At 65.7% G+C, this 224,047-nt stretch carries 211 protein-coding genes, 4 tRNA genes and 6 pseudogenes (2 of these 221 only partly in view); 102 read left to right on the plus strand and 119 right to left on the minus strand.

Features of this window, described 5'->3' with window-relative positions; all coding sequences use genetic code 11:
- The 5 genes from lon to FBZ88_RS10520 all read right to left on the minus strand — a co-directional run.
- Window positions 1-2,046, minus strand: partial view of an endopeptidase La gene (lon, locus tag FBZ88_RS10500; protein ID WP_145608538.1) — the 5' portion only. Its footprint begins 363 nt before the window's first position; 2,046 of the gene's 2,409 nt are visible here — the first part of the coding sequence; the start codon lies at window positions 2,044-2,046; its stop codon lies off the left edge, out of view.
- A 360-nt stretch (window positions 2,047-2,406) separates the two neighbouring features.
- Complete coding sequence (gene clpX, locus FBZ88_RS10505; RefSeq protein WP_040849805.1) at window positions 2,407-3,672, minus strand: ATP-dependent Clp protease ATP-binding subunit ClpX; 1,266 nt, start codon at window positions 3,670-3,672, stop codon at window positions 2,407-2,409.
- 265 nt (window positions 3,673-3,937) lie between these two features.
- Window positions 3,938-4,573 (minus strand): ATP-dependent Clp endopeptidase proteolytic subunit ClpP, encoded by a 636-nt coding sequence (gene clpP / locus FBZ88_RS10510; protein ID WP_145616757.1) that lies wholly within the window; start codon window positions 4,571-4,573, stop codon window positions 3,938-3,940.
- 131 nt (window positions 4,574-4,704) lie between these two features.
- Complete coding sequence (gene tig / locus FBZ88_RS10515; RefSeq protein ID WP_040849802.1) at window positions 4,705-6,042, minus strand: trigger factor; 1,338 nt, start codon at window positions 6,040-6,042, stop codon at window positions 4,705-4,707.
- 108 nt (window positions 6,043-6,150) lie between these two features.
- Window positions 6,151-6,235: transfer RNA gene (locus tag FBZ88_RS10520), tRNA-Leu, on the minus strand.
- 362 nt (window positions 6,236-6,597) lie between these two features.
- On the opposite strand from FBZ88_RS10520, the gene FBZ88_RS10525 reads away from it, so the two are divergent.
- A complete protein-coding gene (locus tag FBZ88_RS10525; RefSeq protein ID WP_186464320.1) occupies window positions 6,598-7,302 on the plus strand; it encodes a GNAT family N-acetyltransferase in 705 nt (234 codons plus the stop codon).
- Window positions 7,303-7,378: 76 nt separating this feature from the next.
- On the opposite strand, the gene FBZ88_RS10530 is transcribed toward FBZ88_RS10525, so the two are convergent.
- The 4 genes from FBZ88_RS10530 to FBZ88_RS10545 all read right to left on the minus strand — a co-directional run bounded on the left by FBZ88_RS10530 (window position 7,379) and on the right by FBZ88_RS10545 (window position 14,440).
- Window positions 7,379-9,739 carry a transketolase gene (locus FBZ88_RS10530; RefSeq protein WP_145616759.1) on the minus strand — a complete coding sequence of 787 codons (2,361 nt, stop codon included), beginning with the start codon at window positions 9,737-9,739 and terminating at the stop codon, window positions 7,379-7,381.
- A gap of 161 nt (window positions 9,740-9,900) precedes the next feature.
- The gene (locus FBZ88_RS10535; RefSeq protein ID WP_211102605.1) at window positions 9,901-11,697 is read right to left on the minus strand and encodes a hybrid sensor histidine kinase/response regulator; all 1,797 of its coding nucleotides are present in this window, start codon (window positions 11,695-11,697) and stop codon (window positions 9,901-9,903) included.
- A gap of 419 nt (window positions 11,698-12,116) precedes the next feature.
- The gene (locus FBZ88_RS10540; protein WP_138918590.1) at window positions 12,117-12,368 is read right to left on the minus strand and encodes a hypothetical protein; all 252 of its coding nucleotides are present in this window, start codon (window positions 12,366-12,368) and stop codon (window positions 12,117-12,119) included.
- Window positions 12,369-12,853: 485 nt separating this feature from the next.
- The gene (locus FBZ88_RS10545) at window positions 12,854-14,440 is read right to left on the minus strand and encodes an NAD(P)H-hydrate dehydratase (RefSeq protein ID WP_145616761.1); all 1,587 of its coding nucleotides are present in this window, start codon (window positions 14,438-14,440) and stop codon (window positions 12,854-12,856) included.
- Between the two features lie 125 nt (window positions 14,441-14,565).
- Here FBZ88_RS10545 and FBZ88_RS30160 point away from each other — a divergent pair, with 125 nt between their 5' ends.
- Window positions 14,566-15,222 carry a glycine-rich domain-containing protein gene (locus FBZ88_RS30160; protein WP_186464321.1) on the plus strand — a complete coding sequence of 219 codons (657 nt, stop codon included), beginning with the start codon at window positions 14,566-14,568 and terminating at the stop codon, window positions 15,220-15,222.
- An 18-nt stretch (window positions 15,223-15,240) separates the two neighbouring features.
- On the opposite strand, the gene FBZ88_RS10555 is transcribed toward FBZ88_RS30160, so the two are convergent.
- Both FBZ88_RS10555 and FBZ88_RS10560 read right to left on the minus strand, forming a co-directional pair.
- Window positions 15,241-15,606 carry an MmcQ/YjbR family DNA-binding protein gene (locus FBZ88_RS10555; protein WP_145616762.1) on the minus strand — a complete coding sequence of 122 codons (366 nt, stop codon included), beginning with the start codon at window positions 15,604-15,606 and terminating at the stop codon, window positions 15,241-15,243.
- A gap of 126 nt (window positions 15,607-15,732) precedes the next feature.
- Window positions 15,733-15,808: transfer RNA gene (locus FBZ88_RS10560), tRNA-His, on the minus strand.
- A 485-nt stretch (window positions 15,809-16,293) separates the two neighbouring features.
- On the opposite strand from FBZ88_RS10560, the gene FBZ88_RS10565 reads away from it, so the two are divergent.
- The 4 genes from FBZ88_RS10565 to FBZ88_RS10580 all read left to right on the plus strand — a co-directional run bounded on the left by FBZ88_RS10565 (window position 16,294) and on the right by FBZ88_RS10580 (window position 22,633).
- The gene (locus tag FBZ88_RS10565; RefSeq protein ID WP_004274165.1) at window positions 16,294-16,632 is read left to right on the plus strand and encodes a P-II family nitrogen regulator; all 339 of its coding nucleotides are present in this window, start codon (window positions 16,294-16,296) and stop codon (window positions 16,630-16,632) included.
- 241 nt (window positions 16,633-16,873) lie between these two features.
- Window positions 16,874-18,283: a type I glutamate--ammonia ligase gene (gene glnA / locus FBZ88_RS10570; RefSeq protein WP_004274166.1), complete on the plus strand. Its 1,410-nt coding sequence runs from the start codon at window positions 16,874-16,876 to the stop codon at window positions 18,281-18,283.
- A gap of 295 nt (window positions 18,284-18,578) precedes the next feature.
- Window positions 18,579-20,387 (plus strand): ATP-binding protein, encoded by a 1,809-nt coding sequence (locus FBZ88_RS10575; protein WP_145616763.1) that lies wholly within the window; start codon window positions 18,579-18,581, stop codon window positions 20,385-20,387.
- Window positions 20,387-22,633 carry an EAL domain-containing response regulator gene (locus tag FBZ88_RS10580; protein WP_145616764.1) on the plus strand — a complete coding sequence of 749 codons (2,247 nt, stop codon included), beginning with the start codon at window positions 20,387-20,389 and terminating at the stop codon, window positions 22,631-22,633. The genes FBZ88_RS10575 and FBZ88_RS10580 overlap by 1 nt, the downstream gene beginning before the upstream one ends.
- Before the next feature lie 61 nt (window positions 22,634-22,694).
- Here the strand turns inward: FBZ88_RS10580 and FBZ88_RS10585 are convergent, their stop codons facing one another.
- A complete protein-coding gene (locus tag FBZ88_RS10585) occupies window positions 22,695-23,048 on the minus strand; it encodes an MmcQ/YjbR family DNA-binding protein (RefSeq protein ID WP_145616765.1) in 354 nt (117 codons plus the stop codon).
- A gap of 91 nt (window positions 23,049-23,139) precedes the next feature.
- On the opposite strand from FBZ88_RS10585, the gene FBZ88_RS10590 reads away from it, so the two are divergent.
- Entirely contained in the window at window positions 23,140-23,682 is a 543-nt protein-coding gene (locus FBZ88_RS10590; protein WP_088873711.1) for a GNAT family N-acetyltransferase, read from the plus strand.
- Window positions 23,683-23,778: 96 nt separating this feature from the next.
- Here FBZ88_RS10590 and pdxR read toward each other — a convergent pair whose 3' ends face one another.
- Window positions 23,779-25,203: a MocR-like pyridoxine biosynthesis transcription factor PdxR gene (gene pdxR / locus FBZ88_RS10595; protein ID WP_145616766.1), complete on the minus strand. Its 1,425-nt coding sequence runs from the start codon at window positions 25,201-25,203 to the stop codon at window positions 23,779-23,781.
- A gap of 125 nt (window positions 25,204-25,328) precedes the next feature.
- Here pdxR and FBZ88_RS10600 point away from each other — a divergent pair, with 125 nt between their 5' ends.
- Entirely contained in the window at window positions 25,329-25,967 is a 639-nt protein-coding gene (locus tag FBZ88_RS10600) for an FMN-binding negative transcriptional regulator (protein WP_145616767.1), read from the plus strand.
- On the opposite strand, the gene FBZ88_RS10605 is transcribed toward FBZ88_RS10600, so the two are convergent.
- From FBZ88_RS10605 to FBZ88_RS10615, 3 genes are all read right to left on the minus strand, one after another.
- Window positions 25,968-26,369, minus strand: coding sequence for a DUF1398 family protein (locus FBZ88_RS10605; RefSeq protein ID WP_088873714.1), 402 nt, complete (start codon window positions 26,367-26,369; stop codon window positions 25,968-25,970). It lies immediately after the preceding gene.
- A gap of 46 nt (window positions 26,370-26,415) precedes the next feature.
- Window positions 26,416-26,820, minus strand: a complete 405-nt coding sequence (locus FBZ88_RS10610) for a MarR family winged helix-turn-helix transcriptional regulator (protein WP_246138608.1) — start codon at window positions 26,818-26,820, stop codon at window positions 26,416-26,418.
- A 165-nt stretch (window positions 26,821-26,985) separates the two neighbouring features.
- Window positions 26,986-27,900, minus strand: coding sequence for a protein phosphatase CheZ (locus FBZ88_RS10615; protein ID WP_145608567.1), 915 nt, complete (start codon window positions 27,898-27,900; stop codon window positions 26,986-26,988).
- A gap of 397 nt (window positions 27,901-28,297) precedes the next feature.
- Between FBZ88_RS10615 and FBZ88_RS10620 the strand changes: the two genes are divergently transcribed.
- Window positions 28,298-28,573 carry a hypothetical protein gene (locus tag FBZ88_RS10620; protein ID WP_145616769.1) on the plus strand — a complete coding sequence of 92 codons (276 nt, stop codon included), beginning with the start codon at window positions 28,298-28,300 and terminating at the stop codon, window positions 28,571-28,573.
- Between the two features lie 17 nt (window positions 28,574-28,590).
- Complete coding sequence (locus tag FBZ88_RS10625; RefSeq protein WP_211102606.1) at window positions 28,591-29,541, plus strand: DUF1028 domain-containing protein; 951 nt, start codon at window positions 28,591-28,593, stop codon at window positions 29,539-29,541.
- On the opposite strand, the gene FBZ88_RS10630 is transcribed toward FBZ88_RS10625, so the two are convergent.
- Window positions 29,516-30,322, minus strand: coding sequence for an enoyl-CoA hydratase-related protein (locus FBZ88_RS10630; protein WP_145616771.1), 807 nt, complete (start codon window positions 30,320-30,322; stop codon window positions 29,516-29,518). The two genes, FBZ88_RS10625 and FBZ88_RS10630, sit on opposite strands and share 26 nt — an antisense overlap.
- A 67-nt stretch (window positions 30,323-30,389) precedes the next feature.
- Window positions 30,390-31,238, minus strand: coding sequence for a hypothetical protein (locus FBZ88_RS10635; protein WP_145616772.1), 849 nt, complete (start codon window positions 31,236-31,238; stop codon window positions 30,390-30,392).
- A 485-nt stretch (window positions 31,239-31,723) separates the two neighbouring features.
- On the opposite strand from FBZ88_RS10635, the gene FBZ88_RS10640 reads away from it, so the two are divergent.
- From FBZ88_RS10640 to FBZ88_RS10655, 4 genes are all read left to right on the plus strand, one after another.
- Window positions 31,724-32,374: an RNA polymerase sigma factor gene (locus FBZ88_RS10640; RefSeq protein WP_145616773.1), complete on the plus strand. Its 651-nt coding sequence runs from the start codon at window positions 31,724-31,726 to the stop codon at window positions 32,372-32,374.
- Window positions 32,371-32,892 carry a hypothetical protein gene (locus tag FBZ88_RS10645; RefSeq protein WP_145616774.1) on the plus strand — a complete coding sequence of 174 codons (522 nt, stop codon included), beginning with the start codon at window positions 32,371-32,373 and terminating at the stop codon, window positions 32,890-32,892. Before FBZ88_RS10640 ends, FBZ88_RS10645 begins: the two co-directional genes overlap by 4 nt.
- Before the next feature lie 50 nt (window positions 32,893-32,942).
- Window positions 32,943-33,401 carry a periplasmic heavy metal sensor gene (locus FBZ88_RS10650; protein ID WP_145616775.1) on the plus strand — a complete coding sequence of 153 codons (459 nt, stop codon included), beginning with the start codon at window positions 32,943-32,945 and terminating at the stop codon, window positions 33,399-33,401.
- Window positions 33,402-33,506: 105 nt separating this feature from the next.
- The gene (locus FBZ88_RS10655; RefSeq protein ID WP_145616776.1) at window positions 33,507-34,697 is read left to right on the plus strand and encodes a beta/alpha barrel domain-containing protein; all 1,191 of its coding nucleotides are present in this window, start codon (window positions 33,507-33,509) and stop codon (window positions 34,695-34,697) included.
- 333 nt (window positions 34,698-35,030) lie between these two features.
- Here FBZ88_RS10655 and FBZ88_RS10660 read toward each other — a convergent pair whose 3' ends face one another.
- Genes FBZ88_RS10660 through FBZ88_RS10675 form a run of 4 tightly spaced genes read right to left on the minus strand, consistent with a single transcriptional unit; the run spans window position 35,031 to window position 40,546 of the window.
- Entirely contained in the window at window positions 35,031-36,890 is a 1,860-nt protein-coding gene (locus tag FBZ88_RS10660; protein ID WP_145616777.1) for a TniQ family protein, read from the minus strand.
- 2 nt (window positions 36,891-36,892) lie between these two features.
- Complete coding sequence (locus FBZ88_RS10665; protein WP_186464322.1) at window positions 36,893-37,876, minus strand: TniB family NTP-binding protein; 984 nt, start codon at window positions 37,874-37,876, stop codon at window positions 36,893-36,895.
- Between the two features lies 1 nt (window position 37,877).
- On the minus strand, window positions 37,878-40,028 hold the full coding sequence (locus FBZ88_RS10670; protein ID WP_145616779.1) for a Mu transposase C-terminal domain-containing protein: 2,151 nt from the start codon (window positions 40,026-40,028) through the stop codon (window positions 37,878-37,880).
- Window positions 40,025-40,546: a hypothetical protein gene (locus tag FBZ88_RS10675; protein ID WP_145616780.1), complete on the minus strand. Its 522-nt coding sequence runs from the start codon at window positions 40,544-40,546 to the stop codon at window positions 40,025-40,027. The genes FBZ88_RS10670 and FBZ88_RS10675 overlap by 4 nt, the downstream gene beginning before the upstream one ends.
- A 1,142-nt stretch (window positions 40,547-41,688) precedes the next feature.
- Here FBZ88_RS10675 and FBZ88_RS10680 point away from each other — a divergent pair.
- Complete coding sequence (locus FBZ88_RS10680) at window positions 41,689-41,973, plus strand: hypothetical protein (RefSeq protein ID WP_145616781.1); 285 nt, start codon at window positions 41,689-41,691, stop codon at window positions 41,971-41,973.
- On the opposite strand, the gene FBZ88_RS10685 is transcribed toward FBZ88_RS10680, so the two are convergent.
- Both FBZ88_RS10685 and FBZ88_RS10690 read right to left on the minus strand, forming a co-directional pair.
- Window positions 41,948-42,409: a PIN domain-containing protein gene (locus tag FBZ88_RS10685; protein WP_145616782.1), complete on the minus strand. Its 462-nt coding sequence runs from the start codon at window positions 42,407-42,409 to the stop codon at window positions 41,948-41,950. The genes FBZ88_RS10680 and FBZ88_RS10685 overlap by 26 nt on opposite strands.
- 3 nt (window positions 42,410-42,412) lie before the next feature.
- Window positions 42,413-42,691 (minus strand): type II toxin-antitoxin system Phd/YefM family antitoxin, encoded by a 279-nt coding sequence (locus tag FBZ88_RS10690; protein ID WP_145616783.1) that lies wholly within the window; start codon window positions 42,689-42,691, stop codon window positions 42,413-42,415.
- A gap of 472 nt (window positions 42,692-43,163) precedes the next feature.
- Here FBZ88_RS10690 and FBZ88_RS10695 point away from each other — a divergent pair.
- The 3 genes from FBZ88_RS10695 to FBZ88_RS10710 all read left to right on the plus strand — a co-directional run bounded on the left by FBZ88_RS10695 (window position 43,164) and on the right by FBZ88_RS10710 (window position 45,692).
- A protein-coding gene (locus tag FBZ88_RS10695; RefSeq protein WP_145616784.1) for an IS630 family transposase occupies window positions 43,164-44,121 on the plus strand; the annotation gives its coding sequence in 2 pieces (ribosomal slippage) (window positions 43,164-43,486 and window positions 43,485-44,121; 960 coding nt in all).
- Window positions 44,122-44,895: 774 nt separating this feature from the next.
- Entirely contained in the window at window positions 44,896-45,231 is a 336-nt protein-coding gene (locus FBZ88_RS31530) for a restriction endonuclease (protein ID WP_425465784.1), read from the plus strand.
- Window positions 45,228-45,692: a hypothetical protein gene (locus tag FBZ88_RS10710; RefSeq protein ID WP_145616786.1), complete on the plus strand. Its 465-nt coding sequence runs from the start codon at window positions 45,228-45,230 to the stop codon at window positions 45,690-45,692. The genes FBZ88_RS31530 and FBZ88_RS10710 overlap by 4 nt, the downstream gene beginning before the upstream one ends.
- A gap of 191 nt (window positions 45,693-45,883) precedes the next feature.
- Here the strand turns inward: FBZ88_RS10710 and FBZ88_RS10715 are convergent, their stop codons facing one another.
- The 6 genes and pseudogenes from FBZ88_RS10715 to FBZ88_RS10740 form a co-directional block, all read right to left on the minus strand.
- Window positions 45,884-46,072 (minus strand): hypothetical protein, encoded by a 189-nt coding sequence (locus tag FBZ88_RS10715; protein WP_145616787.1) that lies wholly within the window; start codon window positions 46,070-46,072, stop codon window positions 45,884-45,886.
- Between the two features lie 421 nt (window positions 46,073-46,493).
- Complete coding sequence (locus tag FBZ88_RS10720) at window positions 46,494-47,093, minus strand: helix-turn-helix domain-containing protein (RefSeq protein WP_145616788.1); 600 nt, start codon at window positions 47,091-47,093, stop codon at window positions 46,494-46,496.
- 463 nt (window positions 47,094-47,556) lie between these two features.
- On the minus strand, window positions 47,557-47,817 hold the full coding sequence (locus FBZ88_RS10725) for a hypothetical protein (RefSeq protein ID WP_186464323.1): 261 nt from the start codon (window positions 47,815-47,817) through the stop codon (window positions 47,557-47,559).
- Window positions 47,817-48,518, minus strand: a complete 702-nt coding sequence (locus FBZ88_RS10730) for a hypothetical protein (protein WP_145616790.1) — start codon at window positions 48,516-48,518, stop codon at window positions 47,817-47,819. The genes FBZ88_RS10725 and FBZ88_RS10730 overlap by 1 nt, the downstream gene beginning before the upstream one ends.
- A gap of 208 nt (window positions 48,519-48,726) precedes the next feature.
- A pseudogene (locus FBZ88_RS30800) lies at window positions 48,727-48,795 on the minus strand (ATP-binding protein); the annotation flags it as partial.
- A 77-nt stretch (window positions 48,796-48,872) separates the two neighbouring features.
- Window positions 48,873-49,074, minus strand: a pseudogene (locus FBZ88_RS10740) (IS3 family transposase); the annotation flags it as partial.
- Between the two features lie 8 nt (window positions 49,075-49,082).
- On the opposite strand from FBZ88_RS10740, the gene FBZ88_RS10745 reads away from it, so the two are divergent.
- Window positions 49,083-49,310, plus strand: a complete 228-nt coding sequence (locus FBZ88_RS10745) for a hypothetical protein (RefSeq protein ID WP_145616791.1) — start codon at window positions 49,083-49,085, stop codon at window positions 49,308-49,310.
- Here FBZ88_RS10745 and FBZ88_RS30165 read toward each other — a convergent pair.
- Window positions 49,301-49,474, minus strand: coding sequence for a hypothetical protein (locus FBZ88_RS30165; protein ID WP_186464324.1), 174 nt, complete (start codon window positions 49,472-49,474; stop codon window positions 49,301-49,303). The two genes, FBZ88_RS10745 and FBZ88_RS30165, sit on opposite strands and share 10 nt — an antisense overlap.
- 74 nt (window positions 49,475-49,548) lie before the next feature.
- Between FBZ88_RS30165 and FBZ88_RS10750 the strand changes: the two genes are divergently transcribed.
- The gene (locus FBZ88_RS10750) at window positions 49,549-50,295 is read left to right on the plus strand and encodes a hypothetical protein (protein ID WP_145616792.1); all 747 of its coding nucleotides are present in this window, start codon (window positions 49,549-49,551) and stop codon (window positions 50,293-50,295) included.
- A gap of 122 nt (window positions 50,296-50,417) precedes the next feature.
- On the opposite strand, the pseudogene FBZ88_RS10755 reads toward FBZ88_RS10750, so the two are convergent.
- Window positions 50,418-51,064, minus strand: a pseudogene (locus FBZ88_RS10755) (transposase family protein); the annotation flags it as partial.
- Between the two features lie 54 nt (window positions 51,065-51,118).
- Between FBZ88_RS10755 and FBZ88_RS10760 the strand changes: the two are divergent.
- A pseudogene (locus FBZ88_RS10760) lies at window positions 51,119-51,403 on the plus strand (transposase domain-containing protein); the annotation flags it as partial.
- A gap of 83 nt (window positions 51,404-51,486) precedes the next feature.
- Here FBZ88_RS10760 and FBZ88_RS10765 read toward each other — a convergent pair.
- Entirely contained in the window at window positions 51,487-52,128 is a 642-nt protein-coding gene (locus tag FBZ88_RS10765; RefSeq protein WP_145616793.1) for a DNA/RNA non-specific endonuclease, read from the minus strand.
- A 53-nt stretch (window positions 52,129-52,181) separates the two neighbouring features.
- On the opposite strand from FBZ88_RS10765, the gene FBZ88_RS31305 reads away from it, so the two are divergent.
- Window positions 52,182-52,400: an SEC-C metal-binding domain-containing protein gene (locus tag FBZ88_RS31305; protein ID WP_211102607.1), complete on the plus strand. Its 219-nt coding sequence runs from the start codon at window positions 52,182-52,184 to the stop codon at window positions 52,398-52,400.
- Between the two features lie 56 nt (window positions 52,401-52,456).
- Here FBZ88_RS31305 and FBZ88_RS10775 read toward each other — a convergent pair whose 3' ends face one another.
- The 3 genes from FBZ88_RS10775 to FBZ88_RS10780 all read right to left on the minus strand — a co-directional run bounded on the left by FBZ88_RS10775 (window position 52,457) and on the right by FBZ88_RS10780 (window position 53,888).
- A complete protein-coding gene (locus FBZ88_RS10775) occupies window positions 52,457-52,711 on the minus strand; it encodes a hypothetical protein (protein WP_145616794.1) in 255 nt (84 codons plus the stop codon).
- A gap of 122 nt (window positions 52,712-52,833) precedes the next feature.
- Window positions 52,834-53,250 carry a DUF6088 family protein gene (locus FBZ88_RS31535; protein WP_425465783.1) on the minus strand — a complete coding sequence of 139 codons (417 nt, stop codon included), beginning with the start codon at window positions 53,248-53,250 and terminating at the stop codon, window positions 52,834-52,836.
- Between the two features lie 212 nt (window positions 53,251-53,462).
- Window positions 53,463-53,888 (minus strand): Ros/MucR family transcriptional regulator, encoded by a 426-nt coding sequence (locus tag FBZ88_RS10780; protein ID WP_246138609.1) that lies wholly within the window; start codon window positions 53,886-53,888, stop codon window positions 53,463-53,465.
- A gap of 943 nt (window positions 53,889-54,831) precedes the next feature.
- Here FBZ88_RS10780 and FBZ88_RS10785 point away from each other — a divergent pair.
- Window positions 54,832-55,671 (plus strand): S1/P1 nuclease, encoded by an 840-nt coding sequence (locus tag FBZ88_RS10785; RefSeq protein ID WP_145616796.1) that lies wholly within the window; start codon window positions 54,832-54,834, stop codon window positions 55,669-55,671.
- Between the two features lie 29 nt (window positions 55,672-55,700).
- On the opposite strand, the gene FBZ88_RS10790 is transcribed toward FBZ88_RS10785, so the two are convergent.
- From FBZ88_RS10790 to FBZ88_RS31540, 3 genes are all read right to left on the minus strand, one after another.
- Window positions 55,701-56,225, minus strand: a complete 525-nt coding sequence (locus FBZ88_RS10790) for an MbcA/ParS/Xre antitoxin family protein (protein WP_211102608.1) — start codon at window positions 56,223-56,225, stop codon at window positions 55,701-55,703.
- Between the two features lie 78 nt (window positions 56,226-56,303).
- On the minus strand, window positions 56,304-57,452 hold the full coding sequence (locus FBZ88_RS10795; protein ID WP_145616797.1) for a hypothetical protein: 1,149 nt from the start codon (window positions 57,450-57,452) through the stop codon (window positions 56,304-56,306).
- A gap of 308 nt (window positions 57,453-57,760) precedes the next feature.
- Complete coding sequence (locus FBZ88_RS31540; protein WP_145616799.1) at window positions 57,761-58,102, minus strand: helix-turn-helix domain-containing protein; 342 nt, start codon at window positions 58,100-58,102, stop codon at window positions 57,761-57,763.
- A gap of 106 nt (window positions 58,103-58,208) precedes the next feature.
- On the opposite strand from FBZ88_RS31540, the gene FBZ88_RS31545 reads away from it, so the two are divergent.
- The 8 genes from FBZ88_RS31545 to FBZ88_RS10835 all read left to right on the plus strand — a co-directional run bounded on the left by FBZ88_RS31545 (window position 58,209) and on the right by FBZ88_RS10835 (window position 63,080).
- Window positions 58,209-58,430 (plus strand): response regulator transcription factor, encoded by a 222-nt coding sequence (locus FBZ88_RS31545; protein WP_186291374.1) that lies wholly within the window; start codon window positions 58,209-58,211, stop codon window positions 58,428-58,430.
- Window positions 58,431-58,526: 96 nt separating this feature from the next.
- Window positions 58,527-58,721, plus strand: a complete 195-nt coding sequence (locus FBZ88_RS31550; protein WP_425465785.1) for a response regulator transcription factor — start codon at window positions 58,527-58,529, stop codon at window positions 58,719-58,721.
- 208 nt (window positions 58,722-58,929) lie between these two features.
- Complete coding sequence (locus tag FBZ88_RS31555; protein WP_425465786.1) at window positions 58,930-59,223, plus strand: DUF6634 family protein; 294 nt, start codon at window positions 58,930-58,932, stop codon at window positions 59,221-59,223.
- Between the two features lie 101 nt (window positions 59,224-59,324).
- Window positions 59,325-59,921, plus strand: a complete 597-nt coding sequence (locus tag FBZ88_RS10815; RefSeq protein ID WP_186464326.1) for a metallophosphoesterase — start codon at window positions 59,325-59,327, stop codon at window positions 59,919-59,921.
- Window positions 59,922-60,230 (plus strand): metallophosphoesterase family protein, encoded by a 309-nt coding sequence (locus FBZ88_RS10820; RefSeq protein ID WP_186464327.1) that lies wholly within the window; start codon window positions 59,922-59,924, stop codon window positions 60,228-60,230.
- A 17-nt stretch (window positions 60,231-60,247) separates the two neighbouring features.
- A complete protein-coding gene (locus FBZ88_RS10825) occupies window positions 60,248-60,955 on the plus strand; it encodes a metallophosphoesterase family protein (protein WP_145616805.1) in 708 nt (235 codons plus the stop codon).
- Between the two features lie 507 nt (window positions 60,956-61,462).
- Window positions 61,463-62,302 (plus strand): hypothetical protein, encoded by an 840-nt coding sequence (locus FBZ88_RS10830; protein ID WP_145616806.1) that lies wholly within the window; start codon window positions 61,463-61,465, stop codon window positions 62,300-62,302.
- Window positions 62,295-63,080, plus strand: coding sequence for a phosphodiester glycosidase family protein (locus FBZ88_RS10835; RefSeq protein WP_145616807.1), 786 nt, complete (start codon window positions 62,295-62,297; stop codon window positions 63,078-63,080). Before FBZ88_RS10830 ends, FBZ88_RS10835 begins: the two co-directional genes overlap by 8 nt.
- A gap of 334 nt (window positions 63,081-63,414) precedes the next feature.
- Here the strand turns inward: FBZ88_RS10835 and FBZ88_RS30170 are convergent, their stop codons facing one another.
- Both FBZ88_RS30170 and FBZ88_RS10845 read right to left on the minus strand, forming a co-directional pair.
- Window positions 63,415-63,597, minus strand: coding sequence for a hypothetical protein (locus FBZ88_RS30170; protein WP_186464328.1), 183 nt, complete (start codon window positions 63,595-63,597; stop codon window positions 63,415-63,417).
- A 109-nt stretch (window positions 63,598-63,706) separates the two neighbouring features.
- Window positions 63,707-63,919: a hypothetical protein gene (locus tag FBZ88_RS10845; RefSeq protein WP_145616808.1), complete on the minus strand. Its 213-nt coding sequence runs from the start codon at window positions 63,917-63,919 to the stop codon at window positions 63,707-63,709.
- A gap of 77 nt (window positions 63,920-63,996) precedes the next feature.
- On the opposite strand from FBZ88_RS10845, the gene FBZ88_RS10850 reads away from it, so the two are divergent.
- Window positions 63,997-66,369 (plus strand): hypothetical protein, encoded by a 2,373-nt coding sequence (locus tag FBZ88_RS10850; protein ID WP_246138610.1) that lies wholly within the window; start codon window positions 63,997-63,999, stop codon window positions 66,367-66,369.
- A 236-nt stretch (window positions 66,370-66,605) separates the two neighbouring features.
- Here FBZ88_RS10850 and FBZ88_RS10855 read toward each other — a convergent pair whose 3' ends face one another.
- Entirely contained in the window at window positions 66,606-67,310 is a 705-nt protein-coding gene (locus tag FBZ88_RS10855) for a hypothetical protein (RefSeq protein WP_145616811.1), read from the minus strand.
- Between the two features lie 211 nt (window positions 67,311-67,521).
- Complete coding sequence (locus FBZ88_RS10860; protein ID WP_145616812.1) at window positions 67,522-67,791, minus strand: DUF1883 domain-containing protein; 270 nt, start codon at window positions 67,789-67,791, stop codon at window positions 67,522-67,524.
- A gap of 195 nt (window positions 67,792-67,986) precedes the next feature.
- Here FBZ88_RS10860 and FBZ88_RS10865 point away from each other — a divergent pair, with 195 nt between their 5' ends.
- Window positions 67,987-68,979, plus strand: coding sequence for a helix-turn-helix transcriptional regulator (locus FBZ88_RS10865; protein ID WP_145616813.1), 993 nt, complete (start codon window positions 67,987-67,989; stop codon window positions 68,977-68,979).
- 54 nt (window positions 68,980-69,033) lie between these two features.
- Here the strand turns inward: FBZ88_RS10865 and FBZ88_RS10870 are convergent, their stop codons facing one another.
- Window positions 69,034-72,771 (minus strand): AAA family ATPase, encoded by a 3,738-nt coding sequence (locus FBZ88_RS10870; RefSeq protein WP_145616814.1) that lies wholly within the window; start codon window positions 72,769-72,771, stop codon window positions 69,034-69,036.
- A gap of 3 nt (window positions 72,772-72,774) precedes the next feature.
- Complete coding sequence (locus tag FBZ88_RS10875) at window positions 72,775-73,998, minus strand: exonuclease SbcCD subunit D (protein ID WP_145616815.1); 1,224 nt, start codon at window positions 73,996-73,998, stop codon at window positions 72,775-72,777.
- A 357-nt stretch (window positions 73,999-74,355) separates the two neighbouring features.
- Between FBZ88_RS10875 and FBZ88_RS10880 the strand changes: the two genes are divergently transcribed.
- The 5 genes from FBZ88_RS10880 to FBZ88_RS10900 are packed head-to-tail and all read left to right on the plus strand — an operon-like array spanning window position 74,356 to window position 78,674.
- Entirely contained in the window at window positions 74,356-75,582 is a 1,227-nt protein-coding gene (locus FBZ88_RS10880) for an SIR2 family protein (RefSeq protein WP_211102609.1), read from the plus strand.
- The gene (locus tag FBZ88_RS10885) at window positions 75,579-77,420 is read left to right on the plus strand and encodes an ATP-binding protein (protein WP_145616816.1); all 1,842 of its coding nucleotides are present in this window, start codon (window positions 75,579-75,581) and stop codon (window positions 77,418-77,420) included. The genes FBZ88_RS10880 and FBZ88_RS10885 overlap by 4 nt, the downstream gene beginning before the upstream one ends.
- Before the next feature lie 2 nt (window positions 77,421-77,422).
- Entirely contained in the window at window positions 77,423-77,635 is a 213-nt protein-coding gene (locus tag FBZ88_RS10890; protein ID WP_145616818.1) for a KTSC domain-containing protein, read from the plus strand.
- Between the two features lie 42 nt (window positions 77,636-77,677).
- Complete coding sequence (locus tag FBZ88_RS10895) at window positions 77,678-77,932, plus strand: hypothetical protein (RefSeq protein WP_145616819.1); 255 nt, start codon at window positions 77,678-77,680, stop codon at window positions 77,930-77,932.
- A 37-nt stretch (window positions 77,933-77,969) separates the two neighbouring features.
- Window positions 77,970-78,674, plus strand: coding sequence for a hypothetical protein (locus FBZ88_RS10900; RefSeq protein ID WP_145616820.1), 705 nt, complete (start codon window positions 77,970-77,972; stop codon window positions 78,672-78,674).
- 32 nt (window positions 78,675-78,706) lie between these two features.
- On the opposite strand, the gene FBZ88_RS10905 is transcribed toward FBZ88_RS10900, so the two are convergent.
- Window positions 78,707-79,339 (minus strand): hypothetical protein, encoded by a 633-nt coding sequence (locus tag FBZ88_RS10905; protein ID WP_145616821.1) that lies wholly within the window; start codon window positions 79,337-79,339, stop codon window positions 78,707-78,709.
- A gap of 441 nt (window positions 79,340-79,780) precedes the next feature.
- Window positions 79,781-80,509 (minus strand): hypothetical protein, encoded by a 729-nt coding sequence (locus tag FBZ88_RS10910; RefSeq protein ID WP_145616823.1) that lies wholly within the window; start codon window positions 80,507-80,509, stop codon window positions 79,781-79,783.
- 564 nt (window positions 80,510-81,073) lie between these two features.
- Here FBZ88_RS10910 and FBZ88_RS10915 point away from each other — a divergent pair.
- From FBZ88_RS10915 to FBZ88_RS31560, 3 genes and pseudogenes are all read left to right on the plus strand, one after another.
- Window positions 81,074-81,328, plus strand: a complete 255-nt coding sequence (locus FBZ88_RS10915) for a hypothetical protein (RefSeq protein WP_088873764.1) — start codon at window positions 81,074-81,076, stop codon at window positions 81,326-81,328.
- A gap of 22 nt (window positions 81,329-81,350) precedes the next feature.
- Window positions 81,351-82,037: a hypothetical protein gene (locus FBZ88_RS10920; protein ID WP_145616824.1), complete on the plus strand. Its 687-nt coding sequence runs from the start codon at window positions 81,351-81,353 to the stop codon at window positions 82,035-82,037.
- 210 nt (window positions 82,038-82,247) lie between these two features.
- Window positions 82,248-82,531: pseudogene (locus tag FBZ88_RS31560) on the plus strand (helix-turn-helix domain-containing protein); the annotation flags it as partial.
- Between the two features lie 326 nt (window positions 82,532-82,857).
- On the opposite strand, the gene FBZ88_RS10930 reads toward FBZ88_RS31560, so the two are convergent.
- A complete protein-coding gene (locus FBZ88_RS10930) occupies window positions 82,858-83,340 on the minus strand; it encodes a hypothetical protein (protein WP_145616825.1) in 483 nt (160 codons plus the stop codon).
- A 590-nt stretch (window positions 83,341-83,930) separates the two neighbouring features.
- Between FBZ88_RS10930 and FBZ88_RS10935 the strand changes: the two genes are divergently transcribed.
- A complete protein-coding gene (locus FBZ88_RS10935) occupies window positions 83,931-84,404 on the plus strand; it encodes a helix-turn-helix domain-containing protein (protein ID WP_145616826.1) in 474 nt (157 codons plus the stop codon).
- A gap of 32 nt (window positions 84,405-84,436) precedes the next feature.
- Here FBZ88_RS10935 and FBZ88_RS10940 read toward each other — a convergent pair whose 3' ends face one another.
- Window positions 84,437-84,841 carry a hypothetical protein gene (locus FBZ88_RS10940; protein ID WP_145616827.1) on the minus strand — a complete coding sequence of 135 codons (405 nt, stop codon included), beginning with the start codon at window positions 84,839-84,841 and terminating at the stop codon, window positions 84,437-84,439.
- Window positions 84,842-85,343: 502 nt separating this feature from the next.
- Here FBZ88_RS10940 and FBZ88_RS10945 point away from each other — a divergent pair.
- A complete protein-coding gene (locus tag FBZ88_RS10945) occupies window positions 85,344-85,883 on the plus strand; it encodes a hypothetical protein (RefSeq protein ID WP_145616828.1) in 540 nt (179 codons plus the stop codon).
- A 17-nt stretch (window positions 85,884-85,900) separates the two neighbouring features.
- Here FBZ88_RS10945 and FBZ88_RS10950 read toward each other — a convergent pair whose 3' ends face one another.
- The 3 genes from FBZ88_RS10950 to FBZ88_RS10960 all read right to left on the minus strand — a co-directional run bounded on the left by FBZ88_RS10950 (window position 85,901) and on the right by FBZ88_RS10960 (window position 88,039).
- The gene (locus tag FBZ88_RS10950) at window positions 85,901-86,251 is read right to left on the minus strand and encodes a hypothetical protein (RefSeq protein WP_211102611.1); all 351 of its coding nucleotides are present in this window, start codon (window positions 86,249-86,251) and stop codon (window positions 85,901-85,903) included.
- 113 nt (window positions 86,252-86,364) lie between these two features.
- Window positions 86,365-87,309 carry an NIPSNAP family protein gene (locus tag FBZ88_RS10955; RefSeq protein ID WP_145616830.1) on the minus strand — a complete coding sequence of 315 codons (945 nt, stop codon included), beginning with the start codon at window positions 87,307-87,309 and terminating at the stop codon, window positions 86,365-86,367.
- Between the two features lie 88 nt (window positions 87,310-87,397).
- Window positions 87,398-88,039, minus strand: coding sequence for a hypothetical protein (locus tag FBZ88_RS10960; RefSeq protein WP_145616831.1), 642 nt, complete (start codon window positions 88,037-88,039; stop codon window positions 87,398-87,400).
- Window positions 88,040-88,148: 109 nt separating this feature from the next.
- Between FBZ88_RS10960 and FBZ88_RS10965 the strand changes: the two genes are divergently transcribed.
- A complete protein-coding gene (locus FBZ88_RS10965) occupies window positions 88,149-89,153 on the plus strand; it encodes a helix-turn-helix transcriptional regulator (protein WP_145616832.1) in 1,005 nt (334 codons plus the stop codon).
- 57 nt (window positions 89,154-89,210) lie between these two features.
- Here the strand turns inward: FBZ88_RS10965 and FBZ88_RS10970 are convergent, their stop codons facing one another.
- From FBZ88_RS10970 to FBZ88_RS10980, 3 genes are all read right to left on the minus strand, one after another.
- Window positions 89,211-91,619, minus strand: coding sequence for a TonB-dependent receptor (locus FBZ88_RS10970; protein ID WP_145616833.1), 2,409 nt, complete (start codon window positions 91,617-91,619; stop codon window positions 89,211-89,213).
- A gap of 310 nt (window positions 91,620-91,929) precedes the next feature.
- Window positions 91,930-93,339, minus strand: coding sequence for a DUF2252 domain-containing protein (locus FBZ88_RS10975; RefSeq protein ID WP_145616834.1), 1,410 nt, complete (start codon window positions 93,337-93,339; stop codon window positions 91,930-91,932).
- A 248-nt stretch (window positions 93,340-93,587) separates the two neighbouring features.
- Window positions 93,588-93,662 (minus strand) — tRNA-Thr (locus FBZ88_RS10980).
- Window positions 93,663-93,885: 223 nt separating this feature from the next.
- Between FBZ88_RS10980 and FBZ88_RS30175 the strand changes: the two genes are divergently transcribed.
- The 4 genes from FBZ88_RS30175 (at window position 93,886) to gcvA (ending at window position 97,177) form a co-directional block, all read left to right on the plus strand.
- The gene (locus FBZ88_RS30175) at window positions 93,886-94,041 is read left to right on the plus strand and encodes a hypothetical protein (protein ID WP_186464329.1); all 156 of its coding nucleotides are present in this window, start codon (window positions 93,886-93,888) and stop codon (window positions 94,039-94,041) included.
- A gap of 168 nt (window positions 94,042-94,209) precedes the next feature.
- Window positions 94,210-94,764, plus strand: a complete 555-nt coding sequence (gene dcd / locus FBZ88_RS10985; RefSeq protein WP_088873773.1) for a dCTP deaminase — start codon at window positions 94,210-94,212, stop codon at window positions 94,762-94,764.
- A gap of 142 nt (window positions 94,765-94,906) precedes the next feature.
- A complete protein-coding gene (murA, locus tag FBZ88_RS10990; RefSeq protein ID WP_145616835.1) occupies window positions 94,907-96,190 on the plus strand; it encodes a UDP-N-acetylglucosamine 1-carboxyvinyltransferase in 1,284 nt (427 codons plus the stop codon).
- An 81-nt stretch (window positions 96,191-96,271) separates the two neighbouring features.
- Window positions 96,272-97,177: a transcriptional regulator GcvA gene (gcvA, locus tag FBZ88_RS10995; RefSeq protein ID WP_145616836.1), complete on the plus strand. Its 906-nt coding sequence runs from the start codon at window positions 96,272-96,274 to the stop codon at window positions 97,175-97,177.
- Here gcvA and FBZ88_RS11000 read toward each other — a convergent pair whose 3' ends face one another.
- From FBZ88_RS11000 to FBZ88_RS11020, 5 genes are all read right to left on the minus strand, one after another.
- On the minus strand, window positions 97,178-97,975 hold the full coding sequence (locus tag FBZ88_RS11000) for a crotonase/enoyl-CoA hydratase family protein (protein WP_145616838.1): 798 nt from the start codon (window positions 97,973-97,975) through the stop codon (window positions 97,178-97,180).
- A 105-nt stretch (window positions 97,976-98,080) separates the two neighbouring features.
- Window positions 98,081-98,965: a substrate-binding periplasmic protein gene (locus FBZ88_RS11005; RefSeq protein WP_145616839.1), complete on the minus strand. Its 885-nt coding sequence runs from the start codon at window positions 98,963-98,965 to the stop codon at window positions 98,081-98,083.
- A gap of 44 nt (window positions 98,966-99,009) precedes the next feature.
- The gene (locus tag FBZ88_RS11010; protein ID WP_186464330.1) at window positions 99,010-102,132 is read right to left on the minus strand and encodes a ligand-binding sensor domain-containing diguanylate cyclase; all 3,123 of its coding nucleotides are present in this window, start codon (window positions 102,130-102,132) and stop codon (window positions 99,010-99,012) included.
- Between the two features lie 201 nt (window positions 102,133-102,333).
- Entirely contained in the window at window positions 102,334-102,891 is a 558-nt protein-coding gene (locus tag FBZ88_RS11015; RefSeq protein WP_186464331.1) for an FKBP-type peptidyl-prolyl cis-trans isomerase, read from the minus strand.
- A gap of 145 nt (window positions 102,892-103,036) precedes the next feature.
- Window positions 103,037-103,720: a hypothetical protein gene (locus tag FBZ88_RS11020; RefSeq protein ID WP_145616842.1), complete on the minus strand. Its 684-nt coding sequence runs from the start codon at window positions 103,718-103,720 to the stop codon at window positions 103,037-103,039.
- A 164-nt stretch (window positions 103,721-103,884) separates the two neighbouring features.
- Between FBZ88_RS11020 and FBZ88_RS31310 the strand changes: the two genes are divergently transcribed.
- The 6 genes from FBZ88_RS31310 to FBZ88_RS11050 all read left to right on the plus strand — a co-directional run bounded on the left by FBZ88_RS31310 (window position 103,885) and on the right by FBZ88_RS11050 (window position 108,424).
- Window positions 103,885-105,153, plus strand: coding sequence for a glycosyltransferase (locus tag FBZ88_RS31310; RefSeq protein WP_186464332.1), 1,269 nt, complete (start codon window positions 103,885-103,887; stop codon window positions 105,151-105,153).
- 283 nt (window positions 105,154-105,436) lie between these two features.
- Window positions 105,437-105,820 carry a response regulator gene (locus tag FBZ88_RS11030; protein WP_004271341.1) on the plus strand — a complete coding sequence of 128 codons (384 nt, stop codon included), beginning with the start codon at window positions 105,437-105,439 and terminating at the stop codon, window positions 105,818-105,820.
- Window positions 105,820-106,698 carry a protein phosphatase CheZ gene (locus FBZ88_RS11035; protein ID WP_088873782.1) on the plus strand — a complete coding sequence of 293 codons (879 nt, stop codon included), beginning with the start codon at window positions 105,820-105,822 and terminating at the stop codon, window positions 106,696-106,698. The genes FBZ88_RS11030 and FBZ88_RS11035 overlap by 1 nt, the downstream gene beginning before the upstream one ends.
- Before the next feature lie 214 nt (window positions 106,699-106,912).
- A complete protein-coding gene (locus FBZ88_RS11040; RefSeq protein ID WP_186464333.1) occupies window positions 106,913-107,662 on the plus strand; it encodes a substrate-binding periplasmic protein in 750 nt (249 codons plus the stop codon).
- Between the two features lie 108 nt (window positions 107,663-107,770).
- The gene (locus tag FBZ88_RS11045; RefSeq protein WP_186291382.1) at window positions 107,771-108,175 is read left to right on the plus strand and encodes a hypothetical protein; all 405 of its coding nucleotides are present in this window, start codon (window positions 107,771-107,773) and stop codon (window positions 108,173-108,175) included.
- Window positions 108,176-108,223: 48 nt separating this feature from the next.
- Window positions 108,224-108,424, plus strand: coding sequence for a helix-turn-helix transcriptional regulator (locus FBZ88_RS11050; protein ID WP_145616846.1), 201 nt, complete (start codon window positions 108,224-108,226; stop codon window positions 108,422-108,424).
- Between the two features lie 33 nt (window positions 108,425-108,457).
- Here the strand turns inward: FBZ88_RS11050 and FBZ88_RS11055 are convergent, their stop codons facing one another.
- On the minus strand, window positions 108,458-109,102 hold the full coding sequence (locus FBZ88_RS11055) for a lipase family protein (protein ID WP_145616847.1): 645 nt from the start codon (window positions 109,100-109,102) through the stop codon (window positions 108,458-108,460).
- Between the two features lie 166 nt (window positions 109,103-109,268).
- The gene (locus tag FBZ88_RS11060; protein WP_145616848.1) at window positions 109,269-111,518 is read right to left on the minus strand and encodes a tetratricopeptide repeat protein; all 2,250 of its coding nucleotides are present in this window, start codon (window positions 111,516-111,518) and stop codon (window positions 109,269-109,271) included.
- A 178-nt stretch (window positions 111,519-111,696) separates the two neighbouring features.
- Here FBZ88_RS11060 and FBZ88_RS11065 point away from each other — a divergent pair, with 178 nt between their 5' ends.
- Window positions 111,697-112,038, plus strand: a complete 342-nt coding sequence (locus FBZ88_RS11065) for a BufA1 family periplasmic bufferin-type metallophore (protein ID WP_145616849.1) — start codon at window positions 111,697-111,699, stop codon at window positions 112,036-112,038.
- A gap of 40 nt (window positions 112,039-112,078) precedes the next feature.
- Here FBZ88_RS11065 and FBZ88_RS31565 read toward each other — a convergent pair whose 3' ends face one another.
- The gene (locus FBZ88_RS31565; protein WP_145616851.1) at window positions 112,079-113,905 is read right to left on the minus strand and encodes a tetratricopeptide repeat protein; all 1,827 of its coding nucleotides are present in this window, start codon (window positions 113,903-113,905) and stop codon (window positions 112,079-112,081) included.
- 255 nt (window positions 113,906-114,160) lie between these two features.
- Here FBZ88_RS31565 and FBZ88_RS11075 point away from each other — a divergent pair, with 255 nt between their 5' ends.
- The 4 genes from FBZ88_RS11075 to FBZ88_RS11095 all read left to right on the plus strand — a co-directional run bounded on the left by FBZ88_RS11075 (window position 114,161) and on the right by FBZ88_RS11095 (window position 117,457).
- Complete coding sequence (locus FBZ88_RS11075; RefSeq protein ID WP_145616852.1) at window positions 114,161-115,522, plus strand: chloride channel protein; 1,362 nt, start codon at window positions 114,161-114,163, stop codon at window positions 115,520-115,522.
- Window positions 115,523-115,651: 129 nt separating this feature from the next.
- Entirely contained in the window at window positions 115,652-116,053 is a 402-nt protein-coding gene (locus FBZ88_RS11085; protein ID WP_186464334.1) for a hypothetical protein, read from the plus strand.
- 4 nt (window positions 116,054-116,057) lie between these two features.
- Complete coding sequence (locus tag FBZ88_RS11090; RefSeq protein WP_145616855.1) at window positions 116,058-116,282, plus strand: helix-turn-helix transcriptional regulator; 225 nt, start codon at window positions 116,058-116,060, stop codon at window positions 116,280-116,282.
- Window positions 116,283-116,359: 77 nt separating this feature from the next.
- Window positions 116,360-117,457 (plus strand): alpha/beta fold hydrolase, encoded by a 1,098-nt coding sequence (locus tag FBZ88_RS11095; protein ID WP_145616857.1) that lies wholly within the window; start codon window positions 116,360-116,362, stop codon window positions 117,455-117,457.
- Between the two features lie 25 nt (window positions 117,458-117,482).
- On the opposite strand, the gene FBZ88_RS11100 is transcribed toward FBZ88_RS11095, so the two are convergent.
- A complete protein-coding gene (locus FBZ88_RS11100; protein ID WP_145616858.1) occupies window positions 117,483-118,346 on the minus strand; it encodes an MBL fold metallo-hydrolase in 864 nt (287 codons plus the stop codon).
- Window positions 118,347-118,460: 114 nt separating this feature from the next.
- Here FBZ88_RS11100 and FBZ88_RS11105 point away from each other — a divergent pair, with 114 nt between their 5' ends.
- The 4 genes from FBZ88_RS11105 to FBZ88_RS11120 all read left to right on the plus strand — a co-directional run bounded on the left by FBZ88_RS11105 (window position 118,461) and on the right by FBZ88_RS11120 (window position 122,222).
- A complete protein-coding gene (locus tag FBZ88_RS11105; protein WP_246138611.1) occupies window positions 118,461-118,772 on the plus strand; it encodes an ArsR/SmtB family transcription factor in 312 nt (103 codons plus the stop codon).
- Entirely contained in the window at window positions 118,769-119,194 is a 426-nt protein-coding gene (locus FBZ88_RS11110; protein ID WP_145616860.1) for a YeeE/YedE family protein, read from the plus strand. Before FBZ88_RS11105 ends, FBZ88_RS11110 begins: the two co-directional genes overlap by 4 nt.
- Before the next feature lie 4 nt (window positions 119,195-119,198).
- On the plus strand, window positions 119,199-119,645 hold the full coding sequence (locus tag FBZ88_RS11115; protein WP_145616861.1) for a DUF6691 family protein: 447 nt from the start codon (window positions 119,199-119,201) through the stop codon (window positions 119,643-119,645).
- 135 nt (window positions 119,646-119,780) lie between these two features.
- On the plus strand, window positions 119,781-122,222 hold the full coding sequence (locus FBZ88_RS11120; protein WP_145616863.1) for a methyl-accepting chemotaxis protein: 2,442 nt from the start codon (window positions 119,781-119,783) through the stop codon (window positions 122,220-122,222).
- Here FBZ88_RS11120 and FBZ88_RS30180 read toward each other — a convergent pair.
- The 4 genes from FBZ88_RS30180 to FBZ88_RS11135 form a co-directional block, all read right to left on the minus strand.
- Complete coding sequence (locus tag FBZ88_RS30180) at window positions 122,219-122,371, minus strand: hypothetical protein (RefSeq protein ID WP_186464335.1); 153 nt, start codon at window positions 122,369-122,371, stop codon at window positions 122,219-122,221. The two genes, FBZ88_RS11120 and FBZ88_RS30180, sit on opposite strands and share 4 nt — an antisense overlap.
- A 94-nt stretch (window positions 122,372-122,465) precedes the next feature.
- A complete protein-coding gene (locus FBZ88_RS11125; RefSeq protein ID WP_145616864.1) occupies window positions 122,466-123,062 on the minus strand; it encodes a hypothetical protein in 597 nt (198 codons plus the stop codon).
- A gap of 304 nt (window positions 123,063-123,366) precedes the next feature.
- A complete protein-coding gene (locus FBZ88_RS11130) occupies window positions 123,367-123,609 on the minus strand; it encodes a hypothetical protein (RefSeq protein WP_145616865.1) in 243 nt (80 codons plus the stop codon).
- A 119-nt stretch (window positions 123,610-123,728) separates the two neighbouring features.
- Window positions 123,729-124,265 carry a DUF3291 domain-containing protein gene (locus FBZ88_RS11135; RefSeq protein WP_145616866.1) on the minus strand — a complete coding sequence of 179 codons (537 nt, stop codon included), beginning with the start codon at window positions 124,263-124,265 and terminating at the stop codon, window positions 123,729-123,731.
- Window positions 124,266-124,432: 167 nt separating this feature from the next.
- On the opposite strand from FBZ88_RS11135, the gene FBZ88_RS11140 reads away from it, so the two are divergent.
- Window positions 124,433-124,750 (plus strand): chorismate mutase, encoded by a 318-nt coding sequence (locus FBZ88_RS11140; RefSeq protein WP_145608675.1) that lies wholly within the window; start codon window positions 124,433-124,435, stop codon window positions 124,748-124,750.
- Between the two features lie 12 nt (window positions 124,751-124,762).
- Here the strand turns inward: FBZ88_RS11140 and FBZ88_RS11145 are convergent, their stop codons facing one another.
- Complete coding sequence (locus tag FBZ88_RS11145) at window positions 124,763-127,147, minus strand: FecR family protein (protein ID WP_145616867.1); 2,385 nt, start codon at window positions 127,145-127,147, stop codon at window positions 124,763-124,765.
- A gap of 183 nt (window positions 127,148-127,330) precedes the next feature.
- On the opposite strand from FBZ88_RS11145, the gene FBZ88_RS11150 reads away from it, so the two are divergent.
- On the plus strand, window positions 127,331-128,002 hold the full coding sequence (locus FBZ88_RS11150) for a hypothetical protein (RefSeq protein ID WP_145616869.1): 672 nt from the start codon (window positions 127,331-127,333) through the stop codon (window positions 128,000-128,002).
- On the opposite strand, the gene FBZ88_RS11155 is transcribed toward FBZ88_RS11150, so the two are convergent.
- Complete coding sequence (locus tag FBZ88_RS11155; RefSeq protein ID WP_145616870.1) at window positions 127,999-128,868, minus strand: alpha/beta hydrolase family protein; 870 nt, start codon at window positions 128,866-128,868, stop codon at window positions 127,999-128,001. The two genes, FBZ88_RS11150 and FBZ88_RS11155, sit on opposite strands and share 4 nt — an antisense overlap.
- 94 nt (window positions 128,869-128,962) lie before the next feature.
- Here FBZ88_RS11155 and FBZ88_RS11160 point away from each other — a divergent pair, with 94 nt between their 5' ends.
- From FBZ88_RS11160 to FBZ88_RS11170, 3 genes are all read left to right on the plus strand, one after another.
- Window positions 128,963-129,511 carry a TetR/AcrR family transcriptional regulator gene (locus FBZ88_RS11160; RefSeq protein WP_186291383.1) on the plus strand — a complete coding sequence of 183 codons (549 nt, stop codon included), beginning with the start codon at window positions 128,963-128,965 and terminating at the stop codon, window positions 129,509-129,511.
- Between the two features lie 38 nt (window positions 129,512-129,549).
- The gene (locus FBZ88_RS11165; protein WP_145616872.1) at window positions 129,550-130,245 is read left to right on the plus strand and encodes an aspartate/glutamate racemase family protein; all 696 of its coding nucleotides are present in this window, start codon (window positions 129,550-129,552) and stop codon (window positions 130,243-130,245) included.
- An 86-nt stretch (window positions 130,246-130,331) separates the two neighbouring features.
- Window positions 130,332-130,859, plus strand: coding sequence for a hypothetical protein (locus FBZ88_RS11170; RefSeq protein ID WP_145616873.1), 528 nt, complete (start codon window positions 130,332-130,334; stop codon window positions 130,857-130,859).
- Between the two features lie 6 nt (window positions 130,860-130,865).
- Here FBZ88_RS11170 and FBZ88_RS11175 read toward each other — a convergent pair whose 3' ends face one another.
- Window positions 130,866-131,708, minus strand: a complete 843-nt coding sequence (locus FBZ88_RS11175; protein WP_145616875.1) for a hypothetical protein — start codon at window positions 131,706-131,708, stop codon at window positions 130,866-130,868.
- A 189-nt stretch (window positions 131,709-131,897) separates the two neighbouring features.
- Here FBZ88_RS11175 and FBZ88_RS11180 point away from each other — a divergent pair, with 189 nt between their 5' ends.
- Entirely contained in the window at window positions 131,898-132,329 is a 432-nt protein-coding gene (locus FBZ88_RS11180) for an OsmC family protein (protein WP_145616876.1), read from the plus strand.
- A gap of 81 nt (window positions 132,330-132,410) precedes the next feature.
- On the opposite strand, the gene FBZ88_RS11185 is transcribed toward FBZ88_RS11180, so the two are convergent.
- Window positions 132,411-133,805, minus strand: coding sequence for a class II 3-deoxy-7-phosphoheptulonate synthase (locus tag FBZ88_RS11185; RefSeq protein ID WP_145616877.1), 1,395 nt, complete (start codon window positions 133,803-133,805; stop codon window positions 132,411-132,413).
- A 342-nt stretch (window positions 133,806-134,147) separates the two neighbouring features.
- Here FBZ88_RS11185 and FBZ88_RS11190 point away from each other — a divergent pair, with 342 nt between their 5' ends.
- From FBZ88_RS11190 to FBZ88_RS11200, 3 genes are all read left to right on the plus strand, one after another.
- Window positions 134,148-136,517, plus strand: coding sequence for a S8 family serine peptidase (locus FBZ88_RS11190; protein WP_145616878.1), 2,370 nt, complete (start codon window positions 134,148-134,150; stop codon window positions 136,515-136,517).
- Between the two features lie 115 nt (window positions 136,518-136,632).
- Window positions 136,633-137,139, plus strand: a complete 507-nt coding sequence (locus tag FBZ88_RS11195; protein WP_145616880.1) for a DUF1993 domain-containing protein — start codon at window positions 136,633-136,635, stop codon at window positions 137,137-137,139.
- Window positions 137,140-137,283: 144 nt separating this feature from the next.
- Complete coding sequence (locus FBZ88_RS11200) at window positions 137,284-137,880, plus strand: glutathione S-transferase family protein (protein WP_145616884.1); 597 nt, start codon at window positions 137,284-137,286, stop codon at window positions 137,878-137,880.
- Here the strand turns inward: FBZ88_RS11200 and FBZ88_RS11205 are convergent, their stop codons facing one another.
- The 3 genes from FBZ88_RS11205 to FBZ88_RS11215 all read right to left on the minus strand — a co-directional run bounded on the left by FBZ88_RS11205 (window position 137,881) and on the right by FBZ88_RS11215 (window position 140,852).
- On the minus strand, window positions 137,881-139,185 hold the full coding sequence (locus tag FBZ88_RS11205; protein WP_145616886.1) for a metal-dependent hydrolase family protein: 1,305 nt from the start codon (window positions 139,183-139,185) through the stop codon (window positions 137,881-137,883).
- A gap of 4 nt (window positions 139,186-139,189) precedes the next feature.
- A complete protein-coding gene (locus FBZ88_RS11210; protein ID WP_145616888.1) occupies window positions 139,190-140,302 on the minus strand; it encodes an isoaspartyl peptidase/L-asparaginase family protein in 1,113 nt (370 codons plus the stop codon).
- Between the two features lie 100 nt (window positions 140,303-140,402).
- Window positions 140,403-140,852: a monooxygenase family protein gene (locus FBZ88_RS11215; RefSeq protein ID WP_145616890.1), complete on the minus strand. Its 450-nt coding sequence runs from the start codon at window positions 140,850-140,852 to the stop codon at window positions 140,403-140,405.
- 62 nt (window positions 140,853-140,914) lie between these two features.
- Between FBZ88_RS11215 and FBZ88_RS11220 the strand changes: the two genes are divergently transcribed.
- Together FBZ88_RS11220 and FBZ88_RS11225 are read left to right on the plus strand one after the other, a co-directional pair.
- Window positions 140,915-141,499 (plus strand): TetR/AcrR family transcriptional regulator, encoded by a 585-nt coding sequence (locus tag FBZ88_RS11220; protein WP_211102612.1) that lies wholly within the window; start codon window positions 140,915-140,917, stop codon window positions 141,497-141,499.
- Window positions 141,500-141,609: 110 nt separating this feature from the next.
- Window positions 141,610-142,953 (plus strand): AmpG family muropeptide MFS transporter, encoded by a 1,344-nt coding sequence (locus FBZ88_RS11225; protein ID WP_145616895.1) that lies wholly within the window; start codon window positions 141,610-141,612, stop codon window positions 142,951-142,953.
- On the opposite strand, the gene FBZ88_RS11230 is transcribed toward FBZ88_RS11225, so the two are convergent.
- A complete protein-coding gene (locus FBZ88_RS11230) occupies window positions 142,923-143,492 on the minus strand; it encodes a hypothetical protein (protein ID WP_145616897.1) in 570 nt (189 codons plus the stop codon). The genes FBZ88_RS11225 and FBZ88_RS11230 overlap by 31 nt on opposite strands.
- A gap of 255 nt (window positions 143,493-143,747) precedes the next feature.
- On the opposite strand from FBZ88_RS11230, the gene FBZ88_RS11235 reads away from it, so the two are divergent.
- Window positions 143,748-143,822, plus strand: a tRNA-Met gene (locus FBZ88_RS11235).
- A gap of 97 nt (window positions 143,823-143,919) precedes the next feature.
- Here the strand turns inward: FBZ88_RS11235 and FBZ88_RS11240 are convergent.
- From FBZ88_RS11240 to FBZ88_RS11270, 7 genes are all read right to left on the minus strand, one after another.
- Window positions 143,920-144,441 carry an META domain-containing protein gene (locus tag FBZ88_RS11240; protein WP_186464336.1) on the minus strand — a complete coding sequence of 174 codons (522 nt, stop codon included), beginning with the start codon at window positions 144,439-144,441 and terminating at the stop codon, window positions 143,920-143,922.
- Window positions 144,442-144,555: 114 nt separating this feature from the next.
- Window positions 144,556-145,590: an alpha/beta hydrolase family protein gene (locus FBZ88_RS11245; protein ID WP_145616901.1), complete on the minus strand. Its 1,035-nt coding sequence runs from the start codon at window positions 145,588-145,590 to the stop codon at window positions 144,556-144,558.
- 50 nt (window positions 145,591-145,640) lie between these two features.
- A complete protein-coding gene (locus FBZ88_RS11250; protein ID WP_145616903.1) occupies window positions 145,641-146,516 on the minus strand; it encodes a class I SAM-dependent methyltransferase in 876 nt (291 codons plus the stop codon).
- Window positions 146,517-146,528: 12 nt separating this feature from the next.
- Window positions 146,529-146,837, minus strand: a complete 309-nt coding sequence (locus FBZ88_RS11255; protein ID WP_145616906.1) for a helix-turn-helix domain-containing protein — start codon at window positions 146,835-146,837, stop codon at window positions 146,529-146,531.
- A gap of 19 nt (window positions 146,838-146,856) precedes the next feature.
- Window positions 146,857-147,204, minus strand: a complete 348-nt coding sequence (locus FBZ88_RS11260; protein WP_145616908.1) for a type II toxin-antitoxin system RelE/ParE family toxin — start codon at window positions 147,202-147,204, stop codon at window positions 146,857-146,859.
- 157 nt (window positions 147,205-147,361) lie between these two features.
- Complete coding sequence (gene mnmA, locus FBZ88_RS11265) at window positions 147,362-148,498, minus strand: tRNA 2-thiouridine(34) synthase MnmA (RefSeq protein WP_145616910.1); 1,137 nt, start codon at window positions 148,496-148,498, stop codon at window positions 147,362-147,364.
- A 205-nt stretch (window positions 148,499-148,703) separates the two neighbouring features.
- Window positions 148,704-149,018, minus strand: coding sequence for a ferredoxin family 2Fe-2S iron-sulfur cluster binding protein (locus FBZ88_RS11270; protein ID WP_040848268.1), 315 nt, complete (start codon window positions 149,016-149,018; stop codon window positions 148,704-148,706).
- 214 nt (window positions 149,019-149,232) lie between these two features.
- On the opposite strand from FBZ88_RS11270, the gene FBZ88_RS11275 reads away from it, so the two are divergent.
- Entirely contained in the window at window positions 149,233-149,931 is a 699-nt protein-coding gene (locus tag FBZ88_RS11275) for a hypothetical protein (RefSeq protein WP_145616912.1), read from the plus strand.
- 109 nt (window positions 149,932-150,040) lie between these two features.
- On the plus strand, window positions 150,041-152,053 hold the full coding sequence (locus FBZ88_RS11280; protein ID WP_246138612.1) for a CocE/NonD family hydrolase: 2,013 nt from the start codon (window positions 150,041-150,043) through the stop codon (window positions 152,051-152,053).
- Between the two features lie 25 nt (window positions 152,054-152,078).
- Here the strand turns inward: FBZ88_RS11280 and FBZ88_RS11285 are convergent.
- The 4 genes and pseudogenes from FBZ88_RS11285 to cysE all read right to left on the minus strand — a co-directional run.
- A pseudogene (locus FBZ88_RS11285) lies at window positions 152,079-152,813 on the minus strand (YoaK family protein); the annotation flags it as partial.
- 182 nt (window positions 152,814-152,995) lie between these two features.
- Entirely contained in the window at window positions 152,996-153,676 is a 681-nt protein-coding gene (locus FBZ88_RS11290) for a hypothetical protein (protein WP_145616916.1), read from the minus strand.
- 80 nt (window positions 153,677-153,756) lie between these two features.
- A complete protein-coding gene (locus FBZ88_RS11295; protein WP_246138613.1) occupies window positions 153,757-154,992 on the minus strand; it encodes a cysteine desulfurase family protein in 1,236 nt (411 codons plus the stop codon).
- Window positions 154,962-155,717, minus strand: a complete 756-nt coding sequence (gene cysE, locus FBZ88_RS11300) for a serine O-acetyltransferase (RefSeq protein WP_145616918.1) — start codon at window positions 155,715-155,717, stop codon at window positions 154,962-154,964. The genes FBZ88_RS11295 and cysE overlap by 31 nt, the downstream gene beginning before the upstream one ends.
- A 260-nt stretch (window positions 155,718-155,977) precedes the next feature.
- Here cysE and FBZ88_RS11305 point away from each other — a divergent pair, with 260 nt between their 5' ends.
- Both FBZ88_RS11305 and FBZ88_RS11310 read left to right on the plus strand, forming a co-directional pair.
- The gene (locus FBZ88_RS11305) at window positions 155,978-156,634 is read left to right on the plus strand and encodes an alpha/beta hydrolase (RefSeq protein WP_145616920.1); all 657 of its coding nucleotides are present in this window, start codon (window positions 155,978-155,980) and stop codon (window positions 156,632-156,634) included.
- A 52-nt stretch (window positions 156,635-156,686) separates the two neighbouring features.
- Window positions 156,687-157,505, plus strand: coding sequence for a substrate-binding periplasmic protein (locus FBZ88_RS11310; protein ID WP_145616922.1), 819 nt, complete (start codon window positions 156,687-156,689; stop codon window positions 157,503-157,505).
- An 11-nt stretch (window positions 157,506-157,516) separates the two neighbouring features.
- Here FBZ88_RS11310 and FBZ88_RS11315 read toward each other — a convergent pair whose 3' ends face one another.
- A complete protein-coding gene (locus FBZ88_RS11315) occupies window positions 157,517-158,275 on the minus strand; it encodes an SDR family NAD(P)-dependent oxidoreductase (protein ID WP_211102613.1) in 759 nt (252 codons plus the stop codon).
- 167 nt (window positions 158,276-158,442) lie between these two features.
- Here FBZ88_RS11315 and FBZ88_RS11320 point away from each other — a divergent pair, with 167 nt between their 5' ends.
- From FBZ88_RS11320 to ybaL, 7 genes are all read left to right on the plus strand, one after another.
- Entirely contained in the window at window positions 158,443-159,345 is a 903-nt protein-coding gene (locus FBZ88_RS11320) for an AraC family transcriptional regulator (protein ID WP_145616923.1), read from the plus strand.
- A gap of 152 nt (window positions 159,346-159,497) precedes the next feature.
- Window positions 159,498-160,769 carry a tyrosine--tRNA ligase gene (gene tyrS / locus FBZ88_RS11325; RefSeq protein WP_145616925.1) on the plus strand — a complete coding sequence of 424 codons (1,272 nt, stop codon included), beginning with the start codon at window positions 159,498-159,500 and terminating at the stop codon, window positions 160,767-160,769.
- 29 nt (window positions 160,770-160,798) lie between these two features.
- Entirely contained in the window at window positions 160,799-161,089 is a 291-nt protein-coding gene (locus FBZ88_RS31315; protein WP_145608709.1) for a hypothetical protein, read from the plus strand.
- Window positions 161,090-161,347: 258 nt separating this feature from the next.
- Window positions 161,348-162,550 carry a hypothetical protein gene (locus FBZ88_RS11335; RefSeq protein ID WP_145616928.1) on the plus strand — a complete coding sequence of 401 codons (1,203 nt, stop codon included), beginning with the start codon at window positions 161,348-161,350 and terminating at the stop codon, window positions 162,548-162,550.
- Between the two features lie 138 nt (window positions 162,551-162,688).
- A complete protein-coding gene (locus FBZ88_RS11340) occupies window positions 162,689-163,579 on the plus strand; it encodes an ABC transporter ATP-binding protein (RefSeq protein ID WP_145616930.1) in 891 nt (296 codons plus the stop codon).
- A gap of 52 nt (window positions 163,580-163,631) precedes the next feature.
- Entirely contained in the window at window positions 163,632-167,246 is a 3,615-nt protein-coding gene (locus FBZ88_RS11345) for a M1 family aminopeptidase (RefSeq protein ID WP_246138614.1), read from the plus strand.
- Window positions 167,247-167,450: 204 nt separating this feature from the next.
- A complete protein-coding gene (gene ybaL / locus FBZ88_RS11350; protein WP_145616933.1) occupies window positions 167,451-169,196 on the plus strand; it encodes a YbaL family putative K(+) efflux transporter in 1,746 nt (581 codons plus the stop codon).
- On the opposite strand, the gene FBZ88_RS11355 is transcribed toward ybaL, so the two are convergent.
- From FBZ88_RS11355 to FBZ88_RS11365, 3 genes are all read right to left on the minus strand, one after another.
- On the minus strand, window positions 169,197-169,649 hold the full coding sequence (locus FBZ88_RS11355) for a PIN domain-containing protein (RefSeq protein WP_145616935.1): 453 nt from the start codon (window positions 169,647-169,649) through the stop codon (window positions 169,197-169,199).
- 8 nt (window positions 169,650-169,657) lie between these two features.
- Complete coding sequence (locus FBZ88_RS11360) at window positions 169,658-169,894, minus strand: type II toxin-antitoxin system Phd/YefM family antitoxin (RefSeq protein WP_145616936.1); 237 nt, start codon at window positions 169,892-169,894, stop codon at window positions 169,658-169,660.
- 106 nt (window positions 169,895-170,000) lie between these two features.
- Window positions 170,001-173,387 carry a S41 family peptidase gene (locus FBZ88_RS11365; RefSeq protein ID WP_246138615.1) on the minus strand — a complete coding sequence of 1,129 codons (3,387 nt, stop codon included), beginning with the start codon at window positions 173,385-173,387 and terminating at the stop codon, window positions 170,001-170,003.
- Between the two features lie 232 nt (window positions 173,388-173,619).
- On the opposite strand from FBZ88_RS11365, the gene FBZ88_RS11370 reads away from it, so the two are divergent.
- A complete protein-coding gene (locus FBZ88_RS11370) occupies window positions 173,620-174,543 on the plus strand; it encodes a transporter substrate-binding domain-containing protein (protein WP_246138616.1) in 924 nt (307 codons plus the stop codon).
- A gap of 12 nt (window positions 174,544-174,555) precedes the next feature.
- Here the strand turns inward: FBZ88_RS11370 and FBZ88_RS11375 are convergent, their stop codons facing one another.
- The 6 genes from FBZ88_RS11375 to FBZ88_RS11400 form a co-directional block, all read right to left on the minus strand.
- Complete coding sequence (locus tag FBZ88_RS11375; protein WP_145616940.1) at window positions 174,556-174,948, minus strand: hypothetical protein; 393 nt, start codon at window positions 174,946-174,948, stop codon at window positions 174,556-174,558.
- 27 nt (window positions 174,949-174,975) lie between these two features.
- A complete protein-coding gene (locus tag FBZ88_RS11380; RefSeq protein WP_004272607.1) occupies window positions 174,976-175,464 on the minus strand; it encodes an arsenate-mycothiol transferase ArsC in 489 nt (162 codons plus the stop codon).
- 8 nt (window positions 175,465-175,472) lie between these two features.
- Window positions 175,473-175,973, minus strand: coding sequence for a UPF0262 family protein (locus FBZ88_RS11385; protein WP_004272608.1), 501 nt, complete (start codon window positions 175,971-175,973; stop codon window positions 175,473-175,475).
- Between the two features lie 12 nt (window positions 175,974-175,985).
- Window positions 175,986-177,278 (minus strand): histidinol dehydrogenase, encoded by a 1,293-nt coding sequence (gene hisD, locus FBZ88_RS11390; RefSeq protein ID WP_145616942.1) that lies wholly within the window; start codon window positions 177,276-177,278, stop codon window positions 175,986-175,988.
- Window positions 177,268-178,026, minus strand: coding sequence for an ATP phosphoribosyltransferase (hisG, locus tag FBZ88_RS11395; RefSeq protein ID WP_145608718.1), 759 nt, complete (start codon window positions 178,024-178,026; stop codon window positions 177,268-177,270). Before hisG ends, hisD begins: the two co-directional genes overlap by 11 nt.
- Before the next feature lie 153 nt (window positions 178,027-178,179).
- Window positions 178,180-178,461, minus strand: coding sequence for a cysteine rich repeat-containing protein (locus tag FBZ88_RS11400; protein ID WP_145616944.1), 282 nt, complete (start codon window positions 178,459-178,461; stop codon window positions 178,180-178,182).
- Between the two features lie 180 nt (window positions 178,462-178,641).
- Between FBZ88_RS11400 and FBZ88_RS11405 the strand changes: the two genes are divergently transcribed.
- The 4 genes from FBZ88_RS11405 to FBZ88_RS11420 are packed head-to-tail and all read left to right on the plus strand — an operon-like array spanning window position 178,642 to window position 181,062.
- Window positions 178,642-179,514, plus strand: coding sequence for a sterol desaturase family protein (locus tag FBZ88_RS11405; protein ID WP_145616945.1), 873 nt, complete (start codon window positions 178,642-178,644; stop codon window positions 179,512-179,514).
- Window positions 179,511-180,125, plus strand: coding sequence for a sigma-70 family RNA polymerase sigma factor (locus FBZ88_RS11410; RefSeq protein WP_145616946.1), 615 nt, complete (start codon window positions 179,511-179,513; stop codon window positions 180,123-180,125). The genes FBZ88_RS11405 and FBZ88_RS11410 overlap by 4 nt, the downstream gene beginning before the upstream one ends.
- Entirely contained in the window at window positions 180,122-180,556 is a 435-nt protein-coding gene (locus FBZ88_RS11415; protein ID WP_145616947.1) for a hypothetical protein, read from the plus strand. The genes FBZ88_RS11410 and FBZ88_RS11415 overlap by 4 nt, the downstream gene beginning before the upstream one ends.
- A 47-nt stretch (window positions 180,557-180,603) precedes the next feature.
- Window positions 180,604-181,062 (plus strand): periplasmic heavy metal sensor, encoded by a 459-nt coding sequence (locus FBZ88_RS11420; RefSeq protein WP_145616949.1) that lies wholly within the window; start codon window positions 180,604-180,606, stop codon window positions 181,060-181,062.
- An 8-nt stretch (window positions 181,063-181,070) separates the two neighbouring features.
- Here FBZ88_RS11420 and FBZ88_RS11425 read toward each other — a convergent pair whose 3' ends face one another.
- The gene (locus tag FBZ88_RS11425; RefSeq protein ID WP_211102614.1) at window positions 181,071-181,778 is read right to left on the minus strand and encodes a LysE family translocator; all 708 of its coding nucleotides are present in this window, start codon (window positions 181,776-181,778) and stop codon (window positions 181,071-181,073) included.
- Window positions 181,779-182,260: 482 nt separating this feature from the next.
- On the minus strand, window positions 182,261-183,742 hold the full coding sequence (locus FBZ88_RS11430; protein ID WP_145616950.1) for a catalase: 1,482 nt from the start codon (window positions 183,740-183,742) through the stop codon (window positions 182,261-182,263).
- A gap of 154 nt (window positions 183,743-183,896) precedes the next feature.
- Here FBZ88_RS11430 and FBZ88_RS11435 point away from each other — a divergent pair, with 154 nt between their 5' ends.
- Entirely contained in the window at window positions 183,897-184,805 is a 909-nt protein-coding gene (locus FBZ88_RS11435) for a hydrogen peroxide-inducible genes activator (RefSeq protein ID WP_145616951.1), read from the plus strand.
- On the opposite strand, the gene FBZ88_RS11440 is transcribed toward FBZ88_RS11435, so the two are convergent.
- The 4 genes from FBZ88_RS11440 to FBZ88_RS11455 form a co-directional block, all read right to left on the minus strand.
- Window positions 184,795-188,058: a tetratricopeptide repeat protein gene (locus FBZ88_RS11440; protein ID WP_186464338.1), complete on the minus strand. Its 3,264-nt coding sequence runs from the start codon at window positions 188,056-188,058 to the stop codon at window positions 184,795-184,797. The two genes, FBZ88_RS11435 and FBZ88_RS11440, sit on opposite strands and share 11 nt — an antisense overlap.
- A gap of 129 nt (window positions 188,059-188,187) precedes the next feature.
- The gene (locus tag FBZ88_RS11445) at window positions 188,188-190,722 is read right to left on the minus strand and encodes a DUF3141 domain-containing protein (RefSeq protein ID WP_145616953.1); all 2,535 of its coding nucleotides are present in this window, start codon (window positions 190,720-190,722) and stop codon (window positions 188,188-188,190) included.
- A 447-nt stretch (window positions 190,723-191,169) separates the two neighbouring features.
- A complete protein-coding gene (locus tag FBZ88_RS11450; RefSeq protein WP_145616955.1) occupies window positions 191,170-191,583 on the minus strand; it encodes a hypothetical protein in 414 nt (137 codons plus the stop codon).
- A 157-nt stretch (window positions 191,584-191,740) separates the two neighbouring features.
- Window positions 191,741-193,441, minus strand: coding sequence for a methyl-accepting chemotaxis protein (locus FBZ88_RS11455; RefSeq protein ID WP_145616956.1), 1,701 nt, complete (start codon window positions 193,439-193,441; stop codon window positions 191,741-191,743).
- Window positions 193,442-193,911: 470 nt separating this feature from the next.
- On the opposite strand from FBZ88_RS11455, the gene FBZ88_RS11460 reads away from it, so the two are divergent.
- Window positions 193,912-194,874: a hypothetical protein gene (locus tag FBZ88_RS11460; protein ID WP_145616957.1), complete on the plus strand. Its 963-nt coding sequence runs from the start codon at window positions 193,912-193,914 to the stop codon at window positions 194,872-194,874.
- A gap of 7 nt (window positions 194,875-194,881) precedes the next feature.
- Here FBZ88_RS11460 and FBZ88_RS11465 read toward each other — a convergent pair whose 3' ends face one another.
- The 3 genes from FBZ88_RS11465 to FBZ88_RS11475 form a co-directional block, all read right to left on the minus strand.
- On the minus strand, window positions 194,882-196,243 hold the full coding sequence (locus FBZ88_RS11465) for a DUF3667 domain-containing protein (protein ID WP_145616958.1): 1,362 nt from the start codon (window positions 196,241-196,243) through the stop codon (window positions 194,882-194,884).
- A gap of 124 nt (window positions 196,244-196,367) precedes the next feature.
- Window positions 196,368-197,063, minus strand: coding sequence for an HAD family acid phosphatase (locus tag FBZ88_RS11470; protein WP_145616959.1), 696 nt, complete (start codon window positions 197,061-197,063; stop codon window positions 196,368-196,370).
- A gap of 10 nt (window positions 197,064-197,073) precedes the next feature.
- Window positions 197,074-198,561 (minus strand): metallophosphoesterase, encoded by a 1,488-nt coding sequence (locus FBZ88_RS11475; protein WP_186464339.1) that lies wholly within the window; start codon window positions 198,559-198,561, stop codon window positions 197,074-197,076.
- 248 nt (window positions 198,562-198,809) lie between these two features.
- On the opposite strand from FBZ88_RS11475, the gene FBZ88_RS11480 reads away from it, so the two are divergent.
- From FBZ88_RS11480 to FBZ88_RS11490, 3 genes are all read left to right on the plus strand, one after another.
- The gene (locus FBZ88_RS11480) at window positions 198,810-199,694 is read left to right on the plus strand and encodes a DUF4349 domain-containing protein (RefSeq protein ID WP_145616962.1); all 885 of its coding nucleotides are present in this window, start codon (window positions 198,810-198,812) and stop codon (window positions 199,692-199,694) included.
- Window positions 199,695-199,741: 47 nt separating this feature from the next.
- Entirely contained in the window at window positions 199,742-200,692 is a 951-nt protein-coding gene (locus FBZ88_RS11485) for a beta-galactosidase (RefSeq protein WP_145616963.1), read from the plus strand.
- Between the two features lie 96 nt (window positions 200,693-200,788).
- The gene (locus FBZ88_RS11490) at window positions 200,789-201,673 is read left to right on the plus strand and encodes a DUF4349 domain-containing protein (protein ID WP_145616964.1); all 885 of its coding nucleotides are present in this window, start codon (window positions 200,789-200,791) and stop codon (window positions 201,671-201,673) included.
- On the opposite strand, the gene FBZ88_RS11495 is transcribed toward FBZ88_RS11490, so the two are convergent.
- From FBZ88_RS11495 to FBZ88_RS11515, 5 genes are all read right to left on the minus strand, one after another.
- Window positions 201,670-202,419: an SDR family oxidoreductase gene (locus tag FBZ88_RS11495; protein WP_145616965.1), complete on the minus strand. Its 750-nt coding sequence runs from the start codon at window positions 202,417-202,419 to the stop codon at window positions 201,670-201,672. The two genes, FBZ88_RS11490 and FBZ88_RS11495, sit on opposite strands and share 4 nt — an antisense overlap.
- A 9-nt stretch (window positions 202,420-202,428) precedes the next feature.
- Window positions 202,429-203,148, minus strand: coding sequence for a histidine phosphatase family protein (locus tag FBZ88_RS11500; RefSeq protein WP_145616966.1), 720 nt, complete (start codon window positions 203,146-203,148; stop codon window positions 202,429-202,431).
- A gap of 4 nt (window positions 203,149-203,152) precedes the next feature.
- The gene (locus FBZ88_RS11505; protein ID WP_145616968.1) at window positions 203,153-204,280 is read right to left on the minus strand and encodes a phosphotransferase family protein; all 1,128 of its coding nucleotides are present in this window, start codon (window positions 204,278-204,280) and stop codon (window positions 203,153-203,155) included.
- Entirely contained in the window at window positions 204,277-205,167 is an 891-nt protein-coding gene (locus tag FBZ88_RS11510) for an SDR family oxidoreductase (protein ID WP_145616969.1), read from the minus strand. Before FBZ88_RS11510 ends, FBZ88_RS11505 begins: the two co-directional genes overlap by 4 nt.
- Before the next feature lie 158 nt (window positions 205,168-205,325).
- Window positions 205,326-206,564, minus strand: a complete 1,239-nt coding sequence (locus tag FBZ88_RS11515) for an acyl-CoA dehydrogenase family protein (protein ID WP_145616970.1) — start codon at window positions 206,562-206,564, stop codon at window positions 205,326-205,328.
- Between the two features lie 79 nt (window positions 206,565-206,643).
- Between FBZ88_RS11515 and FBZ88_RS31320 the strand changes: the two genes are divergently transcribed.
- Window positions 206,644-207,597 (plus strand): LysR family transcriptional regulator, encoded by a 954-nt coding sequence (locus FBZ88_RS31320; protein WP_145616971.1) that lies wholly within the window; start codon window positions 206,644-206,646, stop codon window positions 207,595-207,597.
- 31 nt (window positions 207,598-207,628) lie between these two features.
- Window positions 207,629-208,615 (plus strand): tetratricopeptide repeat protein, encoded by a 987-nt coding sequence (locus tag FBZ88_RS11525; protein ID WP_186464340.1) that lies wholly within the window; start codon window positions 207,629-207,631, stop codon window positions 208,613-208,615.
- Window positions 208,616-208,644: 29 nt separating this feature from the next.
- Here FBZ88_RS11525 and FBZ88_RS11530 read toward each other — a convergent pair whose 3' ends face one another.
- The 5 genes from FBZ88_RS11530 to FBZ88_RS11550 all read right to left on the minus strand — a co-directional run bounded on the left by FBZ88_RS11530 (window position 208,645) and on the right by FBZ88_RS11550 (window position 217,122).
- On the minus strand, window positions 208,645-210,225 hold the full coding sequence (locus tag FBZ88_RS11530; protein ID WP_145616973.1) for a hypothetical protein: 1,581 nt from the start codon (window positions 210,223-210,225) through the stop codon (window positions 208,645-208,647).
- A gap of 105 nt (window positions 210,226-210,330) precedes the next feature.
- On the minus strand, window positions 210,331-211,875 hold the full coding sequence (locus tag FBZ88_RS11535; protein ID WP_211102615.1) for an MFS transporter: 1,545 nt from the start codon (window positions 211,873-211,875) through the stop codon (window positions 210,331-210,333).
- Window positions 211,876-212,018: 143 nt separating this feature from the next.
- Window positions 212,019-213,473, minus strand: coding sequence for a D-xylose transporter XylE (gene xylE / locus FBZ88_RS11540; protein WP_145616975.1), 1,455 nt, complete (start codon window positions 213,471-213,473; stop codon window positions 212,019-212,021).
- Between the two features lie 53 nt (window positions 213,474-213,526).
- On the minus strand, window positions 213,527-214,594 hold the full coding sequence (locus FBZ88_RS11545) for a LacI family DNA-binding transcriptional regulator (protein ID WP_004274204.1): 1,068 nt from the start codon (window positions 214,592-214,594) through the stop codon (window positions 213,527-213,529).
- 224 nt (window positions 214,595-214,818) lie between these two features.
- Entirely contained in the window at window positions 214,819-217,122 is a 2,304-nt protein-coding gene (locus tag FBZ88_RS11550) for a TonB-dependent receptor (RefSeq protein WP_246134189.1), read from the minus strand.
- Window positions 217,123-217,478: 356 nt separating this feature from the next.
- On the opposite strand from FBZ88_RS11550, the gene FBZ88_RS11555 reads away from it, so the two are divergent.
- Window positions 217,479-219,131, plus strand: coding sequence for a tryptophan halogenase family protein (locus tag FBZ88_RS11555; RefSeq protein WP_145616976.1), 1,653 nt, complete (start codon window positions 217,479-217,481; stop codon window positions 219,129-219,131).
- 19 nt (window positions 219,132-219,150) lie between these two features.
- On the opposite strand, the gene FBZ88_RS11560 is transcribed toward FBZ88_RS11555, so the two are convergent.
- Window positions 219,151-220,200: a LacI family DNA-binding transcriptional regulator gene (locus tag FBZ88_RS11560; protein ID WP_004274201.1), complete on the minus strand. Its 1,050-nt coding sequence runs from the start codon at window positions 220,198-220,200 to the stop codon at window positions 219,151-219,153.
- Between the two features lie 277 nt (window positions 220,201-220,477).
- Here FBZ88_RS11560 and FBZ88_RS11565 point away from each other — a divergent pair, with 277 nt between their 5' ends.
- Window positions 220,478-221,953 carry an MFS transporter gene (locus tag FBZ88_RS11565; protein ID WP_186464342.1) on the plus strand — a complete coding sequence of 492 codons (1,476 nt, stop codon included), beginning with the start codon at window positions 220,478-220,480 and terminating at the stop codon, window positions 221,951-221,953.
- A 39-nt stretch (window positions 221,954-221,992) separates the two neighbouring features.
- Entirely contained in the window at window positions 221,993-222,436 is a 444-nt protein-coding gene (locus tag FBZ88_RS11570; protein WP_145616978.1) for a CocE/NonD family hydrolase C-terminal non-catalytic domain-containing protein, read from the plus strand.
- 105 nt (window positions 222,437-222,541) lie between these two features.
- On the opposite strand, the gene FBZ88_RS11575 is transcribed toward FBZ88_RS11570, so the two are convergent.
- Entirely contained in the window at window positions 222,542-222,943 is a 402-nt protein-coding gene (locus FBZ88_RS11575) for a hypothetical protein (RefSeq protein ID WP_145616979.1), read from the minus strand.
- A 46-nt stretch (window positions 222,944-222,989) separates the two neighbouring features.
- Window positions 222,990-223,493, minus strand: coding sequence for a PaaI family thioesterase (locus FBZ88_RS11580; protein ID WP_145616981.1), 504 nt, complete (start codon window positions 223,491-223,493; stop codon window positions 222,990-222,992).
- Window positions 223,494-223,677: 184 nt separating this feature from the next.
- On the opposite strand from FBZ88_RS11580, the gene ppk2 reads away from it, so the two are divergent.
- On the plus strand, window positions 223,678-224,047 hold the 5' portion of the coding sequence (gene ppk2, locus FBZ88_RS11585) for a polyphosphate kinase 2 (RefSeq protein WP_246138617.1). The gene runs 614 nt beyond the window's last position; only the first 370 of its 984 coding nucleotides appear in the window; the start codon lies at window positions 223,678-223,680; its stop codon lies off the right edge, out of view.

The raw sequence follows: 224,047 nt of genomic DNA on the forward strand, positions 1-224,047 counted from the left end.
CATCGCGACGCCGGCGGACGGACCGTCCTTAGGCGTAGCTCCTTCGGGCACGTGGACGTGGATGTCCTTGCGCTCGAAAAGCGTCGGTTTGATGCCGAATTGGGCGGAGCGGGACTTCACGAAACTCTCGGCGGCCTGCACCGATTCCTTCATGACGTCGCCCAGCTTGCCCGTGGTGGTGACGCGGCCCTTGCCGCGCAGCATCACCGCCTCGATGGTCAGCAACTCGCCGCCCACCTCGGTCCAGGCAAGACCGGTGGTGCAGCCCACCAGATCCTCCTTCTCCGCCTCGCCATAGTGGAACCGGCGCACGCCGGCATACTTGTCGAGGTTGCGACGGGTGATCGACACCTTGTCGACCCCCTTCATCAGGATCTCCTTGATGGCCTTGCGGGCCAGGTTGGCGATCTCACGCTCCAGGCTGCGCACGCCGGCTTCCCGGGTGTAGTAGCGGATGAGGTCGCGCAACGCGTCGTCGGAGATGGTGAACTCGCCCGCCTTCAGGCCGTGCGACTTCAGTTCCTTGTCGATCAGGTGGCCGCGGGTGATCTCGATCTTCTCGTCCTCGGTGTAGCCCGACAGCCGGATCACCTCCATGCGGTCCAGCAGCGGCTGGGGCATGCGCAGGGTGTTGGCCGTGCAGACGAACATCACGTCGGAGAGGTCGTAGTCCACCTCGAGGTAGTGATCGTTGAAGGTGCCGTTCTGCTCGGGATCCAGAACCTCCAGCAGGGCGGAGGACGGGTCGCCCCGCCAATCGGCGCCCAGCTTGTCGATCTCGTCCAGCAGGAACAACGGATTCGACGACTTCGCCTTCTTCATGCCCTGGATGACCTTGCCGGGCATGGAGCCGATGTAGGTGCGGCGGTGGCCGCGCACCTCGGCCTCATCCCGCACGCCGCCCAGCGACACGCGGACGAAGTTGCGGCCCGTGGCCTTGGCGATGGACTTGCCGAGCGAGGTCTTGCCGACGCCGGGCGGGCCGACGAGGCACAGGATGGGACCCTTCACCTTGTCCATGCGCTGCTGCACGGCCAAGTACTCCAGGATGCGCTCCTTGACCTTCTCCAGACCATAGTGATCGGCATCCAGGATGGCCTCGGCCCCCTTGATGTCCTTCTTCACCTTGGTGCGCTTCTTCCACGGAATGGACAGCATCCAATCCAGGTAGTTGCGCACGACGGTCGCCTCGGCGGACATGGGGCTCATGGTCCGCAGCTTCTTGACCTCGGCCAGCGCCTTTTCCCGGGCTTCCTTGCTGAAGCGGGTCTTGGCGATGCGTTCCTCGAGCTCGGCGACCTCGTCCTTGCCATCCTCGGACTCGCCGAGTTCCTTCTGGATGGCCTTCATCTGCTCGTTCAGATAGTACTCGCGCTGGGTCTTCTCCATCTGCCGCTTGACGCGATTGCGGATGCGCTTTTCCACCTGCAGCACGCCGATCTCGCCTTCCATGAAGGCGTAGACCTTCTCCAGCCGCTCACCCACCGTCGCCGCTTCCAGAAGCTGCTGCTTCTCCGGAATCTTCAGCGCCAGGTGCGAAGCGATGGTGTCGGCCAGCTTGCCCGGTTCCTCGATCTGGTTGACCGAGACCAGGACCTCCGGCGGGATCTTCTTGTTCAGCTTGATGTACTGTTCGAACTGGGCCACCGCGGCGCGGGCCAGGGCCTCCGCCTCCTGCGCTTCGCCCGTCTTTTCCTCGATGGGCTCGGCATAGGCCTGGAAGAAGTCCTCGTTGCGCTCGAAACTGACGATGCGCGCGCGCTGCCCGCCTTCGACCAGCACCTTCACCGTTCCGTCGGGCAGCTTCAGCAGCTGCAGCACGGTGCCGATGGTGCCGACGGAATAGATGTCGTCGGGCGTGGGATCGTCCTGGGCGGCGTTCTTCTGGGTGACCAGCAGGATCTGCTTGTCATCCTTCATCACGTCTTCCAGCGCGCGCACCGACTTTTCGCGCCCCACGAACAGGGGCACGATCATGTGCGGGAACACCACGATGTCGCGCAGGGGGAGGACCGGGTAAAGGGTTCCTCGGGTGGCTTCCAACATAGATCTGACCTTCCACTCAGAATCTCAGCGGCCAGCCCGTAATGGGCCTGGCCCGCCATCCACCAGCCGCCCCGTCATGGGCACGGCGTCGGGAGGTCGCCCTGGTAACGTGGCACACCGATCCCCCCCCTTCAAGGGCTTGAACCCGACGAAATCTGCGCTACGGAAGGGCTGGGCGACGGGAAAATCGCGCTTTTGCAAGCATGTGTCCCGGCATTTGGGCCTCGAGCGTTCCCAAGTGCCTGGATTCCGGACCAATTATACGGCGAAGGCAAAATAAAACCCGGGAAACCCCCACGATCAGGGTTTTCCCGGGTCTCAAGACTATCCGAACTGGCTATCGCGGATGCACGGGGCCCGTCAGGCGACGGGGGCGGCCTCCGCCTTGCGGTCGGCATAGATGTACAGCGGCTGGGCGCGGCCCTCGACCACCTCGCCATTGATGACGATCTCATCCACGCCCTGCAGGCCCGGCAGATCGAACATCGACTCCAGCAGGATGGATTCCATGATGGAGCGCAGGCCACGGGCGCCGGTCTTGCGCTGAATGGCCTTGTTGGCGATGGACTTCAGGGCCTCCTCGGCGAAGGACAGCTTCACGTCCTCCATCTCGAACAGGCGCTGATACTGCTTCACCAGCGCATTCTTGGGCTTGGTCAGGATCTCGATCAGCGCTTCCTCGTCCAGGTCGTTCAGCGTCGCCACCACGGGCAGACGGCCGACGAATTCCGGGATGAGGCCGAACTTCAGCAGATCCTCAGGCTCCACCTCGCGCAGCACGTCGCCGGTGCGGCGGTCGTCCGGCCCCTTCACATCGGCGCCGAAGCCGATGGACGTCCCCTTGCCGCGGGCGGCGATGATCTTCTCCAGGCCGGCGAAGGCGCCGCCGCAGATGAACAGGATGTTGGTCGTGTCCACCTGCAGGAATTCCTGCTGCGGATGCTTGCGCCCGCCCTGCGGCGGCACGGAGGCGACGGTGCCTTCCATGATCTTCAGCAAGGCCTGCTGCACGCCCTCGCCCGACACGTCGCGGGTGATGGACGGGTTGTCGGACTTGCGGCTGATCTTGTCGACCTCGTCGATGTAGACGATGCCGCGCTGCGCCCGCTCGACATTGTAGTCGGCGGCCTGCAGCAGCTTGAGGATGATGTTCTCCACGTCCTCGCCCACGTAACCGGCTTCGGTCAGCGTGGTGGCGTCGGCCATGGTGAAGGGGACGTCGATGATGCGGGCCAGCGTCTGGGCCAACAGGGTCTTGCCGCAGCCCGTGGGGCCGATCAGCAGGATGTTGGACTTCGCCAGTTCGACGTCGCTGTGCTTGGTGCCGTGTGCCAGCCGCTTGTAGTGGTTGTGCACGGCGACCGAGAGCACGCGCTTGGCGTGGCTCTGCCCGATAACGTAGTCATCCAGCACCGCGCAGATGTCGCGCGGGGTGGGAACGCCGTCGCGGGACTTCACCAGCGTCGTCTTGTTCTCTTCGCGGATGATGTCCATGCACAATTCCACGCATTCATCGCAGATGAACACCGTGGGGCCGGCAATGAGCTTCCGCACCTCGTGCTGGCTCTTCCCGCAGAAGGAGCAGTAGAGGGTATTCTTCGAATCGCTGCCGGTCGACTTGGTCATAAAAGCTCCGTACATCACCGGGACAGTCACCCGGAGCCATCACGATGACGGAACCGGGGCCCGATCCTCCCGGGATCGGCCGGCGGACAAGGGGATGAAACACCGCTCACCCGCCACTGCCTGCCCATTCAACACCACGGAACGCTGGGCTTTCAACCCCCCGTGTGTCTCTTCGTGTCCGAACACCCATACCGGGGTATCCCGGTGGGGGCGTTCCGGCGGAAGGTTAATCCCGCCGGAGCCCGGACGCTAAACCGTTGGCACCTCAGGCCGCCTGGGCGGTCCCACCGGCGCCGGGACGGGTGGCGATGACGTCGTCGATCAGACCGAACGCCTTGGCCTCGTCCGCGGTCATGAAGTTGTCACGCTCCATCGCCCGCTCGATCTTGTCGATCGGCTGGCCGGTGTGGCGCACGTAGATCTCGTTGAGGCGATGCCGGATCTTCAGGATCTCGCGCGCCTGGATTTCGATGTCCGCCGCCTGGCCCTGGGCGCCGCCCGAGGGCTGGTGGATCATGATGCGGCTGTTGGGCAGCGAGAAGCGCCGCCCGTCGGAACCGCCGGCCAGCAGCAGAGAGCCCATGGAGGCCGCCTGGCCGATGCACAGGGTCGCCACCGGGCAGCGGATGTACTGCATGGTGTCGTAGATCGCCAAGCCCGAGGTGACGATGCCGCCCGGCGAATTGATGTAGAAGGAGATTTCCTTCGTGGGGTTTTCCGCTTCCAGGAACAGAAGCTGGGCGCAGATCAGGCTGGACACCGCGTCGTTCACGCCACCGACGAGGAAGATGATCCGTTCCTTCAACAGGCGCGAATAGATGTCGTAGGCGCGCTCACCCCGGTTGGTCTGCTCGACCACCATGGGGACCAGCGTGTTCATCTGCGGCTCAAAGTCGATCATGCCTGCTCCAGCGCTGCGTCCGACCCGGGGGCCATCCCCGGGCCCGTTGCCGGTCCGGGGGAGGGACGATCCCTCCCCCATTCCGTTTGAATACCGAGGCCCGTCAGAAACCGAAGACGGGAGACGCGACCTTAGGCCGCCTCTTCCTCATCGGGGTCCTGCATCAGCTCTTCAGCCGACACGGGCTTCTCCGTCACCTTAACCTGTCCCAGGATGAAGTCGACAACCTTGTCTTCAAAAACCGGGGCCCGCAGGCTTTCCACCGCCTGGGGGTTGTTCTTGAAGAAGTCGAAAACCTCACGCTCCTGGCCCGGGTAGCGCCGCACCTCGGCCAGCACGGCCTGGTTCAGCTCTTCCCTCGCCACCGTTATATTGTTCTTCTGACCGATCTCGGAAAGGACCAGGCCCAAACGAACACGCCGGACGGCGATGTCGCGGTACTCCTTCCGGAGTTCCTCCTCGTCCTTGCCGGCGTCTTCACCGGCGTCGCCGGCCTTCAGCTCGTCCTGCAGGCGCTTCCAGATCTGGTCGAACTCGATGTCCACCATGCCCTGCGGCACCTCGAAGCTGTGCAGCTCGGCCAGCTGGTCCAGCAGGGCGCGCTTGGCGCGCAGGCGGCTCATGACGGTGTAGTCGCCACCCAGGCGGTCCCGGATCACGGTCTTCAGCGCAGCCAGGTCGTCGAAGCCCAGGCCCTTGGCGAACTCGTCGTCGATAGTCGCCTCGACCGCCTGCTTCACTTCCTTCACGTCCACCTCGAACACGGCGGCCTTACCGGCCAGCTCGGCGGCGTGGTAGCCCTCGGGGAAGGTGACGTTGACGGTGCGGTGGTCACCGGCGCGGGTGCCCTCCAGCTGCTCCTCGAAGGTGTCGATGAAGCTGCCGGAGCCCAGCTCCAGCTCATGGCCCTCGCCCTTCATGCCCGGACGCTTCTCACCGTCGACCGAACCGTCGAAGTCGATGACGACGATGTCGCCCTTGGCGGCCGGACGGTCCTCGGTCAGCGGCGCGGAGGTCTTGCGGCCGGCGGCGATGCGACCCACGGCCTCATCCACCTGCTCGTCGGTGATCTCGACCACCGGCTTCTCGATGGCGACGCCGCCGAGGTCGGCGGGCTCGAATTCCGGCAGCACTTCGTAGGCCAGCTTGAACTCCAGGTCGCTGGCGCTCTCGACCTCGAACTTCACGATCTCGACCTTGGGCTGCAGGGCGGGACGCAGGCTGTGCTGCTCGACCACCTTGGCGGCGCTGTCGGACATGGCCTTGTCCAGCACTTCACCCATCACCGACTGCCCATAGCGCTGCTTCAGCACCGACATCGGCACCTTGCCCGGGCGGAAGCCCGGCATGCGCACGGTCTTGCCAATTTCCTTCAGCTGGGCGTCCACGCGGCCGGCCACGTCGGCGGCGGGGATGACGACCGTGTATTCGCGGCGCAGGCCTTCGGTGCTGGTCTCGGTGATGTTCATGGGACTATTCGAACCTGTCTCTTTGATCGGCCCCGGATGCCGGCATTCCCGGCCCCTGGGTGCCCGGGGCCGGACGGACCACGGGCGGTTGGGTTGATATCTCGTGCTTGGTGCGGGCGAAGGGACTCGAACCCCCACGACTTTCGTCACCGGAACCTAAATCCGGCGCGTCTACCAGTTCCGCCACGCCCGCGGCCAAACCCGGTTCTAGGATCGCTTGGACGCCCCGTTCCCAGAAGCCCGCCCCCGCCGACGCCGGCGGCGCCAATGGGGAATAGGCATGGAAATAGCGCCCGGACCCTTCCAGGCGCCGTCCGATCTATAGCACCCGCGCACCCGCGTAAATAGGAATCTAGGCCAGGGGTGGGCCCTATCAAAGGGCCGAGCGCCGCCGGCCCCGCCCACCGGTCAGCCCCGCCGGCCAGACCGAAAGCAGCGGTCATTCCGGAGTTCATGGACGAATCACCCCATGAAGCCGGCTATCGGCGGCAACGAAGTGCTTGTTATGCTGTACTTCCCCAAGGACAACCCGCGCCAACCGAGGTTCCCCGCCGCATGACCGCCGCCGCCATGACCACCCCATCGCCGCCGTCCCTCACCCCCAACCTGCCCCGCCCCGCCCTGACCGCCGACCGGCTGGCCGGCCGCACGGTGGATTTGGAGCGGATCGACCTGGACCGTCACGCGCAGGGGCTTTGGCTGGCGATCGGCCAGCACGCCGGCCTGTGGGACCACATTCCCGGCGGCCCCTTCGCGGACCAGGCGGCCTTCACCCAATGGCTGCGCGACCGCCTGCCCCGGCCGGGGCAGACCATGTACGCGGTGATGGACAAGACGGGCGGCGCGCCGGCGGCCGCCGGCCTGCTGCTGCTGCTGAACGCCAACCCCGACATGGGCACTGTGGAGATGGGCCTGGTCTACGGCCCCCTCCTCAGCCGCAAGGTGACCGGGACGGAGGGCGTGTTCCTGCTGATCGACTATGCGCTGGGCCAAGGGGCCGGCCAGGGGGGCTATCGCCGCCTGGAATGGCGCTGCGGCCCGCCCAACGTCGCCTCCATCAAGGCGGCGCTGCGCTACGGCTTCACCCATGAAGGGTTGCTGCGACAGACGCTGTGGCTGAAGGGTCGCAACTGGGACAGCAATGTCTTTTCCATTCTGGACGCGGAATGGCCCGCGCGCCGCCAGCGCCTGGCGGCTTGGCTGGCGCCGGAGAACTTCACGGAAGACGGGACCCAGATCAGGGCACTGGGGGAGTTCTGAGGGCTTAGCCGCCGTCAAGCGTCGACCGCGGGCCACCACCGGCATGAAGGTTCATGCCGGTGGCTGGGTCGCGGGATCAGCCCAAAAGCACCTTGGCGCACGCGTCCACGATGGCGTCGGCGTCCAGGCCCTGGACCCTGTAGAGGTCGGGGATGTCGGCGGACTGGCCGAACGTCTCCACCCCCAGGGCCGCCACGGTCTGGCCGCGCACGGAGCCCAGCCAGGACAGGGTGGCGGGGTGGCCGTCAATGACGGTCACCAGCTTGGCACCAGCCGGCAGGGCCGACAGCAGGCGGTGGACATGGGCGTCCCCACCCCGGCCCTCCCGTTGCGCCGCCGTCCAGCCGGCGTGCAGCCGGTCCGGCGAGGTCACCGCCAGCAGGCCGGCACCGGGGCAATCCTCCAGCACCTGGGCATGGGCCTCCAGCGCCTCGGGCGCCAGGGCGCCGCAATAGACAATGGCGAACTCCGCGTCCGGCGCCGGCGGGCGCAGCCAGTACCCGCCCGCGATGACGGCGTCGCGGTCCAGTCCCTGCTCGCGCCCCTGGCCCCGCTTCGGCTGGTCCACCTGGCGGGTGGTCAGGCGTAGGTAGAGGGAGCCGCCGTCCGGCCGCTGCATATGGTCGAAGCCCCAGGCCATGATGGCCGCCAGTTCATCGACATAGGCGGGCTCATAGCTGGAGACGTTGGGCAGGCCCATGCCGATCAGCGGCGTGGCGATGGACTGGTGCGCCCCACCCTCCGGCGCCAGGGTGACGCCCGACGGGGTGGCGACCACCATGAAGCGGGCGTCCTGGTAGGCCGCGTAGTTCATGGCGTCCAGGCCGCGCTTGATGAAGGGGTCGTAGAGCGTGCCGATGGGCAGCAGCCGGGCGCCGAACAGGTCATGGCTGAGGCCCAGGGCCGCCAGCATGAGGAACAGGTTGTGCTCGGCGATGCCCAGCTCGATGTGCTGGCCGCTGGGCGCGCCCTGCCAGCGCTGGGCGGAGACCACCTTCTGTTCGCGGAAGATGTCCTGCGTCTCATGCCTCGCGAACAGGCCGCGCCGATTCACCCAGGGGCCAAGGTTGGTGGACACGGTGACGTCGGGGGAGGTGGTGACGATGCGGGCCGCCAGGTCATCATCGCCCTTGGCGATCTCACCCAAAATCTTGCCGAAACCCTCCTGCGTCGACATGCGGGCGCCCAGGTCCACCGCCAGGGCGGACGGCACCGGGATGGCGGCCCCCTTCAGGCGGCGGCTCGCCTTACCCGGACCGGTACCCTGGGCGAAGGGCACACTGTCCAGGAAGGCGTCCAGCGCCGCCGGATCAATGTCCAGGCCGGCGTGGCGGTCCCATTCCTGGCCGTCCTTCAGCCCGCAGGCGGCCTTGAAGGCGGCCATCTGGTCCGGGTTCATCAGGCCGGAATGGTTGTCCTTGTGCCCCTGGAAGGGCAAGCCCCGGCCCTTGACCGTGTAGGCGATGAAACAGGCCGGGCGGTCGTCGGTGGTGCCGTGGAAGGTTTCCAGCAGGGTGGGCAGGTCATGGCCCGCCAGATTGGTCATAAGGGTGCCCAGGGCCGCGTCGTCATGGGCGTCCAGGATGTGACGGATGCCGCGGGTGTCTCCCAAATCGTGGGTCAGCGCCTCACGCCAGGCGGCCCCGCCCTTGAAAGTCAGGGCGGAGTAGAGCTGGTTGGGGCAGGTGTCGATCCACTGGCGCAGGGCGTCGCCGCCCTCCTGCGCGAACGCGGCCTCCAGCTTCTTGCCGTACTTCAGGATCTGCACGTTCCAGTCCAGGGAGCGGAACATGCCCTCGATGGGCACCCACAGCCGGTCCGACACCACGCTGTCCAGGCTCTGGCGGTTATAATCGATGATCCACCAGGTGTTGCGCAGATCGTGCTTCCAGCCCTCCAGCATGGCTTCGAAGACGTTGCCCTCGTCCATCTCGGCATCGCCCACCAGGGCGACCATGCGCCCTTCCGGCTGGTCCGACAGGCCCTTCAGGCGCACATAGTCCTGCACCAGCGAGGCGAAGGCGGTGACCGCCACGCCCAGGCCGACGGAACCGGTGGAGAAGTCCACGTCGTCGGTGTCCTTGGTGCGCGAGGGGTAGCTCTGGGCGCCGCCCAGGGCGCGGAAGCGCTCCAGCTTGTCCCGCGTCTGGCGGCCCAGCATGTACTGGATGGCGTGGAAAACGGGACTGGCGTGCGGCTTCACCGCCACCCGGTCCTGCGGCCGCAGCACGTCGAAGTACAGCGCCGTCATGATGCTGGCCAACGAGGCGCTGGAGGCCTGGTGGCCGCCCACCTTCAACCCGTCGCGCGAGGGGCGGACGTGATTGGCGTTGTGGATGGTCCAGGCCGACAGCCAGAGCACCTTGCGCTCCAGCGCCTCCAGCAGGCGGATCTTGTCGGCGGAGGCGGCCATAACGGTCGAGGCGGCGTCGGGCATACCGTGGTTCTTCCCTAAGGTGGGGCGCGCGCCACCGCGAGGGGGAAGCGGCGCCCGATCGTTGCCCAGGGTTATAGACCCGGCCGCGCCGGGCCTGAAGTCTGGTATTTAAAAATTTGCCCCTTGAAAGTTTTGACGCCGTTTCGCCGCAAGCGAGACCCTCAGGCGTCCAGCGCCCCCACCTGGCCATCACTCCGGGCCCCGCCCTCGTCCCCCCCGCGCATCGCCTCCTCGATGGCGGCGCGCAGGACCTCGGGCAAGTAGGGCTTGTGAATCAGGACGCAGCCGGTGGCCGACGCCTCCTGGATGCGGGCGGGATCGGTGTCGCCGGTGACGATGATGCCGGGCAGATGGCGCCGTACCTCGTTGCCCAAACGGGCCACCAGCTGCACACCGTTGAGGGGACCGGGCAGGCGGAAGTCGCTGATCACCAGGCCCGGTAGGCGCACGGCGTCGCGCACGGCCGCCATGGCGTCGTCGGACCCGGCAGCGGTGATGACGCGATAGCCCCAGCTCTCGATGATGGCGCCCAACGCCATGCGCTGCAGGGCATCGTCCTCCACCGCCAGGATGGTCCTCGGGTCGCGCTCGCGCTGGGCCGGGCGCTGGCCGTCGCGGGGAAAGGCCACCAGGCTGTCCGGGGTGGCCGTGGCCGGGGCCCCCACAGCCGGCGCCGTGGGCACACAAGGCACCAGGACGGAGAAGACCGAGCCGCGGCCGGGAACGGAGCGCACGGTGACGGTGGTGCCCAGCAAGCGGGCCATGCGGCGGACGATGCCCAGCCCCAGTCCCAGGCCCTTGGTCCGGTCCCGCTCGGGATTCCCCAGTTGGACGAAATCTTCGAACACCGTGTCCAACTGATCGGCGGAAATGCCCACGCCCGTGTCCCACACCTGGACCAGCATGGATCTGCCTCGGCGGCGGGTGGAAACCAGGACGCGCCCGCCCCGGCCGGTGTAGCGGATGGCGTTGGTCAGCAGGTTGCGCAGGATACATTTCAGCAGGACGGGGTCGGTGTCCGCCTCCTCCAGCGCCGCCTGCGGGCCGGTCTTCGCAGCGTTGCGCAGGCGGATCTCAACCCCCGCCTTCTCGGCATCGCCCCGGACGGCGCTGACCAGGCCGGCCAGCGTCGCCTCCAGACCGAAGCGCTGCGGGTTCGCCGCCACCGTGCCGGCGTCCAGCACCGACACGTCCAGCAGGGCGCGCAGCAGCTCCTCCCCCGCCGACAACGCCTCGCCCATACCGCCGATGAGCTTGCGGTCCAGCGCGTTGGCCAGACCGTTGGCGGGCGCGGGGCTGGAACCGCCGCCACCGCCGGCCGCCGTGGCGGTGGTGGCGCGGCCGTTGGCCGCCCGCTCGTTCAGCATGTTGTGATAAAGCCGCATGGTCTGCAGCGGTTGGCGCAGATCATGGCTGATCGCGGCCAGGAAGACGGACTTGGCGCGATTGGCCCTTTCCGCCTCCTCCGCCCGCGCCTGGCTTTCGGCCACGGCGGCGCGCAGCGACTCATAAAGCTGGACATTGGTCAGGGCCACGGCGGTGGAATGGGCAACCGCCTGCAGCAACGCCACCTCTTCCGCCTTCGGCATGCGCACCGTCGCCCAATAGGCGCCGATGGCGGCCACCGGCTCATCTGTGCGCACCGGCACCATCACCAGGCTTTTCACAAAGGTGGGGCGATAGGCGTCATGGGGGATGCGATCATCCCGGTAGATGTCGGGAATGACCGCCGGCTGGCGGTTCAGCATGACCCAGCCGGAAATGCAGGTGGACAGGGGGAAGCGCCGGCCCTTCCACAGCGGGCCGATGGCATCCTCATCCGCGTAGTGGCACAGCTCGCCATCCCGCAGGACGAAGGTGACGCCGTCGGCGCCGCTCAGCGCCCTGGCCGCCATGCGCACCACGGCCATGACGCTGGGCACGTCGCGGCAAAAGGACAAGGCCTGGACCAGATCCACCAGGTCACCCACGGGCCCGGTGAAGGTGACGGGGGGGAATGGAACGGGGGCGGGGGGCGCTGCCGGAATGGGTGCCGGCCGCGCCGGAGCCGCCTTAGAGGGTATCGCGTCTTTCCATCCCATACCGACCGTCCCTGACACGCCTTCGGAGGCATACCGGTATGGCGAAATACCAGCCGGCCTGGCCATCTACGAGAGTGGCCCAGAGGGACGATATGGGGGATTCCACCAACTATTCCAGGCCGTTCCCGGGGACTACCACCTCCGGTCAGGGACACACGGCGGTTCGGCGGGGCGGTCCCGCCACCGTCCACCGCCGGCCTGGGGATGACCTGGCGGGTGCCGGCCCTGGGTGGGGCCGGGTTGTAAAGCATCCTGTCGCAGGAAGGGGCGTGAGCCCACCGGGCAGGGGATGACCGTCAGCTGGCGACCCGCTCGTTGAACAGGCGGCTGAAGCTTTCGGCCGACAGGGTGCGCTGGTCCGGGGCGCAGCTGCCCTCGGGCAGGTTGTTGCGCACCATGAAACGCACGTGCGGAATGTGGAAACTGTCTGTGGTGATGGTCAAAACCTCCGCCGTTTCCGTCACGCTGCCGGAAACGACCCGACGATACTGCGCGCCAACCTGCAACGGGTCGTCCAGGCGCGACCGGCGGAACAGAGAGAAGCCCACACTCGCCCCCCTAATAAAGCAGGCCCGGCACTCCGCCCAATGAACAGGGCGTTTATTGGCGCCGACGCCAGACGTTCGGGATAAAGGCCCCGTCGCCTTGCCCCGCCCGCGATATCTCGACATGGGCCCGCGCCATTCCCCCAGTTCCCAATACTTCGGGAAGCTGACCCTTCCCAGGCCGGACCAGATACGAGTGCCGGAAGCCCAGTGGGGGTGGAAATGGTTATTGCGCCGGCCAGTCACGCCCCTGATCGGGGGCAAATGCCGCGAAGCAGTTTCAATCTATATCAAGAGTATCCCATTGTTTTAGTGCGGGCAATGCTTTTGCCATATGGCAAATATGGCATTTTAAATATTCCGGCCGTGGCAGGCTGCGGCGGTTGGTCTGCGCGAAAGGGGAGAGCGTAGTCGGCGACGTGAATGCCCGCAGGCTTATCTGCAATTTTATAGTATTTTTATTTGGTATCTCATCGCCCGCCTCGCCGTCACGCCACCGCCAAGTCCGCCAACAGGGCTGGCACCTGTTCTGGCAAGTCCTCGGCCACCAGGCCGGGACCGAAGCGCAGGGCGGCCTGGGCATGCAGCCAGGCGGCGGCCGAAGCGGCATGCCAGGCGTCCATGCCGCCGGCCAGCAGGCCCAGGCACAGGCCCGCCAGGACGTCGCCCGACCCGGCGGTGGCCAGGGTGGGCGGGCCGCCGGCCTCGATGGCGGCGCGGCCATCGGGGTGGGCGATGACCGTGTCCGGCCCTTTCAGCAAGATGACCGCGCCCAGGTGGCGGGCGGCGAGCCGGGCGCGCGTCAGCTTATCCCCCGCCAGTGCGGCATGCCCGGCCCCGAACAGGCGGGCGAATTCGCCCTCGTGCGGGGTCAGCACCACCCGGCCCGCCAGATGAGCCCCCAGCGCGTCCGCTTGACCGGCGAAGGCTGTGAAGATGTCGGCGTCCAGGACGAGGCCGAAGCCGGCGCCCCCTGAGCCGGTATCCACTGGGCCGGCGCCCACCGAATCGCCCTGGCGCCGACCGGCGGCGGCGACCAGGGCCCGCAGCAGCGCCTGGCCATCGTCGTCCGTGCCGGCGCCCGGACCCAGCACGGCGGCCGTGATACGCGGATCGGCCAGGATCGCCTTGGCGGCGTGCAGGTCCGCTATGGGGCGCACGATCTGGCTGGGGCTGGAGAGACGATAGATCAGCTCCGCCGCGGGCGGGCTGGCCACCGTCACCAGGCCGGCGCCGGCCCGCTGCGCGGCGCGTGCCGCCAGACGCGCCGCCCCGGTCATGACCGCCCCGCCCAGCACCAGCGCGTGGCCCCGCCTATACTTATGATCATCGATGCGGGGGTGCGGCAGGTGGCCGGCGAACAAGGCCGGCCCGTTCTCCCACGCGTCCGTGGCCACCGCCGGGTCCGCCAGCACGGCATCGGGAATGCCGATGTCGGCCACGATGGTGGCGCCGCAGGCCACGCGGCCGGGCAACAGCAGATGCCCCGGCTTTTTGCGGAAAAAGGTGACGGTGACGTCAGCCCGGACCATCACGTCGCCCACCGGCGCGCCGGTATCGGCGTCCAGGCCGCTGGGCACGTCCACCGCCAGCACGACGGCCCCGCCCCGGCGCGCATCCGCCATGGCGGCCACCAGTTCCGCCGCCCTGCCGCCCAGGGGGCGCGACAACCCCACGCCGAACAGGGCGTCGATCACCACCGTCGCCCCGGCCAGCACGGCGGGTACGGCCTCCAGCACCGAGTCCCGCCCCCAGATCTCCACCCAATCGGCCGCCGCCAGGGCCGCATCACCCGTCAGCCGATCCAGATCACCCAGCAGCGCCAAGCGCACGGGCCAGCCAGCGGCGGCCAGATGGCGGGCCGCCACGAATCCGTCGCCGCCATTGTTGCCCGGCCCGCACAGCACCGTTACCGGACCCAGGCCGAAGCGCGCCATCACCACGCCGGCCACCGCGCGGCCCGCATGCTCCATCAAGGTGATGCCCGGCACACCTCCCGCGATGGCGGCGGCATCGGCGGCACGCATGTGGGCCACGGACAGCAGGGCGCGGGCGGAAGCGGCGGTCGGAACCATGGGCGGACACTCGGGCGATTGAACGACCAGGGGTTGATGCCGGCGGCGGCAAGACAACGCCTCGCTGGCGGCAACGGGATTTCCCAAGTACAATGGCGCCGTCCGCAACCACCCGTCGAGGGCTTATGTCCGCCATTTGGGGACCGGGTACGCTGATCCTGGCCAGTTGGGCCACCATCGCCGCCTGGGGCGGCCACCTTCTCAATAAACGACAAAAACGCCTGCGGGCCGTGTTCGTCCACGACCTCTCCCTGGCGACGGAGCGCTTCCGCAAACGCCACGATCTGGACGCCGCCGGCGCCGCTTTCTGGGAAATGGAGTTCCGGCGATATTTCGGCCTGATGGCCGCTCCGCCGGGATGGGCGGCGCAGCAGCCCTTGGGCGCGCCCGACAGCCTGGTCGATGACTATTGGCATGAGCTGGTGTTGTGCACCGCCCTTTATGCCGCCTACTGCCAGGCCTCCGCCGGCCGCTTCATCCATCATCATGTCGGCGCCGGTAGCGCGGAGGCTTATGCCCGCACCTGGATCGCCTACAAGGAATGCTACGGGGCACCCGATCCGTCAGCATGGCCGGCACCCAGCCCCCTGGCTGTGGCCTGGGTGAGCAAGACGCGGAGTGACGGCGGCGGCGCGACCGACCCGTCCTCCACCGGCGGGGACGGTGGCGGCAGCCAAGGCCATCATCATGGCGGCGGGGACGGGCATGGCCATTGCGGCGGCGGGCACGGCGGATGTGGCGGCCATGGCGGGTGTGGGGGTGGCAGCTGCGGCGGGCACTGACCTCGTCCGCGGATCCGGCTATGCCGAACCGGCCGCGTCGAACCGCCGCACCAGGGTCTTGGGCGCCACCGCGCGCCATTGGCGGTGCAGCAGGCCCATCACCTTGTCCAAAGAGCCCTGGTCGGGGATGGCGGACAAGCGCGCCAGCACGATGGGCCAGCCCACATAATGGTTGGTCAGATGATAGACGGCCGGCTCGATAGCCATCAGCAGGGCGCGCTCGTCCGTGTCCACGCCGGTGACGACCAGGGTGTCGCCATCCTCGCGCAGGCGGGCCAGGAGCTTGCCGCGCACCTTCAGCGCTGGCGTGCCATAGGAGGTGCCATCCTCCACGCCGGGCCAAGCCAGGGCCTGGGCGCGGACGTCGTCGAAGCTGAAGGTCATGGCGCGCCGCCCGGATTGCCTGTCGTGCGGGCAGTCTAGCGCCGCCGCATGGTGAAAGGATCCGGAAAAGCAGAAAGGCGCCCGGTGAGGGCGCCTTTGCTATCCTTATACATAGTATAAGGAGGATGGGGCGATGGATGGGACTCGAACCCACGACCGCTCGGACCACAACCGAGAGCTCTACCAGCTGAGCTACCACCGCCGCCGTGAGGCGGGTTTCTGCACCACCTGCCCCCACCCCGTCAAGCACTCTGATAAAATAATCTTCACATGCCGGGGTCGCGTCCCGCGATAGGCTGCAATCGAGGCAGTGGCACCCCCCCAAATCGACCAGCTCGGCAGCCAAAAGGACAAAATGCGGGCTGTTGGCTAAATTTTGTGCTGTTGTTTGCACAAGAAGCGCGCATACGTTGGGGCCGCCGGGGCTGGAGGGCCGGGCGCGCCCCATCCGCCGGGTTGGCATGGGGCGTGCTATCCTGTTGCCCCGGTCTGGCCGGGCCACATGGGGGCGGCGACGCCTGTTGCGGGTTGTGCCCCACCCGTGTTGTCTATGGGCCAAACACCGAATTGAAAATCGTGGGGGGTTTCCGGCATCAGTTTCCAGGCATGCAGCCCCGTTGGGCCCCGCAGTCCCGGCACCGACGCCGACCATCCCCCGCCCTTGAAGCGAAGGCGTGGCCGTAAGCGATGAAAAAGATCGAAGCCATCATCAAACCGTTCAAGCTGGACGAGGTGAAGGAAGCGCTGCACGAAGTCGGCATCAAGGGCATCACCGTGACCGAGGCGAAGGGCTTCGGCCGGCAGAAGGGCCATACCGAGCTGTATCGCGGCGCGGAGTATGTCGTGGACTTCCTGCCCAAGGTGAAGATCGAGATCGTGATGGACGATCAGCTGGTCGATCGTGCCATTGAGGCCATCCAGCAGGCGGCGCATACCGGCCGCATCGGCGACGGCAAGATTTTCGTGACCCCCGTGGAGGATGTCATCCGCATCCGCACCGGCGAACGGGGGCCGGACGCGGTCTGACGCCGGTTCGCCGGATGCCGCCCCGCACCGGGTGGCATGGACGGAAACGGCGGGGCGCGTTGCCGTCCGGGATATCAATGGTCATCGATCATTGATCATACGTTTGGGGCTGGCGGCCCGGGATGGGAGTAACCCAAGGCGCCGGAACATTATGGGATGGGGGGCGCAGCGATGTTCCCGCCCATGCACGCGAAGTCAGTAGTCACCCAACATCTCCCAGAACTTTAGGGAACCCATCAAGATGTCCGATATCGCGAAGTTCTTCGACCTGGTTAAGGAGCACGACGTCAAGTACGTCGATTTCCGTTTCACCGATCCGCGCGGCAAGCTGCAGCACACCGCCCAGCACATCAGCACCGTGAACGAGGAGATGTTCACCGACGGCGTGATGTTCGACGGGTCGTCGATCGCCGGTTGGAAGGCCATCAACGAGTCGGACATGATCCTGATGCCCGACCCCGCCACCGCCGTCCTGGATCCGTTCGCCGCCCAGCCGCTGCTGACCGTGTTCTGCGACGTGCTGGAGCCCTCCACCGGCCAGCCCTACAAGCGTGACCCGCGCTCCATCGCCAAGGCCGCTGAGAACTACATGGCCAGCGCCGGCATCGGCGACACCGCCTATTTCGGCCCCGAGGCCGAGTTCTTCGTGTTCGACGACGTGAAGTTCGAAGTCTCGATGAACCGCGTCATGTACGAGTTCGACAGCGAGGAAGGCCCCTACACCTCCGGCAAGGCTTATCCGGAAGGCAACCTGGGCCACCGGCCGGCCGTCAAGGGCGGCTACTTCCCGGTCGCCCCGATCGACGCCGGCCAGGACCTGCGCGCCGAGATGGTGACCGTGATGGCCGACATGGGCGTCGAGGTCGAGAAGCACCACCACGAGGTGGCCGCCTCGCAGCACGAACTGGGCATCAAGTTCGGCACCCTGGTCAGCATGGCCGACACCATGCAGATCTTTAAGTACGTGGTGCACAACGTCGCCCACGCCTACGGCAAGACCGCCACGTTCATGCCGAAGCCGGTGTTCGGCGACAACGGTTCGGGCATGCACTGCCACCAGTCCATCTGGAAGGACGGCAAGCCCCTGTTCGCGGGTTCCGGCTATGCCGACCTGTCCGAGACCGCCCTGTACTATATCGGCGGCATCATCAAGCACGCCCGCGCCCTGAACGCCTTCACCAACCCGCTGACCAACAGCTACAAGCGCCTGGTCCCGGGCTACGAGGCGCCGGTGCTGCTGGCCTACTCCTCGCGCAACCGGTCGGCCTCCTGCCGCATCCCGTTCGTGAACAGCCCGAAGGGCAAGCGCGTCGAAGTCCGCTTCCCGGACCCGGGTGCGAACCCCTACCTGGCGTTCGCCGCCATGCTGATGGCCGGCCTGGATGGCATCCAGAACAAGATCCACCCCGGCGACGCGATGGACAAGAACCTGTACGACCTGCCGCCGGAAGAGCTGAAGGAAGTGCCGACCGTCTGCCGTTCGCTGCGTGAGGCCCTGGAGTCCCTGGCCGCCGACAACGCCTTCCTGAAGAAGGGCGATGTCTTCACCGAGGACTTCATCAACAGCTACATCGACCTGAAGATGGAAGAAGTGCTGGCGTTCGAAACCTCGCCGCACCCCATCGAATACAAGATGTACTACTCCGTCTGATTGGATCAGCTGCCCCCGGGAAGCCTCCTATCGGGAAAGGGCCGTCCAGCCGGGCGGCCCTTTTCTTTTGCGCGGATCGCGCCACCGCCCCCTCTTTCGCACTCTTGCCCGCCGCCGTCCTGTACCGGAGGATAGAGCCAGGCCCCTGTCCACCGCCAATGGCAGACGTTAAGCTAAGGGGATAACGTGTCTTTTCCCAGCCGGGGCGCCGCCTGGGCAGCGGTTGCCGCCCGGACATGCAAGGCCCAGATGCCGGGATTGGCCCGACGGCGAATCGCAAGCGGAAGCATGGCTCATGGCACAGTCCTCCGGCCCCCGGTCGCTTGAAATGGGAACGGCGGACATGGTCGCCACCGCCCCGCTCCTGCCCCCGGCCGACTTGTCCAACCGGATCGCGCGCACCGCCGGCGGGTTGACCGTGCGGCTGCGCCTTCTGCTGGCTTTTGGCCTGCTAACCCTGGGCGTGGCGCTGGTGGGCGGGCTGGCCATGGACCGGCTGGGCGCGCTCAACGACAAGGCGGCCGTCATCCGGGACAACTGGCTGCCCAGCACGGCCGTGAACGGGCAGATGATCTCGGCCATCAAAAGCCATCGCCTGGCGGAAGCACGGCTGCTGTTCGCCCCCGAGGCCGACCTGGAACGCAGCCTGCAGGCGCTGGACCAGCGCAACCAGGATGTGGAGATCGCGCGCCGCGACTATCAGCAATATATCGTGATGAACACGGAGGACGAACAGCGCCTGCACGCCTTCGACCAAGCCTGGGCCGCCGGACAGCAGTACCAGATGCGCCTGCGCGACCTGGTGCTGGAGCATAACCGGGACGAGGCCATCGCCCTTTACAACGGGCCGCTGCGGGATGCCGATACCCAGGCGACCGACGCCATCCTGCGCGACCTGGCCTTCAACGTGAACCAGGGTCGGGCCACGGCCCGCGAAGGCAACGCCATCTATGCCGCTACGCGCGCGCTGCTGTGGTCCGCCATCGGCCTGGCGGTGGTGGCGGGCGCCGCCCTGGCCTGGCTGGCCATCCGTACCATCGCGGCCCCCATCCAGGCCATGACCCTGGCCACCGAGGCCTTCGCCCAAGGCCGTTACGACCATCCCCTGCCCTGCACCGACCGGCGGGACGAGATCGCCGGCCTGGCGGCGGCCCTGGCCGTGCTGCGTGACAAGAGCGCGGAGCGCGACCGGTTGATCGCCGCCCGCACCAATGAGGCGCAGTCCCTGTCCGCCGCCAAGACCGAGGCGGAGACCAACCTGGCCACGCTGCGCCAGCTGCAGGACCAGTTGGTGGAATCGGAGAAGCTGGCCGCCCTGGGGTCCCTGGTCGCCGGGGTGGCGCACGAGGTGAACTCCCCCTTAGGCGTGGCCGTCAGCGCCAGCAGCACCCTGGCGCTGGAGACCAAGCGCTTTCTGGCGGCCATCGAGGCCGGGCAACTGCGGCAGAGCACGGTGGACCGCTTCGCCCGTGTGGCGCGTGACAGCACCGACCTGCTGGAGCGCAACCTGGACCGCGCAACCACCCTGGTGCAGCACTTCAAGCAGGTGGCGGTGGACCGCGCCAGTTCCCAGCGCCGCCGCTTCAACCTGGGCGAGATGGTTTCCGACACCCTGACCACACTGGGCCCCATGCTGCGGCGCGCCTCTTTCAGGGTAGAGACCACCATCCCGGATGGCATCGACCTGGACAGCTACCCCGGTCCCCTGGGCCAGGTGTTGACCAACCTGATCCAAAACGCGGAACTCCACGCCTTCGACGCGGCACTGCCAGCGCGGGAACGCCAGACCACGGGGCAGCTGCTGCGCATAGAGGCCAGCCGCAACGCGCGGGATGTAACCCTGCGCGTGCAGGACAACGGCGGCGGGATGGGCGAGGATGTACGGCGACGCTTGTTCGAACCGTTTTTCACCACCAAGATGGGCCAAGGGGGATCGGGCCTGGGCATGCATATCGTCTACAACATCGTCACGGGCATCCTGGGCGGGGCCATCGCCGTGGCCTCCAAGCCCGGTGAGGGGACGACCGTGACGCTGACGGTACCCCTGATGGCGCCGCACACCGCCGACGACACGCCGCCGGCCTCACCGGGAGAACCCGGCTGATGGCGAACCCGGCTGAAGCCCTGATCCATATCGAGGATGACCGGGGGACTGCCCGGCAAAGCGGGCCGGGCTGGCGCATCCTGGTTGTCGACGATGACGAGCAGGTGCACCTGGCCACCCGCCTGGCGCTGGAGGGCATGGATTTTCGCGGCCGGCCGCTGACGCTGGACAGCTGCTACACCGCCTGGGAGGCGTTCGAGTATCTGGCCGGCACGCCCGACATCGCCGTCGTGTTGCTGGACGTGGTGATGGAGGATGAACGCGCCGGCCTGGATCTGGTCCGCCGCATCCGGGAGGAATTGCGCAACGACCAGGTGCGCATCGTGCTGCGCACGGGCCAGCCGGGCTATGCCCCCGAGCTGGAGGTCATCCGCCAATACGACATCAACGATTACAAGGCCAAGACCGAGCTGACGGTCACCCGCCTGGCCTCCAGCATCATCACCGCCCTCAGGTCTTATGAGCAGATCGTGGCCTTGGACCGGCACCGCCGGGGGCTGGAGCAGGTGATCAAGGCCTCCGCCGACCTGTTCAGCGAGCGCAGCCTGAACGAGTTCAGCGCCGGTGTCCTGATCCAGCTGGCCGCCCAGATGGGCATGGAGCCTGAGGGCCTGTTGTGCGCCCAGGGCACGGTGGACGGCCCCGTCATCGTGGCCGCCGCCGGCCGTTTCGCCGGCCACATCCGCAAGCCCCTGGCCAGCCTGGGCAATGTGGAGATCGAGGCCGCCTTGCTGGAGGCGTTCTCCCGCCGCGAGGGGTTCAAGAGCCGGGGCGGCGACATCCTGTACCTGCAATCGGGCAGTGCCCACCCGGCGGCCATCTACATGTCCACCCCCACGCCGGTGGACGAGCAGAAGCGCGACCTGGTGCGCCTGTTCACCATCAACGTGGCGCTGGGCTTCGAAACGGCGACCCTGTTCGAGCACCTGCGGTCCGTCGCCTTCACCGATCCCCTGACCGCCCTGCCCAACCGCGCCGGCTTCATCGCGGCGTTGGACCGGGCGGCGTCCGGCCAGAACCTGGTGGTCATCCTGCTGGACCTGGACCAGTTCCACTTCATCAACGCGCGCCTGGGCTTCCAGGTGGCGGACGCCCTGCTGCGTGCCGTTGGGCACCGTTTGGTGGCCAATTTCCCCGAAGCCGTGGCCGTCAGCCGCTTCGGCGGCGATCGCTTCGCCCTGGCCCTGCCCGCCCCGGCGCAGGCGGACCTGTCGCTGGCCCTGCTGGAAAGCCGGCTGGAGGTGGCGTTCGAGACGGGATTCGATGTCGCCGGCCGCCACGCCAGCCTGTCCGCCACCAGCGGCTGCACGTTCACCGTCACCGGCGCGACCGGTGCCGATGACAGCCAGCCGGCCGGCGACCTGCTGGTGCAGCAGGCGTCCCTGGCGTTGAAGGATGCGAAGTTGCGCGCCCGTGGCCGGCTGATTGCCTTCAATCTGGAGCTGGAGCGGCGCAACCACGCCGGCCTGGCCCTGCTGGCCGAATTCCGTGCCGCCCTGCGCAACCGCGAACTGGTGCTGCACTACCAGCCCAAGCTTGACCTGATAAGCGGCCGGCCGGTGGGGGTGGAGGCGCTGGTGCGCTGGCAGTCCCCCCGGCATGGCCTGCTGATGCCGGCCCAGTTCCTGGATCTGGCGGAGGCCAGCGGCTTGGTGCTGCCCATGGGCCTGCAGGTGCTGGAGATGGCCATACGCCAGCGTCGCGCCTGGCGGACGGAGGGGTTGGACATCCCGGTCGCCGTCAACGTCTGCGCCTTGCAGGTGCAGCAGGCGGATTTCTTGCAAGGCATCGACGGCGTGCTGTTGGCGCAGGAGGCCACGGCCGAGGGCATCGAGATGGAGATCACCGAGTCCGTCTTCGTCGGCGATGACGCGCGCACGTTCGACCATATCCAGGGCCTGCGGGACCGGGGCTTCGGCGTGGCTCTGGACGATTTCGGCACGGGATACTCATCGCTGAGCTACCTCAACCGCCTACCGGCCACGACGGTGAAGATAGACCGACGCTTCGTCCAAGACATGAACCGGGACGCCAAGTCGGACATGCTGGTGCGCGCCATCATCCAGGTGGCGGCCGTCATGGACGCCAAGGTGGTGGCCGAGGGTGTGGAGACGGAGGATCAGGCCGAGCGGCTGCGCGCCCTGGGCGTGCCCGTGGCTCAAGGCTTCCTCTACAGCCCCGGCCTGCCAGCCGAGGAACTGGCCATCTGGTGGCTGAAGCAGGATGCGCCGGGGGTCAAGGACTAAGCCGTCTTCCTGCGCGGCTGCATCAGCCAGTTATTCCCTTTTCCGGGGCCGCGTCGGCCAATTATTTCCTTTTTTGGGGCCGCGTCGGCCCCTGGGCCATCGCCAGACGCCAGGCAGCCGTCAAAGCGCCGGTCAGCGTGGCCTCATCCGCTGCCGCCAAGGCCACATGGGTGGCGCCACCCCGTCCCCAGCCGCCCGGAACCGGTTGGAAGACGGACGGAGCCGCCGCCACCCTCATCTCTTGTTCCTCCACCGCCAGCTTGACCATGCCGCGCCCGAGATCAGGGTTCCCCACGTTTTGATCAAGCGTGGCGAAGATGCGGTTACCCACGCGAAAATCGGCATGACCCATGTGCGCGCCTTCCTCCACCCCGGCCAGCGAGCGCGCGATGCGGCGGAAATCGTCTGGCGTCATGGCGGCAATTCCCCAAAGCGACGGGACAGGCGGTGATGCCAGTGTATCATCAACAGCTTAAGGCGTGGATCGAAGATGGGAGAGGGACACCGTGGCCTACACCTTGCGCAAGGCGACATTGGCGGACAAGCCGGCGTTGCAGGCCTTGATCCAAGCCTCTGCCCGGGGCCTGAGCGGGGACCACTACACGCCCGAGATGGTGGAGGGCGCGCTTGCCGGCGCCTTCGGCGTGGACAGCGACCTGATCCATGACCAGACCTATTTCGTGGCGGAGGAGGCGGACGGCCTGTTCGTCGGCTGCGGCGGGTGGAGCCGGCGCATGACCCTGTTCGGCGGGGATGCCCGCCCGGATCGTAGCCCGCAGATGCTGGACCCGGCCCGCGACCCCGCCCGCATCCGCGCCTTTTTCGTCCATCCCCAGCGCGCGCGCCAGGGCATTGGGCGCGCCCTGCTGGAAGCCTGCGAGGCGGAAGCGCGGGCGGCGGGCTTTCAGGCGCTGGAACTGATGGGCACCCTGCCTGGCGTCCCGCTCTACCGCGCCCTGGGCTTCCACCCCACGGGCGAGGTGCTCCACCCCTTGCCCAACGGGCAGACCATCGCGTTCGTGCCCATGCGCAAGGAGTTGGGGGCTTAGATCAGATCGTCCAAAGGTGGAATCACCTTTGGACGTGAAGCTGCTCGCAGACAGACTCAGCGAGAGCCGGCTGCGTCTGGTTGTACGCAGGCAGCCCTAGCCCTGGCGGATCGCCGCCGCCAAGATGCGCACGGCGGGAGCCATCGCCGCCCCCACCGTGCCGGCGAAGCCGAGGACGAAGCCGCTGGCGGGTGCGGAACCGAGGTAATAGGAGGAAAGGGCCGCCGCCTTGACACCCCGCGCCAGGACGGCCTTCGCGATGGCCGCGTCGTCGCCCGGCTCCCGCAGACGCGCCACCAGATGCAGGCCGGCCTCGGGATTGCCAGCGGTATCCAGCACATCGGCGGCATGCTCGGCCAGGGCGGCGATCAGGGCCTGGCACCGGGCGCGATAGAGGGGGCGCATGCGCCGCACGTGGGCGGCAAGGCGACCCTGAGTGATGAAGCGCGCCAAGGTCTGTTGCGTCAGGCCTGGTGCCCCCCGGTCCTGCATCCACTTCGCATCGGCGAACCGGTCCGCCAGGGCCGATGGCACGATGAGGTAACCCAGGCGCAGGCCCGGGGCCAAAACCTTGCTGAAGGTCCCCAGGTAGAGGACCCGCCGGCCGCCGTCCAGTGTGTGCAGCGGCGTCAGCGGCCGGCCGCCATAGCGATATTCCCCATCGTAATCGTCCTCCAGCACCCAAGCATCGGCCCCCTCGGCCCAATCAAGCAGCGCCAGGCGGCGCCCCAGGCTGAGCGTCACGCCCAAGGGATATTGATGGGTTGGGGCGACCAGGGCCAGGCGGGCGCCGGGCCGGGCGACCAGGCCAGTGGCCACGTCCATGCCGTCGCCATCCACCGGCACGGGCACGATCTCCAGCCCCGCCGCCGCCAGGGCGCACCGGCCGGCGACATAGCCCGGCTCCTCGAACCAGACGGCGTCGCCGGGGGACAGCAGGGTGCGGGCCACGAGGTCGATGCCCTGCTGGGCGCCGCTGACGATGATGACCTGGCCGGGGGTGCAGGCGATGCCGCGGGCCACGGCAACATAGTCCGCGATGGCGGCACGCAGCTCCGCCGTGCCGCAGGGGTCGCCATAGGCCAGCAGGTGCGCCGGACGTCCGCGCTGGGCGGCCATCCCCGCCTTGGCCCAATCGGCCCAGGGGAACTGGTCCAGCGCGGGGATGCCGACGGCCAAGGGCAGGGGGGGCGCCGTCGGCGCTGTGAGATTGGTGGATGCCGGGGCGCTGGGCACGGCGCGGGGTGCGATCGTGGCCACCCCCTCGGCCACGTACATCCCGGCCCCGACACGGCCCAGCACATAGCCCTCGGCCACCAGCCGATCATACGCCTGGACGACGGTGATGCGGGCCAGCCCCTGGTCGCGCGCCAGTTCCCGGCTGGACGGCAGCCGCGTGCCGGCAGGCAGGCGGCCGGACAGGGCGGCATCGCGGAAATAGGCGACGATCTGGTCCTGCAACGACGTGGACGCCTGCCGGTCCAGCATCAGGCTGTTCCAGAGGGGCGCGATGGCGGACATGGACGGAGCGGTCCCTCATACCAAACAGGCCTACCGGACTTATCAGAACGTGATAATTGGCGCTATGGGACAATCCAGTTTGGCAGGAAACTACGCGCATCCCGCAGCATGGAAGGCCAGCCGTCATGTACCGCCCGACGCATTTCAAGGAAGACCGCTTGCCCGTGCTGCACCAGGCCATGGCGGCCATCGGCCTGGCCAATCTGGTGACGGTGGGGGCGGATGGCGCACCCCAGGCCAGCCCCCTGCCCCTGCTGCTGCGCGCGGATGAGGGGCCCTACGGTACGCTCTATGGACATGTCGCCAGGGCCAATCCGCAATGGCGGGAGACACCGGCAGGCAGTCCGGCACTGGCCATCTTCATGGGACCCGACGCCTATATTAGCCCGTCCTGGTACGCCACCAAGGCGGAAACCGGCAAGGTGGTGCCCACCTGGAACTACGCCACCATCCACGCCCGGGGGCCCATCACCTTCTTCGAGGACGCAGACGCCCTGCTGGACCTGGTGGGCGGCCTGACCGACCGGCATGAGGGGGCCCGCACCGCGCCCTGGACGGTCGCTGACGCGCCCGCCGATTTCATCCAGGCGCAACTGCGCGGCATCATCGGCTTCCGCCTGATGCTCACCAGCGTGGAAGGCAAGTGGAAGATGAGCCAGAACCGCCCCGTCGCCGACCGCGACGGCATCGCGAACGGACTGGCCCGGGATGGGGCCGCCGGCGTTGCCGCCTTGGTGCGGGCGGGTGGTGCAGCGGTGCCCTGACTATTGGGGAAAATGCTCCACATGGGTTTCCGCGGTGCGCCCGAAGTACAGCACGCGCCGACCGGAGAAGGAGACGATGTAGCCGGCGCACCCGGCGGCCTTCGCCCTCCTGCAGAAGGCCGTATAGGAATAATCGGACGGACAGGCTTGCGCCCATTTGATCAGTGACGCCACAGCGGCCGCGTCAAAGCGGGCTGCGACCTGATCGTCCGTGGGGTGGCCTTCCAGCGCCACGCTATCGCCGTCCGGCAGGAAATAGGTGGCTGTGTTGCGGCGGTAATCGACAGTATATCCCTCAAAGCCGGACTGGATCAGCAATGCCACGATATCCGGGAAATCCATCGACTTGTCATAGGCTGCGGCGAAGCATCTTTGAGCAATGGCGATCCGTTGCGCATTCATGGGCGCCGTCCTTTCGCTGGAGTGAAGGTTGGAATCCGCCCGGCGGTCAGTCGATGGGCGCTGTGTTCAACTTATGCTTAGAGGCGATTTTGTGGAGCAGCCCTTTGAGCTGTGCCCGTTCACTGGGCGAAAGCCCGTTGAAGAAGGCGGCATCGTTCCGGTCCGCCAGTTCGGCCAGCAGGGGCACCAGCGATCGGGCCGCCGGTTCGAGGGCCAGAGTCTGGCCGCGCCTGTCCTCCAGATTGGCCTCACGCCGGACGAGGCCCTTTTCAACCAGACGGTCAGCCAGTTTGGAGATGGCCCCCTTGGTCATGCCCATCCGTTCCGCCAACGCGGATGGCGCCAGCCTCTCCACGTCATATAGCACCCGCAAGAGGACCCATTCGGCCACCGTCACCCCCCGGGCCTCCACCGCGCGAGCGAAACTTTGGGAAACGGCGTTGGACACCATCCTCAGCCAATAGCCTAGGTGGGCGTGGAGGTCCGATGGGGTATCACCTGAGGGCATGCTGACCGGCTCAAATTGTTGACTAGGAAACTAAATGGATGGCATTTGCTTGTCAACGCCTTCCCGGTCAGTGCGCTCCCCCGCGAACCGAGGCGGGCCTTTCTGGCTTTAGTGCGCCGCCTCGAACAACGCGTCGATTTCCTGCTGGGTGCGCAGGGCATCGGCCGACAGGCCGGTGGTGCTGGGGATGACCATGTCCTTCACCGGCGCGGCTGGCTTTGCCGCCACCGGTTGCGCGGGCGAAACGGCACTGAACAGGGCATCGATGGTGGTCTGCGACGGCGCCTGCAGGGCGGGCCCATGCAGCAGATGGGCATCGGGCCGGGCGTCGTCATGCTTGTACGGCAGCAGCACCTCCCGCGGGGCATCCGCCGGCGGCATGGCGGGGGCGGTCGAGGCCTGCGGCAGGGTGCGCCAGAGGCCGGTGATCACGCCCACCCGTTCCTCGATATAGCTCAAGGTGTTCACCACCTTGGCGGTGCGTTGGCCGCAGATGTCCTGGAAGGAGCAGGCCATCATCACGTCCATGCAGGCGTTCTCCAGCGCCGTCAGCAGCTGACCATCGACCATGCGGCCCGGGCGCAGACGACGCAGGGCGCCGGTCATGCGTTCCACCGTGGTCAGGATGCGGTTGGTCGCCTCCTCTGTCGCGGTGACGATGGCGTCCAGCTCCGAGGTGGCGGCGCTGATGCGGTCGGCCTTGGGATCGCTGGGCTTGATGGCCGCGATTTCACGTTTCACCAGGCGGATGGTGTTGGCCATGGCCTCCACCTCCGCCTTGAGGAAGGCGATTTCGGGGTTGCCCAGCTGACCACCGGCCGGGGCCGGCGCAGGGTCATTGCGGGAGGCCGCGATCAATCGCTGGATACTGGCGATGGTGCGCCGAAGCTCATCGGTTTCCACCGACCGTGCGCGCCGCTGAACCTCATAGAAAAAGTCCCGGCCCTTGGCCGTGGCCAGCAGGGATTCCTCCATCTGCCTATATTCGTCCAGCGTCAGGCCGGAGCTCCGGGTCGTCTGCATGCCCATAACGCCCTCTCACAAATACGCCACGCGGCCGGCCTGCCCCGGCTTACGGTGCTCAAGCTTAAGTTCCTCATGAGCATGAGTTTTCCGTCAATATAGGCTTCCTCCGTAGACGTATGTATTTCAGATGAGTTTTACCTTACGCAATGTGGGTAGTTCTCGTCACATTTGTGATAAAAGCCGGCACGTCTGTCTCCATACCCACCTCCAAATAAATAAAGAAACCGCTCCCTTTCTACGTAGGCACAATCAAAGCTGGTACCGCGCCGCGCCGCCTACCCTCGTGACCGGGCCCAGCCGCCAATGATACCATTGCCCCCGTTACAGGACGCCCAATCCCAGAACGGGTCAGTTCTAGGACACCCATTTTTAAGACGAGTGATGGATGCCGACCTTGCGCCACACATTTCCCCGATATACGACGCGACTGGTCGTCCTGTTGCTGGCCAGCGTGGTGATGGGGACCGCCGATGGCGCGGTGGCGGCGGAAGCGGAGGCGGAAGCCAAATCTGTAGCGCTGGAGGCCAGTTGCAAGCCCAACAAAGTGGAGGCGGTGCAGCGCTTCGTCGGCAACAATCCCGACATCGTCTACAAGATCACCTGTCAGAACGGGAAGGACTTGGCGGTTTATGTCCGCTGCCAGGGCCGCACCTGCTTCCTGGTGCACTGACGCCCATGCGATGGTGGTTGGCCCCCCTCGCCCTGGCCGGCCTGCTGGCCGCGACGGCACCGGCGGGTGCCACCTTCTCCATTATCGCCTGCGACCAAGACCGCTGCGGCGTGGCCGTCGCCACCAACAACCTGGCGGTGGGGGCCAGCGTGGACTACGCCCAGGCCGGCGTCGGCGCCGTCGTCACGCAGTTCGAGACCAACCCGGCCATGGGCCCCAAGGGCCTGGCCCTGATGGCCGCCGGCCATGCCCCGGCCGATGCGCTGTCCATCCTGCTGCGGGAAGATGGTGATTTCGATGGTGAGGGGGTGGAAGCGCGCCAGGTGGCCTTGGTCGATGCCAAAGGACGCACCGCCGTCTTCACCGGACGCGACGCGATGGCGTCCGCTTACGCTGGTGACAGGCATGGGCCAGGTTATGCCGTGCAGGGCAACGGTTTGGCGGGCCCCGCCGTGCTGACGGCCATGGAGGACGCCTACAAGGCCACGCGGGGCAGGTTGGAGGATAGGCTGCTGGCGGCGCTGGAGGCTGGCCAGGCGGCGGGTGGCCAGAGCATCGGCAAGCTTTCCGCCGCCTTGGTGGTGCGTACGCCCGACGGCTTCCCCCTGGATCTGGATTACCGCGTGGATGCCAGCACCCAGCCCTTGTCTGACCTGCGAGCCCTGGTGGAACGCCACCATGCCTGGCAGGCGGTGATCCGCGCCGACAGGGCGGCCCGCAAGGGCGACACCGCCGGGGCGCGGACGGCCCTCGCCGAAGCGGCGCAATTGGCCCATGGCTGGGATCGGGTGTGGCGCCGCGCCGCCCGGGTGGCACTGCTGCTGGGCGATGCCGCCGCCGTGCGCGATTATCTAGCGCGCATGGCCGCGGCCAATCCGGTTTGGGGCCGGCAGGAGGCCGCTGATCCCGCATACCGCGACCTGGTGTCTCCGGCTGACGCGGCTAGCGCCCCCAACCCCGCCAGGTGAAGGTGGGCCGGCGCTTGGCCAGGAAGGCTTGGCGCCCCTCCTCGAAATCCACGTTGCGGGCGGCCTCTCCCAGGAAAGTGGCGGCACCGGCATCGGTGACGGCCGTGGCACCATCCTGGACGGCCTGAATGATGCGCTTGGCCGCCTGTATGGAGAATTGCGATAGGCCGCACAGGGTCGCCGCATACTCGCGCACCGCATCCGCCAGCGCGGCGTCCTCCACCACCCGGTCCACCAGGCCGATGGCCAGCGCCTCCTCCGCCCGGATCAGCCGACCACTGAACAACAGATCCTTGGCGCGGGCAGGCCCGACATGGTCGACCAGGCGCCTCGTGTCCTCGAACGGGTAGACGAACCCCAGCTTGGCAGGGGTGATGCCGAAGCGGGCGCCGGCCCCGGCGAAGCGCAGATCACAATGCAACGCCAAGCCGCAGCCGCCACCCACGCATAACCCCTGCACCATGGCGATGGTGGGCTTCGGGCAGCGCTCCAGCGCCAGGTTGGCGGCTCTCACCGCGGCGTTGAAACGGGCAGCGCCCTCCGCCGTGGCGAAAAGCTCGGCGAATTCGGAAATGTCGGCCCCGGCGGAAAACGCGGTGCCACCAGCACCGGTCAGTATCACCACCCGGACCTCGGAATTGACCCCCAGCCCGTGCATGAGGCCGGGCAGGGCCAGCCACATCTCCAGCGACAGCGCATTGTGCTTGTCCGGGCGGTCCACCGTCAGGGTGGCCACCCCCTCCTGTACCGACAGGCTAAAGCCCGGAAACGCCCCATCCATCCCGTCCACCGGTGTTGCATCAACCGCCGTGGCATAGTGGCCGGGTTCGACCGGCCCCGGCAATGCCTTAGCCCCTTAAAGGACGGAAATAGCGCAGGACGGACTGCAGCTCCGTACGTAGGCCGGAATCCTCGCGCAACCGCGCCTGCAGGGCATTGTCGCGCTTGGCCAGGTAGACCACGTGATCCTTGGGTGGCAGGGAGCGGTAGGATGGCTTGGCGGCCAGTGTGCCATCATCCTGCACTGTCGATAGAAAAAAAGAAGACCTCATGAATTTGGAGAACAGCTTGTTCGCCCCCTCCGCCGGCTCTCGTGAAATGATCGAACATATATAAAATAGACGGAAGTAATAGTAATTGTTGTAAATGCGTTGGACGATGAAAAACTGTTCGCTTGGCGCAGAAACCTTTGAGATCATCTGCTGGTCTTTGAACCCCGCATAGAAGTAGTTTGACGCCTCGCGAGCGAACAGTAGGGGTTTTTCCCGTTCCTGGCTGATACGCTTGCGATAATCGATCAGCGCACGACCCACCAGGGTCTGGATCATACGCCGCTCCACATCCAGATCCGGCGGCAAGCCCATCAGGAATTCCATCGCGGGCAGCAACTGCACGGGGTGCGTGATGGCGACGCGCTTGGCCCGCCCCTTGCCGAGCAGAGAGGCCTGGAGCCACTCGATGGTGTCATGCGCCTGCCAGCGCAGGCGGGTCATCATGGGGATGGTGGACAGGCCGCTGGCCTGCAGAAACAGACGTACCTGATCCCGCCAGGACTTCTGCGGCAGAGTGAAATATTCCACGTCGGTCAGGCGCAGTGGCGAGGCGACACTTTCCCCCGCCACCGGTTCCGGCCGGTGGTTGAGGCTGCGTCCGAAGATGACGCCCTTGGTCTTCCGTTCCCGCTCCGCCAAGCTCATGACAGCAGTCCGTCCGCCCGCACCGCCCCGTCCCTGTCCGTTCTCCGCCTCACCCGTCCGCGACGCTTCGCGCGGTAATCTTCATGCGCGGGAAAGGTATCATATTTGATCACATTGATTAACTAATAGCGCACACCACTTTCGCGAGCAGACATACAAAATGATATTGACCGCCGCCTGTCCGTTCTGCCGCACCCCTAGATAGCGCAGGGTTGTCCGCTGGACTTACGTACCATAGCCAAGTTTGTGTCACGGACGTAGGCGGCTTTTCAGGTGGCGCCAACACCTGACCTTCCTCCTACCGCTCGCGCGCGCACAACCTAAACAGGCAAAATCCGCAAGGGATGCCGTCGCCCATGTCCCCATTTTTCCCTTCCCGCAGTTCGACCGTCACAGCTGTGCCCTCACCCGGCGGGCAGGGCTACGCCTATGGCCTCTCTGGCGCAAAGGCCGCGATTGGTCTAACTACGCGGGTGGATGGCCTCATGGGGCTGCCCTTCACCCGGGACGGCAAAGGCGACCCAGTGCAGCGGAGCGATGGCCAGAACCTGGCCACCAGCAGTGATGAATACCTGGTCGGCCGCGTTGCCCAGGGCGACGCGCAGGCCTTCCGGGTGCTGACGGATCGGCATTTGGACCGGACGGTCACATTGGCGCGCCGCGTCCTGGGGGGGGCGGCCGAGGCGGAGGATGTGGCGCAGGAAGCCTTCCTGCGCTTGTGGCAACATGCTGAGCGTTTCCGCCCGGCCGAGGCCCGTTTTTCCACGTGGTTCTACCGAATCACCGTGAACCTGTGCCTGGACCGCAAACGCCGGCCGGTGCACGACACGCTCGAAAACGTGCCCGAACCGGTGGACCCATCCCTTGACGCCGTCGCCCTGGTGGAACGCTCGGAACTCGGACGGTTGGTGGCGCGGGCAGTTGATGATCTGCCCGAACGGCAACGGGCCGCCATTTCCTTGTGCTATGATGCGGGCCTGAGCAACGCCGAGGCCGCAGCCGCCATGGAAGTAAGCGTTGGCGCGCTGGAAACCCTGTTGGTGCGGGCCCGCCGCGCCTTGCGGGCAACGTTGGCGCCCCTGGCGCCGTCCGATGCCCAGGACGGTCGACGCTCACGGACGGGAGGGCCGCGATGATGGACGGGATGATGACGGTCGCGGAATTCGAGGATCTCGTGGACCTGCACGGCCCGGACCCGGAGTTGTGGCCGGTGGCGGACCGCCCCCGGGCAGCTGGTCTGCTGGCCCAGTCGGATGCGGCGCGGGTCGTGCTGACCCAGGCTGGCCTGGCCGAACAGGCGCTGACAGCCATGCCCCTTGACCGGGCCAGCGCCGAACTGCGCCGCGCCATTCTGGCCATTCCCACAACTGCGACCGGGGGGCGGGCCGCCACCCGCATGACAGACCGCAGGTTGGCCGCCCCACAAGCGGGACTGCCCGGTCGAACCCCAGCCTTCGCCGGCGGAAGCCGCGCGGTCTGGGCGGGCGGCATTCCCGCCGCCCTGGTATCCGGACTGGCCGCAGCCGTGGTCGGCATCGTGTTGGGGGTACATGGCGTTTCCCCCCTGGCTCTGCCATTCAGCGACTCGCGGACCTCGGCCACGACCGAATACATGAAGGCCATGACTGAAATCGACACGGAGATTGGACAGTGACCGAGGGGCGTGCGCATTCCGACCCGGGCACTTCCCCTGGAAGCCCCACCTTGTCCAAGCTGGTGATCGTCCTGCTGGCCATTTCCGTTTCGATCAATCTGCTCGTCGCGGGCATGGTCGTGGGTCAGCGCCTGGATGGCGTCCGCCCGCTGGGCCGGGTGAATGTTACCCGTGGTGACGCCAACCCCAATAATAACAGCCGCCCGGGCCCCTATGACCTGTTCGTGAAGAACGCGCCGGAGCAAGTGCTGCCCTTCCTTAAGGATGCCATCACGGCTCACCAGGATCTGTCACAGATCCAACTGCAACAACTGCGGGATGCCCGCCGCGAGGCGGTGCAGCAGTTGAAAGCGCAACCCTTCGATGCCGCGGCCGCCAATGCGGCCTTCGCCCGTGTGCGCGGCTTGATTGCAGAAATTCAGCAGAATGTGCACGAGACCGCACTGGGCGCTTATGCCCGCGCCTACGGCCAAACGCCACCTTCCGCCAACCCCGACAAGCCGCAGTAAGGGCGCGCGATTCCACGTACACCTACAACGCGGCTTGCCCAGGCCCGCCGGCCATCGTCTATGATCCTCCAGCGCATGTCCTGAGGACGACGGAAGGATGGCCACATGGCCGAGGATAAAAAGCAAGTGATGGCGCCCAGCGCCGGCATCGCAACTCCCCCCACAGAGACCGCTCAGGCTTGGCCCCCGGCGGACGCCATCGGTCGATGGACCGACGTCTATTTCAAGCGCACCCGTACCATCGTGGAGCGGAACGGCGACGTTCCCGTGACCTACGCCGTTTTCATGCGGCGGCCCGTGGTGTTCGCCCCACGGCTGGCGCTGGACTGGCTTAAATCGGTGGCGGCGGCCCGGGGCTTCACGCCGGAAATCGAAGTCCGCTATCACGAAGGACAGTGGGTGGGTGCTGGCGAACCCATGATGTGGATCACGGGGCCCTTCTCACAGCTCGCGGAGTTGGAGACCCTATTCCTGATGAAGCTGGGTCCCGCTTGTGTGGCCGCTCATAACGCCTTCGTAATGAGCGCGGGCCTGCCCAAATCCGCCTTCTTGGCCATGGATGCCCGCCATTGCGCCGGTACCGAAATGGCCGACCTGATGGCCTATGCCGCCAGCGTCGGCTCTGAACGGGCCAAGCGCAAGGTCGGCGCCATCGGCTTCATCGGCAACGCCACCGATGCGACCGCCCATTATTTCGGTCAAACCCACGGCTTCGGCACCATGCCGCACGCCCTGATCGGCTACGCCGGTTCCACCGTCAAGGCAGCCGAGCTTTACCACAATACCTTCCCCGGCGAAGCAATGACGGTGCTTGTGGATTATTTCGGCCGTGAAGTCAGCGACACACTCGCAGTATGCAGGCGTTTCCCTGAGCTGGCCGCCGCGGGCGGGCTGTCGGTACGACTGGACACACCCGGCGGACGCTTCGTCGAGGGCTTGGATCCTCCGCAAAGCTATGCAGTGCTGGAGCGCCGCGCACCGGACAGCATCCGGGGATACCGGGATGAAACCGAGCTGCGCTACCTGATCGGTGCCGGCGTTTCCGCCGCCGGTCTGCACTGGGTACGCGAGAACCTGGACCAAGCGGGTTTCACCAAGGTGCGAATCGTCGCCTCAAGCGGTTTCAGCCCCGCCAAGTGCCGGGTCATGGCCGATGCCCAGGCGCCCATCGACGTGGTGGGCACCGGCAGCTTCCTGCCCGAACATTGGGGTGAAACCTATGCCACGGCCGACATTGTCGCCTATGATGGCGTGGCCCGCGTGAAGATGGGACGCGAGTTCTTACTGAAACGCTAATGTCCCAAGCAAGAAAAGCCCCGGGCGGCCTTTCCCGAGTGATCGGAAAGGCCGCCCGGGGGCTTTGTCGACAGTGCGCGGGGAACGTCACTTGACGCCTTTGACCTTCATCCCTTTTCATGGAAATCCGGATCTTGGGCGTCTGAGAGCCTCAGGAAATCTGGGGGGCTTTTCATAGAATTCCAGATTCCTTTTCATGGAATGCCGGATTCAGGCAGGTCTTTGTCATAGAACGCCGGATTCGTGTCGGCTGTGTCGTTGGCCCGGCCCCTTATTGGAGTGGCCGAGGGACTTGATTCGGAGAGATATGTCGCGCACCTCGCGCCGATTTATCTATCCGATGATCCGGTCGATATCACTGCGCTCATAAAGATACATCTCGCCGCCATCGACGGAGGGACCGGAAACCGGTCGTGCTCCGCTGTACAGAAGCGTCGAGTTGACTGATTTGACATCTAAACCGCGCTGGGCCGCAACGTCTCTGGCGAGCATGTACCTTCCAGAAAAGTCGCGGAAATCCTTGTTCAAGACCTTGGCACGGCGGGTGACGCGTCCGACCTTGTCCCTGGATTTCAGGATGTCGTTTTGCACCCAAAGTCGAACCGACTTGGTCTGAACGTTCAGCTTGGCCGCAATGTCGGAAACGGCCAGAACGTCCTGGCGAAGCTTCACCGCCAACTTCTTCACCGCGTCGATGGTGAAAACCAGATTGGTAAATCCCCGGGATCCCGCCAGCCTCCCGGCTGGAAGCAAGGTTCCCTCGATGACAGCGCGATATACCGTCGCGGCGTTCCGGTCGTCATAACTCATCGGCATGCGTCTGATGAGGTTGGCCGTCGTGATCATGTCTTTGCCCAGCGGCAACGGCAGCTCCGTCAGTTCCAGGCGGTTGACGGCGTCCAGGAGATCCTGGACTTCTGCCCTGAGAAGCGGGTGCTTAAAGAATGTGGTGGCGATGGGCTCGGATGCCACGGTGAGAAGACCGGCGTCCTCCATCTGCCCAAGGGTCCGATCATTGACCCCCAGCATGGCCCTGGCGGCCTTGCCATCAATGTACCGCTCGACCTCGGCTTGGAGGTCCAAAACCTTCTGGGGGTCGAGCCGAGAACCGAAGCCTTTGCCCGTTCCCTTGACCAAGAACATGTCGCGTTCCTCGGCCAGACGCATGAGTCGAGGCATTGAGGTCCCCAGGAGGCGAATAGCCTCCTGGGGAAGAAAGAAGGACCGCGATGGATTGGCACGGCGCGCGCGGACGACGGCCCTGGCTTTGGTTACCAGCGTGACATCACCGGCGACATACTGGCTGAAGGTGCCGGTAATGGGCCTGAAGGCAGGATCCTTATCCTGTTTCAGGATCCATTTAGCGGTAACGCCGATGTCGCGGTACATCCGCTCGTGCTGGTCCTGACGATCCGCCGCTGACTGCCGCAGCCAGTCGATATGGCGGTAGAAGGAATGGGGCCAGTCCGCGCAGGCCTGCCAGCCGATGTTCAGGTAGGCAAGGACTCGTTCGGGATGATGCCGACCGATTTTGACCGCCGCGACATTCAACAAGGTGTCGTGGACGCATTGGCCCAGCATGTAGATGGTCTTCAGCAGGCAGCCGACATCCATGCCTGCCAGCCCTTCCGGCGGGGGCTTACCTTCGAGGAGTGAGACAACAGCCCTCAAGCCTTCAATCTCGTCAGGGGCAGGCTCGGGGTCGATGACGCGGTAGTCGGCACCGCAATGCACACAGTGGGTCAACTTGCTGGTCAGCCAGTTGAGTGGCCCCCTGCACTCGGCACACCGGTCGACCAGCATGACGTTGTGATGGGGGCAGGCCACCATGAACACGAAGTCCCAGACAGCGCGATGATAAGGGGCTTCAGCCAGGCACAACGGGCAGCATTTCCGCCAGATGAGGGAGACGAGTTCCTTCGGCAGCGTGTGCCCGAGGAGGCGCACGTGTCGGGTATCGGCTGCGCGGTAGGACATGCGCTCCAGCTCGTCAGGCGTCATCGACAGGAGGTGGCGAAGGGGCTCCATGTCGGTATCCGACAGCATGAAGGCGCGGGCCGCCATGAGGCGCGGAGCTACATATGTCAGCACAGCCCAAGGGGTGGGCCTGAAGTTCTCTTCAGCAGACCTGGCGACGAAACCAAGGAACCCTTCATCAACGTAGGGCACCAGCGGGAAAATCAATTTGAACATGGCTACAGCAGTTCCTTCAGCGCCTGATCGGTTTTACGCGGCCGGGGGAGGCTGAGTTTCTCCGTGGTGGGCGCGGGCAGCACCTTCAGGGAATGCTTATCGGACCGGAACGGATTGGGCTGTCGGCGCTCTGCCCTGACCTGTCCCCTTTCGAAGGCTTCAGCGAGGAGTTCCTGGCTTAGGCAGGGCAATGGAGAGCTGCGTTCAACCAGCGCCATTTCCGCCGCCATTTGGAGCCATTTGGTGGTTTTTCCAATTAAGCCGCCAGAAGCGATCCAAAGGCGAAATGCCATGTCATCGTCGAACAGGTTCGACGGCGCTGGGAGGCCCATGCGTTCTTCATACATGTAGAGGAAAGATTGGTAGATATCCCGGTCCGCCTGTTTGAACCAATCGAAGGGCTCCAGAACTTCAGACCATCCATTCCGACGCTCCGACTGGGAATTTGTATCGATGACCTCGGCTCCCTCGGGCTGACCCGCGAGAATCACCGGACAGACAGCGGCGTTCAGGATGGATTTGATGAGGTCGCCTGAAGCATACGCGTTGGCTCGCTTGTTACCCGCGCTGACGATGTGCTGGATCTCGTCGAGGATGAGGAGTTTAGGCGCCGCTCTGGCCAGCGTCCGGGTAACAATATGGGTGTACTCGGACACGCTGCGATTCGAGGGAACATCGCCCAGCGCTTTTAAGATCGCGATGGCCAAGGCCTTCAGCGTCGATTGAGGAGGAATCTCAACATATAGGACCGGGTGATAGAGATAGCGATCCCGCTGTTCAGCCGGGTACTCGTCGACAATCTCCTTGAGGAGGGTAGACTTGCCGGTACCCGTAGGCCCCAGCAAAGTCATCGACCGGGCTTCCTTACCGCAACAACCAATGTCTATTGCGTTGCGAATCCACTGCTTGATTTGAGCCTGTTTAGGCAGGTCGATAGCGATTTTTACAATGTTTCTGAAGCGTTCAAGTCGCTCTTCACGATCCATGTTAGACATCCTTGTTTCCACCCCGACCGGTGACCCCCATACGGCGAGCCATCTCTGCAAACCTTGCTGCGCTGGAAGCTGACGAGTTGGTCCCCGAGGCCGATAAATCCGATGCGACGGGTTCGGTCGGGGACGGGAGTAGTTCCAAGACTTCCGGTGTTGGCGCGGAAGCAGTGAAGTCCTGGCCGATGTTGTCGTCCTCGTCCGGAATGGTGAATTCCCCAGCAAGAACCGAGTCCGGCAGGTGCTCCAATGCGTCCGAAATGGAAAGGTCGCTTAGCGCCGGATTGATGGGACTGGGGATCTGGTGCTTAGGGACGCCATAAGCAGCTTTCAGCCGTCGAACCTTTCGGTCTTTGGGGACATGCTTGTCTTGGATGTACCGCTGTAGGTCGGCGTGGGCTGCCGCGACGTTGTCCTCGCTATATTTTTCTGGCCGGGCCTTGATGAGTTTCAGGGCCAGGGTCTGCTGCACGAGCGTCACACCGCGCGCGTCGAACATCCGCCGCGAACCGGGTGATTGTTGGACGGTAACGAAGCGCTCTCGCCCGGGGTCGTAGACCTGGATGGCTCCCAGGTCTTTAGGGTCGATCTTGCACATCACCGTGCCGCCGGGGTTGTAGGCGGGGCTGGTGCGAATGGCCGCGATTTCAGGCCCGTTGTAGATCAGGTTATTGACCCTGACCCCGTAATCGAACAGCCGCCGATGCGTTGTCAGACAGAACGCCGCTTTCAACACCTCCGGTTCGGGCAGCGGAATGATGTGGTGCCGCGCCACGCTTTCCAGCCACCGGCGATGAGGCACGTCGTTGATTCCGGTGTGGAACTGTTGGGAATAGACCTCGATAATCCAACGATGGACCAGGTAGTCCAGCTCCTCCAGGGTAACGACAGGCTGCATTTCGACGGCTTCTTCGTTCCGCCGCCGATAAAAGTCTTCGAAGGTTCGACCCGGGATGTAGCGGACCAGGCTGCGGGTGAAGGTGCCGAAGAATCGTTCGATTGCCGCCTTGTCGTTGGGCGTCTCGCGGGCCGCGAAGGTGATGTTGCAACCAAGCAGCTTGAGCATCGCCGAGAAGTCATTGGCGACGAACTGGCTCCCCAGGTCCGCGAAGTAATTTTCGGACAGCCCCCAGCACGGCCACGCCCCTTTGATGTCAGGGTACTTTTCCTTCACATACGTTTTTGGGTAGGTCGCGTGATGGATGCATTCGATGGCAGCGGCGACAGATTGCTCGAAGCCGATGTAGCGGCCAACCGGCATCCTGCTGAAGTGGTCGTAAGCGATAATGACGACGGGACGGTCGATGGGATTTCCATCCTTGTCGACCACGATTAAGTCGGTCTTGAGCAGATCCAGTTCAGTGCGCTCGTGGTGGCGCTCAGTCGAGACATGTCCGGTCTTCGGCCGATAAATCCGGTCTGCCACGGCGACACCTTTCCGGTTCGCGGTGGCCACGTATCGGTCGTAGGTTTTGATTTTCCGGTAGACGGTGGAGTAGCTCGGCACCCACGTGTCGCCGGTCAGCCGATTGCGACGCGTGAACACGTCGCGGACCTGTCTGTAGACGTTGCTCACGTCGTACTGCATTGAATTCAGGAAGAGGCCCTCGACCGTTTCGTCAAACAGGTTCTGCGCATCGAGCTTCTGCTGTGAGCCGCGGCGCCCGCGCTGTGCAATGCGGTCCATCAAGGCCTGGAAGTCGCGTCCGCTTTTCTCCCATTCGGTGATCCAACTCTGGAGGGTGCCCGGTTGAGGAGGGTGACGGTCGTTCAGCACGGCGGCCGTGGCTTCGATGACAGGGACGAGTTCCTGCCGCTTCCGGGTTTTCAGCCCACTCCTTTCCCAAGCCTGGACGTAGGTCACTCGGCGCAGAGTCCGGGCCTTCAGGTCTTCATCGACTTGGAGCTGGGCCAGCGATGTCAGGTCGCTCTTGCGGCCTTCCTTGAAGGCGCGTTCTTCAGCACCGCCGACGCGATACGCTTGTCCCCTCGCCATCAGGTCCAGCAGCTCGTCTTCGCGAACCACGAAAGGGGAGCTGTTGGCGACATCAAGGAACACCAGGTTGCGGCATGCGTCACGGCGCTCGAAAGCAACCATTCGCCCTTCGATGCGCAGGTACTGGTCGCGGAAGAGGGCAATGCTGGTCATAGCGTCTTCCTCCCCGTGACGAGGCAAACTGATGTATTGGCGGATAAGGGCTGACTCATGCTGAGCCGCAGCTTGCCTTTGAGAGCCAGTCCGTAGACGTGGGCCAGGCCTGTGACCTCGGTGCCGCCTATTGCCTGGATGACCTTGCCCACGGTGTCAGCACCGTTGGAGATCGCCTCGATGACGGAAAGCTCGCTGGCCCGGTTTAGGGGCGCGCTCTTCCATCGGTTCAGTTCGACTGCGTTTTTGAACCTGGGTTCGAGGTGGACGAACCGGTCATCGAGGCAGCGATAGTCAATCCCCCACCGGCCATATGCCGTGGTCAGGAGGTCGGCGTCGCAATATCGAGCCTTCGGCTTCTGCCTCGTGTCGATGATGTCGACAGCGTAGGTGGCGGCCTCTGCCTGCACGATGAATGCGACGACGTGGGAGGTCGGCTTGCCGTTGAGGATATAGTGAGCGACGTGTGGCCTTGACTGGAACCCGATGACGGAGGGGTCTGCCTGGAGCAGGTACATGAAGTCGCGGTCAATGTCGCGGTACCAGCGAGCTTGTCCTTCGACAACTTTCCTGGTCGCGAAAATGCCACTCTGCCGAGCCCGATAGCCTTTAGGCGGAGTACCATCAGCTTGTGAAAGTTGAATAGCTCCAGGCCCGAGACCTCGATCAGGTCCCGAAAACGAAATTCTCGAAGGCATAATACCCCCGCTTATTCGGTGGATTCCAATAATAGGACCAACTGACGTGACGACGCCGGTTTCAGGTCATATTATTTGGAGTATGTCTGCTGAAATCGCCGCAACAACTAGCCAATATTCCGTCGAACACGTGGCGTCATTCGTGCTGGCCATGATTTTGTACTCCGGCCCGAGGTAGCGACGCAACTTGCATACACGCAGATGTGTGTCGGCAACAATTGCGCGCGATCTCAAGGTGGTGTATAAAGTTAGTTAGATATGGCTAGTATTCGCCATAAAACCCTGACCCAGCTGGTATGATCGAATCCGGGCTTGTGTATTTTCAGGGTTCAGACTTGAGCCGCCTAATGGGCAGAGGCTCAATAAATACCTATTCGCCGTATGCTGGCGAAGGCTATATCACCGCTTATAAAGCCCCCTTGGCGCGTCGCGTGTCCGAATTCGGACCGCAGATGTAGGCCATGTACTTGGCGGAGCATTAAGTGGTCGATCATAGCGCGTCACCGGATGTGAGGAGCTTTCCGACCATTAGGCCTACTCTGGATATTCCCATCAAGAAGCAAAATGAACTTTTCCGATATAGTCTTGGCGTAAAGTCTTTATCTTAAGAACAGCCAAGTCACTGGTTGTCGGGACATTCTATATCCTGTCGAATTCGGACGCGAGTTGAGCAGCTGGTGGGGTTTCGCTTTATCCCGCGTTTTCCCGAAATTACCCATTTGCGGGATAAACCCTTCAATTCCAGCGCTCAAGCGTCCGCGGGTGAGTCCCAGCCCTCCGTCGCGCCTGCAACGGCAGTTCGGGTTACCGGCCATGAGGTTTCGGGAAGCATGCTCCCCGAAGCCTGACTGATCAGCGAAACTGGGGAAAATTCAGGCGCCACTTCTGGGGAGCATTCGTCCGCCGCCGATAGTTTCCGAATCGAGTCCCCTCGTCGGGCAAAGAGGCGTAGGCTAACCAATATGGCCACCCTGAAGGGATGGCGGGCCCAGCCAGATATGGAGGACGCGATGTCCGAGAAGGCGCCCGGCTTTTGGCACGACTTGCTGATCGAGGAAATTGTTGAGGGTCTTGAATGGGCCCGATCCCCGCTGCCGGTGCTGATCCCGCCAGTAGAGCAGTTGGCTGACGTCGCGGAGGGGATGGTCCCAACCAGCCTGAAGCGGCGCCCCAACGTCCATGTGGACTTGTCGGCGCTGGCGGGCTTGCAGACGGCGACGGCTAACCCGACTGCGCCTCGACATTGATCAGGCTGTCGTAGGGGTTCAGCAGCTCAAGACCCGTGCTGGCGGCGATGAGGGAAAAGTGGCGTATGTTGCGGGTCGCTATTATCGCGCCCGTGTCCAGGGCTGTTGCCGCGATCATGAGGTCCCGCTCGAAGCTTGGGGTCCCGTCATGGGGAACGGAGATGGAGAGCGCCCCATGGAGCCTGGCGATCTGGCCGTCGTAGGGAATGATCGGCAGCGCCAATGTCAGGGCGCGGAACCAGAGGTCGTTGTCGTTGGCCTCGGCTATTCGGCCCTGGATACGCAGGCGGGTTATCCCGCGTTCTATCTCCGAGATCACCACGGCAGGGACCAAGAGCTGGTCGGGGGACGTGTCAGTCCACCATCTCAGCAGTTCCGGGTGTTTAGTGCCGCGCCGAAGATCGGACAGGACACAGGTGTCGATTACGTATGTCACCGGTCATTTCCCATCCTCCCCGGCCTGCCTGCCGACTATTCTGGGGATCCAGGTGAACGGGGTGTCACCGGCCCGGCCACCAGGGTAGGCGGCTGCCGATCCGGCGGCCAAGTGATCTTTCAGTAGAGATCGAATGGCCAGCCAGTCGGCTTGGGAGATCACGACGGCAATGTTGGCGCCGCTGCTGGCGATGGGTTGGGGGCCGTCCTGTTGGCACGCGGTGACGACCTCGGCAACACCATCGCCGAGAGGCCCCAGTTCCCAGGAGTCCTTGTTCGCCATACTGACTTAGCCTCGGCACTTCACCAGGGCGCACACAAGCGTATCGGGACATGCAGGGTCCGCCGGTATCTACCGGGCCTACACGCCCTAGAAAATCGCGCCCTCAGGAATTCCTCAAAAAGCCTATGCCGGACATTTCGGCCGGGCAAGGTCTCTTCGGACAGACTAACGGCGGTGATTCCCGAATTCAGCGGAGCCAAGAATTGGCCCCGCATTCTGGAAATCCTTCGCGATCTTCGGCTCTAGATAATTCATTGGAAAATATAGGACTTCCCACCACAAACGAATGATTCATACGCGCGGTCTGTGCCAAATTTCATCGGGGATTTCGCCATGTGGCGAACAGAAATCTTATGCAGAATTCAATTTCCCCAGACCGAGGAGTTCGGTCTCTAGAGCGTTCTGCTTGAAACCGGAATCGATGGATTCCCTTTGAAGGCTGGATGTGATTCATCTTTATCGGAGGTGGATCATGGGCAAGCCGTATTCAGAAGACCTTCGGGAACGTGTTGAGGCACGGATAGCGGCGGGACATTCTCGCCGGGAAGCCGCCCGTCACTTCGGGGTCAGTCCGAGCTTCGCGGTGAAACTAGCGCAACGTGTTGCAGCGACAGGATCAGTGGCGGCTCCTCGCCAGGGTCGTCCGCCTGGCAATGGCAAGCTGGCCGAGCATCTGCCCCGGCTGATCGCGCTGGTGGAAGCGCAGCCGGACATCTCGATGGCGGAACTGGCGAAGAAGCTGGAAGCGGCGACAGGCCTTGTCGCCCATCCGGCCTCGCTGTCGCGGGCGCTGACGAAAGCGGGGTTCAGCTTCAAAAAAAACGCTGCTGGCATCCGAGTGCGAGCGCGCTGACGTCCGGGAAGATCGCCGGGTGTGGCGAGCAAAGCGCCAACCTCGCATGCGTCAGGAGCCCCACCGCCTGGTCTTCATCGATGAAACGGCGACGACCACCAAGATGACCCGGCTACGAGGCCGGGCGCGCCGAGGACAGCGCCTGAAGGCTCGGGCCCCCTTCGGTCATTGGAAGACCCAGACCTTCGTGGCCGCCCTGCGGAGCAATGGCCTGACGGCGCCCTGGATCATCAATGGCCCCATGGATAAAGCCGCCTTCGAGACCTATGTCGAAACCCAGTTGGTCCTGGAACTCAATCCCGGCGATGTCGTCATTCTCGATAACCTGCCCAGTCACAAAAGCGAGAAGGCCAAGGCCGTCCTCAAGAGGGCAGGTGCCTGGTTCCTCTTCCTCCCGCCCTACAGCCCTGACCTCAACCCCATCGAGATGGCCTTCGCCAAACTCAAGGCTCACCTCAGGCGCATCGGCGCCAGGACCATTGACGACCTTTGGAAAGCCGTCGGAAATATCTGTGACCTATATGACCCTGACGAATGCTGGAACTACCTCAAAGCCGCAGGCTATGCGTCCGATTAAAAGCAAAATGCTCTAGCATCCCGTCATCGTTAAGCTCAGCCGATCCTGAACCGGTAACCTCGTCACCCTCGTCGGAACCTCCCCACTGGAAGAAGACGATGGAGCTGCCATATTGCAGGTCCAGGCTGGCTTGCATGGCGCTGAAGGCCATTTCACCCTGGCCATCGGCAACGACGGCCAGGGGGGCGGGCTCGACCAGGTTGAGGTAGCACCAGCAGAAAGATCCTGTCTTTGTCGATGTCCCGGTACTAGCGGGCCAAGGCCATCCGAGTTAACCTTCTGGGTGCTGAGGGTGCCGCTGCGGCGACGATAGCTCTCTGGCGGCGTCGAGTCATATGGCTCGATGTTGATGGCCAGGGGGGCGGGCCGGTTGGCCACACCATGGATCTGAATTTCGGAGGATATTTACGCTACCCGCATTCGCAGAGAATGGGTTGCCGCGGACGGCAACAGGCGGATTTCTACGGAGTTAGCGTATCAATATGAGGTTGACGGCGACCGTTACCGCCGGGAAGCGGTCCGCGTACATCGAAACCAGGATGGTCACGCGTCGGGCATGGAGTAACAGGATCACAAATTGCACCCCGCGTCAATCGATAATCAGGCCCTTACGCTCTCTAGCTATCCCCGGATATTGAAGCGGCATGGTAAATTGCGCTGTCTCTTCAATCAGGATACCTATACGGGCGCATATCGCTTACGCGACTTCCTCGGCCAAGATAAACACGGAGCCACTTTCCGAAAATGCAAGAATATACAAAATATGAGCTTCTTATGCGGAATGAAATATTACAGAAAATCCAAGCGGGATATGCAGGAACAAAATCAAATGTGGAACACAACGTTCTTGTTCCGGGGAAATCTGGATATTTTCATCGGATAGATATTGTTATAAGCTACGAATTTCTGAGATTAAGAAATATACTTGTCGAATGTAAGCAACATACTCGGCCTATAAGCGTTGGGCTTGTTAGGAATTTCTTCGGCTCAACACACGATACCAATTCCAGCGGCATGATGTTCACCACTACTGGTTATCAGCCTGGAGCAAAGACTTTTGCAAACCACTATGGTATAGAGTTAGTATGCCTAAAGGAGATTAAGAAATGACACAGAGTATCTTTGCAGAGCTTTGCTTTTGTTATGAAGGTGGTACAGTTTTCTTTAACTCAATGATAAGCCATAGAACACCGAGAATTATAACGGAGAGTGATCGCACCATCCCCATCCGATTGGGATCTAACGGCGAAATTACGACCATTGGGAAATTAGCTTCCCGGGGACCAGATAGCATATCAATTGAAAATTTAACAGATGACGATATAGAATCTACCGAGATTGTTGTTAAATATGATAATGTTACAGTATATTTTCCAGACGCCGTTTACTCAGATGCTGAAATTTGGATATCTGTATCTTTGCATTTATTCGATCTAGGCGTTTCCAATTTAGCGGATGCGGCTGTAATTTCGTCTATGATAAATAAAATCGCAGAAGAGTTTGGGGAAAATTACCAAATTGATATGGATTACCTCTCAAATAGCCAAAATCCGAAGCCCCGAATTCGATGATGTAAGTTTTATATTAGAGCTCGGCCCATAAATCGGAAGCGCCATCCAGAACGGTATCTCGGCACCACTCTTGAGGTGCTTTTGGTATCGATTTCGGCCTCGAAAGCACCCTGCTGAAGCTGGGGGTGATTTATGGGCCAGGCTCTTAGTGCCACTTGGCCTTCTTAAGGCTCAGCAACCTAAATTCCTCGTCAATGAGGATGGCAGTTTATCTGCTTCTGTTTCTGGAAGGCTCCAGTACCAGCAGGCCAGACCGCACCAACGACAGCCTTATCGATGCCAGCAGGCAGCGGCAACACGAACCCGGCAGCCTGCTCCACCTGGTTCACCGACACGGCATAGGGAGCCAGGTCTCCCTTAGGCGTCGGCTGGTTCTGCATGATAAGGCCGCGACCTGGCCATAGCCGTCGACCACGACCTTCCAATACGCGGCCGGAACACCGACCTCATCGGCGCCGATGGTCTGGACCGGGTCCTTCCAAATTGGACCGTCCATCACCACCAGCGACCCCCGTTCCAGAACCCGGGCGCGCGTCGATTCCCCCAATGCCTCCCATTCCGTGTCAGGTGGCCCTAAGCACTTTGCCGTGCCTTCTTCAGGACGCTTCAACTCCAACGCTAATGCCCTGATCAGCCTACGTTGGGTTAATCGGAGCCGTTTTTACAGAAGAAATGAAGGCGGACGCTTCAGGTGTCAAATCGTCCGTTCCAGCCCAGCTTCACTAGTAAATCTGGGCTGGAAGTGGGCGAGTCTGATCACACCTTCTTCGGCTTCGGCAAACAGCGAGATTGTGCTACCGCTTACTTTCGCTTTGGACGAAAACCCTCAGCGAGACACCGCCGCCCATATTTGTCTACTGCCCATCCTTTGTAATACACGAAGAGGTCGGAGTCTTTTCGAACGCATTCCCATACGAATCCTCGACGCCCGAGAATATTATTGGGACTCGGCGGATCCGTAATCCCAAACTCATTCGCAACATTGAAAAGTACAGAGTGGAACGGATCGATTACCGTATCCGTCTTCTCTTCGCAAACGACTTCCCAAACCCGGCGAGATACGTCTTTTTCACTGACGGCACTTTTCATCATTCTATCGCTCTCCAGCTTCACCTCCAGCGGGGCATTCTCAGAACACGCCGATGGAGATTGTTTCTCAGCCAATTGTCTCAGAATAGAGAGATACAGACCGGTACTAAGAGACGCGCTGCGTTTCCCTTGTTCGAGTTGTTCCAATGCTCTGGGAGGGAGCCCAAGTTGGGCTTCCAATTCCGAGCGGCTTAGTTTGAGTATATTCTCTCTAAATTTAGCAAGTTCCGGACCATCCATCGCCGCACAGAACCCCCAACACGAACTTTCCGCCAATGAGTGGCGCGCCATTTGTACATCAATGGTGTTCATTTTGCTACATCAAAAATGTATCCAAGCCTCCCTTTCTCGCCAATGGGCGCCGTCCTCATCTCGCTCAAAGATGGTTCATGGAGGTCGTGCCCCCGCTTTTCTGCAATCCGGTTACTTGACTGGGCGCTGAAACACTCGCCGTGCCAGTGCTTTAGCGATCATTCACGGACGACGAAATACAAGCGCTGCTGCGGCGCCAACTGAACCGTCAACCGTTGCCTCGATGGGGAGCGCGCACCGCTTACGCTGGATCTCAGCGCTGTACTGGTTAACAAGACAGCGTTGTCGCGGGTGGAGCAGGTGCTGAAGGCAGCACTTTGATCAACCTGGCGCCTGGACCAAGATGTACCCGGCGCGGCTCCCGTTGATTGCACAACGGCTTCGATGGGCTGGCGGACAAGCCACTGCTGAAAGCCCATTAATCTGGGCACGCCGCCTCCAACCGCCTGTCTCGCGCCGCGCGTCATCGTGGCGGGTGGTATGCTCCCGGATATCCAAGCGCGATGGCGGCGGCGAGGAGCGCGGCAACACCAAACAGTGCCCACATAGCCATCCAACGGAACTCGGCACCCATCCTGAGGGCAGCCCAAACCAGGGCAACGACCATGGTCATGAAGTTGCCGGTCAGCCACAGTAAGGCCAGCAGGATGACAAAGACAGCGAACTCGGCCCATACCGGGACCTTGCGCACCAGGCTGAAAATCGGGCGGAACACCTGTTCCATCATCGGGCTCCAGCGGCAGCCACATAGCCGGTGCCAGTCTTCGGGATGTTCAGGTAGTTCCGGCGCCTCGAATCAATCTCGTAGCGCCGACTGAGGTCGGCCTTGGATATCTCCTTGAGTGCCCAATCGACCAATTGCTTGACGCCTTGCCCGATGAGGATGGCCAAGGACAACCGTTCCAAAGTGACCTCGACAGCCCCGATGATCTCGGGGGCGTATTTTTTCAGGAACTGTGTCGCCGCGTACTGGCCGACAGAAAAAGTCCAGTTGGCCACCTCCGCCTGTTCATCCGACATCAGGCTCCTGTCGAATTCAGGGAGCACCGGCTCGGCTCCATCTTTGACGTAGACATAGCACCGCGCGAATTCCGCGTCCGTCAGGCACCACGGCGCCATGACCAGCCGCCTGCTGTCGTTGATGCTGGTGCCATCCAATCCGCCACCGAAGGCAACCAGGCGGGTCTGAAGGAGCGAACTGTAGAACACGCTGGCGCTGCTCCGGAAGGTGGTGGTAGCGCTGCGTTCGGCCGCCGCCCGGCTGACGGCAGTAACCCATGCTTGCCGGGCGGTCAGGCTCAACTGGCGGAAATGAAGCAGCCCCAGGACGGCACCATATGCGTCGTCCTCAAAGCCCTGACACATTACGGCGCTCAGGTTCAGTGAAGCCAGGCTGTACGCCAGATCCTGCTGATCAACGGGCATGAGCCCCCTCCCTCGCGGAACATCGCGGTGAGGGAAATATGGCTTCCATCAGAGGCGACAACTGCCTTTTCCGCAGCAAGTTGCTTTTTTGCGAGAATGGGGTGGCTCATTCACGTTGGCGATGTAGCCACCTGGTTCGGTCTGCTGCTGTCATGGCGGCACCGGCATCCGTTAAATGTCAATCAGCTCCTTATTCCACGTCGATTCACAGGGCGGTGGTCATCTTGGCGTCGCCGAAGACGGACGGCCATTCGCTGAAGGCGAGGTTGGTGGTGATGAAGCGCGCCGAGATTGTCGGAGGCAGTTTAGTTTGAGTCAGGCGGCCATGGCCGGGGCGTCCTTCATGGCGTGGAATCACGCCTCAGCTTCGGCAGCGGGAGGTTGCCGATAGGCCCAGGATCCGTCGGTGGCAGTTGAACCAGTCGACCCATACCAGTGTGACGGACTCCGCAGCTTCGAGGGACCGCCATGCCCCCCCGTGGATGACCTCGACCTTGTAAAGACCGTTGAAAGTTTCCGCCAGGGCAGGGACTGTCCCGACCACCCCGATGCCGGGGGACCGTCATGAACAAGCGGCAGATATCGAAGACCTTGGTTAGCCACAAGATTGCAATCCAGAGCAGCAATCCGCGATTGAAGTTCTCGCCGGGTATCCAACAGCGTCTTGACCAGCTTGTTCAGTTCCAGGCTGGCGGCCGACTCGCCGGAGAGGAGTTCTTCGGCCCGCTTCATGAACCCGCCGACCCGTTTGCTGAACAGGATGCCGAAGGTCTTCAGCAGACTCAGATCTGATTGTCGATGTCGCCGTGCATGCCAACCAGCAGCCCACGCGAGATCAGCAGCGCCCGGGCCACATGGCTGGCGCCAGATTCGACATGCACCTGTCGGAACCAGCCGATGCGAATGATCTGCGCCAAACCGACGGCGTCATTCCGATCCGTCTTGTTGATCATCATCGACAACCTCTCTTTTTAGTTGCTGATATATCTTAATATGATATCGTTAAGAGAGATGACATGTTGACAAGTTTATGAAAAATCGCACACTGCCAGCTCCCTTACTAACTAAGGGCCATGGTCAGTTCTACAATTTGGGGGGAAATTTGCTTAGTGAAATTCTTCATTCTAATTACGCGCCCATCGTACTTGGCGCGGCAATAACCGTCGGGTCTATTATCGCCCTAAAGAAATTTCTCAAAAAAGAAGAACTAATAGTTAAGATGTGGTATGCATTCTCAATTATGCTCTATTCAGTTCTTTTCTTATTATTTGTCGCGAAATGGACCGGAGGCCTTTCGTCAAAAGGAGAGCCTAACAATCAAATTTCCAGAATAGCGATGGAAACAATCGACGTCTTGATGGATTTCAGAACGGAATTATTGATTGTTTTCGGGATTTTTATTATATATTATCTATCGCAGATAACAACAAAGCTGATATCAAAAATATTTGGCGTCGAATTTAACTTGATTGTCAGTAGGCTATTTATTTTTTTCCTGACGTGGATTATTGCAAAAGGATTAGTTTCTTTGTCGGCTGCTGCTGCCGCCGTATACATATTTTTATTTTTTGTAGAGCCTGTCGGTGAAAACATTATTATACTATCCGCTTCATCAATTTCTATCGGCGCGGCGTTTCTTATAATTTGTGCTTATTATGTATTCGAACACTTATTTCTAAAGAACATGAAAGATCCGATAGACGAATTGATGGATAACGCAATTGAGGCAACGGCCCTGAAAATCCTGGAAAAAACAAAGAATCTACCATCCAAATAGTATTCATGAGAGAATAACTACCGTATACGCTTAATGTAAAAGGGTATTGAATGCTGAATTGTATGGAAGCATGATAATTCTAAATATTGATTAGTCTCCTGTGAAGAATGGCCCTGATCAGCTCAAATTGAGCCGATCAGGGCCATTTTGCTTTTGGTTTGGAGGACCAGGAAGAGGGCCAACCAAAGGTCTTTGAACCACCTTATGAGGAGGTGGAAGTTGATGCCAGCGGCGGCGAGGACGGCATTGATACAGTCGCCGTGGCGTCCCTTGAGGTATTGAGGTAGTTGCGTCCCATGCGGTGTTCGGCCTTGAGGTGGCCGATAATGGGCTCGATGGCGGCTCGGCGCTTCATCTCCCGTTTGATGGCGGCGGTGGTCCTTCGGACCTGGCCGGTGATCCAGACCTTGAACTTGTTGGGATGGTTGTGCCCGCGATAGCCCTTGTCGACGTGGACCCGGTCTGGATCGCGCCCGGTGTTGGCCTTGATGTCGGCGGCGGCCTTGGCGAGTGTGTGTCCGTCGAAAGGGTTGCCGTGGATGGCCTGGGCATGGAGGACAAAGAGCCCTCCCTTGGGCTTGGTGATGGGGACGGCGACGCTGACCTTGCAACCGAACTCGTAGGGTGCGCGGGCCTTGCCCTTGCCGATGCATTCGACCTCGGGGGCGTGGAGGGAATAGACCTTCTGCCCGCGCTGGCGCTGGGTCTGTATGCTGACCTTGATGGCCAGGTCACGTAAGGGGCCTCGGCCTCGGCGGGCTGCTCGCCCCGAACTGACGTTGTGCGGGCTAAGCAAGAATAGAACGGCTCAAGGGTGATCGGCTATATCCTGAAGCGATGGGCTGCCTTCACCCTGTTCCTGGACGATGGCCGCGTCTGCCTGTCGAACAATGCGGCCGACCGCGCCTTGCGCGGCATTGCGCTCGGACGGAAGTCATGGATGTTCTGTGGCTCCGACCGCGGCGGCCAGCGTGCCGCCGCCCTGTACAGCCTGATCGTCACCGCCAAGATGAACGGCGTCGATCCACAGGCCTGGCTGGCCGACGTCCTTGCCCGGATCGCGGCATACCAAGCCCACAGGCTCGACGAATTGCTGCCCTGGCGCTGGACACCCAAGGCGGCGGCGACACCGCCGTGGCGGCCTGACCGGGAATTACGGCCCGGGCGACGAGGCCGTCAGCACCCTGCGGCCTACGCCGCATGCTTACGCTTGGTGTTGTAGACGACCAGGCACTGGTCGAGCACGACCTGTTCCTTCCAGATTGGGCCGTCCATCACGATCAGCGGCCCCCGGTCAAGAGCCCAGGCACGCGTCGCTTCCTCCAGTGCTTCCCACTCCCACTGGTTCAGGTGGGACGCCTGCGGACTCATGTTTGATAGATAGAAACTCTCACGCTGAACCTGTGCGTCCCATTCAAAATCGGAGTTGGGTGCAAAGTGGCCGCGGTCATACACACCCGCAGGTCCCTTGTAGTCCGCGAGTTCAGCACGGTGCCCAGGCGGCAGATCTGGGTCGGGCGCAAACGCGTTCTTCCGCGGCAGGCACCCAAGCGCATGTTCCACTGTCAGCCTCCAGGACACGAAGTCGGGGACCAGTTTCACGTCGTCGTGCTGAACGACGTAAGCCCGGCGGCACAGCGGCGTTAGATGGGGCCAGTCCCCGACCATTGCGGAGCACCCCAAGGGGCCTGCGCCTGGCAAGCCACCGGAATCTCTGCCAATTGTCCGCTGGTTACGCTTAGCCACGCCAGGACGACCAAAAACGCCCGCATTATATTCCCCAACAATGGCGACGCTATTAGGCCAAAGCAGGCCAATACGAATTGCGACCATGCCGTCGAAACCAGTGTCCGCTATAGGATTCTATCATTTAAGCTATTGAAAAAATGCGGTTATATCCAAAACCCATTTTTGGATATAACCGCCTCGATGAAGTCGCGGGGCGTATCCCCCGCGCCATCCTGGTCTTGCACAAGATCGCCAAGATCAGGTCGGCTCATCCGCCCGCAAAGCCAGCCCCCGTCCGTCAGACCAAGGTCGGACGCAACAACCCGTGCCCCTGCGGGTCAGGCAAGAAATACAAACGCTGCTGCGGTGCCAACTGAGGCGTCAACCGCCAACCCCGGTGGGGACGCGCACCGCTTACGCCTAACTGGATGCCTCAGTGGCCTTCAGCTTGACGGTTACCGGCGGCTTCAGCGGCCTTCTGGCACATGTAGTACCCGTCCTTGGTCGTGCCGTAGTAGCGGCTGCTGGGCAGGTGATAAATTTGGGAATTGGGGTTCACCCAGACCACCGGGCTCTTGCAGACCTTTGCGGCTGCGGCCGGGTCGGAATAGTGCTTCCCCTCGCCAGCCAAGGCGGCCGGAGAAGCCAAGAGGACGGCGGCAATGAGAGCGGTTGCTAAGCGGCGCATCGGTTTCACCTTTGCATATTGAGCGCGCATGACCCGCACACTACGCGCGCCATGGCTGCAATGTCGGTGCCGTTTCACAGGGTCGTTAGCTGGCCGGTACGGGCCGCCGCCAAACTCGGCTGTCAGCGCTGGCGGACCCGCTCAAAGCGGACATAGGCGCCACCGTATCCAATGCGGCGACGGACAGTTTTGGTGACGCCAACGGTACGCCCTGTAGGCACCTGCTGCGAGCGCCCTTCGTTGTACGCACGCTCAGCTTTTGATGGGGCCGTTTGCACATTGAGGCGATGGAGTGCCGCCCGGGCGAGATCCGGCAGACTCGCCGCCGGAATCACCCTGCCAGAGAGACTCGACCGGCACGTCTTTGCGTAGATGCCGACGCCAATACGTATCAGCACTGCTCGCCCAGTCAGCTTCCGAAGGACACGGCTGATCTGAGATTGGCTTGCGTTAAGCCCGTCAACAAAGTCGGCCCGCAGCAGAACGACTTCCGTGCTCGCCCGAACCAATTCAACAGCTTGCGATTCAAGACCGCTCATCCGACGAGAATGCTCTCCGGGGAATGTTATCTATCGTTGCCGCCATAGCCGGGCCGGGCAAATTGATCTGCTGACTGTCTTCCTTCCAACAGCTAACCGCCTACGCACACCCGAATGCCTGCCAGCGGCAGCAGCGGTTGGGGAGCCGCGTTTTGTGCGAACTGGTGCTCCCACGATATTGCAGCCGAAGGCGCGCGGCGGAATTATCCGCGTCAGGCGGCATTCTTGCCTTTTTTGGGCTTCGCAACACGGGTGCGGCTGCCGAGCCCGATCTCCTTGGCCAAACCCGAACGTTGTTCGGCGTAGCTCGGCGCGACCATGGGGTAGTCCGACGGCAAGCCCCACTTAGCACGGTACTCATCTGGCGTCAGATTGTAGGCCGTGCGCAGGTGGCGCTTCAGCATCTTCAGCTTTTTTCCGTCTTCCAGACAGATGATGTAGTCCGGGGTAACTGATTTCCGAACAGGTACAGCAGGAACCAGCTTAGCTTCAGGAACAGGTTCCGGTGCTGGGCTATCAACGCGAACTAGCCCGCCGTAAACCGACTGAATTAACCCAGGCAACTCGGCAGGAGGTATCTGGTTTCTTGTCACATATGCGGATACGATATCCGTCGCCAGCTTCAGTAAGTCGTCCATGAGGAAATCCATTATTCACAGCTGGCGACATGATACAGTTCCTATAAGTATCGTCCAGGAGGAATATTGGGAAAGTTATTGCCGACTCAGGATTGGGTCGAAGAAATCAACGGGACCTGGGTTCGTATGGACGGAATGAAGGCCCAGTGCGTAGCCCCGGCCACCAGGTTTTCCTGGGCAGTGCAGCGGCCTGACGGCTCTTGGTTATCGACCTCGCCGGTGACCAGCGGTAGCAACCCTAAGACACGGTACTTCGTCAGCGCCAACGCTGCCATGGCGGCCGCAGACCGAACCCGCTAGCTCTCGAAGATGTCCGGCCTGCTAGGCGCCCGTCCACAGCGTCAGCGCCACGGAAGAAAGCCGTCATCCGACGATGCCGTTCGTGAACCTCTGCATCAGGAAGGTCAGTCCTGGGATCGCCAAGCTCCGTCGGTTGAGTTGATCCCGTACTCCAGACCTCGACGGCCAAAAGCCCGTCCTCTGTCTTGGTAGTCGAACGCGCTAGCGAGACGCCTAGCGGCAAACTGTCAGTAACGCGTCCTGAACGCGGTTTATGGAAAGTTTGCCGCAGAAAAAATGTAAGGCCCAAGACGGATTGATGGCTGAGATTGGCTATCACTGATCCCGACATAGTGCATCGGATATGTACTCGACAGCATCGGCGCCGAGGCTCCAGCACGTAAGGTGGAAAAATGGGTTGGGGGCCGCCGCGGCCGCTACACGCGCCCTTCGGGCCCGATCCCAATGCCGCTGACGAAGTTGGCTTGGCCGTAGAGATGCCGGGCAGCGGTCCGTTTCCAGAGCAAGCTGCGACCGTGTCGTTCGATCCAAAACGGGATCAACTTTCCACTTCTGGGCGCTCATGATAGAAATATTACACTCATTGTGTGTATTTCCAGCAAATGCTATAGGCAAATAATCCCATCAGCATGAGGCTTCTGCGATGCGCCACCACCTTTCCGCCGCCCTCATTGCCCTTTCGGTTCTTCCCACGATGGCTCCAACTCAGGCCTTCGCCTGGGGCGGGGACGGGCATCGGACTGTGGCCGCCATCGCCTACCAGCTGCTGACACCGACTGCAAAGGCCCAGGTGAATGGTCTACTGGGCGACGACAGTGGCCAAGCCTTCATTAATGCCGCCACCTGGGCGGACGACATTCGCAAGCCCCAGCCGGACCAACCGTATCCTGGCAGCGGCCCTTGGCATTATGTCTCAATTCCCTTCAATGACGCGATGTACGTCAAAGGCCGGGATTGCAAGACGGATAGCTGCGTGGTGGAGAAGATAACCGCCTTCAATGCGCAGCTGTCCGATAGCCAGCTTCTTGAGGGCGTCCGGCGCGATGCGCTGAAGTTCGTCATCCACTTCGTCGGCGACATCCATCAGCCCCTCCACGCGTGTGAGAACGGAGATCGCGGCGCGAACGAGGTGCAGGTCACGCTGAATGGCCGAAATACCAACCTCCACAGCGTGTGGGACTCGGGCATTATCCGGGGGAGTTGGGGAAACATCGCCGCCCACCAGGCGCTGCTGACGCAACGGGCGGAAGCCGAACATGCCAAATGGGAAAATGGCACGCCCGCCGACTGGGCGACTGAGAGCCATACCATCGCCCGGCAGGTCGTCTACCCGAGCTTGGGCAACGTTCCGGCACCTGGTCCCGTTACCCCGCCGGTCGTGTTGCCCGCCGATTACGCCGCCAAAGAGGCGCCGGTTGTCGATGAGCAGATCGTCAAGGCGGGCGTTCGGCTGGCTTCCCTTCTAAATGGCGATTTCAAATAGACATTTCCCAATGAGCCGGGAAAGCAGCATCATAGGAACAGCAAGTCGTCGCTGGTGATGGGGCTGACCAGGTCGTCGGACCCTGGGTCAGGGGTGGCGAATAGGCCGCCGCGCCAAGCATCGAGGTGCCGCCGAACAACGAGAATGCCGTCCTGGGTGGCATTGGTGACCAAGGCCAGGGGCGCCTGTCCGCCGAAAAGCGGACCGCTGTTGGGACTCTTGAGCCACCGGATGCCGTCATCGTCCCGCGCAAAAATCGTTCGCAGCGCCTGGTGGATTCCGAGCACCGCGGAGATCCTGAGTAACGTATCAATGGGCAGCGCCAGCTCGGCACCGGACAGGGCCCTGGTCGCCCATCTGCGATAGGCGGAGTGCCCAGGCTTGCCAAGGACGTTAAGCTGCTCTCGGGTGGTAAGCCCCCAGCGGTCAGCGATTGCCAGGAATGCCCTCATGCCGGGACCGCTGACCCGGCGGGCATCGGCGATGGCTAAGTCCCTGATGACGACCATCCCAGGACCGCCGGGCGAGCCTTCCTTCCTGGTGTCGTGGATCATCACAGACCTTCCGGTGGGCCATCCAGGACGGGGGCACCCAGTAAATGGCGCCCCAACAAGATTGGGGCGCCATCACCGTCACAGATGCGGTGCGCCGTTCTGCGGCTGCGTCGGCGCAGCCTTAGCCTGGAGCGTCGCTGCATCTGTCAGTGTTACCGAAAGAACCGGGGTGCCCGATTCACCCGCGTCGTATTCCATGCTGGTCTGGACGGCGTCGAGCGCCGCATACAGCTGGAAATCCTGCGGCCGCTTACCGACGCTCTGACCCCAGCCAAAGAACCGCTGGCTGGCCGCGGCGCCGGGCGGACCATATTTCGCGATCAGGCCCTTCCGGACATCGTCGACGACGGTCTTGGTGTACGTCAGCACCTGCCGCACGGTGATGCTGGTGGCCTTGCCGTTGGCAACCTTGTATGTGACGCACACCGTGCCCACCGCTGGCTTCGTCAGCACGGTCATCGTGGAGCCACCCCCGCACGCCTGGTCGGATCCCATGACCAGGTTCTTGTCGGTGAAGGAGGCCTTTGCCGCCGCCGTCAGCTGACTCTCCGTCATTCCGACCTTCAAGCCGCTGACATCGAAATCGGCGGCGGCCTTGGCGGGCACGACCGGCGCCGCCGCCGACGGTGTAAATTCCGTCAACACCTTGCCGTTGTCCGCGATCTTCAGGGTGACCTTGCTGATCGCAACCAGCACCGTATAGCGGCTATCCAGCTTGCCGTTTGGATCGCCCACACCGGCGAAGTGACCTTCGACCTGGGCGATCACACGCTGACGGTCGACCTTCCGCGCCTCGTCCATCGGCAGTGGGAGCGGAACCGGCGCGCCGTTTGAGAAGCCGATTTTATAGGTACGGCCGAAAACGATTTGGCTCAGATAGTGGCCAGGGAGCAGGTCGTTGATGGTGTACTGGCCCGCGCTCCGGTCGTACTCGCCCAGTGTCACGTTCGTCAGGACCACCAGTGGCGTCGAGTCGTCAACCTTGGCTTGGGCGGCCCGGAGCCTGGCTTCTTCAGCTTTTTGGGCTTCTGGGCGGTCAAAATGGCTGGCGGTTGTTACTGGCTTTGCGCCAGCCGCCGCGCCCGCGACGTCGAGCGGGTCGCCGCTTTTCTTGTGATAGTAGAGGGCGGCCAGCTCGCCGGTCAGCTCCTCAGCCGCTTTGGCGCCGACCGCCGCGAATAGAACCCCAGTCGCCACGACAGCGGCGACGGCAATCTTCGAAATCATGACTTCCCCCACGGTGGGCTATGCGCGCCCAACGTGCATCGCCGCGGCCCAGTGGGAAAGGTGCGGAATCTTCTATATTGCGCTCGCGCTTAAAATGTGCCTATCGCTGTGAATCCTTGGCATAATTCATGTCAACACTAAATAAATCCTTGCGGCATCCGCCCAATGACCGTCAATTGGATCTAAATCTACAATCTTACAGCCAGGACAGACGACTCATAGCGCAGAGCGCGGGCGCGCCATACAACAAATCCCAGGGCTCGGTCCATATGGGAAATTCACCATATTGCCGCCGCTGTTCAAAACCTTTAGCTCAAAGCCTTCTTTTGCTTGGTTGCCTGCTTCTGAGCAGTGAGTACCATGCTAACAACTACTTGGCGGAGTTGACTGTCCATGCCCATAAGGGCCACCACAGCACGATCAATATCCGGGTCCGTAACCCGCTTCGGCTCGCCACCCATGAGCAACTCGTTAGGGCTGATGTCGAGCGCGCCACAGATCCGAAGCAGCGTGACGAAGTCGGGTTCCCGGGAATCGGACACGTACCGGGCGTATCGGGGCTGGCTCAAGCCCAGGCGTTCGGCGACCTCGGCGTCGGTTAGACCCAGCGCTTTCGACCGCGCGCGCAATCTTTCCCCAAATCCCTTCATGCTGAGATTAGTGGCGCCCGGGCCGTCGGCGCGCTATTACCGAATTGGTGTTCCTGAAGATGCCAGATCGGTATTTTCCCCATCGTCTCCTTGCGCGTTTGAGCCCATGACCGCCCCTGCGCTGACACATCCGCTGACACCCCGGGAAGCTGAATGCCTGCGCTTGCTCGCCCGAGGCGAAAGCTCCAAGCAGATCGCCCATACGCTGGGGTTGAGTTCCAGGTCTGTAGATGCCTACCTGGGTAGGGCTCGCAAAAAGCTTGGCGCCCGCAATTCCACGCATGCCGCCGTCATCGCCTCGAAAGCGGGCCTGTTGATCGAGCCCTGAAAGGCGGTAACGCCGCCAGGCCTATGATCCCCATTCCAAAATAGCGAAGTCGAGACGACGACCTCAGGCCGCCGTGCGCCGGAGATTGCCATGCCTATGCCGCCCTCTCCACGAGAGTTGAAATGCCTACACCTCCTGGCTCATGGCAGTTCGCCAAAGGAGATCGCATACGACCTGGATCTGAAGGTCGTTTCCGTCAATCTGTACCTGTCCAGAGCCCGCGCGAAGCTTAATGCTAAGTCGCTGCCGCACGCCGTATTTCTCGCCTCTCGGCAGGGTCTTTTGCGGTGACCTGGACTTTGCCCGGTCCCTGCTGGGCGCATTGTCTTAAGCGCCCAAGCCAAAGAATTCGCGGTCCACCATCTGCTATCGGCACGCGCCGGTACGCCGAATGGCCCAGGCGACAGCCAACTCGTGCTGAGCCCCGCCTGAAACGGACATCATTCACTCTGGAAGGAAGACTATGGTTCCCCCCAATATTAGACGCAGTGCAATCGAGATGGCCGGAAAATACAGTCGGATTGCCCGGGATCTTGAGTTGTTCTCGCAAGGAATTTCGCCGTCATCAGCGGAAATTTCTAAAGCTCCGCTAATCAATTTCTACCGAATCACCAGGCGTGAATACGACATATTGGCCGGAAAATCTTATGGCCACCCCCTAATTGAGGACGGCCCTATATTTACCAGCCAGTTGATTATCTTTAACCGCGAGGATGGCTGGGCAAGGACTTTGTCGCGGTACTATCGCCTTGGGGAGCCTGCCGAGCCCAATCAGGCGACCAGCAGCCCTTAAACTGATGCCATCGGACGCAAGGTAAGCCAACCCGGATTTTCGCGGCAGCTATGTACACGCGGAAATCCGGCTCGGCCAGCCATCTGCCTGGAAACCCAATCATGACCGACCGGAAGATCCGTCTGGCAGTGATGTCGGACCTCCACAATGAATTCGAGGCGGCGCAGGGCTTCAGAAGACCGACCGCGGCCTCGCTGGCACTGGATGAGGGCCGCAGGCGCATCCCGGGCCATCCGACGATGGGGCCGCTACTGGATGGCCTAATCGGCGACCAGATCGACCTCGTCATTCTCGCCGGGGACATCAATGTCGGGGTGCGGGGCATCGAATATGCCCGAGAGGTGGCACAGCTTATCGGTGCGAAGACCGTCTACGTGATGGGCAATCATGAAGCTTACAACGGCCGCGACCTGGACCTGCTGGCCGAGGATTTCCGGAACGCCGCGGATGCGACCAAAGGGTCGGTGACTTTTTTGGAGAACGAGGTCGCGGTGTTCGATTTCGACGATCAACGCCTCTATGTCCTTGGCTGCACGCTGTGGACTGACTACGCGATGAACGGCTCCGATTCGGACGAGATCGCGCACTCGATGGAACGTGCCGGGGACAGCTTAAACGACCATGTGCGGATTTCGGTGAATGGGCAGCCGTTCACGCCGTACCTGGCCAGGCAGAGGCACTTGGCAAGCCGGGCCTAGTTGGCGGAGGAAGTGAAACGCATCCGGGCCGAAGACGGCGAAGACGCCAAAATCCTGATCGTCACGCATCACGCTCCAGTCAGGGGCGCAAGCGGACCGCAGTACGTGGGTGATCCGTTGTCACCGGCATTCGCCAGCGACCTGACGGAGGAGATCATTTCCTGGCGACCAGTGGCCTGGATCTTCGGGCACACGCATTTCAACTTGGACACCCAGATCGGCGGCACTCGCGTCGTGGCGGCTCAGCGCGGCTACCTGGGCTACGAGCCTGGATCTGAGGAATTCCGGCCCAAAGTCATTGAGGTCTAGCGACTGAGGAGAAACTGATGCGACGCCCCATCGTGGCGGTGGGTGACCCCCACGGGGATTGGCAGCCGCTGCTCGAAGTGTGCCAGCGTGTGCGCCCCGCCGCCGTTCTGATAGTCGGGGACTGTGACCTGAGCCGCCCACTTCGGGAAACGCTGGCGCCTTTGTGGGAGGCTGGCATTCGGGTTCGTTATGTCGTCGGGAATCATGACGTCGACAGCCCAGCCTGGTTTGCCAACCTGGTCGAGGACCATCCGACCGGGAACCTTCATGGCCGCGCCGAGGAAATTGAAGGCGTGTCGGTTGCCGGGTTGTCGGGAATCTACAGCCCGATGGTCTGGTTCCCGAAATCCTCCCAAGAGCACCTGGGTCCGTTCTTCTGGTCACGGGAGGAGTGGCTGCGGAAGCATCCGCACCTCCAGCGACAGCGGGTCGTGGGTGCTCGGGATGGCCGTGGGTTGCCCATCAAATATCACGGCCTGATTTTTCCGGAAGACCATGATCTGCTGGCGGAAATTGGCCGCGTGGAGAGGGCCGATATCCTCCTCACCCACGAGGCGCCACCAACGCATCGCTACGGCCTCCTGGGAATCCAGCAGGCTGCGGAAGCCTGCGGCGCCAAGCTGATTATCCATGGCCACCATCATCAGAGCTACGAAGGCGTTCTACCCAACGGCTGTAAGGTCCGCGGCTTGGCAAGAGGTGAGCCTTGGGTGGTGCAGCTATGATGTGCGCAGTGCCTTGGTGAAGGCTTACTGACATTCAGGGTGAATTGCTGGCCGATGTCGGATTGGCCTCACGACAGCCTGCTTCCTGGTGACGGGGCGGTCGTCAGGAGCTGGTCCACCGCCGCCAGGATACGCCGTGACAGGCTGTACTGGTCCATGTCTCCTTTGCTGAGCCATTCGTCGGCGCGCATGGCTGCGATTCACCGCCCTGAGCCCATGCAGCGGCGGCCACCGCACCCCGCGAAGAGAAACGATTGGCCCATGGGAGATGGCGCGCATCAGTCAGGAGCAGCGGCCAAGAGCAGCTTTATCCCAACTTCTCGATCAGAGAGAACTCTTAAAGAAAATTGCCTTGAATAGGCATTGACAGGGGATACACACCTAGCATCAACTTAAGGAGGTTTTTCATACCGTCACCATGACCATTTGTGGTGCCCTTTATGCTATCGGACGCCTGTTGCAGATCATATGCCTACGCCGAACAACCCTCCTTAAAGGCATAAAGATATGACCAATACAGACGTCAACGCTAGATCATTTAAAGATAAAATTTTTGAAAAGGCAAAAGATAAGGCTTTTGATATAGCCATATCCACCTTCGTTAGCCTATTTATTGTTGCTGGCGGCGGCATATATCTCTATCTTAGCCATAAAGTTGTTGATCTTATTTCTGAAGATTTAAAAAAAGGAAAGGACTCAAAGATAGCTGATCCTCTGATCAACGTAATTGTTAAAGATTTTAACAACCAAAACCTCTCTATATTAGGCAACAAAATTGTAGAGGCCGCATCCAAAACTGTTGGAGACAAATTCAATTCGATGGTTGGATTTACACTCGGAGAAAGGATTTCGTTAAATGCGGCCAATCCAAGGCAGAGTGTTCCTGTCTTAGTTCCGCCAGATCACAGATTTTGGCTTGTTTATAGAATTTCCACAGAAACTAATTCAGGCACGACGATAGATGGAGTTGCCTCACAGATAAATATTGATATAGACGGACTTAAGATGACAGTTTTCAATAAACTAGAGGGGAGAAATAGGGATAATCTGTTGAAATATGACAATGAGACTCATATTCTCGAATTAACATCTTACCTTGACAAGCGCCGCGCGTCTGGAGAAAGGACCGCTCTATTAAAGCCTGACGGCTCCGAGGTGGATGAAGGAAAAAGCACGCCATCATCAAAAGTCACTAAAAATCTTTTCTTTTTAGGGTTCGGGATTCCGGAATCTGGTAGATTAAGGATTGCTTCCGGAAAAGATAAAGATGGATCAATAACGATAAGTTATGTTGCTCTTATTGGTAAATCCCTCGAATCTGTCATGATGGACGCCAATAATGAATAAGATATTGATTTATATCACTACATTTTTCCTGGTTGTTCTCCCCCCTTCATATTTCAAGCCAAATGCCAATGAGATAGACAAACGAGATGATGATGTTACGCGTCCCGGTTTTTTCTATTATGTCTCTGGGAAGAATACAGATATATTTGCACCCCCTTTATCTACAAACAATAAAAGAATAGATGGGCTGTATCTTTCCGAATTTCAGAGAGAAAATGGGGCAAAATATGTCATATCCGGTGGTCTTCTCAGTTCATACTCTCCAGCAAAACCCCTAGGCTTCTTGAAAGTCAAAGGCGCATTTCTGAGCCCTGGTAATTTTGTCAAAAAAACCCCGCCAGGCCTCTTAGATTCGGCAATTTGCGTCTCCAAAGACGCCAAGCTAAGGATATTAGATGCAACGGGCTGGGCACCAGAAGATTGGCACAGAAATACGGGGCAATATAATTCATGCCTGCAATCGGGGCCAACGTTGATTAGAAATGGAAATCCGATCCCAGCGCCACAGTCTTCCGATCAAAAAGTTAGAATGTTCCTATGGAAAAATAATACATTGAATACATTTATATGCGAATCGAACGATGCCACGACGATTATCGGAATATATTTTGGAACAACAGAAGAAACAATCAATATTCTCAACAAACGCACCAAGAATTTCCCGGGGTGCAAGAATGCCGTAAGATTAACAGGTGGGGGGACTGGCGGAATTATCACAGATAAAGGGGATAAATATGGTTACGATAGCATTCTTCCAGATGCGATTGGATTATGGTAATAAGCATCTTCGTCACCGTCACAGACTTCGACTGGTACCAGTACCTGGCCGCCCAGCCGAACCTGGAGGAGGTCAACTTCTGGCAGCCCGGCGGCAAGACAGCCTTCAAGGCCCTCCAGCCCGGCGAGCTCTTCCTGTTCAAGCTCCACAGTCCGCGCAACTACATCGTGGGCGGAGGCATATTCGGACCCGCGACCTTCCTGCCGGTGTCCATGGCGTGGGAAGCGTTCACCCGGAGTAATGGCGCGACCCCCTGGCGGAAATATGGATTCATCGTTCATCGGCCCACGGCCACGCCACCCGCATCCCCTCCGATGCAGGCCGCCGAGCTGGCTTATGGCGCGTGGGCAGCTTCAGCGCGACGGATTTCCAACGACGCACAGTGGGTGACAGCGTCGCCATCCGTGGGATCGGTGAAGCGTTCGGTCACTTCGATCCGCGTGCCGTACAGATAGATCAGATCGGCCAGCAGCAGAGACACCTGGTCCGGCTCGGACGCGGTGATCAGCAGAGACATCGATGGCGCCATTCTCTCCTCCGGTCCGCATATCAGGAACATCACGGGGATAATGTTCTCTTTTTGTTCTTATGTCAACGCGACGTTCCCCCCGCTGCCGACGCGGCCTTCACATGACTTGGCAGCCTTCCGGTACCTTGGCGAGCAGTAGCTGATCGACGGCATGCAGGATGCGTTTAGACAGCAGGTACTGGTCCATGTCGCCCGCCGCCAGCCATTCATCAGCTCGCGTGGCGGCAAAAATCGGCGCATCACCCCCATGCTGCTTCACCAGCACGTTGGCTGCCAGCCATACGTCGCGTTCACTGATGTCCCTAGCCAATTCAACTGCTCCTGCTGGCGGGTATCAGGAACAGTAAGGCACAACTCCGGGCTTCTTTGTAAATGCCTGGAACCCTAATGAGCACCGTAGTCCTTGCCCGAATGATTTCGGATTTCTGTAAAGCACGCATCACCCGCGTAATCCCGCCTCGCGAGGCCGAACAGCTTCGTGTGCACCTGATCAATCTCATCCGAACCCGGACCACGCCCCCTCGGTCCAGCGCCGCCTTCAACACGGTGCAGTTGGCCATCGACATCGGATTGCCCACCGCAACATTGGAAACAGCCGCCCCCATTCTTCGGCCCGCGCTGGACGCCATAGTGCGCGGCCTGGCCGAGCTGCCACCCTTGAAGCCCCGCCAGAAGGCACCCCCAAGAGTCCCAGCACCGAAACTTGAGTCACCGCGCCAGAAGGCAGCGCCGCCGGTCGCGGTCCCTATGACACCCAGCACGCCTGTCACCGGCCCAGCGCCGGGAGCACGGATCATGCTGATCGGCAACGTGGAACCGCCGCTTCCGAAGGTTCGCAAAAAATCGGGTGTCCCACCCAAGCCGATCGTCGAGTTTCCAGTTGCCCTGGAGGAAGCTCCGGCCGACGAGCCTGCGTCCTTCGCCGAGGCACTCGAACTACACATGGTGCGGCATGGGGACACCACCTGGTCGCTGCACCGAGCCATCTGCTTGGACGAGCCGGACGTAAATTACCGCACCATCACGTCTTGGCTTCGGGGTCGAGCCGTCCCCGGCACGCTGAAGACGCGGCGCGTCCTAAAGCTCATCGAACGCCGGTACCGGCTGCCAGATGGCCACCTCGCCGCCAAGTTGCCCAACCGCAATTCCGCGCCCAAAGGTCATGACATTGCAGGCGTCGGCTCAGCGGAACAACGGCGTCTCGCCTGGCACCTTCCCGATGACTTTGCCAGCCGCCCGCCGGTTGAGCGCGAGCAGATCCTGGATTGGGTGCGGACGCATATCGTCACCGGCGCCACGGACTATCGGCAGTTCCAGGCGGCGGCCATGAAGCAGCGCTACGCCTTGCGCTTCTTCGAAGTTCCTGCCGCTCATCAGCTCAGCTCATCCGCCGATCAGGAGGACTCGCTGGATCATGAGGACACCGATCCTGACCTGGCGTGGGGGACCAGGCTGGCCCCAGCCAGATTGGCGGCCGAGATGAGCGACCTGGTTCGATTCAAGACCTCCACATTGACGGCTATCGGTTACAAGCGGTCGGGGGTATGGGGCAGCGAGACAGCCTCCCAGAAGTTGGAGCACCTGGGCCTTCTGTTCGGCGCCATGTGCTCCGCGCCCGGCAGCGCCATCCGGGGCTTGGGCGTGCCCACGCGAAATCTCTGCCTCGCATTGCTTGCCTTCCCAGCCACATGGGACTGGTACATCCAGTGGCGGGAACGGCGCCGGGGCTTCTATACGGCCTGGGAGGTCGACATGCTCGCCCTCGGAGCGTCCATGGCGCGGGCGGATACCGGCTGGCTACGACAGTCACCGAAGCTGGCGGAGAACCTGAAACCTATACCCGGCTTGGTATCGGCAGCCGAGATCGAGGTAGCTAAGGCCGATTGGGCGGGAACTTGCGAAGCACTCCATCGCCACGTCATCGCGCGGGCGAAAGAGCTTCAGCGAATCATTAGGGTGCACCGGGATCCCTTTGAGCCGATCCTACCAATCTTGGAATCGGACAGCCCGGTGGGCGAATACCGTAAGATCGCTGACGAGATCCTGGCATACATGCCCGATGAGAACCGATACCCGGTCGCGGCGGCAGAAGCCGTGCGGTCGCTCCTGTTGATCCGTCTCGGTTTGCATCTGGGCGTCCGGCAGAAGAACCTCCGGCAGCTTCTGGTCAAGCGGCGCGGTCAGATACCGCTGACTGAGCGGCAACTGGCTGACCGGAAATGCGGGGAATTACGGTGGAGCGCCCGCGATCAGGGATGGGAGGTCGTCATCCCGGCCGAGGCCTTCAAGAACGCCACCTCATCCTATTTCGGCGGCAAACCGTTCCGGCTGCTGCTGCCCGACCTAGGTGGACTATTTGGGTTCATCGATGCCTACCTGGAGCGCCACCGGCAGGCGCTGCTGCGGGGCGCCGCTGACCCCGGGACCTTCTTCGTGAAGACGGTGAAAACCACCTCCATGGACGCGGCCTATAACCAGACCACCTTCTACGAGGCCTGGCGGCTGATCATCCAGCGGTACGGCATCTACAACCCCTACACTGGGCGCGGCGCCATCAAGGGGTTACTGCCTCATGGCCCCCACAGCGTCCGCGACGTGCTGGCGACACACATCCTGAAGAAGACCGGCTCCTTCGAGCAGGCCAGCTACGCCATCCAAGATACCCCGGATACCGTGGCCAACCACTACGCCCGGTTCCTGCCTCAGGATAAGGCTGCCTTGGCGGCACAGGTGTTGAATCAGGTTTGGTCAGCCGCTTAGGTTGAATTTCCAATCGGCAGTCCCAACCGGAGTGCTAAGCTAAATTAAGTGCGCCGCCACAACAGGGTGGCGGCGCATCTAGATGGGCTTTAACTCCTAAATTGAGCTAGACACACGGCCAAAGGAGACGCTGGGGATCTTACCAGTCTCTCAAGTCACGACGCCCACAAGCCCCAGGGCGCCGCCACCTTCAATTGGCTACGCCGTCACGCATATTGAGAGCACCGTCTACAAAATTAGAAGTCTTTGCGGGCGAGTGGCGCGTAGTCAATGCGCCGAAGACCTTCATAGCGACATAGCGACATAGCCCAAGGGGAAACAGATATCACAAGAGATATATAGACAAGATCACCGAAAATAGCCTTTATATCGTATCCATGAACGATAATCCCCAACTTGCTCATTAGTGATTCCGCCCCAGAGAAATAGTCAAATACCATCAATAGAAAGCATGAGAACGACATATTTTGTATGGTATTTTGATCCTCATTCCATTTCCTTTCCTTTTCATCTTCCTCTTTCCAAATATTGTATTTGAATGCGCTCTCTTCCGCCAAAGCAACATTCCTTAATTCCGACAGCAAGATATAATTCTGATGATTCGACCATTTTCCGGTATCCCAATGAAATAGCCTAAACATTACAGGAAATAGCACACCATCACACACCATACGAAGACCTGGAACCATAATGGACGAATATATACAATAAGATATAACAAATATTAACACGACAGAAACAGAAAGAGCTCCATCACCCCATTCCCATTCAAAAGATAGTACTCCTTTTTTAAATATTTGTATAAGCATGATGTCCAAAAATAACGAAACAGTTATTAAAGTTAAGCTAACATTGAACTTTGTCATCCTCTCCAAAGTTTCAAATGTCGGTCCAGATATTTTGTCAATTACTGATACACCTGCCATATTATCCTCCATCATCAAGATTTTCGTGGAATCTCATAAAATAATGAAGATTGTTCTGAATTAATAAAATATGTTAAAAGCAGATATGACCAAACCTGTTGTGAAATAAATCTATTCATTATCAGTATGTGGTCGCCGCCATGTGCCGAAATCGCTCCATAGTTACTTAATATCTTCCAGATATTGCGGCGGCGACCCTTGATCAACACCTCCACACATTCATTGCCTAGCCAGGAATTACGCGAATGGCCGTACGAACCGACCCGCGAAGCCCCTGCATGTCAATGGCCACATGCCAGGTACCCGAGTTAGGAACCGCGAGGCGGACAGGTGAACGGATTGCGCGCCCGCCGATAAAGCTGTGCCGACCGCCCGACTTGTAGCTATTGAAATTGGCGGAATCCATGAGTCGGACATTGGCCGAATTGCCTTGCAAAACAACCTCTACGACGCTGCCGTGATTGAGGTGACCCAGATCATATTGCGTGAACTGCATGAGTACGCTCCTGCATTAGGACGATGGGTAGGACACAGACCACGATTATGGCCTATCAAGGAAATCTACCCTCCTCGTACGTCAAAAGTTGTCACCCCTTTGTTTGGTAGTGCGCAAAGAGCATTAGCTAAGTTTCAGATCGGTAGGCGCGACCTGGTATGACCAGGCGCTAGATATGGTCGTAGGGAGAGATGCATGGCATTCGCGAAAGCCCAGGAATTGCTTCAATTAGCGATGCTGGCAACGAGACGGCGCGGTGTCTCACTTGACGAGATCGTCGAGGAGTTTGGTTGCGCTCATCGAACTGCTCAGCGCATGTCCGCAGCCCTCATGTCCACCTTTCCCCAAACAGAACAAATATATGACGAAGATCGACGCGCACGCTGGGTATTGCCCATCCGTACCCTGACCCCATTCCTCATGCCATCGGCCGACGAACTCGCGGCCTTGGTCACCGCGATAACTGAACTCGGCGCATCAAGGATGCTCAGAGAGGCCGGTGTTTTGCGGCAGCTTGAAAAGAAAGTCCGCGCTTTGATCCCACCAGAAGCTGGCAGGCGGCTTGAAGTAGATGAGGAAGCTCTCTTGGAAGCACTCGGGCACGCAGCGCGGCCTGGACCACGCCCCGTATCAATTAGCGCCGTCGATTCAGCTATCGCAGAAGCACTCAAGGGGCCCTTCCTGCTCAGAATCCTCTACCGCAAACGAGATGAAGAACACCCTAGAGAGAGGGTGGTCGCGCCCCATGGATTGCTACTCGGCGTTCGTCGCTATCTCGTTGCGCGCGACACAGGAAAGCCAGCGGGAGCAAGATTGCAGCATTATTCTGTCGAAGATATTTACGAAGCTGAAGTGCTGGATCAGAGTTTTACGTTAGATAAAGATTTTAATATCCGACACCACGCTGAACGAGGCTTCGGATCTTATGAAAGCGACAAGGAATACGGGGAGGTTATATGGAGATTTAAGCCGGAATCAGCACAACATGCTAGGCGATTCATTTTTCACCCAACTCAGGAAATTACTGAACTTGATGATGGATCGATATTAGTTAAATTCTATGCATCCGGATTCCTAGAGATGTGTTGGCATTTATACTCTTGGGGAAATTCTGTTGAGGTTATTTCCCCTCCACAGCTTCGAGACATGGTGCGGGGCTATCAACGAGACTTCCCAGCATTGCCGTAAAATGGTGGCCAAAGCGTGCGCTCCAGATGCCAACTTGTTGCTCGCCACTAGCGTTCACACGCCTTCAGCCCAGTTCGTCCCTTTGATGGATACGCGGCTCTTGCCGCCACCCGATCGCGTGACGTTCACCTGCACGGGAATTCGGTCCTTCATCATCTCGACGTGGCTGATGACACCCACGGTGCGCCCCTGACTCTGCAACGCCTCCAACGCGTCAATGGCCAAGTCCAGGCTCTCGGCGTCCAGCGAACCGAAGCCCTCGTCGATAAACAGCGTAGCCGCCAGCCCACCATGCCCGCCCATCCGCGAAAGCGCCAAAGCCAAGGCCAGGGAAACCAGGAAGCGCTCGCCGCCGGACAAGCTTCGAACCGACCGAACCTCGTCCCCCATGTCCCGATCCACGACATGCATCGCCAAGTCCTGGCCCGCACGAACCAGACGGTAGCGGGGCTTCAAGTCGGCAAGATGATGGTTCGCCCGGTCGACCAGGAGGTCCAACGTGATCGACTGCGCGTGCTGGACAAACCGGTCACCGTTCTTGGATCCCACGGCGCTGTTGACGGCCTGCCAGACATCGAACGTGGCCCGCGCCTCCGCGATCTCGGCCTCAAGCCCAGCCAGGTTCCGCCTGGCCTGAGCATCGGTCTGCATCCGACCACGAATGGCCCCGACTCGCTCCTGCCGAGTGGACTGCTCATTGTCGATGCTGGAAATTTGCTGCTGCAAATCCTCCAACGGAACCTCTGGAACACCGGCGGCCTCCGCAGCAGCCAAGTCACTCTGACGCTCGCGCAGCGCCGCGTGCGCACTCGTCCGCCGGTCAGCCAGTGCCGCCAAACGGGTCCGCAGCGCCTCCACCTCAGCTCGCGGCCGGGACAGTATTTCGGAAAGCTCATCAGCGGTCAGGCCATGGCTCGCCAGAGTGTCATTCAGGACACCACCGGCCTCTAACTGCTCAGCCTGGCACTCGGCCAAAGCCGTTGCCGCCCCCGACAGCGCCTGCTTGGCCATAGCGACCGCCGACTCCGCAGCTTGGAGCTCCTGCTGCCCCTCATCCCTGGCCGCAATGGCTGCCGTCCGGGCGTCATTGATCCGGGTTCGGTGAACATCGGTGGCCTCGCCGCCGAGAAGCCCCGCCCGCTCACCCCGCAACTGCTTCAGCTCTTCCGCCCGCACGTCGGCCGCCGCCTTCAATTTTTCGGCGCCGATGAGCAGCTCCTCAGCACGCGCTTGTGTCCCGCTGATACGAGGAGCGAGCCCAGCCAAGACAGCGTCCACGGCAAGAACCTCGGCCTCAGCATTTTCTCGTTCGGTCACTAGGTCGGCGAGAACCCGACGTACCTCGTCCGCGTCAATCTCCAGGTCGGCCTGGGTCAAATCCCCAGCCTCCAGTGCCGAGGCGAGGCCCGCATCGATGGTTCCGACGCGTTCCTCGGCCGTGGCAGCAGTTTGCATGAGAAGCGCATGGGCCTGCCCTTTGGCGTTCGCCTCATAAGAAAGGCGTTGCCGCCTTCCCTGCCGCTGTTCCAGCGCGTCCGTCAGCCGGTCTCGCTCGGTGGTTAGGCGGGTGATCGCCTGACGCAATTCTTCCGCCTGCCCAAGTTGGCCCTGTAGGGTTCGCCGCTCCTCTGCAAGCTGGCGGCCCACCTCAAGTATGGCGGTCACAGCACCGGCCGGTCCGGCGGGAAGGTCAGATCGCTCCGCCTTGGGAAGGGTCTCGACGTAAAGGCGTTCGGCCGCTTCAGCCCTGTCCCCGGCCTCTTGAATGTTGGTCCGCAACTGCTTGGCCGCGGCTTCCGCCTGCGCGACCTTCCCCTGGGCCCTCGTAAGGAGATGCCGACCTTTCTCAGCACGTTCCCGAGCCGCATCCAGGTCAGCCTGAAGGCCACGAGCCAACTCGGCCAATACCGCGTCGGCATGAATGGGATGCTCCTTGGCGCCACAAACCGGACAAGGCTGTCCTGGCACCAATCCCTTCCTAAGATGCTGCGCGCTATCCGAGACAGCAGCCAATGCACGGTCAGTCGGCGCCATCAGCGCTTTGACCTCAGCTTCGGCCTCTCCAATGTCCCGCTCTGCGTCCTGGACCTGCTTCGCTGCGGCATCTCTGTCCGCCTCGGCTGCCGCGAGGGATGTCTGAGCCGTTTGGGCCTGCGTTTGAGCCCTGTCGTAGTCTTCTGACGTGCGCTTCAGGTCGCCCAAAACAGTCAGTTGGTCGCCCAAGGCTTCCACCCGGCGCGCAGTGACCTCGGGCGCCAGCCGGACGAGCCGATCCTGATGGTCCAGGATGCCGCGATTCAACTCGGACCGCGCCGCCTGGTCAGCAACATCCTGCTTCTCCAACTCGCCAAGCGCCGCCCGCAGCTCCTGCACCTCGGCATCAACCACACCAGCCTGCTGGCGAGCTTTAAGGGCGCTCCGGCGGGCCGTGTGCCGGTCATCGAAGGCCTGGGTGATCTGGTTCCAATTCCGAACCAGCACAGCCGCCTGGGGCCGCGCCTCCAGGACAGCCTGGGCACCTTGTCGCCGGGCCTGGGCTTGAGCCCTTTCGGTATCCAGCTCGCGTAACTGCACCAGAGCCTGTGAATGCTCGTCCACCGCTGCCGCCGCTGCCATGGCGGCCTGCGAGGCCTCTTGGTCGGCGCGAACGATACGGCTGTCGAGGTCCGCAGCCCTGGACCAGGTGGGACCGAATTCCTTGAAGACCCGCTCGGCCTCGTTCACGGCAGCCTGCGCTAGGTCCTGTTCTTGTCGGCGGGCAACAGCCTCCTGGGTGACATGCTCCAGGGTGACCTGCGCTCGCGAAACCTCTCCCTCCGCCTTGGTCACACTGGCTGATGCCGTCCTGGCGCGGGCCCACGGGAGACGAAGTGGTTCAATCTGGTCAACTCGCTCCAGGTCGGCACGATCTCCCGCTGCCTCCACAAGAGCGGCGTCCGCCGCGCCCGCGACCCGAACGGCCTCCTCATGCCGCCGCTGAGCTTCTGCCGAGGCCTTATGGCGACCGACATCGGCCTCCAGGACCTGGCGTCCGGCTCGTGCTGCCTCGATGGCCGCCAGCAAGGCCTTCTCTTCGTCGTCAAGGGCCGCGCGTTCCTCTTCCGACAAAAGCTGGTGCTCTGCTCGGCGGGCCACCAGCAAGTCGTGATCAGCCTTCGCCTTGCTGTATCGGTCGAAAACGCGAATCGAGATGTCGCGGTAAATCTCTGTGCCCGTCACCTTCTCAAGCAGGGCACCACGGTCTTTGGTGTCGGCACGGAGAAAGGCGTCGAAGTCACCCTGGGCCAGCAGCACCGTACGGCGGAACTCGTCGTATGTGAGCCCCGTCAGCGCGGGAACCTTCGCCTCGACAGCTCTCGTTTGGCTATCGAGCACCTGGCCATCGGACAGGCGCTGAACGCTGCGCTCGATGTTCTGTAGGCGCCCATCCACCCGCCCTCGCGCCCGCCGGGCGGTCCATGTGGCCCGATAGGCTTCACCGTCGAGTCCGACGAAATCCACCATGGCATGGCCTTGTGACGCCCCTCGGCGCAGGACACCACGTGCGTCGCGAGCCTTAATCGATTCGCCACTGGCGTCAGGCACATCTTCGTTACCGCCGGTCTGGCTGAAACGAGGGCACTCCCCATAGAGCGCGAGACAAAGGGCGTCCAGGATGGACGACTTGCCCGCTCCCGTTTCACCCGTGATGGCGAACAGGCCCGCCGATTTCAGTGGCTCAGCGGTGAAATCGATCTCGAACTTGTCGGCCAGGCTGGCGATGTTCTGGCCCCGGATGGCGAGGATCCGCATCGCTTATTCCCCCACCTGGGCGTCGCGAAAAGCTGCGATGTGGCGGGCATCAGGTGGCATCCCGTGCATGTCCTGGAACACGCTCACGAACAGTTCCTCGGGGGAGGTCTCGGCCAAAGACACCGGCGGGGCAGCTTCCGATGCAGCACGGGCTGCCTGCTCAATCCTGACACCTGCCCGCCGAACAGCATGGCGTTCCAGCACCGTCTCGATTTCAGCCAACAGGTTGGGCACGGGACGGTCCGCCAGGAACCTGAGCCAAACGAAGGGGTGACGATCCCGTGGAGCCGATACATCGAGGTTTAGCGCCGTCAGGACCGCATCCAGGTCCCCAACGCTCATTCCACCCCGCTCCGGCAATTGCAGGCATGGGATGGGACGTGGAAGCGGGCGGTGAGTGGCCGTCATCCCATCTTCCCCTATGTCGACCAAGGTGACGCCATGGTCGTAGCCGATCTCCGCCGCCGACAGGGGGAAGGGCGAACCGGAATATCTCACCCGCCCGCCACCAAGGTTCTGCGGTCGGTGAAGGTGGCCGAGGGCCACGTAAGCGAATGCGGGGTCATAGATCTCAGGGGGCACCGCGTGTTCACCGCCGATCAGGATGCGCCGCTCCACACCCTCGGATTCGGTTCCCCCGGCACAGTGGAGGTGGCCAGTGGCAATGATCGGCAGTCCGCCCGCGCGGGCCTGCGCCTGGGCAGCCAATTGCTGATGGAACGCTCGGGTCGCTGCGACGACGGGAGAACCACTGGCGACTTCAGCACCCAACGTCAGGCCGGGCAGATCGGCGGCGCGCAGAAAGGGGATGGCCAACACCATCGCCCGCACCTGCCCATTGGCATCGGCGACCGGGATTAGGTGGCGGTCCAGGTCGACCTGGCCATCCTTCCAGCGCAAGGTGCCCAGGGCATGCACGCCAACCACCTGGAGCACTGCATCGGGCGCTTCCAGGCGGCCAGCGGGGTCGTGGTTCCCGGCGATCATCACCGTCGTCAGGTGCGGGCGCCGCTGCCTGAACTTGGCCAGAGCCGAATACAGCATGCGCTGGGCGTCGCCAGAGGGGTTGATGCCGTCGAACACGTCCCCGGCGATGATCAGCGCATCGACCGCTTCTTCTTCGATGACATCGGCCAGGTGGTCCAGGAACGCCTGGTGCTCGACCTCGCGGGTCCAGCCGTTCAGCATCTGCCCGATATGCCAGTCAGCGGTGTGTAGGATGCGCAATGTCTAGCCCGCCTTCTTCCATTTTATGAACCAGGCCCATTCTACCCGCGCCGAACCGGGAGCCAGACCATAGAGCCAATGACCGGCGATGCAACAGCCATCCACCACGACGTTTGACACTCTGCGTGGTACCCATCACTCCATCGTTTGCATTTGTGATCCCAGGGGATACCATCTTTCGCGTGTACGCCTATAGGCAGGATTCAACGATGCCCCGCTTGATCTCAATCTCTGAAATTCGCCACGGTCGAATTCGATTCGAAAGAAGACAGAAATACACATAACGAAATAATGCGCCATATGAGCGCGACGCCTAAATATAGACGAACGATATTCTGGTTAATAAGGATATAATAATTGGAAACGCAACATAATCCAGATAGATTTATGGCAGATCTTCGTCATCTTCTATCTCAGGGCCGAAAGAGAATAGGATTACTAGTTGGGGCTGGCGCTCCTTTGGCGATTAAAGTCAACGATCAGAATGAAATTGTCACTAACGGGCGACCTATTATACCAGGAGTTGATCAGCTAACGACAACCGTTCTGAGTAAATTGAGCGGACAAGAGTCAATTGCCGCAAACGATATTCGTACATCACTTGGAAGCAATGCAAATATCGAAACAATATTATCAAAAATTCGACTATTAGAGCAAGCAATCGGCTCCATCCAAGTGAATGGCTTGGATAGCGACGGTTACAAAGCACTGGGAGCCTCGATATGCAGCGAAATTGGTAATATTGTTGGCGCCGAGCTACCCTTAGGTCCAAATCCATATACTCATCTGATTAATTGGGTCAGCGGAACACTTAGGTCTGGCGCGGTTGAAATATTCACCACAAACTATGATTTATTATTCGAAGAGGCCTTCGAGAGAGCGAAGGCGCCTTATTTTGATGGATTCTCAGGTGGCAACGCCCCTTTCTTTGATCCAGTCACGGTCGCAGGTGACGATCTTCCGCCACGCTGGTCACGGCTCTGGAAAATCCACGGCTCCCTGGGATGGGCCGTAGAAAAAGGGGCGGTAGTTCGGGGACGAGGAAAATCGGCAGCCAATCTCGTATATCCCGATCATCTAAAATATGATCTTACACAGAAACAGCCATATTCATCTTTATTTGAGAGACTTAAGCGCTTCCTCCTAACGCCAGATACTTTACTGCTCACGATAGGATTCTCTTTTAGAGACGCTCATATATGTGCCGTCCTCGATGAAGCCCTAGCCATGAACGCGAATGCCTCCGTGTTCGCCTTCCAGTACATGAACCTGGAAAAAGAGGAACCTGCGCGTCAGCTAGCATATAGCCGCCCCAACTTGGCGGTATACGCAGCAGATGGCGCTGTCATCAGCGGCGTTCCGGGCCAATGGGCGCCCGGCGAGCTACCCAAGAATTGGGCGGAGATTAGAGCAAGCTTCTGGGGACCACGGTGGGACGGGGATCCCAATATATTCCTGCTGGGCGATTTCGCACAGTTCGCGAAATTTTGCGCACTCACGCAGGCAACAGATTTTTCAACCGCACAGGCGCTTCCTATTTCACCGCCCGTAACTGAAGCCTCTCCTGCGGATGTGATGCCGTGAATAAGAACGACCCCACCTTCTTAGGAACCGTTAGTGCGGTTTCCGGTGCATCTGTAACGGTCAAACTTGCCGAATCTCTGGCTTCTGGCTTGGCGATTATAAATGGACACACTCATCGCGTGGGCCAGGTCGGAAGCTTCGTCAGAGTGCCTCAAGGATATCAGGATCTGTATGGGGTAGTGTGCGAAGTCGGGGCCACTGTTGCTCCCCCCGCAATATCCCCAGACAAGATCGATACCGGCCGCTGGATGCGCGTTGAGCTTGCAGGCGAAGCTGTTGGAAGCCGCTTCGAAAGAGGCCTAAGTCAACATCCGAACATAAATGACACTGTTCATATCGTAACCGACACAGACCTTAGAAAGATCTACGGATACGGAGAGAGTGATCAGGTTTCTATTGGAACACTGTCAAGCTCTGAGAATATTAGCGTTCGACTATCATTGGATAGTTTGGTGACCAGGCATTCGGCAATTCTCGGATCAACAGGCTCTGGTAAATCAACCACCGTTTCGAGCATTTTAAGATCCATCGTCAAACCGATAGGTAAGGATTTTGGAGCGCCGGGCGCCCGAATTATTCTACTCGATATACATGGCGAATATTCATCAGCGCTATCTGATGTCGCTAAAATCTTCCGAGTGGCTCCGCAGCCTGGCGAAAATGCCCTACATGTTCCATATTGGGCTCTGGAAACCAATGAGTTGTTAGAAATACTAGTTGGTAAGCTTACAGAAAATCAAGAAATTGCGTTCGCCGATAAGATATTCGAGTTAAAAAATGCTGCCATACAAGCGCAGAATTTCCCCGGAATTGACCCGCGCTCATTAACGGTAGACAGTCCAATTCCATTTAGCTTGCATCAACTTTGGTACGATTTAATAGACTTTGAGACAATGACGTTTGTCGGACCACAAAGAGATAAACCCGCTCTCAATGCGGAAGGTAATGCAGATACGCTTACGCCACCTCAATATGAGCCCCATGCAATGGGGAATACTGGGCCATTCCTTAACCAAGCAGCAAAAGGAATTAGAAGACAATTAAATCTTCTCCGCTCAAGATTGCTTGATAAGAGGTATGATTTCATACTTCACCCTGGCCAGTGGGAGCCAAGAACTGATGGGAGCATAGAATCAGACCTGGATGTCCTGCTAAGCGGTTGGCTTGGCCACGAAAAACCCATCACTATCCTAGATCTTTCCGGTGTGCCTAGCCCATTTTTAGTCAGGCTTATCGGATCAATTCTTAGAATAATTTATGATGCTCTATTTTGGAGCAGAGAAAAAACCGAAGGCGGGACACTTCGACCGCTACTTATCGTAATGGAAGAGGCACATAGATATCTTAGCCCCGATAGCGGCGACATGGCCTTAAGTATTGTTCAGAGAATAGCAAAAGAAGGACGTAAATATGGCGTGGGCGCAATGATCATATCGCAACGACCAGCAGAGGTTGATGAAACTATACTTTCTCAATGCGGAACCCTGATAGCACTTCGTTTATCGAATCCAGCAGATCGAGGAAGAGTTAAGGGAGCACTTCCCGATAATTTAGCCGGTCTCATGGACCTTCTCCCAGTTTTACGTACCGGTGAAGCCATTATCACTGGTGAAGCCGCGCGCCTTCCTGTGCGCTGTCGAATTACGCTCCCCTCAGAAGAACATCAGCCCAAGAGCACCGACCCCAAAGTTACTGAAGCATGGTCACGCCGTCGAATCGCCGAGGGCTACGATCGTGTAGTTGCCTCGTGGCGCGCGCAAAGTACCACCGCCACCGTGGCCGACAGGAAAATTGTACGGATTCCAGTTCAAGATCAAACATCAACAGGTGAGGAATAACTATGGATAGAACAGCCGTCGCATCAAGTAATGTCTCATCAGTCGGATATGATCCCGCCTCACAGACTCTGGAGATACAGTTTCATAATGGCTCGATATATCAGTACTACAACGTCACGGAAACAGTTTATGAAAATCTAATGCAATCTCCGTCAAAGGGAGGCTATTTAAATACCTATATTAAGAACTCACATCCTTACTCAAGGGTTGGTTGATCGCAACGACACTCATAATACCAAAGCCCTTTAGGATATATTATGCGTCGCATCATTTTATCTTTTTTTGCCAGCATCCTCTTGGCATCTCCAGTCGCCTTGGCTGCCGAGGGCAAGCACTACTCCGACCCAGCTGCCGCTGCCAAGGTCTGCAAAAGTCCAGTGGTCTGGGTGAACCCCGCGTCGGCCATCTACCATCTACAGGGTAGCCGCTATTACGGCACAACCAAGGATGGCTTTTACATGTGCCAGAAGGCCGCCGAATCTGCCGGGAACCGCCAGGCGGAAAGCCGCTAAGACGGCGGCAAAGAAGCTGGGGCTACAGAGGTCCAACATGGAATACGATGGGCTATTCGACTTCTGGGCCAATGTAGGCCCCAGCAACCGCATCCATCCCGCCGATGCTCCCGTTCTGGCCCGCCTTGATGAAGGGAACCAAAACTGGAATCAACAACACCCTGCCCCGGAGGAGTTAGACGGGCTCGACCTCAGGTGTCTGCCACTCCCCTTCATTGGTCCGCTCAGAACCGCTCCGGTGGTCTTCCTTACCCTGTTACCCGGCTTAGAAGAGGACGATGTCGAAGAAGCAGCAACTGAAGCGGGACAACACCGGTACCACCTAATGAGACAGGGCAATCAGCCCCTACCGTTGAACGGCGAAATTGGCGGTGCCTGGAAATGGTGGAAAGCCCGCACAGCCCGCCTTGGCGATCCCATGATGTTACGTCACCATGTGGCGTTCCTTGACATCGGCGCCTACCATTCCAAGAAGGCTCCAGATCGGCAGACGCTCGCGGCCTTGCCATCCAGCCGAATGGCCATCGATTGGGCCCAGCAGGTGCTCTTCCCTCAAGCTGTGAAGGGTGAACGCGTCGTCGTGTGCCTCCGCGCGGCTCGCATGTGGGGACTCAGGAGAAATCGCTGCCAGGGCTCGCTATTTGTCCCCGAGACACCCCGGAGCGGCCATCTCGGTCAGGGGAAGATTGCCAATGCTGCTGTAGCGGCCATCAAGTCAAGACTTGGCCTAACAGGTTTTTAGTCTTGATGGCCAAACATAAACCCCATAATATATTAAATTATCCGCACATTAGGGTGAGGATTGTTAGTATAATGCCGATGCTTCATATTCACGCCAAATTTAATAATTCGGCCCTTTAGTTCCTCCATTTCAAATGTAAATCTGACCATAGAATCAAGATCATAAGTCTCCGATTTTTCATATATAACCAAGTGAGCATCATCCAGTGACAACCCCTTAATTACTGCGTTCTCGTGGCTATAGCATAATGCGGAGTACTTATCCGGATCCAGAAGGAAAATCCTATTAGGCGAATCATCACTCGTGGCTAGGACGCTGTGCGCGAATCTATTACGCTCTCGGCCAATCTCCTCCATTCTCTTTGTGATATATAAAGCCTCATCCAAATCACTGTCCGTGAGAATACTTCTGGAGATATCTTCTATTGCTTTTCTCTTCGCAGAAACATTTGGAAGCTTCTTGTATTTTGAACCTGACACCTCCAAGTCTCCACCACATAAAGCCGTATAAGCAACTACTAAAAATACTTCTATTTCGTTCCATATAGAATATACGGCAGCAATCCTTATGGAAAACTCAGGATGAATTTTCTGCAAACCTCCGCATCCCGCAGATAGGCGTGTGTTCTTAGGAATTTGTCCGAGAGAAAATAATGAACTCGTCATCGTAAAAATCCCTCATTTAGGCCCATACGGTTAGAGCCGATGTCTTAACTTCTTCCGATTTTACGACTACATAATAGGAAAATTAGATGAATTCAGAGTCTACTCGCACTTTTCTGCACATTGAGCTTCCTCATCTAACGATAGGCCTCATACTCCCACTTCATGCGGGCCTCCGCCGCATCGTCCCATCCTCTTAGCCATTCAGATCGGCCGCCGCCACGTTCCAGCGGACAGTCTACTCGCGCAATGCCGTCATGGAACGCTTTGTCCCCCGCAGCACGGGTAGGCGGCATGTCCAACCGCAAAGGCCATCCACTGGCCTTTCGCGCAGCCGCAGCGGTCTGCTGCTCCTCCGCCGTCATATGCTTTCGGCGCCGCACCCGATACCCAGCCTGCTCGTCCATATCGGCCTTCCGCTGAAATTCACCGTCTCGTAGAACCTCAGGCAGCCACCTTCGTCGTATCCCGAAGCTGCTCCCACTTGCCGGACAGCGTGGGCATGGACGGGCAACGCAGGTCTAGCTTAATGAGGCCCTCCCCATTTGCGTACAGGCCAAGTACCCGCCCACCATCAATCTGAACTCGAAGGCGGTGCGGCATGTCCGGATGTCGGGACCAGCGTTGAATCTCCTCAGCGTTCTCCTGGGAGAGAAAATCAGTCGCATTTTTCAGGTCTGCCCAGAACTTCGGGGCCTCCCGGATCAGCTGCGCCGCCTGCCGGGAAAGGTCCATCACTTCCTTTCGGCTCCAAGTGCAAACAATAAGGGGATCGGAATAAATGAGCGACTCTGCGCACTTGAGGAGCTGTTCCCACCGCTGGCGCCAGCCCTTCGTCCCCCGGACGAATTCCTGTCCTCTTAGCTGACCAACAACCACAGTCGTGAAGTTGCTGGTACCGCCCGATCCTGCAAGCCCAAGCCTCGGGACCATTCCACCTGTAGCTTCGACTTCCACCGTCAGCCGACCATTGTTCTGCTCACAGGCCCTCTTCAGCAGCCCCTCAGTCGTCGGCAGCCGATGCAACACCTGCCGCTCCCGTGTGAGGTGCTTTACCGCCGGTTCCAGGGCTTTCAGGTCCGCAACTAGTTCTTCTGCCACCGGCATGACCGCCTCCATCAACCAGAACGCCGCCTGGTCGTAGCGCTGGGCATTGCGGAAGGTGCGCTGCATCTGCCTCATCCGGACACCGCCAAAATGATTGCCAGCGCAACACCACCCCACGCACCGAAGGGAACCGTCATCGACTCCCCATATGTACGCCCCTTCAAGGAACTTGGGCTTATCATCGCAAAGGCAGCAAGGAATGAGCTTCCCTTCAGGACGTACCTCTGCCCTGACCGCAAATTGAAGAACGATCTCCCATCGCAGCGCTAAGTCGGGCTTTCCCTTGGCCAGCTTGGGCCAAGCCTCTGGTTGGCCTGTCTCATCAATGAATCGCTGAATGTCTTCACGCTCGCGGAGCGTGGGGGCTTCTCTATAGGGGCCAACGAACTCTATCGGTTCACCAGGCATGAGCATCCTCCATCAAGAAGTGATCAGAGCCCCCATCTTGTTATTGCAACGGAGCATACCACACCAAATCGTGATGTTCACACTACGTTCTTAGCGGCATTGCTAGGATACCGTTGCCCTGCGACAAAGCCGACATCTTTACCCACATGCCGCAGCAGCTTGCTCGCATAACGCGCAATCTATAAGCTTAGGCGATAGTTTCCAGCTGCAAGGGCTCCCCGAATGCGCCGTCTCGTTGCCGCCATTCTGATGACCACTCTTCTAGTCAGCCCAGCTGCCCTAGCCGCTGAAGGCAAGCACTATTCCGACCCGGCCGCCGCCGCCAAGGTCTGCAAGTCGCCTGTGGTTTGGGTAAACCCCAACTCCGGTGTCTATCACCTCCAGGGCTCACGCTACTACGGCACCACCAAGGACGGCTTCTACATGTGCCAGAAGGCCGCCGAAGCCGCTGGAAACCGCCAGGCTGAAGGGCACTGACGGCTTCGCTCACCTGAAGCCGTTGATCGACAATACCCCACTTGAGGAGGCAGCCTGCTGTATGCCCGGCGGCGCCTATCTCGATTCCGCGATGAAATTCAGGACAACCATGTCAGCTCAGAATGTGCTCCGGATCGGAATCCTTGCCGCAGGCCTGGCGCTTGTCCACGGTGCCCAGGCCAAGACCTTCGAATTCCGAGGCCATACGCTGGGAGAGCCGATTGAGTTGTCATTTCCCGATTGGCGAAACAAAGACCCTTACGGGATCAGAGGCTGCCACGACGAAGTAGTATCCGGCTACCTGGCATGCCCCGAGAAACGGGAAGCCGTAGATCCAAGAAGCTCTCTCGGATCATATAAAATTGGCGACGTTGAAATAGATCGCATTAATTATGATTATTATGACGGTAAATTAGCCTCCATCGATGTCGGATTTAGCATTGTAAAATTTGAAACGATTAGAAACATGATGGAAGGAAAGTATGGCAAGCCAAATCGGGACGAATACGTAAATACGTATGGCGGATACGGTCTAATTTTTAACAATAGGCAGTGTGACTGGAGTTTTCCTCAGGGCACCCTTAGATTGTCGCTCTATTATCTGGATATGCACATGTCGCGGATTGAATTCATCAATCCGACCGTTGAGGCCAAAATCAAGAAGGACAAGGCCGCAATCGACAGGCAGAAGGGCGCGAAAGGATTCTGAGTGAGTTTATTAATGAAATCTCTGGCGATCTCGAACGTGTGCCAGGCGGCACGGCATAAGCGCCGGTGCTGATGATCAGTTTGTGCTGAGAGGGTATTGACCTAACAGTCCCGGCCAAACCGGCCACCGCGGGGGCCGGTGTGGCCATGCTATCTCTGGTGGGGTTTGATGGAGTTACTAGCAACATCAACCCAGAGACCGGAGAGCGACATGACCACGGCACAGAAGGTAGCACGCCGTAAGCTGAGCCTGCTTGAACTTGCGTCCGACCTCGGCAATGTCAGCAAAGCCTGCAAAGTGATGGGCTACAGCCGACAGCAGTTCTACGAGATGCGCGGAACTATCGGACCTTTGGGGCGGACGGCCTGACCGACCGTCTGCCCGGCCCGCGCGGCCCCCATCCCAACCGCGTGTCGGCGGAGGTGGAAACGGCGGTACCAGATCACGCCCTGGCCCATCCCGGCCACGGCTCCCTGCGGCTGGCCCAGGAACTGCGGCATCGTCGAGCGCCTACACCGCACGCTGCTGGGCGAACTCTTCCGCGGTCGAGGCCGCCGCACCTGGTTCGATACCATCGAAGAGATGCAGGGCGTGCTCGACCAATACCTGGTCGTCTACAATACCAAGCGCCCCACCAGGGGCGCGCCATGAAGGGACGCACCCCCTCCAGGCCTTCTGAGACGGTATCCCCAAGCCACAGAAGGAGGCGCCCGAAGCAAACCTCAAACCCGCCGCCTGATAACCTCACCAGACGGGGCGACTGTCAGGGGATAACCGCCCCTGTACAATCTGAAGGCACCGTGGGACAGCGGCTCGCCAATCACGAAATGGCTGACGACAGAGCGACAAATTTGAATTTGAAGGGCGAGTTACCCTCAGCCAGCATTCCACTGGCGACACTCTCAAAATCTTCGTCCGTTCCGTCGGTCTGCTCCATGGCCCGCAGAGAATCGTCAGACAGCGACATGACGTACCCAACTTTGTCGGCCCCAGCAGCGATGGTGTCCAGCTTCTGCTGGGAGTCCGTGGCGAGGTGGACAATCAGCAGGGCGAGCATCTGCTGAATACGTTGGTCCGTGTGCCCATTGGCCAGGACTGCATCCGCGATCGAGAATTGAGCTGCATGGGAACCATTCTTGAAATTCCGATGCTTATACAGCTGGGTGACTAGTCCTTCAGCCTTTTTGCGAGCGTCAGAAAGTCTTGCTCGCTCGATACCAAATTGAACGAGATACGGGGGCTCAACAGCCCTCTCGTCGAAGCCAGCGGCCATCTTGAGGAAAAATTGGATCACGTCAGACATATAGGGCCCTTAATCGTTGGGTAATGGATTGCATTCACCCCGCATTTAAACTTCCTCGTCCTCAGCTTCAACTGGCAAATCGATACGACAGAATTGGGCCTTCTGATACGCTATCATGTTTAAGTTTCGAAACAGGATGGATGACTTCCCGTCCTTCGAGGTCCAAGCATTCTGGTCAGCCTTCCAGGTCCGAAACACGATGTATCGGCCGCCGACCTCGAATTCGGACATAAATTTCTCCGGCACAAAGACCCGAGGTGCGATGATGGACGTCCCCTTCGTCCGGCCGGGCATGCCCTGGCCTTCCCCGGAACCGGCCGGGCAGCTGTCCCTTGCGCAACCCGATGCCGAACTCGGGTCGGAAACCTGGAGATTCTTGATAACTTACTGGAAATAGATCAATATTTTCTCGCACGCGAATTTGTTGACGCAATCTGCAACCAGTCTGCCTTTCCTTGATCAATCTGGATTTCTATGAAAAGGGATGATTAGCCCCTGGTCATAAAGCCAAGGATAGGGTAAATTTCTCCCGTTTTCTAGGGCATAATTCTCCCGCGACGCCGCCTCCGCCTCAGGGTAAATTTCCCCACATGACCACCGCCGCCAAAGTCATCCAGAACGCCTCCGCGCCCAGCCCCCTGGCTGAGCGGCTGGGTCGCCGCCTGTCGGCGCTGAACCTGGGCTATGCGGAGTTCGAACGGGCGGCCGGCCTGAACGAAGGCACCATCAAGGGCATCATGTACGGCAAGTCCGCCTCGCCCCGCGCCGACACCATCTACAAGATCGCGCGCGGCCTGGGCTGCCGAATCGAGGATTTGATCGGCGAGAACCGGTTGGGCAGCGACTCGGGCGACGAGGCTGGTCATCTCGCCACTCCGCCCCCTATCCCCTATGCCGGGCAGGAACCGCCGCCGTTGCCGGAACATGCGGTGCTGGACGCCGTGCTGGACAAGGTGCGGGCGGCCTATCGCCAGGGCGACCTGGACTTGGCCGCCCAGTTGGTGCGCCTGTTCCAGCTGGACCTGGAAAAGCTGAAAATCGAGCGCGAGATCGCCCGGCGCTGAGGCGTCGCCGACACCGGCCCTCTCATCAGCCATCAGCATGACGCCCATCCCAGGCAGGCGGCCAGGTCGCGGTTGAGCAACATGTCGGCGGGGCCGTCTTTCATCTCTGCCATCGCCGCGGGATCGGCCGGCAGGGCATCCACCAGATAGAGGCGCACGCGCAGGCCACTCGGGACTGTGGCTGTCTCCAATGCGACCCAAGCGTCGGCGGCGATGGCCGCGCCTCCGGCCACCTGGTGCAAGGACGGCACCATGTCCACCTGCCGGTGCCGGGTCAGCGACAACAGAGTCCACGGCCAGGCATCGCTGACCAACGCCACGACCGGCACGCCGCCCACGAAGACCCGCAGGCGCCGCCCAAGGGGCGGCGCCTCAGGCGTGCCGGGATAAACCTCCCCAGCCAGGGGCAAACGCCGCTGCGACACGCGACCGGACATTCCACTCCTCTATCCCGCAATGGCCCCGATCCTATTCCGGGATGCCGTTCCCAAGCACCGGCCCGGTCAGGCCTGCCCCAATGGGACGGCCCAAGCACCAAGCCTTGCAGATCCTTATGTCCTCGATAAATCTTCGACCGAAACTCCCGGTTAACGTGCGCCGCAAGGCATGGAACGCCTTCTGGCGTGCCTGCCATATGTTCCCTATACGTTCTCATTTTGATGGGAAGTGGTCAAGCGGCGGCCGATGCGCCACCGATGGAACAGACCGGAGAACATTCTCAGGCCAGGGTATCTTTCTCTTATTTTTGTTGACGGGGCATTTTTCTCCCGGCAGGATAATCCTTACCGGCCGGCGCTTACCCCATCGGCGCCGCCCGGCGATGGCGACCCGCCCCCTGCCCCTCCCCGGGTGGGTCGCCCCCCCCCGGGGAGGGCAGGCGCCGATTGGCTGCCACCGCCCCGGGGTTCCTTCTGACAGTCAAAAACGGAGCCTGCCCCCATGTCGTCCGCGTCACTCGCGTCGCCTGTTCCCATCGCCGCCGCCCTGCCCGCGCGTAGCTCGGCCCTGCCGCCCTTGGCGGCCCAAATTCCGACCCTGGCGCGCCATGTGGCGCATGCGGCGCTCAGCGTCCGCTTGGCCAGCCGGCGGCTGGATCAGGGGCACGGTGTGGCGGCCCGTGACGAGTTGTTGGAAACGGCGGCGCCCGCGCTGGAGCAGGCGCTGGAGGGCATGGGCCGGCTGGAAGTGACGCTGGAGGCCCACAGCCAGGTAAGGGAAGCGGACCTGCGCCCGGCCGCCACCTTGCGCGTGCGCATGGAGGCGGCGGCAAGCCTGCTGAAACAGGCGGACGTGCTGGCCCGGGCTGGCTTGGCCGAGGAAGCGGGCGATAGCCGCGAGGCGGCGCTATGGACGCTGGAACGAGGCCTGGCCCTGGTGCCGCCCTTCAGCCCAGCGCCCTCGCCAGCGGCGGACATTCCCATTCGCGCCCTACCACCCCGCCACCTCGCCACTCCCCCCGTCGGAATGGCGCCGCCCTGAGGCGGCCGGACGGGATCTCAGCGGCGCACCACGGTGGTGCCGCCGCTGCCCCAGGCGCTGACGCCCAGTAGGAAGCCGAAATCGTACCAGCGGCCGGGGTTGGGATAGGCGTAGACCCGCGTATCGGAAATCAAGCTGTAGAGGAAACTGAAAGGCGCGATCAATCCGTGCAGCAAGCCGTAAAGGAAGCCGGGCAATTCACGGCCCGCCATGGGCGGCGGCTGGGTGGCGCACGCGCTGAGCAGCAGCCCCGCGCCCAGGATGCCGGCTCCCACCAACATGGGTTTCAGCCAACGGCGGCGGCGCAGCTCGGTCGTAACGGGCGCGGTCGCGGGGGATGACACGGACTGAACTGTGGACTGTTCCATCTTGGCCTCCCGGCAAGGACTTGGTCCCGCCACTGTCCGAAAGCCGGGGCCCGAGGCCAAGGCCCCTAAAAGGCGGCCCGGGGCCCTAGACATTGGTCAGCCCTAGACATTGGTCAGAAGGGCCCTTGCCACCGGGATCCGGAAGTCGGGGCTAAACGGCGGACCTCCGGCGCGCCTTTCAGCACATGCCCGCGCCACCAGGGCGTCGCGACATGGGCGCGATAGCGGTCGTAGGCCGCCGTGTCAGCGAATGCCTGGAAGGTGACGAAGACCGCTTCCCCCTCCCGCACCGGCAGACGGGGAAAATTGTTAGGTTCAGGATTGGTGACGAAGGCCGCCAGAATGGGACCGCCGGCCGCCGCCAAAGCCGGCGCCCCGTCACGCGCGAAGGCATCGGCCAAATCCAATGCCGCGGCGGCGTCGTGGGCCGGGAAGGGGTAATAGAAGGTGGCGACCAACATGCCGTGCCCTGCGGGCGGCGCGCCGGGAGGCGCCGGCACGGGCGGCAGGGGCGCGGGGCTGGGTGTCACCGGTGGCGGCGCCGGCGCGGCATCGGCGAAGCCTGAAGCCGCGCTTGCCGGCCGCAGCAGCAGGACGTTGTCGGAGTCCAGCATGGTGCCGTTCGCGGCTTCACGGTGCGCCTGCCATACGGGTCCGCCATAGAAGGCCGCCAAGCCGGCGGCACGCGCCGGCATGTCAGGGAAACCCCGCAGCCAGACGAAGCGGTCGGGGTCGTCCAGGTCGCGGAACTGGCCCACCACGCGCACACCCACCGCCTCCTGCCCTGTCAGGAAATAGCGGTCGAACAGGTCGATCAACACGTCCCGCTGGCCGGGCTTCAGGGTGTACTGACGCAGTTCCAGGACAGCGCAGCAGGCGGCAGGGCCTGTCGCCGGCGAAACTTTGGCCTTAGGCGCCGGCGCCTCCGCCCGCAGCGCCACCTTCAGGGGCAAGGCGTCGGCCGGCATCAGGTCGGGCGGCCAGGCCAGCGCCCGGTCGGCCACGCCGGCGCCGACCAATAGGGTCAGGGCCAGCAATACGGCGGTCTGCAGTCTCATGGTGGTTTTCCTTGTTCTTGTCGTTTGAGCTGTTGGTCACGCTAAAACCTCAAGTGAAGTTTAGGTCAAGCCCCTTCAAGCGCGCCCTTCAAGCGCGGGTGAAGGCCAAGGTCCAGTTGGTTTCCCAGCTGCGGCCCTCGTCGGCCGACCACGCCTGCTCCCATAGGGCGGAGGTGGTGGTGATGCGCGACCAGATCACCCGCGCTTGTACCGGCCGACCCAACAGCGGATCGAAATCCTGGCCGCGAAAGTCTCCCCGCCGGCCGGCGAAAAGGCCGCCTGTGAAACGCCCGGTCAGGGGGCCCCGCAAGGTGCCGGTGCGCCCGTCCACCCGGTGGAATGCCCAATGCCGGGCCGCAGGGTCGTACAGGCGGAAGGTGACGGCGGCGCTGGGCTGGTCCGCCAGGGCCGGCAGCTCCAACTCATCCAGGCAAGCCAAGCCGCCCAGCATGACTTGGCCGTGGGCGCTGGCCGGCACCTCGTCCCAGCGGTCATCGCCCATCCAGCGATTCAGCCGCCGGCGGCTCAGCACCGACCAGCGTCCGGCCAGGAAGTCGAAGTCGCCAGCCCCCGGGCCGCCCGTGAGCAGATCGGGCTGGTCCGGATCGGTCGGGCGACGGTCGACAGCGGGCAAGTGCTCCGCCTGAGCCGGGACGGCGGCGAAGGCCATGAGACCGGCGCCCAACAGGGCGGCGCGGCGGGTGGGCGTATGGGTGCTGGTGGCGTGCATGGGAAACGGTCCTCCGCGATGGGAAAACCGGGCGTTTTGTCCGGTGAATGCACTTTACCGGACTAAACCTGACATCCTTTGTCAGGTATAATCTGCTAGTTTGAAATTCATGCGCGCCAGCCGTCTTCTTTCCCTGCTCATGCTGCTTCAGACCCGGGGTCGCCAGACCGCCCAGGCCTTGGCCGATGAGCTTGAAGTCACTGTCCGCACCATCTATCGGGACATCGACGACCTGAGTGCCGCCGGCGTCCCCGTCTACGGCGATCGGGGACGCGCCGGGGGATTCCAGCTGCTGGATGGATATCGCACCCGTCTGACCGGCATGACGGCGCAGGAGGCGGAGAGCCTGTTCCTGGCCGGCCTGCCGGGACCGGCGGCGGAACTGGGCCTGGGCGACACCCTGGCCGCTGCACAGCTGAAGCTGCTGGCGGCCCTGCCCGAACAGGGGCGCCAGACGGCCTCGCGCCTGAACGCCCGCATCCACCTGGACCCGGTGGGCTGGTTCCAGGAACCGGGCAAGGTCGACATCCTGCCCGACATCGCCCGGGCAGTGTGGAACGAGCAGGTCATCCGCATGCGCTATGAACGCTGGGCCGGTATCGTGGAGCGCACGGTGGAACCGCTGGGTCTGGTCCTGAAAGGGGGCGTCTGGTACCTGGTGGCCCAGTCCCACGTGGAGACGGCGCAGGCGGAGGCCGGCAAGCCGGCCAGCGGCCCGCGCACCTACCGCGTTTCCAACATCCTGGCCCACACCGTGCTGGACCGGCGCTTCCCCCGGCCGGCGGATTTCAACCTGCCGGTCCATTGGCAGGAATCGCTGCAAAGCTTCGAGGCCGGTCTTTACACCGGCACCGCCCGGGTGAAGGCCACAGCGGCCGGCCTGAAATCCCTGCGCAATTTGGGTCCGGCCTTCAACGAACGCATCACCGCCACCCTGCGGCCGGTCGACGCCGAGGGCTGGGCCGAGGCCGACATTCCCCTGGAGGCGGTGGAATGGACGGCCCGCCAGTTGCTGGGCCTGGGCCTGACGGTGGAGGTCCTGGGCCCGCCGGCATTGCGCGCCCACATGGGGGAAATGGCGGCGGAGCTGCACCACCGCTATGCCGCGCCCTGAAAGGAAAAGGGCACCGGCGTCGCCACCGGTGCCCCTTCCAGACTTATGCGTCCACGATCAGTAGGTGACCGTCATCTTGGCGGAGATGAAGCGCGGCGGCGCCGGCTGATAGCTGGGCAGGTTGGCCGCGACGCCATTGTAGGGCTGGGCGTTGTTGCCGAAATTGATGCCGCCCAGGTAGCGCTTGTCGAACAGGTTGGTAACCGACAGCACCAGCTTGGTCGCGAACCGGCCGGTCAGCGCTTCCGGCAGGGTGTACCCGGCCGCGACGTCGAAGGTGTAGAAGGACGGCACCTCTTCATCATTGGTCAGGGTGCTGAAGCGGTGGGCCGTGTACTTGCCCTGGATCTGGGCGAAGTAGCTGTCCCGCTCATACCGCAGCAGACCGGAAACCAGCCATTCCGGCGTATCCGTCAGCTGCTTGCCCGCCGTGGGCAAGGGCACCGTCGAGCCGTTGGCCAGACCGACGTACAGGTCGTTCTTCAGGTGGCTCTGGGTATAGGCGGTGGACATATAGGCGGAGAAGCCGTCGATGGGCTTGGTGCCGACCTCGGCCTCCAGGCCTTTGATGATGACGCCGCCGATGTTCTTCGACACCGTGGTGTTGGCCGTGACGTCGAACAGCGACTGCTGGCGGTTGGAGTAGTTGGTGTTGAAGACGGTGACGGAGCTGATGAACCATTCACCGGCGTAGCGGTAGCCCGCCTCCAGATCCACGGTGGTTTCCGGCTGGATGGTGGAGAGGTTCACGCCCGGCGTGTACAGGGCGGAATTGTCGGTGGCGCGGAAGGTCTGCGTGGCCGACGCGAAGATCTGGTTGCTGTCGTCGATATGGTAGACCGCACCCGCGCTGGGCACGAATTTGCCCTGGTCCAGTTCCGGATGGGTCGGCGCGATGGCGTTGGCGTTCGCGGTGCGCAGGCTGAGCGGCAGATAGTTGATGCCGCCGCGGTTGATCTGCGAATGCTGCAGGCCGACGCTGAGCGCCAGCTTGTCATCGAACAGGTTCAGGGTGTCGACCACGAAGGGGCGCACCACTTCCGTCGTCGTCTTCTGGTCCTGGGTACGGACGACGCTGCCGTCGGCGCGGAACACATGCTCGTTGTAGAGGTCGGGCCACAGGCTGACGGGATTGCCATTGGGGTCAACCGACAACAGCGGCTTCCATTCGCGCAGCTTGCCAGTTTCGTACTGGAAGCCCACCACCAGCTCATTGTGGCCATAGGTCCACTTGCCACGGGTGACGAAGCCCGGGCGCATCTGCTGCTGGGCGAAGAGGTTGTAGAACAGCTTGTTGTCCAGCGTGTCGTGGTCGCCGTTCAGGTCGATGCCCTTGAACGCCTGGCCCGGAACGCCGAACTGCGCCGCGTTGGTTTCGGAGAAATAGCCGGCGGTGCCGCCGCCGCCGAAGCCGTACCAGAGATAGGGCTGGACATCGAGGCGCAGGTTGTCGGTCAGGGCGAAGTTGCCCTTCACCGACACCACCAGGTTTTCGAACGGGTTGGTCGCCAGCTTGTAGTAGTTGGAGCGCTGAGTCAGCAGCGGGCCGTTGTTGTCGTTCTGCACCGTGCCGGTCGCCGCCGGGGCGGTGGGGGCGAAGAGGGTGGCGAAGTTGAAGTCATAGCCGTACTGGGCGATCTGCGCCTTGGTCAGCGCCTGGTACGAATAGGTTTCGGCCGTGTTGTAGAAGGCGCTGAGCGCGATGCGGCTGCTGTCGCCGATGTCGTGCGCGATGGAGGCGTCGACATGCTGGCGCTTGGTCGTGCCCTCGCCACGCCACACGTCCACCGCGGCGTTGGAGTAGGAGATGAAGGCCTTGGTGCGGAAGCCGATGTCGCCCGTGTCCACGCGCACGAACTCGCGGCGCAGGCTGTTGTCGCCCAGCGCCTGCTGCAGCGTCACATGGAACTCGTCGGACGGCTTCTGGATGACCATGCCAATGTTGCCGCCCGTCTCACCCACGTTGGGCGTGTCGGCATCGCCGGCACCCTGCATGATGTAGACCTGGGACAGGTTCTCGGCGTCGATGTATTCCTGCGGGTAGACGTTGAAGGTGCCGCTGTCGTTGACCGGCACGCCGTCCAGGATCAGACCGATCTGGTTGGATTGGAAGCCGCGGACGGAGATGGCGCCACGGCCGGTGCCGGTGGCGTCACGGCCGTTGGAGTTCACGCCCGGCGCCAAGTTGATCAGCTGGAAGGGGTTGGCCGCCGCGGGCTGGTCCTGGATGAACTTCTGCGTGACGACCGAGGCGGACTTCGGCGCCTCCTGCATCGTGATCTGGCCGGTGGCGCTCACGGGGCGGCCGCCGGTGATGAGGATGGTTTCCACGTCGCCGGCCGACGAGGCCTCCTGCGCCATGGCGGCCCCGCACACCATCACGTTGAGGGCGGCACCCGCCAGCAGGATGCGGCGCAGGCGCAAGCGTTCGCGGGCGGCGACGCCGCCCGGCGTGAAAGTCGTCATGAGAATCCCCCGATCTTTTCCTACCGGCGCCCTGCTTCCCAAGAGGTCGCCAACCAATGTTTGTGCATCTGCACTAACATCAGAGTGTTGCAGTTTCAAGGCGTTGGGAGAAAAGGTCGGTTGCAGTATGTCCTTTGCGCTTCGCAGCGGCGAATTCGCCCAGAACTTGATCAAATGGTCAGGTTTTGTGACTGTTTTCTGACCGCTCGGTCAGGCAAATTGACGCACCCTCTGCCCAGCTTTGCCGCACGGAAAAGGCGAATCGGGGCAAAAACGCGACGGTTGCCGAATTGGAAGCGACGGGCGCCGGTCATCCCGCCTTTTTCCCCTTGGCCTTGCGCGGCAGATCCGCCACCTCCAGCCGGCCATCGGCCACGGCCTGTTTCAATGCCCCATGGTCGGCGGCGCTGATCTCGGCATAGCCGGCGGCGAAGTCCGCCACCGCGTCGTCGAAGGTCCCAGAGTTGCCGAGATAGCCCGCGATCAACGCCGCGTCACCGGAACGGGCGTGGGCGCGCGCCAGCGTGGCGCCGCACAGGGTGGCGTAGAAATCCAGCCGATCGTCCTCCATCAGCGTGCTGGCCGACGCCAGCCGCCGGTCCTTCAACTGGCGGATATAGAAATGACGTCCGGCCTCATCGGCCGCCCACCCCAGGAAACCGTCGCTGACCGTCTGCAGAGTCCGTTGGCCCACCACCACCCGCTGGCCCTGGTTGGCGTAAGGCGACGCGCCGGCATAAGGCGCCAGCATCGACGTGGTCGCCTCCTTCACCTGCAGGAACAAGGGGTGTCCGTCAGGGTCGACGAACAGCCCGATGGCGCAGAAGGTGCCGACGGAGCCTACGCCTACGACCTTGAAGGCCACGTCAGCCAACTGATAACGATCGATGAGGAAACGGCGTTCCTCGGGCAAGGTGTCCCGGTAACGGGTGAACAACGCGCGGGCGCGCAGGGCCGCTTGGCCCTGGCGGTCCGTCCCTTCGTCAAAATGATAGATCAACGGTGGGGCGTCACGGATGCGGGCCTGGCTTCCGTCGCCCTGGGCCAGGCGGGGAAAGTCGTCGCCGGCGGACGGGGTGGCGGCCGCCTTGGCCAACAGATCCATCTCCTTGGCGCGCGTGGCCTCATCGTTGATGCCCTGGACCATGGCGGTGATATCCACCCGGCTGGACCAAGCCGTCAGGGGATCCAGCCCCGCCAGTTCCCCCATGCGCAGGCGGTAGGCGGTGACGGCGGCGCGCGCCATGTCCTTGGCGGCACCAGGTGTATGCCCCGCGTCCCGCGCCGCCAGGACCAGGGAAGCGGCGAGCCGCTTCACATCCCATTCGAAGGGCGCCGACAGCGTCTCGTCAAAATCGTTGAGGTCGAAGACGGGTCGGCTTTCGGGGCTGGCGTAGATGCCGAAGTTCATCAGATGACAGTCGCCGGAGGCCTGGACGCGAATGCCGCTGACTGGCACCTGGGCCAGGTCGCGGGCCATGACCGCCGCCGCCCCCCGCAGGAAGGTGAAGGGGCTGGCCACCATACGGGCCCAGCGCACGGGCAGCAGCGACTGGATGCGCGTGGCGGAGGTCGCCACCAGCAGCGCGACAGGATCGCCCCGGCCCTTCAGCGGCGGCAGGGCCGCGTTGCCGGAACGGGGGGCGGCGTCGCGCAGGGCCTTGCCAGCCTCCTTACGCTTGTCGGCGGGCAGAGCGCGCAGGGCGGCGAGATCGGGCATGGATGTCTCCGGGCTGATGAAGGCTCGGGAAAGCGGCAGGGACCGCCGGGGAACGTCCGAAGTGTCGGAAGCGATTATGGCACCGATGTGAAGTCTCAGCGCCATGGCCAGGGACTCAACCGGTATAAGGATTTTCCACCAGGATACCGGTACCGTTCCATGATTGTTCATGGGAAACGACGATTGGCCGCACCTTCGCCCCGACGGGCGACGCAGACTTAAGTATCTGATTTTAAGGAGGGTTCGGATGGTGCTGCCAGAGAGGATTGAACTCTCGACCTCTCCCTTACCAAGGGAGTGCTCTACCACTGAGCTACGGCAGCGCCCGTCCGGTGGGCGGGGTAATTGCCACAGGGGCGGAGGGGATGCAAGCCTTTTGAGCGAAGAAAATGAAAGATTTTTGATCGGCAGGTTCCAGGCCCTGACGGTCCACGGGGTCGAAACCCTTGGCGCGCCGCCATTCTGCGCCTATTTTCGGGACCCCGCGATAGGGCAAAGGCCAGGGCATTCACCTCCAGCCCGGCCCCTTAGGAGTAACACCGCCCCATGACCGACAAGCCGCCCGCGAAACCCGGCGCCGACAAGACCATGACCCGGGAGGAACGCCTGGCCGCCGCCCTGCGCGAAAACCTGCGCCGCCGCAAGGTGCAGTCGCGCGAGCGGGAGGACGCCACCGACGTCCCGGTGGCCGAGACCGAGTGACCCCCAAGATGTGGTGGGTACGGCCGCAGCCCCGCGCCCATTCCTGGTGCATATACCCACCAGCCAAGACGTCAGAGTCACCTTGAGCGGCGGACGGGGAGGGTCTAAGAAGGGAAAGCGCACCGTTAGTGCATATCCCATCGACCCCCGACCGCAGGAGCGACGCCCATGGCCATCATGCCCGACACCTGGATCCGCGACATGGCGCAGAACCGGGGCATGATCGAACCGTTCGTTGAGGCGCAGAAGCGCGAGGGCGTCATCTCTTACGGCCTGTCTTCCTACGGCTATGACGCACGGGTGGCGGACGAGTTCAAGATTTTCACCAACGTCGACAGCGCCATCGTCGACCCCAAGCGGTTCGACGACGCCAGCTTCGTGGACCGCAAGACCGACGTCTGCGTCATCCCGCCCAACAGCTTCGCGCTGGCGCGCACGGTGGAATATTTCCGGGTGCCCCGCGACGTGCTGGTGATCTGCCTGGGCAAGAGCACCTACGCCCGCTGCGGCCTGATCGTGAACGTCACGCCGCTGGAGCCGGAGTGGGAGGGCCACGTGACGCTTGAGATCAGCAACACCACGCCGCTGCCCGCCAAGGTCTACGCCAATGAGGGCCTATGTCAGTTCCTGTTCCTGAAGGGCGACACCATCTGCGAGACGTCCTACGCTGATCGCTCGGGCAAATACATGGGCCAGCGCGGCGTGACCCTGCCGCGCCTGTGAGTCGCGACCCACATTGATTTCCAGGCGGCGGACCGCCGCCGCCCCAATTCCGCCATACCCCTCCGCCATCACCCTTTCAGCCGGCACGGCCCCCAAGACAGGGCTCAAGACCGGCACGTTCGAACCGATCGGCCCTTTCCCCATGGACAAGTTACGCATACGCGGCGGCGCGCCGCTGAACGGCAGCATCCGCATCAGCGGCGCCAAGAACGCGGCCCTGCCGCTGATGGCCGCCTGTCTCCTGACCGAGGGGACGCTGACGCTGGACAATCTGCCCCACCTGGCCGACATCACCACCATGGCCAACCTGCTGGCTCAGCACGGTGTGGACATGGTGTACGAGGGGGGCGCCACCTCCTGCGCCCAGCGGGCGGTGAACCTGACCGCGGCCACCATCACCTCGACCGAGGCGCCTTACGACCTGGTGCGCAAGATGCGCGCCAGCGTGCTGGTGCTGGGGCCCCTGGTGGCCCGCTTCGGCCAGGCCAAGGTGTCGCTGCCGGGCGGCTGCGCCATCGGCACCCGCCCCGTCGACCTGCACATCAAGGGGCTGCAGGCCATGGGCGCCAGAATCGAGCTTGAGGCCGGCTATATCCACGCCTCCGCCCCCGAGGGGCTGCGGGGGGCGGAGTTCGTCTTCCCCCAGGTGTCGGTGGGCGCCACCGAGAACCTGCTGATGGCCGCCTGCCTGGCCACGGGCGAGACCGTCCTGATCAACGCCGCGCGTGAGCCGGAGATCACCGACCTGGCCCACTGCCTGGTGGCCATGGGCGCCGAAATCAGCGGCATCGGCACCGACCGCCTGCACATCGTGGGCAAGCCGTCGCTGCACGGCGCCCGCCATCGCATCGTGTCCGACCGCATCGAGACCGGCACCTATGTCATGGCGGCCGCCATCACCGGTGGTGACCTGGAACTGGTGGGGGGCGAGCTGGAGCACATCCAGGCCGTGGCCACGGCCCTGACGGGGGCGGAGGTGGTCTTCACCCCCACCGACACCGGCTTCAGGGTGCGCCGCGCCAATGGCGAGGTGCTGGGCGTGGACGTGATGACGGAACCCTTCCCCGGCTTCCCCACCGACCTGCAGGCGCAGATGATGGCGCTGATGTGCACGGCCAAGGGCGCCTCGATGATCACCGAAACCATCTTCGAGAACCGCTTCATGCATGTGCCGGAACTGGCGCGCATGGGCGCCAACATCACGGTCCATGGCTCGTCCGCCCTGGTGCGCGGCGTGCCGCGCCTGACCGGCGCGCCGGTGATGGCGACGGACCTGCGCGCTTCGGTCTCGCTGGTGCTGGCCGGGCTGGCCGCCCAGGGCGAAACGACGGTCAACCGCATCTATCACCTGGATCGCGGCTATGAGCGCATCGAGGACAAGCTGAACGCCTGCGGCGCCCAGATGGAGCGCCTGAAGGGCGATTAAGCCGGAAGGGAATCCGCGGGGGCGGTGGCGTGCCGCCCCACGGATGAACTATCCTCATCCGAAAATGGATGAGCCGCCGCCATGCCCTACCACCTGCCACCGCTGAGTACCCTGCGCCCTTTCGAGGCGGCGGGCCGCCATCTCAGCTTCAAGCAGGCGGCGGAGGAATTGAACCTGACCCCCAGCGCCGTCAGCCATGCCCTGCAGACGCTGGAGGATTGGCTGGGCACGCCGCTGTTCACACGGGGGCACCGCAGCCTGGCCTTGACACCGGCGGGCGCAGCCTATTTGCCCGAGGTGCGCGGCATGCTGGAACGGCTGGCCGTCGCTACGTCCGCCTTGCCAGGCCGCGCGCGCAGCGGCCGGCTGGCGGTCAGCGTGGCGCCCACCTTCGGCCTGCGCTGGCTGGTGCCACGCCTGCCCCGCTTCCGCGACCAGCACCCGGACATCACCCTGACCCTGGACACGAGCCAGCGCCCGGCGGACCTGCCGCGCGACGGCGTGGACGTGGCCATTCGCATGCGCCAGGACGACTGGCGACCCGACGAGGGTGCAGACTTGTACGCCGCCTGCCTGGTGCGGGAGGCATTGATACCGGTCTGCGCCCCCACCCTGGCGGCACGCGTAACCGCCCCAGCCGACCTTAACTCGGTGCCCCTGCTGCATGTCGACAGCGTGACGGAGGAGTGGGCAGCCTGGGCGGTGCCGACCGGGATGGATATCAGCGCCCTGACCGGCGGCGCGCGGTTCGACACCGTGCACATGGCGCTGGAGGCAGCGGCCAGCGGCCTGGGCGTGGCCATGGGCCGCCTGCCCCTAGTGGACACCGACTTGGCCACCGGCCGCCTGGTGGCCGTGCTGGGCCCGCCCAGGCCCATCCGCACCGGCTACTGGCTCATCACCAGCCGGGCCGGCCGCAACCGGCCGGAGGTGTCGGCCTTCCGCGCCTGGATCAAGGCGGAGCTGGCCGCATCCCCGATCGTGTAATCAGGTGCCGGTGTAAATGGCGGGACGGCGGGAGATCCAGGCGTCCAGCCCTTCCTCCAGATCGTGGCCGGGGACCAGGGCGGCGAAGGCGGCGCTTTCGGCCGCCAGGCCTTCCGCGATGGGCATATTCACACCGCGTGTCACAGCGGCCAGGATAGCGGCAACCGCACCGGGCGCATGACGGATGATGCGGTGGGCGAGGTCCCGGGCGGCGGGCATGAGTTGATCATGCGGCACCACCCGGTTGACCAGCCCCAAGTCCAGCGCCCGTTCAGCGGAGAAGCTGTCGCCGGTCAGCAGCAGGTCCAGCGCCCGCTTGCGCCCCGCCAGACGCGGCAGTCGCTGGGTGCCGCCGAAGGTGGGCGGCATCGCCAGTTTGATCTCCGGCTTGGCGAACAGGGCGCGGTCGCTGGCCACCGCCAGGGGCGCCGCCTCCGTGATCTCGCACCCGCCGCCATAGGCCAGGCCGTTGACGGCGACAATGATGGGTTTGGAGTAGGCCTCTATACGGCTGGTCAGGGCCTGGCCCCGGCGCACGAAGTCACGCACCGCCACCGCCGCGCCCAGGCGCACGCTGCCGGCAAACTCTGGAATGTCCCCGCCGGCGGAGAAGGCGCGATCGCCGGCACCCGTCAGGATGACAGCGCGGACCGCGTCGTCGCCCTCCATCTCCTCCAACGCCTTCAGCAGGGCGTCGACCAGGGCGTAGCTGAGGGCGTTCAGCTTTTCTGGACGATTCAGGGTCAGGGTGGCGATGCCGTCGTCATCGACGGTGCGCAACAGGACGGGGGTAGTCATTGGGACACCTTTGCGAGGGAAGAGGCGCCCACTGTTCCCGTTTCCTTAAAGCCCGGACAAACGCGCCTTTCGCACCTTCACATGAGCAAAACTCACCTGAGTGAATCAGGGCACTGGACCTGCGGGCTGGACGGGCACGCCCAGATACCGTTCCACGATTTGATCGAACACCCCCTCGGCGCGTAACTCGTCCGCCGCCCGCCGCAAATCCCGCGCCGCCTTGGTGGTGGCTGCGTCGCGGGAGCAGCTGAGCCATCCCTCCATGGCGCCCACCCGCAATTTACTGCCCAGCATATCGGCCAGCCCCAGGCGGCTGATCAGCGCGTCCAGCATGACCTCCGCCCCCACCACGCCGTTGACCCGGCCGGCGCGCAGCATACGCAGGGCGCTTTCAAGCGAGGGGGCCGGAACCAGGGGAACGCCTAGCCGGTCCATGAGCCGGGCGACGCTGCCGCCGGTGGTGCGGGTGCTGGCCACGGGGCCCAAGGCCCTCACGTCCTCCGCGCTGGCCAGCCGTGTGCCGGCGCGGGCCACCACCGCCAACGGCATCTGCAGCACCGGCGCCAGGGGGACGAAGGCGATGGCGGGCATCTCCTCGCGGCCCACGCCCGGGGTGCCCGGCAGCTTGGTACCCGGCAATTGGGTTCCTGACAGCCGGCTGTCGGGCGGATGATTGTCGGACAGGGCGAACACCACCGTCCCCGCCCGCATCAGTTCGTCATACAGGCGCAGCTGCGGCATCACTTCCAGGTGGCCGGGCTGGCCGGCGCGGCGCAAGATCGCCCTGGCCATGTCGGGCATGGGGCCGGTCGCGCCATCCCCCTCCCCTTCCGTCCACAGGGGCAGGGCGGACAGCAGGAAGCGCACCGGTCCCGCCTCTGCGCCCGTATCCTCAGGCATGGCCCGCAGGGCGGAGACACGCCCGGCGGCCGCGGCCAGCGCGGCGCCGCCCGACATGGCTCGAATGAACATGCGCCTGTCCAGGCCCATGGCGTGCCCCCCGGCTTTTCCCCGTCCTCACACGCGTGTGGCGGTCACGTTCCGGTCGCGTACTCCACCCTGTTGCGACCTAAATGCTTGGCCCGATACAAGGCCTGATCCGCCCGCTTGATGATTTCCTCCAGCGACGGCACCCCCGTCGGCCCATGGCTGGACGTCGGCCCGACGGAAATGACGCCAAAGCTGCAGGTCACCGTCACACTCACGCCGAAGGCATCGACGTGCACGTCGGGCGCGGCCTCAGGCCGCCCTTCCTCATGGGCCTGAACCATGCCAGCAGGCACGTCGCCCAAGGCGACGGGGGTTAGGGAGATGGCGCCATGCAGGCGGTTCAGCACCTCCCCACAGTCTTCCCGCCCTAGCCCGGGCAACAGGATCAGGAATTCCTCGCCACCGTAGCGGCCAACCGCGTCGTAGCTGCGCACGGCGGCGGACAGCCGGCGCGACACCTCGACCAGCACGGCATCGCCTGCGGGATGGCCATGAGTGTCGTTGATGCGCTTGAAGTGATCGACGTCGGCCAACACCACGGTCAGCGACGCGTCCTCGCGCCGCCGCGCCAGTTCCAACTCCAGCAAATCCAGGATGGCGCGGCGGTTCCACAGATGGGTCAGGCTGTCGTACATGGCCAACTGGCGCAGCTGCTCCCGCGAGGCCTCCAACTCCCGCGTCCGCGCCTCCACCAGGATTTCCAGGGTGCGCCGCCGTTGCATGTCGGCATGGGTGCGCCAGCGGTAGATGGCGACACCGATCGCGACCACGGACAGGGCGCAGCCGGCGAAGAACAACTTGGTCTGCCACCAGGGTGGCCGGATGCTGAAGGGCACCAGGATGGCGGGGGCCATGGCCTGCAACGCCGTGTTGCGGGCCACGAGCTCCAGCTCGTACGTCCCCGACGGCAGCGCGGAGTAGCGGATTTCCTCGGCCGCCGTCACGTTCCAGTCGCTTTCCAGGCCGTTCAGGCGATAGCGGTAGATTTGCCCGCCCCGGCTGCGGAAGCTGGGTGTGGTCAGATGGAAGGTCAGGGGGGCGGTATCCCAGGGCAGTTCGAAATTGCCGTCGGTGGGCAAGGCCATGCCGTTGCGTTCGATGCCCGTCACCCGCGTCACCAGCGCCGGCCGGTTGAACAGCAGATCCGGCCGCGTGATATGGGTCATGCCCTTACTGGTGCCCACCCACAGGGTCCCGTCGTCATCCTCGATCAGGGCGCTCTGGTTGCAGTCGTTCCACACCAGGCCGGTATCATGGCTGTATTGGCGCAGGGCGCCGGCATTCCACACCAGCACACCGCTGTCGGTGGACAGCCACATCCAGCCGCGCCGGTCCTCCAGGAGACCCAGCACCTGGCGGTCGCCCACAAGATCCTCGGTCACGTCGCCCACCGGCTGCAGGACGCCGGTGCCGGCCCCTGGCGCGTTGCCTAGTGGCTCCTGCACATGGGCCAGGCGGACGGTCTCCCCGCCCAGCCACAGGCTGCCGTCGCGGGCGCAGGCGATGACGTTGAAGCGGGTGACCGGGGGCACGCCGGTGATGGTCGGCGCCGTCCATTTACCCTCGCCAAAGCGCAGCACGCCGGTTTCCGTCGCGAACCACAGGGTGCCGGAGGGCGCCTGGCAGGCGCTGGAAACCGAGCTGTCGGGCGGGATGGGCAGGACGGCACCCAGGGGCGCCGCCTGGGGATTCGGACCTTCCGGCTTGTCGATGAGATAGAGGCCCTTCTTGCGGGTCATGACCCATAACCGGCCCTGCGCATCGATGAAGACCTGGAAGATGAGGGGCAGGTGGGCCACGACGACGGCCGGCGGCGGCGGCGCCCCGTCCTTTCCCGGATCCTGGTAGAACAGCAGGCCGGAGAAGGTGCCGCCCCACAAGCGGCCGGACTTGTCCAACGCCAGGCTGCCGACCTGATGGTTCAGAATGGGCTGGCCGCCGGGCGCCGGAATGATGTGCGGGGGAATATCACCCCCCTCTTCCAGCCGGGCCAGGCCACCATCGGTGCCGATGACCAGGCGGCCGGCGCCGTCACGGCGAAAGGACCAGACGGATTCATGGATCAGCCCCTGGCGCGCCGTCCAGTTGGCCCAACTGCGATAACCGACCCAGTGGGTCAGGCCCAAGCCGGCCGAGCCCACCCACAGGTCGCCGTCGTGATCGACCAGCAGGGCGCTGACCTCCCGCGCCGGCAGGCCATTGGCATCGCCCAGCTGCTCCCAGCGGCTCGGCGCTTGCCCCTTGCCTGGATGTGCCAGGCGCAACAGGCCCTGGTCGCCGAAGGTGACGATGTTGCGATCCATATCCTGCAGCAGGGGCAGGAACACCCGGACGTTGGTGCGGGTCGAGGGCAGCGGCAGCTGCGCCGTGAAGCGCCCGCCGTCGCCCTGGGCGGCTGAGGGCGCCAGCGCCAGCACCTGATGTTCACCCCGCGCCCACAACGTGCCATCGACATCGCGCAGCACATTGCCCCACCGATCGGGAGCGACACCCTGGTCGGGCCCCCACAGCTTCAGCCGGCCTTGTCGAACCTCGCACAGCGCCTGGCCGCAGCCCAGCCATATGTCGCCGCCGCCCTGCTCGCCCACACCGAACACCCGCACACTCTGGATTCGGTTGAGCGCCGGTTGGGCGGCCTTCTGCTCCGGCGTGAAATAAGGGCGGGCGACCCAGGCGACGGCGGTGGTGGCACCCGGCGCGGCGTCGGCCCTGTGCGCCTCCACCACCAGCAGGTCCTCGCGGCCCACCACCAGCAGGTGGCCCGCATCCAGCGATGCCAGTTTCTGGCCTTGCCATACGGGCACCGGCCGCCCGTCCTGGGACACGGGGGTGAAGGTGCGGCCGTCCCAGCGGTATAGGCCTCCGGTGGTCCCCACCCAAAGGACGCCCGACGGCGTCACATGGATCGCGCTGATGTAGGGTTCCTTCAACCCCTCTACGGGACCGAAACGCAGGAACTTTCCGCCGTCGAAACGATAAAGCCCGTTCTCGGTCCCCACCCAGAGGAAGCCCATGGCGTCTTGCGCCAGCGCGGTGATGGACAAGTTGGCGAGACCGTCTTCCTGGGTGTAGGAGCGGAAGGCGTATTCCTGCGCCGCCGCAGGCGCCAACAGGGCGCCAAGCCAGCCCAGGACGCAGAGCAGGGCGGCCGCCAGCCGGCGCTGCACTCGCCCCCACCCCTCGGCGGTCGTCCCCACACTTACGACGGCGACTGATCCCAAAACCTTGCCCGTGCCTGTTCCCTCGGTACCGGCGGGTTTCCCCGAACGGCATACATCCCAAGATGTGACGGGGTTGGGCGCAACAACGCAAGAGTCTTTAGGCGGCGACGCCCGGCGAGCAAGCCCCCGGAACGATCGCGCGCCCGATCAGCCGGCACCTTTGCTGCGCAGTTCGCCCGGCATGACCTCGAACAACTCGACCTTGAAGATCAGGGTGGCGCCGGCGGGGATGACACCGTCACCCGAACCCTTTTGGCCGTAGCCCATCTCCGCCGGGATGACCATTTCGATCTTGTCGCCGACATGCATGCGCGGGATCACCTCGACCCAGCCCTTCACCACCTTTTCCAGGGACATGACGGCCGTCTCATCCCGCTGGTATGAGCTGTCGAAGATGGTGCCATCGGTCAGCCTGCCCTCGTAATGCACCCGGATGCGGTTGCTGGGGTTGGGCTGCTGGCCAACGGCCGGCTCCTTCTTGCGGAGGAAACGATAGGCGACGCCGTTGGTGGACATTTCCACGCCGGGCTGCTTGGCATAATCCAGGATGAACTGGTGCTGGGCATCGACCTGGCCGCCGATCGCGGGGCGGGCGTTCAGCGGCACCTGCGCCTGGGCTGTGCCGGCCGCGAACGGAAGGGCCAGCGTCGCCGCCATTAGGGTGGAATAGGTCAGGGTGGAATAGATAAAGCTGTGCCCGCGCATCAAACCGCTCCTGCGAAGCCGGCCGCCCATCCCGCCGCCCTTGAGATCAGGGCCGGACGCCGGACGGTGCCGGTTGTTTTATCCTGGACGGTGGCTTCCCCCACCCGATAGGGCCACCCCAGGGGCCCACCCGCGGGGATAAGGATTACGGCTTGGGCGTATCCCCGCGCAAGCCTTCCGGAATGGGCGCGTCGATTGGGCCGAAGTTCATCATGGTGTAGCCCTTGGGCAACTCGAAGAGGGCCCCGTCCTGCCGGCCGCGCTTCAGGTCGGCCAAGTCCAGGCGAATGGTGACGGGGCCGTTGCCGTCGTTGGCCGTGCCTTCGACCCGCATGTAGATGCCGTCCGCCGTGGACCACACCTGGCCCTCGAACCCGCCCCCCTGGTCATAGGTGCCGATGACGCGGTAGCGGACCACCGCCTCACCCCCCAGCGTATCCCGGCCCAGCGCCTCGGCGTCCAGCTGTGAAAGGCGGGTCAGGTCGGGGGCCGCCTCCGGATCCTGGGGAGAAAGGGGGGCCGCCATGTGCGACTCCGGCTGCAGCACGAAGGCGGTATCGCGATCGGGACGCACGATGAGGATGGTGCTGAGCCCGCCCTCCCTCATATCGCGCCGTTCCCGCCCCTGGTCATGGAAGACGCGCAGGTCCTGGCGTACGCCGTTGACCGTCAGGGCCTCCGCCGCCTGGTAGTCACCGCCCATCTTGGGCAGGCCACCCGCGGGCAAATCCGACACCGCCTTGGACGGGGCGGACTTTGCCGGCGCCGACTGCGCCAGGGCGGCGGGCGACAGCAGCAGCATGGCGGCGAGCAGGATGGAACAGCGCATGGGGCGGGTGGCCCTTTCACAAGGAACTAAAGATGTGGGCTGGGACCCTAGCGCCCGGACGGGGGCCAGGCAACGGCCCGCCGCCCTTACACGATGGCGGGCGAGGAACCCAAGCGCCCTTGCCGCCACGCCAAGGCCAAGGTAAGCCCGGGGCGTCGTCATGGATGAAGGCGCTGGCACCCGTGAAAATCCTGATCGTCGCCGCCGGCTCGCATGGGGACGTCCTGCCCTTCATCGCCCTGGGCGCGGAACTGCGACGGCGCGGGCATGAACCCCACCTGTTCGCCATCGCGGTGTTCGAGCCGCTGGCGCGTCAGGCGGGAGTGCCCTTCACCGCCCTGGGTAGTGCGGAATTCTATGAAGGCCTGCTGCGCCACCCCGACCTGAACCATCCCAGCCGATCGCTGCGCGTCATGGCCCAAGCCATGGAGCATACCGGGGCGACGGCCTGGACCACGCTGGACGCCGCCGTGGTGCCAGGCCAAACCCTTGTGGTGGGCAGCACGCTGGCCTTCGTTACCCGGTCGCTGGCGGAGCGCCACGGCCTGCCCGCCGTCACCGTGCATCTTGCGCCCGGCGTGCTGCGCACCCTGCACGCGCTTCCGCGCCATGGGGGGCCCGTGCCGGGGGCCGGAGCGCCGCGCTGGCTGAAGCGACTGTTCTGGCGCCTGGTCGACAACCTGGTGGTGGCCCCAACCCTGGGCGCGGCGCTGAACCGGCACCGCCGGGCCGTGGGCCTGGCGCCGGTGCGCCGCCCCATGGGCGATTGGCTAAACCAGGCCGATCTGGTCATCGGACTGTTCCCCGACTGGTACGCGCCGCGCCAGCCCGACTGGCCCGCCAGCCTGGTCCTGACCGGCTTCCCCTTGTACGACAGCGCACCCGGCATGGGCCTGCCGCCGGAGCTGGAGAGCTTCCTGGCCGCAGGTCCGCCGCCCGTGGCCTTCACCTCCGGCACGGCCACGGCCCGGGCGCTGGATTTCTTCACCACCTCGGCGGAGGCTTGCCGCCTGTCGGGCCGGCGCGGCGTGCTGCTGACCCGTCATGCCGACCAGGTGCCAGGCCCGCTGCCGCCAGACGTGGTGCGCGTGGACTATGCGCCCTTCAGCCGCCTGCTGCCCCGCTGTGCCGCCTTCGTCCACCACGGTGGCATCGGCACCACCAGCCAGGCGCTGGCCGCCGGCGTGCCGCAACTGATCCGGCCCATGGCCCATGACCAGTTCGACAACGCCGCCCGGACAGTCGCCCTGGGCGTCGGCAGGCAGTTGCCCATGCGCCGCTACCGCCCCGCCGCCGTCGCGGCGGCATTGGAGCGCCTGATCGGCGATCACGCCATGAAACGCCGCTGCGCCGAGGTGGCCGCCGGCCTGGTCGCCGACACCGCGATCACCGAAGCCTGCGACCGCATCCTGGCCTTGGTCCCAGGCCGCTGAGACCGCCCAAGAGTTGCAAGGCGCTCAAGCCCTTGGGGTCGGCTATTGGTGATTCCGTCAAAGAGACAAGCTATCCCGGGGCGATGCTTGACAACCGTTTGGGCGCCTTCCAAAGTGCCGCGCGGCGCCGTTCAGAAGGGACGCGCCGGGAAGTGTTTTCATGTCCCGGAACGGGCAGAACGCCCACCCGGCAGGATTTCCTGACCGGCCACCGGATCGGAGGGGGCACTCTCCCGCGCCCTGTTTCCATCCTCCGCTCAACTTTTGGCACTTGGGGGTTTGCGTGTCCTTGAATATCCAGGTCCTCGTCGTCGACGACTACGCGACGATGCGGCGCATCATCAGGAACCTGCTCACGCAGATCGGCTTCACCAAGATCGACGAGGCCGCCGACGGCGCCGAAGCGTTGGCCAAGCTGCGCGCGTCCACTTTCGGCCTGGTCATTTCGGACTGGAACATGGAGCCGATGACCGGCCTTCAGCTCCTTAAGGAAGTGCGCGCGGATGTCCGCCTGAAGGGTACGCCCTTCATCATGGTGACCGCGGAGTCCAAGACCGAGAACGTCGTTGCCGCCAAGGAAGCCGGCGTCAACAACTACATCGTGAAACCTTTTAACGCCGACACGCTGAAGAAAAAGATCGAGAGCGTCATCGGCGCGCTGGGGTGATGCCTGTGTCGGATTTCTTTTCCGACCTGTCTGACGAGGAATACGCCCGTATCGAGGACGCGCTGCAGTCCACGGCGCGCGGGCGTGCCTTTCTGCGCATGCGGGACCGCCGGGGCCGCGTCGTCGCCATCGACGACGTGCGCCGCCTGTTGAAGGAAGCCAAGACGGGGGGCGAGGTCGATAGCTCCGGCGCCCACATCCGTATCCTGCGGCGTGAGTTGCAGGAAATGGCGTCGCACATCGCCCAGACCCGGCGCGAGATCGCAGCCCTGAAGCCGGACGACCCCTCGGCCAACCGCATCATGCTGGCCACCGAGGAACTGGACGCCATCCTGCAGGCGACCGAGCACGCCACCACCGAGATCCTGAACGGGGCCGAGCGCATCCAGTCGGTGGCCGATCGCCTGCGCGGCGAGTCGCCTGCCGTGGCCAGCGAGCTGGACAACGAGGTCATGGAGATCATGACCGCGTGCAGCTTCCAGGACATCACCGGCCAGCGCATGACCAAGGTCGTGAACACCATGCGCTATATCGAGCGCCGGGTGCACACCATGATCGAAATCTGGGGCCTGGAAACCGAAGCGGCCGAGGCCATCATGGACGACCCGCAGGACGTCCGGCCCGACAGCCACCTGATGCATGGCCCCGCCCTGCGCGGCGGCATCGACCAGAACATGGTCGATGCCCTGATGGATGGCGGTGGTTTCGCCCCGGTGGCCGCCCCCCCGCCCCCTCCACCGCCGCCGCCGCCCGCCCCGGTAGCGGCGCCACCGCCAGTGGCACCACCTCCCCCTCCGCCCAAGCCAGCCAAGGCACCAGAGCCGCCCGCCAGCGACGGCAAGCTGAGCCAGAGCGCCGTGGACGACATGTTCCCGTAAGACCACCAATACCCCCGGATGCCCCCGCATCCGGGGGTTCGCTTTTGCGGCCGGCCACCGGTTCACGTTCGAAACGCCCATGAAAGATTGCTGACGGTGGTAGAACCCCGGCGACAGGCTTGCCATCCTTTGCCATCCTGCAAGCGAACGAATAGCGCCCCCGACGGTGCGGCCGGCGGACGGCCGTCCAGGAGGGCGGGGCCGGATGGGGCAGATGAGGATTACGGCAACCGGTGCGAACGGCACCGCCGCCGGCGTGACCACGCGACGCGGGTTCCTATTGGCCGCCGCCTTATGGGGCGCGGCCGGACGCGGTGCCAGGGCGCAGACGCCTGCCATCCGCATTGGCGGTAACCCTGCCTGGTTCCCCTACAGCTGGGAGGAGGGGGATAGGCTCCGTGGCCTGGGGGCCGAAAAGGCGCAGGCCGCACTGAATCACCTGGGACTGGCGGCCATACCTTTGACGTTCGGCCGCTGGCAAAGGGCACTGGCGGCGCTGGAGCACGGCCGGGTGGACCTGCTGGTCTCCGCCCTGTGGAACGCCGAGCGCACGGACCGCATGCTCTATACCGCCCCTTATGCCAGTGACGACGTGCGCGCCTTCGTGCGCAGTACCGATGTGGGGCGCTACCGCACCGTCGCCGATTTGTTCGGCCGCGCGGGCGTCGCCCCGCTGGGCAGCGCCTATGGCGCAGAGATGGACGCGCTGGAGTCCCGTGGCCTGAACCTGGAACGCAGCGGCACGACGGAGGGCATGCTGCAGCGCGTGCGCTATGGCCGGGCGGATTTTTGCGTCCTGGTTCATCGCAACGGACTGCATCTGCTGGAGACGCTGCATTTGGCGGGCGAGTTGGCGCCCCTGCCCTTCGCGCTGACGCGCGTGCAAATCCGCATGCTGATCCGACGCGATGGCCCCCTGGCCGACCGGCTGGACGCCCTGAACACCCTGATCACCGACGCGTGATGCGCCACCGAGGCAACGACACCGCCATGTCGCGCATACTTGTCTGAGTGAGCGACCTGTCTGTATTCTCCGGGGGATAGCCCCCGCCCGTCCAACGGATCCCCACGCATGCCCGGCAAACGCTATCTCATCGAATTCGTCGTGGCCCTGCTGGCCTACGGCTTGCTGATGACCCTGGCCCTGATGGCCTTGAACAACGGCTGGGTCCAGGGCGGCACCCGTACCGTGGTGGCCTTCGCCCCCATGGTAGCCTGCGTCGGCATCTGGTGGGCCGTGGTGCGCCACCTGCGCCGCAGCGGGCCGGAAGAGGGGCGGGTGCAGCTGATCGCCATCGGCTTCGCCTTCGCCGGCACCGCCCTGCTGACCTTCACCTACGGCTTCCTTGAGGTCGCGGGCTTTCCGCGCCTGTCCATGTTCACGGTGTGGCCGCTGATGGTGCTGCTGCTGGTCGTGGGGCAGTTCCTGGGGCGCTGGCTGCAGGCGCCGGAGGGGGACGAGAATGACGAGGAGTGACGCCCCGCCCCGTAATGGGAAGGGCCGCCATCACGAAGGGCTTCGCGTATGAACAACCGCCTGCGTGAGATGCGCGCCCGCTATGGCTGGACCCAGGCCGACCTGGCCCGCCGGCTGGACGTGTCGCGCCAGACTGTCAACGCGCTGGAGACGGGGCGCTATGACCCCTCGCTGCCCCTGGCCTTCAGGATTGGGCGCCTGTTCGGCCTGCCCATCGAGATGATCTTCCGCGACGACGCGACATCCTGAGGGGGCTGTCAGAATCGGGGCTGCCACACGGGTTCAGGCCAGCGCTTCCGCCACGGCGCGCAGCACGTCCGGATTACGGCACATCGTGACATGGGCGCCCTCCACAGCGACCACCCGGCCCTGAGGTTCGGGCACCCAGCAGCTTTGCCAGGCGACGACGCCGTCGTCGCGGCTGTAGATGGCGGTGGTGGGCATGGGCAGGGGCCGGGACAGCTGCCCAGGCTCCAGATCCTCCGGATAATGGCGGGCGATCAGCCGGATCAGGGGCTCCAGGGGCGTGGCCGTCGGCAGGCGCACCGGGCTGCCGATGGTGACCACGCGACGCACCTGGTCCGGCCTGTGCTGCGCCAGGTCGCGGGCCAACAGGCCGCCCAGGCTGATGCCCACCACATCGATGGTCGTGCCCGTCTCGGCGCAGATCTCATCAAGCCGGCGGCGCAGGCCGGCACGCGCCGATGCAGTTGGCCCCCAGTTGACGCCCTGTCCCCAGGTCTGGGGCGCATGGCCGCACCGGCCCAGGAAAGCGCGCAAAGGCTGGGTGAAGAGATCGGGGGTGAGGAAGGCCGGTATGACCAGGACGGTGCGGTCGCCCGCCGGCAGGGGCGGCGGTGGCGCGGGACGATAGCTGGGCAGCGACCAGATCTCGCCCCACAAGCCACGATACGGCGGGCGGGCCATCGCCCCCGTACGATCAAAAACGCCTGTCAAATCCCGCATCGCCACCTCACCCCTTAAACGATTGGCGGTGAGGTGGGGCGGTTCAAGCGCCGTGATGGCACCCTAACCCAAAAGACTGGCCATCCATTCAAACTGCCCCGAAGTCAAACTGTCCCGAGAATCTTTCCTACAAGGGCCCCCGCACCATGGACGCCCCCACATGGGCGGACAGCGCATCCGCCAGGGCGGCGACCACGCCGGCCCAATCGCCGGGGCGGGCCTGCCGGAACAGGGTGGCGGTGGGGTACCAGGGACTGTCCGTCCGTCGGGTCAGCCAGCGCCATTCCGAGCCCGTGTCCAGCATTAGCCACAGGGGCCGGCCCAAGCCGCCGGCGAGATGAGCCACGGCGGTGTCCAGGGTGATGACCACATCCACCTGGGCCAGGATGGCGGCCGTGTCGGCGAAGCTGCGCAGGCCGTCGCCCATGTCCAGGAAGTCCTCGCGCACCGTCAGGGGCAGGTCCACCGTTTCCAGATCCCGGCGGCCGTCGTCCGTCTGCACCGACACCCAGCCCACGCGGCCGGCCAGGCGCGCGTCGGTCAGCAGCGGCAGCAGGGGCGCCAAGCGGGGCGCCCGGTGGCGGTGGTAGGGAAACAAGGTGGAGCCCGCCCAGCTGAGCGCCACCCGCACCGGCGGCAGGGTGTCCAGCACCCCAGCCCAGCGCGCAACGGCATCGGCCGGCGGGGCCAGGTAGGACACCGTGTCCGCCGCCCAGCCCAGGCCCGTGCCCGCCAGGGAAAGCAAGGCCATGCAGTCCGCCTGCACCCACTGATGCCCTGGCCGGGGCGACGGCAGGGGGTCGCGCAGGGTGCCGACGTCTTCCACCAGGTCGGAGGCCGCCAACAGGTCCAGCAGAATGTCCATGCCCCGGAACACCACCCGCATGCCCGCCGCCCGCAGCGGCCGCGCATAGCGGATGAACTGCATCACGTCGCCATGCCCCCGGGTGGCGGTGATGACCAGATGGGTGCCTGACCTCACCACGCCATCCCAGGCGGGCACATCGGCCAAACCCGGCCCCTGGCCGGGCATGTGCCGGCGCCAAGCGAAATGGGAGGCCCCGTCCGCCACGTCCCCCTGCTGCAGCAGAGCCATGCCCAAGCCCTGGTGGAGCACGGCGATGTTGGCGTCGCGTGTGGGCGGATGATGGTGCAGCGCCGTGCGGAAACAGGACTCCGCCGTCACGGGCTCCCCACGCCGCAGCGCGAGAAAGCCCTGGTTGGCGTGCGCTTCGGCCGAGTGGGGGTCAAGATCCAGGGCCGCGGCCACATGGACGGCCGCCTCGTCCACGCGGTTGGCGTCGATGCAGGCGGCCGCCGCGGTCACGCGCAGATCTGCCCGCTCCGGCGCCGCCTCTACCGCCCGCAGGATGGGTGTCAGCGCGGCGTCCGGGTCGTACGCCGCCAGCAAGGCGATGGCCAGATCGCGCCAGGCATCCACCCCCGGCACCGCCGCCGCGCGCGCCTGCGCCACCGCCACCGCGTCGCGCGCCAGGCCACAGGCGCACAAGGCGCGGGCCAGATTGCCCTGGACGCGGGGGGCGTCGACGCCGGAGGCCACCCCCCTGGCCTGTTCCTGGGCCAGATAATCCAGCGCCAGCCGATAGGCGGCGGCGGCGGCGGCGCTGTCACCCTGGGCGAAGCGGGCATCACCCAACTGGGCCAGCAGGCTGGCACGCGCACCGAAGACCGTCAGGGCGTTGTTGATTACCTCCGCCGCTTCGGCCGGCCGACCCAGCTGATACAGGGCGGCGGCTTGGTTGCTGTGGTGGGCCACATTCTGGGGTGCATGCCGCACCGCCGCCGCGAAGTATTCCACAGCGGCTTCGTCCCGCACCTGCAGCGCCAGCACGCCCAGCATATTCCAGGCGTCGGAATACGTTCCATCGGCGGCCAGGGCTTCGCGGCACAAGGCTTCCGCCGCACCCAGGTCGTCCGTGCGCAGCCGCTGCCGCGCCAGGGCCAGCAGGGCCACAGCATCCCCCTGTGGCGGCGGCGCGGGAACCGCGGGCACGGCGGCCAGTCGCGCCGCAATCTCCGGCACCCAGGGTGTGCCGGGTGCCGCCAGCGCCAAGGCCCGCCGCCAACTGGCCGCCGCGTCCTCCAGCCGTTCTAGGTCCGCCAGCACCAGGCCCAGGCTGGCGTGCAGGTCGGCCATGGCGTCGAAGCGCGTCAGGGCCTGGCGGATATGGGACTCCGCCTCTTTCAGGCGGCCGGTCTGGGCCAGCAGCATACCCAGCAGGTGGGCGGCGTCGCCCCGCCCGGGATCGCGCGTCAGGACTTGGTGATAAATGGTCTCCGCCGCCTCGTGCTTGCCGGCCTTGTGCAGGCCCACGGCGTAACGGACTAGGTCATCGGTTTGGAAGGTGTCGGTCATGGGCGGAGGCTTTCCTTCAGGCTTTCCCGTCTTTCGAGACCTGCACGCACGATACTATCCGTTTTGTCGCACGATCCGCGCTAAAGGCTGTTTTGCAAGTATCGCCGCCTGCCCTTATCTTCCCCCTAGCCGGAGGGGCCGAAACGGCCGTCACCCGGTCCCAACAGGAGGAAGGCCCATGTCTCAATCCCGTGTTTCGTCCGCCATCCGGCAGGCCGCCGACATTCCTGCCACGCCGCAGACGGCCGTGACCGTCGCGGCGGCCCTGGCTGGCGCCCTGGCGCTGGCGGCGTTTGCCGGCCCGGCCCACGCCGCCGACACCACCGAGAAATGCTACGGCATCTCCAAGGCTGGGCAGAACAGCTGCGCCAACGCCTCGGGCAGTCATTCCTGCGCCGGCCAGTCCACCAAGAACTATGACGGCCAGGATTGGAAGGCCGTGAAGGCCGGCACCTGCGCCAGCATGGGCGGCAAGACCGAGGCGTTCAACGGCACCGGCACGCCGAAGGACGGCAAGTAAGTTCCGGCGGCGGGGACAGGCCGTCCGGGCCGCCCCGCCGCTATTCCCCGACCTGGGCGCGCAACGCCGCCGCCATGTCAGCGACCACGCCGGGCCAGTCGCCAGGGCGCCGCTGCCGGAACAGGCGGGCGGTCGGGTACCACGGGCTGTCCTCCCGCCCCGAGAACCAGCGCCATTCGCTGCCCGTATCCAGCATCAGCCAAAGCCGGCGCCCCAGGGCCCCGGCCAGGTGGGCTACGCCCGTATCCAGCGCGATGACCAGGTCCGCCTGCGCCAGGATGGCCGCGGTATCGCCCAGGCTGCGCAGCCTATCGCCCAAATCCCGGAAATCCACCCGGTCGGCCAAGGCGGCACCCACCGTCGCCAGGTCGCGCCGCCCATCGTCGGTCTGGACGCAGACCCAGCCCACCCGGCCCGCCAGCGCCGGATCGTCCAGCAGTGGCAGCAGGGGCGCCAGGCGCGGCGCCCGGTGGCGGTGGTAGGCCAGGCGGGTCGATCCCGCCCACACCAGCGCCACGCGGAACGGCGGCAGGCCATCCAGCACCCCCGCCCAGCGCTGGACGGCGTCCGCCGGCGGCGCCAGATAGGGCACGGTATCAGCGGCGAAACCCAGGGAGGTCGCCGCCAGGGGCAGCAGCGCCAGGCAATCCGCCTGCACCCAACCGGCATCCGGCGGCAACGGCTGGGCCAAAGGCCCCGCCCCCTCCACCAGGGCGGATGCGTTCAGCAGATCCACCAAGGCGCCCATGCCCCGGAAGATGACCCGCATGCCCGCCTGGCGCAGGAACGGGGCATACCGGATGAAGTGCATGACATCGCCCAGTCCTTGGGTTGCCGTCACCACCAGCGCGACACCGGGCCGGACCACGCCATCCCATACCGGTATGCCGGCCAGCGCCGGCCCCAGGCCCGGGGTCCGATAGCGCCAGGCGAAATGGGGGGCGCCACCGGCGATGTCGCCCTGGCGCAGCAGGGCCGTGCCCAGGCCCTCATGCAGGGCGGCCAAGGGAAGGCCGCCGCCGGCCGGCGTGCCATCCAGGGCGGCGCGGAAAGCGGCGGCGGCCCCGGCGGCATCGTCACGGCGCAGTGCGATGAAGCCGCGGTTGGCCCGGGCCTCGGCCATGTCCGGGGCCAAGGCCAGGGCGGCATCCACCTGCGCCGCCGCCTCGTCGATCCGGTTGGCATCGATCAGCACGGCGGAGGCGACGACGCGCAAATCCGCCCGGTCCGGCCCCAGCGCCACGGCGGCCAGCGCCGGTTCCACCGCCGCGTCCACCTGGCCGGCCGCCAACTGGGTATTGGCCAGGTCGCGCCAGGTGAGGGCGCCGGGCGCCGACGCCACCCTTTCCCGCGCCACCGCCACCGCCTCATCCCACCAGCCGCAGGCCGACAGGGCACGCACGAGATTGCCCTGAACCCGTATCCTCTCAGGGCCGGGCGCCAGATGGTCCAGCCCGGCGCGATAGGCCGTGACGGCGCCCGGGGTGTCGCCCAGGGCCATCCGCGCGTCGCCCAGGGCCGCCAGCAGCCCGCCGTGGGGGCCCAGCAGGGACAGGGCGCGGCCGAGCGCCGCGGCGGCGTCCGCCGGGCGCCCCATCTGGTGAAGCGCGCCCGCGAGGTTGCGGTGATGCTCCAGCACCTGGGGGCCGTGGCGGACAGCCTGGGCGAAACACTCCGCTGCCGTCGCGTCCCGACGCTGCAGCAACAGGGCGCCCAGCATGTTCCAGGCGGCGGCGCAGGCGGGGTCCTGGGCCAGCGCGTCGCGGCACAGCACCTCCACCCCTGCGCCATCGCCGGCGTCGAGCCGCGCGTGCGCTTGGGCCAGCAGCATACGGGCGCGCTCGTCGGCGTCGGGCATGTCTGTCATGGGCGATCACGTCCTTGGAGGCACGAGGGGCCGTCAATGCGCCGCACCTTACAGCCAGTGGGCGCAATTGGCATCGGGCCGAATTGAAACCGCCACCGCGGCCCTCCCCAAGGCCGCAGGCATGACGAGCTAACGGTCCTGCGTTCACCTTATCAAGGGCAGGATCAGGTCGCCCCCGGCCGGATCATGGTCTAGGGTGCGTCGACATCCCCACCTTCCCCGTAGACACAATTTCCCGAGAAGGGGCCCCGTCCCATGGCAATGGCAGCATACCGACGCACCCGCCGCCTCTGGCTTTCACGCGAGGGCTGGCAACGGCGGCTGGTATTCTGGGGTGGTGGCGTGCTGGTGGGCCTGGCAGCCGTGGTCTTCGCCGCCCTGGCGGACAAGGCGCAGGAACTGTTCGGCGGCGCCATCGCCGGCCGGCCCTGGCTGCCCCTGCTGCTCACCCCCGCGGGGCTGGCGCTGTCGGCCTGGCTGACGCGGGCCTATTTCCCGAATGCCGGCGGCAGCGGCATACCCCAGGCCATTGCCGCCCGGGAGTTGCGCGACCAGCGGGAACGGACCGCCCTGGTCTCAATCCGCCTGGCGGTGGGCAAGATCGTGCTGACCCTGGTGGGGCTGGCGGTCGGTGCCTCCATCGGGCGCGAGGGGCCGACGGTGCAGGTGGGCGCCTCGCTCATGCATAGGGTGGGTGCCACGTTCGGTGGACGCTTCCCCGGCCTGCTGCTGGCCGGCGGCGCCGCCGGCGTGGCCGCCGCCTTCAACACGCCCCTGGCCGGCATCGTCTTCGCCATCGAGGAGATGGGGCGGGGCTTTGACATGCGTACCGGCGCCCTCGTGCTGGCCGCCGTGACCGTGGCCGGTGCCGCCCCGCTGGCCATCCAGGGCGACTATCTCTATTTCGGGCAAAGCACGGCCCATATGGCCACCTGGCAGGATTGGGCGCTGGTGCCGCTGTGCGGCGCCATCGGCGGCCTGGCCGGCGGGGCCTTCAGTCGCGTGGTGGTCCGCATGGCCAAGGGCATCGGCCACTGGCCCGGTCACGCCGGCCGTGCCGGGCGCTGGATCAAGGCCCATCCCGTCCCCTTCGCCGCCCTCTGCGGCCTGGCGCTGGCCCTGCTGGGGCTGGCCACCGGCGGCGACACCTATGGCACCGGCTATGCCCAGGCCAAAGCCCTGCTGGAGGCGGCGTCCCATCCGCAGGCCGCCGCCGCGGTGTCTCCCATCTTCGGGCCGGCCAAGTGGCTGGCCACGGCCCTGTCTTCCGTCAGCGGCATTCCCGGCGGCATCTTTTCCCCCTCGTTGGCCGTGGGCGCCGGTTTGGGTGCGGAACTGGGGCATCTGCTGCCCGGCGCCAATGCCGAGGTCGCGGTTCTGGTGGGCATGGTCGCCTATTTTGCCGGCGTCGTGCAGGCGCCCATCACCGCCTTCGTCATCGTGCTGGAAATGACGGGCAACCATGCCATGGCCGTGCCCATCATGGCCGGCAGCCTGATCGGTTGCGGCGCCGCCCGCATGATGGGGGCGGAGGCCGTGTACCACGCCCTGTCCCACGGATTCCTGGACCGGGCGCACAAGGCCATCGCCGCCCGAGGCCCCTCCGCCGCGCGCTAATCCCCGTTCCCGTCGCGCTCGTCCATGTCCGTTGTGGCGGACATGATGTAACTTATCTTTGACACGCCGCAATGTCTGGTATATTTAACTTCGTGTCCGCTATTCCTTACCATAAAGGGGAGATGCAGCATGTCGTTCCGGGAGAAAAGCGCGCTGGCCACCGCCCTCGCGCTGGCATTGGTCTACAGCTTTTATGCCTGGCGGGCGTGGGGCGTGGGGGGCCCGCCGGCGGCGGCGATGCCGGGCATGGTGGGGGTGGCCTTGGCGCAGGCCATCGTGGTGGCCGTGGCCCACATCGCGTTGGCCATCCACCGCCGGCCCGAACGGCCGGATGAGCGCGACCAGGCCGCCGCCCTGCGCGGCCAGCGCAACGCCTATTACGTCCTGCTGACAGGGGCCATCGGCGTGTTGTGGCTGGCGCTGCGCGGCCTGCCTGGCCTGACCGTGGCCCACGCCATGCTGGCCTCGGTGGTGCTGGCGGAAATCGTCCGCCACGCCTCGCAGCTGGTGTTCTACCGGTGGGGATACTGACCCCATGGGCCAGACCCCCATCCGCAACACCATCCGCGCCCTGCGCTTTCAGAACGGCGAGATGACCCAACAGGCCCTGGCCGACCGTGTGGGCGTCACCCGCCAGACCATCATCGCCATCGAACAGGGCCGCTATTCCCCCTCGCTGGAAGCCGCCTTCCGCATCGCCGCCGTCTTCAGCGTGCCGCTGGAGGTGGTGTTCCAGTATGACGGGGCCGGCGAGGGCTGACCAACGGCCTATACCGGGTCCGGAGGTCGCCACCGTATATTGCATACGATAAGAACCCCGCCTGGAGCCTTCACGCCATGATTCGATCCGCCGCCCGCGCTTTTTGCGCGCCCCTGCTGCTGGGCGCCGCCCTGCTGGCCACCCCCGCCGCGCTGGCCGCCGAACCGGTGAAGCCCGTTACCAAGGAGGGTGACGTGACGGTGACGGACTTCACGTTCAAGACCGGCGAGACCCTGCCCGAGGTGCGGCTGCACTACACCACCCTGGGCGCGCCGCACCGTGACGCCAAAGGCCATGTCGACAACGCCATCCTGATCATGCACGGCACCGGCGGCACCGGCGCCCAGTTCCTGCGCCCGCAGTTCAGCGACGTGCTGTTCCAGCCGGGCGGCGTGCTGGACCCGGCGCGCTATTACATCATCCTGCCGGACGATGTGGGCCACGGTAAGTCCAGCAAGCCCAGCAACGGCCTGCGCGCCCATTTCCCCAAGTACGACTACGACGACATGGTGGCGCTGGAACACCAGCTGGTGACCAAGCTGGGCGTGGACCATCTGCGCCTGGTCATGGGCACGTCCATGGGCTGCATGCACGCCTTCGTCTGGGGCGAGACCTACCCCGACGCCATGGACGCGCTGATGCCGCTGGCGTGCCTGCCGCAAGCCATCGCCGGCCGCAACCGTCTGTGGCGCCAGATGTCCATCGCCGCCATCAAGAAGGACCCCGCCTGGCAGGGCGGCGAATACAAGACCCAGCCGACGGAAGGGCTGCGCACGGCCGCCGCCCTTCTGTCCATCGCCGGCAGCGCGCCCATCCAGATGCAGAAGGCCTATCCCACCCGCGAGGCGGCCGACGCCGCGGCGGAGAAAATCCTGGACGTGAGCGGAATGGAGGCCAACGACCTGATCTATCAGCTGGACGCGTCACGATTCTATGACCCGTCCCCCAAGCTGGAGACGATCAAGGCGCCGGTGCTGTGGATCAATTCCGGCGACGATTTCATCAATCCGCCGGAACTTGGCCTGGCCGAGCAGCTGGTGAAGCGCATCCCCAAGGGCCAGTTCATCCTGATCCCGGCCAGCGACCAGACCCACGGTCACGGCAGCCACACCTGGGCGGTGCTGTGGCAGGACAAGCTGGCCGACCTGCTGGCCCGCACCACGCCCAAGAACTGAGCGGCGAGATCGCTGAGCGACCGGGTTACAAGGCGTCCAGCGGGATTTTCAGGTAGCGGACGCCATTATCCTCGGGCGGGGGCAGGTTCCCCGCCCGCACATTGACCTGGACCGAAGGCAACAACAGGCGGGGCGTGTCCAGGCTCGCGTCGCGTTGCCGCCGCAGGGCGACGAAGGCAGCCTCATCCACGCCGTCGCGCAGGTGGATGTTGCGGGCACGCTGGTCCGCCACTGTGCTTTCCCAGGCATAATGGTCGCGACCCGGCGCCTTGTAATCGTGCGCGGTGAACAGCCGCGTCTCCGGCGGCAGGTCCAGCAGGCGCCGGACGGAACGGTAGAGCGTGGCGGCGTCGCCTCCGGGGAAATCCGTGCGCGCGCTGCCGTAATCCGGCTGGAACAAGGTATCGCCCACGAAGGCCGCGTCACCGATCACATAGCTGACGTCGGCCGGCGTGTGACCGGGCGTGAGCAGCACCCGCACCGTCAGCCCGCCCAGGGCCGCCGCCTCCCCATCCTGGAACAGATGGTCGAACTGGCGGCCATCGGTCGCGAAGCCGCTCCCCAGGTTGAACAAGCGGCCGAAGATGGCCTGGGTCTGCCGCACCTCCGCCCCGATGCCGGTCCGGCCGCCCAACGCCCGCTGCAGATAGGGGGCGGCGGACAGATGATCGGCGTGGATATGGGTCTCCAGGATCCATTGAACCGACAGGCCCCGGGCCCGCACGGCGGCGATGATCCGGTCGGCCGAGGCCGTGCCCGTACGCCCCGATTTGGGATCGAAATCCAGCACGCTGTCGATGATGGCGGCCGCCCCGCTGGCGGGGTCGGCGACCAGATAGGTCACGGTGTTGGTGGCGTCATCGAAAAAGGCCTGCACGTCGGGGGCCATGGCCGCTGTCCCTTTCAAGGAGATGTCCGGCAAGCGCCGGAACGCTTGCCTGAAGCTGGTGCCATCCTATATATTAGTCAAGTCTAATTTATAAATTAGGAATGTATGATGCATTTGCCCGATCCCGTCGCCCTCGAGGCCCGCGCGGCGGAGGCGGAGGCCTTCCTGCGGTCGCTGGCCAGCCGGCATCGCCTGATGATCCTGTGCACCCTGGTGCAGGGGGAGATGACGGTGGGCGCCCTGGGGCAACACCTTGGACTGGCGCAATCCAACCTGTCGCAGCACCTGGCGAAACTGCGGGATGAGGGGCTGGTGGCCACGCGGCGGGAGGGGACGGTGATCCACTACCGCATCGGGTCCGACAAGGTACGCCCCATGCTGGAGGCGTTATACGCCCTGTTCTGCGCGCCGGAGGAACAACCATGAACGGCTTCACCCCCGCGCACGCCCTGATCGGCGGCGCCCTGATCGGCGCGGCGGCCGCCGTGCTGTGGCTGGGCCTGGGCCGCATCGCCGGCATCAGCGGCATCGTGGGCGGACTGATGACCGCCGCGCGGGGCGATCGGGGCTGGCGCCTGGCTTTCCTGGCCGGGGTCATGGCGGTGCCGGTGATCTACCGTCTGGCGGGTAGCCTCGTGCCAACCGGTGAACTGGTGGCCAGCCCCACGCTGGTCATCGTTGGCGGGCTTCTGGTGGGGTTGGGCACCCGGCTGGGGGGCGGCTGCACCAGTGGCCACGGCGTCTGCGGCCTGGCCCGGCTGTCGCCGCGTTCCGCGACGGCCACCGGGGTCTTCATGGCCGTGGCCGCATTGACCGTTTTTCTCCACCGCCATGTCCTGGGGGGCTGATCCCATGCGCCGTCTCATCCTCGCTTTAGGGGCCGGCCTGGTGTTCGGGCTCGGCCTGACCGTGTCATCCATGATCAACCCGGCCAAGGTGCTGGCCTTCCTCGATGTCGTCGGCGGCTGGGACCCCAGCTTGGCCCTGGTCATGGCGGCGGCGGTGCCCGTGGCGGGGGCCGGCTTCGTCCTTGGGCGCCGTCGGCATGCGCCCCTGGCCGCGCCCGCCTTCCAACCGCCGGCCGTCCGCCCCATCGACGGCCGGCTGGTGGCCGGGGCCGCCCTGTTCGGCATTGGCTGGGGATTGGTGGGTTATTGCCCCGGCCCGGCGTTGGCGGCCCTGGGCGTCGCGGTGGCCGACCCGAAGGGGGCGGATCTGGCGGGCGCGCCCCTGTTCATCCTGGCCATGCTGGTCGGGATGGCCACCGTCGCCTTCATCGATCGCCGCATGCGGAAGTAGTTTAGGAAATTATTCTCCGAACAAACTGCCCGTATTCTTCGGTATAGGTTTGCGCCACATCAATCACAGATCGATAAAATAAACGACAAAGGCCGGACAACGCAGCCAGCGCCAATAATTGGCAGGACAAATGACATGCGCGATACCGGCCCAGTGACCCAAAACGAAATCCTGGTCGGCGAAGGGGAAATGCTCGTCTCCAGGACCGACGACAAGGGACGCATCACCTTTGTCAACCAGACCTTTATCGCCATCAGCGGCTTCAGCGAGGCGGAACTGCTGGGCGCACCGCATAATCTGGTGCGCCATCCCGATATGCCCAAGGCCGCGTTCGCCGATCTGTGGGCCACGGTCCAGGCGGGACAACCCTGGGAAGGGCTGGTGAAGAATCGCGCCAAGTCCGGCGACCACTACTGGGTGCGGGCCAACGTCACCCCGGTGCAGGAGGACGGCCGCATCACCGGCTATATCTCCATCCGCACCAAGCCCGGCCGGGCGGAGGTTGCGGCGGCAGACCGGTTGTACACCGCCCTGCGGCAGGGCGGTGGCGGCGTCCGCCTGGCCGGTGGGCAACTGCACCGGACCGGAGCGGCGCACGCCATCGCGCGCTGGCTGGGCGGCTTGAACGCCCGGCTGGCCGCCTTGGTGCTGGTGCCCATTGCCGGCCTAGCCGCCGCCACCGCCGGCCTGCCCGCCGGTTGGGCGGCGGCGCTGGCGGTGCCCCCAACCCTGGTCCAGGGCCTGGCCCTGGCGCGGCGTCTGCGCACCATCCTGCACCGCCAGGTTCAGGATATCGACGCCCTGATCCAGGGCGATCATCTGCACGTCATCGACCTGCCGGCCTTGCGCGATTTCCAGGCCGCCGCCGGCCGGCTGCGGGCCCTGAGGGCCATCCTGGCCTATCAGGCGCGGGAGCGGGTGGAGTTGGAAGCGCGGGAGCAGGAAACCACCCGCCGCACCCTGCTGGAGACCTGTCAGCTGATCGAAACCGACCTGGAGGCCACCTGGCGCGACATCAACCGCACCTCCGCCGAGGTGGAGAACGCCGTGACCGGCCTGCTGGGCAACATCCAGGAGGTGCAGCAGGATACCGTGGTGGTGGCCGCCGCCGCGACGCAGGCCAGCGGCACCGCCGCCACCGTGGCCGCCGCGGCCGAGGAACAGGGGGCGGCGGGAACGGAGATCGCCCATCAGGCGTCCCGATCCAGCGATATCGCCCGCCGCGCCGTGCTGGACGCCCGCAACGCCGCCCAGGCCCTGCACCGCATGGAGCATGCGACGGCCGAGGTGGGCCAGGTGCTGGCCCTGATTGGCGACATCGCCAGCCAGACCAACCTGCTGGCGTTGAACGCCACCATCGAGGCGGCGCGCGCCGGCGATGCCGGCAAAGGCTTCGCCGTCGTGGCCGGGGAGGTGAAGAGCCTGTCTGCGCAGACCGCCAAAGCCACCGACCAGATCGCCCAGCAGGTGACGGATATCCGCAGCGCGGTGGACGGCAGTGTTCAGGCCCTGCACGCCGTCATCCACACCATCGAGCTGATCGACCAGGCGGCCACCGCCACGGCGGCGGCGGTCGAGGAACAGGCCGCCGCCAATGCCGAGATCGGCCGAGGCGCCGCGCAATCCGCCGACGTCGCGACCCAGGTGTCGGGCAGCGTCAACCACATCCGCGGCCAAGCGGACACCGTGTGCTTGGCCGCCGGCACCGTCAGCCGCCAGGTGGCCGCCACCAACCAGGCCGTCAGCCAGATGAAGACGCGCCTGCTGATGGTGCTGCGCCAGTCGGTGGCGGGGGACCGGCGCGAGTCCGACCGCATTCCGTGCGACCTGGCAGCAGCGGTGACCCTGGATGGGCGACGTCATCCGGCGCGCGTCCTGGACCTGTCGCTGGGTGGGGCCGTGGCGGCGCTGGCGGATAAGGACGTCGCGTTGCCACCGGACGGCGCCGCCGCCGTGCTGCATCTGGACGGCGTGGGCAATCTGCCCTGCAACCTTGCGGCCCAGAGCCCCGCAGGCCTGCATGTGCGTTTCCACCAGCTGGATGCCGCTGTGCGGGAGAGGTTGAAAGGCACTTATTACGCCATGATCGCCGCGGATGAGGGGCTGATCGTCGCCGCGCGAAAGGTGGCCACCGATATCACCGCGGTCCTGACCCAGGCGCTGCGGGACGGTCGCATCACCCACGACGCCCTGTTCAGCGAAGCCCTGGACCCCATTCCCGGGACCTCGCCGGAGCAATACATCGCCCCCTACACCGCCTTGGCGGATGAGCTGTTCCCGTCCCTGCAGGAACCTGCGCTGGCCCAGGACGGGCGTATCGTCTTCTGCGTGGCCGCGGCCACCAATGGCTATGTGCCTACCCACAACGCCCAGCCGGACGGCAAAACCCGCAGCCGGCGCCGCTATCTGGATCGCACCGGCCTGGCGGCCGCGCGCAACAGCCGCCCCTTCCTGATCCAGGCCTACAACCGTGACCTGGGTGATGGCGGACCACGCCGCATGAAGGAGATCGATTGCCCCATCGTGGTCGATCGCCGGCTGTGGGGGAATGTGCGGTTGGGGTTCGTCTTCACCTAAGCCGGCTCAGGTTCGATACCCTGGCCGCCGCACAGGGGCCCCGGCGAACCCCAGTTGACGGTGATCCTCGCCGGGGCCGTGCCATGGTTCAGCAGCACTACGTCACGGTCATCGGCCCATACCTCCAGATCCACCGGCCATGTGGCCATGACAAAACCCCCGGGGAACGGGCCCCGGGGGTTTCGCACAACGCGCCTGAAGGGAGATGGACGGTTGCCTCACAGGCGCGCGTCCGGACCGACCTTATAGGCGGGGATTGTCCGGCTGGCTGGTCGAACCGGTGGTGCCGCTGTCCGGGCTGGACGGAGCCGGGGGCGGCGGCGCGGCCTCCTCCGGGCTTTGGCCGGGATCGGTCTTCTTCTGGGCGGTGTGCTTGGCCGACTTCCTGGCCTTGGACGACTTCGCGGCCTTGCCCTTGTCGTCGTTGGGGTCATGCGGCGGCAGCGGCTGCACCACCGGTGGCTTTTCCGTCACCGCCTGGCCGGACGAGGACGACATGGAACCACTCTGGTCCGACGGGGCCGGAGGCATGGTCGACGGCGACGAAACGTCCGGTTGGTTCATACCGGGCTGCTGGCCCATCCCGGCGCGGTCACCCGGCAGGCCGTGGGAATTGGACGGGCTGGGGCTGGTGGCGTCCGGCACCGGCGGCAGGGTCGACGGCGTGCCGCTGCGGGTGGTGTCTTCGGATTGCGGCGTGCCCGGCATGGGCGTGCCCTCAGGCGGCGCGGTCTGCGCCCAGGCGGCAGCGCTCAAGACGGGGGCGGACGCCAGGCCGGCGGCCAGGGTCAGCGCGGTCGCCGTGCGGGCCCAGCCCGCGGTGGTCAACTTCGTGAACATGGGTCGTCCTCCATTCCTTGTAAGAAAGGCGTGACATCAGGGGACCGCCCAATGGTGGCGAAAAAACGTCGCAACACCGCAAACAATGTGGTCCGGGCGGGGGTATGCCCTTTGCCCCAACGGCACCCCTGGGATGGGCCGGATCCTGGAACCGGGGCCGGCGGGTAGGCGGGGCGGAACGGATATGAAAACGCCCTGGGGACCGTAAAGTTCCGCCAGGGCGTTTCATCAGGGGCCGGAAGCCGGCCAATTGGCGGGGTACCCCGCAAAAGTGGGCCGGCCCCCCGGTCACCGTCACCCGGCCTTAGCCATGGGGATGATGCACGGGGGCGTGATGCGCCACATGGTGCACGTGGTGATGGTGGTGGTGATGGTGGCGGTGATGCACGACGCGATGATGGACCACCTCGGCCTGGGCGCTGCCGGCCGTCATGAACGGCGCCAACGCCAGGCCGAAAACCAGGGCCAGGGCAGCGATCCCGCGACGGCGCCAGGATAGGCCGACGGACGGGGAGGCGCTGGTGGTGGGGCGGGTCAGGACGGGCATGGTCTCGATCCTTTCAACATGAACAGGTCCCGGCCTCGCCGGGCACTTTCATGACACCGCCCAAAGGTGGCGAAAAAACGCCGCATCCCGGGATTCAATGAGACCTTCCCGGGGCGCGCTCACTCCCAGCCGACGCAATGCGGCTCCGGCGCCATGTCCTGGGGCGCCGCCGGCGGGGCAGCGGGGTGCGGGTACTTCTGCTTGAAGGTGAAGGCGTGGGGCGTGGCCCCGTGCCGTTCCAGATGGGCCAGACGCTCCAACCCCTCCTGCGGGGTCGGGCGATGGCCGGCGGGGACCCACCAGAGGACCTGGTACATGTCCACGGGCCGATCGAACCATTCCCGCCGCCGCGCCATGACGGTGCGATGGGCGGATTTGTAAACGTAATCGAACAGCGCCTCGGCCGAGGCCCACACCGACATGTTCACCAGGAAGCGTGGATTGTCGCTGACCAGGATGTCGGTGGCGTTGCCGCTGTCCGACTGCAGGCGCCAGACGAAGCCGTGGCTGCCTTCGGCCAGGGCGTTGATCTCGTCCAGCTGGTTCACGAAATCGGCGATGCGCGGGTCATCCATGGCATAGAGCGCCGTGCCCACGTTCATCTGCGCCAACTGCCAGCCGCCCGGCGCGGCCCCCGTCTTTCCCCCGGCCTCCATGGCCACCCCCGTAAATTTGGTTCAGGAAAGTCTAAATTTATGCACCGGCTGTTGCGGCTTCCAGCCCACGCGCGACCGTTTGTTATAAAAGCCCCTCATAATTTTCACTGACGGCGGTCGGCGGCGGGCTGTACTGTCGGGCCCGTCCGTGATCCCAAGGAGTGGCCATGTCCGGCGCCGAGCACCCTGCCCCCGCCATTCATCCCGAGCTGAAGCGCCTGCGTGACAGCATCGACAACATAGACGCCGCCCTGATCTACATGCTGGCGGAACGGTTCAAGTGCACGCAGCAGGTCGGGGCGCTGAAGGCGCGCATTGACCTGCCCAGCAGCGACCCAGGCCGCGAGGCGGCCCAGATCGAGCGCCTGCGCCGCCTGGCCGAGGGCGCGCACCTGGATCCGGACTTCGCGGCCAAGTTCCTGAACTTCATCATCAAGGAAGTGATCCGCCACCACGACGGCTTCCGCACGGCTGAACAGGTCTGATCGCCATTCCCATCAGTTGTGATGGGGCTGGCCGGGATCGTTGGGGTGGCCCGGCGCTTGCTGATGTTGCGGCCCGGCGTGCGGTTGCGGCTGTGGGTGCTGCTGCGGTTGCGGATGTTGCAGGGGCTGCGGATGCGGCGCCTCCGGCCGCGCCTGAGGCGGCGGCATGCGCTGCGGTTCGGGCCGGGGGGCCATGTCCATATGCGGCCGGGGCTCCGGCGGTGACTGCGGCCGCATCTGCGGCTCCTGCGGCCGGGGCAGCTGATGGACTTCGTGCGGAGGTTGGGGGCGCTCGGCCTGGTGCGGCACCTGCGGCTGGCGCCGTTCCTCAAAGTTCGGCGCGTCCGGCCGATGGCGTTCCCCATGCGGGACCGCGGGCGCCCCCTGCGGACGTTCGGGCCCGGCCTGTTGGGCGGGGCCCGGCTGGCCCTGAGGCGGGTGGGCCGCCGAACGCGGGGGGCCGCCCGCCCCCCCTTCCTGGTGATTGGGTTGCTGTGGCGGTCCATCGGGCCGCTGCGTGGGAGGGGACGCCTGACCGGCTGTGGGTCCGGGGCGTTCCTGCGCCGCCTGATGAACCGGCGGCGGGCCGGGCGGCTGGTTATGGTCGCGCAAGGTCGGCAGCCCACCGGGACCCCGGTTGGCCCAGGCGGCGCCCTCGGGTCGGTTCGTCCCCGGCTGGCCCGGATGGAATCCCGGCTCATCCGGCCGGCGGTCCGTCGGACGGAAACCACCAGGGTGATCGGCCCCGGGCCCGTTATCATTGGGTCCGTTACCATTGCGATGCGGATCGCCCGGCCGGAAAGCACCGGCCTGCGGACCTCCGGCAGGGGCACCATTAGGCCCGCGCAAATCCAGGTGCCGGGGACCTGCGCCCTCGGCCCGTGGCTCGAAACGGGGGCCGGGGTTGGCTGGGTGCGGGATTGGAGTGCCGCCCGGCGGGCCGGGCAGGTGCAGATGCTGCGCCACCTGCGGCGTCACACCGGCGGTGGCGACGGTGGGTTGCAACGGCGGTCGTCCCACAACGGCGCGCGCGTTGGCGAGCTGATGCTCGTCCCAAGGCCGGGCGCCGCCGTTATAGCGGCCGTAGCGGCCGGCCACCATGGCGTCCGCCGGCATCATCGAGGCGCCACGTCGGTTGGCGTAATTGTTGATGGTTATGTTGGTGACGTTGTTCACGACCGTCAGGTTGCGAACCACCGGCCGGTTCACATACTCCACATAGCGCGGGCTGGCCCGGTACCAGGGATGGTAAGGCTCCTGCCAGCCCAGGGGGCACCAGCCGACGGGCGGGTGCCCCCTGTCGTCATAATGGGGGCCGCCGATGCTGACGCCGATGGCCACGCCAGCCCCGAAAAAGGCGACCAGCGCCGGGGCGTAGACCGGCGGGGGCGGCGGCCCGCCGACAACGACGGTGCCGCCCGGCGCCCAGGCCCAGCGGCCACGGATATCCACCCACCGCCCGTAGTGGAAGGGGGCGAATCCCCACGGCGCATCATCGATCCAGGTCCATCCCCAGGGGGCGACATAGGCCCAGTGACCGTCTCGGTAGGGCGCCCAGTCAGGCGCGACCTGCGGATACCAGACCTGGCCATAGTCGGGCGTGGCCTGCCAGCTGCCGTATTCGCCCAGGTCGTCGGCGCCCGGCATGGCCATGACGTCCGGCGGGGGCGTGGAAGAGCCGACGCGGTCGGTGCGCAGCATGGCCGTCAGGAAAGGGTCGTGTTCGGCGGGCCGCACATTGACGTTGGGCGGATTGTCGCCCGTGATCTCCCCCGTCTGCCCACCATTGATCCGCAGGGACAGGCCCTGGCCGCTGAGTTGCGCCGACCCTTCCAGCACGGTGACACGGGTGGGGGTGTCGGTATCGCCGGCCGAAACCTCGTACCTGCCGGGCCCCTCCAGCGTGACCAGGCCGCGCGGCGTGCGCAGGCTGTAGCGTTCGCCGGGCAACAGGCCTCGGATGCGCACATAGACCTGGCCCTGCGCCAGGTCGGCGGTGAAATCGCGGTCATCCAGGCTGTCGATATCCAGCTCGGTGGTGCCGTCCATGATCAGCCGGGTGGTGGAGACATCGACCGTGGCGCTGGCCCCCGGCTCGGTCCACAGCGCGTTGCCGCTGGTGAGGGGGTAGTTGGGGGTGGCGGGGTCCCACTGGGTGCCGTCGGCGGTGTGAAAGGAGACGGTGCCCTGCACCCGCGCCAGCCGCCCCACCCGTGCCGGCGGATCGCCCGCGTACTGGTCGCCGCCATCGTCGTAGGCCGGCGCCCCCTCTTGGGCGCGCGCCAGATCGCCCATGAACGGCGATATGGTCATCAGCAGCGCTAGCGCGGTCATGGCGCCGTGGCGAAGGCCGAGGCGCCGGGCCGTGGGGCGTTCAGGTACAGCATAACTGGACATGATGGCAGGTTCCACCCTGGTTCTCGTCAATCCATGTCAGGCTGCGCGCGCATGGTGGCATAACTGCGACGAATGACGGCCCCTATTTGGACGGTGGGCGAATCCTATTGCCCGGCGCCAAACGCCGCGCGCAGAGTGCGCCGCCCGGTCACGGAGGCCGGTTGGTGTAAGGGTTTCAGAATCATGCAGCAGTCGTTGGATACCGTGCGCGGCGCCTTCGAGGCCGATAACGCCCCCCTGGTCCCCCGTGTCCGGGCCTTCCTGGCCGATGTCCTGCGCACGCCCGCGTCCCACGCCCGCTTCATGAACGAGCTGTCGTTGATGGAGCATATGGGCAGCAACAAGATCATGGCGACCCAGCATGGCGCCGGCATGGACCTGCCTACCCTGAAGCACCTGGCGGAAGAGGCACGCCACGCCTTCTTCTTCAAGCGCCATGCCGAGGGCGTGGCCCGCCGCCCGCTGGACTATGTCCAGGCCGACCTGCTGTCGCCCGCCGCCGGCCGCCTGTATTTCCAGAAGCTGGACATCGCCGTGGAACAGGCCTTGGCGGGCGAACCGCCCCGCTCCAAAGTGCTGTACCTGCACATGTCGCTGATCGTGGAGTTCCGCGCCGTGTGGTTCTACCACCTCTATGAGACGGCGTTGCGCGGGGCGGGATCCAAAATCTCGCTGAAAAGCCTGCTGGCGGAGGAACAGGGCCACCTGTCCGACATGGCGACGCGGCTGGGCGCCCTGGGCGCGTGGGAACCCGCCCGTCTGGCCGCCATGTGCCGGGCTGAGACGGCCCTGTTCGGCACCCTGCTGGGCCGTCTGGAAAGGGCGGTTGCCGCCCCGACGGCGGTGGCAGCTTAAGCGATACCATCCAGCAGCAGCGGCCAGGCGCGGGCATTACGCTCGGCGAACACACGCAGGTGGCCGATGGCCTTGGAGCCGGCTTCCGCGGGGGTGATGACCCGGTGGCGGATGGTGGCGGCCGGGTAGAAGTCCGCCAGACGGCGCACCCGTTCCGGCGGCATCATCTCATCATCCGCGATGCCCACCAGGGTGACGGCCCCCGTCATGCGATCGGGCGTGGGGTGAGGCATGGACTGCCCCCAATCCACCCGATAGAAGCCGCGTGACGTGCACCAGCGCCGCCATTGCCAGAACACGCCCTTGGGCAAGTCCGCCCCCAGGCCCAACAGTCGCCCGGGCAGGTAACCGCACAACAGTGTGGCCAGCGGCCCAAGCAGGAACCAGAAGGCGACGACCGAGGGCATGTAGCTCAGCGGGTGTTTGGTCCAATGGGCGGGACCGGACGCCACGGCGATCAGCCGCGCCACTCGCCCCGCATTGGCGTGAAAGGGCAGGCATAGGCCGCCCAGGGAATGGCCAATCACCCAAATCTCCGTTTCCGGATAATGGTCGCACAGCCAATCCAGGGCCGCCGCCTGGTCGATCACACCCCACATCGCCATGGTGGCGCCGGATCGGGTCACCGGCCCGGCGGCCGAGGCGCCGAAGTCGCGGTAGTCATAGGTCAGCACCGCCGCGTCCCGGGCCGCTGCCAGCCAGGCGGCGAAGCGCGTGTAGTAGTCGCGCGGCACACCGGTGGCGCCATGCAGCACCACGGCCAGCCGGGGCTCACGCCCGTCCGGCGGCAGGGCCAGGCGCCCAGCCAGTTGGGCGCCGTCCGGGGTGGTGATGCGTACCGATTGGTCGCCCGTATCTTCCCCCATCGCCCCCTCCTCGTCTGCCGCGACCCGTTCTATGGTGATCGCCATAGAACGGGATATCACTAGACCGACCGACATACAATTGGCATTAAGGGGCATGCCGCGCCTTTCCGATGCCAAGAAGCATTTCGTCGATACCGCCGTGACCCTGTTTCGGCGCAAGGGCTACAATGGCGTGGGCCTGAACGAGATCATCGCCGTCAGCGGCGCGCCCAAGGGGTCGTTCTATCACCACTTTCCCGGCGGCAAGGAAGAGCTGGCGGAAGAGGCGGCCCGCCTGGCCGGGCACCGCATCGCCCGCCTGATCGACCAGGCCTTCACCGACGCCCCCACCTTCGCCGACGGCGTGCACGCCCTGGCCGACACCATCGCCGACTGGTTCGAGGCGTCGGACTGGCGCGACGGCTGCCCCGTCACCGCCCTGGTCATCGGCGCCATTCCCGATTCCACCCGCCTGTCCGCCGTGGTGGCGGAGGTGCTGGAGGATTGGGCCGTGCGCACGGCGGGCCATGCCGAACGCCTGGGCGTCAGCGACCCGCGCGAGCGGGCGGCACGCTTTTTCATCGCGCTGGAGGGCGCCTGGCTGCTGGCCCGGGTGCAACGCACCCGTGCGCCGTTCAAGCTGGCGGCCGCCATGGTGCTGTGAGAGCGTTTCCCTCGCACGAAGCGAAGGGGGCGTCCACCATGCGTATGCTAGGCCTGATCGGCGGGATGAGTTGGGAAAGCACCACGCTCTATTACCGGCATCTCAACACCATCGCCCGTGACCGGCTGGGCGGGCTACATTCCGCCCGCGTGCTGCTGTGGTCAGTGGATTTCGCCGAGGTGGCGGCCAAACAACAGGCCGGCGACTGGGCCGGTGCCGGTGCCCAAATGGCCGATGCCGCCCGGCGCCTGCAGGATGCGGGCGCCGAGGCGCTGATGATCGGCGCCAATACCATGCACAAGACGGCGGAGGCCGTACGCGCCGCGACCAGCATCCCCCTGCTGCACATCGCCGACGCCACCGGCCGCGCCCTGAAGGCCGCCGGCAGCACCCGCCCGGCCTTATTGGCCACCCGCTATACCATGGAGCAGGACTTTTACCGCGGCCACCTGGCCCAACACTATGGCGTGGACGCCCTGGTGCCGGATGCCGCCGGCCGGGACACCGTCCACCGCGTCATCTACGAGGAACTGTGCCGGGGCATCGTGCTGCCCAACTCCAAGGCCGCCATCCTGGCGGAGGTGGATCGCCTGCGTGCGGCTGGTGCCGATGGCGTCATCCTGGGCTGCACGGAAATCGGCATGATCATGGGTCAGGACGACAGTGATCTGCCAGTATTCGATACAACGCGACTGCATGCCGAAATGGCCATGGACTTCGCGTTAACAGATTAATATTTGAATGTTTTACGCCTATGGATTGCAATCCTCCATAGGAACGCTAGCATGGCGCCAGCGCGTCGGTTGGCGGGGTATGGGTGTTGTCCAAGTGGGTGAAGGGGGCCTTAGGCCTGGCCATCGTGGCCATCGTCGTTGCCGGATGGAATCTGGTCAGCGTCACCCTGCCCGTGGCCCGTGCGCTGGATCAGGATTCGCGCAACACCGCCGTTCATGTCGTCGCCTATCACCGGGCCCTGGTGTTGCCGGGCACCCTGGTGGTGGATGTTTGGGACGTGGCGCCAACGGCCACGCCGCTGGATGTGCTGCGCGTCCTGCTGCAAGCCGCCGCCACCCTGGATGAGCGCAGCTATGACACCGTGGTCCTGGCCTATCGCGGCCGGCCCCGCTTCACCCTGCCCGGCTTTTACTTCCGGCAGTTGGGCCATGATTACGGCCAGGGCGAGAATGCCACCGCCCTGATTCGGACCCTGCCGCAGAATGTCCGCACCCTGGACGGCAACGCCGCGTTCGAGACCTGGACCGGCGGCATGCTGGGTGTCCTGGACCGGCAGATGGACGACGTGCTGACCTTCAGCCGCCGCTGGTGGATGGAACCCCACACCTCTTGAGGCGTGCTACCGCTCTCGCATGAGGTGCACGCCGCCCACGGTGCGCTCCAGATTGGCCAGCACGTCCGGAGGCAAGGGCACCGCCGGCGCCTCCAGTCCCATCACCCCGTAGCGGTCCGCCAACAGGGCCGGCGTCAGGCACCACCACACCTGGTCACGCGCCACGCCGGGATGATCGGCCAGATAGGCGTCAGCCGCTTGGTCGATGTCATCCAGCAAGGCCGGGGCGACGCCCCACTCCCCATAGAGCGCCGCGATGGCCTGGCGCAGGCCGGCAGCGTTTTGGCGGCGGGCGGCCAGGATGGCCTCCACCGTGGCGCCCCCCAGGTCGGGCGGCGTCACGGTCACGCCGTCCTGGGCCAGATTGGGGATCTGGCCGCGGATAGCCTCCATCTGCGCCGTCAGGCGGGCGCGGGCATCGGCCGTGTCGCGCGGGTCCAGGCTGTTGGTCGAATGGAATTCCACCACCCCGCCGGGCGCCACGATCTTGCGCCGTCCCGCCAGGAAGGGCAGCAGGGCGCAGGCGGAGGCGCAGCGCCCCTCCACCACCACGTCCAACTGCCGCCCATGGATCAGGCGGGCCATTTCCAAAGCCACGGCCACGTCGCCGCCCCCGGACTCCAGCACCAGCGTCCGTGTCTCCGGCGTCAGGTTGCGCGCCAGCAGATCAGCGTCGCCGAGCGGATGCTCGCCCGGCAGGAAGCGCCGGGGCAGGATTTCACCATGGAAGGCCAAGGTGGCGGCGTCCACCCGCCGCCACGCCCGGTCCTGATAGGCCTGGGCGCGTACCGCCATCGGGTGCAGCAAGGCCACGGTCAGCAGGCTGGCCCACAGGAGCCGGCACCTCACGGGGTGGCCGGAGAAGAATGCAGGCGGCGGCGCGGAAGATGGTGCATGGACGGCCTGGAATGGTTGCGATCAGCGCATCACGGGGGTCGCCGCATGGAACTGACACGATAGCTTGCTACTGTACCCGCAGCGCCCAGGCCCCCGATAGAGCGGCCAAGGGTGTATTCCATTGCATCGAGGAGGATCGTCATGGCCCAGTTGAAGCGCACCGCGAACGCCGTCTGGCACGGGACCGGCAAGGATGGCGACGGCACCCTGACGACGCAGAGCGCAACGCTGTCCAACGTGCCCTATTCCTACATCGCCCGCTTCGGCGACGGCAAAGGCACCAACCCGGAAGAGCTGATCGCCGCCGCCCACGCCGGCTGCTTCAGCATGGCGCTGGCCTTCATGCTGTCCGGCGCCGGCTTCACCCCGGAAGAGATCAAGTCCGACGCGGTGCTGACCATGGAAGGCGAAGGTGGCGGCTGGCGCATCTCCGCAGTGAAGCTGACGGTGCGCGCCAAGATTCCGGGCATCGAGCCCGGCAAGTTCCAGGACCTGGCCGCCGAGGCCAAGGCCAACTGCCCGGTGTCGCGCGTGCTGAATGCCGAGATCACGCTGGACGCCGCCCTGGCCTGATCGACACGGGCCCAGTGCCAAAAAGCAAACGGGCGGAGCCTCACGGTCCCGCCCGTTTTATTTCGACTGCGAAACAGTCCTTTATTCGGCTGCCTCGGTCCGGCGCGGCTGGCCGGACCGGCTGGCCTTCAGGCCTTCGGCCACCAGGAACGCCAATTCCAGCGCCTGGTTGGCGTTCAGACGCGGGTCGCAGGCGGTGTGGTAGCGCTGGGCCAACGCGTGCTCGGTGATGGCCTGGGCGCCGCCGGTGCACTCCGTCACGTCCTGGCCCGTCATCTCGAAATGCACGCCGCCGGCATGCACACCTTCAGCCCGGCAGGCTTCGAAGAAGCCCCGCACCTCGGCCAGGATGCGCTCGAAGGGGCGCGTCTTGTAGCCGGTGGCCGACTTGATGGTGTTGCCGTGCATGGGGTCGCAACTCCACACCACGGTGCGGCCTTCGTCCCGCACCCGGCGCAGCAGCGGCGCCAGCTTGTCCGACACCTTGTCATGGCCCATGCGGGCGATCAGGGTCAGGCGGCCGGCCTCGTCCGTCGGATTCAGGATGTCGATCAGGCGGATCAGCTCATCCGGGTCCGTGGTCGGGCCGCACTTCAAGCCGATGGGATTCTTCACGCCGCGCAGGAATTCCACATGCGCGCCATCGGGCTGGCGGGTGCGATCGCCAATCCACAGCATGTGGGCGGAGACGTCGTACCAATCGCCCGTGGTGCTGTCGACGCGGGTCAGCGCCTGCTCATAAGGCAGCAGCAGGGCCTCATGGCTGGTGAAAAACTCCGTCTCGCGGATTTGGGCGGTCGTTTCCGCCGTGATGCCGCAGGCGGCCATGAAGGCCAGCGCCTCATCCAGGCGGTTGGCCAGGTCACGGTAGCGCTCCCCCTGGGGGCTGCGATCGACGAAGCCCAGGTTCCACTGGTGCACCTTGTGCAGGTCGGCATAGCCGCCCTGGGCGAAGGCGCGCAGCAGGTTCAGCGTGCTGGCGGCCTGGTTGTAGGCCTGCACCATACGCTCCGGATCCGGCACGCGGGCGTCGGCCGTGAAGTCGAAGCCGTTGATGATGTCGCCACGGTAGGAGGGCAGCGAGACGCCACCGATATCCTCCAGATCGGCGGAGCGCGGCTTGGCGAACTGGCCGGCCATGCGGCCGACCTTCACCACCGGCGTGGCACCACCGAAGGTCAGCACCACAGCCATCTGCAGCATCACGCGGAAGGTGTCGCGGATGTTGTTGGGGTGGAACTCGGCGAAGCTTTCGGCGCAGTCACCGCCTTGCAGCAGGAAACCCTGGCCCTTGGCCACGCGCCCCAGGTGATCCTTCAGGCGGCGGGCCTCACCGGCGAAGACCAGCGGCGGATAGTTGGCGAGGCGGGCCTCCACAGCTTCCAGGCGCCGGGTGTCGGGATAGGACGGCATCTGCCGCACGTCCCGAGACCGCCAGCTATCGGGCGCCCAGCGCCCCGCCTTATCCTGTGCCATGACCCACCTCGTGAAACCCGAAAACCGGCCTGAATTCCAAGACTTTAAGAGTAGCGACGGAGGTATCCGACGGTCGCAGGCGCGAACGCCCCTTCAAGTCTGGCAGCAAGCCGGTCTCGTTATGTACTGCCCCGTTTTATACTTTTCCAGTCTTCTTGAGGCCCTTTCGCGCATTACTGTTACCCGGCAAATGCGGTTGCCCGTCACAACGCCCATTGAACAGGCCGCCACCCTATCCAGATGGCTGAGTCCCAGCCTAGCCAAAATGGCGTAGTCTGACCGCCATCGCGCGCCCAGAACGGGCCTTTCATCAGGCCCCAAAGGCGGCCGGGAGAGCACGATATGACGGCCCGGAACAGGCATTCCCGCACGTCCCTTCCACGTCTGGTTCTGCTGGCCGCCGCTTGCGTGCCCGGCGGCGCCGCGGCGCAGACCTACGCCACCGGCTACTCCGCCGGCTGGTGGTCGCAACTGGGCCTGACCAACGCCATCGAGGTGGCGGCCACCGGCGGCAGCGGCATCACCATCGGCTTGGTCGATACCGGCGTGGTGGCGACCCAGGCTGACGTCACCGGCCGCGTGTCCACCGCCTCCGCCTGCGCCGCCCGTACCTTCACCTGCCCCAGGGGCTACACCGACGACAACGGTCACGGCACCGCCACGGCCGCCATCGCCGCCGGCGCCGTCACCAGCAGCGGGGCCGGCATGGCTGGCGTGGCGCCCAAGGCCACCATCCTGTCGGAAAAGGCGCTGAACGTCAGCGGCAGCGGCACGGACACGGATGTGGCCAACGGCATCGTCAAGGCCGCCGACGCCGGCGCCAAGGTCATCAACCTGTCGCTGACCTACCTGCCCACCAACACCATCGTCACCGCCATCAACTACGCCGCGGCCAAGGGTGCGGTGCTGGTGTTCGCCGGCGGCAATTCCGCCACCGTCCTGAACGGCGGCGCCAATTCCACCGGCCTGTCGGCGGCCGCCCTGACCCATCTGGCCTTCGCCGGATCGGTCAGCGGCGCCAACAAGCTATCCAGCTTTTCCAACACGCCCGGTTCCGGCTATGCCGTCACCGGGACGACGCGGGTCAGCTACGCCTCCCTCTGGCTGATGGCCCCGGGCGAAAGCATCGTCGCGCCCGGCATCCAATACGGCGCCAACGCCCTGGCCTATTGGAGCGGGACATCCATGGCCGCCCCCATGGTGTCCGGCGCCGTCGCCTTGCTAGAAGCCACTTGGCCGGTGCTGTACCGCAACGGCACCGCCACCGCCGTGCTGTTCGCCTCTGCCACCGACATGGGCACCAAGGGCGTGGACAACACCTATGGCAACGGCCTGATGAACCTGACGGCGGCGTTCAAGCCGCTGGGCACCCTGTCGGTGGCGGAGGCCAACGGCAAGTCCCTGCCCGTCACCAGCCTGACGGGTAGCCTGATCACCGGCGGTGCCCTGGGTGCGCTGGGCAGCATCAGCGCCCAGTTGGCCAGCTACACCGCCTTCGACGGTTACCAGCGCAACTTCACCGTCAACCTCAGCGGCCTTATCGCCAAGCAGCCGGTCTCCGCCGCCTCCATCACCGCGGCGCTGCCCGCGCCCACCGTCACCACCAGCAGCACCAAGTTCGCCGATGGCGGCCGCCTGATGCTGGCCTACACCGATGGCCCCGGCCTGGACATCGTTGGCCGGCCCCAGCCCCTGGCGCCGCGCGACGGCTATGCCGGCCATGACGGCTGGGCCCTGGCCTACAGCCAGGGCGGCCTGACGCTGGCCGCCGGTCAGGGCTTTCCGGCATCCGCCTCCTTCGCCCAGGCGCTGTGGGGCGACGGCACGCCGGTGGCGGACGCCGCCGGTACGACCGCCGGCACGCTGGGCGTGTCCACGGCCCTGACCGGCCTGGCCCAGGGGGGCGGATTCGCGGCGCTGGGCACGGATTTGGATGGCTGGGTGGGCCGCGCCCTCGGCGGTGCCCGCCTGGCGCTCAGCTGGTCCGGCGCCCCTGGGGCGGACACCGTGTCCCGGCGCGACCTGGCCGGCGGCGACTGGAACCCCTGGCGGGGCCCCGTGCTGACCGGCGGCGGGCTGGATCGCCAGGCCGACGCCGTGGCCGCCGGCCTGAACTGGACCCTGGGGCCGGGCTGGACCACCAGCCTGTCGGCCAGCCTGCTGGATGAGCGCGACGGCCTGCTGGGCAGCCGCTATCGCGGCGGCGGGGTACTGGGCCTGGGCGACCATAACGATACCGTGTCCCTGGGGCTGGCCACCGCCGTCACCCTGTGGCGGGGCGGCAGCCTGATGCTGGATGCCAGCCTGGCCCGCACCGACGCGGCCGACAGTGCCCATGGCGTCGTCAGCGGCATCGGGCCCCTGCTGGCCCGATCCTATGGCCTGGCGCTGGCCCAGCGCGACGCGGTGACGGAGGGCGACAGCCTGGCGGCCGTGTGGCGCCGCCCCCTGCGCGTGGTCGCCGGCGCCGCCACCCTGCTGATGACCAGCGTGGACGACCAGGGCTATGCCACCACCACGCCTACGCGGGTGTCGCTGCGGCCGGACGGGGCGGAAACGGACATGGCGCTGAGCTACGCCGCACCCGTGGCCACCGGCCGCTGGGGCCAGACGCTGAGCGTGATCGGCAGCCTGGAACTGCGCCAGGATGCCGGCAACATCCGGGGCCTGACCGATCAGGTGGCGCGGGTCGGCCTCAACTTCCGCTTTTAAAAGCCGTTCGCCACGTCGGTCATGTAAAATTCAAGCGCCGGGTGACCGCGCGCACATCCGCCGCCCGGGGCGCCCGTATCTTGGCCGCCATTCCAACCCTATCGGAGTGCACCCGATGTCGCTTTCCATGTACCAGGCTTCCGTGCCGGTGTTCCTGCGCCTGCTGGGCAACCTGTCCGCCATCCTGGACAAGGCCGTGGCCCATGCCGAGGCCAAGAAGATCGACCCGGCGGTGCTCGTGAATGCCCGCCTGGCCCCCGACATGCACCCGCTGGCCCGCCAGATCCAGATCGCCAGCGATGCCGCCAAGGGTGCCGCCGCCCGTCTGGCCGGCGTCGATGTCCCCAGCTTCCCCGATACCGAGACCACCTTCGCCGACCTGCAGGCCCGCATCGCCAAGACGGTGGATTTCCTGAAGGGTGTGACCCCGGCCCAGATCGACGGCAGTGAAGAGCGCACCATCACCCTGAAGATCCGGGGCGAGGACGTGCACTTCCCCGGCCAGGCCTTCCTGCTGTTCTTCGCCACCCCCAATTTCTTTTTCCACGTCACCACCGCCTACGACATCCTGCGCCACAATGGCGTGGAACTGGGCAAGATGGACTTCCTGGGCCGTCCGTAAGCGGCATCCGGGTCTTTACAGATCAGAAGGCGGCGTCCCCGGGGCGCCGCCTTTTTCATGCACGCATTACTGCCATATTCTGTCAGCAGAACTTCGTAAAGTGACCCCCGAGACCAACCAACGACACCCTTGGGAGACGTCGCGATGCTCACCTTCTTCCACTGCCCCAGCACCCGCTCGTCCAGCATCCATTACCTGCTGGAGGAACTGGGCGTGCCGTATGAGAGCGAACACATCGACATCCGGGCCGAAGGCGGCGCGCCGGAAAGCTATCGCGCCATCCAACCGCATAAGAAGGTGCCGGCCGTCCGGCATAACGGCGTGGTGGTGACAGAGCGCGCGGCCATCACCCTCTATCTGGCCGATGCCTTTCCGGAGGCGGGCCTGGCTCCCGCGCTGGACGACCCGCGCCGCGGCCCTTACCTGACCAGCGTGGTCTACATCGATTCCGTGGTCGACCCCTGCCTGGTGGCGCACATGAACCAGTGGCCCTACGACGGCAAGGGGGCGGCCTACGGCAAGTTCGAGGACATGGTGACCAACCTGGAGCGCACCTTGAGCGCCCACGACTACGCCGTCGGTGATCGCTTCACCGCCGCCGACACCCAGTGGGGCGTCATGATGTACTGGGCCCTGGATGTCATGGGCCTGTTCAAGGACAAGCCCGTCTTCCGCGCCTACCTCAACCGCCTGGCCGAACGCCCCGCCTTCCAACGCTTCGCCAAGGCTATGGCGGCGTGATCAGGGCTTCCGTACCAACGTGCCACCTTTCATGACAAAGACGACGTTGGCCACGGCGTCAATATCCTGGGTGGGGTCGCCGGTCACGGCCACCAGGTCGGCCAGCAGGCCGGCGTGGATGCGGCCGAAATGGTCGGCCTGGCCCAGGATGCGGGCGTTGGTGGCCGTGGCCGCCGTCAGCGCCTGGACCGGGGTCATGCCGTAGCGCACCATCCACACCAGCTCACGCGCGTTCTCGCCATGGGCGAAGACGCCCACGTCGCTGCCGCAGCCGATGGTGACCCCCGCCTTCAGCGCCCGGCGGAAGGCAGCCTCCGCCGCCTGCATGGCCGGCGTGGGCGGGGTCTGGCCGGGGACGTAGCCCTTGAAATAGCGGCTGGTGGCCTCCGGCGCCGTCAGGGTGGGGAGGTAGGCGACGCCGCGCTTGGCCATTTCCTTGAAGGTGGCGTCGGTACCGCCATAGCCATGCTCGATGGTGTCCACGCCGGCCAGCACCGCCCGGCGCATGCCCTCATCCGACGCGGCGTGCGCCGCCACCGGGCGGCCGGTGTCGTGGGCAGCGGCGATCAGGGCCGCCATTTCCGCCTGGCTGAAGGTGGGACGGGTGCCGCCGTCCGGCCCGGTGCGGTAGTCGGCATAGAACTTGATCCAATCCGCGCCGCGTGCCGCCTGGCCGCGGGCGGCAGCGGCCACCGCCGCCTCACCGCTCGCCTCCTCCGCCCCCTGCGGCAGGTCCATGTCCTCGCGGAACTTGGCGACGGAAGGGCCATAGGCGCCGCTGGCCACGATGGCACGGGTGGCGACGAACAGGCGCGGGCCGGGGATCAGCCCATCCTCGATGGCCTTCTTCAGGCCGACATCGGCATAGCCCGCCCCCTCCGTCCCCAGGTCACGCAGGGTGGTGAAGCCCGCCATCAGGGTCGCCGTGGCCTGACGCCCCGCCCGCAGGGTGCGGTAAGACAGGCTTTCCCGCAGCACCTGGTCATCCCAAGACGCCTCGTTATAGGGGTGCAGGAACAGGTGGGAGTGCAGGTCGATCAGGCCGGGCAGCAGGGTGGCGCCCGGCAAATCCAGCACCGCTACACCGGCCGGCGCGCCCAGGGACGCCTCAGGGCCCGCGGCCTGGATGTGGTCACCCTTGACCAGGACGGCCCAAGCGGCGTGGGGTGCCGTCTCATCCGCCGTCCACACCCGTGCCGGGCGGATCAGCAGCAGGGCATCGTCCGCCCGTGCCGCCAGCGGCAGCAAGGTGACGCATGCAGCCAGGCAAGCCGTGAGCAATCCCCGTGGAGTGAACCGTCGCATGGGATCAGGGCTCGTTCTTCGGGTGGGCCTTGGCGGCGCCCTCGTCCTTGAAGATGCCGAATTCCGGCGTCCCGCCCTGCTTCACCCGGATGCGGTACATGCCGGTGGTGTTGAAGCCCCAGGCCAGGGTGCCGTCGGGGGCAGCGGCGATGACACCGCCGTCGCCGCCCAGGGCCGTCAGGCGGTGCTGTATGACCTCATCCACCGCAGTCTGCAGCTTCATATGCTGGTACTGCACCAGGGCGCAGATCTCCCGCGCCACCGTCAGGCGGATGAAGTACTCACCCGACCCGGTGGCGGAGACGGCGCACGATTGGTTGGAGGCATAGGTGCCGGCGCCAATGATGGGGCTGTCGCCGATGCGGCCCGGCCGCTTGGCCGTCATGCCACCGGTGGAGGTGGCGGCGGCCACGTTGCCCTTGGCGTCCACGGCCACGGCGCCCACGGTGCCGAAGCGATGGGCGTCCGCCGGCTCGAAGTTCCTGAGGTCCAGCAGGGTGTGCTTGTCCGGCTCGGGCGGGGCGCCCGCCGGGCGGGGCGGCACGGGCAGGCCTTTCTCCGTCAGTTCCTTGACCAGCGCCTGCCAGCGCCGTTCGGTGAAGAACCAGGCGGGGTCGGCCTGTTCCAGGCCCGCCTCCTTGGAGAAGGCGTCCGCGCCTTCGCCCGCCAACATGACGTGCGGCGTTTTTTCCATGACGGCGCGGGCCAGGCTGATGGGGTGGCGGGTGTGGGTGACGGTGGCGACGGAACCGGCCTTCAGGGTGGCGCCGTCCATGATGGCGGCATCCATCTCATTGCGGCCGGCGGCGGTGAAGACCGCACCCCGGCCAGCGTTGAACAGGGGGTCATCCTCCAGCACAATCACCGCCGCCTCGACCGCGTCCAGCGCCGTGCCGCCGGACTTCAGCACGGCGGTGCCGGCCTCCAGCGCCGCGGTCATGCCGGCCTGGTAAGCGGCCGCCGCCTCCGGCGTCAGCTTGGCGGGATCGACCGTGCCGGCGCCGCCGTGCAACTCCAGCGCCCAGGGGTGCGCCTTTTCGGCCGCCAGCGCGGTGCCGCCCAGCAGCGTCCACCCCAAAGCCACACCCGCCAGCATCCGCGCACCGGTCGTCGCCATGCCCCTGTCCCTTCAACGCCGTTATCCTTGACCGTCCCCAAGACGGCCGCCGATCATCCCGCAGAATGGATAAGGGATAAAGGCCCATCAGCCCGGAACGTCAGCCTGCGGCCAACCGCTCCCGCGCGCTCATGAACGGGCCGGTGGGGGCGCGGGCGGCGGCGAAGGCGCCGAAGCCGATGGGGCGGGGCATGTTGACATACACGGCCTCCATCCCGCCCTGGCGGCGATAGGTTTCATGCCAGAAGCCCGCACCGGCATCCTTGGCCAGAAAATCCCGCCACCAGGTCTTGTGCGGCTCGCTGCGGGTGAAGCGCTCCAGGCTGTCCAGGTCCCGCCAGTATTGCCGCATGCCGATGTGGCGCAGGCCGTAGATCATCTGTTCGTGCGCCAGCAGGCCCTCGGGAAAATCCCGGGCGATGCGGTTCAGACCCTGGCCCAGCCGCATCAGGCCCCGGATGCCGCGCAGGCTGTTCACATGAAAGCCGAGGTAGATCACCACCAGGTCGGGGTAGGCGGACAGATCGACCGATGCGCGGCGCTGTTGCATGACAGCCTCTCCTTGAAGTTTACTTCGTAAACATAGCGGCATTTAAAGCGGGAATGTTTACAGTGTCAACAGAGAAGGCGGCCTACCATCACGGCAAGCTGCGCGACGCCCTGGTGCGCACGGCCCTGGCCCTGCTGGAGGAAAGCGGGGTGGAGGCCCTGACCCTGCGGGCGGCGGCGCGGGGGGCGGGGGTGTCGGCCATGGCGCCCTACCGCCACTTCGCCGACAAGGCCGACCTGCTGGCGGCGGTGGCGGAGCAAGGCTACACCGATCTGCGCGACCGCCTGGCCCGGGCCGACACGGCGGCGGACCCGCGCCAGGCCCTAGTGGAACAAGGCGTGGCCTATGTGCTGTTCGCCCTGGAACGCCCGGCCCTGTTCCGCATCATGTTCGGGGCGTCCCTCGGCAGCGGCCTGCCGCCGAAACCACCCCCCGCTGGAAGCGCCTACAGCATCCTGGCCACCCGCGTCGCCGGCCTGGTGCCGGAGGAGCAGCGCGAGGCCGCCGTGGTGGCCGCCTGGTCGCTGGTCCACGGCCTGGCCTGCCTGACGGTGGACGGCCGCCTGTACCATCAGGCGGGTGCGGCGTCGCCCGAGGCCCTGGCGCGCCAGGTGACCGGCCTGTTCGCGGCTGGGCTGCCGGCGTGATGGCGTGAAGCCTGGACGGGGGCGTGCCGCGCAGGCGATGATGCCGCCGTCCCAGACGTCCCCACCAAGGGGCCCCATCAAGGGGCCACATCAAGGGCAGCGCCGCCTCCATGACCGCATCCTCGACCCCGCCATCCGCCACGCCCGCCCCCGGATGGACCCTCTGGCTGGATCGCCGGGTGCTGACGGTGCTGTTCCTGGGCTTCGCCAGCGGCCTTCCCTATTTCCTGCTGTTCTCCACCCTGTCGGCCTGGCTGACGGAGGTGCATGTCAGCCGCACCGCCATCGGCCTGTTCGCCATGGTGCGCAGCCCCTTCACCTTCAAGCCGCTGTGGGCGCCGCTGATTGACCGGCTGCCCCTACCCCTGCTGACGCGCGCGTTGGGCCAGCGGCGCGGCTGGGCCCTGGTGACACAGGCGGCCCTGATGCTGGCCTTGTTGGCCATGGCGTCCAGCGATCCCGCCGCCAACCTCTATTGGCTGGCGGTGGCCACGGTCGCCACCTCTTTCGCCTCGGCCAGCCAGGACATCGTGCTGGACGCGTTGCGGGTGGAGCTGCTGCCCGACACGCTGCAGGCGCCGGGAGCCGGCGCCTATCTGGTGGGCTACCGCCTGGGCATGATCGTGGCCGGCGCCGGTGCCCTGTACCTGTCCACCCTGGTGCCCTGGTCCACCGTCTACGTGGTCATGGCGGCCCTGGTGGCCGTCGGCATGGCGGCGGTGCTGCTGGCGCCGGAGCCCGCGCGTCCGCCGGCCCCGCCGCGCCAGCGCTTCGACGTCTGGGTGCAGGACGCGGTGGTGGCGCCCTTCACCCGCTTCGCCACCCGGCGCGGCTGGCTGGCCATCCTGGTGTTCGTGGCCATCTACAAGCTGGGCGACGTCTATGTGAACGTCATGGCCACCAACTTCTACCTGAGCGACGGCTACACCAAGGTGGAGATCGCGGCGGTGACGAAGATGCTGGGCATGGCCTGCGCCATAGCCGGCGCGATAGCCGGCGGTACGGTGGCCGGGCGCACCGGGGCGGTGCGCGGCCTGTTCCTGTGCGGCACCTTCATGATCATCACCAACCTGATGTACGCCGTGCTGGCGACGCAGCCGCACAGCGTGACACTGCTGGGCCTGGTGGTGGGGCTGGAGTTCTTCGCCGGTGGCATGAGCGCCGCGGCCTTCACCGCCTTCCTGTCGCGCCTGTGCGACGCGGGCTTTACCGCCACGCAATACGCGCTGCTGTCCAGCCTGGCCACCCTGCCGCTGGACATCCTTTCGGGCGGCACCGGCTGGCTGGCGGACCAGCTGAATTCCTGGCCGCTGTATTTCACCATCAGCGCCGGCCTGGGCATCCCCGGCCTGATGCTGCTGGCCTGGCTGGCGCGGCGGGCCGACATCCATCACCGGCCGGCGGAAGAAGAAGCCGTTGCCGGTCAGGACGGGCCGCGACCCCTGCCGGCGTGATCGGCAAGCGGTGCCGCCTCCACCGTCACCGGCCCCAGGTCGATGCCGGCCTCCCCTCCCTTGCCCGACAGCCTCACGCTGCCGCCCACCAGGCTGACGCTGTTGCTGATCCCGGCGCCGCCCAGGGTGCGATCCACGCCCGCCAGCAGGCCGCGCAGATTGATGGGCCGGTCGGCATAGATCACCGGGTCCAGCACCTGGGTGCGCAGCACCAGCCGGCCGCTGGTCAGCGAGGCCAGCGGGTCCACCTCCACCACCGCGCGGGCGGCGGTGATGGACGGCCGGTCGGGCGTCAGGGGATTGGCCAGGCTGAAGTCATGCAGCACCAGGCGGGCGAGGACGCCGCGCTGCACCTCCGGCGCCGCCCGCACCACCACGCCGCTGGCGGGGTCGTCGCTCAGGCGCGCCATGACGGTCTGGGCCCAGCCGGGCAGATCCACCGCGTAAGGGAAGACCACCACCAGGACAACCGCCATGAGGATGAGGAACCCCACCAGGCGGAACAGCAGGCGGAAGGGGGCCGTGATCAGGGACAGCATGCGGGTTTGGCGGCGTCCGGGCGGATAGGATGCGGCGGTGACTGTATCGGTGGTACCCTTGCCCCGTCACCTGTTCTTCGCGGCGCCGATTGCCCGGCGCGGCAGGGATTGGCGCCTGATAAGGGCTGCGTTGGGCGGTGCATCGGACCCATGCCGAAAAATGCGCCGTGGCTTTGGCGAGGGCCTTGACAGCGCCGGGTCAGGTGTCCTACATGACGGCCCTCACCAACACCGGCCCGTCCGGTGGCGGTTTATGGCAGCGTAGCTCAGTGGTAGAGCAGGGGAATCATAATCCCTTGGTCGGGGGTTCAAATCCCTCCGCTGCTACCAATTCGGTGGTGTCTAACCCGCACCAACCGCTTACACGAACCCCTGGGGCGACCTGCACGGACCCCAGGGGTTTGTTGTTTCTGAACATCGCGATAGCTTACTGGCCCACGGTGTTGCCAACCGTCCCCGGTTCCGGCACTTCCCCACTCAGGACACGTACGAACAGCAACTCGTCCCCCTCGCTGCTGGCCAGCGTCAGGGTGTCCAGGTCGCGGCCGGGATCACGGGCGCGGGTCAGGGTGGTGGCGTTGGCCAGGACGTTCAGGTAGTCCTGCTCCAGCTTGGCACGTTCCGGCGACAGGCAGGCCATGCGGGTGGTGGCGGCCGGCAACACCTGTAGGTATCCCCCGCCCAGGGTATAGCCACCGCGATAGCGGTTGCAGCCGGCGCTGCCCGACAGGATGTTGGCCGCCCCATCGCGGCTGAAGCGTATGCTGATGGGCCCGCCGTTGCCGCCGGGCATGAGGGGATAGGCGCCGCCGTTGCGCTGCTGCCAGTGCTGCAGTTCCCAGCCCGTGCCCGCCAGATCCTCCGCCGAGACGTTGGACACCGGCGTGGGCATGGAGCACCCGACCAGGGCCAGAGCCGCCAGGCACGTGATCGCGACGGTACGCAGCATCCTCATCCTCCCCAAGGTGTCGGCAAGCCCTTGTTCCGCATGCCGAATGTGGTGGGGCCAGACTACGCGCGGGCAAAACCGCTGGCGATACCCCCTTATGCGTGCACCGTCCGGCTAGGGGGCCTTGCCCTCCGGCCTAAGCGGATCCGTTTTCCAGAACCAGGCGAAGGCGCGCGCGTATTCCGCCCCCGTCTCCGCCGTGCTGCCGGGCGTGGTCGCCAGGCTGTGGTCGGCGCCGGGAATGCGCCGCAGGGTTACGTCGCGTCCGTCGGCGAGCAGCGTGGCGGCCGTCAGTTCCAGTGACAGCAGGGGTGTGGCCTGGTCCTCCGTCCCGCCGGCCAAGTAGACCCGCGCCTTGGACCGCCGCAGTTCCTCCGTGGCCGAGACGCGCAGGAAGGAACTCCACCGCCGATAAGGATGGCCCCAGACGAAGGTGGTGGCGTTGTCGGGGTCGGCGTTGATGGCCCGCACCTGGTCCGCCAACCCGTCCAGCCCGTCACGCCCGACATGGGCCCAACCGCCGCCCAGGTAGGCGAAGGCGATGATGTCGAACAGTTGCGTGGGCCCGCCGGCGCCGAAGGCCGCGACATCGGTGATGGTGGCGTCGTGCCCCGCCAGCAGGGCCGCCATCACCGCCCCCTCGGAATGGCCGAAAGCCAGGGTGCGGGCCGCGTCCACCCCCGGCTGTCCCCGCGCGTCGGCCAGCGCCGCCTGCAGGGCGGCCAGCCAGCGCTCCGCCGTGAAGTCTTGGTTGAAACGGGCATCGCAGCCTTCCGCCCCTGTGCCCTTCGCCCCCTCGGGCAGGCCGGCATAAGGCTTATCCACCGCCAGCACGGCAAAGCGGCCATCCTTGAGGGCGGCACCCAGGGCGAAGAAGCGGGTGCTCCTGCGGCCGTCCGTATCATGGAACAGCGTGGCGCAGCCGGACCCTTGGATGATGACGGCCAACGGCCGCGGCCGCCCCTGGGGTATGGATAGATAGTAGGTGATGTCGCGTCCCAGGGAGTCAGCGACATGATGCTCCAGCACAGGCCAACCCGGCACCGCCGTTCCGGCCGAAGAGGCCGCCACCGCCGCCGCCCATCCCGCGCACATCCAGCCCATGCATGCCCAGCCCATCAGGGCCAGGCGGCCCATCCATCCCCGCATCGTCCACCCCCACGTCACCCGCTTACCAGGGAGTGTATGGAACGTCAGTGCTACAATCCATGTGATGTTGGTGACGGCTCGGTAACGGCCGCGTGCACCAGGCGGCTGATGCCGCCCAGGACCAAGCCATCGGCGCGGCCCGCGAAATAGCGGGGGTTCAACTCCGCCGCGCCCACATCCTCCACCGCGCCGTAGCCCATACGGCGCAGCTCGGCCCCCAGCGCATCGGGGGTGAAGAAGCTCCGCCACGGCTCGCCCTCCGCCGCCGCGCGGTCGGCTATGGCCTGAAAGGCGGCGCGCTGTTTCTCGCTCAGGGTGTCCGGCGGCAGGCTGTAGTCGAAGACAATGGCGCTGCCGGTGGAGAGGGTCGCCACACGGCGCAAGGTATCCAGAATGGCGTCCCGCGTCAGATAGACGGTGACGCCCAGCCAGGCGAAGAAGGCGGGCCGGTTCCAGTCGAACCCGGTGCGGGTGAGGCCGTCCGTCAGGGTGTCGCGTTCGAAATCGATGGCGGCATAGGCCACGCCGGCGGACGGGACGATGCCCGCCGCCTCCAGCATCGAGCGCTTCCATGCCTGGGTCGCCGGGTGATCGACCTCGAACACCCGAACGCCGGGATGGAGGTTGCGATAGGCAAAGGTATCGAGCCCGGCGCCCAGCACCACGTACTGGTCCACGCCGGCGGCCACGGCCATCGCCAGCCTATCCTCGGCGAAGCGGCTGCGCGCCACCAGGGCCGCGCGCAGAAAGCGGGCGGGGGGCGTGTGCAACCGCGCCTCATCCGCCCGGATGCGCGCCTCGGCGTCCGGCCCCAGGATGGGCAAGGCCACCGGGTCGGCGAAAATGACGGGCGCATCCATCACCTGATGCGCCGCCCGTAACGCGGCGACGGCGAGCGCGGTGCGGCTGGGGCGGCCGGCTTCCATGACCATGCCCCGTCAGGCGGCAACGATGGTGTGCGCCTTATCCTTGGCGGGCGTCAGGCGAATTTCCACGTCGACGTCCAAATTATTTAAAAAGCGCAGTAGCCGATCCAGAGTAAAACCCGATAGCTTTCCCCGCACCAATGCAGAAACTTTAGGCTGGTCAATGCCAAGAATCTGCGCCGCCTGCGCTTGTGTTAGCTTCCGCACCTCGATCATATCGCTTATACGCGACAATATTTCCGCCTTCACTAGCAGAATGTCAGCATCGGGCAGGCTCAAGTCTGAAAAGACATTGCCGCTTCCCTGAATGACTTCATCCACCCTGCTTCTCCTATTGGCCTCAGCTGCAATCCTCTTCTGCAGCCTTGAGCCGCATTCGGATTAAATCTATATTTACTAGCGGAGTAGCAATACCGCCTTTAGACTTCTTCTGAAAGGCGTGCAAGACATATATCGAGCCTGGGAAACGGACGGTATAAACGCACCGGTATGTGTTCCCATTGTGATCATCCACTATTTCCAGAACTTGAGAATCACCAAACCCCTTCATAGGTTTAGCGTCAGAATGCTTCGTACCAAGCTGCGCTTGATAGATGGCATAACCAATTTTCTGACGAACTTCTTCTGGAAATTTCAGAATTTCCTTAAGGCTTGAGGAAATCCAACGCACATCCCTTATGTCTTTCATAGGGAATGACTCCCGAACTTGACATGGCCTCACCTCCCAATGTTCCGGCTTTCGTTTTCCGTTTTCCCGCCGGACTTAACCCAATTTCCTTATATGCCAAATATGGCATTAACGCGAGCATAAATTCCTTTCACCCGACTCTCTCATGACTAAAAATTTACGCGGCTCCCACGATCCAACCGCCGCCTAGCACGCGGTCGCCCTGGTAGAAGACGGCGGCCTGGCCGGGGGCGACGCCGAATTGGGGCTGGTTCAGGTCAACGGTGGCCGCCCCCTGGCTATCCAGGAACAGGCGGGCCGCCAGGGCCGGCTGGGCGGAGCGCAACTTGACCGTCACGGGCACGCCGTCGGCTGGGGTGGCGCCGCCCAGCCAGTTGACCTCGCGCACGGTCACGCGGGTCCTGGCCAGCGCCGCGCGCGGGCCCACAACCACCTGGGCGCTGGCGGCATCCACGCGCACGACGTACAGCGGGTCGGTGTCGCCGCCGGGCTCCACCGCCAGGGTGGCGTTGCCGCCCAGCCCTAAGCCTTTGCGCTGACCCACGGTGTAGTTGATGACGCCGTCATGCCGGCCCAGCACACGGCCATCGACATGGACGATGTCGCCCGGCGTGACGGCGCCGGGACGCAGGCGGTTCACCACGGCGGCGTAGGAGCCGTTGGGGACGAAGCAGATGTCCTGGCTGTCCGGCTTGTCGGCCACCGGCAGGTTGTAGCGGTCGGCCAGCGCCCGGGTTTCCGTCTTGGGCATGCCGCCCAAGGGAAAGCGCAGGAAGTCCAGCTGCGCCTGGGTGGTGGCGAACAGGAAATAGCTCTGGTCCTTGGCCGGATCGGCGGCGCGGTGCAGTTCCGCCCCGTCGGCGCCCTGCACCCGGCGCACGTAATGCCCGGTGGCCAGTGCCTCCGCCCCCAGATCGCGGGCCTGGTCCAGCAGGTCGCGGAACTTGACCCGCTGGTTGCAGCGCACGCAGGGGATCGGCGTCTCACCGCGCAGGTAGCTGTCGGCGAAATCCTGCATCACCGCGTCGGAGAAGCGGGATTCATAATCCAGGACATAATGGGGGATGCCGATGGTCTCAGCCACGCGGGAGGCGTCGTAGATGTCCTGACCGGCGCAGCAGGCGCCCTTGCGCCCTACGGCCATGCCATGGTCGTACAGCTGCAGAGTGACGCCCACCACGTCGTAGCCCTCCTCCTTCAGGAGGGCCGCGGTGACCGAGCTGTCCACCCCGCCGGACATGGCGACCACCACGCGGGTGTCGGCCGGCGCCTTATCGAAGCCTAGGGAATTCATGGGCCCGCATATGGGCCAAGATGCGCCAAAGCGCAAGCGCGGCCTGGCGGTCATTCCCGCAAGGCCGGCCTGTGTGTTTGCACGCCCTCAGACGCCGGGCGCCCGCATCCGCGGGCTTGGCTTCCTCGCTCCGCCCTTCGGTGCTCGCTCCGGCGCCCGCGGTCGCGGGCTACAACGGCATGAGGAGAACCTCATGCCGTCGGCATCACTTGGCGCCCGGCAGCTGCACGACCAGGCCGTCCAGCTCTTCGGAGATGCGGATCTGGCAGCCTAGGCGCGAGGTCTTGGTCAGGCCGAACGCCAGGTCCAGCATGTCCTCCTCATCTTCCTTGGCATCCGGCAGCAGGTCGTACCATTCCGGCGCCACGACGACGTGGCAGGTGGAGCAAGCCAGCGAGCCCTCGCAGGCGCCTTCCAGATCGATGTTGTGCCGACGCGCGACCTCCAGGATCGACAGGCCCAGCGGCGCGTCCACCTCGCGGCGGGTTCCATCGGTCTCAACGAACGTCATCTTGGGCATGGGATCTGGATCACTCTGATAAGGGTTGGCCAATAAATGGGTCATCACCGGCGGGCGCCCCAGACGCCGCCCGGATCAGCCTGCTTTGGTAGAGGGCGGCGGCCCACTTGTAAAGATGGCGTCACGCATGCCGGCCGCCAACGGTGCGCCTGCGGCCGGGCGCGTCATGGAACCGACACGGACGGCGCTGTATGAAGGTCGGGAATCGCCGCCCATGACAGACAAGGCCCGTCCCATGCTGCCCCTTCGCTGGCTGTTGCCATCGTTCCTGGCCCTCGCCCTGATGGCCCAGCCCGCCGTCGCGGCCAAGCCCCAGGGCACAAAAGCGGCGCCGGACGATGGTCCCCAGGGCATCATCAACCTAAATCCCATCGCCCTTGAGTATGGCGTCAACACCCTGGACAACTTCGCCCCCGACGGGCGAACGGCCATCGTCATCCGCGCCTGGCGCGATAACGGCAACGCCTGGGGCCACGCCACCTACATGGTGATGATGAAACCAGCCGGCGGCGATCGCCACGGCTGGAACCTGGTGTCGGTGGAGGCGGAGACGCCACCCGGCGTGGCGGAAATTGTACGCGACAGCCCGCACACCGGGGAGGACGCCTTGCGCTCCGTCGTCTTCGCCCATGGCACGGTGGAGGGCAAGCCGCAGACCTTGCTGCTGATCGCCACCCGCAAGATGGGTGACTCCGTCACCGACCCGGCCCCCACCACCATCGCCGTCTATCAGCTGACCGCCAACGCCCAGGACGACGACCCCGTGGGCACCACCCCCGACACCTTCCGCCGCATCCGCAGCTGGCAGACCAAGAAGCCCTATTGCAGCAGCGACGCCGCGCTGGCAACCGAGCTGCACATCCCCCGCCCCGCCGACAGCGAGGCGCCGAAGACGGCGGACGGCTGTTCCTGACCCCATCCCAATCCCCGCTTCCGCCAGGATCCGTAATGGCTTAGCTTGACGGCCAAACGGTTCGGGCGCTTGACCGCCCGCAATGGGACTTGGCTGGATGGGGAATGGCATGACGATGGGCAAGGGCGCGGCGCGCGCGGTGGCCGCCTTGGGTTTGGCGTTGACGCTGGCGGGGCCCATGGCGGCACCGGTGGCCCTGGCCCAAGGGGCGGCCCAGGGGGCGGCGCAACAGGGGCAGGACAAGCCCTACAGCGTGCCGGAACACTACACAAAGTACGAGTACCGCGTTCCGATGCGCGACGGCGTGGAGCTGTTCACGGTCGTCTACGTGCCCAAGGACCAGTCCAAGACCTATCCCTTCCTGATGGTGCGCACGCCCTATGGTGTCGGCGCCCGGGTGGGTAGGGAGCTGTGGTACGGAAGCGAGGCCTATCCCAAGCAGCTGGGCCCGTCGCCGGACTTCGACAAGTCCGGCTACATCTTCGTCTTCCAGGATGTGCGCGGCCGTTTCATGTCCGGCGCCAGCTGGGTGGAAATGCGCCCGCACATCGACGTCAAGAAGTCCAAGACGGACACCGACGACAGCAGCGACATGCACGACAGCGTGGACTGGCTGCTGAAGAACGTGCCGGGCAACAACGGCAAGGTCGGCATCTGGGGCATCAGCTACCCGGGCTTCTTCACCTCGGCCAGCATCATCGACAGCCATCCGGCCATCAAGGCGGCCTCGCCCCAAGCGCCGGTGACCGATCTGTACATGGGCGACGACGCCTATCACGGCGGCGCCTACATGCTGGCGGCCAACTTCAGCTTCTACGCCGCGTTCAAGCCGCAGAAGAACCCGACCACGGAACCGCGCGGCTGGTCGGATTATGATTTCGGCACCACCGACGGCTATGACTTCTACCTGAGGAAGGGCAGCCTGGCGCAGATCAGCGACCTGTTCAGCAAGGAGGACGGGATCAACTGGCGCGAAATGGTGGACCACCCCACCTACGACGACTACTGGAAGCCGCGCGCCATCGCCCCGCACCTGAAGAACATCAAGGCCGCCGTGCTGACCGTGGGCGGCTGGTTCGATGCGGAGGATTTGCACGGCCCCTTCACCACCTACAACGCCATCGAGACGCAGAACCCCGGCACGCCCAACAACCTGGTGATAGGCCCGTGGGTGCACGGCGGCTGGGCCCGGTCCTACGGCCGCAAGCTGGGCGCGGTCGACTTCGCCTCAGACACCGGCGATTATTACCGCAAGAACATCCTCTTCCCCTTTTTCGAACAGCATCTGAAGGGTGCGCCGGATGCCAAGCTGGCCAGGGCCACGGTGTTCGAGACGGGCACCAACGTCTGGCGCCAGTACGCGTCCTGGCCGCCCAAGCAGGCGCAGACCCGCACCCTGTACCTGCAGCCCGGCGGCGGCCTGGCCTGGACGGCGCCGGCGGCGGCCAAGAACGGGACCAAATTCGACGAATACGTCAGCGACCCGGCCCACCCGGTGCCCTATGTCGGCTACGTCACCACCGACGTGCCCAAGGAGTACATGGTGGCCGACCAGCGCTTCGCCACCACCCGGCCCGACGTGCTGGTCTACCAGACCGCCCCGCTGGAGAACGACGTCACCATCGTCGGGCCGGTGTCGCCCAAGCTGTTCGTCTCCACCTCCGGCACCGACAGCGACTGGGTGGTGAAGCTGATCGACGTCTATCCGCAGAACCTGCCGCCCGGCCAGGCCGGTGGGGCGGAGGGGGCGACCGACCCCAAGGCCGACGTGCCGCCGCCGTCGGTCGATCTGGGCGGATACCAGCAGCTGGTGCGCGGCGACCCGCTGCGGGGCAAGTTCCGCAACAGCTTCGAGAAGCCGGAACCCATGGTGCCGGACCAGGTGACGCCCATCCGCTACGCCCTGGCCGACGTCAACCACACCTTCCGCCGCGGCCATCGCATCATGGTGCAGATCCAGAGCAGCTGGTTCCCGCTGACGGACCGCAACCCGCAAACCTTCGTCGATATCCCGAACGCCAAGCCGGAGGACTTCAAGGCCGCGCGCGAGCGCGTCTACCGCAGCCCCGACTACCCGTCGGCGCTCGAGGTGCGGGTGATGCCGGGGGTGGGCGCGCCCTGAGCCGTCAGCGCCGGGCGGGGGCGCGCCGCAAGTCATCGATCAGCGGCACGATGGCCAGCAGGAGGAGCAGCAGGGCCAAGGGCACCGTCACGGAAAAGCCGATGACCTTGAAGCCCAGGGCGCCCAGTACCCCACCGATGAAGAATGAGCCGACCAGGCTGGCCAGCAGGCGCAGCTTGGCCAAGTCGGCGTGGACGCGCGTGGCGTCCTGGCCGGCGGCAATGACGGCGTCCGCCGTCCGGCGGTTCCAATAGAGCATCTTGCCCAATTCGATCCCGATATCCGTCACCATCCCCGTCAAATGGGTGGTGCGGATACGGGCGCGGGATATCTTGGTGATGATGGCGTTCTGCAGACCCATGATGAAGCACAGCAGCGGCACGGCCACGTTCAGGAAATAGGGAACCGCGGGGCGCAGCATGCCCATCGCGCCGAAAAGCAGCAGCAGGGCGGCCTCCAGCGACAGGGGCAAGGCGTACTGGCTGGTGTTGGCCCGGCGCCGGCCCCAGTTGATCAGGATGGCGGAACAGGCGGCGCCGGCCAGGAAGGCGCCCAAGGCGCTCAGCCCCATCAGAACCAGATCCGTGGCGCCCAGCACCAAATTGTCGGCAAGACCCGACACCACCCCTGACATGTGCGAGGTGTACTGCCCCACCGCCAGGAACCCCCCGGCATTGGTCATGCCGGCGACGAAGCACAAGGCCACGGCCAGCTGCGTATCCTCCCGGTCACCGCGTTCCGGCGCGATCAGGCGTCGCAGACGGTCGAGCGGCCCCGCAGGGCCCGGCCGCCGGTCGCCGCCGTCAAAGGAGGAAACGCTGGTGTAAGTCTTGTCCATGCCCCGCACCCGGTGCCTGCCGGGCGGTCCAGGCGCCGCCCATTGCCAAACATAGCGCCCGAGGGCGGGGGATGATCAAGGATTGGGGATCGATAGGCCGGGAATCAATCCACGTCAGGCGGCGTCACGGCGCCCAGCGCCTCACCCAACTGCTGGCACAGGGCCAGGCGCTCGGCCAGTGCCGGCACGGCGGCCAGGTTGTCGTTGTGGAAGGCGGCGGACAGGTCCACCAGGGTGCCGGCGATGGCGCCGATGACGCCCAGGGTCGCCTGCTCCAGCTCCTCCTCATCCACCGGGTTGGCGGCGTGCAGTTCCGCCACCTGGGCCGCCAGATCGGCCATGTCGGCATCCTCCGGCCCCTTGCCCGGCGTGCCCGGCAGGTCGCCGTCCGGGCGCACCAGATCCAGGAGATAGCGGGCGCGGGCCGCGGGATCGCGCAGGGTGGTGTAGGCCTGTTCCACCGCCTGGCGGTGCCGGTCGGCCAAGGCGCGTTCCTGGGGCCCGCGCGACTTCAGCCGTTCCGGATCCAGAATGCGGGTGAAGCCGGCGCGCTGGCGGTCCAGCACCGCGCGCTCGACATCGAAGCGGCGTTCCAGGTTCAGGCGCGCGAACGCGTCCAGGTCGGCCGGCGGCTGGATGGAGCCGCAGTTGTGGCAGAACAGCGCCCGGCCGGAGACCGGCTTGCCACAGGCCCAGCAATCCCCCATGCCGCCCGGCACCACGCCGGAGACACCCTGTCCCGCCCCGTTCTGCGGGGCTTTGTTCCCACCACTACCCTCGGCCATGCGCCCGCCTACCCCTGCTTCACCCCGCCCCGGGGAGTCATACCCTAGCCTGGCCTTCTTAAGCCAGCCGGGGCGCAACCCTACTGCTGCCGCGCCGTCTGGGAAACGACAGACTGCCTATCCTGTGGCGATAGGTGCGCCTGCTGTGCCGCCGGCGACGGCACGCGGCGGCCATATAGGGCGACCCATGCATCGGCGAAGTGCTGCACCTCATCCTCGGTGGTCGACCAGCCCAGGCTGACGCGGATGGCGCAACCGGCCAGATCCGGGCCCATCCCCATGGCCGCCAGCACGTGGGAGGCCGCGACCTTGCCGCTGGAGCAGGCGGAGCCGCTGCTGACGGCATAGCCGGCCAGATCCAGCGCCATCACCTGCGTCTCGCCCCGCCACCCGGGGGTGACCAGGCAGCTGGTGTTGGCCACGCGGTCCGCGGCGGCGCCGGCCACCACCAGGTCCGGGGCGGCGGCCCGCAAGCGGGCCTCCAGCCCGTCGCGCAGGGCCGCCAGCCGGTTGAAGGCGCCGGCGTCGCAGGCCGCCGCCGCCGCGCCGAAGCCGACGATGCCGGCCACGTTCTCCGTCCCCGCCCGTCGCCGCCGCTCTTGTCCGCCGCCGCGCAGGATGGGGACCAGGGGGGCGCCGTCGCGCACGGCCAGGGCGCCCACCCCCTGGGGCCCGCCGATCTTGTGGGCGGAAACGGTCAGGTAGTCGGGCGCGAGGGCGGCCCAGTCCCAGGCCAAGCGGCCCACCGCCTGGCTGGCGTCGCAATGGAACAGGGCGCCGTGCCGCCGCGCCAGGGTCGCCACCTCGGCCACCGGCTGGATGACGCCGGTCTCGTTGTTCACCGCCATGAGCGACAGGAAGGCCGGGCGGCCGGCATCCCCCAGCATCATGTCCAGCGCGCGCAAATCGACCACGCCATCCGGGGTGACCGGGCAGCGGGCGGCACCCGGAGTCGCCTCCAGCACGCTGGCGTGCTCGATGGCGCTGGTGATGACGGGGCGGTCGCCGGCGCTGGCCAGCGCCAGGGCGTTGGCTTCGGTCCCGCTGCCGGTGAAGATCAGGATGGCGGGGGGCAGGTTCAACAATGCCGCCAACTGGCGGCGCGCCACCTCCACCCGCCGCCGCGCCTCACGCCCCTGGGCATGGACGGAGGACGGGTTGCCCGGCAGGGACAGCGCCGCCACCATGGCCGCGACAGCCTCGGGCCGGGGCGGGCAGGTGCCGTTATGGTCGAGATAGGTCGACGGCATCAGGGTGAACCGGTTGGAAGGGACGGTCGGGCCGCTCAGCAGGGTGGGCGGCCAGGTTTGCCGCACTCCTCATCCCCGATGCCGGCCCGAACCAGCTGGGGGGTGATCATCTCGGGGGTGACCAAGGGGACGATGGGGGCCGCCTGCTCCAGCTCCTCGATGCGGCGGCTGAGGGTGCTGACCTGGTCGGTCAGCGCCTGCAGGGCGCGGGCCACAGGATCGGGCAGGTTGTTGCAGGGCGTGCCGTAGGCCAGGAACTGGTCCTTTTCCGTCTTGGCCTTGGCCGTGACGGCGCGGGCCGGGATGCCGACCATGGTGGCGCCCGCCGCGACGTCGGCCACCACCACCGCGTTGGCGCCGATGCGCGCCCCCGACCCTATGGTTATGGCGCCCAGGATCTTGGCGCCTGCGCCGATGATAACGTTGTCGCCCACGGTGGGATGGCGCTTACCCTTGCTGAGCGAGGTGCCGCCCAGGGTGACTGCGTGATAGAGATGGACATTGCGGCCGATCTCCGCCGTCTCGCCGATCACCACGCCCATGCCATGGTCGATGAAGAATCCCTCGCCTATGGTGGCGCCGGGGTGGATTTCGATGCCGGTGCCCATGCGGGCCAGGTGCGAAATGAATCGGCCCAGCGTCGGCCAGCCGTTACGCCAGCAGTGGTTGGCCAAGCGGTACAACAGCACAGCATGTAGGCCCGGATAGCACAGCAGCACCTCTAGGGTGGAGCGCGCCGCCGGGTCTCGGGCTTTAATACCCTCGATCTCTTCTTGAAGACGCTTGAACACCGATGCGCTCGCTGTGGTATAAATCGCGCCCGGAATGGTCGTCTGCCATCATTGCAGCCTGGCCGTCCCGAGAAACGGGGGGTCAGATTGTCCGATGCGTCCGCACATCGCTCCAGGAGGCCCAGCCTTGCGATATAAGATCGCGTGCCTGCGGGGTCAAGCGATGCCAGCGCCACGGGCCTTGATGTGGCTGTTTTCCCCCCGTGCGGGTTCCAACGGTACGGGTACCACGTCCCATACAGCAGCGGAAACGGAGCACGATGCCTGAAGTCATCATCAATGGACCGGCCGGCCGGATCGAGGGGCGCTACCTTCACGGCAAGTCGACCAACGCCCCCATCGCCCTGCTGCTGCATCCGCACCCGCAGTACGGCGGGACCATGAACAACAAGGTGGTCTACACCCTGTTCCACGCCTTCGCGCAACGCGGCTTCTCTTGCCTGCGCTTCAACTTCCGCGGCGTCGGCCGCAGCCAGGGTACCTATGACCGGGGCGAGGGCGAGCTGTCGGACGCCGCGTCGGCGCTGGATTGGCTGCAGACCTACAATCCCAACGCCACGGCCTGCTGGATCGGCGGCTTCTCCTTCGGCGCCTGGATCGGCATGCAGCTGCTGATGCGCCGGCCGGAGATCGACGGCTTCGTGTCGGTGGCCCCGCCCGCCAACATGTTCGACTTCAGCTTCCTGGCGCCCTGCCCCTCCTCCGGTCTGATCGTCCACGGCGACAAGGACGAGCTGGTGCCGGACGCGGCGGTGGCCAAGCTGGTCAACAAGCTGTCCAACCAGCGCGACATCAAGATCGACTTCAAAAAGGTCGAGGGCGCCAACCACTTCTTCAACGACCGCTCCGACGCGTTGAACGAGATCGTGGGCACTTACCTGGACAGCAACCTGGGCAAGACGCTTGCCGCCGAATAAGGCCGGCCCGGACTTTCCCCGCATATGCACCCGGCCCGGACGACGCGCCCCGATGGCGGTTTTCCGGGCGGTGGTCCTTTTGTCATGCAGCGCCGCGCTAGGCTATGCGCCGGTGGCGCGCGCGGTCATCGATGACGCGCCCCCACCCAACCCAACGCTGGTGATGGTCTTCGCGGAGCAGCCGCCCGTGCTGAACTGGAACCGCGAGACGCAGCAGCCCTATGGCCCTCTGGTCAACACCATGAACCGGGTGGCGGCCCGCGCCGGCCTGACCCTGGTGTGGCAGGAGCCGTGGACCCGGCGGCGGCTGTTGAACGACCTGGACGCCGGCCGCCAGCCCCTGTGCACCCTGAACTGGGCGCTGACGCCCGACCGGGCCCGCCGTTTCAAATTCACCGATCCGTTGGGGCCGGCACCGGATTGGGTGCTGCTGGTCCGGGCGAGCGACCCGCGCATCGGCACCAACCCGACGCCGGCGGACCTGCTGACCCGCCCGGACCTGGTCTTCGGCTTTTCCGACGGGTCCTGGGCGGACGAACGCTACGTCCAGCCTGCGCCCCCTGGCCAACCAGCGGCAGCCCCCGCGCCCGACGCCCCCAACCGCGAACGGGTGCGCGGCGGCCAGAGCACCCTGGTGGCCATGGTGGCCAAGGGCCGCATCGACTTCGCCCTTATCAACCGCCTGGCGTTGGACCGCATGCTGGCGGACCGGCATATCTCCCCGGCGGACCTGCGGACCATACCCGCACCCGACGCCGGCCCCAGCCAGCCGGGCCGCGTCATGTGCACCCAGTCAACCGCCAGCGCCCTGATCGATCGCCTGAACCAGGCCATAGCCGAAGAGGCACGCGTGCCCATGGCCGGCGACTGAGGCCACCCACTTCACAGCACCATGCCGCCCGACACCTCGATGCGCTGGCCGTTGACCCAGCGGTTTGCCTCGGTCAGCAAGCCGGCGATCATGGGACCGATGTCCTCGGGCACACCGGGACGGCCCAGGGCGGTCATGTCAGACACCCGCTTGTTGACCTCGGGATTGTCGCGGACGATGCCGCCGCTGAAATCGGTCATGACCGCGCCGGGGGCGACCGTGTTGGCGGCGATGCGGCGCTCACCCAATTCCTTGGCCAGATAGCGCGTCAGAACCTCGACCGCCCCCTTCATGGCGGCATAGGCGGCGCTGCCGGGGACGCAGACGCGGGTCAGGCCGGTGGAAACGTTCACGATGCGGCCGCCATCGTTCATCAGGGGCAACAGCGCCTGGGTCAGGAAGAACACGCCCTTGAAATGCACGTTGTAGAGGGCGTCCAACTCCGCTTCCGTCGTCGTGGCGATGGCGTTGTGGTGCGAGGTGCCGGCGTTGTTCACCAGGAAATCGAAGCGCTCCACGCCCCAACCCGCCAGCACGGTCCGCACCTGGTCCACGAAGCCGCCGAAGGTGGCGGACGCACCGGTGTCCAGCCGCAGGGCCGCCGCCTTGGCGCCCAGCCCTTCGACCGCCGCCACCACCTTGTCCGCCTCAGCCCCATTGGCGCGGTAGGTGAAGATCACGTCCATGCCGTCGCGGGCCAGGGCCAGAACGGTGCTGCGCCCCAGGCCGCGGCTACCGCCCGTCACGATCGCCACCTTGCCCTTTGACATCACTGAATTTTCCAGGCTCATCACTCATCTCCTCGCGAATAGGTGTTGACCTGGAGGATAGGCGCCGGCCCGTTTCGCTTGAATGCCGGAACCCTGCTGGTTCTTGCCTGATCCTGCTCGGCTTCCCACTTCCTGACGCAACGGCCCCCCAAGCGAGAGTATGGGACATGTTGGACGCCCTGGTTGAGGCGGTGACCCGCTACACGGACGCGCAAAGCGGAGCCAGCCCCTATCTCACCGCCATCGACGGCTTCATCGTCATGCGCACCAACCAGCAGAAGCCGCCATCGCACATCATCCACAAGCCCGCCCTGTGCCTGGTGGTTCAGGGCGCCAAATGGACGGCCTTCGGCGACCGGCGCTACCACTACCGCGCCGGACAGGCCCTGATGGTCAATGTGGAGATGCCGGCCTCCGGCCAAGTCAGCGAGGCCAGTCCGGACAAGCCCTACCTGGGCATCGTCATCCAGCTGGACCTGGGCATCCTGCGTGAGGTGTGGGAGGGGCTGGACACCCCCCTGCCCGTCAGCGACGCCACGGGGCCCGGCGTCTTCGTCACCGATTTCGACGGCCCCCTGGCCGACTGTGCCCTGCGCGCCGTGCGCCTGCTGGACCGGCCCCAGGCCATTCCGGTGCTGTATCCCACCATCATGCGCGAGATCTGCTACTGGCTGCTGAGCGGCCCGCACGGTGCGGAGGTCGCGCGCATGACCCTGGCCCAGAACCACACCCAGCGTGTCATCAACGCCATCCACATGCTACGGGCGCGCTACACCGATGCCATCCGGGTTAATGAGCTGGCGGCCGTGGCCCAGCTGAGTCCCTCGGCCTTCCACCGGCATTTCAAGGCCCTGACCTCCATGACGCCGCTGCAGTACCAAAAGCGGCTGCGCCTGCTGGAGGCGCGGCGCCTGATGGTCTCGGGTGCGGCCAACGTCGAGGACGCGGCCTTCCAGGTCGGATATGAAAGCCCGTCGCAGTTCAGCCGCGAATACGCCCGCATGTTCGGCGCCCCGCCCCGGCGCGACACGGAGGCGCTGCGCCGGCTGGAGGGCAGCCGGGCGGCCTGACCAAGGGCACGACGCCGACACACGCGTTGCCGGCACCCATTCCCGACGAAGAACCCGGCTGGCTTTACGGGCCGGCGTTTTATAGGAATGGGGGATGTGATAACAGACGTCTTCCTTTTCGACAGACGTTTCCCAGCTGGCAGAGTTCATCCATGAGCAGCGCGTCCCCCTACGCCCCCAAGTCCGAGTTCCTGCGCGTCATGACGGAGCGCGGGTTCTTCCACCAGTGCACCGATATGGAGGCGCTGGACGCCGCCTTCCTGGCCGGGCCGGTGACGGGCTATATCGGCTTCGACGCGACGGCGGACAGCCTGCACGTGGGCAGCCTGGTGCAGATCATGATCCTGCGCTGGCTGCAGCGGACGGGGAACCGGCCCATCGCGCTGATGGGCGGCGGCACCACCAAGATCGGCGATCCCTCGGGCAAGGACGAATCCCGCCAGCTGCTGACCAACGACGCCATCGCCCAGAACATCCTGGGCATCCGCAAGCCCATGGACCGGCTGCTGGATTTCAACGACGGCCCCAACGGCGCCATCCTGGCCAACAACGCCGACTGGCTGGATGAACTGGCCTACATCCCCTTCCTGCGCGACGTGGGCCGGCACTTCACCATCAACCGCATGCTGACCTTTGATTCCGTGAAGACGCGGCTGGACCGGGAACAGCCGCTGACCTTCCTGGAATTCAACTACATGATCCTGCAGGCCTACGACTTCGTGGAACTGAACCGCCGCTATGGCTGCCAGCTGCAGTGCGGCGGGTCGGATCAGTGGGGCAACATCGTCAACGGCGTGGAGCTGGGCCGGCGCGTGTCGCAGGCGGCATTGTTCGGCCTGACCGCCCCGCTGCTGACCACGGCGTCCGGTGCCAAGATGGGCAAGACCGCCAACGGCGCCGTCTGGCTGAACGCCGAGCGTCTGAGCGACTGGGACTTCTGGCAGTATTGGCGCAACACCGAAGACGCGGACGTTGGCCGTTTCCTGCGGCTGTTCACCGAGCTGCCGCTGGATGAGATCGCGCGGCTGGAGGCCCTGCAGGGGGCCGAGATCAACGAGGCCAAGAAGATCCTGGCCAACGCCGTCACCGCCCTGATGCGCGGGGAGGAGGCCGGGGCCGCCGCCGCCGAGACCGCCCGCCAGACGTTCGAGCAGGGTGCGACATCCGAGGGCCTGCCCAGCATCGACGTGGGCCTGGCGGAACTGGAAGAGGGCATCCCCGCCTATGCCCTGTTGCTGCGTTCCGGCCTGGCGGGCAGCAACGGCGAGGCCCGGCGCCTGATCAAGGGCGGCGGCGCCAAGGTCAACGACATCCGTATCGCCGATGAGCAGGCCAAGATCACCGCCGCCGACATCACCGACGGCGACATCATCAAGCTGTCGTCCGGCAAGAAGAACCACGCCCTGGTGAAGGTCGCCCGCTGATGCCCTTTCAAGTTAACGGGGGCCGGGGCATGATCCTGCGCCTGGTGCTGGTGGGCATGGCGGCGCTGGTCGCCCTGTTCGGCACGCTGGGCGTGGTCGTGGGCCTGCGGGTGTCGGCGGTTCTGCTGGGCCTGGGTTTCCTGGCCGCCCTGTTGCGGGTGTGGACCAAGGTGAAGCCGGAACGGCGCCTGCGCGCGACCCTGCGGCTGGTGCTGTTCTCCGCCCTGATCCTGGTGCTGATCGAGCGGCTGGCCGTGCTGGGCGGCTATGGCGTGCAGTTGCATGAGGGCCTGCGCCTGGCCTTCGGCCTGGCGCTCTGACCCCCGCCTGTCCATAGGACTCAAGGGGCGCCACGCGCGACGGCATTGCCCGTCCGAACGGCATAGGTGCGGCATCTTGCGGGCTGCCGCGAACGTGCCAGACTGTGTCCTCGGGTGGTCACCGGGGGCGGCGCCATCCCGGAGATAGGCAGGGGCGCCATGTCGGGGGACGGCAGGGATCAAGGGGCCGCGATCGCGCAAACGGTCGATGCGTCCATAACTGGGGTAGCGGTTTCGGCACATCCGCCGGCCGGTCCCGTGGCCCGTTGCCTTTACCGCGTCCGCGCCAGCCTGGGCCGGCGGGGGACCATCGCCTGGACCTTGGCCCTGATGTGGCTGGGCGCCCTTCGGCACCGTGCGGGTGCCGCCCTGTTCGGACGCGCCCGCGCCTGGGGGCAGCGCCTGTCCCTGTTCCTGACCCTGACCGGCCCGCAGGCCGCCGCCGGCACCTTGCGCCACTGGCGCGACCGTGCGCTGGACAATGCCGCGCGCCACATGCGGGACCAGCACGGCACCGGCGCGTCCGCCCGCCTGCGCCGCGCCTGGATCGCCCTGGCCGTGCGGGCGGGCTATGTCCTGGACCACCAGGCGAGCCGCCTGACCTGGCGCTTGGCCCGCACCCTACGGGTGATGGAGCGGCAGGCCGCCGCCCCGGCCCGGTTGGGTCCGCCGCCCCGAAAGGGCCCGGGCGCCCCGTCGCGTCTGGCCGCCCGCTTGGCCCCCTACCTGGCCGCCATAGGCTGGGGCGTACTGGAAAGGCTGGCCAAGGGCCTGGATGGGGCGGGCCGACTGGTTTGGCGGGTCAGCACGGCAGGCAGGGCGGGGTCTGGCCGGTCCGGACGCGCCGTCCTGCGCCTGGGTCGCACCTGGAGCGTGGCCGGTCTGGCGTTGCTGCGCCGGTTCCACGCCCGTCTGCGGCCGGCGACCGCATCGGCCCGGCACTGGCTGGCGCACCGTCCGCGCCGTGTCGGGCGAATGGCACGCGGCATCTACCAGACCGCCTTGGCCCGTGCCCGCGTCTATCCTTGGCGCCGCCTGGGGGCCCGCCTGCTGGTGCCCGCGCAATGCGCCGCCGGTATCCTATTTGGCCTCAGCCTGCTGCGCCGGGGCGACACCGTGCACATGCTGGCCGGCGGCCTGCTGGCCACCGCCTTCGTGTTGATGGCCATCATCTACACCTGGATGCAGGCCCACCAGCCCAAGGCGGAAGCGCCCGGCACGGCCGCGGCCGAAGAGACGGCCGCGCCGGCGGACATGCCGGAACCGGCGCCGTCGGGGGAAGTGCTTGTCGAGGAGATGGCTGACCCGCCGCCCTTGGCAGCGCTGGAAGTGGTAGCGCCGCCCGAGATATCGTCATCTGAGGCGCCGCCCAAGCCCCGGCGCAAGCGGACACGGCGTAAGGCCACAGCATCGCCGACGCCCGCCCCACCATTGGTCGGCGACCTGGCAACAGGCGCCTGAGCCAAGGTGACGCACAAGCGCCAGCTGAAATTGGCTCCCCGCCATCGACCCATAATGGCATTGATTTGCGACGCCCCTGCAATACCATGGACGCTAACGCCCTGATTTTCAGGGATGAACGCGGGGGATTCAGAAACCATGCTGCAGATCGACGGTCTGACGCACACCTATGCCAACGGTGTACAGGCGCTGCGCGGCCTGACCCTGGACATTCCGCGGGGGATGTTCGGCCTGCTGGGGCCCAACGGCGCCGGCAAATCCACGCTGATGCGCATCGTCGCCACCCTGCAGCAGCCGACCAGCGGCCGCGTCACCTTCGACGGGGTCGACGTGCTGGCGGAGCCGCAGCGCCTGCGCCAGGCGCTGGGCTACCTGCCCCAGGAATTCGGCGTCTATCCCCGCGTTTCGGCCGAGGACATGCTGGACCACCTGGCCGTGTTGAAGGGTCTGGCGGACAAGGCGGAACGGCGGGAGCAGGTCACCGCCCTGCTGCAGCAGACCAACCTGTACGATGTGCGCAAGAAGGCCCTGTCCGGCTTTTCCGGCGGCATGCGCCAGCGCTTCGGCATCGCCCAGGCGCTGCTGGGCGACCCGCGCCTGATCATCGTTGACGAGCCCACCGCCGGCCTGGATCCGGAGGAGCGCAACCGTTTCCATGGCCTGCTGTCGGAAATCGGGGAGAACGTGGTGGTCATCCTGTCCACCCACATCGTCGATGACGTGGCCGATCTGTGCCCGCGCATGGCCATCATCGAGGGCGGGCAGATCGTGGCGCAGGGCGAACCCACCGCCCTGATCGAGGGCATGCGCGGCCGCGTCTGGCGCAAGGTGGTGGCCAAGGCGGAGGTTGAGGCCTACCGCCAATCCCACCAGGTCATCGCCACGCGACTGGTGGGCGGGCGCAGCGTGCTGCACGTCCTGGCCGACGGCGAGCCCGGCCCCGGGTTCGAGGCGGTGCCGGGTGATTTGGAGGACGTCTATTTCGCGGCCCTGTACCAGCGGCGCCATCCCGCCGTGCTGGCCGCCTGACGCCCGCTTTCCCAATCACCGCCCTTCCCCCATGCAACGGACAGGTCATCCCATGGCCGCGCTGTGCCTTATCGCCCGCATCGCCTGGTTCGAGCTGCGCTATCAGCTGCGCCAGCCGGCGTTGATCATCAACTTCCTCATTTTCTTCCTCATGACCTTCCTGGCCACGACGGTGGAGCAGATCCAGGTGGGCGGCCGCAGCAACGGCGTCCACATGGACAGCCCCTTCGTCGTGCTGCAGATCGCGGGTATCCTCAGCCTGTTCGCCATGACCATGGTGCTGCGCGGCCTGACCGACCCGGTGCTGCGCGACGCCGATACGGGCATGGCCGGCATGGTGGGGGCGACACCGGTGCCCCGCCCCCTGCTGCTGGGCGGGCGCCTGATCGGTGCCATCATCGCCTGCGCCATCGCCATTTCCTCCTGCCAGTGGGGCATCGCCGTCGGGCGCCTGGCCTGGTGGGTGGATCCGGAGCATTTCGGCGCCTTCCGCCCCCTGGATTACCTGTTCGCGCTGGGCGTGTTCAGCGTGCCCAACATGCTGGTGACGGGTGCCCTGTTCTTCGCCGTGGCGGCCTTCACCCGCCGGCAGATGGCCACGTACATCGTCATGATCGCCCTGATCGGCGCCTATGCCGTCAGCAGCAACGCCTTGGGCGACCCCAGCTACCGCACGCTGATCGGTTATCTCGACCCCTTCGGCCTGTCGCCCTATGCCAACGTCACCCGTTATTGGACGGTGGTGGAACGCAACACCCAGCTGCCGGAGCTGGCCGGCGCCCTGCTGGCCAACCGCGCGATATGGGTGGCTGTGGCCGTGGCCCTGTTCGGCATCGGGCTGGCGGGTGACGCCTGGGCCGTGCGGCGCGGCCCCCGCCCGGCCGCGACGCCCAAGGCGGTCAAGGACGCGGCCCTTCCCTCGGCCGTCCTGCGGCCCGTGACGCCCCGCCTGGGTCTGGGCGCGGTGTGGCCCATGATCCGCTGCCGCCTGGTGTTCGAGGTGGGCGCCACCCTACGCAGCCCCAGCTTCTGGATTCTGCTGGCGCTCAGCACCATCAACATGATGGCGTCGCTGCTGCTGCAGAACAAATGGTACGGCACGGCCACATACCCCGTGACGCGGCTGATGGTGCAACTGATCCTGGCCACCTTCACCATCGCCCCGCTGGCCATCGCCAGCTATTACACGGGTGAGCTGGTGTGGCGGGAACGCCAGGCCGGCATGGCCGACATCGTGGGCGCCACGCCGGCCCCCGGCTGGGTCTTCACCCTGTCCAAGTTCCTGACGGTGGCCATGGTGCTGGCCGGACTGTGGCTGGTGGCCATCCTGCCCTCGGTCGGGGTGCAGATCGCCCGCGGCCCCGTGGCCATCGAGCCGGGGCTGTACCTGACGCCCCTGATGGGCATGGCCTTCCCCGACATGCTGATCGTGGCGGCGTTGACCCTGTTCGCGCAGGTGCTGTCGCCCAACAAGTTCGTCGGCTACGCCCTCATGGTGGTCTACACGGTCCTGCTGACCGTGGCGCAGCGCCTGGGGCTGGAGGACAACCTGCTGCTGTACGGCGGCGCGCCGGACCTGCGCCTGTCCGACATGAACGGCTATGGCCATTTCCTGGTGGGCCATACCTGGTTCAGCGTTTATTGGGGGGCGGCTGCCGTGCTGTTGCTGCTGCTGACCCACCTGATGTGGCCGCGCAGCCGCACCCTGACCTGGCGCGACCGGGGCCGGGCGCTGATGACCGGCTGGACTCTGCCCACCGGCGCCCTGGCGGGATTGCTGCTGGCGGCCTTCGTCGCCAGCGGGGTGTGGATCCACCATAACACCCATGACCTGAACACCTTCCATACCCGGGACGGGGACGAGGCCCAGGAGGTGGCGTTCGAGCAAGCCTACCGCCGGTACGAGACCCTGCCCCAGCCCCGCATCACGAGCGTGTCGGTCGATGTGGACCTTTATCCCGCGGTTCAGGGCTTTGACGCTCGGGGACGCTATGTCCTGGAAAACCATACACAGGCGCCGCTGTCCCAGGTGCACATGGTCCTGCCCGTCGGCATCGACTTGGAGAAAGCGTCGCTGGAGGGGGCGCGGCTGACGACCGAGGACCACGCGCTGAACTACTACATCTTCACCCTGGACCAACCGCTGGCCCCCGGGGACCGCCGCTCCCTGGACTTCACCATCGGCCAGCGCCACCCGGGTTTCACCAACAACGCCCGCGCCCCCATGGTGGTGGATAACGGCAGCTTCATCGGCTATGGCCGCGCCCTGCCTGTCATCGGCTTCACCAAGGCCCGGCTGTTGGAGGACCGGTTCCGCCGCCGCAAGCATGGGCTGGAACCCATCGACCGCATGGCCAAGCTGGAGGACCAGAGCCAGTGGACGGTGTCGGATCTGGGCCCCGACGCCGACTTCGTGGATTTCGAGACCACCATTTCCACCGTGCCGGACCAGATCGCCATAGCACCGGGCTACCTGGAAAAGGAATGGGTGGCCAAGGATGCGATGGGCTGCGACCGCCGCTATTTCCACTATCGCACCGACACCCCCATCGCCCATTTCGAATCCTGGCTGTCCGCCCGCTACACCGTGGCGCGCGACACCTGGGGCGAAGGCGAGCATGCCGTGGACCTGGCGGTGTATTACCATAAGCCCCACGCCTGGAACGTGGACCGCATGATGCTGGGCATGAAGCGGGCGTTGACGTACGCCAGCCAGAACTTCGGCCCCTATCAGCACCGGCAGTTGCGGGTGCTGGAGTTCCCGGACTACAGCCGCTTCGCCCAAAGCTTCCCCAACACGGTTCCCTATTCCGAGGGCATCGGCTTCGTCAGCGACCTGCGCGACAAGACCAAGATCGATCCGGTGTTCTACGTCACGGCGCACGAGGTCGCTCACCAATGGTGGGGCCACCAGCTGATCGCCGCCAACGTCCAGGGCGGCACCCTGCTGGTGGAAAGCCTGGCGCAGTACACCGCCCTGATGGTGATGGAGCATGAATACGGCCCCAACCAGATCCGCAAGTTCCTGAAGTTCGAACTGGACCGCTATCTGGGCGCCCGCGGGCACGAGGATCTGGAGGAGTTGCCGCTGGTGCGGGTGGAGGGGCAGCCCTACATCCACTACCAGAAGGGCTCGCTGGCCATGTACGCGCTCAAGGACTACCTGGGCGAGGAGACGGTGGACCGGGCGCTGGCCCGCCTGCTGAAGGAAAGCCGGGCCCGCACCGACCGCTACGCCCTGTCCACCGACCTGGTGGCGGCCCTGAAGGCGGAGGCGCCGGACCAGGCCGACCTGATCAGCGACATGCTGGAAAAGATCATCCTGTACGACCTGAAGGTCACGGCCTCGCATGCCGAGGCCCTGCCCGACGGCCGGTACAAGGTCGGCCTGACGGTGCACGCCGCCAAGCTGCAGGCCGATGGCCAGGGCAAGGAGACGCCGCTGCCCTTCACCCAGGCCATCGACATCGGCCTGTTCACCAAGGAACCGGGCAAGGGCGATTTCGCCGACGGCGATGTCATCCACCTGGCCAAGCATCCCATCCACGACGGTGACCAGACCCTGGAACTGGTGGTGGACAAGAAGCCGGAGTTCGTCGGCATCGATCCCTACAACAAGCTGATCGACCGTAATTCCGACGACAACGTGGCGCGTCTCGGCCCGTAAACCTGGGCGGGGCCGGCATCAGCGCACGGCAGTGACGAGGCGGCGTGGCCCCCGTCACTGCCCGTGCCGTTTCAGCCTTTAAAGTGCGGGCGTTACACAGATTTCACCCGTTGCGGGGTGGGACGGGACGGCCCAGCCTGCTAGGGTGCCCGCGAAGCCGGGGCATACGCCCCCAAAACCATATCCGGAGGCCACCCCCCACCCATGGTGCATGAGACCCCCCTGATCGCCATCATCGTCGGCGGCCTCGGCTGCGCCTTCGTCCTGGGCGCCATCGCCACCCGCCTGTGCATCTCGCCCCTGGTGGGGTATTTGCTGGCGGGGGTCATCCTGGGCCCGTTCACGCCGGGCTTCGTCGCCGACCAGCACCTGGCGTCACAGCTGGCGGAGATCGGCGTCATCCTGCTGATGTTCGGGGTGGGCCTGCACTTCTCGCTGTCCGACCTCATGTCGGTGAAACTGATCGCCATTCCCGGCGCCCTGGCGCAGATCGGCGTCGCCACCCTGATGGGCATGGGCTTGGCCCGCCTGATGGGCTGGGGCCTGGGGGCGGGGCTGGTCTTCGGCCTGGCCCTGTCGGTCGCCAGCACGGTGGTGCTGCTGCGCACGCTGCAAGAACGCCGGCTGATGGAGACGCAGGGCGGCAAGATCGCCATCGGCTGGCTGGTGGTGGAGGACATGGCCATGGTGCTGGCGCTGGTGCTGCTGCCGGCGCTGGGCGACCTGCTGGGCGGCATGGGCTCGCCCCCCCTGTCGCAGTTGGCCCTAACCCTGGCGTTGACCCTGGGCAAGGTGGCCCTGTTCGTCGCCCTGATGCTGGTGGGCGGGCGCCGGCTGATCCCCTGGGTGCTGCACCGCGTCACCCAGACCGGCTCACGTGAGCTGTTCCGCCTGGCCGTGCTGGCGGTGGCGCTGGGCGTGGCCTTCGGCGCGGCCGAGCTGTTCGGCGTGTCCTTCGCGCTGGGCGCCTTCTTCGCCGGCATGACCCTGGCCGAATCCCCCCTGGCGCATGAGGCGGCGGAGGAATCGCTGCCGCTGCGCGACGCCTTCGCCGTGCTGTTCTTCGTGTCGGTGGGCATGCTGTTCGACTGGCACATCCTGATCGACCACCCGCTACCCCTGCTGGGTACCCTGGCCATCATCCTGGTGGGCAAGGTGGTGGCGGCCTACGTGCTGGTGCGCGCCTTCCGCCACAGCGTCCCCACGGCGCTGACCATCGCCGGCGGTCTGGCGCAGATCGGTGAATTCTCCTTCATCCTGGCGGCGTTCGGCGTGGATCTGGGACTGCTGCCCCCCACGGGGCAGAGCCTGATCCTGGCGGGCGCCATCCTGTCCATCCTGCTGAACCCGCTGGTGTTCATCGGCCTGCAGCGCCTGGCCGCCCAGCGCCAACGCAAGGCGGCGACGGCCACCGGCGAGGCGGAGACGGCGGAGGCCCCGGCCAAGGTCAAGACCTTCTCTGCACCGGAACCTACCGCCCTGACCGACCATGCCATCATCATCGGGTACGGCCGTGTCGGTCGCCTGGTGGGCGAGGCCCTGCGCCAGGACGGCACCCCCGTGCTGGTGGTGGAAGAAGACAACGGTATCCTGGAACAGCTGCGCGGCGCCGGGCAGGAGGTGATCGCCGGCAACGCGGCCCAGCCGGACGTGCTGGCCGCCGCCAACCTGGATGGCGCGCGGTGGCTGTTCGTGGCCGTGCCCAACAGCTTCGAGGCGGGGCAGGTGGTGGCCCAGGCGCGCAAGCGCAACCCGCATCTGGACATCATCGCCCGCGCCCACACCGACGCCGCCGTGGACCATCTGCGCCAGCACGGCGCCAGCCTGGTCATCATGGGGGAACGGGAAATCGCCCAGGCCATGCTGTCCCACACCCACGGCCTGCGCATCCCCGACCCCGCCCCCAGCCGAACGGATCCGCCCGACGGCCTGGTGGCGGAGGCGGTATAATCAAGTTTTGCGGCCGAGGGCCGTTTCCAACAGGGGTGATGGGCTGTCGGCAAAGGGGTTGACCAGGGTGACCCCGCCCAAAGCCCGACCGTCCTGGCCATCTTCGGTGATCAACAATCGACACCCGGCCCGTTTGGCGGTCGCCCACATCATGGCATCCCAGAATGACCAGTTATGGGCGGCTACCGCATCCATGGCTTCCACCAGGCAAATCTCGTCCGCCGCCACGACGGGCATGGCGTCGCGCCATACCTGAACCATGGCCGCCGCCCGCGCAGCCGGCACCTTGTGACGCCCCGTCAACGCGCGAAACAATTCCGCCAGAGCCTGAACCGTCAGGACGCAGTCACGCCCACGAGCCCGCGCCAAGACGTCCACCGCCTTGCGATGCCTTTCCCCGGCCTGGTTGTCAGCGGCGTAGACTAGAACGTTTGTGTCGATTGTAAACCGCATGGATACGCTCAGCGGTCCTCATACAACCCATCCCGGCTGAAGGTTCCGCCCCCCAGGGGCAGTCCTTCCTCAAGCATCGCCAACAGCCTATCCCAAGCCCCCTCATCCGCCGGAGCCGTATAGGGCACGAGCTTGGCAACCGGCGTCCCCCTGCGGGTAATGATCACGGTTTCCCCGTCAGCGGCTTCGCCAAGAATGTCCGAGAACTGTTGATTGGCATCACGGGCCGAAACGATGCGGGTCATGACAGTCGCCAAGAGACGGGGTTGAGAGCCACCCTGCCAGCATGGCCCCCGTGATCCCGTGAATCAAGGGCGATGTAGGTACATACCTACATCGCCCTTTCCGCTTTCACCGACCCGTCTCCGGCAGCACCGGCTTGCGGTCCGGGTAGGCCGGGCGGGTGAAGGTCTGGGGCGGGGTCTTGGCCAGCTGGTCCAGCGCCACGGCCACCGCCTTTTCAAGCTGCGGGTCGTGGCCCTGGCGCACCAGGGCCGGGTCCTGCTCCACCTCTACATCCGGCGGGATGCCGATGTTCTCCACCTCCCACTCGCCATGGGTGCCGTAGAGGGCCCAGCGCGGCGCGGTGATGGAGCCGCCGTCCATTAGCGGGGGATAACCGCCGATGCCCACCAGGCCGCCCCAGGTGCGCACCCCCACCAAGGTGCCCAGCTTGGCCTTGCGGAACAGCCAGGGCAGCGCGTCGCCGCCGGAGCCCGACATCTGGTTGATGATCATGACCTTGGGGCCGTAAATGGCCTGCGCCGGCTCCACCATCTCCTCCCCCTCGCGGGTGGCGTCGATCATCTGCGGCGTCTTCTTCATCTGTTCGACGATGAAATCCGCGATCTGGCCGCCATGGTTGAAGCGCTCATCCACGATGGCGCCCTGCTTGCCCACTTGCGAGTAGTAGTAGCGGTTGAAGTTGGCGAAGCCACCCGCCGCCGTGTCCGGCAGGTAGACATAGGCCAGGCGCCCGCCCGACAGCTGGTCCACCTTGCGCCGGTTCTCCTCCATCCAGGTGTGCAGGCGCAGCTTGGTTTCCGAGGGCAAGGGCACCACCGTCACCTGGCGCGACCCGCTGCCATCGGCCTTGGGGCCCACGGTCAGCACCGTCTGCTTGCCGGCCGTACCCAGGAAGTAGCGGTAGACCTCCTGGTCCGTCTTGACCTCATTGCCGTTGACCGCCAGCAACAGGTCGCCCACGGCGACGTTGACGCCCGGCTGGGTCAGCGGCGCCCGGGCGCCGGGCGTCCAGTTCTCGCCCTCCAGGATGCGGGCGAACTGGTAACGGCCGGCCACGACGCGGTAGTCGGCGCCCAGCAGGCCGACGCTGACCTTGTCCTGCTTGGGGAAGGCGCCACCGCCCACGAAGGTGTGGCCCAGGCCGATGTGGCCGGTCATCTCCGCGAACAGGGTGTTCAAATCAACCCGGCCCGCCAGCGCCTCCAGGAAGGGGGCGTAGACCTGTTCGGCCTTGGCCAAATCCAGGCCCTGGGCCTTGGGGTCATAGAGGAAGTCGCGCTCGATGCGCCAGGCCTCGTGGTACATCTGCCGCCATTCGGCACGCGGGTCGACCCAAACCTGCATCTCGTCCAGCTTCAGGGCGCCGGCCCCGGCGTCGGGCGCCTTGTCGGCGCCGTTCACGAACCAGCGGCCGTGCTGGGCGTACAGCACCTTGCGCCCGTCGGCGGAGACCAAGAAGCTGCCGGCGTCCACGCCGTCCAGGAACTTGTCGGTCTTGCGCGTCTTCAGGTCGAAGCGCGCGACCTCCAGGCTGGGCGGGCCGTTCTCGTCGCCGTCCAGGTAATCCTCATCCGTCAAGGCCACCGGCTGGGCGGCGGCGAAGACGATGCCCTCCGTCCCGACCTCGATGCCCGCCAGGTTCACGCGCGGGATGGGCAGGGCCAGGGTGCGCTGGTCGAGGCCGGCGAAATCGATGCGGACTTCCGCAGCCTTCTTGCCGTCGCCCTTCTTGTCATCCCCTTTCTTGTCGCCGTCATCCAGGCCGGACTTCTTGCCATCGGCCGCCGCTTCCTCGTCACTCTCCGGCGCCAGGGGTGAGGGCAGGTCGCGGCGCAGCACCATGACGTAGACGCGTCCGTCGGTGGCGCGGCCCATGCTGGACATGTCCAGCCAGCCCTGGTCCAAACCGTTGTTGGTGAAGGCCACGAAGTACAGGTACTTGCCGCCGCGATCGAAGCGGGGGGATGTGGCATTGCTGCGCCCGTCCGTCACTATCTGCGTCTTCTTGTCGGCCAGGCTGTAGACGTAGATGCCGTGCAGATGATTGGGCAACTGCTTGGCGTAGGCGATCCAGCGGCTGTCCGGCGACCAGGCGGGGTTCAGCTGGCTGGCCGGGCTGTCATAGCGGTCGGTGTCCACCTTCAGCGGCGTGGGGTGGTCCCCCGGGCGGTCCACGTCGACGACCCATAGGTTCAGCCGCTTGTCGGTATAGGCGATCTTCTTGCTGTCGGGGGACCAGAGCGGCCCGTAGAAATAGCTGGGTGGCTGGCCCAGGCCGATGATCTTCACCGGGCCCAGGCCGTCGGCGGAGCGCAGGTGCAGGGCGTACTCCCCACCCTGGTCGGAGAACCAGGCCACGGTCTTGCCGTCCGGCGACCAGGCGGGGTCGCGGTCGGCCACGCCGGGGCTCTGCGTCAGGTTGCGCACGTCGCCCTTTTCCGCCGGCACGGACAGGATCTCGCCATGCGTCTCGAACAGCACCCGCTTGCCGGTCGGTGAAATGGCCGCGTGCAGGATCTGGCCCGGATCCAGGGTTTCCAGATGGGCCCGGGTCTGCGGCAGTTCGCCGGAGATGGTCACCGGCACGGCATGCGCCTGGCGGGTGGTGGTGTCGTACAGGTTCAGGGTGCCGAACTGGTCATAGACGATGCCGCCCGGGCCGGCCGCCGCCGACTGGATGTCGAAGCCCCTCTCATTACGGACAACGGAGGTGACCTTGGCCGTCTTGACGTCATAGGCGTAGAGGGCCACCGGCCCTTCGCGGTCCGACAGGAAATAGACGGTGTCGCCCACCCACAGCGGATTGCGGTCGTTGGAGTTGTCGCGCGGGATCTTGACCACGCTGCTGTCGCTCAGTGCCGCGATCCACACGCGCGAGGTCTGGCCGCCGCGGTAATGCTTCCACGCCGGCTGCCACTGCGAGAAGGGCACGTAGGCCAGGCGGCCGCCATCCGGCGAATAGCTGGCCTGGAAGCCGGAGGGCAGCGGCAGCTGGGTGGCGGCGCCGCCGGTGACGGGGATGGTATAGAGCTGCTCCAGGTCGCGCGGCGTGGTGCGCGGTGTGCGGAACAGGACGTTCTTGCCGTCCGGCGTCCAGCCCACCGCCACGTCGCGGCCGGGGTGCCAGGTCAGGCGTTGCGGCTGGCCGCCGGTGGCGGGCACGACATAGACGTCGGTGTTGCCGTCATAGGTTCCGGTGTAGGCGACCAGGCTGCCGTCGGGGGAGAAGACGGGGCCGCTGTTCTGCCCCTGGCCCGCCACCAGCAGGGTGGCCTGGCCGCCGGAGCGCGGCACGGTCCAGATCTGCCCGCCGTAATCGAAGGCGATCAGGCTGGCCGACAGGCTGGGATGCTGCAACACCAGGGGCGGTGGGGCGGTGGCGGGCTTGGCCCCCGGGGACGGCGCTTCGGGCGGCTTCGTCTGGGCCTGGGCATAAGAAGACAAGGAAACGGGAAGTAACAGGCACGCAAGCGCCACGCCAAGCCAACGCATCAGACACCGCCGGGTTGTGAAAGGTCTGACAGTAATTGTTCCATACCGTGTCGGCCGGCGCCACGGCGCTCAACCGGCCCGCAACGATTTCTGGCATCGGCACCTGAGAACGATTTCATTTGTCAAAATACGCGCCGCAAATGGTGGCGTCATAAGGCAAGATCAGGGGTCACGCCGCCGCCGGGGGGATGCGGTGCGGCCTGCGGGGGACGGTTCAATGGGGTGGACAAGGGTGGCCGCGGCACTATTGTGCACGGCCTTGGTGACGACCAACGCGCGAGGTGCCGGCACTGCCGCGCCGCCGGCAGATGAGGCGCATCCAGCACCGGCGCGCGCGCAGAACGATGAGGTCTTCACCATCGTCTATCCCCGCGCCACGGAAAGCGCCACCGACCCCCGGGACGAATATCCCCTGGGCCTGCTGCGCCTGGCCCTGGACAAGGTGGGCGCGCGCTACACCATCCGGCCCAGCGCCACGGTCATGGAGCAGGCCCGTGCCGCCGTGGCCCTGCAACAGGGGACGGAAGTGACGCTGCTGTGGAACGGCATGTCCGCCAAGCTGGAACGGGAGCTGCGGCCCATCCGCATCCCCCTGTTCCGGGGGGTGCTGGGCTATCGCCTGTTCATCATCAACAAGGCGGCTCAGGCCAAGTTCTCCGCCGTCCGCACCCTGGACGACCTGAAGCGCCTGACCGCCGGCCAGGCCCTGGGCTGGCCCGATGTCGACATTCTGCAGGCGGCGGGCCTGCCGGTGGAGGCCTTCCGCTATGACCTGCTGTTCCGCCTGGTGGGCCTGCACCGCATCGACTATTTCCCCCGCGGCGCCAACGAGATCTTCGCCGAGGTCGCCCAGCGCACGCCCGACGTGCCCGACCTGGCGGTGGAAAGCGATCTTGTCCTGGTCTACCCCTTCGACAGCTTCTTCTACACCAGCAAGGCCAACGAAGCCCTGGCCGCCGCCATCGAGAAGGGGCTGCTGAAGGCCTATGAGGACGGCAGCTTCCTGAAGTACTTCAACGACAGCCCCTACATCCGCCAGATGCTGACCGAAGCCCATCTGGACAGCCGTCGCCGCATCGAGATTCCCAACCCGCTGCTGTCCCCGGAGACGGCGGCCCTGCCGGACCGGTTCTGGTATGGCAAGGACAGGCGATGACCGGGCGAAGCGTCACCGGCCCTTGCCCAGCTTGGCCAGAACCTGGGTGATGGCGGCGCGCACGCCCGGCTTGTCGATGATCTCCCCGCAATAGAGAACAGGCAGCGCCTTGCCTTGCTGCGGGTTGCCTTCATCCCGCGCCACCGGCATGTCGCCCTTGGCCAGGGCCGCCATAACGGCCGCCTTCACCGGCGCCAACATCTCAGGATCACGGCCCCTGCCTTGCACGATAGTCTCGCCCCAGCCATAGCCCTGCTCCTTCAGGTAAGGCTGATCCTGCGCCACCAAACAGGTGGCAACGGCGTAGCCCTCCACATCCCGCTGCGCCTCACTGCGCCCCGCGGCGAGGGCGGCGGACGCGGTCAGGCATGCGAGTAGTATCAGTAGATAACGCGACATCGTCATGTCACGGCACCTCATTTAAAGCGCCTCTCACAACACCGGCACAGGCCCCAGCGGGAAGCGCTGCTTGATGCGGGCCAGCAGGCTGTCGCGCACCTGGCGGTAGGCGGCCAGGCGGGTCTCGCGGTTGCCTTCGATGAAGCTGGGGTCGAAGGTGTGCCAGAACTCCACGTCGCAGGCGGTGGTGCGGGTCATTTCCACGGCGCGGTGCTGCGCTTCCGGCGACAGCGACACCACCAGGTCGAAGCTGGTGTCCTCCAGCTGGTCGAAGGTCTTGGCGCGATGGCGGCTGATGTCGATGCCCATTTCCTCCATTACCGCGGCGGCAAAGGGATCGGGGTCGCCCTCGCGCACGCCGGCGCTGTCGACATAGAGGCGGTGGCCGTGCAGGTGGCGCAAAAGCGCTGCGGCCATGGGGGAACGGATGGAATTATGGGTGCAGGCGAACAGCACGCTGGTGATCTGGGCCGGATGCACGGCAGGGGCGAAGGCGGCGAAAGGATCCGGGCGCTCCGCCATCTTTCCCCTCAGCCCCGGATATGCAGGACGCAGATGAGGGTGAACAGGCGGCGGGCGGTGCCGTGGTCCATGGTCACCTTGGCGGCCAGCCGCTCGCGCAGCAGGTCGGAGCCCTCGTTGTGCAGGCCCCGCCGGCCCATGTCGATGGCCTCGATCTGCGACGGGCTGGCGGTCTTGATGGCCTTGTAATAGCCCTCGCAGATCAGGAAATAGTCGCGGATGACCGTGCGCAGGGGCGTCAGCGGCAGGGTGATGCGGTCTACCTCCGCATCCCCCTCGTCCCGCAGGTCGAAGACCATGCGGTTGTCCTCGATGGACAGGAACAGGCGGTAGGGCCCGGCGTCCGGATGGTCCACCAGCTGGAACTGCTGGTTCTCCTCTACGAGGTCGAACAGCGCCACCGCCCGCTCATGCTCCACCTCCGGCCGGCGGCGGATGGCCGTCTGCTCGACCAGCTCGACGTGGACGATGCGCTGGCGGCCAGCGTCCGGCTTCGGGGCGTCCGACATGCCGGCGCCCCTTCAACGGCCCAGCCGGACGCGAACCGACAGCGCGTGCGCGCCCAGCCCCTCCGCATCGGCCAGGATGGCGGCCTGCGGCCCCAGCCGGCCCAGGCTGGCGGCGTCGCAGCCCACCAGGGTGGTGCGCTTCATGAAGTCCAGCACGTTGAGGCCGGAGGAGAAGCGGGCGCTGCGGGCGGTGGGCAGCACGTGGTTGGGGCCCGCAATGTAGTCGCCGATGGCCTCGGGCGTGTAGCGGCCCAGGAAGATGGCGCCGGCGTGGTTGACCTTGGCCGCCAGCGCGTCCGGATCGGCCACCGCCAGCTCCAGATGCTCCGGCGCCAGGCGGTCGACCAGGGCCGCCGCCTCGTCCAGGTCGCGCACCAGGACGGTGGCGCCGTTGTTGCGCCAGCTGGCCCCGGCGATGACGGCGCGGGGCAGGGTCTTCAGGTGGGTGTCCACCGCCGCGCGCACCGCCTGGATGAAGGCGGCGTCATCGCTGATCAGGATGGACTGGGCGCTGCTGTCATGCTCGGCCTGCGACAGCAGGTCGGCCGCGATCCAGCTGGGATCGTTGGCGCCGTCGGCCACCACCAGGATTTCCGAGGGGCCGGCGATCATGTCGATGCCCACGGTGCCGAACACCTGGCGCTTGGCGGCGGCGACATAGGCGTTGCCGGGCCCCACGATCTTGTCCACCGGGCGGATGGTGGCGGTGCCATAGGCCAGCGCCGCCACCGCCTGGGCGCCGCCCACGCGGTAGATCTCATCCACGCCAGCGATACGGGCGGCCGCCAGCACCAGGGGGGACAGCGCCCCCTCCGGCGTCGGCACCACCATGGCCAGCCGCTTCACGCCCGCGACCTTGGCCGGGATGGCGTTCATGAGGACGGAGCTGGGGTAGGAGGCGAGGCCACCGGGCACATACAGGCCCACGGCCGACAGCGGTGTCCAGCGGGCGCCTAGGCGCACGCCCGCCTCGTCCACGTAATCGTAGGTATCGGGCGTCTGGCGGCGGTGGAAGGCCTCGATACGGCCGGCGGCGACCTTCAGCGCCTCGATCACCTCGGGGTCGCAGGCGGCCACGGCGGCCTCGATCTCGCACTCCGCGATACGCAGCCGGTCGGGTGTCAGGTCCAGCTGGTCCCAGCGGCTGGTGTATTTGATCAGCGCCTCATCCCCGTGCAGACGCACGTCGCGCAGCACCTCGGCCACGGCGTCGGCCACGTCGCTCTGGGATTCCCGCTTGGCATGCAGCAGCCGGTCGAAGTCCGCCTCGAAGCCGGCATCGGTGGTGCGCAGTTCACGCGGCATGGGTGACAACCTCCGTGAAACGGTTGATCCAGTCCTGGATCTCCGGATGGCGGGTCTTGAAAGCGGCGCGATTGACGATAAGGCGCGAGGTCACGTCGGCAATATGCTCGATCTCCACCAGGCCATTGGCCTTCAGGGTGGCGCCGCTGGACACCAGATCGACGATGCGCTGGCACAGGCCCAGGCTGGGCGCCAGTTCCATGGCGCCGTTCAGCTTGATGCATTCCGCCTGCACGCCGCGGCGGGCGAAGTGGCGGCGGGTGACCTCGGGATATTTGGTGGCCACGCGCACGTGGCTCCAGCGCGAGGGGTCGTCGCCCTGCGCCTCGGCCACCGGCTCGGCCACGGCCAGGCGGCAATGGCCGATGCCCAGGTCCAGGGGCGCGTAGATTTCGGGATAGTCGAATTCCATCAGCACGTCGTTGCCGCACACGCCCATCTGGGCGGCGCCAAAGGCGACGAAGGTGGCGACGTCGAAGCTGCGCACGCGGATGATCTCTACATGCGGCAGGTTGGTGGCGAAGCGTAGCGCCCGGCTTTTGGGATCGTCGAACGCGGCCTCGGGCCGCAGGCCCACGGCCTCCAGCAGCGGCCGCACCTCATCCAGAATGCGGCCCTTGGGCAGGGCCAGGGTCAGCCGCTCCGGCGCGCCGGACGCGGCGGCGCTATGCGCGTGCCCGGATGTCGAAACCGGGGCGGTGGCGACCGGGGACAACGGGGCGGATGGTGGCGGCGCGGCGGCAGGCATGGAAACGCGGGCTCCGAAGGACGAACCCCATTCCGGGTCCGGAGGGCCGCAGAATAGCAGATCGTCCGCCCCCGCCAACGCCTTGGGTTGGAGGGCAGCCCTGTCTGTTTGCACAGGGGGCCGCCCTACGAACCCGTCCTTGCTGGCCCGGCCTTACTGGTTCTGGGGTGCTTGGCCCTTGGCCGGCAGGGTGGCCAGCGCCGCCTTGCAGTCAGGCGACAGCTTGTCCTCGTGCGCCTTCAGGCAGGCGAGGATGCGACCACCGCCGGGCTGTTCGTCTTTGCACAAGGCCTGACGGTCAGGCTGGCAGGCCTTCATGGCGGCGCGCGCAGCGGGGTGGGCCGGCTGGCCATCCTGGGACTGGGCGAGGGCCGCCACGGGTGCCAGGACCAACGACAGGGCGAGGGAAGTGCCGACAAGCGTCTTGGACATCATTTCAGGTATCCGTGTTGGAGGGGGACAGGGACGGCCATTTCCGCCGCCTGGCCCTGGTACGCCACGCCTCCCGCCAACTATTCGATCCCGTTTTTCAAAAATCCTGCGACCCCGCCCGAACACGGAAGGGCACGGCCTGCGTATCAGCGCCAAATCCACCGTTTCCCGTGAGGTTCGGCCATGGCCATCCTGGGTGGCGCCAGCGTCCTTCCCCTGAAGTTCTACCCCTTCGTCGCGGCCGCCGTGGCGGCGGAGGTGGCGTGGTACGCCACGCGGCGGCGGCCCTATCCCTGGTCGGAAACGGCAACCTCGGTGGCCGTCCTGCTGATGCGCATCCCCATGAAGCTGGTGCTGGCCGGCGTCGTGGCGCCGGTGGCCTGGTATGCCTGGACCCACCGCATCGCCACCGTGCCGCTGGACCGCTGGTGGGGTCTGACCCTGCTGTTTGCGGGAGAGGAGTTCTGCTACTACTGGGGCCATCGCCTGGGTCATGAGGTGCGCTGGGTCTGGGCATCGCACAGCGTCCACCATTCCCCCGCCGCCTTGCATCTGGCCAGCGCCTTTCGGCTGGGGGTGACGGAAGTGCTGTCCTGCGGCTGGCTGGTCTACGTTCCCCTGTATTTCCTGGGCTTCAGCCCGGTGGCGGTGGCGGCGATGCTGGCGCTGAACCTGTTCTATCAGTTCTGGCTGCATACCGAGGCGGTGGGCACCCTGGGCCCACTGGAATGGGTGCTGAACACCCCCGCCCACCACCGGGTGCACCATGCCAGCAACCCGGAATACCTGGATCGCAACTACGGCGGCGTGGTCATCGTCTGGGACCGGCTGTTCGGCACCTTCGGCCAGGCGTCGCCCGATGTGCCGTTGACCTACGGCCTGGCCCATGTCGCACCCAGCAGCAATCCGCTGGTGGTGTGCCTGCGCGAATGGACGGCCATGGCCCGTGACGTGGCCCGGGCACGGGGGGTAAGCGCCCGCCTGCGCCAGCTGTTCGGCCGCCCCGGCGACAGCCTGAGCGCGCGGGGCGCGTCCTTGCGACAGGACATCCCGTGACGGGCCAGCAGCCCTGGGGCCGCCTGCCCGCCGCCCATGGGGACGATGGGGCGGACGACGACGTCCTGATGGCCCGCGTCGCCCAGGGGGACGAGCGGGCGCTGCGCCAGGTGGGCCAGCGCCACTATGCGGCCACCTGGCGACTGGCCAAGCGCCTGCTGACCTCGGAAGCGGAAGCCGACGACGTGGCGCAGGAGGTGTTGGTGCGGGTGTGGAACCATGCGGCACGCTGGACGCCCGGCCGCGCCCAGCTGTCCACCTGGCTTTACACCGTCACCTACCGGCTGTGCCTCGACCGCCTGCGCGGTCGCCGGCACGCCCCGCTGGAGGCGGCGATGGACGTGGCCGACCCCAGCGACGGGGCCGCCGAGACTATGGAACGCCGGTCGGAACAACGGCGCGTGCGCGATGCCTTGGCCAGCCTGCCGGAAAAGCAGCGCGCGGCCCTGGTGCTGTTCTATTACCAGGAAATGCCGGGGCCCCAGGCGTCGGCCGTGCTGGGCTTGAACCTGCGCGCCTACTGGTCGCTGCTGTACCGTGCCCGGGGCGCGCTGGAGCGGGCGCTGACCAGAGGCGGCAAGGAGCCTTTTGGAAGGAAGGGTGAGCCATGACCATTGAGGAATTCGCCCAGTTGCTGGCGGCCCACGGGCCGGACATCGACCACTGGCCGTCGGCGACCCGGCGCGCCGCCCGGCGCGTGCGTGCCCAGGACGCGGACGCGCGCGACCTGTGGGAAGCCGCCTTGCGCCGCTGGGCCCCGCTTGCCGGCGACGGCCTGGAAGAAGATGCGCCGGGCGCCGTCCGCGTCCAGGCCGGCATCGACGCCAGCCTGCGCCGCATCCGCCAGCGGCAGGTTCCGGCCCCGTCGACCCCCTGGCTGTCCTGGCGGCCGGCCGGCGCCGTCTTCGCCACCATGGCGGTGGCCGGCTGGCTGGCCGGCACCTGGCTGACGCCGCCGGCCGAGGCGACGGCGCCAGCGACGGCCTCGCTGGCCACCCTGTTCACCCTGGCGGGTGTGGGTGGTGACTGGCTGGTGCAGTAGCGCCCCCGTTTCCCGTCCGCCCCGTTCTTCACCGAAGGTTTACCCCCATGCGGTCACCGGTTCTGCGCTTCCTCTTCCTTCTGTCCCTGGCCCTGAACCTGTTCCTGCTGGCCTTCCTGGGCGCCCAGCAATGGCGCCAGCGGGCGGCCCTGGGCGCCCTGCCCCCGGCGCTGGCCCGCTCCGCCGCCGGAAACGCGCTGGCCACCCTGGTGGGGCAGTTGGCGGAACAGCTGCCGGCGGGGGATCGCAGCCTGCTGCGCGGCGCCATCGTCAGCCACATGGCGCAGCTGGAGGCGGCACAGGGCCGCTTCACCGCCGCCATGGATCAGGTGCGGGCGGAGATCGACCGCACGCCGCTGGACCCCGATGCCCTGCGCGCCGCCATGGCCAACGCCCGCGAACAGCGCCAACCCATCGGCCCGGTGTTGGAGGACATCATGATGGAGGTGCTGCCCAAGATGTCGCCCGAGGGCCGGCACGTCCTGGCCCGATACCGCGGACGCTGACGCGCCTCTCACGGCAGGACCGCCCGGTGCAGCTCCACCGCCGCGAAGGCCAGGAAGGCCAGGCCGGCGGTGATGTCCAGCGCCCGCGCCACGCGCGGCGCCATCATGCCGCGCAATGCCGCCACCCCCGCCACCAGCACCACCCACCACAACAGCGAACCCGCCGCCACGCCGGCCACCGTGGTGGCGATGCGCAGGCGTGCCACCTCCGCGCCGGAAAGGGCCGAGAGGGGAACGAAGGCCGTCAGCATCGCGGCGAAGACGATGATGGTGGGCGGATTGGTCAGGGTCAGCAGGAAGGAGGAGGCCCAGGCGCGCGGCAGGGACAGCGTCGAGAGGGCGGCCGGCCGGTTATCGCCCTGTAGCGTTTCAGGGCCGGCGGGCTTGGGCCGCAGGGCGGCATAGGCCAGCCAGCCCAGGAACAGCCCGGCCAGCAGGTGCAGCGGCCGACCATGGTCGGTGACGAAGGCCGAGACCTCCGTCAAGCCCAAGGCGGCGATACCGGCGTAGACGCCGTCGCCGGTGGCGATACCCGCCCCGGTGGCCAGGCCCAGGCGCCAGCCGCCGGCCAGCGTGCGCCGCATGCACAGGAAGGCCATAGGGCCCACCGGCGCCGCCACGCCCAGGCCCAGCAGCATGGCCTTCAGGAAGACGCCAGCGAAGGCGGCGGGCAAGAACAGGTTGGGCGCGATGGTGATCAGCGTGTCCAAGTCCATGAGAACCATCCCAATTTTAAAAGGTCGTTCCCGCGCCGCGCCGGCATTGCCAGGGCGGTGACGCCACCGCCCCGCAAGGAATGGGACGGCGGCATCGGCGGGATTGGGGAAAACAAAAAGCCCCGCGGGCAGCTGCTCGCGGGGCCTGTTATCGGGTGTGTCGGGGACGGTGCTTAGCCGTTGTCCCCCAAACCCCGTGTCATAAACAGACAAAGCCCCGCCCCAAGCGGCACAGCGGTTTGCTGGCTGAATTGGGTGACGAGGCGCATCGGAATATGACCCTTTGTTGTGATGGGCTGCAGGCTAAGCCGCCGGGCCGCCCGGCCACAACCTGAAAGTGCGCGTTTGTTAAAGAAAAATGTGACCGGGTGGCTTTTCGGGCACACCCGGTCACCAGGTTCCCTGGTGCCAAGGCCTGTTCCCGGTGGGGGATCACGGGGAAGGGCCGGTTTGGGGGACGGGCTCCAGGGTGGGATGGGGTGTCAGGGGATGGCCGTCTCCGGCCGGCCGGCGCCCTCGCCCTGGGCCAGGGCCCGGCGCACACCCGCCGCATAGTCGGCATGGACCAGGGCGAAGTGACCCAGCTGGCGCTCCACAATGGCCTGCGGCACGCCCCGCATGGCGGCGGCGATGTTTGCGAACAGCCGATCCTTCTGGCCCTGGTCCATCAGGGCGAACAGGGCGCGCGGCTGGCTGTAGTCGTCATTGCCCGCGCGGTGGTCATGGCGGCCGACCTCGCCCGACAGGCGCAGCGGCGGTTCGGCCACGCTGGGGTCCTGGGCCGGGCCGCCCAGGCTGTTGGGTTCGTAATAGGCGTCGGGGTTGCCGGTGTCGTTGCGGAAGAAGCGCATGGCCCCGTCCTTGTGATAGTGGTGCACCGGACACTTCGGCTGGTTCACCGGCAGCGCTTCGTAATGCGTGCCCAGGCGGTAGCGGTGGGCGTCGGCGTAGGAGAAGATGCGGGCCTGCAGCATCTTGTCCGGGCTGTGGCCGATACCGGGGACGACGTTGGATGGGCTGAACGCCGCCTGCTCGATCTCCGCGAAGTAGTTGTCGGGGTTGCGGTTCAGTTCCACCACACCCACGTCGATCAGCGGATAGTCGGCGTGCGGCCACACCTTGGTCAGGTCGAAGGGGTTGTAGGGCGTCTTGTCGGCGTCGGCCTCGGGCATCACCTGGACCTGCAGGGTCCAGCGCGGGAAGTCGCCTGCCTCGATGCTACCGAACAGGTCTTCCTGATAGCTTTCGCGCGACCGCCCCACCACCTGGGCGGCCTCATCATTGGTCAGGTGCTTGTGGCCCTGCTGGGTCTTGAAGTGGAACTTCACCCAGAAGCGTTCGCCCTGGTCGTTCCAGAAGCTGTAGGTGTGGCTGCCGTAGCCGTTCATGAAGCGCGGGCTGGGCGGCAGGCCGCGATCCGACATCAGGATGGTGACCTGGTGCAGGCTTTCCGGCGACAGGGACCAGAAGTCCCACATGGCGGTGGGGCTGCGAAGGTTGGTGCGGGGATGGCGCTTCTGCGTGTGGATGAAGTCCGGGAACTTCAGCGGGTCGCGGATGAAGAAGACGGGCGTGTTGTTGCCCACCACGTCCCAGTTGCCTTCCTCGGTATAGAATTTGACGGCGAAGCCGCGCACGTCGCGCTCGGCATCCGCAGCCCCCAGTTCACCGGCGACGGTGGAGAAACGGATCAGCAGGTCGGTCTTCTTGCCCACCGCCCCGAACACCTTGGCGCGGGTGTAGCGGGTGATGTCATGGGTGACGGTCAGGGTGCCGAAGGCGCCCCAGCCCTTGGCATGCACCACACGCTCCGGAATGCGCTCACGGTTCTGGTGCGCCAGCTTTTCCATAAGCTGATAGTCCTGCATCAGCACGGGGCCGCGCGGGCCGGCGGTCAGGCTGTTCTGGTTGTCGGCGATGGGGGCGCCCCCGGTGGTGGTCATGCGGGGTGGCTGGCTGGTCATGACTATCGTCCCTCGTCGTCTTCTGATGGGCTTGGGCGTCCGTGCGCCCGACGAGGAAAAGCTACGCCGTCCGACCTTCATGCGTAAAATCGATTGTTCGTATCATCACGATAGACCACATATATCGTCAGTGCGCTTTCGAAAGGGCGTCCTCGTGAACCTTCGCGACCTGCGATACCTGCTGGCCGTGGCCCAGCACCGCCACTTCGGCCGGGCCGCCGCCGCCTGCAACGTCAGTCAGCCCACCCTCAGCAGCCAGGTGGCCAAGCTGGAGGCGCGGCTGGGCGCCCCCCTGTTCGAGCGCACCAACAAATGGGTGGCGCCCACGCCGCTGGGGGAGGAGGTGCTGGTCCATGCCGCCCGGGCGGTGGCGGAGGCCGACGCCATCGTGGCCCTCGCGGGCGCCCGCGATCCGCTGGCAGGTCCCCTGACCCTGGGCGTCATCCCCACCCTGGGGCCTTACCTCATGCCCCGGGTGTTCGCGCCCTTGCGCCGGCGCTGCCCCGCCCTGACCCTGGAATTGTGGGAAGACACCACCGACGCCGTGGTGGAACGGCTGCGGCGGCGCCAATTGGATGCCGCCCTGATCGCCACCCCGGTGGTGGGCGGGGATCTGGTGGAGCAGCCCCTGTTCCAGGAAAAGTTTCTGGCCGCCCTGCCCCCGGATCATGCGCTGGCGGACAGCGGCGAAGCGGTGGACGAGGCAGCGCTGGCGGCCGACCTGCTGGTGCTGGCCGACGGCCATTGCCTGCGCGACCAGGCCCTGGCCGCCTGCGCCCGGCCCGACCCCGGTGGCTGGTCCCTGCGCGCCACCAGCCTGGAAACCTTGCTGAACATGGTGGCGGCCGGCTACGGCACCACCCTGGTGCCGGCCCTGGCGGCGGCGGTCCATGCGGGGCGCCGGGACGTGGCCTTCCGCCCCCTGGCCGGCGCGGGGACCGGCCGCCTGATCCGCCTGGTCAGCCGCCCCACCTTCGCCCGCCAGCCGGCGCTGGACGCTCTGGCCGGCCTGATCCGAACCGTGGCGCCCGCCAAGCCGGCGGACACCCCGCTCACGGGATGACGCCATAGTCCTTGAAGGTATCATCGATGCCGGCGGCGTTGGCCCGGGCGGCGGTCAAATCGGCCTGCCCTTCCTGCGCCATGCCTTTGCGCAGCTTGGCCAGCCCCCGGCCATAGAGGCTGGCCCCACTGGTGGCGCGATCCTTCAGCGCCTCATCATACTGGGCGATGGCCTCGTCGTAGCGCCCCAGGCGCAGCAGGACAAAAGCTCGGCTGTCCTGGATAGAGCTGGAGGTCGGCTGCAGTTTCAGCGCCGCGTCGCAGTCGGCCAAGGCGGTATCCAGCGCGAAGCCTGCAGTCGCCTGTTCCCAGCACAAGCTGTTCAGGCCGGCCGCCTGGCCCGCCACCTTGTCGCGCGCCTTGGCGAAATCCTCCCGCGCCTGCTGATCGCGGTGGATGTCGGCGTAGAACCGGCCCCGGTTGATCAAGGCATATCCCTGGGCCTTATCGCTGGCCAGACTCAATGCCCGATTGAAGGTGGCCTCCGCCGCGACGTTGTCGCCCAGGCGCGCCTGGGCCATGCCCAAGGCCGTCAGATAGTCGCTCCGGTTCGGGTCCAGCGCCAAGGCGGCGGTCAGATCGGCGACCTTGCCCTTTTGGTCGGATGCCGGCCGCGCGCGGGCGCGCTGGGCATAGACGGGGGCGGTGGGCTTCAACGCCAGGGCACGGTCGTAGACCGCCACCGCTTCATCCTTCCGCCCCAGGATTTCCAGGGCCACGCCCTTCAGGGCATAGGCTTCGGCATCGTTGGGCCGCGCGGCAATGGCCGCCTCACCCTCCGCCAGCATGGCATCCATCTCGCCCCGCTGACGCAGGACGTTAGCGCGAACCTGATAGGCATCCAAACGATTGGGGTCCAGCCGCTTCAGTTCCGTGGCATCGGCGAAGGCCTGGTCAGGCTTCTGCAAACGATAATAGGCCTGCATCCGTTGCCCCAAGGCGTAGAAATCGGTTGGCCATAGCTGCAACATGCGCGTGGTGAGCAGGATGGTGTCGTCGTTACGCCCCTGGTTCAGAGCTAGCTGGGCGTTGCCGTTCATCGCCTGCTGGCAGGCGGGGTCTAATATCAGGGCCTTGTCAAAATCCGCTTGAGCAGCCTTGGCATCTCCCATTTCCATCCGGATATAGCCGCGCACGCCATAAGCCGGCGCCCAATCGGGCCTCAGGGTGATGGCCTTTTCCACATCTGCTAGGGCCCCGGCCTTGTCGCCGCGTTGGAATAGGATGTCGGCGCGGCCCACCAGCCCTTCCGGCGTCTGGGGCACCTTGGCCAAGAACAACTCCTGCTCCTTCGCCGTGCCACGGTAGTTCAACGGCGTCATCAGATAGACTGCCTCTTCCGATAGGCTGCGGATTTCGGCGGCGGCAGTATCGGCATCCACGGTTGATCCCACATATTCCGGCTTCAGGGCGCGCGTGCTGACATCCAGGATCATGATATTGCGCTCCACCTTCAGGTCGCGATGGAAGGCCATTTCCATTACCGTTTTGTCGACGGCACTGCCGTGAACGGTGGCGCCCAGCGCTTCGGACGGCAGGATGACGGTCTTCCGCGTCCGCTCATAATAGGGAAAGCTGACGGCGTAAGGGGCATCCTGGTGCGGGCCCGGCTGGCGCTTGGCATCTGCCTTCCAGCCCAGTTCCCCGTCCGGCAGTTGCAGGTATTGCGCTGTGGTTGCCGCCAAGCGCTTCCATTCCAGCGTCTGTTCACCGTCCACCACCAGGGTCTGTCGCCCCGTGGCCACGTCAAAATGATCGCCCACGGTCTTTGGCTGCAGGGTGGGATAGTGTTTGGTCCAGAAATTCCTCAGCGCTCGGTCACGCGCTTCGGCTGATAGGTTGTCCAGGCCGCGTTTCACCTCCAGGGCGCCGTCGCCAGTCAAAAGCTTTTCGCCGTGGACGTGGACCGGCATGGTGATCCCAGCGGACGCATCGATAGTAAGCGTCGTCAACTCCGACGGCTCATCCAGGGCCGGCGGCACCAGGGGCACCAAGGCGCCATCCTCGGGCAGCAGCGGCAGCGCCCAATGGAAATAGGGCACCGGCAGCCGGTCCAGGTCGCGGCCGGCATCACCCTCGCGGGTGCCGTCCAGCCAATAGTCATGGCCATCGATATGCGCCCGCACCAACACATGGTCGAACAGGCCCGGCATGGGCAGACGGGCATCCATACCATCACCGGCCGCCGTGCTGACCAGGGCCGGTTCGGCCGGAATGTCCAGGGCGTGCAACAGGGCCAGCAGCAGCGCCGTCTTGCCCTTGCAGTCACCGAAGCGGCGCGTCCAGGTCAGGTCGGCCGCCGCCGGCACCAGAGCGCCGTTGTTCATGCCCAGAAACAGATAGCGCACCTGGTCCTCCACCAAGGCCAGCGCCAGGCCCGCCCGTACCTTGGGCTCGCCCGACACGGCGCGGATGCGCGCCACCTCCGCGTTCAGGGGCGAATCCGGTGCCAGCACCGATGCCTCGGCGAACAGTGCCGCCATCTGGGCGGAAAGCTCGGCCCACGACGCGTAAGAGCTGAACTCCAGCTGGCGGAAATTGAAATAGCGGGCCGGCGCGCCCTCCGGCCCGTGCAGTTCCGCGACATCCCGCATATCCAGGCTCAATTCGCCCGGCGCCGTCTTGGGCTTGTCCAGTCCATCGGTGGCGCGCCAGCGCAAGGGCTGGGACCGGGGCCAAGTGGCCCGCACATGGACGCGGGCCGCTGGCGCTATCCAGAGTTCGGTGAACAGCTCCCCCACTTGGCCCTGCAGGACGGGATCGTTGCGCGTCAGGGTATAGGCGGTTTCCAGCACGTCGCCCACCTGCAGGCCCGGCGGCTGCAGGGTGACGGTCAGCGTGCCGTCCAGGGTCGCCGCCTCCAGATTGCGTTCCCGCCGCAGGATCGTGAAGGGCTGGGATGCCGGCAGCAGATCGATGACTTGGTCGCCCCGACGGATCTGGTACTGATGCAGGGTCAGGACGTCGGTGTTGGGGTTCCAGCTCAGTTGCAGGGAGCCCAAGGCGCCGAGCCCCTGCGGCGTCTGCGCCCGCAGGACGCTATGGTTGTAGACCGACAGGCCGGCGGCGGCTTGGTTCAACTGCCAGTCGGTCAGCAGCACCTGGATCGCGGCGGAGGCGCTGCCCCCCGCCAGGGCCACGGGGGCGGTGACCAGCTTCACCCAGGACTCCGGCGGGGCCACGACGGGCTTATCCGCCGCCAAGGCGTAATTAAAGCCGCCGCCCAGGCACCAGGCCAGGACCGCACCCGCCAAACACCCACGCATATCCATCCCCCACGCCAACCAACCCGGCCAACACCACCGGCCCCGGGACAGCATTCTAGACGGGAGGGCGGATCAGACCAATGGCATTTGCCCGCAGGACGTGTGAATGCGCGATCCTTATCGCCGGGGCGCCTTGGCGCGGCGGGGGGCCGGCGCGCGCTGGGGCACGGTCACCGGGGCCGTGGCCACGGGGCCGGGCTTGGGTTCGGCCGCCACCTCCACCGGCGGGCTGGTGGGTTCTTCAGTGATCACGGAGGTCTCGGCGGGCGGGGGCTCCGTCGGCGTGGGGGCCGCCTTGGCCCGGCGCACCTTGGCGGCGGTGGGTTTGGACCGGGGCGGCGTCGGCGCGCTGGGTTCCGCCGCGGCGGCGGGGGCAGCCGCCGCCGGTGCCTCGTCCAGCACCGGGTTGGGCAAGGCTGTGTCCGGGGCAGGAGTGCTGGCGGTGGTCGAGGCCTCGCCAGGGGCCTTGGGCGCCTTGGCGGCCAGGTCCTTGAACAAGGCCACCACGCTATCCAGCCGTTCCCGGCCCTTGGTGTCCAGCGGACCGGCGGCGCCGGCCACCATCACCAGGCCTTCCGAAAGGCGGGTGATTTCCTCCGCCGTGGCGCCAGCCAGCAGCTCGGGCAGGGTTTCCAGGGCCGCCGCCGGGTCCAGCAGCAGCATCAGGAACTGATCGCGCACCAGCTGCTTGAACTCCGCCAGTTCCAGGCCCCGGCCGTGGATGTCGCGCAAACCGCGCAGGGCGTTGAAGCCGCGGGCATCGGCCATGCGCTCCGCCAGCGCCACATGCAGCAGGGCGCGCATGCCGGCCTCGCGCAGGCCGCCCTCATGCAGACGTCGGCGCAGCTCCGCCCCCTGTTCCGCCAGGAAGCGGCGGTGTTCCGGGGTCTCGCCGGGATGGCTCCGGGGCGGGGCGTCGTCGGCGTTGAGGCCGAACAGCGCCTGGGTCAGCGGGTGCCCGTAGATGCCCATGAACAGCGCCTCCGCCGTCGCGTCGCGGCGGTCGCGGTAGACGTCCAGCGCCGTTTCCATCTGGCGGGCCAGCCGCTGTTCCAGGTTGCGCCAGATGTTCTCCGACCCAACCGGGCGACGGTCGCGCCGGGCGGCGGCGGCCAGCTCCGGCACGCCGTTCAGCCAGGGGTTGGTGTCGGAGAACAGTTCATAGCTGAGGCGCAGGGGGTGGAGGCCGCGCAGGATTTCCGCCGCCGTCTCCCCCACCAGCTGGCGCACCCAGGGCTGCAGGAGGTCGCGGTAGAGACCCAGCGTCACTCGGGAGAGACGGGACACGGTGGCGAAGCGGCGTTCGTCATCCGGCAGGGGTTCGACATGGGCCGCCACGTCATTGATGCTGCGGGCGGCGAAGCGCAGGACGTTGGGGTCGCCCTCCTGCCCGGACTGGCCGGAGGGGGCGGCCTCGGCCGGCAGGATCTGCGCCTCGTACAGGCCAGGGGGCAGCACGTCGATGAAGTCGATGTTCGACGCGAACTCGCGATGTTCCTTCCGCGCTACGGCGGCGGAGACGAAGATGCCCAGGTGGCCCACGCTTTCATGCACGGCGTAGACGATGGTCTGGCCGTGGCAGCGGATGTCGTCCACGCTTTCATACAGGTCGCAAATCCAGCCCAGCGCCTGCGGCGGTGGGGAGATGTTGTCACCCTTGGAGCAGAAGACGATGATGGGGGAGCGGATGGCCCGCAGGTCCACGCGCACGCCGTCCTTGGTGACGATGTCGGCGGTGGCCAGGCGGTTGCCGACGAACAGCTTGTCGACGATGTACTGGATTTCCTCGCCGTTCAGCAGGACGTGGCCGTTCCACCACTTCTCGAAGCCCAGGTAGCGCGGCGCCTCGGTGTCGACCTTGTCCCACAGGGCGTACTGCTTGCCCACCAGGGTGTTGGCGGGGTTCAGGTTCTCGAAATTCTGCACCAGCCAGGCGCCGTCGAACAGGCCGGCGCCCAGGTCGCTGGCGAAGGCCGTCAGCCAGCTGCCGCCCAGCAGGCCGCCGCTGTAGCGCATGGGGTCCTGCCCGCGATGGCCGGCCCAGAAGGACAGGGGCGTGCCGGCGATGATGATGGGGCCGAACAGGTCGGGGCGGATGGCCGCCGTCATCATCAGCTGCCAGCCCGCCTGGCAGTTGCCGATGACCACCGGCTTGCCCTCGGCCTCCGGATGCAGCTCGATGACCTTTTCCAGGCAGGCGGCCTCGGCCGCGATCACGTCCTCCACCGTCTGGCCCGGCACCGGGCGCGGCAGGAAGCCGATGAAATAGCAGGGATGGCCGGCGGCCAGGGCCACGCCGATCTCGCTGTCCGACTTGAAGCCACCGATACCGGGGCCGTGGCCGGCGCGGGGATCGACGATGACGAAGGGGCGCTTCTTAAGGTCCAGCTCGACGCCCGCCGGCGGAATGATGCGCTGCAACGAATAATTCACCGGCCGGGGCAAGGTGGCGCCATCCAGCACCGTCTCGCTTTCGAAGCTGAGCACCGTGGGCGCCGTCTGGGCCATGTGTTCATGGTACTGGGCGCCGCGCTGGCGCAGCACGTCCATCACCAGGGCGGTGCGCTGGAAGGCGTCGACCGTGTAGGCCAGCCCGTCCTGCCACAGGCGGAAAGGCCAATGATTACTGGGGTCAAGGAAGCCCGCGGGCATCTCGAATGGGCCCTTTTGGTCAAACGGGCCCCTAGGGCCGGTCGCGTCGGTAAAGGCCATCAGCTTTCCCTCTTCAGTCGGTCCCGCGCGCCGCTTGCCACCGGCGCCAGGGGATAACCCCGCGAGGCCGCAGTATAACCAAGCGCTCTCGCAGCCGCGAAGAAGGTTTTGCGTCGCACAAAGGGAATAGGCCGCCGGGGGGTCCGGACCGGCGGCCTACCCAGGGCGGGGCCCCACTTCACGCCGCATCGGCCAAAGCGGTACCCCGCCCGCAAGACGCACCTAATGCGCGGCATTTGAACGTAACCGTTCAAATGCACCCTCACGCGCCGGGCGGCGGACATCCGTCCGCCTAGGCTTGTCCTCGCTGCGCCCTGCGGTGCTCGCTCCGGCGGCCCCGGTCGGGGCCTACAGCGGCACGAGTCACCATCTCGTGCCACTGTTAGGTCAGAAGCTGAGGCAGCGGCTGCCCTCTTCGCCGGCGGCGCGCTCCAGCACCAGGGCCAATTCCGCCGCCACGGTGCGGGCCTGCCGCCAGGAGGCGCAAGGGACGCGGTAGCGCCAGGGCACCGGCTCCCCCGCCCACAGGACCACCTGGGCCAGCGCCTCGGGCCGGGCAATGTCGGCCGGCCGGATGGGCTGCACCGCCACCTCCGCCAGGGGGAAATCACCGGCACGGCGGGGATCACTGATCCACACCCGGCCTGCGGCCAGGTCGACGCACACGGAACCGCCGGCCGGCAGATGGGCCGGCGTGGCGAAGGACCAGTCGGCCGCGCGTGGCGCCGGCAGCGGCTGGTCAGCCGTGGCGATGTCAGGGGTATGGGTGATGAGGTCGATCAGGGTGGTGAAGCCCAACATGGCGGCGTGTCCGGCGGGGGTCGTCCAGGCCCCCATTGAGCCGCCATCAGGCCATTAAAATTCCATAGCAGAAGGGGCCGCCGTTCATTAAAGCCCCGAAAAGGAACGGCCCGGCATCCTGCGATCCCGGGCCGCTGGAGCAGGCGTCACAGCCGGATCAGGCCGCCTTCACCCCGATGATGAAGCGCGACACCTCGGCGTTCAGATCCTCCGCCTGGTGCGACACGTCGCGGGCGGAGTCCTGCAGCTGGCCGGCGGCAGCGGCGGTGGCCACCGCCGCCTGGTGCACACCGGTGATGTTGCGCGACACGTCCTCGGTGCCCTTGGCGGCCTCGTTCACGCTGCGGGCGATTTCCGAAGTGGTGGCCGACTGCTCCTCGATGGCGGAGGCGATGGCCATGGCGATGTCCGACATCTCGTTGATGGTGCGGCTGACGCTCTCGATGGCGGCCACGGCCTGGGTCGTCAGGCCCTGGATCTCGCCGATCTGGCTTTCGATGTCGCCGGTGGCCTTGGCGGTCTGGTTGGCCAGGCTTTTCACCTCGCTGGCCACGACGGCGAAGCCCTTGCCCGCCTCGCCCGCCCGGGCCGCCTCGATGGTGGCGTTCAGCGCCAGCAGGTTGGTCTGCCCGGCGATGTCGCTGATCAGTTGCACGATCTCGCCGATGCGCTGGGCGCTGTCGGCCAGGCGCCGGGCGGTGCCGCTGGTGTCGTTCGCCTCCTGGATGGCCTTGGTGGCGATGGTGCGCGACTTTTCCACCTGGCTGCTGATCTCCTGCACCGTCGCCACCATTTCATCCGTGGCTGAGGCCACCGTCTGGACGTTGGCGGAGGCCTGCTGGGCGGCGGCGGCCACGGCACTGGACTGGGTGTTGGTCTGCTCCGCCGTGCTGGCCATGCTCTCGGCCGTGGCCTGCATTTCCGTCGCGGCACCGGCCAGGGCGTCCACCAACTGGGCCACCTTGGCCTCGAAGCCCTGGACCAGGCCCTCCAGAGCCACGGCGCGGCGTTCCTTGGCCTGACGCTCCAGCTCCTGCGCCTGGGCCAGGTCGCGGGCCTTGACCATGCCGTCGCGAAACACCTCCAGCGCGCGGGCCAGCGTGCCCACCTCGTCCCCCCGGTCGGTGTCGGTGACGGTGACCCCAAGGTTTCCGGCCGCCATGGTCTCGACCACGCCGGTGGTGCGGGCAATGGGACGGACGACCCCCGAGACGATGACCACCGTGGCGCCGCCGCACAGCAGGGCGGTGACGGCGATGGCCACCCAGGTCATCCACACGGCGCTGTCGGACAGGGCCTGGCCCGCGTCGGCGGCCTTCTTGCCCTCTTTCCCGTTGAAGTCGTTGTCCGCGATGATGGCATCGCGCGCCGCCTGGTATTGTTTCAGTCCCTCGCCCAGGTAGAGCGGCAACGCCTGCGCCACCTCGCCCTTGGTCACCATGTCCTGGACCCGCGCGGCGATGGCCCTGTACTGCACCCAATTGGCGTCGAATTCCTTCATCAGCCGCTCGTCATCCGTGCCGGCGGTTATCAGCGGCTGATAATCGGCGCGCGCCTTTTCCACGGCGGCGGTCGCGCCGGCGTACTGCTTGACCGTGGCCTGTATCAGCGTCGTGTCGTTGGCGCTGGCGGCGATGATCACCCGCCCCTCGACCACGCGGGCGTCGGCCACCGCCACGCCCAGACGGCCCAGCAACGCCGTCGATGGCAGCCAGTTGTCGCGCATGTCGGCGGCGGTGCCGCTTACCGCTTCCGTCCGGCTGAGGCCGAACAGCCCCAGGCCCAGCGTCGCCAGGAAGACCACCAGGAACGCCGTCAGGACCTTCAGGCGGATGGAGAGGTTGCGCCAGGCTGTCATGATAAGGGGTCCTTTCCTGGATGCGGCGTGCTGTGGACGGCCAATGGCGGTCCGGTGAAATGACGCCCCCTTGATCCCCCTCCCCCAATTAAAGAGGGATTAACAGACACTTGCCGGAATCTGCTGCGGGAACCATATTAATTCATTGATTATTATAGATAATTTTTCTCAATGCTTTAGCTGTACTGTGGGATAGCCGGAGGGTACGTGCGTAAATGTCGCACCCCCACAAGACGGCTGCACGCGATGACGCCAAGTTTACCCGGGCGACCTAATGCTCAAGCCTTAACGACTGGTTAGGACTGACGGCGTAGTCTTCAATCCCTTGGGCAACCCTGGCCCCCGGGATCAGGGGTCGCTCAGGAAAAAAGCCGCCGATAAGGTCGGCCGTACCAAGGCCCAGAAGGGCCCGCCACCACCAAGCGACAACGGCCCTTTGGCAGAAGGGGCCGAAGGGATGTGTTTGCGCCATGATGCCCGCCCCGCGGTTCAGCCAGCGGCAGCCCGTCTTGCGGCTGCCCCTCGCCCTCCTCATCCTCACCTTCCTGATACCCGCCTTCTGGGCTGTGTCCGCCCTGGCCGCCAGCGATGATCCCATCGACACCGGCGGCCTCGCCATGCCTGGCGCCTCCGTCCCGGCCCCGGCGCCGCTGGTGGTGCACGCCCTGAACCAAGGCACGGCACCCGCCTACGTGCTGAAGGTACTGAAGCTGGCCCTGGACAAGAGCGGCCGGCCCTATGTGCTGAAGGTCGACAACCACACCCTGCCCACCGCGCAGGTGTTGCGCCTGCTGGAACAGCCGGACAACGGCACGGTGGATGTCTATTGGCTGCCCACCGCGCCGGCGCTGGAGGCACACTTCCAGCCGGTGCGGGTGCCGCTGGCTCGGGGGCTGATGGGCTATCGCCTGCTGGCGGTGAATGAGGCGGCGCAGGCCAAGATCAACGCCGGCACGCCCCTGTCGCCGGGGCAGGTGTCGCTGGCGCAGGGGCCTGGCTGGCCCGAAGCCCGTCTGCTGCGCGCCGCCGGCCAGACGGTGCATGAGACGGCGGGCAACCTGTACAACGAGGTCGCCACCGGCGGTGCCGACGCCGTGCCGCGCAGCAGCCTGGACATCGACCAGGAGGTGGAGCGGGCGCAACAGGCCGGCGTGCCGGTGACGGTGGCCCGCGACGTCGCGCTGTTCTATCGCGACTTCTACCTCTACTTCTTCGTGGCCAAGCATAACGACCGGCTGGCCGACATGCTGCAGGACGGGCTGTACCAGGCCTACGCCGACGGGGCCTTCATGGCCCTGTTCCGCAACGACCCGCAGATCCGCGCCGCCATGGCCTACACCCGTCAGGGCCGCCGGATGCTGGTGCTGGCCAACCCCGACGCCACCACGCCCACCCGCACCATCGCCGCCAGCCTGACCGAAAGCCTGGAGTAGGCGCCGGTTACTCCACCAACCCCATGGAGACGATGAAGACCAGGTAGAAGGTCAGCGCCAGCAGGGCCACCCACAGCAGCACCATGGTGCGCCACAGGGCGCCGAAGGTGCCGAGGCGGTAGGCGCCCTTCAGATGGGCGTACATGTGGACGGGCGGCGCGAAGCACATGAGGCTGCCGATGGCGGCCGCCCCCAGCCCGGCGCGGGAGCCGAGAGCGGCCACCGCCGTCAGCACGGCCATGAAGGACAGGGAGTGCAGCGCGAAGACCACGTGGTCGTAGAGGTAGATGCCGCGCTTGAACAGGAACATCAGCCAGATGAAAGGCACGGATAGCGGGACCAGCAGGAAGGACAGCTTGGAGGCCGATTCCTTCATCTTGTAGAGCGTCAGCTCGGGGTTGCGCAGGGCGTGGCGGATGTGTTCCTCCAGCTTCGGCATGCCGAGGTCGACGTCGAACATCTCCTTGGAATCGGCCAGCCGCTTGGCCGCCCGCGCCCAGGATGGCTCATCCCCCGTGGCCGGCTCCTCGTCCGTGGCGCCGAACAGCTTGGCCATCTGCTGCTGGCGATGCTCTTCCTTGGTGGGTTTATGGGGCTGAGCCTCGGGTCCGGCTGAAGATTCCGCCGCATCGGGGGCGACCGTAGGCGCTGGCGGCGCCACCCCTTCCGCCGGAGCCGGGGCGCCGGCCGGGGCCGGAGCTGAAGCGGTGGACGCCGCTTGGCCAACCTTCTCCGCCGCCACGTCGAAGGCCTTCAGCACGGCCTCCGCCACCTTCAGTTCCTGTTGGCGCTTGTCCCGGCGGGCGGTGGCCTTGTCGACGTTGCCGCCGTCCTGCCGCGCCTCGGCCAGGTCGTTTTCCGCATCCTGCAGTTCCGCCTTGGCGTCGTTCACCGCCGATTCCAGCTCGACCCGGCCGTCGGCCATGGATCCGTGGTCCAGGTTCTTCAACGCGTTGCCGTTGATCACCTTGTTGGGCGTATCGATGAAGGACAGAGAGAAGAACATGAGGAAGACGCAGAACAGGAACAGCGCCAGGGGCGAGACATAGCGCACGCGGTGGCCGTGGACATAGTTGCGCGTCAGCTTGCCCGGCCGGAACGCCAGCATGGGAAAGGTGCGCCAGACCTTGCTGTCGAAATGCAGGATGCCGTGGAAGAACTCTTCCGCAATGTGCAGCATGGACCGGTGGACGTGCCCCGGCTGTCCGCAGGCATGGCAATAGGCGCCTGCCAGATGCGCACCGCAGTTGGCGCAACGGTGGTGCCCGTCCTCATGGCTGACGGCCGTGTGGTGCCGTTCGCCCTCGATGGCCCTGGCCACCAGGCTGGCTTCCGCCAGGCCACCGGCCGCGTCGATCTCCCCGCTCATCCCCGCCCCCCAAAGGCATTCGCTCCGCCGCCACGCGGCGCTGGCCCCCGCGGTTGCGCGGGGTCGGGGCCGAGGATGCGGGCGGCCCGCTTTAATTGCAAGATTGACAGGCCGGCTTAAGGATTTAGGGGATGAAGTAGAAGGGATTGGCCAGCTTGAAGGTGCGCTCGGCGTGGCCGCCGGCCAGGTCGCTGTCCTGGTCGCCCATGTTGGCGATGATGGTGTAGCCCTGCGCCTCGATGCGCGCCCGCTCCGCCATCTTGTAATCCGCCGCCGAGCCGTGGGCGCCGGGGGCGCGCAGCACCAGGCCGGCCCAGCCCTCATACCCGGCCGCCGCCAGGTTGCGGGCGGTGGCCTCGCGCTCCGCCTCCGGCCGGCCGGTGATGAAGAACACCGCGACGCCTGCTGCCCGCGCCTGGCGGTAGAGTTCCAGCGTCGGCGCGATGACGGTGGCGCGTCCCATCATCTCCCACGCCGGGGCCGCGCAGGGCCCCCGGTCCAGATCGCAGCCGCCGGCCTTGATGTAACCGAAGTCGTTGATCTTCAGCTGCGGCCAGTTGCTGAGCGACGTCTCATCGATGTCCAGCACCAGGGCGGGGTGGGATCCGGCCGGCAGGGTGGCGGCGCGCGCCGTGATCCAGGCCCCAGCCTCCCCCGCTACGCGTGCCAAGTCGCGGTCATAGGCGCCGCTGTCGTGATAGGCCACCAGCTGGGTCTTCACCACGCCCAGGTTGGGCAGATCCGCCACCGGTGTCGCCTGGTTGGCGCAACCGGCCAGCACCGTCAGGGACAGGGCGAGGATGAGGGCGCGGACGGACATGGTTGCTCCTTCAGGGGGCCGGGCAGGCGCAGCGGGTGTAGGCCTCCGCCAGGGTGTTATCCAGGGCGCAGAGATACAGGGCCTGGTTATCCGGAATCATGGCGGAGGCCTGGGGCCGGGCGACACTGTAGATGCTGCGGTACAGCGCGCGGGCGGGGGCGCTGTCACGGATATGCGCGATGATGCCGCGCAGGGCATCGGGGCTCAGCGGCCTGGCGCCCCAGGCCTGCGCGGTGTCGTATTCCGGCACCCAATGCGCGCTGGCCACGCTGGGCTGGTCGCTCAGGTTGGTCAGGTAATAGGTGGTGAGGTGGGCGATGGTGCCGTCGGGCGCCGCCTGGCCCAGCTTGAACGAGGGGCTCTGCTGGTAAACCGGGCTGACGGCCGGGGTCACCAGCACGGGCACGCCAGCACCCGGCGGCCCCACCAGGCGCAGGTCGTCCATATGGATGTGGCCCGCGAACAGCACCTTGATGATGTCGTGATACTGCGCCAGCTCCGCCTCGAACCGCGCCTCCATGCCGGGGGCGAACAGTTCCACGGGCGCGGTGCAGGCGGGTATCGGTTGGCCGGCCGCCGCCGCCGCCTTGGCCGCCTTGGACCAGTTGTTGGCGGTGGCGAAGCCATCGATGCCCGGCACCACGTGGGTGATCAACCAGACGCTGTCGCCTGCAGCCCTGGCGTCGGCCAGGGCTTGGTGCAGCCAGGCCAGCGTGGTGTCCTGGGGCGTGTCATCCGCCCGGCCGCAGTTGTTCTTGTACTTGCGGGTCAGCATCACCGTGTCGAAGGACAGGATGCGCACGCCCTTCAGGGTCGGATGCGGCATAACGTAGTTGCCGGCCTGGCGCCAGTCGCGCCCGATGCCGGCCTGGTCCGCCCGGCTGTTCAGGGTGCGACCGAAGCCCTGGGTCAGCAGCGGCAGGGTGTCGCCCAGGAACTGGCCGCTGGGTTCCACGGCGTAGTCGCCGCAATAGCTGTCGTTGTTGCCCAGCGCCGTCAGTATCGGCACGCTGGGGAAGGTGTGCCGCAAGGTTTCCAGCAGGGTCGTGACCGTTTTCAGGGCGAAGACGCGGTAGGCCGCCTCATCCCCTTTGTGCGCCGGCAACGCCGCTTCGAACGTGTCGCGGAAATCGTGGGCCAGCATGTCGCCGGTGTGCAGGATATAGGCCGGGTGCGGCTGGGCGTGCCGCATGGCGGCCATGGCGGAACGCAGTACGAACCAGTTGCTGTCCCGGCCGAAGGGCGACAGGCGGCGGCCGGCCGTGCCGTCCAGGATGGCCGGCCAGTCCTTGGCCGGCGCCGCGTCCAGCCGTGCGGCCAGACTGGTGTCGTCCAGCGGGTTGAAGTGCATGTCGCTGACGACCAGGAAAGGCGCCGATTCCCCCGCTGTCGGCCTGGGCGTTCCGGCTTGGGTCGCGCGGGCGCCGGTGGCCCCCAGCAGCGACAGCCCCATCGCCACCACCACAGCCATGACCGGCCAGGTCTTTGCCTTCACCACCAACCGCCCCCTTTGGTTTCGCAACCGCAGTATCGCGCCCCGTTGATGGCGGGCGATCCCCGCCCTGTCAATGGTCCCCGCCATGTGGCGGAAAAAACATGACCAGATGGACAGGATTTGTCACAACTATTGAATATTTGTTTCCGCGAACCCTTTGGTATTCCTGGTTGTATTCAGCCGAAAGGCCCGATACCGTTTCGTATTAACGCCGCGTTTCAGCGCGGGCGGCCTTCCGAGGGGATGGGGACATGGGACGGACGGGATGGAGTCTGGCGGTCGCGGCGGCGGCCCTGCTGGCGCTGGGCGGGTGCAAAAAGAAGGAAGAGATCGTCTACGATACCTATCATGGACCAGTCGCGACGGGCATTGCCCCGATGGAGACGCCGATTGAAGCCGCACCCCCACCCCCATCGTCATCCGGGGCAATAGCGGCCCATACCTATATCGCCGTCAGCCACGCCTTCACCCTGAAGCTACCGGCCGCGGCGGTGGAGGCGACGCAACAGCGCCATCTCGACACCTGCGCCAAACTCAACTGCGTCGTGCTCAAAACCATTCTAGAGCATGGCCCGGACGGCATGATCCTGGCGACCACGGAGTTGCGACTGCCGCCACAGGCAGTGGAGGCGTTCACCAAGGACTTGAGCGCCCCACCGGCGGAAGTGACCGCCCATTCCCGCACAGCGGAAGACAAGACGTTGGCGGTCCTGGATGTGGACAAGCGCCTGGAGACCAAAAGCGCGCTGCGGGAGCGGCTGACCACCCTGCTGCGCGGCACGACCTCGAAAAGCGTCCATGACCTGCTGGAACTGGAACAGCAGATCGCCCAGGTCCAGGGCGACATCGAAAGCACCACCGCTCAGCGCGATCACCTGCGCACGATCACCGACACCGTCGAGATCACCATCAATTATAATGGGGAAGCGCCGGCGAAGCCCCTGAAGGAGGGCCTGAACTGGGCGCCCATCCAGGATGCCATCAAGGAATTTGGCCAAACCCTGATCGGCTCGGTCGCGACCCTGGTGGACTTTGTCGCCATCGTCCTGCCCTGGCTGCCCCTGGTGGTGCTGGCCGCCTGGCTGCTGCGCCGCTTCGCCCGGCGGCTGAGGCAGCGCAAGGCGACGGTGACCTGAGAAAGCGGCACCGCAGGTGATACCTGCCCGCGCCCGTATCACCCGCCATGACCCGCCTGATCCTCAGCCTTCTCGCCCTCCTGCTGTTCAGCCTGCCCGCATGGGCGGCGGCACCCCGCACCTTCCTCTACATGCCGGCCGACGCGCTGGAGCGGCACGATGCCGTCCTGCGCCGGCCGGAGGTGGAGGGGGTGCAACTGGTCTATTCCTGGAAAAGCCTGGAACCGGCGCGGGGCCAATACGACTTCGGCGCCATCGACGCGGCGCTGGCGCGGCTAGAACCGCTGGGCAAGAAGCTGGTCATCCAGGTGCAGGACCGCTTCTTCACGCCCAAGGCGCGCCACCTGCCGGACTATCTGCTGACGGACCCCGCCTATGGCGGCGGGCTGGTGGCGCAGGTCGACCGGCCGGGCCAGGGCAAGCCCGTTGCCCAGGGCTGGGTGGCGGCCCAGTGGAACCCGGCGCTCCGTGCCCGCTACCAGGCCCTGCTGGCCGCACTGGCCGCGCGCTTCGACGGCCGGGTGCTGGCCATCACCCTGCCGGAAACGGCCGCCGACATCGATCCCAGACAGCCCAACGCCGGCTTCAGCTGCGACGCCTATGTCGACGCCACGCTGGACAACCTGGCCGCCGCCCGCCGGGCCTTTACCCGGTCCCGGGTGGTGCAATACGTGAACTTCTGGCCCTGCGAATGGGGGGACGACCACCACTACATGTCCCGCCTGTTCGCCTTCGCCGCCGCCAACGGCGTGGGCCTGGGCGGGCCGGACATCGTCCCCGGCCGCAAGGCCCAGATGGCCAACGCCTACCCCTTCTTCAACCGCTACAAGGGCCGGCTGCCCCTGGTGGCCATGGCGGTGCAGGAACCCACCCTGACCTACACCGACCCTAAAACCGGCAAGCCCTTCACCAAGGACGCGGTGGTGGAGTACGCGGAGCGTTATCTGGGCGTGGACATCATCTTCTGGACGCCCGCCGCCCCCTGGTTGCGGCCCTGAGCCGATCGTGGCGACAAAGCCACGATTCCTCCGCACATCCGCCACCCTTGGTTTTTAACCTGCGCGCCTCACACAATTTGCCGATGGGGATCGCGAATGATGGGGTATGCCCGCAGGCCCAGCCTGCCACTGGTCCTGGCCGCCTGCCTGGCCGCCGCCGCCTGTGGCAAGGCGCCGGAAAAAAAGGAAATGGCGACGGTGGCCCGGCCGACGGGGCCCATTCCCGGGGCGAAAGAGGATTTCGTCACCTCTTTCGGCATGGCGCCGCAGGGGCTGGACGCCATGAAGCCGAAATACGTGGCCGTCAGCCACAGCTATACCCTGCATCTGCCGGCCGACGCGGTGGAGGCGGCACAGCGGCGCGACCTGGACGCCTGCGCCAAGCTGGGGTGCCAGATTCTCGAGTCCCAGTTGAACCGCAACGGGTATCGGGGCCAGATCAACGCCCACACCAGCCTGCGCCTGCCGCCGGCGGCCTTGGCCCCCTTCACCGCCAGCCTGGCGGCCCCGCCGGCGGAGATCGCCGCCCATTCCGAAACCAGCGAGGACAAGACGCTGGCCGTGCTGGATGTCGACAAACGCTTGGAGACCAAGATCGCCCTGCGCGAGCGGCTGACCACCCTGCTGCGGGAGACCAGCACCAAGAACGTCGGCGACCTGCTGAACGTGGAACACACCCTGGCCCAGGTGCAGGGCGACATCGAAAGCGCCACCGCCCAGCGCGACTACCTGCGCACCCAGACGGAGATGGTGAAGGTCGACATCCGGTACGAAGGCATCCAGCCGGATGAGCCCAAACCCAACGGTGTGGACTGGCGCCCGCTGAAAGCCGCCGCCAAGGACTTCGCCGACATCCTGGTGGACTCGTTGGCCAACGTCATGACCTTCACCGCCCGCATCCTGCCTTGGATGCCGCTGGCGGCTCTGGCCGGCTGGCTGCTGCGCCTGGTCTGGCGCCGCTGGCGACGCAAGGCCGCCTAAGCCAGCTTGGCCACCAGCGACAGGGGCAGCAGCCTCATGATCGGCGCCATGTAGGCCCAGGGCCAGGCGGGGACGTAGGCCTTGGCCGGTTCCCGCTCGATGGCCTTCACCAGCAGGCGGCTGCCCACATCGCCGGGAATGGCGAAGGGCAGGCGCTTGGCGCCCTCGTTCAGTTCGGTGCGGATGTAGCCGGGCAGGATGCTGCTGACCCGGATGGGGCTGCGCAGCAGGTCGGCCTGGATGCCCTCTGTCAGGGCGGCCAAGCCGGCCTTGGTGGCGGCGTAGGTGGTCATATGCTTGGGCAGGCCACGCAGCGCGCTCATGGAAGAGATGACCACCAGATGGCCTTCGTTCCGGGTCCGGAATATCTCAAGTGCCGCCTCGCACTGTGCCAGGGCCGCCACGAAGTTGGTCTGGGCCGTGGCCAGGTTGTCGGCGAAGTGCCCGGTGCCGATGCGCCGGCCGGAACCGATGCCAGCGTTGACGATGATGCGGTCCAGCCCACCCATTTCGGTATCGAAAGCACGGAAGGTCTCGAACACCGCCGCATGGTCGGTGACGTCCAGCGGGCGGATGGATACCCGGATGCCGGGGTGGGCCCGCAGCAGCTCGTCCCGCAGCGCCTCCAGCCTGTCGGTGCGGCGGGCGCACAGGGCGAGGTCGCGGCCCAGGGCGGCGAATTCCCGGGCCATGCCCAGGCCCAAGCCGGAGCTGGCGCCGGTGATGAGGATGGTCTTGGCCGGCATCTCGGTTCCTCAGCGATATGTCAGCAGGCCGTCCGGCCCGTCCAGGCCCGCCTGCTCGTTCAGGCTGGACAGCGACCAGCCCGCCCCCACCCGGCCCGCGGCCTTGGATGAGGCCAGCAGCTTGGTGACGCCGCCGTTGACCAGGGCCCAGTGCACGTGCCGGGCGCCGGCATCATCCAAACCCAGCACCGCCTGCACCGCCGCCATGATGGGCCCGCCGGAGGTGAAGACCAGGACGGTGTTGCCCGCCTGGGCGCCCGCTTGCGCCGCCCGGGCCAAGCCGGCCAGCACACGGTTACGGAACACCGGCCAGCATTCGGTGTAGTCGCCATCGTGCTGGCCGCCCATCCAGCGGGCCACCGCCTCGGCGAACAGGGCCTGGTAGGCACGCCGGGGATCGGGCGCGGTGGCCAGTTCCGCCCTGAGCGCGGCGGCGTCAGCCAAATCGGGACGATGGCAGGCGACCACGTCGGCCGGGTCGTACTCATTCAGGTCGGGATCGATGGCCAGGGCCACGCCGCCCCGGCCCATGGCCTCAAGGCAGGCGGCGGCGGTGTCGCGGTGACGGTTCAGGCTGCCGCTGACGGCGACGATGTCCGCCGCCCCCAACCGGGCGCCCAGCTGCCGGCCCACCACCCGGCCCTGGGCGATGCCCAGCGCCGACAGCCGGTCGTAATCGTCCGCCCCGAAGGAGGCCTGGCCATGACGGATGAGGTGCAGCGCCACCATGGGATCAGCGCCCCGCCAGGCGCAGGATGCGGCGGCAACGCCAGTCCAGGTAGGTCACCAGCAGCCAGAAGCGCTTGAAGGCCGGGTTGCGGGTCTGGCGGTGGTGGTAGCGGTAATAGATCTGCTGGGCGATGACGGCCAGGCGAAACAGGCCGAACACCTCATAAAAGGTCCAGTCCACCGCCTTCGCGTCCAGCCGGTCGCCCATGGCCGCCAGGTAGTGCGCCACCACCTGGTCCCGCGTCAGCATTCCCGGCAGGTGGGTGGGCTGGCGGCGGATGGAACGCATGAAGAAATCGTCGTCCGCCTGCACCCAGTAGGCGAGCGCCCCGCCCAGATCCATCAGCGGGTCGCCGATGGTGGCCATTTCCCAATCCAGCACGCCGATGACATGGGTGGGATCGGCCGCGTCCAGCACCAGATTGTCGAAACGCCAGTCGTTATGGATGACGCACGCGGCGCTGTCCGCCGGCGTGTTGGCCGCCAGCCAGGCCCGCACCTTGGCGAAGGAGGGCACGTTCCAGGTGCGCGCCTTCTGGTAGCGGCCGGACCACCCCTCCACCTGGCGGCGGCAATAGCCGTCGCCCTTGCCCAGGGCCGAAAGGCCGGCGGCCTCCGGATCCACGCGATGCAGGGCCACCAGCTTGTCCACCATGGCCAGGCACAGGCGGCGCACCGCGTCCGGCCCCAGGTCCAGGCCGCGCGGCAGATTGGCCCGGGGGATTATTCCGGCGATGCGTTCCATGACATAGAAGTCGGCGCCGATGACCCGTTCGTCCTGGCACAGCCCCACCATGGTGGGCACCCAGGGAAAGACGGGCTTCAGCGCCTGCTGCACACGGAATTCACGCGCCATGTCATGGGCGGACTTGGCCTTGGTGCCGGCGGGCGGCCGGCGCAGGATGAAGTCGCCCTCCATCCCGTCTTCGCCATAGGCCAGGCGATAGGTCCAGTTGCTGGCCCCGCCTGAATATTGCGTCACGGCCGGCAGGCCCCGCAGGTCCGGCCGCCGTTCCTTCAGCCAGCGGTCGACCACCGCGACGTCCAGATCCTCGCCCGGCCGAACCGGGCCCGCCCGGTCGGTCACGGGACGGGGCGAGGCCTCCCCCGCCGCCACGGACGCCGCCGTCATCCGCGCGACCCGGTCGAGGGGGCCGCCGGCTGCTGGGGCTCGCCGGCGGCGGTGCGCGACGGTCTTGCCATGCTGCGCGCCCGCTTGTCGATCATGGCCACGTACCAGGCGCGCGGCATCAGCCGCTTCATCAGCCAGAAGCGGCGGCCCTCCTTGTGCGGCAACAGATGGCAGCGGCCCGCGGCCACACCCTGGTAGACATATTCCGCCACGTCGTCGGCCGTGATGCCGGGGCGGTTCAGCAGCTTGTCCACCCGGGCCCGCAGGCGGGGGTCGGTGGTCCGCAGGCTGCTGGCCAGGTTGGTCTTGAAGAAGGACGGGCAGATGACGCTGACGCCGATGCCGCTGGGCGCCAGTTCGTGCTGCAGCGTCTCGGAAAGGGAGACCACCGCCGCCTTGGTGGCGTTGTAGGCGCTCATCGTCGGCATATCGAGCAGGCCGGCCATGGAGGCGGTGTTCACGAAATAGCCGTGGCCCTGCGCCTTGAACATGGGCGTGAAGGCCCTGCAGCCCCGCACCACGCCCATCAGGTTGATGTCGATGATCCAGCGCCAATCATCCAGCGGCGTGTCGTCGATGTTGCCGGCCTGGGCCACGCCGGCGTTGTTGACGACGATGTCGACCCCGCCCCAGCGCTGGGTCAGGGCCTGGGCGGCCGCGTCCAGCGCCGCGTCATCGCGCACGTCGCAGGGGATGGAAAAGGCATCGGGAGCGATGGCCGACAGTTCCGCCACCGCCGCCGCCATGGCGTCGGGGTTGATGTCGCCCACGGCCACGCGCCAGCCGGCGCGGGCGTAGCGCTTGCCCAGCGCCAGGCCCAGGCCGCTGGCCCCGCCGGTGATGAAGATACGCCCGCCCTGAGGCCCCGTCTTCGGCGTGATACCCATCCCCTCAACCCTCCCTTATTTTCATTGGCCTTTAAAAGGCCCCTCAATCGCCGGGCGCGGCCGTCCGGCCGCTAGGCTTCCTCGTTTTCCGGTCCGCTCCGCTGCCCCGAAAACTCCGGCGGCCGCGGTCGCGGCCTACACCGGCAGGAGCTGGCGGCTCATGCCGGTGCTTTCTTGTAGCCGCGCTTGGCCAGCTCGATACGGGCGATCATGGCCTTGTGCACCTCATCCGGTCCATCGGCCAGGCGCAGGGACCGCGCCTGGGCGTAGAAGCCGGCCAGCGGCGTGTCGCCCGACACGCCGGCGCCGCCATGCATCTGGATGGCATCGTCCACCACTCGTTCCAGCACGCTGGGCGCCACCACCTTGATGGCGGAAATCTCGGTCAGGGCCGCCTGGGTCCCCACCTTGTCCATCTTCCAGGCGGCATAGAGGGTCAGCAGACGGGCCTGGTCGATGGCCACGCGGGCCTCCGCCACGCGTTCGCGGTTGCCGCCCAGATCGATCAAGGGGCGGCCGAAGGCGGTGCGGCTGGTGCCCCGGCGGATCATGAGGTCCAGCGCCGCCTCGGCCGCGCCCAGGCAGCGCATGCAGTGGTGGATGCGGCCGGGGCCCAGGCGCCCCTGCGCGATCTCGAACCCCATGCCGGGGCCGGCGATCAGGTTGGATGCGGGCACGCGCACCCGGTCGAACACCACCTCGCCATGGCCGTGGGGGGCGTCCCAGGCGCCGAAGACGGGCAGCATGCGTTCGATGCGTACGCCCGGCGCGTCCAGGGGCACCAGCACCATGGAATGCTGGTGATGGCGGTCGCGGCTCTCATCCGGCGTGCGGGCCATGACGATGGCAATGCGGGCGCGGGGATCGCCGATGCCGCTGGACCACCATTTGCGCCCCGTGACCACCACCTCGTCCCCCTCGACCACCGCCGTCGCCGCCATGTTGGTGGCGTCGGAGGAGGCCACCTCCGGCTCGGTCATGCTGAAGACGCTGCGGATTTCCCCGGCCAGCAGCGGTTTCAGCCACTGTTCCTGCTGCTCCTTGCTGCCGTAGCGCCACAGCACCTCCATATTGCCGGTGTCGGGGGCGTTGCAGTTGAACACCTCCGGTGCCATCAGGCTGTGGCCCGTGGCCTCGGCGATAGGGGCGTATTCCAGGGTGCTGAGACCGGCGCCCAATTCCGCGTCGGGCAGAAACATGTTCCACAGGCCCTCGGCCTTGGCCCGGGCCTTCAGCTCTTCCATCTTGGGTGGCACGCGCCAGGCGGTCCAGTCGGGACCGTCATGGGCGGCCACGTCGCGCCAGTACTGCGCCTCCACCGGGGCGATGTGGTCGGCGATGAAGCGGCGGACACGATCCAGATAGTCCTGGCCGCGGGCGCTGGGCTGGAAGTCCATCGGCGTTCTCTCCCTTTTGTTGAGGGGAGTGTAGCGCCGGATTGACATGAACGGATGGGAAGTTTATGCGCGATATACCATGAATAATGTTCATGATATTCGCCTGCTTTCGCGGCTGGACCTGAACCTGCTGCGGGTGTTCGACGCCGTCTACCGGGCGCGTAGCTTGACGCGGGCGGCGGATGAGCTGGCGCTGTCGCAATCGGCCGTCAGCCATGCCCTGGCCCGCCTGCGCGACCAGCTGGGCCCGCACTTGGGCGCAGGTGATGAGCCCCTATTCCCCCGCGATGGCCGGGGCGTGGCGCCCTCCGCCCTGGCCCGCCGCCTGGCCCCTCGGGTGCGCGAGGCGCTGGCGGCCCTGGGTCGGGCCCTGGCCGACGCCCAGGATTTCCAGCCGGACCGCGACCTGCGCCAGGCCGTCATCGCCATGCCGGAGGCGGTAGAACCCGCCCTGCTGCCGGCCATGATGGCCCGCCTGCGCCGGCACCTGGCGGAGGGATCCAGCCCCCGGCTGGACAGCGTGCGGCTGGACCGGGCCACCATGAAGGCCGACCTGGCACGGGGCCGCATGGACCTGGCGGTGGACGTGACCCTGGCGCCCGATCCCGACCTGCGCCACCTGCCGCTGTTGAGCGACGACTACTGCCTGGTCGCGGCCGCGGGCCATGCCCCTGTTGATCTGGAGGGGTATATGGCGGCGGCGCACATCGCCGTCTCCTCCCGCCGCAGCGGTCCGGCGGTAGAGGACTACGCCCTGTTGCGCCTGGGCATACAGCGGAAAATTTCGCTGCGCTGCCAACGGTATGAGACCGCCTGCCGCGTGGTAGCGGAAGCGGGCCTGAAAGGCGGCGGCTTACTGCTGACCATGGGTCGCCATCACAGCCAGCCGCTGGTGGACGGCAGCCGGGGAACCCTGGTAACCCTGCCCCTGCCACTGGACATGCCGCCATTGGCGTTTAATCTCTACTGGCATCGCGCCAGTGACGATGACCCCGCCAACCGCTGGCTGCGCGACGTTCTGCGCCCGACCTGACGGGCCCCATTTTCGGCCAAGGACTGACCCCATGCCGCGATTCCTGCCCCAAGCCGCCCACCACGTCTCGAAACTGGCCCTGCCCCTGGCCATTGCCGCCCTGCTGGCGTTCGGCGGGGGCGCCAGGCCGGCCTGGGCCGACAACGCGTCCGACCTGGCCATGGCGCGCCTGGCCATGGCCAGGCACGATTACGCCGGGGCCCTGCCCACGCTGACCCAGCTGGCGAACCAGGGCGACGCCGGTGCCATGGTGGAGCTGACCAAGATTTACGGCCAGGGCCTGGGCGTGACGGTGGACCAGGACAAGGCGCTGGCCTATCTGCGCCAGGCGGCGGAGAAGGGCAACGCCCAGGCCCAGGTGGGGCTGGCCGTGCTGTACGACCAGGGCAGCAACGGCCTGCCCAAGGACCCGGCGGAGGCCGCGCGCCTGTACAAGCTGGCGGCCGAGCAGGGCAACGCCCGCGGCCAAGTCAGCCTGGGCTGGCATTACGAGAACGGCAGCGGGGTACCCAAGAACGTGGCCGAGGCGGTGCGCCTCTATACCCTGGGCGCCCGCCAGGGCGACCCCGCCGGCCAGACCAACCTGGGCTGGATGTATCAGAACGGCACCGGCGTGCCCCCCAACCCAACGGAGGCGGCGCGCCTATACAAGCAGGCGGCCAACCAGGGCTTCGTCCGCGCCCAGGGCCAGATGGGGGCCATCTACCTGGCCGGCGTGGGCGTCACCAAGGACCCGGTGGAGGCCGCGCGCTGGAACATGATGGCGGCCGAACGCGGTTGGGTTCCCGCCCAGTTCGCCCTGGGCTTCCAATACCGCCAGGGCGAGGGTGTCGCCCGCGACGACGCCCAGGCGCTGCACTGGCTGCGCAAGGCGGCGGACGGCGGCGAACAGGGCGCCATAGCCCTGCTGGCGCAGATGTACGAGAACGGCGACGGCGCGCCCAAGGACCCGGCGGAGGCGCGGCGCCTTTGGGCCAAGCTGCCCCCCGATCGGCGGCCGGGCGCCAAGGCGAAGTAAGTCTCCTTCCCTTTCCAGGGTTGTGCCTTCTATGAGGGCGGCTGCCGGGAATTGGCCAGTAGATCGCCGCGCGACATGCGCACGATGTGTTCCGGCGTTTCCGTCCAACCGCCGATCAGGTCGCCGGCAATGAAATCGGCGCCCACGCGGTCCACCAGCCCCTCCATCTCCACCGAGTCCACGCCCTCGACATAGAGTTTCAGGCGATGGCGCCGGGCCTCGGCCGCCACCAGGCCCAGGTCGGTCGCCACCCGTTCCGGGCTGGGCCGCTCCGCCCCGGGGTGATCAGTGGCCGTCCTGTCCCCGGCGCCGGGCAGCATGACGCCCACGCCCTTGACCCCCGCCGCGGCCAGCGTGGCCATGTCCTGGCGCCCCAGGGCCACGCCCACCATCAGGTTGCGTCCGAAGGGGCGCAAGGCGGTGACGAAGTCCGCCAACCGCCCGGTGGGTGTGCCCTCGGGCAGGCCCACCAGATGATAGGTCAGGAAGGGGATGAGATGGGCCGGGATGCGGCTGGCCAGCGCCACGTAAGACCGACGGCGCTGCAACCCGGCCAGCGTCTCGTAATGCACCGGCAGGGAAAGGAAGAAGCGGAAGCGGTTGTCGTAGAGTTCCAGGTAGGCGGCGATGGCCTGGCGCATCGCTTCCTCATCCAGGTCCAGGATGGCGTTCAGGGTTTCGGCCGACAAGGTCGCACCAACCGCCGCCTGGGGGATCGAGTCATAACCATAGACCGCCTGACCGCCCCGGCGCATGCGCCGCCCCCGGGTGATATAAAGACATAGCGCCTGGTGGTTGGCGTCCCAGACGGGGCGGTAGACGATTTCCAGCGGTCCAAGTTGACCATGCGCCGCCCAAGCGGCCGTGACCTCGCCCTGGCGGAAGCCCGCCGCACCGCCGCCCGCCCGGCCGCCCTGGCTGGGCAGGGGCATCCAGCCGGGGGCGCCGGCAACGCCGGCCGCGCCCTGGATAAGGGTACCGCCCGCGTCGCGGCCCGGTACACCGTGCAAATCGGTCCAGCCGGGCGCAGCCTTTCCCGACGCCGCCGCCTCATCCTCCCGCCCCTTGGCCACGGCCTCGGCGCGGGCAGTGCCGGCCAACAGGTCCGCCAGGCGATGGGGTTTCAGCACCAGGTCGCCTGTCACCTGGCGCACGGCGGTGCGCACCACGATCGTGGCGGTGTCGGCGTCGCCCAGAAGCAGGCGCTGCAGGTCCTGCAGCACGCGGGCGCACAGCAAGCCGGCCGCGCGCTCGTCCATCTGGGCGAAGACCACCAGGTAAGTGTCGGGGCCATAGGGAAAAACCACGTCGCCGGGGCCCAGCGACTGGTTCAGCAGGCGTTCGGTCAACTGGTGTACGCGGTCGCGTACCGAGGGCCAGCGGGACCCGAGCTTTTCCTTCAGGCTTTCCAGGCCCAGAAGCTGGACGGTTCCGGCACTGACCCGCGCCTGATGCTCCAGGATGGCGCCCAGCCTGTCCTGGATATCATCCGGGCCCGCGTCGGGCGTGATGGGCTCGACGGCACCGGGACGGGCGGTACGGGCAGGTGCCGCCGGCTGCTCACCCTCGCCCAGCCACCAGGTCGCGATTTTGTTGATCAGATTTGGCATGCCGTCGCCAACACTCCCGTTCGCACAGCGCCGAATGGCTATGGTGCCGCTACCGCAAGCCGGGGAGAACTCGCACGATCGGGGTACCCCGCCGGAGCGGGTGGCTCAAGCGCCGCTGGTTTCCGCAGCCGCGGCCGTCGGCGGGGGATCCGCATCGCGCCGGCCAACCCGTGTTTCGGATCCAAAATAGATGACCAGCAACAGCGCGGCCACCATCAGGCCGCAGATGGCCAGCGCCAGGGTCCCCAAGCCGGGCACCAGCGCCGCGATGGCCAGGCATTGGGTCACCAGGCCGCCGGCCTTGCTGCAGCCGGCGACCCAGCCGGTGGCGCGGCCGCGCAGGCCTACGGCATAGTTCTCGGCCGTGTAGGGCAGCAGCACGGCCAGGATGCCGTTACTGCCGACAATCAGCAGCGCCACCGGCGCCACCACGTCCAGCAGGCCGGCCCCGTCGCCCAGCCGCATGACGCCGGCCAGGCCGGCGATGGCGACGACGATCATCAGCGCCAGCGTCCATTTCGTGCTCCAGCGGAAATAGAGCAGCGCCGCCACCGCGATGGTAGGGCACGCGATGAGGGCGGACGCCGCCAACAGGCGGCTGGACACGACCACATCCATGCCCCGGGCCGTCAATTCGGCCGGCAGCCACAACAGCAGCCCGAAATTGGTGAAGCTCCAGGCCAGGGCGGTGACCGTCAGGGCCAAGGTGCGGCCGCTGAGGAAATGGGTTTCGCCCCCCTTGGACGCGGGCGCGCCCTCCGCCTCGCGCGTCAGGGCGGCGCCGAAGCGGGCCAGCGTGCGCTCCGCCTCGCGCAGGCGGCCGCGCAGCAGCAGGAAATGGGGGGACTCCGGGATTTGGCCATTGAGAAAGACCAGGATCAAGCCCGTGGGCAGGTTCAACAGCCACATGATGCGCCAGCCATACAGGGGCTGGAGCAGGGCGGACAGGCCGCTGGCCGCCAGGTAGCCGCCAATGCCCCCCAGGCCGCCCACCAGCACCAGGTTCCAGCCACGGTGGCGCAGCGGCATGGTTTCCGCCAGCAGCGCGTAGGCCACCGGCAACATGCCGCCCGCCGCCGCCCCCATGAGAAAGCACATGGCCACGTTCCACCAGAAATCGGGCATGGCCCCGCAGATGGAGGTGCCGACGAACATGACGGAGGACAGCAGGATGGAGGCGCGGCGGCCATAGACATCCGCCAGCGCCCCCCAGATCAAGGAACCCACGACCGTGCCCGCCAGCGCCGCCATGGGCAGCCAGGCCACCGTCATCTTGTCCACGCCGTATTCCTCGCGCATGCCGGGCAGGACGAAGCCCAGGCTGGCCGGCTTCATGACGTCGATGACCAGGGCCACGACGATGACCGCCATCAGCCGCCAATGCGCCGCACGCAGCGGGCCGTCATCATGCACCACGGCGAGGTCGATGGCCGCCACCGCCGTCTTGCGCGGCAGCAGGCCATAGGCGGCGATGAGGACCCCCACGATGATCAGGCCCATGCCGATGGTCATGCCCATGTCCATCGGCATGTCGGCCAGGCGATAGCCGACGTCCTTGGCCATCAGGAACATGGGCAGGTGCAGGACCACGCCCACGGTCACCACGGCGCACCCGACCCAGAAGGCCAGCACCGCCCGCCGATCGGCCAACACCCTGTCACCGTCCCCGGGACCAGTCTCGAACAACGACGCCACCGGAACCACCCTGTCGGAGAAAAGGAAGCGGCGCGCCCGTGCCCAGGCGCGCCGCCCAACCTATAGCTGTGAGCGCTATCAACCGCCAGGAGGAAGGCTCAGCGGCCGGCCGCTTTCCACACGCCCTCCATCTCCTCCAGGCTGCGTCCCTTGGTTTCGGGGACGAAGCGCCAGACGAACAGGCCGGCCAGGATGCTGAAGGCGCCATAGAGGTAATAGGCGAAGCCATGGTTGAACATGGCGTTCAGCGCGGCGTTGCCGTCCAGCACCTTGAACGACCAGGACACCACCCAGTTGGCGATCCACTGCGCCGCCACCGCGATGCTGAGCGCCTTGCCCTTGATGGGGTTGGGAAAGATCTCCGCCAGCAGCACCCAGACGACGGGCCCCCAGGAGAAGGCGAACCCGGCGACGTAGACCACCACCGCCACCAGCGCGCCAATGCCCATCTGGTGCTGATTCAGGAGGAAACCCAGGGCCAGCATGGCGATCGCCATGACGGCGGCGCCGGCGATCAGCAGCGGCTTGCGTCCCAGCCGATCCACCGTGACCATGGCCACCAGGGTGAACAGCACGTTGGCCGCCCCCACCACCACGGTCTGAAGCAGCGCGCTGTCGGTGCCCGCCCCCATGTTCTCAAACATCAGCGGGGCGTAATAAAGCACGGCGTTGATGCCTACCAGCTGCTGGAACAGCGACAGCATGATGCCCACCGCCAGCACCAGTCCGCCGTAGGCCAGCAGGCGGTCGGTATGCTGCACCAGGCTGCCCTCGATCTCCCGTCGGGTGAGGGCGGCCTCGGCCGGGCCCATCAGGCGGGTCAGCGTGGCCTCCGCCTCCGCCGTGCGGCCCACCTTGATCAGCCAGCGCGGCGTGTCGGGCACGAAGGCCAGCAGCACCAGGAACAGGGCGGCGGGCAACGCCTCCGATCCCAGCATCCAGCGCCAGCCGACGCTGTTCAGCCAGGCGGTGTCGCCCTGGGCGGCGATGGCCCAGTTGACGAAATAGACGCCGGCGATGCCCAGCACGATGGCCATCTGGTTGAAGGAGATGAGGCGGCCGCGGGCATGCGGCGGCGCGATCTCCGCGATGTAGAGGGGCGACAGCATGCTGGCGATGCCCACGCCGACGCCGCAGATGACGCGGTAGATGATGAAGGGCGTCAGCGCCGCCGGCCCCATGCGGCCGATTGTGCCCAGCCCCAGTTCCGGCAAGGCCGACCCAATGGCGGAGACCAGGAACAGCACGGCCGCCAGGAACAGGCCGCGCTTGCGCCCGAAGCGATCGGCCACCCACCCGGCGACCATGCCGCCGAAGATGCAGCCGATGAGGGCGCTGGAGATGGTGAAGCCAGACAGGCTGTCGCGCGCCGTATCGGCCAGGCCCAAGGGGTCGATGAAGTTGGCGTCGATGGACTTCACGGCCCCCGAGATGACGGCGGTATCGTAGCCGAACAGCAGGCCGCCCAGGGTGGCGACCAGGGTCAGCATCACCACCAGGCCGGAGCCGGCATGCGCGTCATGCCCGCCCTTAAGTCTCACATCACTGGCCATGACGGTCCTCCCGCGCGGGACCGGTACCCGCGCGCCTTGAGTGTTGGATTGGATCAGCGCCGGGCGCGGCCGAGGGACGGCACGCTGGACGGCGGGGCGGTCGATTCCCGCACCACCACCTCGAACTCCAGCAGGCGGCGGGGCATGGGATGGGTCCAGGGCTGGCGCCGCACCGCCCGGTCGATCAACAGGTCGGCCGCCGCCGCCGCCATGCGGCTGATGGGCTGGCGGATGGTGGTGAGCTGCGGCCAGATGATGCGCGCCACCGGCGTGTCGTCGAAGCCCGCGACCGACAGGTCGGCCGGCACCGACAGGCCCAGGCGCTGCGCCACCGCGACGGATGCCGCCGCCATGTCGTCGTTGCTGGCGAAGATGGCGGTGGGACGATCGGCCAGGGTCAGCAGCTGTTCCGCGCACGCCATGCCGATGCGGTAGGAGAAGTGGCCTGGGCGCACCAGCTCCGGATCCAGGGGGATGCGGTGTTCCGCCAGTTCATCCCGGAAGCCGCGGTAGCGCTGTTCGGTGGCGCCGTGGTCGGGATGGCCCAGCAGGAAGCCGATGCGGCGGTGGCCTAGGCTGATGAGGTAGGCCGTCATCTGGCGGGAGGCCGCGTAGTCGTCCATGTAGACGAAGGGCGCCGTCTCGCGATCGGTGTCCGGCGCTATGCGCACCAGCGGAATGCGCGAGGCGCGCAGGGCCTCCAGCACACCGGCGTGGTCGACCAGCGGCGGCGTCAGGATGACCCCCTCCAGCCGCAGCTGGGAAATGAGGTTCAGGACCTGGTCGCCCACGTTGGGGTCGGTGCTGTCCCAGGGCTCCACCAGCAGGTGGAAGCCGCCCTCGCGGCAGCGGGCCACGGCACCCGCCTGCACGTCGCTCATATAATGGGCGCTGGGGTTGTCATAGAACAGGCCGATGAGGAAGGAGCGGTCGCCGGCCAGGCCCCGGGCGTTCAGGTTGGGGCGGTAGTCCAGGCGGGCGATGGCGTCCATGACCCGGGCGTGCGTCTCGTGGGAAACGCCGGCCTCGCGGTTGATGACCCGCGACACGGTCTTGATGGACACCTTGGCCAGGTCCGCGACTTCCCGAATGGTGATCGACCGCTTCTCTGGCTGGGCCAATGGGGTCTCCCAAATCAGGGGCGAAATCAAGCGACGTGACGCGTTGTCATCGTGGCGTCGGACGGCGATGGCGACAGGGGGATAAAGGGATGGGCGGTGCGGGGGCACCGCCCATCAAGGCGCAGGATTCGGGGAGAGAGTATCCTGCCAAGAAGGGAAAAACCGGGGCGCGGGAGAGGAGAGCCCCCCGCGCCCCGGGGGTCGAACAACGCGAACGAACTGGATCAGAAGCTGGCGTGGGCCCGCACACCCCAGGTCTGGGGCGGCTGGTACACGGCCGTCCACACCGGGGTCGCCGGGCCGCCGAAGGCACCGGCATTGGACTTGATGTTGGCGTTTTCCACGTTCTGGACGAAGCCTTCCAAGGACCACTTGCCGCTGGGCGCGTCGTAACGGACGGCCAGGTCGGTGCGGGTATAGGCCTTCTGTTCGTCGTACGTGCCGGCGTTGAAGAAGGACAGGTAGCTGCGGGTCTCGAAATGGGTGGAGACGCGCGGGGTCAGCGTGCCGCCGTTGGGCAGGTCGAACACGTGCTCGTACCCGACGGTGCCCGACAGGGCCGGGGCATGGGGCAGCTCGTTGCCCTTCAGCTCGACCAGGTGGGACACATCGCCGCCGCTGTACAGGCGGGCGTCGATGCTCTGCAGCTCTTCCATCTCGGTGTGCTGGGCGGACAGCGACAGGTTGATCGTGTCACGCGGCGTGACCTTGGCGGCCAGTTCGGCTTCCAGGCCGTAGGCCTTGGCGCCCTGGGCGTTCTGGGTCACGATCTGCGAGCCGATGACATGGCCGGCGGCGTCACGGGTGGTGACCGCCTGGTTCACCTGATAACCCGTGAAGTCTTCATAGTAGGCCGCCACGTTGAAGGTGGCGCGGCCGCCGAACAGCGTCGTCTTGGCGCCGACTTCATAGTTGGTCAGCGTCTCGGGGCCGGCCAGCTTGCCGCCGTCCTCGATGTTGCCCGACTTGAAGCCCGTGCCGACGCTGGCATAGGTCATCAGCACGTCCTTGATGATGTCGGCATCGGCGCGGACCAGCCAGGTGGCCTTGCTCCACTGGCCATAGACGTCGTTGGGCGACGCCGTGTAGCCGGGGATGGAGTAGGGATCGCGGCCGAAGATGCCCTGGGTGCAGCCGTTGCAGGTGACGTTGCGGCCGCCGATGTCTTCCTTGTCGTCGCGGGTGTAGCGCACGCCGCCCGTCAGGCGGATGTCATCGGTGACATGCCAGGTCGCCTGGCCGAAGCCGGCGGCCGATTCGATCTCACGGTCGGACTGGATGAAGCTGCCGGCCCAGCTGAAGGTGCCGAGGCGATAGCCGTTGGCCTGATCGATGTCGAAGCGGATCTTGTTGGTTTCGTGCGAATAGTACGCACCCAGGATCCAGTCGATGGTGTGCACGCCGGACGACTTCAGCTGCAGTTCGTGGCTGAAGAAGTCGTAGCTGGACCAGACGGTGCTGTTCTGCTCGAACGCGCCGGACGGCGTGGTGGCGCTGGTCGGCGGCAGCACGCCGCTGTCCGCGTCCACCTGGTTGTTGCCGCCCAGCCAGGACGCGCCGGCGATGTAGGACAGCTGCAGGTAGTCGTTGATGTCGTAGTCCATCTTGCTGTGGACGGACTTCGCGGTGCGGTCCTGGAACGGCGCGGTGTCGGCCTGCACCGACCACAGGTTCGTGCCCGGACGCGGGGTCTGCATCAGCGGCTCGACCGGGGTGCCGGTGTCTTCATACCACTCGAAGTTTAGGTCCCAGCTGAAGCTGTCCGTCGGGCGCCAGGCGCCGCTGACGCGGAACGACTTCTGGTCGCCGGCGTAGTACTTCGGACCGCTGGTCACGTAGGCGGCCGGGTTCACGCCAGGGACGTTCGGCGCCGGCTGGTAGTCGACATAGCCGTCGTGCTTGTCCGTCACGAAGGCGACGCGGAAGGCCAGCTTGTCGGAGACGGGCATGTTGAACATGCCGCGGGTGCCGAAGCGGCCGTAGGAACCGGCGACGACCTCGGCGTTGCCGTATTCCTTGTCGAAGGTCGGCTTGGCGGAGATCAGGCTGACGGCGCCGACGGTGGCGTTGCGGCCGAACAGGGTGCCCTGCGGGCCGCGCAGCACTTCCACGCGTTCCATGTCATACATCAGCACCGAGGCGCCCTGGGCGCGCGGCGAGTAGATGCCGTCGACGTACATGGCGACCTCGGGGTCGGCCACTTCGGTGTAGGCGCTGTCGTTGCCGATGCCGCGCAGGGTCAGGGTGATGGCGTTCTGGTCGCCCTGCTGGCCGAACTGCAGGCTGGGCACGAACTTGGACAGATCGGTGATGTCTTTGACCTGCTGCTTATCCAGGCTCTCCTGGCTGAACGCCGACACGGCGATCGGGGTTTCCTGCAGCTTGGTCTCACGCTTGGTCGCGGTAACGACGATTTCGGCAATGGTATCGGAGGGACCGGCCGGGGCCGTCGCGGTCTGCGCGTACGCGCCGCCGGACAGGGCAATCACAGCCGCTGCTTGCAGATAGAGTCCGAGTCTCGCCTTCATCTCGCTTCCTCCCTTTTATTCTAGCCTGGTTGCTCTAGGCGGATATTCGACGGTCACCGCCCACATCCAATGGGTGCGGCGCCGTTGTGGGTCGCATGTTTAGCGGGGCTGACAATGCTGTCAACAAAATTATGACAACGTTGTCGCACAGCGCTGTCATATGGCGGCAACCGTGGTATTCTGGCCTCATGCCCGGGACGATGCCTGCGGCAGCGCAACGAACCGGCCGGCAACCCTTGGGTGACGGGTCGGCGGGCGCCGCCACAGCGGGCGACCATCCCGCCCTAACAGTTTGAGAAACATAAGAACCGCCGCCGTTCCGCCAAGGGGAACAGGCGGCCATGAGGGAGGAAGTGATGACCGCAGCGGAAGGCGCCCGGCGCCGTATCCTGATCGTGGGCGGGGGCACAGCCGGCTGGCTGACCGCCGCCTACCTGGCCAAGACCTTGGGCGCCAATCTGTCCGGCGGGACAGAAATCACCCTGATCGAATCGAGCGACATCGGCATCATCGGCGTGGGCGAGGGCACCTTCCCCACCATCCGTTCCACCCTGGCCGCCATCGGCATCGATGAGGCGCGCTTCCTGCGGGAAAGCACGGCCACCTTCAAGCAGGGCGTCCATTTCGTGGACTGGGCGGAAACACCGGCGCCTGACGCGTCGCCGACCCAGGCCTTGGGCACCGTGGCCGGCCACAGCCATTACTTCCACCCCTTCAACTTCCCTCATCAGGGCAACGGGCCGGAACTGCTGCCCTACTGGCTGCTGGGCGGGGCCGGCGACGCGCCCTTCGCCGAGGCCGTGACCCTGCAGAAGGCGGTGGCGGACGCATCGCGCGGACCCAAACGAGCCATCGACCCGCCCTATGCGGCGCCCCTGAACTACGCCTATCACTTCGACGCCAACCGCCTGGCCGTGCTGCTGCGCACCGTGGCCATCGAACTGGGCGTGCGCCACCGGGTGGGCACCGTCACCGACGTGGTGCTGGACGGCAGTGGTGCGGTGGCGCGGGTGGACACGCGCGAGCATGGCAGCCTGAGCGCCGACCTCTACATCGACTGCAGCGGTTTCAGGGCGGAGATCATCGGCCGGGCGCTGAAGGTGCCCTTCAAATCCTATCAGGACGTGCTGTTCAACGACCGGGCGGTGGCGCTACAGGTGCCCTATGACCGACCGGACGCGCCCATCCCCTCCTACACCGTGGCCACGGCGCATGAGGCGGGTTGGACCTGGGACATCGGCCTGAACGACCGCCGGGGCACCGGCTACGTCTATTCCAGCCGCCACACCGACGACGCCCGGGCGGAACAGGTGCTGCGCCGTTACCTGGGCCCGGCGGCCGAGGGGCGCGACGTCCGCCTCCTGAAGTTCGACTCGGGCTGCCGTACCGCCCAATGGGTGGGCAACTGCGTGGCCGTGGGCCTATCTGGCGGCTTTTTCGAGCCGCTGGAATCAACCGGCATCATGCTGATCGAGGTGGCGGCCCACATGATCGCCCAGTACTTCCCCTGGGGCGAGACGGGGCTGGACAGCGCCCAAACGGCCGCGTCCATGGCCGCCACCGCCCGCACCTACAACGCGCTGATGGGCAAGCGGTATGAGCGGATCGTCGATTTCCTGAAGCTGCACTATTGCATCACCCGGCGTACCGACAGCGCCTATTGGCGGGACAACGCCGACCCGGCCACCATACCGGAGAGCCTGCGCGACCGCCTGGCCGTATGGGCGCACCGGCCGCCCGGACGCTTCGACTTCGTGGCCGACCACGAGACCTTCCTGCCCGCCAGCTACCAATACGTCCTGTACGGCATGGGCTTCAAAACCGACCTGGAGCCGGCGCGCGCCCTTCACCGCCGCATGGATGAGGCGCGGCACGAGTTCCGGGGCCTGCGCACCGTGGCCCCGCAGGCGGTGTCCAGCCTGCCCACCCACCGCGAGCTGGTGGAGGAGGTCTACCGCAACGGCTTCCGCCCGCCCCAGGCGGCACAGGCGGTGGGCGGGCGGCGCTAGGGGTCCATGCTTCGGGGGATCAGGCCTTGCCCGGCGGACGGGCGGTGGATTGGCGCAGCAGGATAGTGTGGGCCAGCACTTGGTGCGGCACGGGCTTGGGCCAGTCCACCTTGCCGCGTTGGGACAGCAAGCCGATCAGGATGTCGGCCGCCGTTTCCGCCATTTCCCGCACCGGCTGGCGCACCGTGGTCAGCGGCGGCCACATCATCTCGGCCAGCGGCGTGTCGTCGAAGCCCACCACCGACAGGTTGGCCGGCAGGCTGAAGCCGCGGTTGTGCGCCTCCGCCACCACGGCGGCGGCCATTTCGTCGTTACTGGCGAAGATGGCGGTGGGGCGGTGCGGCTGGTCCAGCAGGCGGCGGGCGCAGGCCACGGCGGAGGCGTAGGTAAACTCCCCCTGTTCCACCAGTACCGGGTCCACCGTCACGCCGGCGTCGGTCAGCGCCTCGCAATAGCCGGTGTAGCGCAGAATGGTGGCGGTGTGGTTGGCCTTGCCCTTGATGAAGCCGATGCGCCGGTGGCCCAGGGCCAGCAGGTGCTGGGTCAGGGTGTAGGCCGCCTGCCGTTCGTCGATGCGGACGGAGGGGGAGGTTTCCGATTCCTGCTGCGGCGTGACGCGGACATAGGGCACGCCCGCCTCCTCCAAAATCCGCAGCACGATGGGGTTGTCGGTCACGGGGGCCGTCAGCACCACGCCGTCCAGGCGCATCTGGTTCACGATGGCGCTGGCCCGTTGTTCCACGTTGGGGCTGCGATAATCGATTTCCTCGATCATCAAATGATAGCCGTGGGCGCGGCAGCGGTTCAGCAGGCCCACCTGGATTTCCAGGGTGTACGGGCCGCCGGCGTCGCCGTAGAGGTGGCCAATGAGGTTGGAGCGTTCGCTGGCCAGGCTGCGGGCCATCATGTTGGGCTGATAGCCCAGCTCGGCCACCGCCTTCTCGATGCGCTCCTGCATGTCGGGGCTGACATAGCGTTCCTTGTTGATGACCCGCGACACCGTCTTGATGGACGCCCCCGCCAGGCGCGCCACATCGATGATCGTCGGCTTGCGGTCAGGCCCCGCCATATGTCCACTCCCATCCCCATATCGACGCCGCTTCCCCATTCCTGGGACCGGCGCGGGCCCACAATCGCCCAAAGCGCCCGGCTGCGGCAATCCTGCATCGATGGCGCAAAAAAGCGCGCCCGTCCATCATTTGACCGCCACCGTCCGAAAGGCATGCTGGCGTGACCGCCACCGGATGTTGTTTCCTGGGATTGGCCTGGGTCGGAAGCGGGAGAATGGCACCGCTGTCATTTCCGCCGCCACCCTGGCCCCAAGAGAAGAATTCCCCGGGGGGAAGATGGCATACGGACAGGCGCCCGTCGCCTTGAAGACCAAGCTGGGCTACGCCATCGGTGACTTGGGCCTGAACCTGCACTGGCAGGCGATGACCCTGTTCCTGGCCTATTTCCAGACGGATGTGCAGGGCGTGCCACCGGTGTGGGTGGGCGTGGGTTTCCTGGTGGCCGCCATCGCCGACGGCCTGGCCAATCCCCTGATGGGCGTGTGGGCCGACCGCACCAGCACGCGATTGGGCCGGTACCGCCCCTTCATCCTGTGGGGCGGCGTGCCGCTGGGCGCCGTCATGGCGGCCTGCTTCACCGCGCCCGGCTTCGGCCAGGGCGGCCTGATCGCCTATGCCATCCTGAGCCACATGGCCTGGCGCGGCGTCTACACCATCGTCTCCATCCCCTATGCCTCGCTGTCCGCCCGCATCACCCAGGACGCGGAGGAACGGTCCAGCCTGACCGGCTATCGCATGACCTGCGCCTTCATCGGCGGCATCACCGTGTCCTTCCTGCTGCCGGCCCTGGCCGCCCGCATCGACCGGATGGCGACAGGGGGTGCCTATGGGGGTTTGGGCTACAGCATCAGCGGCCTGGTGGTGGGCACCCTGTCCGTCGCCCTGTTCTGGCTGTGCGCCAGCGTGGTCAAGGAACAGCCGTATCCGGCCCTCACGCCCGCCTCTCGCGCCACGCTTGACAGCGATGTCGTCGGCTTCCTGCGCACGCTGGGCCGCTCCGGCCCGCTGATGCGCCTGCTGGTGTCGATCGGCCTGATCCAGGTGGCGGGCGCCCTGCAGTTCCGCAACCTGGTCTATTTCTTCAAGTACGACGTGGGCGACATGGACCTGGCCGCCTACGCCATGCCCGCCTTCTCCGCCGCCAGCGCCGTCAGCGTCCCCTTCTGGGTATGGCTGTCCCGCCGCACCAGCAAGAAGGTGTCGTGGCAGACGGGAACGGGCCTGGCGGCGTTGTCCTCCCTGGCCTTCCTGATGGCGCCCAGCGACCGGCCGGCCCTGGCGGTGGCGGCCATAGCCGCCCTGTTCGTGGGCTGCACCGTGCACGCGGTGGGCTTCTGGGCGATGCTGCCCGACCTGGTCGATTACAACGAGTGGCGCTTCGGCCGCAGGGACGAGGCCAAGATATTCGGCGTGGCCTCGCTGGCGCAGAAGGTGGCGCTGGGCCTGGCCGGCGCCCTGCTGGGCTGGTTGCTGTCCGCCATCGGCTTCGTGCCCAACGCCACCCAGTCCGCGGAGACCTTGAGCGGCCTGCGCCTGCTCATGTCCCTGCTGCCCTGCGGCCTGTTCGTCGCCACCCTGGCGTTGATGGCGGGGTACCCGCTGGACGGTGCCCTGCACCGGCGCATCGTGGAGGAACTGGACGGGCGGGCCGGGGGCGACGCAGTGGAACCGGTGCCGGCCAAAAGCCCCGGCATGGAATCGGCGGACCGGCATCCGGGCCTGAGCCACCACGCGCGCGGCGCCCGGGTTTGAGCTACCATCCCAGCTGAAAAAACCAGTCCTTGGACCCACTTGATCTTCGCAACCGAGCCTCTGGCCACGGCGACGGAGGTGGATGGCCTGTTCCAGGGCCGGTTCACCGTGGTGGCGAACAAGCACGACCTGGACCTGGAAGTGACCTTCTACGAGGAACGCGCGGACGGGCCCTACCCGCCGCTGGCCTCATACCTGGGTTGGGCCAGCTATATGGCCGACCGGACCACGCGCCATCTACTGCCCCCAGGACGGCCGGCGCTCCTGGCCTTCCAGAGCCAGACGGTGACGGCGCGCCTGCTCAGCGCCGGCAGCCGCATCGTCGCCGTGGTCGGCATACCCAAGCGCCCCGACATCCAGATCAACTACGGCACCGCCAAGGACGTCAGCGACGGGTCCATCGACGACGCCCGGACCCCGCTACGTCTGCGCTTCCTGCCCGGCAGCTATCTGGAGTTGGGGACAGGATCGGCGGGGGAATAAGCGATCTGAAATACCAATTCTTTGATCTTATCTGGCGAAACTCAGGATACCAAAATTGATGGATCAGCACATATCTTCTAATAAATTTATTTTCTTCTAATAAATTTATTTATCTTGATAACCCAACTTCACCGCCTCCGCTTCTGCGGCATCATTATTTCTGTAATTCGCATTTAAGTAGACGGGAACCTTGAATGAAATGCGATGTGTTTGCTCTGACTTTAAGGATTTCGAGTTATCAATCTGCCCACCTGCGCCGCCCCCAATTTTAACAAATGAAACTACCTGCACCTCAGCTGTCAGACGACCATCTCCCTTCTTATTAGATTCTTCACTTTCTGTAACGACGAGAGAAAGATCAAAATCTATATAACTTTTCTCCGTCACGTCATTTCCATCCACCCTTGATGGATTTATTGCCGCATATTTGCGAGCACTTATTCGTGCCCGATCAATTCCAATGGCGATCTCATAAAGAGTTTCTTCAATAAAAGCGCTTAATTTCATAATCAATGCTCCAGATAATTTCCTAATTTGAATTTATATCATGCTTTCATTTTCTTGTCGCCTTTGGCTCGAACACCAGGCACGTGGTGGTGCCGTGGGCTAGCAATCGGCCCTGGGCGTCGATCAGACGGCCTTCGGAGGTGGCCGTACGTCCGCCGCTGTGGATGACGCGGCCTTCGGCCCGCACCGGGCCCGTCGCCTCCGTCACCGCGCGGATATAGTTGATCTTCAGTTCCAGTGTGGTGTAACCGCGCCCGCCGGTCAGCGTAGTCTGCACGGCGCAGGCCATGCAACTGTCCAGCAGGGTGGCGATCCAGCCGCCATGGACCGAGCCGATGGGGTTGTAATAGGCGTGGGCCGGCGTGCCGGTGAAGACGGCATAGCCGTGTTCCGCATGGCTGAGCGTGAAGCCCAGGGTGTGGGAAATGGGCGGCGGCGGCAGGTCGCCCGCCATCATGGCGTGCAGGAAATCCAGCCCGTCCATGCGGGCCAGCGCCGCCATGCGTTCCGCCTCACCCACCTGCTTGTCGGCCTCACCCGCGGCAACCATCGTTAATCCTCTTGACCGTAGTGCGTCACCGCCATCTTGCCCTTGTGACTTTCATTATGCAATCCGCATAACCGAAGGGCGCATTGACATGGCGCAAGGATGGGGCGCCCCATTCAGGGACAAGGTGCTTGGCAAGGAACCGCAACGGTTCACCCGCGCACATTACTGGGAGGCCTGAGACGCCATGGCCGGCAAGTCCAAGAAGCACGCGAACCAGAACACGCAGCACACCAACGGCACCGCCCAGGGCGGCGAGGTGGGCGAGCCCACACCGGAAGAGATGGCGGACATCAGCCCGGCCCCGCCGCTGGACGGCGAGATCCTGCGCAACGCCAAGGAACATAAGCGCATCGAGGACCGCTGGAACATCCTGGGCCCGGGCAAGCCGGGCCGGCCACCCAAGCACTACAAGTATATCGATGAGATGGCCCGCCTGCAGTTCGAGCTGCTGAAGCTGCAGGAATGGGTGCGCATCCAGGGCCTGAAGGTGGTGGTGCTGTTCGAGGGGCGCGACGCCGCCGGCAAGGGCGGCGTGATCAAGCGCATCACCGAAA

This window comes from Nitrospirillum bahiense, from assembly GCF_007828025.1.
GTDB classification, from domain to species: domain Bacteria; phylum Pseudomonadota; class Alphaproteobacteria; order Azospirillales; family Azospirillaceae; genus Nitrospirillum; species Nitrospirillum amazonense.

What these genes read in the sequence shown, in the direction of transcription:
- clpX (WP_040849805.1), bottom strand. Translation starts at nt 3,672, where the DNA reads ATGACCAAGTCGACCGGCAGCGATTCGAAGAATACCCTCTACTGCTCC.
- clpP (WP_145616757.1), bottom strand. Translation starts at nt 4,573, where the DNA reads ATGATCGACTTTGAGCCGCAGATGAACACGCTGGTCCCCATGGTGGTC.
- tig (WP_040849802.1), bottom strand. Translation starts at nt 6,042, where the DNA reads ATGAACATCACCGAGACCAGCACCGAAGGCCTGCGCCGCGAATACACG.
- FBZ88_RS10525 (WP_186464320.1), top strand. Translation starts at nt 6,598, where the DNA reads ATGACCGCCGCCGCCATGACCACCCCATCGCCGCCGTCCCTCACCCCC.
- FBZ88_RS10530 (WP_145616759.1), bottom strand. Translation starts at nt 9,739, where the DNA reads ATGCCCGACGCCGCCTCGACCGTTATGGCCGCCTCCGCCGACAAGATC.
- FBZ88_RS10545 (WP_145616761.1), bottom strand. Translation starts at nt 14,440, where the DNA reads ATGGTTCCGACCGCCGCTTCCGCCCGCGCCCTGCTGTCCGTGGCCCAC.
- FBZ88_RS30160 (WP_186464321.1), top strand. Translation starts at nt 14,566, where the DNA reads ATGTCCGCCATTTGGGGACCGGGTACGCTGATCCTGGCCAGTTGGGCC.
- FBZ88_RS10555 (WP_145616762.1), bottom strand. Translation starts at nt 15,606, where the DNA reads ATGACCTTCAGCTTCGACGACGTCCGCGCCCAGGCCCTGGCTTGGCCC.
- FBZ88_RS10565 (WP_004274165.1), top strand. Translation starts at nt 16,294, where the DNA reads ATGAAAAAGATCGAAGCCATCATCAAACCGTTCAAGCTGGACGAGGTG.
- glnA (WP_004274166.1), top strand. Translation starts at nt 16,874, where the DNA reads ATGTCCGATATCGCGAAGTTCTTCGACCTGGTTAAGGAGCACGACGTC.
- FBZ88_RS10575 (WP_145616763.1), top strand. Translation starts at nt 18,579, where the DNA reads ATGGCACAGTCCTCCGGCCCCCGGTCGCTTGAAATGGGAACGGCGGAC.
- FBZ88_RS10580 (WP_145616764.1), top strand. Translation starts at nt 20,387, where the DNA reads ATGGCGAACCCGGCTGAAGCCCTGATCCATATCGAGGATGACCGGGGG.
- FBZ88_RS10585 (WP_145616765.1), bottom strand. Translation starts at nt 23,048, where the DNA reads ATGACGCCAGACGATTTCCGCCGCATCGCGCGCTCGCTGGCCGGGGTG.
- pdxR (WP_145616766.1), bottom strand. Translation starts at nt 25,203, where the DNA reads ATGTCCGCCATCGCGCCCCTCTGGAACAGCCTGATGCTGGACCGGCAG.
- FBZ88_RS10600 (WP_145616767.1), top strand. Translation starts at nt 25,329, where the DNA reads ATGTACCGCCCGACGCATTTCAAGGAAGACCGCTTGCCCGTGCTGCAC.
- FBZ88_RS10605 (WP_088873714.1), bottom strand. Translation starts at nt 26,369, where the DNA reads ATGAATGCGCAACGGATCGCCATTGCTCAAAGATGCTTCGCCGCAGCC.
- FBZ88_RS10610 (WP_246138608.1), bottom strand. Translation starts at nt 26,820, where the DNA reads ATGGTGTCCAACGCCGTTTCCCAAAGTTTCGCTCGCGCGGTGGAGGCC.
- FBZ88_RS10615 (WP_145608567.1), bottom strand. Translation starts at nt 27,900, where the DNA reads ATGCAGACGACCCGGAGCTCCGGCCTGACGCTGGACGAATATAGGCAG.
- FBZ88_RS10630 (WP_145616771.1), bottom strand. Translation starts at nt 30,322, where the DNA reads ATGGATGGGGCGTTTCCGGGCTTTAGCCTGTCGGTACAGGAGGGGGTG.
- FBZ88_RS10635 (WP_145616772.1), bottom strand. Translation starts at nt 31,238, where the DNA reads ATGAGCTTGGCGGAGCGGGAACGGAAGACCAAGGGCGTCATCTTCGGA.
- FBZ88_RS10640 (WP_145616773.1), top strand. Translation starts at nt 31,724, where the DNA reads ATGGGGCTGCCCTTCACCCGGGACGGCAAAGGCGACCCAGTGCAGCGG.
- FBZ88_RS10645 (WP_145616774.1), top strand. Translation starts at nt 32,371, where the DNA reads ATGATGGACGGGATGATGACGGTCGCGGAATTCGAGGATCTCGTGGAC.
- FBZ88_RS10655 (WP_145616776.1), top strand. Translation starts at nt 33,507, where the DNA reads ATGGCCGAGGATAAAAAGCAAGTGATGGCGCCCAGCGCCGGCATCGCA.
- FBZ88_RS10660 (WP_145616777.1), bottom strand. Translation starts at nt 36,890, where the DNA reads ATGTTCAAATTGATTTTCCCGCTGGTGCCCTACGTTGATGAAGGGTTC.
- FBZ88_RS10665 (WP_186464322.1), bottom strand. Translation starts at nt 37,876, where the DNA reads ATGGATCGTGAAGAGCGACTTGAACGCTTCAGAAACATTGTAAAAATC.
- FBZ88_RS10670 (WP_145616779.1), bottom strand. Translation starts at nt 40,028, where the DNA reads ATGACCAGCATTGCCCTCTTCCGCGACCAGTACCTGCGCATCGAAGGG.
- FBZ88_RS10675 (WP_145616780.1), bottom strand. Translation starts at nt 40,546, where the DNA reads ATGTACCTGCTCCAGGCAGACCCCTCCGTCATCGGGTTCCAGTCAAGG.
- FBZ88_RS10680 (WP_145616781.1), top strand. Translation starts at nt 41,689, where the DNA reads ATGGCCACCCTGAAGGGATGGCGGGCCCAGCCAGATATGGAGGACGCG.
- FBZ88_RS10690 (WP_145616783.1), bottom strand. Translation starts at nt 42,691, where the DNA reads ATGGCGAACAAGGACTCCTGGGAACTGGGGCCTCTCGGCGATGGTGTT.
- FBZ88_RS31530 (WP_425465784.1), top strand. Translation starts at nt 44,896, where the DNA reads ATGCGGAATGAAATATTACAGAAAATCCAAGCGGGATATGCAGGAACA.
- FBZ88_RS10710 (WP_145616786.1), top strand. Translation starts at nt 45,228, where the DNA reads ATGACACAGAGTATCTTTGCAGAGCTTTGCTTTTGTTATGAAGGTGGT.
- FBZ88_RS10715 (WP_145616787.1), bottom strand. Translation starts at nt 46,072, where the DNA reads ATGCAGAACCAGCCGACGCCTAAGGGAGACCTGGCTCCCTATGCCGTG.
- FBZ88_RS10720 (WP_145616788.1), bottom strand. Translation starts at nt 47,093, where the DNA reads ATGAACACCATTGATGTACAAATGGCGCGCCACTCATTGGCGGAAAGT.
- FBZ88_RS10725 (WP_186464323.1), bottom strand. Translation starts at nt 47,817, where the DNA reads ATGGAACAGGTGTTCCGCCCGATTTTCAGCCTGGTGCGCAAGGTCCCG.
- FBZ88_RS10730 (WP_145616790.1), bottom strand. Translation starts at nt 48,518, where the DNA reads ATGCCCGTTGATCAGCAGGATCTGGCGTACAGCCTGGCTTCACTGAAC.
- FBZ88_RS10745 (WP_145616791.1), top strand. Translation starts at nt 49,083, where the DNA reads ATGAACAAGCGGCAGATATCGAAGACCTTGGTTAGCCACAAGATTGCA.
- FBZ88_RS30165 (WP_186464324.1), bottom strand. Translation starts at nt 49,474, where the DNA reads ATGATGATCAACAAGACGGATCGGAATGACGCCGTCGGTTTGGCGCAG.
- FBZ88_RS10750 (WP_145616792.1), top strand. Translation starts at nt 49,549, where the DNA reads ATGAAAAATCGCACACTGCCAGCTCCCTTACTAACTAAGGGCCATGGT.
- FBZ88_RS10765 (WP_145616793.1), bottom strand. Translation starts at nt 52,128, where the DNA reads ATGGTCGCAATTCGTATTGGCCTGCTTTGGCCTAATAGCGTCGCCATT.
- FBZ88_RS31305 (WP_211102607.1), top strand. Translation starts at nt 52,182, where the DNA reads ATGCGGTTATATCCAAAACCCATTTTTGGATATAACCGCCTCGATGAA.
- FBZ88_RS10775 (WP_145616794.1), bottom strand. Translation starts at nt 52,711, where the DNA reads ATGCGCCGCTTAGCAACCGCTCTCATTGCCGCCGTCCTCTTGGCTTCT.
- FBZ88_RS31535 (WP_425465783.1), bottom strand. Translation starts at nt 53,250, where the DNA reads ATGAGCGGTCTTGAATCGCAAGCTGTTGAATTGGTTCGGGCGAGCACG.
- FBZ88_RS10780 (WP_246138609.1), bottom strand. Translation starts at nt 53,888, where the DNA reads ATGGACGACTTACTGAAGCTGGCGACGGATATCGTATCCGCATATGTG.
- FBZ88_RS10785 (WP_145616796.1), top strand. Translation starts at nt 54,832, where the DNA reads ATGCGCCACCACCTTTCCGCCGCCCTCATTGCCCTTTCGGTTCTTCCC.
- FBZ88_RS10790 (WP_211102608.1), bottom strand. Translation starts at nt 56,225, where the DNA reads ATGATCCACGACACCAGGAAGGAAGGCTCGCCCGGCGGTCCTGGGATG.
- FBZ88_RS10795 (WP_145616797.1), bottom strand. Translation starts at nt 57,452, where the DNA reads ATGATTTCGAAGATTGCCGTCGCCGCTGTCGTGGCGACTGGGGTTCTA.
- FBZ88_RS31540 (WP_145616799.1), bottom strand. Translation starts at nt 58,102, where the DNA reads ATGAAGGGATTTGGGGAAAGATTGCGCGCGCGGTCGAAAGCGCTGGGT.
- FBZ88_RS31545 (WP_186291374.1), top strand. Translation starts at nt 58,209, where the DNA reads ATGACCGCCCCTGCGCTGACACATCCGCTGACACCCCGGGAAGCTGAA.
- FBZ88_RS31550 (WP_425465785.1), top strand. Translation starts at nt 58,527, where the DNA reads ATGCCGCCCTCTCCACGAGAGTTGAAATGCCTACACCTCCTGGCTCAT.
- FBZ88_RS31555 (WP_425465786.1), top strand. Translation starts at nt 58,930, where the DNA reads ATGGCCGGAAAATACAGTCGGATTGCCCGGGATCTTGAGTTGTTCTCG.
- FBZ88_RS10815 (WP_186464326.1), top strand. Translation starts at nt 59,325, where the DNA reads ATGACCGACCGGAAGATCCGTCTGGCAGTGATGTCGGACCTCCACAAT.
- FBZ88_RS10825 (WP_145616805.1), top strand. Translation starts at nt 60,248, where the DNA reads ATGCGACGCCCCATCGTGGCGGTGGGTGACCCCCACGGGGATTGGCAG.
- FBZ88_RS10830 (WP_145616806.1), top strand. Translation starts at nt 61,463, where the DNA reads ATGACCAATACAGACGTCAACGCTAGATCATTTAAAGATAAAATTTTT.
- FBZ88_RS10835 (WP_145616807.1), top strand. Translation starts at nt 62,295, where the DNA reads ATGAATAAGATATTGATTTATATCACTACATTTTTCCTGGTTGTTCTC.
- FBZ88_RS30170 (WP_186464328.1), bottom strand. Translation starts at nt 63,597, where the DNA reads ATGTCTCTGCTGATCACCGCGTCCGAGCCGGACCAGGTGTCTCTGCTG.
- FBZ88_RS10850 (WP_246138610.1), top strand. Translation starts at nt 63,997, where the DNA reads ATGAGCACCGTAGTCCTTGCCCGAATGATTTCGGATTTCTGTAAAGCA.
- FBZ88_RS10855 (WP_145616811.1), bottom strand. Translation starts at nt 67,310, where the DNA reads ATGATGGAGGATAATATGGCAGGTGTATCAGTAATTGACAAAATATCT.
- FBZ88_RS10860 (WP_145616812.1), bottom strand. Translation starts at nt 67,791, where the DNA reads ATGCAGTTCACGCAATATGATCTGGGTCACCTCAATCACGGCAGCGTC.
- FBZ88_RS10865 (WP_145616813.1), top strand. Translation starts at nt 67,987, where the DNA reads ATGGCATTCGCGAAAGCCCAGGAATTGCTTCAATTAGCGATGCTGGCA.
- FBZ88_RS10870 (WP_145616814.1), bottom strand. Translation starts at nt 72,771, where the DNA reads ATGCGGATCCTCGCCATCCGGGGCCAGAACATCGCCAGCCTGGCCGAC.
- FBZ88_RS10890 (WP_145616818.1), top strand. Translation starts at nt 77,423, where the DNA reads ATGGATAGAACAGCCGTCGCATCAAGTAATGTCTCATCAGTCGGATAT.
- FBZ88_RS10895 (WP_145616819.1), top strand. Translation starts at nt 77,678, where the DNA reads ATGCGTCGCATCATTTTATCTTTTTTTGCCAGCATCCTCTTGGCATCT.
- FBZ88_RS10900 (WP_145616820.1), top strand. Translation starts at nt 77,970, where the DNA reads ATGGAATACGATGGGCTATTCGACTTCTGGGCCAATGTAGGCCCCAGC.
- FBZ88_RS10905 (WP_145616821.1), bottom strand. Translation starts at nt 79,339, where the DNA reads ATGACGAGTTCATTATTTTCTCTCGGACAAATTCCTAAGAACACACGC.
- FBZ88_RS10910 (WP_145616823.1), bottom strand. Translation starts at nt 80,509, where the DNA reads ATGCAGCGCACCTTCCGCAATGCCCAGCGCTACGACCAGGCGGCGTTC.
- FBZ88_RS10915 (WP_088873764.1), top strand. Translation starts at nt 81,074, where the DNA reads ATGCGCCGTCTCGTTGCCGCCATTCTGATGACCACTCTTCTAGTCAGC.
- FBZ88_RS10930 (WP_145616825.1), bottom strand. Translation starts at nt 83,340, where the DNA reads ATGTCTGACGTGATCCAATTTTTCCTCAAGATGGCCGCTGGCTTCGAC.
- FBZ88_RS10935 (WP_145616826.1), top strand. Translation starts at nt 83,931, where the DNA reads ATGACCACCGCCGCCAAAGTCATCCAGAACGCCTCCGCGCCCAGCCCC.
- FBZ88_RS10940 (WP_145616827.1), bottom strand. Translation starts at nt 84,841, where the DNA reads ATGTCCGGTCGCGTGTCGCAGCGGCGTTTGCCCCTGGCTGGGGAGGTT.
- FBZ88_RS10945 (WP_145616828.1), top strand. Translation starts at nt 85,344, where the DNA reads ATGTCGTCCGCGTCACTCGCGTCGCCTGTTCCCATCGCCGCCGCCCTG.
- FBZ88_RS10950 (WP_211102611.1), bottom strand. Translation starts at nt 86,251, where the DNA reads ATGGAACAGTCCACAGTTCAGTCCGTGTCATCCCCCGCGACCGCGCCC.
- FBZ88_RS10955 (WP_145616830.1), bottom strand. Translation starts at nt 87,309, where the DNA reads ATGAGACTGCAGACCGCCGTATTGCTGGCCCTGACCCTATTGGTCGGC.
- FBZ88_RS10960 (WP_145616831.1), bottom strand. Translation starts at nt 88,039, where the DNA reads ATGCACGCCACCAGCACCCATACGCCCACCCGCCGCGCCGCCCTGTTG.
- FBZ88_RS10965 (WP_145616832.1), top strand. Translation starts at nt 88,149, where the DNA reads ATGCGCGCCAGCCGTCTTCTTTCCCTGCTCATGCTGCTTCAGACCCGG.
- FBZ88_RS10970 (WP_145616833.1), bottom strand. Translation starts at nt 91,619, where the DNA reads ATGACGACTTTCACGCCGGGCGGCGTCGCCGCCCGCGAACGCTTGCGC.
- FBZ88_RS10975 (WP_145616834.1), bottom strand. Translation starts at nt 93,339, where the DNA reads ATGCCCGATCTCGCCGCCCTGCGCGCTCTGCCCGCCGACAAGCGTAAG.
- FBZ88_RS30175 (WP_186464329.1), top strand. Translation starts at nt 93,886, where the DNA reads ATGACCGACAAGCCGCCCGCGAAACCCGGCGCCGACAAGACCATGACC.
- dcd (WP_088873773.1), top strand. Translation starts at nt 94,210, where the DNA reads ATGGCCATCATGCCCGACACCTGGATCCGCGACATGGCGCAGAACCGG.
- murA (WP_145616835.1), top strand. Translation starts at nt 94,907, where the DNA reads ATGGACAAGTTACGCATACGCGGCGGCGCGCCGCTGAACGGCAGCATC.
- gcvA (WP_145616836.1), top strand. Translation starts at nt 96,272, where the DNA reads ATGCCCTACCACCTGCCACCGCTGAGTACCCTGCGCCCTTTCGAGGCG.
- FBZ88_RS11000 (WP_145616838.1), bottom strand. Translation starts at nt 97,975, where the DNA reads ATGACTACCCCCGTCCTGTTGCGCACCGTCGATGACGACGGCATCGCC.
- FBZ88_RS11005 (WP_145616839.1), bottom strand. Translation starts at nt 98,965, where the DNA reads ATGGGCCTGGACAGGCGCATGTTCATTCGAGCCATGTCGGGCGGCGCC.
- FBZ88_RS11015 (WP_186464331.1), bottom strand. Translation starts at nt 102,891, where the DNA reads ATGCGCGGGCACAGCTTTATCTATTCCACCCTGACCTATTCCACCCTA.
- FBZ88_RS11020 (WP_145616842.1), bottom strand. Translation starts at nt 103,720, where the DNA reads ATGCGCTGTTCCATCCTGCTCGCCGCCATGCTGCTGCTGTCGCCCGCC.
- FBZ88_RS31310 (WP_186464332.1), top strand. Translation starts at nt 103,885, where the DNA reads ATGAAGGCGCTGGCACCCGTGAAAATCCTGATCGTCGCCGCCGGCTCG.
- FBZ88_RS11035 (WP_088873782.1), top strand. Translation starts at nt 105,820, where the DNA reads ATGCCTGTGTCGGATTTCTTTTCCGACCTGTCTGACGAGGAATACGCC.
- FBZ88_RS11040 (WP_186464333.1), top strand. Translation starts at nt 106,913, where the DNA reads ATGAGGATTACGGCAACCGGTGCGAACGGCACCGCCGCCGGCGTGACC.
- FBZ88_RS11045 (WP_186291382.1), top strand. Translation starts at nt 107,771, where the DNA reads ATGCCCGGCAAACGCTATCTCATCGAATTCGTCGTGGCCCTGCTGGCC.
- FBZ88_RS11050 (WP_145616846.1), top strand. Translation starts at nt 108,224, where the DNA reads ATGAACAACCGCCTGCGTGAGATGCGCGCCCGCTATGGCTGGACCCAG.
- FBZ88_RS11055 (WP_145616847.1), bottom strand. Translation starts at nt 109,102, where the DNA reads ATGGCCCGCCCGCCGTATCGTGGCTTGTGGGGCGAGATCTGGTCGCTG.
- FBZ88_RS11060 (WP_145616848.1), bottom strand. Translation starts at nt 111,518, where the DNA reads ATGACCGACACCTTCCAAACCGATGACCTAGTCCGTTACGCCGTGGGC.
- FBZ88_RS11065 (WP_145616849.1), top strand. Translation starts at nt 111,697, where the DNA reads ATGTCTCAATCCCGTGTTTCGTCCGCCATCCGGCAGGCCGCCGACATT.
- FBZ88_RS31565 (WP_145616851.1), bottom strand. Translation starts at nt 113,905, where the DNA reads ATGACAGACATGCCCGACGCCGACGAGCGCGCCCGTATGCTGCTGGCC.
- FBZ88_RS11075 (WP_145616852.1), top strand. Translation starts at nt 114,161, where the DNA reads ATGGCAATGGCAGCATACCGACGCACCCGCCGCCTCTGGCTTTCACGC.
- FBZ88_RS11085 (WP_186464334.1), top strand. Translation starts at nt 115,652, where the DNA reads ATGTCGTTCCGGGAGAAAAGCGCGCTGGCCACCGCCCTCGCGCTGGCA.
- FBZ88_RS11090 (WP_145616855.1), top strand. Translation starts at nt 116,058, where the DNA reads ATGGGCCAGACCCCCATCCGCAACACCATCCGCGCCCTGCGCTTTCAG.
- FBZ88_RS11095 (WP_145616857.1), top strand. Translation starts at nt 116,360, where the DNA reads ATGATTCGATCCGCCGCCCGCGCTTTTTGCGCGCCCCTGCTGCTGGGC.
- FBZ88_RS11100 (WP_145616858.1), bottom strand. Translation starts at nt 118,346, where the DNA reads ATGGCCCCCGACGTGCAGGCCTTTTTCGATGACGCCACCAACACCGTG.
- FBZ88_RS11110 (WP_145616860.1), top strand. Translation starts at nt 118,769, where the DNA reads ATGAACGGCTTCACCCCCGCGCACGCCCTGATCGGCGGCGCCCTGATC.
- FBZ88_RS11115 (WP_145616861.1), top strand. Translation starts at nt 119,199, where the DNA reads ATGCGCCGTCTCATCCTCGCTTTAGGGGCCGGCCTGGTGTTCGGGCTC.
- FBZ88_RS11120 (WP_145616863.1), top strand. Translation starts at nt 119,781, where the DNA reads ATGCGCGATACCGGCCCAGTGACCCAAAACGAAATCCTGGTCGGCGAA.
- FBZ88_RS30180 (WP_186464335.1), bottom strand. Translation starts at nt 122,371, where the DNA reads ATGGCCACATGGCCGGTGGATCTGGAGGTATGGGCCGATGACCGTGAC.
- FBZ88_RS11125 (WP_145616864.1), bottom strand. Translation starts at nt 123,062, where the DNA reads ATGTTCACGAAGTTGACCACCGCGGGCTGGGCCCGCACGGCGACCGCG.
- FBZ88_RS11130 (WP_145616865.1), bottom strand. Translation starts at nt 123,609, where the DNA reads ATGCCCGTCCTGACCCGCCCCACCACCAGCGCCTCCCCGTCCGTCGGC.
- FBZ88_RS11135 (WP_145616866.1), bottom strand. Translation starts at nt 124,265, where the DNA reads ATGGAGGCCGGGGGAAAGACGGGGGCCGCGCCGGGCGGCTGGCAGTTG.
- FBZ88_RS11140 (WP_145608675.1), top strand. Translation starts at nt 124,433, where the DNA reads ATGTCCGGCGCCGAGCACCCTGCCCCCGCCATTCATCCCGAGCTGAAG.
- FBZ88_RS11145 (WP_145616867.1), bottom strand. Translation starts at nt 127,147, where the DNA reads ATGTCCAGTTATGCTGTACCTGAACGCCCCACGGCCCGGCGCCTCGGC.
- FBZ88_RS11150 (WP_145616869.1), top strand. Translation starts at nt 127,331, where the DNA reads ATGCAGCAGTCGTTGGATACCGTGCGCGGCGCCTTCGAGGCCGATAAC.
- FBZ88_RS11155 (WP_145616870.1), bottom strand. Translation starts at nt 128,868, where the DNA reads ATGGGGGAAGATACGGGCGACCAATCGGTACGCATCACCACCCCGGAC.
- FBZ88_RS11160 (WP_186291383.1), top strand. Translation starts at nt 128,963, where the DNA reads ATGCCGCGCCTTTCCGATGCCAAGAAGCATTTCGTCGATACCGCCGTG.
- FBZ88_RS11165 (WP_145616872.1), top strand. Translation starts at nt 129,550, where the DNA reads ATGCGTATGCTAGGCCTGATCGGCGGGATGAGTTGGGAAAGCACCACG.
- FBZ88_RS11180 (WP_145616876.1), top strand. Translation starts at nt 131,898, where the DNA reads ATGGCCCAGTTGAAGCGCACCGCGAACGCCGTCTGGCACGGGACCGGC.
- FBZ88_RS11185 (WP_145616877.1), bottom strand. Translation starts at nt 133,805, where the DNA reads ATGGCACAGGATAAGGCGGGGCGCTGGGCGCCCGATAGCTGGCGGTCT.
- FBZ88_RS11190 (WP_145616878.1), top strand. Translation starts at nt 134,148, where the DNA reads ATGACGGCCCGGAACAGGCATTCCCGCACGTCCCTTCCACGTCTGGTT.
- FBZ88_RS11195 (WP_145616880.1), top strand. Translation starts at nt 136,633, where the DNA reads ATGTCGCTTTCCATGTACCAGGCTTCCGTGCCGGTGTTCCTGCGCCTG.
- FBZ88_RS11200 (WP_145616884.1), top strand. Translation starts at nt 137,284, where the DNA reads ATGCTCACCTTCTTCCACTGCCCCAGCACCCGCTCGTCCAGCATCCAT.
- FBZ88_RS11205 (WP_145616886.1), bottom strand. Translation starts at nt 139,185, where the DNA reads ATGCGACGGTTCACTCCACGGGGATTGCTCACGGCTTGCCTGGCTGCA.
- FBZ88_RS11210 (WP_145616888.1), bottom strand. Translation starts at nt 140,302, where the DNA reads ATGGCGACGACCGGTGCGCGGATGCTGGCGGGTGTGGCTTTGGGGTGG.
- FBZ88_RS11215 (WP_145616890.1), bottom strand. Translation starts at nt 140,852, where the DNA reads ATGCAACAGCGCCGCGCATCGGTCGATCTGTCCGCCTACCCCGACCTG.
- FBZ88_RS11225 (WP_145616895.1), top strand. Translation starts at nt 141,610, where the DNA reads ATGACCGCATCCTCGACCCCGCCATCCGCCACGCCCGCCCCCGGATGG.
- FBZ88_RS11230 (WP_145616897.1), bottom strand. Translation starts at nt 143,492, where the DNA reads ATGCTGTCCCTGATCACGGCCCCCTTCCGCCTGCTGTTCCGCCTGGTG.
- FBZ88_RS11240 (WP_186464336.1), bottom strand. Translation starts at nt 144,441, where the DNA reads ATGCTGCGTACCGTCGCGATCACGTGCCTGGCGGCTCTGGCCCTGGTC.
- FBZ88_RS11245 (WP_145616901.1), bottom strand. Translation starts at nt 145,590, where the DNA reads ATGCGGGGATGGATGGGCCGCCTGGCCCTGATGGGCTGGGCATGCATG.
- FBZ88_RS11250 (WP_145616903.1), bottom strand. Translation starts at nt 146,516, where the DNA reads ATGGAAGCCGGCCGCCCCAGCCGCACCGCGCTCGCCGTCGCCGCGTTA.
- FBZ88_RS11260 (WP_145616908.1), bottom strand. Translation starts at nt 147,204, where the DNA reads ATGAAAGACATAAGGGATGTGCGTTGGATTTCCTCAAGCCTTAAGGAA.
- mnmA (WP_145616910.1), bottom strand. Translation starts at nt 148,498, where the DNA reads ATGAATTCCCTAGGCTTCGATAAGGCGCCGGCCGACACCCGCGTGGTG.
- FBZ88_RS11270 (WP_040848268.1), bottom strand. Translation starts at nt 149,018, where the DNA reads ATGCCCAAGATGACGTTCGTTGAGACCGATGGAACCCGCCGCGAGGTG.
- FBZ88_RS11275 (WP_145616912.1), top strand. Translation starts at nt 149,233, where the DNA reads ATGACAGACAAGGCCCGTCCCATGCTGCCCCTTCGCTGGCTGTTGCCA.
- FBZ88_RS11280 (WP_246138612.1), top strand. Translation starts at nt 150,041, where the DNA reads ATGACGATGGGCAAGGGCGCGGCGCGCGCGGTGGCCGCCTTGGGTTTG.
- FBZ88_RS11290 (WP_145616916.1), bottom strand. Translation starts at nt 153,676, where the DNA reads ATGGCCGAGGGTAGTGGTGGGAACAAAGCCCCGCAGAACGGGGCGGGA.
- FBZ88_RS11305 (WP_145616920.1), top strand. Translation starts at nt 155,978, where the DNA reads ATGCCTGAAGTCATCATCAATGGACCGGCCGGCCGGATCGAGGGGCGC.
- FBZ88_RS11310 (WP_145616922.1), top strand. Translation starts at nt 156,687, where the DNA reads ATGGCGGTTTTCCGGGCGGTGGTCCTTTTGTCATGCAGCGCCGCGCTA.
- FBZ88_RS11315 (WP_211102613.1), bottom strand. Translation starts at nt 158,275, where the DNA reads ATGTCAAAGGGCAAGGTGGCGATCGTGACGGGCGGTAGCCGCGGCCTG.
- FBZ88_RS11320 (WP_145616923.1), top strand. Translation starts at nt 158,443, where the DNA reads ATGTTGGACGCCCTGGTTGAGGCGGTGACCCGCTACACGGACGCGCAA.
- tyrS (WP_145616925.1), top strand. Translation starts at nt 159,498, where the DNA reads ATGAGCAGCGCGTCCCCCTACGCCCCCAAGTCCGAGTTCCTGCGCGTC.
- FBZ88_RS31315 (WP_145608709.1), top strand. Translation starts at nt 160,799, where the DNA reads ATGATCCTGCGCCTGGTGCTGGTGGGCATGGCGGCGCTGGTCGCCCTG.
- FBZ88_RS11340 (WP_145616930.1), top strand. Translation starts at nt 162,689, where the DNA reads ATGCTGCAGATCGACGGTCTGACGCACACCTATGCCAACGGTGTACAG.
- FBZ88_RS11345 (WP_246138614.1), top strand. Translation starts at nt 163,632, where the DNA reads ATGGCCGCGCTGTGCCTTATCGCCCGCATCGCCTGGTTCGAGCTGCGC.
- ybaL (WP_145616933.1), top strand. Translation starts at nt 167,451, where the DNA reads ATGGTGCATGAGACCCCCCTGATCGCCATCATCGTCGGCGGCCTCGGC.
- FBZ88_RS11355 (WP_145616935.1), bottom strand. Translation starts at nt 169,649, where the DNA reads ATGCGGTTTACAATCGACACAAACGTTCTAGTCTACGCCGCTGACAAC.
- FBZ88_RS11360 (WP_145616936.1), bottom strand. Translation starts at nt 169,894, where the DNA reads ATGACCCGCATCGTTTCGGCCCGTGATGCCAATCAACAGTTCTCGGAC.
- FBZ88_RS11365 (WP_246138615.1), bottom strand. Translation starts at nt 173,387, where the DNA reads ATGCGTTGGCTTGGCGTGGCGCTTGCGTGCCTGTTACTTCCCGTTTCC.
- FBZ88_RS11375 (WP_145616940.1), bottom strand. Translation starts at nt 174,948, where the DNA reads ATGACGATGTCGCGTTATCTACTGATACTACTCGCATGCCTGACCGCG.
- FBZ88_RS11380 (WP_004272607.1), bottom strand. Translation starts at nt 175,464, where the DNA reads ATGGCGGAGCGCCCGGATCCTTTCGCCGCCTTCGCCCCTGCCGTGCAT.
- FBZ88_RS11385 (WP_004272608.1), bottom strand. Translation starts at nt 175,973, where the DNA reads ATGTCGGACGCCCCGAAGCCGGACGCTGGCCGCCAGCGCATCGTCCAC.
- hisD (WP_145616942.1), bottom strand. Translation starts at nt 177,278, where the DNA reads ATGCCGCGTGAACTGCGCACCACCGATGCCGGCTTCGAGGCGGACTTC.
- hisG (WP_145608718.1), bottom strand. Translation starts at nt 178,026, where the DNA reads ATGCCTGCCGCCGCGCCGCCACCATCCGCCCCGTTGTCCCCGGTCGCC.
- FBZ88_RS11400 (WP_145616944.1), bottom strand. Translation starts at nt 178,461, where the DNA reads ATGATGTCCAAGACGCTTGTCGGCACTTCCCTCGCCCTGTCGTTGGTC.
- FBZ88_RS11405 (WP_145616945.1), top strand. Translation starts at nt 178,642, where the DNA reads ATGGCCATCCTGGGTGGCGCCAGCGTCCTTCCCCTGAAGTTCTACCCC.
- FBZ88_RS11415 (WP_145616947.1), top strand. Translation starts at nt 180,122, where the DNA reads ATGACCATTGAGGAATTCGCCCAGTTGCTGGCGGCCCACGGGCCGGAC.
- FBZ88_RS11420 (WP_145616949.1), top strand. Translation starts at nt 180,604, where the DNA reads ATGCGGTCACCGGTTCTGCGCTTCCTCTTCCTTCTGTCCCTGGCCCTG.
- FBZ88_RS11425 (WP_211102614.1), bottom strand. Translation starts at nt 181,778, where the DNA reads ATGGACTTGGACACGCTGATCACCATCGCGCCCAACCTGTTCTTGCCC.
- FBZ88_RS11430 (WP_145616950.1), bottom strand. Translation starts at nt 183,742, where the DNA reads ATGACCAGCCAGCCACCCCGCATGACCACCACCGGGGGCGCCCCCATC.
- FBZ88_RS11445 (WP_145616953.1), bottom strand. Translation starts at nt 190,722, where the DNA reads ATGCCCGCGGGCTTCCTTGACCCCAGTAATCATTGGCCTTTCCGCCTG.
- FBZ88_RS11450 (WP_145616955.1), bottom strand. Translation starts at nt 191,583, where the DNA reads ATGTTGGGCTTCACCACCCTGATCGACCTCATCACCCATACCCCTGAC.
- FBZ88_RS11455 (WP_145616956.1), bottom strand. Translation starts at nt 193,441, where the DNA reads ATGACAGCCTGGCGCAACCTCTCCATCCGCCTGAAGGTCCTGACGGCG.
- FBZ88_RS11460 (WP_145616957.1), top strand. Translation starts at nt 193,912, where the DNA reads ATGATGCCCGCCCCGCGGTTCAGCCAGCGGCAGCCCGTCTTGCGGCTG.
- FBZ88_RS11465 (WP_145616958.1), bottom strand. Translation starts at nt 196,243, where the DNA reads ATGAGCGGGGAGATCGACGCGGCCGGTGGCCTGGCGGAAGCCAGCCTG.
- FBZ88_RS11470 (WP_145616959.1), bottom strand. Translation starts at nt 197,063, where the DNA reads ATGTCCGTCCGCGCCCTCATCCTCGCCCTGTCCCTGACGGTGCTGGCC.
- FBZ88_RS11480 (WP_145616962.1), top strand. Translation starts at nt 198,810, where the DNA reads ATGGGACGGACGGGATGGAGTCTGGCGGTCGCGGCGGCGGCCCTGCTG.
- FBZ88_RS11485 (WP_145616963.1), top strand. Translation starts at nt 199,742, where the DNA reads ATGACCCGCCTGATCCTCAGCCTTCTCGCCCTCCTGCTGTTCAGCCTG.
- FBZ88_RS11490 (WP_145616964.1), top strand. Translation starts at nt 200,789, where the DNA reads ATGATGGGGTATGCCCGCAGGCCCAGCCTGCCACTGGTCCTGGCCGCC.
- FBZ88_RS11495 (WP_145616965.1), bottom strand. Translation starts at nt 202,419, where the DNA reads ATGCCGGCCAAGACCATCCTCATCACCGGCGCCAGCTCCGGCTTGGGC.
- FBZ88_RS11500 (WP_145616966.1), bottom strand. Translation starts at nt 203,148, where the DNA reads ATGGTGGCGCTGCACCTCATCCGTCATGGCCAGGCCTCCTTCGGGGCG.
- FBZ88_RS11505 (WP_145616968.1), bottom strand. Translation starts at nt 204,280, where the DNA reads ATGACGGCGGCGTCCGTGGCGGCGGGGGAGGCCTCGCCCCGTCCCGTG.
- FBZ88_RS11510 (WP_145616969.1), bottom strand. Translation starts at nt 205,167, where the DNA reads ATGGGTATCACGCCGAAGACGGGGCCTCAGGGCGGGCGTATCTTCATC.
- FBZ88_RS11515 (WP_145616970.1), bottom strand. Translation starts at nt 206,564, where the DNA reads ATGGACTTCCAGCCCAGCGCCCGCGGCCAGGACTATCTGGATCGTGTC.
- FBZ88_RS31320 (WP_145616971.1), top strand. Translation starts at nt 206,644, where the DNA reads ATGAATAATGTTCATGATATTCGCCTGCTTTCGCGGCTGGACCTGAAC.
- FBZ88_RS11525 (WP_186464340.1), top strand. Translation starts at nt 207,629, where the DNA reads ATGCCGCGATTCCTGCCCCAAGCCGCCCACCACGTCTCGAAACTGGCC.
- FBZ88_RS11530 (WP_145616973.1), bottom strand. Translation starts at nt 210,225, where the DNA reads ATGCCAAATCTGATCAACAAAATCGCGACCTGGTGGCTGGGCGAGGGT.
- xylE (WP_145616975.1), bottom strand. Translation starts at nt 213,473, where the DNA reads ATGGCCAGTGATGTGAGACTTAAGGGCGGGCATGACGCGCATGCCGGC.
- FBZ88_RS11550 (WP_246134189.1), bottom strand. Translation starts at nt 217,122, where the DNA reads ATGAAGGCGAGACTCGGACTCTATCTGCAAGCAGCGGCTGTGATTGCC.
- FBZ88_RS11555 (WP_145616976.1), top strand. Translation starts at nt 217,479, where the DNA reads ATGACCGCAGCGGAAGGCGCCCGGCGCCGTATCCTGATCGTGGGCGGG.
- FBZ88_RS11560 (WP_004274201.1), bottom strand. Translation starts at nt 220,200, where the DNA reads ATGGCGGGGCCTGACCGCAAGCCGACGATCATCGATGTGGCGCGCCTG.
- FBZ88_RS11565 (WP_186464342.1), top strand. Translation starts at nt 220,478, where the DNA reads ATGGCATACGGACAGGCGCCCGTCGCCTTGAAGACCAAGCTGGGCTAC.
- FBZ88_RS11575 (WP_145616979.1), bottom strand. Translation starts at nt 222,943, where the DNA reads ATGAAATTAAGCGCTTTTATTGAAGAAACTCTTTATGAGATCGCCATT.
- FBZ88_RS11580 (WP_145616981.1), bottom strand. Translation starts at nt 223,493, where the DNA reads ATGGTTGCCGCGGGTGAGGCCGACAAGCAGGTGGGTGAGGCGGAACGC.